This is a genomic window from Bifidobacterium sp. LH_419, from assembly GCF_056356955.1.
In genome coordinates, this window is record NZ_JBKEVG010000003.1 from 1 (window position 1) to 184,850 (window position 184,850).

Consider the following 184,850-nt stretch of genomic DNA (forward strand, 5'->3'; position numbering starts at 1 on the left):
TCCCGGCGACAACACCCCCCGGATCATCAACGACAGGGCAGGAAAGCCATACCGGAACCGGCGACCCGGCCCCGACCACCGGGACCTACCAAACATGGTAATGGGCGCAGGGAAACGGCCATGCGCGAAGCGCATGTCAATCCCAATCCCTTGCTCCCCTTTCAGGGGGGAGCTGGCCGGCCGTAGGCCGGACTGAGGGGGTCTCTCCCCCAGTCAGCCTGCGGCTGACAGCCCCCTCGTCAGAGGGGGCCGATTCTCAGACACCGCCTCATCACGCGGATTCGCGAATCACCAGGGTGGTGGGGACTGGGGTGGGGCCTTCCGGGGCCTGTCCGTTGATCGCGGCGATGAGGGTTTCGGACATCGTGGCGCCGAATCGTGCGAGATCCTGGTCGACGGTGGTGATCGCCGGGTCGCAGGTGCGCGAGATCTCGGCGTTGTCGAATCCGGTGACGGCGATGTCGTCGGGCACGCGGTACCCGTCCTCCTGCAGGTGGCGGATGACGCCGGCCGCGAGCGGGTCGTTGGCGGCGACGATGCCGTCGACGCCAACGCCGCCGTGCCCGTCGTCATTCCGGCTTTCGTCTCGTCCGTCGCCGTGGTTTCCGGACAACAGGGGACGCAGTTCCTCCCACGCCGCTTCGGCGCCGTCCAGACTCCAGTCCGCGGCGTGCGTCACCGCGACCTCGACGGCGTCGTCCGTCTCGGCGACCGCGTCGCGGAATCCCTGCAGACGTTGGCGTGCGAAGCGGATCGTCTCCGGCCCGGAGACGTAGACGAGCCGCCTCCTCCCGCGCTTCAGCTGGTAGCGGGTGACGTCGCGCATGGCCGCGCGGTTGTCGTTGACGACGGCGTGGACGTTCGGCGAGTGGATGTTCCAGTCGCCGGCGGTGACGACCGGTGACGGTCCCTGCGCGAACGTGTCGAGCAGCGGGTCGTCGCCGTTGCCGGGAAAGTACAGATAGCCGTCCGCGAACCGTTCGTCGACGAGCCGCCCGAGTCGTTTCGCCGCGTTGGCGTCGTTCACGGTCATGCACAGCATCTGGTAGTCGTGGTCCGCGGCGGCGGCGGTCGCGGCCGCGTAGTGCCGGCTCAGTCCGGGGTCCTGCGTGATGAGCGAGAGTTCGCCGCGGATGACGTAGAGCAGCACGTGGGTGCGTTGCGTGGCGAGCGATCGCGCCGTGCGGTTCGGCGTGAAGCGCAGGTCGCTCATCGCCTTGACGATCCGGTCCGCGGTCGCCTTGGACACGTAGCCGCGTTTGTTGATGTAGCGCGACACCGTCGTCTTGGTGACGCCGGCCGCCGCGGCGACGTCGGCGATGGTGGCGCGGCGGCCGGTCCCGCGGTCGTGGTCGGTGATGGTGCTCATGTGTGTTTGCGTTCCCGTGTGGAGTGGTTCCGGTCGGTCGATGATGCCGCCGGCACCGCATTTCGACTGTCCACAGTAGCGTCCGCCCTGTCCGTTTCGGATGGCGGCGGGTAGGTCGACACGTCGACGATGTCAATATGTTACCGGTTGCACACGAGGTATGTTACCATAAGTAACCGGTAACACAATCGTGGTTGCGTGAGCCGTTCGCCGTCGGTGTTGCAGGCGTATTCGGCGCAATGAATGAACGATGACGATTGAGTTTTCCGCACAAAGAAATGTTTGCGCTATCAATGATGACGCAGATTCAAGGAGGAAAGACAGGATGAGGATAGCCCGTAAGATCGCGGCGATCGCCGCAGGGGCGGCGACCATGGTGGCGTGCGCATTGCCGACCGCCGCCACTGCCGCCGAAACGCAGACCATCACCCCGAACCCGTGGTACCAGTCCGACACCTTCAAGGGCTGGGGCACGTCGCTGGCGTGGTACGCCAACGCGACCGGCCACTACGCGCTGAGCGACAACGCGCAGGCCAAGCAGCTCGCGAACGACTTCTACGACCTGCTGTTCAGCAAGGACGGCCTCGATCTGCAGACCGTGCGCTACAACATCGGCGGCGGCAACGCCTCCGACACCACCGACTACCTGCGCCAGGGCGCGGCCGTCGAAGGCTGGTGGAAGGCCAACCCCGAAGGCGACGGCCACAGCGATACGCTCTACGGCGGCACCGCCACCACCTACGCGAACAAGGACGCCATGCTCAAGGCGTGGAACCCGGACGACGACTCGAGCTACGACTTCGACGCCGACCAGTCCCAGCGCTGGTGGCTCCAGAAGCTCACCGACAACAAGCAGGTCGCCAACTGGGAGCTGTTCTCCAACTCCGCGCCCTACTTCATGACCAACTCCGGCTACGTCTCCGGCCACTGGAAGGGCAGCACCGACGACCAGCTCGCCGGCGACGGCACCGAAGCGGCCGACTCCGACACCAACGCCACCGTCAAGTTCGCCAAGTACCTCGCCCGCGTCGCCAAGTACCTCAAGGACACCTACGGCATCACGCCCGACACCGTCGAGCCGCTCAACGAGCCGAACGACTGCACCAACTGCTGGATCACGCAGGGCAGTGCCTCCAACCCGAGCGGCCGTCAGGAAGGCATGTCCGTCAAGTCCAGCCAGCAGACCTACCTCATCAAGGCGCTGCGCGAGGCGATGGACGCCCAGGGACTCACCGCCACCACCGACGGCAAGCAGCTCGTCTCCGCGATGGACGCCTCCAACTCGGTGAACTTCCAGCGTGAGATCTCCGGCTCCATCGACAACGGCAACGGCTACCTGAAGAACACCTCGAACTGGGACACCGAGCTCGGCCAGTTCAACACCCACGGCTACGGCGACCAGACCTACGCCCAGTGGATCCGCGACTTCGCCAAGTCCACCGGCAAGCCGCTCATGATGAGCGAGTTCGAAGGCGACCTCGGTTCCGGCGGATTCGACCCGTACAGCTTCGAGCGCGCCCTCAACTTCGCCGCCCAGGTCAACACGCAGATGCGCAACTACGAGCCGAACTCGTGGGTGCTGTGGCAGCCCGTCGAGGACTACTACAACATGGAGCAGGACAAGGCCCACGGCGGCGAGAACCTCAACTGGGGCTCCATCTACATCGACTTCGACTGCCAGACCTACACCAAGGAGAACGGCCAGTCCGTCTTCGCTTCCAAGCGCCGCGTGAACAACCTGTACGGCGGCGTGAACGCCGACGGCAAGGTCGCGAACGACGTGCCCGCCTGCACCACGCAGACCAACTCCAAGTTCAACGTGTTCAAGAACTACACGCGCTTCATCCAGGCCGGCGACCACGTGATCGCCACCGACAGCAACGACGCGACCGCCGCCGTGCGCTCCTCCGACAAGAGCCTGCGCCTCGTCGTCTCCAACACGTCCGGCTCCGCGCGCGCCACCACCGTCAACCTTGCCGGCTTCGGCGCGATCGACGCGAACGCCGTCGCCAAGACCTACGCGACCACCGCGGCCGACAAGTCCGGCGGCGACCCGACCTCCAACACGCTCGTGCACGACGACGCGAACGACGTGGCCGTCGACGCGGCGTCCAAGTCCGTCACCGTGAACGTGCCCGCCAAGTCCGTCACCACGATCGTCGTGACCGGCGTCTCCGGCGTCTCCACCGACGCCGTGCAGATCAAGGACGGCGCGTCCTACCCGCTGATGGACAAGAACGGCAACCGCGCGCTCACCGCGGCCTCCGACGGCACCCTGAGCCTCAAGCAGCGTTCCGACGATCTCGCGGACCAGCAGACCTTCACCTTCACCCAGGTGCCCGCCTCCACCTCCCGCCCGTCCGACCGCGCCTACGTCATCAGCACGAAGGACGGCAAGGTGCTCACCGCACAGGGCGACGATCCGACCAGCGGCGACACCGCGGCCGTGACACTCGCCGACAAGACCGTCGACGCCGCGAAGAGCGACCCGTCGGCTGTGTGGATTCTCAACTCCGAGGACGGCGCCACCTTCGGTCTGCTCAACAAGAAGACCGTGAAGACCCTCGACCTCGACGGCGTGAAGGCCGTGGCCAAGCGCTCCACCAGCGCCGGCAGCCAGGCCTGGCGTCTCACCGAAGCGCCCGAGGATCCGAACTGCCCGACCGTCAAGAGCCCGTGGTCCGCGACCACGATGGGCAATGACGCCGGCACCGTCTGCCAGACCTCCACGACCGCCAAGGACTACGGCTTCGCCATCACCGACGGCGCGAACGGCGGCGCATGGACCAACAAGAACGAGTACACCGCCGCCTACCGCGCCGATGCGCTCAAGACCGGCGACTCCCTCACCGCCACCGTCTCAGGCTTCGACGCCGGCGGCAACTCCGACGCCCGCGCCGGCATCGTCGTGCGCAACGATCTGTCCGCCGACGGCCAGAACTCCGCCAAGGGCTACGCTTTCCTGCTGCTGAGCAAGAACGGCCTGTTCTGGCAGAACGACACCGACGGCAACGGCTACATCGACTGGGAGGCAGGCGACAAGAACACGGCCGTCACCTCCGAGACCGTGAGCGGCGGCACCCCGGTAACCATCCGCGTGACCCGCAAGGACGCCAACACCCTGGAGGGCTTCTACAAGGCCGCCGACGGCACGTTCGTCAGCGTCGGCACCGTCGCCGTGCAGGGCGCGGACGACGCGCTCGACACGGGCGTCGTCGCCGAGGCCAACAACGGCAAGGCCGGCGCCACGATGACCTACACCGGCGTCGACCTGTCCAGCGACAAGGAAGCACCGAAAGACACCACCAAGCCGGTCATCTCCGGCGTGGATGACGTGACGCTCGACTACGGCGCCTCCTTCGACCCGATGGCCGGCGTGACCGCCACCGATGACGTCGACGGCGACCTGACGGGCCAGATCACCGTGCAGGGCACGGTCGACACCTCCAAGGCCGGCGACTACACGCTGACCTACACGGTCTCCGACAAGTCCGGCAACACGGCCACCGTCACCCGCACGGTGACGGTCAAGGAGAAGGCCGTGCCGGATCCGGACAACCCCGGCAACCCGACCGACCCGGACAACCCCGGCAACCCGTCGAACCCGTCCGAACCGTCCAAACCGAACCCGTCGCAGCCTTCCCAGCCGTCCGGCAGCGGCAACGGCAGCGGAACGCTCACCGGCGGCAAGAACCAGTCCAACGACTCCGGCACGAAGAAGCACCTGTCCGCCACGGGCAGCGCCGTGCTGCCGGTCCTCGGACTCTCCATCGTGTCGCTGATCGCGGGCGCCTCCCTCCTCCTTAGGGCGAAGCGCGAACAGTGACAATCCCGTCGCGCGCGAGGTTCTTCCTTCGCGTCGCGCGCGGCGCTCCTTCCGTTGGCGGCGGTTTCCTTCCCGCCGCCAACGCTCCTTTTTCCCGTCCTCTCGCTTGACGTGTATGCCGTGTCACGTAGCGGTTGTAACCGATCACAAAGTGTTCTATAATCTGACATGTAACCGGTGACACGGTGTGGTGGCACATATTGCGTCAAGAGCCGCTTCGAGAGCTGTGATGTCTCGTTGCGGCTGACGGGTTGCATTCACAGGAAGAAAGACAAGGACAATCAATGAAGAAGATACCCATCGGGAAACTCGCGCGCCGCGCGGTGGCGGCCGTCGTCGCCGCCGGCATGGCGGTCACGCTCATGCCGTTCGCGGCGAGCGCGGCCACCGCCGCCGAAACCGACGCGGCGGCGCAACCGGCCGCCTCCGTCGAGAAATACGCCTCGCAGAAGGACCTGCGCGACCAGGTCAACTTCAACCGCGGATGGAAGTTCATCCGTCAGGACGTCACCGGCGCGCAGGCCGCCGGCTACGACGATTCGGAATGGACCGACGTGGCCCTGCCGCACGACTTCGACATGCCCTACGAGGTGGGCGGCGACAACGGCGGCCAGAACTGGTACGTCGGCTACGGCTGGTACCGCAAGGCGTTCCAGGTGACCGACGACTGGCTCGCGAACGGCCGCCAGGTCGAGATCGAATTCGAAGGCGTGTTCCAGGTCGCCGACGTGTACGTGAACGGCCAGAAGGTCGGCACGCACGAAGGCGGCTACTCCGGCTTCGCCTACGACCTCACCAAGTACCTGAAAGCCGGCACGAACGAGATCGCCGTGCGCGTCAACAACATCTGGCAGCAGGACCTCACGCCGCGTGCGGGCGATCACCAGTTCAGCGGCGGCATCTACCGCGACGTGTACCTGCGCCTCACCTCCCCCGTGCACGTGGCCCGCTACGGCACGTTCGTCACGGCCCCGGCGCTGACCAACCCGGAGTTCGATTCGAGCGCGCAGAACATCGACTTCAGCCGCTATCCGAACGACGATGCGCTCGCCGCCAACCTCAAGGCGAAGCGCTCCAACCTGAGCGTCGCCACCGACGTGACCAACGCCGCGGCCAAGGACCAGTACGTGCAGGTCAGGCAGGAGCTGGTGGACGCCAAGGGCAAGACCGTCGCGACCAAGGACGGCCAGGACGCCTTCTACTCCAAGGTGACCAAGATCGAGGCCGGCAAGACCGCCACCCTCGACGCGACGAGCGGCGGGCTCGGCGACACCGGCAAGATGTACGACGGCCTGGACCTGTGGGATACCGAGAACCCGAACCTGTACACCGTGAAGACCACCGTGGTCGCCGGCGACAGCGAGAAGCTCGACGACGCCGCGACCGTCGACGAGTACGAGACCAGCTTCGGCTTCCGCACCGCGCAATGGAAGAACGACGGCTTCTACCTCAACGGCAAGAAGACGCTGCTCAACGGCGCCAACGTCCATCAGGACCACGGCGGCTGGGCCAACGCCGTCACCGATGCCGGCTTCGAACGCGACGTGAAGATGATCAAGGAAGCCGGCATGAACTTCATCCGCGGCTCCCACTACCCGCATGACGTGGCGTTCGCCGAGGCGTGCGACCGCCTCGGCGTCCTGTTCTGGTCCGAGAACGTGTTCTGGGGCATGGGCGGCCAGGCCGGCAAGAACGACGACCCGTCCGGCCAGGCCAGCGACTGGCTGCGCGACGCCTACCCGCAGAACGCCGCCGACCAGGACTCCTTCGACCAGAGCGTGCTCGACGCGATGCAGGAGATGATCCTCGAGAACCGCAACTCCCCGTCCGTGATCAGCTGGTCCGCCGGCAACGAGGTGTTCTTCACCTCCGACGCCACCCAGCAGCGCGCCAAGGAACTGGTGAACAAGGAACGCAACCTCGCCCACCAGCTCGACCCGACCCGCAAGACCGGCATGGGCGGCGCGCAGCGCCAAGGCTACGACCAGCTCTCCGTGGCCGACGTCGCCGGCTACAACGGCGACGGCGGACGCATCTGCGGCGGCGGCCAGTGCCCGAACACGTGGATGCCGAACATGGTCGCCGAATACGGTTCCCCGACCATCGATCGCCCGGGCGCCGTCGTCAACGACAAGGCCCAGTACAAGCCCGGCACGTCCGTCTACGGCGAACTCGACAAGGACAACGACGGCAAGTACACGCTCACCAAGAACAGCGCGGGCCTCGCCCTGTGGGCCGGCTTCGACCACGGCACCGTCGGCGGCAAGGACCTCGCCAAGATGGGCATGATCGACTACTTCCGCGTGCCGAAGAACCTGTGGTACTGGTACCGCGAGAACCAGGGCGACGGCTCCAAGCCGGAAGTCTCCAAGTCCGGCACCGCCACGCACATGGAGATCGCCGAATCCGCCGACTCCCCCAAGACCCTGACCAACGACGGCAAGACCGACGCGCAGATCATCGTCACGATGAAGGACGCCAACGGCGACTGGGTCTCCGACAACCGTGAGGTGACCCTTAAGGTCACCGACGGCCCCGGCGTGCTCGCCGGCGGCAAGACCTACAAGTTCACCAAGAACGTCTCGATGAAGGACGGCAAGGCCGCCATCGAGTTCCGCTCCTACTACTCCGGCACCACCACGCTGACCGCTTCCGCGGAAGGCCTGCCTGACGCCACGTTCCAGATCACCACGAAGGACGTGACCGGCGGCAACGAAGGCACCGAGCCGAAGAACTTCTACGAGGCCGGCCAGTGGGCCACCGCGGGTCTGAAGATCCCCGAGCCGATGGCCTACGGCGACACCAACAAGGCGCTCAACCGCCCGACCAGCCCGACCAGCTCCGAGGCCGGCCATGAGGGCGCGCTCGGCGCCGACGGCGACGAGAACACCCAATGGATCGCGGGTACCGCCGGCTCCGGCCAGGCGTTCGTCCTGTCCACCGAATTCGCCCAGTACGTGTACAAGATCCGCCTCGGATTCGGCGACAAGACCCCGTACCCGTACACGCTGTCCGTGCAGAACGACAAGGGCGAATGGGTGAAGGTCTCCTCGTACACCGCCGACACCGTCGCCTCCCGCCCCGCCGAGGAGAACGTCGGCGGCCTGTACACCGGCGCCGTCAAGGTGGAGTTCACCGACGTGCCGGACGGCGAGCACGCGTTCCTCAACGAGCTCGAGGTCTACGGCAACGACCAGGCGCAGGCCCCGCAGTACGCCGAGGACGGCGCCTACCTCGCCGACCTCGTCGCCGGCGGCAAGCAGGTGACGATCGGCGGCGTGAGCTACGCCAAGGGCGTCGCGCAGGGCGCGAACGCCAGCACCGAAGCCAAGGCCGACGGCAAGTACAGCCGCGTGCTCGGCGTCGCCGGACTCGACTCCTCCGTCACCTCCGGCTCCGCCACGTTCACGATCAAGGCCGACGGCGTGACCGTCTGGGAGCGCCAGCTCGCAGCGGGCCAGAAGGCCGACTTCGACGTGTCCGTGAGCACGGCGAAGAAGATCGAATTCTCCACGTCGGACGCGCCCTCCACCGTCACCGCGGACTGGGGCGACGTGCGCCTCCTCGGCGCCCTGCGTTCCATCACCGCGCCCGGCTCTTCGCTCGGCGTGCGGTTCGCCGGCGTGACCGCGCAGCTCACCGGCGGCACCCCGTACCGCGCGGCCGTGCGCCTCACCAACTCCGGCGACGCCGCCGTCAATGCGAAGGTCGTGCTGACCGTGAAGCGCGCCTCCGATGATTCCGTGGTCTCCACGGGTGCCGCCACCGCGTTCGTCGCGCCCGGCGCCACGCAGGACGCCGACGTGAGCGTCCCGGTCGACAGCGCCGAAGGCCTCACCGCCACCATCCAGGTGGTCGACGCCGCCTCCGGCGACGCCCTCAGCAAGGAGGCGGTCATCGGAACGTCCGACACGACCGCCCAGGCCGAGGAGACGGTGAACGTCGCCGCCGACTCGACGCTGCAGGCGTGGAAGACCGAGAAGACGCAGAACTTCTCCGGCAAGACCTACGTCGGCGCGATGCTGCCCTCCGGCTACGACTCGCTCGGCGAAGGCTTCAAGTCCACCGACACGAACGACGGCACCGACGCGAAGATGGGCCTGCTGCGCTTCGACCTCACGAAGTACCAGGGCAACGCGCCCAAGTCCGCGAAGATCGACCTGACCTACATCGGGTACAAGGGCTCCTTCGCCGCCACCGATACCGACACGGTCAAGGTCACCGCCATCGACCCGTCCAAGTGCACCAACGGCGCCTCCTGCGCCGTCGAGGACGCGACCTGGGCTAACCGCCCCGACTTCGACGCCACCGCGGAAGGCACGGTCGTCGTCGAATCCGAACCGTTCGCACTCGGCGGCTACAAGCTCGCCGGCACGGACAAGGACATGAAGATCACCGGCACCAAGGTGAGCGTCGACGTCACCGATATCGTGGCGCAGGCGATCGCCGCCGGCAAGACCTCCGTGACGTTCGCGATGAACGAGACCAAGGGCGCCGACGTGCGCTTCGTCAGCTCCGAAGGCGCGCACGGCGGCATGACCAACGCCAAGGCCGACATGGCTCCGGTGATGACCGTCACCGTGGACCGCAAGACCGAGCCCGGCGTCGCGCTCGCCGGCCTCGCCGTCACCGCGCCGGCGAAGACCGACTACCGCAAGGGCGACGTGTTCGACGCCACCGGCATGACGGTGAAGGCCGTCTACTCCGACGGCTCCGAGCAGGAGCTCAACGCCGACCAGTACGGCTACGAGTTCTCCCCCGCGCTCGTCGACGGCGGCCACTTCGCCAAGGCCGGCACGTACATGCTGACCGTCACCGAGAAGGTGAGCGCCGCCAGCCCGAAGACCGCCACGCTGACCTTCACCGTGCCCGACGAGGGCGCCGACTACGTCTACGTCACCGGCATCGCGGTGGACAAGCAGCCCACCAAGACGAAGTACCAGTTCGGCAAGAACGAGCAGTTCTCCGCCGACGGCCTCGTCGTCGTCAAGACGATGTCCGACGGCTCCAAGGTCGCGCTCGCCGCCTCCGACTACACGCTGGAGGGCGCCGATTTCGACACCAACGGCGTGGGCGCGCACGTCATCACCGTCCGCTACGGCGACTACACCGCCGCGTTCACCGTGTACGTGGTCTCCGATGCCACCGGCGGCGACGACGGCGACACCTCCAAGGACGACCTGCTCTGGTACAACCAGCCCGCCTCCAAGACCGAATTCCGCCAGCTCACCGGTGGCCATGGCTTCACCTGGTGTTTCATGTCGAACTGCGACACCGACCAGGTGTGGCAGCAGGCCACGCTGCCGATCGGCAACGGCCGCATCGGCGGCACCGTCTACGGCGAAGTCGGCAAGGAGCACGTCGTCTTCAACGAGGAGACGCTGTGGACCGGCGGTCCCGGCTCCTCCGCGAACTACAACGGCGGCAATATCGAGTCCAAGGGCAAGAACGGTGCCACGCTGCGCAACCTCAACAAGAAGCTGCAGCAGGGCGGCACGCTCAGCCAGGGTGAGGTCAACGGCCTCGTCGGCGGCACAGACGACGCGGCGCACGGCGGCTACCAGACCTGGGGCGACCTGACCATCGACTACGGCTTCGGCGACGACGCCCAGTACTCGGACTACAAGCGCGACCTGAACCTCTCCAAGGGCAAGGCCGACGTGACGTTCAAGCATGACGGCGTCACCTACACGCGCGAATACCTCGCGTCCAACCCGGACAACGTGATGGTCGTGCGCCTGAAGGCCAGCGAGGCCGGCAAGCTCAACCTGAACGTCGCGATGCCGACGTACAAGAACGTCACCAAGGACGGGGAGAAGACGGTCGTCAAGGGCGATACGCTCACCACGTCCGGCGCGCTGAAGAACAACGGCCTGCGCTACGATTCGCAGATCAAGGCCGTGCTCGAGGACGGCTCCGTCGCCGCGGGCGACGACGACGCCTCGCTCAAGATCTCCGACGCGACCACCGTGACCCTGTACATCGCGGCGGCCACCGACTACAAGCAGGTCTACCCGACGTACCGCACCGGAGAGACGGCCGAGGCGCTCGCCAAGCGAGTGGCCGAGACCGTCACGAAGGCCGCGAACAAGGGCTACGGCAAGGTCAAGGACGCGTCCGTCAAGGACCACGCCGCCCTGTACGACCGCGTGAAGCTGAACCTCGGCCAGGCCATCCAGGACGAACCGACCGACCAGCTGCTCGCCAAGTACACCGACGGCTCCGCCACCGACGCGCAGAAGCGCGAGATCGAGACGCTGCTGTACCAGTACGGCCGCTACCTGACCATCGGCTCCTCCCGCGAGAACAGCCAGCTGCCCAGCAACCTGCAGGGCATCTGGGCCGCCCGCGGCGCCGACAAGGCCTACCAGAGCGGCAACAACCCGTGGAACTCCGACTTCCACCTCAACGTGAACCTGCAGATGAACTACTGGCCCACCTATTCGAGCAACCTCGCCGAATCGGCCACGCCGCTCATCGCCTACGCCAAGGGACTCGTCGAGCCCGGCCGTGTGACCGCGAAGATCTACGCGGGCGCCGAGACCAAGGCCGGAACCCCGATCGGCGAAGGCAACGGATTCATGGTGCACACGGAGAACACCCCGTACGGCTGGACCACGCCGGGCGCCGCCTTCTCGTGGGGCTGGTCGCCGGCCGTCATGCCGTGGCTGCTGCAGAACGTGTACGAGGAATACGAGTACACGGGCGACAAGGCGTCCCTCGAACAGGACATCTACCCGCTGCTCAAGGAGGAGTCGAACTTCTACGTCAACTCCATGCTGCACGAGGCGTACCTGAAGGACAAGGACGGCAAGACCCGCCTCACCACCGGTGTGGCGTACTCGCCGGAACAGGGTCCGCAGGGCACCGACGGCAACACCTATGAGAGCTCGCTCGTCTGGCAGATGCTCAACGACGTGATCGAATCCGCCGAGACCCTCGGCAAGGACGAGAAGCTCGTCGGCGACACCACCGCCTGCGCCACCGCCAACTGGGCGAAGGACGACGACGGCAACTTCACCGACAAGAACGCCAACCGTTCGTGGAGCTGCGCCAAGAGCCTCCTCAAGCCGATCGAGATCGGCGACGACGGCCAGATTAAGGAGTGGTACAACGAAGGCAAGCTAGGCCACGACAAGGACGGCAACGCCATCCCCAGCTACCAGCAGAACCACCGCCACATGTCCCACCTGCTCGGCCTCTACCCCGGCGACCTGATCACCATCGACAACCCGGAGTACATGGAGGCCGCCAAGGTCTCGATGAACGACCGCGGCGACGTGGCGACCGGCTGGGGCCGTGCGCAGCGCATCAACGCGTGGGCGCGCACCGGCGACGGCGACCGCGCGTACAAGATCCTCGGCGAGCTCATCGCGCAAGGCATGTACGCGAACCTGTTCGACGCGCACCCGCCGTTCCAGATCGACGGCAACTTCGGCTACACCGCCGGTGTGGACGAGATGCTCCTGCAGTCCAACTCCACGTTCACCGCGAAGGACGGCACGAAGTACGCGAACTACACCAACATCCTGCCGGCCCTGCCGTCCAGCTGGGCGACCGGTTCGGTGGACGGTCTGGTGGCCCGCGGCAACTTCACCGTGAGCACCTCCTGGAAGGACGGCAAGACCACCGCGGTCACGCTCGTCTCCAACAAGGGCAACCAGGCCGCGGTGAAGCTCACCAAGGGCGACGCCTCCGCCGTGGTCGTGCGCGACGGCGACGGCAAGCTGGTCAAGTCCAAGGTCGTCGAGAACAAGGATGGCGCCAAGTTGGTCGTGTTCGCGACCAAGGCGGGTGCCACCTACACGATCGGCGAAGGCACGATCGCCGCGCCGGGCGCCCCGGCCGACCTGACCGCCGCCGAAGTCGGCAAGACCTCGGTCAAGCTCACCTGGAACGCCTCCGTCTCCGAAGCGGGCGTCGCCAAGTACCTCGTGAGCGTCGACGGCAAGCAGGTCGCCGAAGTGGACGGCACCACCACCGAGTACACGGCCACCGGCCTGACCGCCGGCACCGAGTACACGTTCCAGGTGACCGCCGTCGACACCCTCGGCGTGAGCTCCGATCCTGCCTCGATCAAGGTCACTACCGCCGCCGAATCCACGGTGGACAAGTCCGCGCTGACCGCGCTCATCGATTCGACCGCCGGCCTCGTCGAGACCGACTACACCGCCGAATCGTGGACGGCGTTGCAGACCGCGCTCACCGCGGCCCGCACGGTGCATGACGACGCCAAGGCCACGCAGGCCCAGGTCGACGCCGCCGCCAAGGCGCTGGACGCCGCGATCAAGGCGCTCAAGCGCGTGGATTCCGGCAAGCCCGATCAGCCCGGCAAGCCCGACCAGCCCGATCAGCCCGGCAAGCCTGACCAGCCCGACCAGCCCGGTACCCCGGGCCAGACCAACCACACGATCACTCTTGACCCGGTGGAGGTCGAAACCGGCAAGACGGCGACGATCGACGAACCGAAGAACGTCGACGGCTACACGGCCCGCGAGATCGCCAAGGCGGCCTCGCTCGGCACGGTCACGTTCAGGCACGGCGCGCTCGCGTACCGTGCCGGCGACAAGGCCGGCGACGACTCCTTCACCCTGCGCTACACGATGAAGGACGGCACCACGATCGACGTGGTCTACCGGGTGCGCGTCAAGGCCCCGCTCTCCGCGACCGGCACCTCGGTCACGGCCGTCATCCTGGCGATGTTCCTCCTCGCCGGCGCCGGAGTCACGATCCAGTTCACGCGCAGGAAGGAGGGACGCCACGTCGCGTGAGTGATTGAGTGATGCGGCGGATACCCCCTCAGTCGCGCTTTGCGCGACAGCTCCCCCTGAAGGGGGCGCAAGGGAGACGGTCATGCGCGAAGCGCATGTCGATTCTTTGCTCCCCCTGTGAGGGGGAGCTGGCCGGCCGCAGGCCGGACTGAGGGGGTATCCGCCGTCAGACGGACAATCGTATCGGCCTGCTGCCGATTCTCAGACGCCGCTCTCACGCGGAATCGCGGATCACCAGGTCGGTGGGGAGGACGACGGTGTCTCCCGGCTTCACGCCGGAATCCCCGAAACGCCCGGAATCACCCGGACCGCACTTGCCGCTTTTCCCGCGGATCTCGTCGATCACCAAGCCCGCCATCACCCATCCGCGGCGTTCCATGTGCTGGTCGATGGTGGTGAGCTGCGGCGTGACCGACGTGGCCGCCGAACTGTTGTCGAACCCGGAGACCGCGATGTCGCCGGGAACGTCGTAACCCAGTCGCTGCAGCTCCTCGACCGCGCCCGCGGCGAGCGTATCGTTCGCGCAGATGACGGCGTCGCGCGTGGCGAGCGTGCCGTCGGCCGCCCACGCGCGGACGGCGGCGACGGCGCTCGCCGGCCGCCAGTCCGCCGCGTAGTGGATGGGCAGCGCGTCGGCGACGTCCGGCAGCAGTTCGCGCGTGACGTCGCGGAACGCGGTGAGGCGTTCCGGCGCGCCCGGCATGTTCATCGGTCCGCAGATGTAGGCGGGTCGCGTGCGGCGCAACGCCGCCGCCGCGCCGCCGCTCGCGCTTCCCGTGAGCACGTACCGGATGAGCCGGGCCATCGCACCGGTGTTGTCGACGTCCACCGACGTGCACTGGATCGGCCGCGTGTATCCGGTGCCGGAGATCACGGCGGGCGTCGAGCGGCGCATGAACATCTCCAGCAGCGGATCGTCGTCCTCCATCGTGTACAGCAGATAGCCGTCCGCAAAACCGCCGCCCACGAGACGTTCGATGTTGGCGCGCGATTCGTCGTTCTCGCTCATCAGTGTGACCATCTGCCATCCCTCGTGCGTGATGCGCGCGTTGGCGCTGGCGATGATGCGCATGATGTTCGGATCGGAGACGATGTCTTCCGAGACGGCGTGGATGATGAGCGCGACGAGCTGCGTGCGCTTCTGCGCGAGCGTGCGTGCGGCGGAACTCGGCGAATAGTCGATGTCGCGGATGGCCTGTTCGATGCGTTCCGCGGTCTTCTTGGCGACGCCGGCGCGGCCGTTGAGATAGCGCGAGACGGTCGCGTACGAGGTGCCGGCGCGCTTGGCGACGTCGTAGATGGTGGGACGGTGGCCGGAGTCGGCTGCGATGGGTTTGGTCGTGGTTGTGGTGGGTTCGGTTTCGGTTTTGGTGGAAGTGGGTTCGCTGGGAGTGGTTCCGCGTGTATCGTACTGCTGCTCGCGGGTCATGGATGTCCTTTGCACAATGGTTCGGCAGTTCCGTGGTCGATGGTAGGGGGCGGCATGCCCAGGTGGTCATGGAAACCCTTTTCGTGATTTTCGACATACGGATGGTGAGCGCTTACATCATCGTGTATGATGGCGTTGTAACCGGTCACAGGGAGGTGTGTCCGGGAAGGGGTCGACGTGATGACCTCGGACAAGGAAGACTAAGGAGAGCAATGAAGCGACAGACAACAACCGACGCCGTTCCGACGGCGTCGAAGCGTCCGTTCGTGCGGCGCGCCATCGCGGCCGTCGCATCCGCCGCCATGCTGCTGACGATCGTGCCATTGGCCGCGCAGACCGCGGTGGCCGACGAACCGTCGTACAGCGACAACGGCACCATCCACACGTACGCGCCCACCGGCGCGGGCACCGACGTGCTCGGCAACAAGACCGACAGCCCCGACGTGGCCTCGGACAAGTACCAGGTGAGCGTCAACGGCACCGACGTGGAGGCCGTGCAGTACACGGCCAAGGGCCACAACTTCGACATCGCGCGATTCGCGTCCAGCTCGCGCACGCCGGTCGTCAAGGTCACGATGATCGACGGCGAGACCATCGACAAGGTCAACATCTACCCGGAGCACTACTACGAAGGCAAGTACGAGGTCAGCGCCGACAAGAAGACCCTGACCTTCAAGATGGAGCAGAGCCTGATCTCCGCGATGGTCATGATCAACAGCGGCGACCAGGTCAATGCCAAGGGCCAGCCGTACCTCGCGCTCATCAATGACACCATCGAGGACAAGACCGCCGCGCCGAGCGACGCCGAAGGCACCAGCGCCGACGAGAAGGCGTGGGGCTACAACGAGGCCACCGGCGTGCTCAACTTCAAGACCTTCGCCAAGAAGTACCTGGAGTCCGAGGCCGGCGCCAAGCTGCCCGACGGCGAGACCACGGTGAAGAAGCAGGAGGCCATCAAGGCCCACGCCACCTCGCTGTACAACGACGGTGCGGGCGCCACGGTCGGCGGCCAGAAGGTCACCGGCATGACCTCCGACGGCCAGATCGTCGACCCCTCCAAGACGCAGGTCGGCTACCCCGACCAGCGCAGGATGAGCGACGACGACGCCACCTACGCGCTGCAGGCCGCGTTCGACTTCATCGAGAACAAGGGCGCCACGCTCAACACCCTGTACTTCCCGAACGGCACCTACACCTACGGCGGCCTCGACGTCAACGGCATCGACGGCGGCAAGGTCAAGGGCGGCACGCTCAAGATCTACGCCGACGAGGGCGCGCTGCTCAAGAACCACGTGCAGCCGTACCGCGAGGCCCAGGAGCCGGCCATCGGCATCTGGAACTCGAAGCACATCGAGCTCTCCGGCCGCGGTATCTACGACGGCCAGGGCGCCAAGAACTACTCCGACAAGAACGGCAACACCTCCGGCGACAAGAACGACGCCTACAACAGCCAGCACCAGGCCGGTGTCATGGTCGTGCAGTCCAGCGACATCGTCTTCAACGACACGTACATGCGCGGCGCGAAGCAGTGGAACTGGGAGACGCACACCGCCAAGAACGTCACCTTCAACAACATCAAGGGCCTGACCCCGTACGAGATGAGCTGGGGCGACGGCATGGACTTCGCGTCCGGACAGAACCTCACCGTCAACGGCGCCGTGACCTTCGGCAACGACGACACCTTCGCCTCCGGCCACTACAACCCGGGCCGCTGGTTCCAGCCCGACAAGCCCGACCTGTACAACAAGATGTTCAAGTTCAACACGGACTCCCCCAACATCCAGGGCTATGACAACGCGGTCGGCGGATACGACGCCTTCGTGAAGTCGCACGGCATCGACAACGACTCCTGGGACACCGCGGACAGCCACGACATCACGCTGAACAACACGCTCGGCTGGTCGTTCTCCGGCGGCAACGGCATCCGTCTCGGCCATGAGGCGCACGGCTACCAGCTGCGGAACTACACGTTCAACAACTTCAACTCCCTCGGCTTCAAGGGCGGCGGCCGCGCGGTCACCATCCAGAACCACACCGACATCTACCCGCGCTACGAGAACATCGTCATCAAGGACTCCTCCTTCGACACCTCGCGCGTCGGTACGAACTTCGACATCAACGGCGCCGACGGCTCCAGCAAGGTGACCGTCAAGGCCGCCGACCAGAAGGAGAACGGCTATCGCCCGAACCCCGACGGCAGCGGCGCCGACTACAACGTCGACCGCGAGCCGATCGCCAACGTGACGATCGACAACACGTGGTTCTCCAACGCGAACGCCGGATTCGGACTCAACAACGTCACCAACGCGACCGTCAACGACCTGCACGTGGGCGGCAAGCAGGTGCAGTACAGCAACCAGGCGAAGTTCGCGAAGAACGACTCCGTCGCCAAGCTCGCCTACACGTACACCGACGCGGACGGCAAGACGCAGGACGTCAAGCAGAACACCGTCCCGACGTTCACCTCCCCCGCCGGCGACCTCGTCACGGCGACCGCCGGCCAGAAGCTCGCGTTCGACGTGAAGGCCGACGATCCGGACGTGGCGAACGGCGACAACGTCAAGCTGTCCGTCTCCGATCTGGGCGAACTGGCCGGCGCCGCGTTCGACGCCGCCACCGGCGCGTTCACCTGGACCCCGACCGAGGAGCAGGCCGGCAAGAACTACACGGTCACGTTCACCGCGGCCGACGCCGGCGCCCAGGCGGGCGACTACGACGCGACCGTCAAGACCATCCGCATCCGCGTGGTCTCCGCCAAGTCCGAAGTCAAGTCGGTCGCCTCCACCGCCGACGCCTACGTCGCCTCCTGGAAGACCAACAAGACCACCGACTACAGCGCCAACCCGGGCGGCAAGAACACGGCCGGCTACTTCGCCGTGCGCAACGCCTCCGGCAAGGGTCTGCTCGGCGAGCAGAACAAGAGCACGAACACCGGCGACGGAACCGACGTGAAGATCGGCTTCGTCCAGTTCGACCTCTCCCAGTTCGCCGGCACCACCCCGAGCGCCGCGCAGCTCAAGCTCACGCTGATCGGCCGCCGCTACGACACCGCCAACCGCGCCGACGAGCAGATCACCGTCACCCCGGTGAACGCCGACAAGCGCCTCGACGGCACCGCGTTCGACGGCAAGCTGTCCGGCATGACCTGGAACACCCGCCCCGACTTCAACGCCGCGGAGGACGCGACCACCACGTCCGCCGCGTTCGACAACGGCAACAACGAGGTGCGCAACGACGTGCCCGGATCCGTCGCCGGCACCGAAATCACCGTGGACGTGACCAAGGCCGTGCAGGACGCGATCGCCGCGGGCAAGACCACGCTGCTGCTGGCCGTCGGCGGCAAGAACGCCAACGACGAGCTGTACTTCGTCAACACGAAGGGCGCCGCCGAAGGCATCTACGGCGCGAAGGCCGAGCAGGCCCCGACGCTCGACGTCACCCTGCCCACCGCGCAGCCCACGTCCGACGTGCTCGCCGACTTCACGTTCGACGACCTCAAGGACGGCACGACCGGCTACCTCGATGATTCGTCGTCCGCCGCGACCGCCTCGATCGAAGGCAAGGCCGCGACCGGCACGAACGACTCCGACAACACCACCGCCGCGAAGATCGGCAACGGATTCTGGCTGAACCTCGCCAAGGCCGACGGCACGCCGCTGCTCAAGGGCGCCGACGCGCTGACCGTCACCTTCGACGCGAAGCCCGACTCCGGCAACCCCGGCTGGGCGTTCTACGCCGCGCCGAACGCGAACGCGCCGGTCTACAACAAGTCCGAGCACTACCTCGGCGTCATGGCCAAGCCCGGTTCGGTGACCGTCGAACGCTACAACACCGACGGCAACCGCGACACCCGCGGCAACGCGTCCGGCGACGCGCCCGCCTCCGGCTGGTACAAGGTGGCCGTCACCGTGAGCGACGACTTCACCCGCCTGTACGTCAACGGCAAGCTCGTCAAGGAAAGCACCGACGTCTCCGGCCTGGGCCTGCCCGCCATCCTCGGCGAGGGCGGCGGCATCCTCCAGATCGGCAAGGCGAACTGGGGCTCCGGCGAGTACTACTCCGGTCTGCTCGACAACCTGAAGATCTACAACCGCGCGCTCACCAGCGAGGAGATCGCGGCCGGCCAGGGCGGCGGCGAGACCCCGTCCGACAAGACCGCCCCCGTGTTCTCCGGCGTCGACGACGTGACGCTCGACTACGGCGCCACGTTCGACCCGCTGGCCGGCGTGAAGGCCACGGACGACGTGGACGGCGACGTCACCGCCTCGATCAAGGTGAGCGGCACCGTCGACACCTCCAAGGCCGGCAAGTACACGCTGACCTACACCGTGTCCGACAAGGCCGGCAACGAGGCGAAGGCGACCCGCACGGTCACCGTCAAGGAGAAGCCCGCCGAGCCGGTGACCGTCACGGCCATCGCCGTGGACACCGGCGCGGCCAAGACCGAGTACACGGTCGGCGAGACCTTCTCCGCCGATGGACTCAAGGTCACGAAGACCCTGTCCACCGGTAAGACGGTCGACGTCGCGGCCGGCGAATACACGCTGACCGCCGCCTCCGCCGACGGCACCGCGGTCGACCTGAAGTCCGCGTTCGCCGACTCCCTCGCCGGCGCGACGGTCACCGTGACCGTCACCTACACCGGTGCGGACGCGGCCGAAGGCCTCCAGCCCGCCACCTTCGCCGTGACCGTCAATGCGAAGGACGTCGAGCCCGAGCCGACTCCGGCGACGGATGCTGAGTTCAAGGCCCTCGGCGAGGCGATCGACGCCGCGAAGACGCTGCAGGAGAAGGACTACAAGTCCGGCTGGGATGCGTTCCAGTCCGCGCTTGACGCCGCGGAGAAGGTCTTCGAGAACAAGGCCTCCACCTCCGATCAGGTGAACGGCGCGCTCAAGGCGCTGCAGGACGCGGTCGCGGGTCTGAAGTCCAACGGTACCGGCAACGGCGGCGGCAACACGGGCGACAATGGTGGCAACGGCGGTAATGCCGGTGCCGACACCGGTTCCGCTGTGAAGCCCGGTTCCGCGAAGCCGCAGCAGAAGCCCGCTCAGGGTGGTCTGTCCAACACCGGTGCCGATGTGGCCGTGGTGTTCGCGATCGCTGCCGTGCTGACCCTCGCCGCCGGCGCGGTCCTCGCCCTCAAGCGTCGCGCCTGACAGCGGTACCCCCTCAGTCCGGCAAGCCGGACAGCTCCCCCCTGAAGGGGGAGCAAGGTGATGGAATGCGCTGGGTGCGCATGCGATTTCCCTTGCTCCCCCTTTCAGGGGGAGCTGTCGGCGAAGCCGACTGAGGGGGTGCCGTAGGCCTACAGCCTCCTTCCATCATTCTTTCAGCCGCCTTCGGGCGGCGTTTGTATAGTGGGGCTCGATGCTTGGGTATTTGGGTTATTTCTCCACGTCGTTCGCAATCGCGCTGCTACTGTGGCCGCTGGTAGCGGCGGTGCTCACGTTGCCGATTCTTGCCGGCCTCTACCACCGCTATCATCGCCTGCGCGCGTTGTCGGTCGGCGCATCGTATCTGAGCGTCCTGTACTTCACCGGACTCATCGCGTTCACGCTCTACCCGATGCCCGACGATCCGGACGCGTTCTGCGCGACCCACGTGGGCGACTACGCGCCGCAGCTCAATCCACTGCGCTTCATCGAAGATCTCCAATACGGCGGACTGTACGGGCTGCTCCAACTCGTCATGAACGTCGTGTTCTTCGTGCCCCTCGGATTCGTGTTCGCCCGCTGGCTGCGCTGGCGCTGGTGGGCGGTGGTCGGCGGCGGATTCGCCGCATCGCTGTTCATCGAATCATCGCAACTCACCGGATTCTGGGGCCTCTACCCGTGCGCCTACCGCCAGTTCGACGTCAACGATCTGATGACGAACACGCTCGGCGCGATCGTCGGCCTCGGCATCGCGAAACTGTTCGGCGTCTGGGCGCCGGCCGCCGCGCTACCGGGCCGCGACGAGGTGAACGCGCGGCCGGGCGCGCTGCACCGCGCCGTCGCGTACATCATCGACATGATGCTCGTCGCCGCCGCCTACTTCCCGATCACGATGGCCGTCGTCCTGCTGTTCCACGCACTCGCCACGCCGCTCGCGAACGGTGATTTCGCGCTGCTCGGCGGACGCGTCACGGTGGGCGTCGGCTGGATGAACGCGATCGCGCCGACCGCGGCGGCGCTCGCGTTCCTCGTGTTCGAACTGCTCGTGCCGCTCACGCACCGTGGGCAGACGCTCGGCGGCATGTTCACGCACATGACCGTCGAGACGGTCGCGCGGCACGGGGGCCGTCGCGCCGCGTTCTACGCCGTGCGCACGGCCGTGCTCGGCGCGCTGACGGTCGCCGCGATCACGGGGTTCGTGGCGGCGGGGTCGGCGGATGCGGGCACCGGTTCGGATTCTGGGGCTGGTGCGGCTGGTGTGGCTGGTTCCGGGGCGTCCTCTGCTGTCTCGTCCGCGGTGTCCGCCGCGACCGACGGGCCGCTGCGCATCGCCGTGATCGGCTTCATCGCGCTGTTCGCGTTCGCCGTAATCGCCCGCCGCATGCCTTGGGATTTCATCCCGGGCGAGCGAGCTGTCCATGTGGACGGCGGGTCCGTTTCACCGATTTCTCCGGCATCTCATTGCTGACCGTCGGTTCTGTGCCATTTGCGTCGGTTCCTTGCCAAGCTTGGCGTGCAAACGACGCTGGTGAGCTCCTTGGCGTCGCTGCTGTGCCATGGTTGGCACGCATGCGCCGCTGGGGCGCCGCTTACCGTCGGTTCCGTGCCATGGTTGGCATGGCGACGACGGCGATGGCAGGCCACCTCCGCAACATGGCGGCTACTTCGCGACCAGAGCGGCGGCGGCGCGCTTGGCGAAGCGGATGCTGGGCTTTTCGACCGCGTAGTAGAACGCGATGGCTAACGCCAGCAATCCGGCCGGAATGTCGGGCTGTATGGGCCGCTTTCCACCCGATGCAGGGCAAGACAATGGACAATGGTTTTGGCCGGCGGGCGGTCTCGTTCAAGGGTGTTGTGATTACCTTAATCACAATTAAGGTAATCACAACACCCTTAGAAGTGTTATGGTGGGAACTGCAATCGAATCATCGAAGGAAACGGAGACTGACATGTTCGTGGCGCGAGAGCATGAGCTGGAGGTGCTGGAACGTCTGTATGACAGCGATTCGTTCGAGATGGTAGTGCTGTATGGTCGCCGTCGCGTCGGGAAGACCGCGCTGATCGATGAATTCGTCAAAGACAAGCGAGTGCTGTATTTCACTGCGATACAGCAGAGCGCCAAGATGAATCTCGATGATTTCTCCCGCGTGGTGATGGAGTTCTTCGGTATGCCTTCCTCTACGCCGTCATTCGGCGGATGGCGTGAGGCGCTGTCATACGTCTCCGAGCAGGCGGGGAAGACCGGCGAACGTATCGTGTTCGTGTTTGACGAGTTTCCGTATGCCGCCGCGTCCGAGCCCGCGTTGCCGTCCATCATGCAGATCGCGATCGATCACGGTTTTCTGAAGACCAATGTGACGATGATTCTGTCCGGCAGCAATGAAGGATTTATGGAAAATAACGTGCTGGGACGTAAGAGTCCGCTGTATGGGCGTCGAACCGCGCAGATTCGCCTGTTGCCCTTCGACTACGCCGACGCGGCGCGATTCCTCCCGGATACGCCCGCGCAGGAGCGGATTCGCTATTACGCGGCATTCGGGGGGACCCCCTACTATCTCGCGCGGATACGTGAACAGGACGGTTTCGAGTCCAATGTGCTGCGTCTGATGTTCGATGGCCTCGGCGTGCTGCGTGAGGAGCCGATGATGCTTCTGCGTCAGGAGCTGCGCGAGCCGGCGGCCTATTACTCGATTCTGCTGGCCATTGCAGGCGGCAACGCGACTCCGAAGCTCATCGCCGAACATGCCGGAGTCGACGCCGATTCGATCGGCGCCTACCTGAAGACGCTGGTGGGATTGCGTCTGATCGAACGCAAGGTGCCGTTCGGCGACGATCCGGCCAAATCGAGAAAAGGCATGTATATCGTCGCCGACCCGTTCTTCGCATACTGGTTCCGATTCGTCGGTCGCAATATGAGCATTCTGGAAAGCAACATCGGCGAAGCCGTGGCGAGAAAACTTGCGTTCGGCCCGGCGTTCGATACGTATGTGGGGCAGCAGTTCGAGACGGTGTGCGGGCAGTGGCTGATCCGACGCAACGCCGCTGGAGAGCTGCCCTTCATCGCCACGCAGTTCGGCAAATGGTGGGGCAACGATCCCATAGCGCGCGAGCAGACGGACATCGACGTCATCGCCGCCGACCCCATAGGGAAGTTGATTCTGCTCGGTGAATGCAAGTGGCGCAACGCATTCAACGAGTCCGAAGCCATCGAACGGCTTCGACGTCGATCCGCTCTGGTGAAGGGGTACAAGACCGAGGAGGCGTGGTTGACGTTGTTCACGAAGACCCCCGTCTCCGATGCCACACGAGCCCGTTTCGCCGGCGACGGTCACATGTCGTTCGTCACTGCGGATGATCTATATGCGGAGCAGTGACATCATGGAATCGGTCGGAATGAACGATGCCGGAACGCCGGATGCCGGCTTCATCGAACGGCTGTATGCGGTGATGGAGCGGGAGATCGGGCCTACGGACTGGTGGCCTGCGGAGACGCTGTTCGAGATCATGGTGGGCGCGGTGCTCACGCAGAACACCGCATGGGGCAACGTCGACCGCTCGCTGACCGCGCTGAAGGCGGCCGGCATGCTGAGCCCACACGCCATCGCGGCGACGGAGCCGGCTTCGGAATCCGGGACGGGGGCGAACGTGCCAATGCTGGAGGATCTGATTCGTCCGTCCGGGTTCTACCGGAACAAAGCGCGTGCGCTGCGCTCGCTGAGCCGCTGGTACATCGACCGCTGCGGTGCCGATCCGTCCGGCGCGGCCGACGTGCCGGACGGCGAGTTGCGCGCCGAACTGCTGTCGCTGTTCGGCATCGGGGGCGAGACCGCCGACGACCTGATGCTCTACGTGTTCTCCCGTCGCTCGTTCGTCGCCGACACCTACGCCCGCCGCCTGTTCGCATTCCTCGGTTTCACGGTGCCCGCCGGCTACCCGGCGTTCCACAAGGCGTTCGCGCCGTCCGTGCTCGCCTCCGGCCTCGACGTCGCGCAGCTTCAGGAGTTCCACGGCCTGATCGACGAGTTCGGCAAGGCCTACCGCGACGAGCAAGCCAAAGCCACGTCGTTCCTCGCCGGTTGGTGGTGATGCGCCACGTATAGTGCCCCTCGGCGCGTGATTGGTCTGAATGTGCGTCGAGGGGCAAGAAATGTTGTCCCTCAGTGAGGATTACGGGAGATTATGCGTCGAGGGGCGAGATCCGCTGCCACCATCAGCGATGGTGCTCAGCGGATCGTTGGAAAATGGCGGTTTCTGGCGGTGTGATTGCGTGGGATGACAGATGATGTCGCCCCTCGACGTGAATCGGGCTTGTTTCTCCGCCGAGGGGCGAGGATTCTTGCCCCTCGGTGTGATTTGCAGGTGATTCCGTGTCGAGGGACAAACATCGGAGACCCGTCCCAGGTTGTGGACTTCTCATCCGACTTCTCATCCGACCTCTGGGCGGTGCCCGATGCGGACAACAAAGGGAAACCGTTTGCGGGGAACGGGCGGGGCGTTGTTAGGGTGTGCGCAACGGGCGGGCCGTGTGGATGCGGCCCGCAATCCACGGCCAGATCTATGAGGTGACTATGACAGTCAAAGGCAGCAGACAAGACGTCGTCGGAAACGGTGCGTTCTATCATGATGACTCGGGAAGCGATATCCGCCGGCATGGTATGTTCCGCCACGGTGTGTTCCATTACGGTGTGCCCCTCGGCATGTGTCGCCGTGGTGCAGTCCGCGAGAACATCATCCGTCGCGGCGCCGTCGCGCTGACGACGGCGCTGACGGCCGCGTCGATGGCGGTCGGTCTGGGAGTCGCGGTGCCGGCCAGCGCCGCTCCCGCATCATCCCCGGCATCATCCGTATCCCCGTCCTCCCCATCATCCGCGACCTCGCCGGGAATGGAGAACCTGGGCCGCGGGCTCGTCGTGGTACGCACGTCGTCGACATCCGCGTTCCTCACGTGGCGGTATCTCGCCGCCGATCCGCAAGACATCGCGTTCAACGTCTACCGCGACGGCGTGAAGCTGAACGACGCGCCGGTGACGGGCGGGACGAACTACACGGACGACGGCTCCGACGCGTCCGTCGCGCACGTCTACGCGATCACGCCGGTGCTGGACGGCCGCGAACTCGCGTCGCAGTACGGGCGCGACACCGGACGCGCGGCAGGACGCCGGTTCACGCTCGCCGCGCACACGGCGGCGGAGCCGGCGGTGCGCGTGCATCTCGGCGGCGACGGCACCGACCCGATCAAATACGTGTGGCCCGCGGATCTGGACGGTGATGGCGAATACGACTACATCCTCGACCGGCAGCCGGCGCATACGAGCAGCGACGAGTCCGACAGTGAGAAGATCGAGGCGTACCGGTCGGACGGCACGTTCCTGTGGCGCATCGACATGGGACCGATGTCCACCATCGCGATGCGCGGCGGCAAGGTACGCGAGACCCCCGGCTCCACCGTCATCGACACCGGTTCCATCGACGGCGTGACCGCCTACGACTTCGACGGCGACGGCAAGGCCGAGGTGGCGTTGCGCATCGCCGACGGCGTGCGCTACCCGGACGGCGAGGGCGGTGTGACCGAATACGCGAGGTACGGCGACCTGCGGCCCTATGACCTGTCCCAGCCGCAGGTCGAGGTGCGCAAGGTACGCGGCCAGTCGCTCGCCGTGTTTGACGGCATGACCGGCACGCTCAAGGCGGACATCGCCGTGCCGGACCTCCACAAGGAGGATGGTCCGCTGGTCGCGCGCCTCGCCGTCGGTCACGTGGCCGCGGACGGGCACGCGAGCATCATTGCGACGTACAAGAACCGTCCGCTGCAGGGGAACTTCAATCTGATGGAGGCCGCCTACGATTATCAGGGTGATTCCGGTTCCAGTGATTCTGGCATTGCCACGCTCACCGAACGATGGGTGTGGGACCGCGCTTCGACGCCGGCCAGCGACGGGCACCAGACGCGCGTCATCGACGTGGACGGCGACGGCCGCGACGAGGTGTGCGAGATCGGCTTCTGCCTGACCCCCGACGGCGAACTGCGGCAGAACTTCTCGGTCAGCGACAACATCCGACACGGCGACCGCTGGTACATCACCGACATGGACCCCTCGCGCCCCGGACTGGAAGGCTACGGCATCCAGCAGGCGACCGACGACGGCATGCGCGAATACGTGTACGATCCCGCGTACACGGACGCGTCCGGCAGCGGCGCGCCCACCGCCGCCGACGCCGCCTGCTCGACGCTCGCTGACCCCTCGCACTCCGCCAGGTGCGCGATCATGTGGCGCACGCCGGACCCGTGGACCGGCAAGCCGCAGGACGAGGGTCATGGCGTCGCCGCCGACGTGGACCCGACCAATCCCGGTTTCGAGGTGTGGGGCTTTTCCGGCATCCGCAGCGCCGCCACCGGCGCGATGCTCGCCCCGCCGGTGGATGGCGAACAGCCGATTTACCCTGAGCGGACACTGTATTGGGACGGCGACCTCGGCAAGGAGATTCTGAACCGCTACATCCTGTCCGACTATCGCGCGGACGCGAAGCGCACGTCGCGCATCGCCGTGTTCAACAAGTTCAACACGGAGAACGGCGTGAAGACGGGCGTGACCGGCGCGGTGCGCAAGGACGAAAACCCGCTGTTCTACGGCGATATGCTCGGCGACTGGCGCGAGGAGGCCGTCTACCAGACCGCGGACAGCCGCGAGCTCGTGATCTTCACGACGAACGTGCCCACCGACTACCGGGTGCGCTCGCTTGCCCAGAACCGCGCCTACCGCAACAGCATGACGATGAAGGGCTATATCCAGGACCACGAGCTCGACTACTACCTCGGCTTCGACAGCGCCGTGGATGGGTACGGCGAGCCGGTCATGCCGAAGGCGTCGGAGTGAGGACGAGGTGAGACGGAGGCGAGGGGCCGGCTGGGCGGTCCCATCCTCGGCCCCCCTCTGACGGGCTGAGCCGTGAAGCGGAGAGCCCGGTGGGCTCTCCGTAGGCGAAGGCGAGCGACAGCGAGCTGATGCGAGGCCAGCCGAAGGCTGTCCGTAATTGCGGTCGGGCTCCCGGCGAAGCCGGGTGGGGGAGAGATAGCGGCCGCAGGCCGCGGGAAATGGAATCGGCCTCCAGCCGATGCGATGTTCCCGCGGCCTGCGGCCGCTCATCATTCTCTCCCTCCGTCATCGCTTCGCGATGACACCTCCCTCGTCAGAGGGAGGCGAGATGGGGTTCCCTCGAGGGGCGACTCCCCCTACTTCCCCGCTGGGGTGAAGCTGCTGCGGACTACCAGTTTGGTGGAGAGGAAGGTGTGGCGTTTGACGTCGCCGCCGTAGCTGATCGATTCGGTGAGTTGCATGAGGGCCGTGTTCGCCATGGCCTTCAGATTGATGGCGTAGGTGGTCAGCGGCGGCGACGTGTAGCGGGCGATCGACTGGTCGTTGATCGAGATGAGCTCCACGTCGCGCGGCACGACGATGCCGGCCTGCGTGAACTCCTGCAGCACGCCCACGGTGATCGGGTCGGCGCTCACGATGAAGCAGTCGGGCAGGTTCGCGTGCAGTCCGCCCTCCTTGGCGGACATCTCCTCGACGACCTGCCGCGCGAGTTCGCGTCCGGTGACCGGACTGGTCCGGTCGCCCACGAACATCAGTCCCTCCGTGTCGAGCCCGAGGCGTTCGCACCAGTTGCGGTAGGCCATCGAACGCGTGTCCTCCGGGTACTCGTAGGAACCCATGATGTAGCCGGATCCGCCGATGAATCCGATGCGCGTCATGCCGCGTCCACGCGCTTCGGTGATCGCGTCGAGCACGGTCTGCGCGAGATCGGGCTGCACCGAGTCGAACAGGTCCGGCGCGGGGTTTACGTCGACGAAGACGCCGTGCGGCAGGGTGTCGTGCAGACGCTCGAGGCTGTCGCGGGAGTGGAGTTCCGGGCCGATCGAGATGAATCCGTCGTACTGGTCCGCGCCGGCGATGAGCTGTTCCACGTCGGTGTGGAAGGTGAGCGTGACGTGGCGTTGTGCGGCGGTGGCAAGCAACGTGTCGCGCAGTTCGGCGAAGTAGGCGTTCTGCAGTTCCTCATCGGTGCCGAGCGCGTCGAGCACGGCGATGTCGCGCAGCGCGGGCATGCCGCCGCGGCGCTCCTGCACGTCGTAGCCGAGTCGTTCGCTTGTTTCGAGGATTCTTCGGCGGGTCTCCTCCTTGACGGAGAACGTCGGGTCGCCGTTGAGCAGACGCGAGACCGTCGCCGGCGAGAAGCCGGATTGCCGGGCTATTTCCTTGATCGTGACCATGATGGTTGTTCCGTACGCTCCCTTGCGAAATCACAGGTAAATCCGTTTACTAATCCCATCATAACGCATGCCGGGCGATATGCGAGCCGACGGGATCACCTCCCTCTGACGAGGGAGGTGTCATCGCGAAGCGATGACGGAGGGAGAGAAAAAGAGCGGCCGCAGGCCGCGGGAATGTCGTATCGGCTGGAGGCCGATTCCGTTTCCTCGCGGCCTGCGGCCGCTGTCTCTCCCCCAGTCGGCCTGCGGCCGACAGCCCCCTCGTCAGAGGGGGCCGGAGTCATGGGCATGTGGATTTCACGCGGCCTTGACGGGGGTTTCCTTGCCGAGGAGGACGGACTTGGCGATCGCCTTGCCGTATTCGGGTTCGCCGCCGTCGGCCATGTCGGATTCGATCTTGGCGACGATGCGGGCGTGCGCCTTCTCGCTGATCTTCACGCCGAAGAAGAACGTGAGGAAGCTGATCACGATGAACGCGAGCGGCAGCCAGAACGCGAACCCTTCGAACGTGGTGATGTTGGCGGAGGTCATGTCGGCGGCGGTGGCGGAGCCGATCATGCCGGCGGAGACGGCCACGAATCCGACGAAGCCGTTGGACAGGGCGCCGGCGATCTTGTCGAGCATCGGGCGCACGGAGAGCGTGACGGCCTCGTTGCGGCGGCCGGTCTTGAGCTGGCCGTATTCGACGGAGTCCTCGAGGCACAGGATGGCGGTCATCTGGATGAGTGTCTGCGGCGTGTAGAAGAGGATGAGCGCGATGACGACGACCACGATGTTCGTGGAGGCGGCGATGAACAGCACGTAGGCGACGGCCATCATCGCGAGGCCCGTGAGGAACACGTAGCGGCGCGGGACGCGGCGGGTGACGATCGGGAACAGCGGGGCGAGCAGGATGCCGGCGACGACCGGCACGACGCCGGTGATGAAGAACAGATCGGAACGGTTGACGACGTACTTGAACAGGTACACCATCACGCCGCCGGTGGCCACGTTGGCGAACGCGTAGAACAGGTAGGCGAGGGCGGTCCACAGCAGCTGGTCGTTCTGGCCGAGCGCCTTGAACGCCTGCAGCGGGTTGCCGTTCGCCTCGGCCTTCTTGCGCAGGGCGCTGTCCTTCTCCTTGACGCCGAGGCCGACGGTCCAGCAGGTGATGATGCCGATGAGCGCGCAGATGACGCCGAACGCGGTCCAGCCGCCCTGCGTCTGCGTGGTGTGGTCGGCAGCGAACATCGTGGTGATCGGGATGACGGCGATGGTCAGGCCGTTGTAGCCGATCGAGCCGAGCAGCGTGCCGGCGGAGGTGTAGACGGAACGCTCGTGCGAGTCGGAGGAGATGGCCGGGACCATGCCCCAGTAGGAGATGTCGCGCAGCGAGTAGAACACGTCGAGCACGATGAACACGACGACGAACGCGATGATGAACGCGGTGGTGTTGACGTTCACCAGACCGAACATGCCGGTGAAGATGATGAGCAGCAGGACCGCGGACGCGGTACCGCCGATGAACTGCCACGGGCGGAAGCGGCCGATCTTCGTGGTGGTGTTGTCGACCAGGTTGCCGAGCAGCGGGTCGACGAAGATCTCGACGATGCGGATGATCATCACGAGCGAGGTGATGACGCCGATGAGCTTGGCGGCGAGCGCCTTGTCGATGCCGCTGAACAGCGACGTGGTCGCGTAGACCACGAAGTAGGTGCTCAGCGCGTTGTAGAACAGGGACTGGCCGAAGTTGCCGAACGCATAGGCGGCGAGACGGGCCTTGTTGATTTTCTGTACGGGCTCGGCGGCTGCAGTGGACACCGTGTACCTTCTTTCTTCTTCCTTCTCACGCTGTAACATATCCAAACAAACGATGTTCGGTTTTGTTGCCTGTGACTATACCGCGGGGCGGCAAGGAAGTAAAATCGTAACTAAATCTGTTATGTATTCGTTATCTTGACGCCGCGTCAAACGCACATCGCCGATGTTGATGTGAGCGGTGCCGGTGCGTCGGCGCGATGTGCGGCCGCGTGCCGCGACGCCCGCTTATTCCTACGATTGCCGGGATTCCGTCGGTTTCCCGCCGTCGCCACCCCGCCATGTGCGGATGACGCGCCGCCGCGTTCCGCCGCGCGCCGGCCCTCGGCGTGTCGCGGATTCGCCGGTCCACCCGCTTCCGCAAGGGCGTCCACCAACGCAATCGGAGCGGAGCGAAGCCGGCGAAGTTGCGTGAGGTGTCGGTTACGAGTACATTTAGTAAATGATTTATTTCCGGCGCGGAACCCACGGGGCCGTGGTGCAACCGGCCGGAAGGAAAGAAAGGCACCGCATATGACCAGCCTCACCGCAGTCAAGCATCACGATCGATTCGATCCGGCATGGCTCACCGACCCGCGCACGTTCGCCGTCAACCGCCTCGCCGCCCACTCCAGCCACCGCTACTACGACCACGTCCCCGCCGCGAACGAGGAATCCGACCTCAAGCAGAGCCTCGACGGCACGTGGAAGGTCGAACTCGTGGACCTCGCCGACTACGGCACGGACGCGCTCGCTGAAGCCGCCTTCGCCCAGCCCGACTGCGCCGGCCGCGACGACCTCGCCTTCTCCCCTATCGACGTGCCCTCCGCGCTCGAAGTCAAGGGCTTCCTCAAGCACCAGTACGTGAACCAGCAGTACCCGTGGTCCGGCCACGAGGCCCCGGTCGCGCCCGGCATCCCCGAGCACAACCACGTCGCCCTGTACCGTCGCGTGTTCGCCCCCGCGCCGAAGACCGCGGCCGCGATCCGCGACGGCCGCACCGTCACCCTTACCTTCAACGGCGCCGCCACTGCGATCGCCGTGTGGCTCAACGGCACGTTCGTCGGCTACGCCGAGGACTCCTTCACCCCAAGCGAGTTCGACGTCACCGGAATCATCCGCGAAGGCGCGAACACGCTCGCCGTCGCATGCTTCGAATTCACGTCCGCGAGCTGGCTGGAGGACCAGGACTTCTGGCGTCTGCACGGCATCTTCCGCAGTGTCTCGCTCGCCTCCCATCCGCGCGTCCACGTCGCGAACCTCACCGTCGACGCCGACTACGACACCGCGACCGGCGACGGCACGCTCGCCGTCGCCGCGACGCTCGCCGGCCTCGACGGCGCCGCCGCAGGCGCGACCGTCGACCTCGCGCTGCGCGACGCCGACGGCACGGTCGTGTGGGGCGAGACCAAGTCCGCCGCCGACGTGACCGCCGCCGCGGCAGGCGGCGACGCGGTCACGTGGCAGGCGAACGTCGGCCGCGTCACGCCGTGGAGCGCCGAGAACCCGGCCCTCTACACGCTGGAACTCGTCGTGACGGACGCCGCCGGCACGCTCGTCGAAGCCGTCCCACAGCGCATCGGCTTCCGCCGTTTCGCCATCGAAGACGGACTGATGAAGCTCAACGGCAAGCGCATCGTGTTCAAGGGCGTCAACCGCCACGAATTCGACGCACGCACCGGACGCACCGTGCCCGAATCGGACATGATCGCCGACATCCGCTTCTTCAAGCGCCACAACATCAACGCCGTGCGCACCTCGCACTACCCGAACGAGAGCCGCTGGTACGAACTGTGCGACGAATACGGCATCTACGTGATCGACGAGACGAACCTCGAGACGCACGGCAGCTGGACCTCCCCCGGCGACGTGCTCACGCCCGACCTGGCCGTGCCCGCGAGCCGCGACGAATGGCGCGAGGCGTGCGTCGACCGCACGCGCAGCATGATGCGCCGCGACTACAACCATCCGAGCGTCGTCATCTGGTCGCTCGGCAACGAGTCGTTCGGCGGCGACGTGTTCCGCTCCATGTACGACTTCGTGCACGCGAACGACCCGCACCGCCCGGTCCACTACGAGGGCGTGTTCTGGCAGCAGGAATTCAACGACGTGTCCGACGTGATGAGCCGCATGTACGCGAAGCCCGCCGAGATCGAGGAACTGTACATGGGCGATGACGCCAAGCCGTACATCTCCTGCGAATACAGCCACTCGATGGGCAACTCCACCGGCGGCCTGCACCTGTACACGGCGCTCGAGAAGTACCCGAAGTACCAGGGTGGATTCATCTGGGACTTCGTCGACCAGGCGCTCGTCCAGCGCCTGCCCGACGGCACCGAGCGTCTCGCCTACGGCGGCGACTTCGACGACCGTCCGAACGACTACGAGTTCAGCGGCGACGGCATCGTGTTCGCCGACCGCACCCCCTCCCCCAAGGCCGCCGAAGTCAAGCAGTGCTACGCGAACGTCAAGCTCGTGCCGGACGCGCACGGCGTGACGATCACGAACGACAACCTGTTCGTCTCCACCGCCGATTACGTGTTCACCGCGCGCGTGCTCGTCGACGGCGTCGAACGCTGGCACGCCGACTACCGCTTCGACGTGCCCGCCGGCGAGACCCGCCGCGAGGCCGTCGGATTCCCGGCGATCACCGATTTGGTGGACGTGGCCGGTGGTGACGGTGCCGCTGCTGGTGGTTGTGGTTGTGGTTGCGGTTGCGCGGCCGGCGGACGCTACGAGGTCACGTATGAGGTCGACCAGCGGCTCGCCGCGCCCACCGACTGGGCGCCGGCCGGCTACGAGCTCACGTTCGGGCAGCACACGGCCGTCGTGTCCGTGGACGGCGCGGGTTCCGGCGACGCGTGCGGCTGCGGCTGCGGCCGCCGCGCCGCGACGCGCGCGACCGTCGCCGCCGACGGCTTCAACGCCGGCATCCACGACGATCGCGACGAAATCATCCTGTCGAAGACGCAGGGCGGCATCGTGTCGTTCCGTCGCGACGGACGCGAGATGGTCATCCGCCGGCCCGCATTGACGACGTTCCGCGCGCTCGTCGACAACGATCGCGGCAACGGCTCCGGATTCGACCGCGCGCAGTGGTTCGCGGCCGGCCGGTACGCGCGTGTGACCGGCACGTCGGTGGAACCGACGGCCGACGGTCACGGCCTGACCGCACGCTACGACTACGAACTCGCCGACGCCGCGCACACGCCGGTCGTCGTGCGCTACGACGTGGACGACCGTCTGCGCGTGCACCTGACGGTCGAATACCCGGGCGAGGCCGGCGCGGCGACGCTGCCCGCGTTCGGACTCGAATGGAAGCTGCCCGCGCAGTACGACCGGCTGAGGTTCTACGGACTCGGACCCGAGGAGACGTACGCCGACCGTCTGCACGGCGCGAAGCTCGGCGTGTACTCGCGCACGGCCGAGGAGGACTTCGCGCCCTACCTCGTGCCGCAGGAGACCGGCAACCACGAGCAGGTGCGCTGGGCGGAGATCACCGACGAGTACGGGCACGGCATGCGCGTTTCGGCGGGCGAGGCCTCGCCGTTCGCGGTGAGCCTGCTGCCGTACAGCTCGCTGATGCTCGAGGAGGCCATGCACCCCGACGAGCTGCCGCCGGTCCGCAACACGTACCTGCGTCTGCTCGCTGCCCAGATGGGCGTCGGCGGCGACGACACCTGGGGAGCCCCGGTCCATCCCGAGTTCCAGATCCCGTCGGACCGCCCGCTCAAGCTCGACGTGACCCTCGAGCTGCTGTAGGCAAGTCTCACCTTGGCCCCCTCGTCAGAGGGGGCCATAATTGCGGACGGCCTGTGGCCGGCCTCATATCTTTGTTGCTGTCGTTTTGCCATGGTTTGCCATGTTCCGCCGGGCCGTCGGCTGGCGGTGTTAGCATGGGCGGGCCTCAATGGTTGCGTTACCATTGACGGTTTGACGATGACAGCGAAGGAGCTCATATGAATCGCAAAGCCATCACCGAGGAGGGCTTGCGCACCGCGAAACGACTGCTGCGCAAGGTGACGACTTCCTGCGTCGCGCTCGTGGCCGCGGTCTCGATGGCCGCCGCCGGCGCGCCCGTTTCACTGGCGGCGCAGAACACCACTGCGGACGGTACCGCCGCGCCCGCCGCGACCACGGCCGCCGCCACTGCGAAGTCCGCGAAGTCCGTGAAAGCCACCACATACGACGGCATCCCGGTCGGCGAGACCTGGTACGACACCGACGGCAACCCCATCCAGGCGCACGGCGGCGGATTCCTGCAGGACGGCGGCAAATACTATTGGGTCGGCGAAGACAAATCGCATAATTCCGCCAACTTCCTTGCCGTCAGCCTCTACGAATCCACCGATCTGCTCAACTGGACCAAGGTCGGTTCGATCCTGACCGAGCACAGCGCCACCACCAAGGCGGCGTCCGGCGGCCTGACCGACATCAAGCTCGAACGCCCCAAGCTGTTGAAAAACGCGGCCGGCAAGTATGTGCTGTACGGCCATTGGGAGGACGCCACCGGATACGCCTCCAGCCAGATCGCCGTCGCCACGGCCGACAAGATCGGAGGCCCGTACACGTTCCAGGGCCACTGGCGCCCGGGCGCCGGCACCGCGGCCAAGTACCGCAACTGGCGTTCCGTCTCCGGCTCCGCCGGCACCATCCAGATCAGCGACGCCGACTACGTGGCCGTCAGGGAAGCGAACCCCGGCAAGACCGTCGACCAGGTCTGGGACCAGCTCAAGGCGCACGCCATCACCGACGACGGCTTCTCCCTCGACTACGACGCCGACGGCAACGCCGTCGAATCGCCGATGTACGGCGTCGGCAAATACGGTTACGGCTCCCGCGACATGACCCTCTTCCAGGATGGCAAGAAGGCGTACCTCATCGATGCCGAGGATCACATGAGCATGCGCATCCATCAGCTCTCCGACGACCTCACCGACGTGGCGTTCACCGACGCGACCGACACCAAGGAGACGATGAGCTACCGCATGTTCCAAGGTGCGCGGCTCGAAGCGCCCGCCATCACCAACATCAACGGCACCTACTACCTCATCATTTCCACCCAGTCCGGTTGGTACCCTAACCAGGCCCGCTACTACACGAGCACCGACATCACCGATCCGAACGCGTGGAGCGAACAGCACCTCATCGGCAACAGCTCCACCTTCTACAGCCAGCCCACCAGCATCATGGCCGTCACTGAGAACGGCAAGACCAGCTACATCTACCTGGGTGATCGCTGGAATTCCAAGAAGCTCGGATCTTCCACCTACATCTGGTTGCCGTTGAGTCTGTCCAAGGACGGTGCGCTGTCGATGCAGTACGCGCCCGGCTGGCGATTGGACAAGACCACCGGCAGCATCGAACTGCCGAACATCGACCTCGTCTCCCAGAACCGGCCCGTGTACGCCGACGCCGGCGTGCCCCAGGCCGGCGCATCCACCGCCGAAGCCGCCGCCGCAGGCAAGGCCAATGACGGCAAGTACGAGATGACCGGCTTCTGGGACAAGGGCGTCGAATTCTACGCGCAGGACAAGGTCCCGTACACGTGGACCGTCGACCTCGGCGAAGTCAAGGACCTCTCCCGCATCGACACCACGTTCGCCACCGCCAACGGATCGGAATCGCGCTATGGCTACATCCTCAAAGGCAGCAACGATTCCATCGCCTCCAAGGCGGACGCCGACGACGCGAACTGGACCACGCTGTTCGACAACACCGCCAACACCCAGGTCGCCTTCACCAGCGACAAGGTGAGCGGCAGGTACCGGTACGTACAGATCGAAGTGACCAGCGTCGTCAACGACCACAACGGCAACTCGACCGCCAACTGGGAGAACGGGCTCATCGAAGTGCAGGTGTACGCCAACCGCCTCGGCAAAGCCATCACCGCACTGCCCGAAGCGTCACTCGCCTCCGGCGTCTACACCACGCAGGACGTGACCCTTGCGGCCGCGGAGGGCAGCGCCATCTACTACACGCTGGACGGCAGTGAACCCACCGAGAAGACCGGCACCAAGTACACCGGTCCCATCGCGCTCGCCAAGGGCAAGTACACGCTGAAGGCGATCGCCGTCGCACCCGGCAAGGCGGCCAGCGGCGTCATCACGCGTACGTACACGATTCACAGCGCCGACGACCCGAAGACGCTCCTCTCCACCGACCTGTCCGGCGCGATGGTCGCCGGAACGGACATGGCCTCGGCGTTGCCGAAGACCCTTGCGTTCGAATCCGTGGGTGGCAGGACGGTCAACGCGGCCGTCGACTGGAAGATCCCGAGCGCGGAGGATACGGCGAACGCCCCCAAGGCGTTCGACTCCCTCGACGTGCAGGGCACGGTGGACGGCTACGACGGTACCGTGACCTACCACCTCGAGGTCGTACCGGACGATCTGGTCTACTACATCGACTCCGGCATGGCAGGCAAGGATTCCGCCGCCTACGACGCGGTGAAGGGTTCCGTGCCCACGCTGCGCAACGACGCCGCGGACCGGCAGTATGCCGCCGGTTCCGGTGAAGGTTCGTGGGGCGCCAACATCGGCGACGTGTCCGTCTACTCCGTCGGCTCCGAGACCGACAAGTACAACACCGTGCTCGGCGGCGAGAAGGGCGGCTCCAAGAAGGATATCGTCTACACGTTGCCCGTCAAGGCCGGCACCTACCGGTTCTCCGTCGGATTCAAGGAGCTGTGGACCGGTCCACGCTCGATGAAGCTCACACTGAACTACACCGCCGCGGACGGCAAGAACACGACCGTGGCGCTCAACGGCGGCGACGCGCTGCACGTGGGCAAGGGCTACGACACCAAGCTCGCCTACACGAGCGACGCCTACGCCGTCGGCGACGGCACCGTGACGCTCACCGCCTCCTACGGCGGTGATGGCGATGCGGCCATGGTCTCCTGGCTGGCGGTCGCAGGCCTCGAATCCACGCAGGAGCAGGCGCCCCGCGCCGAGCTGCGCGCCGCCATCGACCACTACAAGAACACGGTCCAAGGCCAGTACACGGCCGGTACGTGGGCCGCGTTCGAGTCCGCTCTGAAGGCCGCTCGCGAGGTCGCCGCCAAGTCCGATGCCTCCGCCGCCGATATCCGGTCCGCCACGGACGCGTTGGACACCGCCGCCGGCGCGTTGCGCGTCGCCGCCGACGTCACGGCGCTGCGGGCGAAAATCGACGAGATCAACGGCGAAATCAAGGCTGGTACGCTGGTCGAATCCGACTACACGAAGACGAGCTGGGCCGCGCTTGCCGAGGCGTTGGAGAAGGCGACCGGCGTGGCCGGTGACGCCGAAGCCTCCCAGCAGGACGCCGACGACGCGCTCGCGGCGCTGACCGAGGCACGGGCCGCGCTGGTCAAGGATTCCGGCGATAAGCCGGGGAGCGGGGATGGTTCCGGCGATAAGCCGGGTTCCGGTGATGGAACCGGCAGCCAGCCGGGAACCGGGAGCGGTGACGGCGCGTCCGGTTCGGGTACGCAGGCAGCCGGTTCGGGTGCGTCCGGTTCCGTCAGCGCGCAGTCGTCTGGTCTGTCGCGGACCGGTGCCCCGGTGGCCGCTGTGCTGCTAGGCTCCGTCACCCTGCTCGGTGCCGCCGCCGTGTTGACCGTCCTGCGTCGCGCACGTCGCCGCGACTGACGGAGCAACCGATCGCGGTGTATCCAGTACCGACGGCGTCGTGCCTGGTCGGATTCCGACGGTCTTGGGCTTGACCCCCTCAGTCGGCCTTCGGCCGACAGCTCCCCCTGAAAGGGGGAGCAAGGGGTTCTCGCCGATAAAGTCATGGACCGTTCCGCACTCGTCACGGTTCGCTCCTGATGAGTCACGGTTCGCTCCTTGGTTTGCCACGTTTTTCCGTAGCAAACCAAGGAGGGAACCGTTACGTTGGAGGGCGGAACCGTGCTATTAGCGGAGGGAACCGTCGGCAAAGTCGGAAGGATAATCCACCACTTGGTACCCTCTGACGAGGGGCCGAGACGCGAATGGGGGGGGTCTCCCGCCGGGTTCGGCGGGAGACCCCCCCATTCACTGCCTGACCCTCGTTCGGCGGGTCAGGTCACAGCCGATCACAGCACGCCCTGGGCGACCATGGCGTTGGCGACCTTGACGAAGCCGGCGGCGTTGGCGCCGAGCATGAGATCGCCCTCGTGGCCGTACTCCTTGGCGGCCTTCAGCGACTCGGCGACGATCGACTCCATGATGGACTTGAGCTTCGCGTCGACCTCGTCGAACGTCCAGTTCAGGCGGTAGCTGTTCTGGCTCATCTCCAGGCCGGAGACGGCCACACCGCCCGCGTTCGCGGCCTTGGCGGGGCCGTACAGCAGGCCGTTCTTCTGGTACACGGCGATGGCCTCCGGCGTGGACGGCATGTTCGCGCCCTCGCACACGACCTTGCAGCCGCCGGCGACGAGCGCCTCAGCCGAGGCCTCGTCGATCTCGTTCTGCGTGGCGCACGGCAGCGCGATGTCGCACGGCACGGTCCACACGTCCGAGCAGCCCTCGTGGTATTCGGCGCCCGGCACGCGCTCGGCGTACTCCTTGATGCGGCCGCGCTCGACCTCCTTGATCTGCTTGACGACGTCCACCTTGATGCCGTCCGGATCGACGACGTAGCCGTTGGAGTCGGACACGGTGACGACCTTCGCGCCCAGCTGCTCGGCCTTCTCGGTCGCGTAGATGGCGACGTTGCCGGAACCGGAGATCACGACGGTCTTGCCCGCGAACGAATCGCCCTTGAGCACGCGCAGCGCCTCGGCCGTGTAGTAGCACACGCCGTAGCCGGTGGCCTCGGTGCGGGCGAGCGAGCCGCCGAACTCCAGGCCCTTGCCGGTGAGCACGCCGGAGTACTCGTCGCGGATGCGCTTGTACTGGCCGAACAGGTAGCCGATCTCGCGCGCGCCCACGTTGATGTCGCCGGCCGGCACGTCGGTGAACTGGCCGATGTGGCGGCACAGTTCGGTCATGAACGCCTGGCAGAAGCGCATGACCTCGGCGTCGGACTTGCCCTTCGGGTCGAAGTCGGAGCCGCCCTTGCCACCGCCCATCGGCAGCGTGGTCAGTGAGTTCTTGAGGATCTGCTCGAAGCCGAGGAACTTGATGACGCCCTCGTTCACGGTCGGGTGGAAGCGCAGGCCGCCCTTGTACGGGCCGATCGCGGAGTTGAACTGCACGCGGTAGCCGCGGTTGACCTGCACCTTGCCCTCGTCGTCGGTCCAGGCGACGCGGAACTTGACCACGCGCTCCGGCTCGACGATGCGCTCGAGCACGCCCGCCTTCTCGTATTCCGGATGCTTCTCGACGACCGGCTGCAGGCTTTCGAAGACCTCCTGCACGGCCTGCAGGAACTCCGGCTGATCGCCGTCGCGCTGCTCGACCTGCGCGTAGACGCGCTTGACGTACTCATTCGTGAGCATAGTGAAACTCCCCTTTGGGTTGGACCATCAATAGACGATTCCGATTGTAGGCGCGCAACGAGGAATCGCTCAAGAGGTGAGGGTGAGATTCGCCATCAGATGGACATCGCGGCGTCGCGATACCCCCGGCCGCGTGACATCGGACCATCCGCCGCTCACGTGAGGTCGAGCGCCTCGGCGACCTCGTCGACGATGGCGTGCATCGCCTCGCGCGCACGGTCCGGCTCGCCGCGCCACACCGCCTCGGCGACGGCGTCATGCGCGTCGAGCGCGGCCGGTTCGGGCCGTTGCGGGTACATGTGCAGCTCGACGCGGCCCTTGAGCACGATGCCGATGATGTCCGCCATGCCGGCGAACAGTTCGTTGCCGCTGTTGAGCAGCAGTGCCGAGTGGAACCGCACGTCGAGGTCGTGGAAGTCGGCGAGGTCGCCCGTCTCGCCGAGTTTGCGCAGTTCCCCCGCCATCACGGGGAACATCGCCTTCGCCTCCATCGCCGCGTTGCGTGCGGCTGCGGCCGCCGCCGCCGGTTCGATGGCGAGGCGCAGTTCGGTGAGCGCGCGCAGCTGCTCCTTGCGCCGCGTCGACATGAGCTTCCAGCGGATGACCTGCGTGTTGAGCGCCGCCCATTCCGCGACCGGCCTCGGGACGAGGCCGACGCGGCGGCGCACGGTCACGGCGTTCATCGATTCCAGATATTTGGCGACTTCGCGCGCGACGGTGCGTGACGTGGAGAAACGGTCCTGGATGGCTTCCAGCGTGAGCGGTTCGCCGGGATTCCAGCGCCCTTCGAGGATGTCGACGGCGAGTTCGTCGGTGATGGCCTGATGCAGCAGTTCGCTCGGCGTGCCCAAGGTCAGGTTGAGTGCGGGGGCGTCCGTGGTGCCGCGGTCGTTGCTCGTGGTGGTACCGGCGGCGGATACCGGGGTGCTGTCGCTCACGATGTCTCCTTGATGCCGTGATGATGGCGTTTTTCGATGCTGCCTGTTCGCGTGATATGACGCCTTCATCATACCAATTTCGGGAATGATCCAAGTTTTTCCAAAAAGGTAGTACTTTTGACTTGACAAGTATGATTAAAACAGGATATAGTCATACCAACAAATCAACAAGGCAGTTGAGCATCGGCCGCAACGGTCCGGTGAAGGAACCGAAGGAGATTCGCACATGAGCATTCATGTCGTCGTGATGGGCGTCGCCGGATGCGGCAAATCCACTGTGGCGGAGGCGATCCGCGACCGGCTCGGCTACACCATGGCCGAAGGCGATGATTTCCATCCGCAGGCCAACATCGACAAGATGAGCGCCGGACATCCGCTGACCGACGAGGACCGCTGGCCCTGGCTGCGCGTCATCAACACGTGGATGGTCGCCCGCGAGGCCCTCGACCAGAACACCGTCGTCTCCAGCTCCGCCCTGAAGCGCGCCTACCGTGACCTGCTCAGCGAGAATGTCGACGTGTTCTTCGTGCACCTCGCCGGCTCCGAGGAGCTGATCTACAGCCGTCTGTCCGCCCGCAAGGACCACTTCATGCCGCCGTCGCTGCTTGCCAGCCAGTTCGCCGACCTGCAGCCGCTCGGACCGGATGAGAACGGCGTCGTCGTCCCCGTCGACGGCACCATTGACGAAGTCGTCGAGCAGGCCGTCGCCGCCGTCAAGGCCTACCAGGACAGCAAGGTCCCGGTCGCCGCCTGAGGCCGCCGCTCCCCCACTTATTCTCCCAGCCTCAGGCTGCCAGCTCCCCCAAGTGGGAGACCGAACACAGAGATCCTTCCAACGACTGTAAGGAACCACCAATGAATCTCATCATCGCGGCCATCGTCGGCATCGCGGCCATCGTGCTGCTCATCGCCGTGGCCAAGGTCCATCCGTTCATCTCGCTCATGGTCGGCTCGTTCGTCATGGCCGTGTGCGCCGGCGTTCCGTTCGACGAATCATGGGACAGCTTCACCTCCGGCGTCGGCTCGACCGTCTCCAACGTCGGTCTGCTCATCGCCTTCGGCTCGATCATCGGCACGCTGCTGTTCGCCTCCGGCGGCGCCGACGTGATCGTCGACACCATCATGGCGAAGACGCCGCTGCAGCTGCTGCCGTGGGCCATGGCGCTCATCGCATTCATCGTCGGCATCCCGATGTTCTTCGAGGTCGGCGTCGTCATCCTCATCCCGGTGGTCCTGTTCGCCGCACGCCGCGCCAAGATGCCCGTCATCCTCATCGGCATCCCCGCCCTCGCCGGCCTGTCCACGCTGCACGCGTTCGTGCCCCCGCACCCCGGCCCGCTGGTCGCGATCTCCGCGCTCAACGCCAACCTCGGCGTCACCCTCGCCCTCGGTCTGCTCGTCGCCATCCCGACCGTCATCATCTCTGGTCCGCTCATGGGCCGCATCATGGCCAAGTGGGTGCCGATCCAGGCCCCCGAGCAGGCAGCCGAGAAGGACGCCGTCAAGGACGAGTCCAAGCGCCCCTCCTTCGCCCAGGCGATGACCGTCATCCTCCTGCCCGTCGTGCTCATGCTCGCCGCCTCCGTCGTCGATCTGACCGGTCAGAAGGAAGCCATGTGGGGCCGCGTGCTCGTCTTCATCGGCACCCCGCTCACCGCGCTGTTCATCACCGCCGTCGTCGCGATGGTCCTGCTCGGATTCATGCAGGGCCGCACCCGCGAGTTCATCAACGGCGAAGTCGGCAAGGCCTTCGCCTCCGTGGCCGGCATCGTGTTCATCGTCGGCGCCGGCGGCGGCTTCAAGCAGACCCTCGTCGACTCCGGCATCGGCGACGTGATCGCCAACGGCATCACCGAATCCGCGATGAACCCGCTCATCGCCGGCTGGCTGGTCGCCGTGCTCATCCGCCTCGCCACCGGTTCCGCCACCGTCGCGACCGTGACCGCGTCCGGCATCATGGTGCCGCTCGCGCAGGGCATGAGCCCGACCCATCTGGCGCTGCTCGTGCTCGCCATCGGCGCCGGCTCCGTGTTCTTCTCCCACCTCAACGACGCCGGATTCTGGCTCGTCAAGGAGTACTTCGGCATGTCCGTCTCGCAGACCCTGAAGACCTGGTCCCTGATGGAGACCGTGCTCTCCGTCGTCGGCCTCGGCTGCGTCATGCTCCTCTCCCTCGTCCTATGACGTCCCGGGCCGGTCCGTCCGGGGAAACCGCTTCGGGCCGGCCCATCTCTCGAAATCTGTCGAACCCTCGCATCGCCTCCAATCCCCTGGAAACGTCAAATATCCACATCGCACCCACATCGCACCCACATCGCTGTGAAAGGACACTGAAATGCAGATCGGAATGATCGGACTCGGCCGCATGGGCGGCAACATGGCCAAGCGTCTCGCCGCAGGCGGCCACCAGGTCGTCGGCTACGACATGTCCCCCGAATCGGGCCGCGACGTCGACTCGCTCGAAGCGCTCGTCGCCGCGCTCGACGCCCCGCGCGTCGTGTGGGTCATGGTCCCCGCCGGCAAGCCCACCGACGACACCATCGACCGTCTCGCCTCGCTGCTCGACGCCGGCGACATGATCGTCGACGGCGGCAACACCCGCTACGTGGACGACGCCCGTCACGCCAAGCAGCTCGGGGAGCTCGGCATCCGGTTCATGGACTGCGGCGTCTCCGGCGGCGTGTGGGGCATCGACCGCGGCTACGCGCTCATGGTCGGCGGCTCCCAGGAAGACTTCGAGTTCATGCGCCCGATCTACGAGACCCTGAAGCCGAACGACGACTACGGTCTCGTGCTCGCCGGCCCGGTCGGTGGCGGCCACTTCGCCAAGATGGTGCACAACGGCATCGAATACGGCATGATGCAGGCGTTCGGCGAGGGCTTCGCCACGATGGTCCGCTCCGAGCTTGTCGACGATCCGGCCGCCGTGATGACCTCGTGGAAGTCCGGTTCCGTCGTCGGTTCCTGGCTGCTCGATCTGCTCGCCAACGCGTTCAAGGACGATCCGACGCTCGAATCGATGCCGCCGGTCGCCAACGAGTCCGGCGAGGCGAAGTGGATGATCGAGGCGGCGCTCGAACTCGGCGTGCCCACTCCGGCCACCGCGGCCGCGCTGTACGCCCGCCAGACCTCGCGCGGCGGCGGCGACGACACATTGCGCGTCGTCTCCACGATGCGCGCCCAGTTCGGCGGCCACGTCACCAAGGCCTGACGTTCGGTTCTCTCTCCTTTCCTTCAACCACCTTCAACCAACATGAAGCGCCCGAGACGGTTTTCCCATTTCCGGTGAAAGCCGTTCCGGGCGTTTCGTCGGTGTATGGTGGATGTCATTCAGCGCACCGGCGGCATGGTCACCGGTCTGCCCCAGTGCCGTGCTCCTGCTCGCCGTCGCCGGCATCAGCCTGACGATCTGGCGCAAGCGTCGCGCCCTGATCACGCCTGTCTCGTGCCCCGCGCGGAAGCGGACCGGCGATTTGCGCCCCGCGTGGGAGCGGACTGGTGATTTGCGCCCCCTTTAGGGGGAGCTGTCCGGCGCAGCCGGACTGAGGGGGTATGCGCGCCCGAGCCACCCGCGAACCCCCTCAGTCGGCCTTCGGCCGCCAGCTCCCCCTGAAAGGGGGCGCAAACGACTAAATCACCAGACACACAATTTGGCCTATAACCCGGCGCGCATCAGTAGGGGCGCGGATGCGCGAGTAACGAAAAACCCTTGGAATCGATTTGATTCCAAGGGTTTTGTTCGGCAATCCGATTGTTGCGATGGTGGAGCATACCGGGTTCGAACCGGTGACCCTCTGCTTGCAAAGCAGATGCGCTACCAGCTGCGCCAATGCCCCGAATGGGTCGTGCACAACGAATCTGAACTTGTCCGGATAGAAAAAAAGAGCGGCTCAAACATGGCCGCTGGTTTTTCCTGTGGGCCCGGGAGGACTTGAACCTCCGACCTCATCCTTATCAGGGATGCGCTCTAACCACCTGAGCTACGGGCCCGTCCATCGCGCTTCAGCAGCGCAACGAGTAGATATACTACATGCGATTCGGGTGGTGTCAAAACGGACCGCTCTTCGGCGTGTCGCGGCTTGTTTCCGCCGTTTACGGTTCGTGGGTTCCTCCACCCTTTCGACGGTTCGCTCCACCCTTTCGACGGTTCGCTCCACCCTTTCGACGGTTCGATCTAGGGTTTGCGACGTTTTTCCGTAGCAAGTCCCGGAGTGAACCGTGACTATCAAGGATGGAATGCGGCATGACCTGGGTGGAGTGGGGCTGGGCTCCCTCTGACGAGGGAGCTGTCCGCCATAGGCGGACTGAGGGAGAGATAGCTGGGATGTGACGTCATGGCGGAATGTCGCGTTCGGAATGTCGCGTTCGGAATGTCGCGTTCCAGCTATCTCTCCCCCACCCGGCTTCGCCGGGAGCCCCCTCGTCAGAGGGGGCCGGGATCGTCGTGACTTGCTTCGCCGGGAGGCCGACCGCAATCAAGGACGCCCTGCGGCTGACCTTATGTTGGCTCGCCTGTCGGCTCGCACATCGCCTACAAACGCCTCTGGCGTTTGCTTGACGGCGATGTCCCGGCAGAGGGGGCAAGTGCCCGTGGACAGCCCGACGAACTGCCCACCTTGTCCGTCTTTGCGGGACAATGGCGGTATGCCGTATCGCCGTCGTCCTTCCGCTGCCGCGCCGCGCTCCGCCTCCTCCGTCCGTGTCATCGAGGTCGATGGCGTCGCGGTGACGGTGACGCGCAAGCGCATCCGGAACCTGTATCTGCGTGTGCAGCCGCCGACCGGGGCGGTCGAGGTGTCCGCGCCGATGCGCATGGCGGAACGCCGCATCCGCGAGTTCGTGCGCGAGCGCCGCGACTGGATCGCCGAGCAGCGGTCGCGCATCGCGCAGTCCCGTCGTCTCGTGGTCGAGGAGATGGCGGCCCACGGCGCGGCAGGTGCCGTCGCGGTGCCGCTGGAGGGCCTCGACGATGCGTCGTTCGAGGCGCCGCGGCCTTTGTTCGACGACACGGATGGGGAGGTCGGCGGTGCGCGGCGGTTGGACGGTCCGGAGAATCAGGAGGATGCCCCGGCCGATGCGAACGCCCGGAACGGCCAGAATCCCCAGAATCCCCAGAATTCCCCGGTCGGGCCGCCTCCCGCGTTCGAGTGGACGGACGAACGTCGTCGCGAGGCGGCGGCCGCGATCGAATCGCAGCTGCCGGCACTGCTCGACAAGTGGTCGCCGATCGTCGGCAAACGTCCCACGCACGTCACGCTGCGGCTGATGACGTCGCGATGGGGGTCGTGCACGCCAAAGACCGGCCGCATCCGCATCAACCTGCAGCTGGGGCTGATGGAGCCGCGATTCCTCGAATACGTGCTCGTCCACGAACTGACGCACCTGTGGGAGCATGGTCACGGGCCGCGGTTCCGCGCGCGCATGGACGCGTATCTGCCGGGATGGCGCGCGTTGCGCCGCGAGCTCAACCGTCGTGCGGTGCTGTAGCCCGTCATCGGCAACGTCGATGACGACGCTGGCGTGTTTCCCTTCCGAAAGCGTAATGTCCGTGGCGATTGTATGGTGATATGTCATCGCACATGTCGATTCGAGATATCACGAACGACCACGAGATATCGCAACCAACGGAAGCAACGGAAGAGGACCATCATGCGCACAGGACTCACGAAACGCATCACCGCCGCGCTCGCCGCGACGCTCGGACTCGCGCTCGCGCTGTCCGGCTGCGGCGCGACGGGCGACACGGATGCGAGCACCGTCGAACAGACCGACGGCAAGCAGGTGGTCGTCGTCAACGACGTCGAACCAGCGAGCGGGCTCATCCCGTCCGACACGAACGACCTCGCCGGCTGGAAGGTCGTGACGCAGCTGTTCGAAGGCCTCGTCACGTTCAGCAGCACCGGCAAGCTGATCTACGCGGACGCCGAGTCGATCACGCCGAACGACGACGCCTCCCAGTACACGATCACGTTGCGCGACGGCCTCGAATTCTCCGACGGCGAGAAGATCACCGCCGAGACCTATGCGAAGTCGTGGTCGTTCGCCGCGAACGCCGCTAACGGCCAGATGGGTGCCGCGATCTTCGCGACGATCAAGGGCTACGACAAGCTGCAGGACGAGAACGGCGACAAGAACGCGCAGCTCGAAGGCCTGAAGGTCGTCGATGACCGGACGCTCCAGGTCACGCTCGCCGCCCCCGACTCCTCGTTCGACTACAAGGTGGGCGACGTGGCGTTCCTGCCGCTGCCTTCCAGCGCGTACAAGGACATCAAGGCGTTCGGCGAGAAGCCGGTCGGCAACGGCCCGTACCAGTTCGCCTCGTGGAGGCATGATAGCGAGATCAAGCTCACGCCGAACCCGAAGTACACGGGGCCGCGCAAGGCGAAGAACGGCGGCGTCACGTACAAGCTGTACACGAACCTCGAATCCGCGTACGCCGACCTCACCGCCGGCAACCTCGACGTGCTCGACACGATTCCGAACAGCGCGCTCGCCACGTACAAGAACGAACAGTCGATCCAGTCGTTCAGCAAGGCGGGCCCAGGGTTCAAGGCGTTCACGATCCCCTCGAACCTCAAGCACTTCACCGGCGAGGAGGGGCGTCTGCGCCGCGCCGCGATCTCGTACGCGGTGAACCGCAGCCGCATCGTCGACAAGGTCCTGCGTGGCACCGCGACCGTCGCCACCGACTTCACCGCGCCCTCCATCGCCGGCTATTCGAAGTCGCTCGCCGGTTCCGACGTGCTCTCCTATGATGCCGCGAAGGCGAAGGAGCTGTGGGCGAAGGCCGACGCGATCTCGCCGTGGGACGGCACGTTCCGTCTCGCCTACGCGTCCGACTCCGGCTCGAAGCAGTGGGTGGACGCGATCGTCAACTCGATCAAGAACGCGCTCGGCATCGACGCGAAGTCGTACCCGTTCCCCACGCAGAAGGACTTCTCCGGTGCCGTGCACGACCGCACGATCGACGCCGCGTTCACGCAGGGCCTCCAGTCCGACTACCCGCATCCGGAGGGCTACCTCGTGCAGGCGTATGATTCCTCTGCCGCCGACGGCAAGGGGCTCAACAACGGCGACTACAAGAGCTCCGAGTTCGACTCGCTGATCGATGAGGCCGCGAAGCAGACCACGCTCGACGGCTCGGTCAAGTACTACCACCAGGCCGAGGAGCTGCTGCTCAAGGATCTGCCGGTGATTCCGCTGTGGTACGGCAACGTCTCCGCGGGCGCCTCCAAGTCAGTGAGCAACGTGAAGTTCAACTACATGGGCCTGCCCGAGTACCAGAACCTCACGAAGGAGTAGCGGGGGAGCCGTCGTTGCAGACGACTGAGGGTGGCCATCCGGTTTCCTGTCCATAGTGGACGTGGAAGTTGCCGGGCGGCCACCCTCAGTCATATGCGCCTCGCACGCCTCACGCGAGGTGGCTACGCATGAACCACTGGAACTTCTCAAGCTCCTGCACGTGGTCCTGGATGATGTTGGAGCTCACGAGGTCGAGCTCGTCCAGTTCGGCGATGGCCTTGCGGTCGTCGGCGATGAACGCGTCGTAGTACTCGATGAGCGCCTTGAGGTACTCCTCGGTGCCGGCGCGGCCCTCGATGTCGAACGGCTTCCACGTGCGGTTGCGCGTGATCGCGTCGGCGCGGCCGTCCGGAGTACCGCCCAGCGTGGCGATGCGCTCGGCGGTCTCGTCCGCCTGCGCGAGCACGACCTCGACCTGCGGGTCGAGCATCTCGTGCACGGCGATGAAGTTCGGGCCGGTCACGTTCCAATGCGCGTGCTTGAGGACGAGCGCCGCCTCCTGCTCCTGGCTGAGGCGGTTCTGCAGAATGGCGATGGCCTTCTCCGAGGTCGCTTCGTCAAGACCCGGGACGATGAATGCGAGTGTCATGGTGGGTGTCCTTCCTTTCCTGATGAGGGACGTTCCTTGTGGGAATCTCCCGTAAGGAACCCGTCCCCCAAGTCTACCGTCAACGGATGGACGGCTTCACTTCGGCTGCGCAGGCCCCGGCGTCTCGGCGTGGTCCGGGGCGCCGGCCTTGCGCACTTCGATCGTGTCGATGCGGCGGCCGTCGATCTTGGTGACGACCATGTTGTAGCCGTCGGCGTGCAGCACGTCGCCGACCTCGCCCATCTTGCCGGTGTGCGCGAGGAAGTACCCGGCCACCGTCTCGTACGGGCCGTCCTCCAGTTCGATGCCGGTCAGGTCCTCGAAATCCTCGAGCGTCATGCCGCCCTCGATCGTCGCCACGCCGTTGACGAACGCGTCGCGACGGTTGCGTCGCGCGCCGCCCGGCTCGTCGGGCAGATCGTATTCGTCGCGGATGTCGCCGACAAGCTCCTCGGTCATGTCCTCGAGCGTGACGATACCGTCCGTGCCGCCGTACTCGTCGATGACGACGGCCAGATGGATGCCGCGCTTGCGCAGCAGTTCGAGGCTCGGCAGCAGCTTCGACGTGCCCGGCAGGGAGATGCCCTCGCGCGTCACGTCGGCCACGGTCGTCGCCTCCGGATCGCGCACGTCGAGCAGGTCGCGCACGTGCACGAAACCGAGCACGTCGTCGAAATCCTTGCCGGTGACCGGGTATCGCGAATACGGCATCTCACGCACATACGCGGCGGCGTCTCCGATCGGCATCGCGCCGTCGATGAACACGACGTCGGCGCGCGGGCGCATCACCTCGGCGACGATCGTCTCCGACGCGTCGAACACGTCGTCGAGGATCGTGCGTTCGTCCTTGCTCAGGTTCGTGTTCGAATTGACGAGCACGCGCAGCTCGTCGTCGCTCACCTCGGATTCGGTCTCGTTCGGGTCGAAGCCGAGCAGGCGCACCAGACCGTTCGTGTTCTTGCCGATGAGCCAGATGATCGGGCTGCACACCTTCGCGAAGATGTCGATCGCGGGCACTACGGCGCGTGCGATCTCCTCCGTGCGCTGCATGGCGATGCGCTTCGGCACCATCTCCGAAATCACAATCGAGCAGTAGGAGATGATGAGCGTGAGGCTGATCGTGGTCAGCGGCGCGGCGATGTGCGCGGGCACGCCCCAGCCCTCCACGACCGGCGTGATGTACGGGGAGATCGACGATTCGCCGAACGACGCGGACAGGAAGCCGCACAGGGTCACGCCGATCTGCACGGTGGACAGGAACGTGTTCGGGTCGCGGGCGATCTTGGCCACGCGGGCGCCGCGGGCGTCCTCCTGCTCCATCTGGTCGATCTGGGAGCCGCGCAGGCTCACCAGCGCCAGCTCGGTGCCGGAGAAGATCGAACCGAGCAGCAGGAACACGAAAATCAGCAGGATGTTCAGGCCAAGTGACATGCCACCCACTCTAAGGGAGTGGCACGCCAAATCGCGGCGGTCCGGGAGGCGGTCCGGGGGCGGTTCGGCAGCGGCCCGGCGGCGGCTGGTGGCGTTTGCCGGGCGCTCACGAATACCGCGGGTCGTCCTCGAGCCCCACGTAGATGGGGCCGGTGACAGTGTCGTAGTAGTGGAGCAGCATGTGGTCGGAGTGGATGCCCAGCAGGTCACGCGCGATGCGGTTGTTCGCGCTGATGCTGCCGTCGTCCTCGCACGATCCGGCATCGAACGTCAGCGCCGGCGTGAACGTCATCGCGCACACCTGGTAGTCGCCGTCGTCGTCCGATTTCGTTTCGCGCGTCACCGTCGGGCGTTCCACCGCCATCGTCTTCGGCCCTTCGGCCAGCGCGGTCGCATATGAACCTGTACAGACCAGGCCGTAGCCGAACGCTGCGACGGCGATCAGCGCGGCGATCATGGCCTTGAGGAATTTGTTCCGGCGATACCATCGGACCGTCAGCGCCGCGATGATGGCTCCGGCCGGTATGTACAGCACTCCGACGATCAGGCGGGTGTAGATTGCGTTCGCGTCGTAGCTGCCGTTGGTGTCGGAGATTAGAAACGGCAGCATGAAGGAGAGGATGACCGCGAGCAGCGCCAGATAATACAGACAAACTCCGAAGAGGGTGAGAATCCCCTCGAGGATCATGAGAACGACGTACCCCGCGCCTTTCAGCACGCGCATGGGCAGGGAATCGGTGTCGGTGACCAGGAGCGACTTCGGGCGCTTGAACATGGATGATTCGTCGTCTGAGTCACCTGAGTCGGATGCCTCGGACGGCTCACTGTCTGAGGTCTTGACACGCATATCGGCGTTTGCTCCAGCGCTTGTGTCGTCCTCTGTGCCGAATCCGATGCCGTCGTCGAAGGGGACCTGCGCCCCGTCGCGTGAACCGTTCACTGTACCTGCCTTCGCCCGTCGTCGTAGCGTTTCCGGTGTTCCCACTTCAACGATACGTCCGCGGCGGGCCGTCACTCGTCCGCCCGCATGAACATTCGATGAAATGCTGCTGGGACGGCAACGTAGCCGGCCCGGAGCGTCCTCAGATGTCGTCCGGGATGCGGCGGTCGCGCCAGTAGTATTCGCGGTCGTGTTCGCCGATCTCGCGGATGACGCGCGCCGGCGTCCCCACCGCGACGCTGTTCGCCGGCACGTCCTTCGTGACGAGGCTGCACGCGCCGATCACCGCATTGTCGCCGATCGTCACGCCCGGCAGCACCGTCACGTTCGCGCCGATCCACACGTTGCGGCCGATATGGATCGGCTCGGAGAACTGGGCGACGCGTTCGCGCAGGTCCGGGCGAATCGGGTGACCGGTGGTCACGAGCGTCACGTTCGGGCCGATCATCGTGTGGTCGCCGATGAAGATCTCGCCGTCATCGACGAGCGTCAGGTTGAAGTTCGCATACACGTGATCGCCGAAATGCGTGCTGATGCCCCAGTTGGCGTGCACGGGCGGCTCCAGGTACACGCCTTCGCCGATCGACCCGAACAGCCGCTCGGCGATCTCGCGGCGCTTCGGATCCTTCGGGCGCGTGGCGTTGAAGTCGTAGAGCAGGTCGAGCTGCTCCTTCTGCGCGGCGTCCATCTCGTCGTCATCGCAGAAGTAGATGCCCGGCGAATGCATGGTGTCGAGCACGCGCTGCGGCACGGTCATGGTGGTCTCCTTCCGTATGCTCCGTGCGGGGATTGGCGGGCGGCGTAGGGCGCTTCGGCGGGCGCCCGGCGGGAGCGGAGCTCAGAACGACAGCACCTCGACCAGGCCGTCGTGCATCACGTAGCGGGCGCCGGCGATCATCAGACGTCCCTCGGCCAGCGCGAGACGGGTCACTTCGCTGCCGTCGGCCAGCAGCTCGATCGTGCGGGCCACGTGCGCGCGTTCGAAATCGGCGGCGTCCTCGAGATCGGCGTCCATCGCCTGCGCGACCGACGCGCCCACCTCGCGCACGATCGGCGAATCCTGCGCGGCGAGCATCGCCTCCAGATGATCGGCGTGCGCCTCGTCGCGGGCCGCGCCCTCCGGCACGTCGAAGCAGCCGCAATCGTCGAAACGATTCGCGAGTTCGGCGACGCCGTCCACGGCCGCCTTCACCGCGCCGCAGCCCTCATGACCAAGTACGACGATGAGGCTCACGCCTAGATGCTCCACCGCGTATTCGAGCGAGGCGATGACCGCGTCGTCGAGTACCTCGCCGGCCGTGCGGATGTCGAACAGGTCGCCGAGACCCTGATCGAAGATGATCTCCGGAGGCACGCGCGAATCGGAGCAGGAGAGCACGGCCGCGTCCGGATGCTGGCCGTCGAGCAGGCGTTCGCGGGTCTCGCGGTCCTGCCACGGGTGCTCGGCCGCGCCCTCGGCGAAGCGGCGGTTGCCCTGCAGCAGGCGGCTCCACGCGGCGTTCGCCTTCGCCTCGGGGGTGTCATGGGATTCGAACGGTTCGGTCGGTTCGGTCGGTTCGCTGAACGCTTCGGACATGCGGGCTCCTCGGAGTATGCGTTGCGGATCGCGGCCACGATCCACCGGAATCCAGTGTAGAAGGTGCGCGGGCCGAAAGGCTTATGCGCGGTTGGGAGGGATTGGAGAGAAGAAGGGAGGAACCTGCACGGTTGAGAGGTGAACCTGCATGGTCGCGGGGTGAACCTGTAGGAAGCAGACGCGAACCTGCATGGTGTGGGTCTGAAGAGCCGCCGCGCTTTGGAATGGCATGTGTTGGAAAATCAAGGTTTTCGGCGGATGCGGGAGCCCGGAGACGGGGGTTCTTGCCGGGGTATGCCCACAGGTTGCAGGTGGAATCATGCAGGTTCGGGTCGGAACCGTGCAAGTAGATACATGAATCATGTAGTTTCCATGCCGAACCGTGCAGGTTGCGGTCGGAACCGTGCAGGTTCGCGTCCGGTTCGTGCCAAGACCGTCCTCGCCGCTTGGCCCCCAATCCCATTCCCGGTGTGATGTTGTTCATACATCGCTCTGCGCGAGCCGCGGGATCGGGGGCGGGGGTTCCGGGATACGATGGACGAGGTTGCACAGATCGCGGGACGCCGCGCGAATCCCACGCGGGTCCGGAAAGGAACGACGATGACTCTTCTGCAGCATGAAATCACCGACTTCAAGGTCCAGGCCTTCCAGAACGGCGAGTTCAAGGAGGTGACCAAGGACGACGTGCTCGGCCACTGGTCCGTGTTCTTCTTCTACCCGGCCGACTTCACCTTCGTGTGCCCGACCGAGCTCGAGGATCTCGCCAACAAGTACGACGAGTTCAAGAAGATCGGCTGCGAGATCTACTCCGTGTCCTGCGACACCCACTTCGTGCACAAGGCGTGGCATGACGCCAGCGAGAAGATCGCGAAGATCCAGTACCCGATGCTCGCCGACCCGACCGCCCTGCTCGCCCGCGACCTCGACACCTACAACGAGGCCGACGGCATGGCCGAGCGCGGCGACTTCATCGTGAACCCGGAGGGCAAGGTCGTGGCCTACGAGGTCACCTCCTCCAACGTCGGCCGCAACGCCGACGAGCTGCTGCGCCGCGTTCAGGCCTCCCAGTTCGTCTACGAGCACGGCGACCAGGTCTGCCCGGCCAACTGGACCCCGGGCGAGGAGACCATCGAGCCGAGCCTCGACCTCGTCGGCCAGCTGTGATCCGTATCGCCTAGACGATAGGCGACTCGCAGTGGCCCCCTCTGTGAGGGAGCTGTCAGCGAAGCTGACTGGGGGAGAGCGCGAGCGGAACGCAACATCCGCGTTTTCCCTCCCCCACCCGGCTGCGCCGGGAGCCCCCTCGTCAGAGGGGGCTTGTTGCTATTCATCCCCATCCACCTCACCCGCTTTGCGGGAGCCCCCGCCGGCGGGGGCGAACGTACGCAAGGAGCTTTCATGACGCAACAATCCACCCAGAACGCCACCCAGAACACCGACGACCTCTACGACGTCGTCGTCATCGGCGGCGGTCCCGCCGGCCTCACCGCCGGCCTGTACCTCGCCCGCGCCCGCTACCGCGTGCTCGTGCTCGAGAAGGACGATTTCGGCGGCCAGATCACCATCACCAACGAGGTCGTGAACTACCCGGGCGTGGGCCGCACGACCGGCCGCGCGCTTACCCAGACCATGAAGAGCCAAGCCAAGGATTTCGGTGCCGAATTCCTCTCCGCCGAAGCGACCGGCCTCGACGTCGAGGGCGACGTCAAGACCGTGCACACCACGCGCGGCGACCTCAAGACCTTCGGCATCCTCATCGCCACCGGCGCCTCCCCGCGCAAGCTCGGCTTCGAGGGCGAGCGCGAGTACGCGGGCCGCGGCGTCGCCTACTGCGCCACCTGCGACGGCGAGTTCTTCACCGGCAAGGAGGTGCTCGTGGTCGGCGGCGGATTCGCCGCGGCCGAGGAATCCGTCTTCCTCACCAAGTACGCGAGCAAGGTCACCGTGCTCGTGCGCGAGGACGATTTCACCTGCGACGCGTCGGTCGCCGCCGAAGCGAAGAACAATCCGAAGATTGACGTGCGCTACGGCGTCGAACTCAAGGGCGTCACCGCCGGTCAGGGCGGCTTGCGCGAGGCGACGATCGCCGATCGCGACTCCGGCGAGACCGAAACGTGGAAGCCGGCCGACGGCGGCACGTTCGGCGTGTTCGTGTTCGCCGGCTACGTGCCTGCCACCAATCTGGTGAAGGGAGTCGTCGAGCTCGACGATCACGGCTACGTCGTCACGCACGATTATCTCGAAACGTCCGTGCCGGGCGTGTACGCGGCCGGCGATCTGCGCGTGAAGAACCTGCGTCAGGTGGTCACCGCGACCGCCGACGGCGCGATCGCGGCCGTCGAGCTGGAACGGTACGCGAAGTCGGTGAGCGAGCGAACCGGCCTCGTCCCGCCGCGGCCGACCGCCTCCGCCTACGAGAAGGCGGAGGCGCAGGCCGCGACGTCGGCCGCGTCGGGTGTCGGTGCCGCCGGCACGTCGCCCGCGCCCGCGCCCGTCAAGCGCAGCGCCGACGCGGCCGCCGCGAAGGCCGCGTCGCAGCGCAAGCCGGGCGAGCTGTTCTCCGCCGCGATCAAGCAGCAGCTCGGCGTCGTGTTCGGTCGCATGGCGCGCCCGGTCACGCTCGCGTTGGAACTCGACGACACCCCGCTTTCCGCGGAATTGCAGGGATTCATCGGCGAGATGGTCGCGCTGTCCGGCGGCAAGCTGAATTCGGTGGCCGTGGATGCGTCCGGGGTGATCACGGCGGTGGATGGCGCGTCGGCGCCGACCGGTCTGGTCGTCGGCGAGCCGTTGGAGATCGTCGCCTCGGCGGGGGGTTCCGGTGCCGATGGTGGTGCCGATGGTGCTGGTGACGGTGCCGTGCTGCCGGTGTATGGCACGCTCGACGATTCCGGTCGCGCCGAATTCGATCCGGCCGGCGTGATGCCGGTCGCCCGTCCGGCCGTGCGCATCTGCGTGGCCGGTGACGGTTCCGGGGATGGCGATGGTGACGGGGCCCGCCTCATCTTCACTGGTCTCGCCTTCCATGGCGTGCCGTCCGGCCACGAGTTCAACTCGTTCGTGCTGGGCCTGTACAACGCGGCGGGCCCCGGCCAGCCGCTCGACGACGACTTGCGTGCGCGGGCCGCGGCGATTGATGCACCGACCGACGTGATGATTCTCGTGTCGCTCACCTGCACGATGTGCCCGGAGACGGTGCTCGCCTCGCAGCGCATCGCCTCACTCAACCCGAACGTGCGCGCCGAGGCCTACGACGTCTCGCACTTCCCGGAGCTGCGCGACCAGTACGGCGCGATGAGCGTGCCCTGCATCGTCATCGACAAGGGCGGCGAACAGAAGGTCGAGTTCGGCAAGAAGAACATCGCCCAGATGCTCGACCTGCTAGGTGCCTGACGCTCCCATCCCCCAACCTTCCCACTCCTAACCCCACCCACCCCAACTCCCATGGTGCGGTAACGCGATTTCGCGGATTGGCGGAATAACGCCGTTTTGCGTGACCGCACCATGAGGGGTTTACCGCACCATGGGAGTGATGGTGGGTGTGAGGTGTGGGGTGTGAGGATGGTGGGGAGCGATGGTGGGTCAGGCGGCCTTGCCGATTGCGGGGGTGGGCGCCGGCGACGGGGCCGCGTCACGGACGGCCGCGCGCTTGCCGGAGGCCTTGACCAGGGTGACGCTCACCAGCGCCACCGCGTACAGCGCGGTGAGCACCGGAATCAGCGCGGCGTAGCGGTGCGCCTGATTGGGGGCGTGCGTCACCACGAACGAGGCCAGCTGGTTGCCGGACAAGCCGGCGAACGCCCATGCGCTGAGGGTGAGCCCATGCGTGGTGGAGACGGTCTTCGTGCCGAAGTGCTGGTCGAGCAGCACCGGCAGCGTGGAGAATCCGCCGCCGTAGCCCGCGTTGACGAGGAACAGCATGGCGAGCACCGCCCACAGCAGGGCGTCATCGATGCTGTTAATCGCGATCTGCAGCAGGCAGACGGCAATCGACATGACGAAGAGCACCTGATACACGCTCTCGCGGCGCTTCAGGTGGTCGGAAAGCGTGGAGAAGCCCACGCGGCCTGCCGTATTGAACACGGAGTCGACGGCCAGCACCAGTCCGATGATGCCCGCGGAGGCCGCGGCGAACGCGCTCGGACTCAGCGAGGAGTAACGGGGCAGCGCGGCCAGCACGTCGTGCAGGATGTCCTTCTCCTGGCTGATGAGCGCCAGACCGCAGGTGATGTTGAGGTAGAACGCGATCCAGATGCCCCAGAACACGGGCTTGCCGAGAATCGAACGGCGGCTCACATGCGAGGTGGCCGGATCGTACGTCCAACCGGCCGGACGGCGGATGAGCAGGAATCCGGCGAACATCATCACCGCATAGACCACAGCCAGCACATAGAACATGTTCACGAGGCCGACCGTGCCAATCAGAACCTCCATGAGCGGGCTGCCGATCGCCTTGGCAAGACCGAACCCGGCGACCGCGATGCCCGTGGCGAGACCCTTGTTGTCCGCGAACCAGAGCATCAGGTTCTTGACCGGCGTCAGATAGCCGACGCCGAGTCCCACGCCCATGATCGCGCCATAGCAGATGAACACGCCCGGCAGGAAGCCCAGCGCGATGCTCGCGCCCGTGCCCGCGAATCCGGCCACGAAGCAGATCATCGAGACGAGCGCCGACTTGCGGATGTCCTTCTCCACCATCGGCCCGGCGAACGCGGCGGACATGCCGAGGAAGAAGATGGCGAGCGAGAACGCCCATTCAACGGAAGCGGGTGCGACGTGCATCTGGTCGGCGATGAGCTGCTTGAACACGCTCCAGCAGTAGACGGTGCCGATCGGGATGTGGATGAGCAGTGCAGGTGCGATCGCGCTGGTCCAACGGTTCGCGGTGATCTTCGCCATGTGCGAGGTTCCTTTCGTAATCGGATACGATGGCCTGCCGGCATGTGCAGAGGGTGGATGATCGCCGAGCCGTTCCGCGCGGAACGGTCACGTGGAACGGCCGTGCGGAACGGTCGTGCGGAACAGCCGCGTGCACGATGATCGTGCGATGATGCGCGGTCCACTCGCATAGCCATGACTCACATGGCATGCAAACGTGCGCATCATACACATCGAATCCCCGATGTTCAATCGAACATCCACGATGTATGTTTCGCCGGCGTTCTTGCCCCCTGTCGACGCCGACAAAAAGCACTATAACGAGGATTCATACCGTGGCTCGCGGAAGGGTGGTGGTATTCGGCGTGAGAAAGTTCACACGCTTTCGCAAGGGTGGCCGTGTCGTGATGCGGACTCGGAAAACGCCCCCGCCGGCGGGGCTGGCGGTGCGGGCGTGGATGGTGAGGGCGCGGTGCCGGAAACGCCCCCGCCGGCTGGGGCTGGCATTGAAGTGGAGGCACCTGACAACGCGCCCGGGGAGCGCCCCCGCTGGCGGGGGCTGGCAGCCGAAGGCTGACTGGGGGTGGTTCGCGTCGCCGGTGTGCAGGCCCCGCCCGGATTGCCCGTCCGGATCACCCGTCTGGACCACCCCCACCCGGCTTCGCCGGGAGCCCCCGCCGGCGGGGCGGTTGTGTGGACTCGCCTTCGGCGAGACTGTGTTGATTCGCGGCTTCGCCGCGGTGATGGGAAAAGGAAAGGGACCGCTGAGTCGCGGTCCCTTGCTGTACTGGCGGTGATTTGCGCGCGCGAAGCGCACAAGCGCAAATCACCGCCTACGTTTGCGGGTTTGGAAGCCCACTGGGCTTCCAAACCGGCTGTTGCAGCGTGAGCTGCAACAGCCGACCGCAAACGTCAGCCCGTGTTCTGCAGGCCGGCGGCGACGCCCGACACGGTGCAGAGGATGAGATAGATGAACTCGGCCTGCTGGCTCTTCGAGAGCTCTTCCTTGTCCACCTTCTTACGCAGCGAACGCAGCGCGAGCACCTGGGTGACGGACAGCGCGTCCACGTAGGGGGAGCGGATTCGGATGGCCTGGCCGAGCACGTGGCGGTGCTGGAGCGGCCACTTGTCGCCGACGATGGCGAGCACCCACTTGCGGGTGAGCTCCATCTCGTGCATGACCTTCTCCGGCAGATCGGTGCGGTCGTCCAGCGCCAGGTACATCTTCGCGATGCGCTCGTCGGTCTTGGCGAGCGACATCTCGATGTTGTCGATGAACGTGGAGAACAGCGGCCACTCCTCGTAGGCCTGGCGCATCGTCTCCAGATCGCCGAACTTCTCGCACGCGGTGCCGAGGCCGTACCAGGCGGCCAGGTTGATGCGCGCCTGGGCCCAGGAGAAGATCCACGGGATCGTGCGCAGGTCGTCGAGCGACTTCGCGCCGAGGCCGCGCTTGGCCGGGCGGGAGCCGATCGGCAGCAGGCCGATCTCGGTCAGCGGCGTCACGGTGGAGAACCACTGCGCGAAGTCGGGCGTGTGCAACAGGTCGAGGAAGCGCTCGTGCGCGGCCTCGTCGAGCTCGTTCGCCATCTCCGCGTACTTCGCGGTCATGTCCGTGTTGCGCTTCTCGACGCTCGGCGCGGACTGGAGCAGGGTCGCCGCCGCGACGGACTCGACGTGGCGGATGGCCAGCACCGGGTTGCCGTAGCGGGCGAAGATGACCTCGCCCTGTTCGGTGAGCTTGAAGCGGCACTTGACGGAGCCGACCGGCTGGGCGAGCACCGCGCGGTTGGCGGGGCCGCCGCCACGGCCGACGGCGCCGCCGCGGCCATGGAACAGGGTCAGGTCGATGTCGTGCGACTTCGCCCACTTGGCGATGCGCTCCTGCGCGGAGTGCAGGGCCAGCGTCGCGGAGGTCGGGCCGGCGTCCTTCGAGGAGTCGGAGTAGCCGAGCATGACCTCGAGTTTGTTGCCGGTGGCCTTGAGGCGCGCCTGCACTTCGGGGATCTTGATCATGTCCTCGAGCACGTCCACCGAGTTCTGGAGATCCTCGAGCTGCTCGAACAGCGGGATCACGTCGATGGTCGGCACGTCCTCCGGATGCGCGAAGGCGAGGCGGTTCAGCTCGTAGACGTCCTTGATGTTCTGGGCGCTCTTCGTGAACGAGATGATGTAGCGGCGGGCGGCCTTCGTGCCGTTGCGCTTCTGGATGGAACCGAGTGCGCGGAAGGTGTCGAGCACCTCCTGGGTCATCGGCTGCAGGTCGCCGCGTTCGCCGTGCAGGCCGTGCTCGCGGATGTCCGCGAGGGCGCGCGAATGCACGACGGAGTGCTGGCGGAACTCCATCTCGACCATGTGGAAGCCGAAGGTCTCGGCCTGCCAGATGAGGTCCTGCAGCGGGCCGTAGGCGGAGCGCTTGGCGCCCGCGTCGGCCAGCGACTTCTGGACCGTCTTCAGGTCGGCGATGAAATCGTCGCACGTGTGGTACATGAGGTCGGCGTCGCGCTCGATCGTGTAGTGCAGGCGGTCGGCGATCACCAGCATGACGGCGCGGTGCAGCTCCTTGGTGGAGATCAGCGCGGCCTTGTCGGTCAGGCGCTCGCTCATCTCCTTCTGGTGGCTCCACAGCACCTTGAGATCGGAGCTCGGCGGCGTGGTCTCGGCCTCCATCGTGAGGTTCCTGCCGACGGTGCGGGTGGCCTCCTCGAGGGCGGCGAGCACGTGGTCAGAGAACTTGCGGGCCACCTGGCGGCTCACCTTGGCGGTGACGTTCGGGTTGCCGTCGCGGTCGGAGCCGATCCAGCTGCCCGGGTGGAAGAACGCGGGGCAGACGGGCTCGACGAGTCCGGCCTTGTCGCCCAGCACCCAGTCGTCGAAACGACGGTAGACCTGCGGGATCGTGTGGAACAGCGTGTTGTCGAAGATGTCGAGGATCGTGTCCGCCTCCTCGACCGGGGTCGGCTTCTTCAGCGCGATCGGCGAGGTGCGGAACAGCGCGTCGATCTCGTTGTAGAGACGGCGGCAGTTCTCCTTCTTGTCCGAGCCGCCGAGCGTCTTGTGCGCGGTGAGCAGTTCGGAGATGCGGCGGATCTTGCCTTCGACGGCCTTGCGGCGGGCCTCGGTCGGGTGTGCGGTGAACACCGGATGGAACTCGAGCCGGTCGAGCAGCTCCTTCGCCTTCGCCGGGCCCATCTCGTTGATGAGCTGGTGGTAGGCGACGGTGAGCTCGTTGATCGGGTCCACGGCGCTGTCCTCGGTCACCTTGGCCTCGCGCGCGTGCAGCACGGAGACGCGGTAGTCCTCCTCGCACAGGTTCGCGAGGTGGAAGTAGGTGGCGAATGCGCGGGCCAGCAGCTGGGCGTCGTGGAGTTTCATCTTGTCGATGACCTCCACGGCCTTCTTCAGTCCGTCGTGATCCGGGTCGGGATCGACCATGACGCCTTCGAAATGCTCGGCGCTGGCCTCGACCGCGTACTGCCGCACTTCGTCGAACGTGGCGAGCAGTTCGGGATTGAACTCACCGAGCACGTCGCGCAGAATGCGCAGACACAGATCCATATCACTGGCGAGTGACTCAGGAAGATGACGCTCTTCGGGACCCTTGGTTCCGGTGCCGGTCGAGACTATCGTCGCGTCGGCGGGCGTGATCTGCTGATCGTTATCTGTCATCAGACCTCCTTCTGCCGCGTTGAGGGTTGCTCGGTCTGCCGATCGTCCATGGCTCCTCCATGGTTGTTGAGATCGGCCGTTGCGAGCCCACAGCCCTGCGCGGCGTTTGGTTATGGTCGTCATTGTAGCCACGGGTAATCGCACGTCACGTTACGAATCCCATTTTTCGCGCGTGATTGTGGGTGGATTCCATGCGTTTGTCGAATCGTGACGCCGAAATGTCCGGTATGTGGGCAAAAAGATGGTCTCCGATGATTGCGGGGAGAGCGCGCGGTAGTAATGGACACCGTGAGTGAGAGCCAACATCAGCAGGGGGAGTCCCCGGTCGAGACCCCGATCCAGGGGCATGCCGACATCCGAAACAGCCATGAGCACGGCGCGATCGCCGTCCAACATTCCCATACGCACTCCATCCCATTGGACATGGAGGACATCGAACGCGACTGGGACAAGCCCATCGCCGAGGCGGGCATCGCCGCGAAGGCCAGCGTGATCGTGCGCGTCGGCCTGCTCGACCTGTCCGCCGGCACCGGATCGTTCCGCGTGCGCGAGATGATGCACCGCATCGCCTACCCGCTCGGCGTTCACGTGCGCGCCGACGTCAACCTCACCGACATCGAGGCCGCGTGCACCGACGGCAAGGACCGCATCACCGAGGTCATCGACCTGCCGAGCACCGGCGTCAACACCGAACGCATCTGGCTGCTCGAGCACTTCGCCGACTGGTTCAGCGTGAACCTCGGCGAGGAGAGCATGTACCACGTGCAGCCCGAGGTCTCGCAGGGCCTCATGCAGCATCTCGACGCGAAGGACGCCTCGCAGGTCTCCGCCGACCTCTCCAAGCAGCTACGCAAGGAGGAAAAGGAGGAGAAGCGCGAGGACCGCGTCGATTCCCTCCCCGGCCAGGACGCCGTGCTCGACGCGCTTGAGGAGGCCAGCCGCCACAGCGATCCCGGCGACCCGCGCGCCCATCAGCTGAACGTGCACGAGGACGACTGGTCGCAGTCCGCGATGACCCAGTCGCTCGCCGCGCGCGCCGCCGACGAGCAGGCGCGCGAGGCCGACCGGTCCCGCGAGACCGAGGCCGCCGGCAAGCCGGCGCAGCGCCGCAAGCCGAAACTGTCCGACCGCAAGCCGCCCAAGGAGTACGCCGAGCACTTCGACCACGTCTCCGGCGCGTCCGCGGCGAACGGCAACGGCGGCCACGGCATCACCGTGCGGCAGGCGCACCACCGCCTCGACATGATCGAACACCGCAAGCCGCTCTACTCGCCCGCGTTCGCCGGACTCGCCTCCGCGATCGCCTGCGCGTCCTTCGTGTTCCTGCTCGGCGGCGGCCTGTACGACATGATCGGCGCGTTCTTCGGCGCCGGACTCGGCCACTGGCTGCGCCGACGCCTGTTCAAGCACCACCTCAACCAGTTCTTCGTCACGTTCGTGTGCGTCGCGCTCGCCGCGCTCGTCTGCACCGGCACGCTGCGACTCATCGGACTGTACGACCCGATAGCGTTGCAGCACGACACCGCGTACATCGGCGCGATGCTGTTCGTCATCCCCGGATTCCCGCTCATCACCAGCGGCCTCGACATGGCGAAGATCGACTTCCCGTCCGGTATCCAACGTCTCACGTACTTCCTGTGCATCGTGCTGATGGCCACGCTCGCCGGCTGGATGGTCGCCTCGATCGTGCACCTCAACCCGACCGGATTCGAGCCGCTCGGCCTCAACGTGTGGGTGAACGGCGCACTGCGATTCGTGTTCGCGTTCCTCGGTGTCTGGGGCTTCTCCGTGATGTTCAACTCGCCGCAGCGCATGTGCCTCGTCGCCGCGATCATCGGCGCCATCACCGACACGCTGCGCCTCGAGATCGTCGACATGGGCGTGCCGGCCGAGGCGGGCGCGTTCATCGGCGCCCTCCTCGCCGGTCTGCTCGCCACCGCATGGCGTTCGTCCGTGCGCAAGGGCTGGCTCGCGCCGCACTTCGGCTACCCGCGCATCTGCCTGACCGTGCCGTCGATCGTGATCATGGTGCCCGGCCTGTACATGTACCAGGCCATGTTCCACCTCGGCTCGTTCGACACGTTGACCGCGCTCGACTGGGCGTTCAAGGCGTTCATGGTGATCATCTGCCTGCCGATCGGCCTGGCGATGGCCCGCGTCATCACCGACAAGTCCTGGCGCTACGACATCTGATTTCCTTTGCTCAGCCCCCTCGTCAGAGGGGGCCTTTTCTATGGTTTTCGCTCAGCATGCGAGACGTATTCGTGGGATTGTCCGCACTTTCGGGGAAGGTCGGCGAAAGCACTAGGAATTCCCAGAGAGAGAAACCCCACGGCCATCGCGCGCAGGCGTCACGCGTCTGCGCGGCGTGCGAAGTCGTGGATATTTCGGATAAGGCGGTTAGCGTGGCGAACGATTTCTGGATTCTGCTGGCCATGGTCATCTACTTCGCGGCCATGCTGTCCATCGGATTCATCTACTCCAAGCGGTCCAACTCCTCCTCCAAGGAGTACTTCGCGGGCGGCCGCGGCGTCGGGCCGTGGCTCACGGCACTCTCCGCCGAAGCCTCCGACATGTCCGGCTGGCTGCTCATGGGCCTGCCCGGCCTCGCCTACTTCACCGGCGCCGCCGACCCGCTGTGGACCGCGCTCGGCCTCGCCATCGGCACCTACCTCAACTGGAAGATCGTCGCCCGCCGACTGCGCCGCTACTCGGTCGTCGCCGGCGACGCGATCACCATCCCCGACTTCTTCGCCAAGCGCTTCCACGACACGAAGGGCGTCATCTCGACGATCTCCGCGATCATCATCCTCGTCTTCTTCTGCGTGTACGTGGGCAGCTGCTTCGTGACCGTCGGCAAACTGTTCAGCGCCCTGTTCGGCTTCGACTACCACCTGATGATGGTGCTCGGCGCGCTCGTCGTGTTCGTGTACACGATCGTCGGCGGCTACCTGTCCGTCGTGATGACCGACTTTATCCAGGGCCTGCTCATGTTCTTCGCGCTCGCCGTCGTGTTCGTCGGCACGGTCGCCTCCGCTGGCGGCATCGGCGAGACCGTCGCGTTCCTGCGCGCGATCCCCGGCTTCCTTTCCGGCACGCAGGTCGCCTCCCCGACGCTCGACCCCGAGACCGGTAAGCAGATCGTCGAAGCCGGCAAGGCCGTGTTCGGCGCTCCGACCGATTACGGCATCATCACGATCGTCTCGATGCTCGCGTGGGGTCTCGGCTACTTCGGCATGCCGCAGGTGCTCGTGCGCTTCCTGTCGATCCGTGACGCCGAGGAGGTGCGCAAGTCGCGTATCATCGCCACCTCCTGGTGCGTGCTGTCGCTCGCCAGCGCCGTGTGCATCGGCCTCGTCGGCCGTGCGATGATGCCGACGCACCTGCTCACCGGCACCGATGCGGAAACCATCTTCATCGTGCTTGCGCAGACGCTGCTGCCGAGCTTCGTGTGCGGCGTGGTCGTCTCCGGCATCTTCGCCGCGTCGATGAGCTCCAGCTCTTCGTACATGATCATCGGCGCCTCCGCTATGGGTGAGAACATCTTCCGCGGCCTGTTCCACAAGAAGGCCACCGACCGCCAGGTGATGATCGTCGCGCGCATCACGTTGGTCCTCATGTTCCTGTTCGGCTGCCTCGTCGCCTACGACCAGAACTCCTCGATTTTCCAGGTCGTCTCCTACGCGTGGGCCGGCCTCGGCGCCTCGTTCGGCCCGCTCATGCTGTGCGCGCTGTACTGGCGCCGCGCGAACAAGGTGGGCGCCGTCGCCGGCATGGTCTCCGGCACCGCCACCGTGTTCATCTGGCATAATCTCATCAAGCCGTTGGGCGGCGTGTTCGCGATCTACGAGCTGCTGCCCGCGTTCCTCGTCTCGCTGCTGTGCATCGTCGTGTTCTCGCTCGTCGCCGAGAAGCCGAACGACCGGATGCTCTATGAGTTCGACCACTACATGGACGACCCGCTCCCCGGCACTCTCCCCTCCGGCTCCGTCCTCGTCGACGAGCCGATGGAGGCCATGGCCGAAGAGGTGAGTGGACAGCACGGTGTGCTGTCCACCGACTCGGCCGGAGAGAGGCGATAGCCGAGCGACGGCAGGAAATCGCCTCGCCGCAGGCGAGTCGTTGCGTCGCCGGCAAGTAGCCTCGGCCCTTTCGGCCCCCTCTGACGAGGGGGCTCCCGGCGTAGCCGGGTGGGGGAGAGATATCGTCGACGTTACGTTCCGGCTATCTCTCCCCCAGTCTCACTGCGTTCGACAGCCCCCTCGTCAGAGGGGGCCAAGAAATCAGGTGCCTACTTCCCTCGTCAGAGGGAGGCAAGGCTGAACTCCCTCAATACGTCCGTCGTCCGGCGAGGAACGTCATCGCGACGTGGGTTCGCATCGCGCGCATCGCTTCCGGCGTCTCCATCGCGTACGGATCGGCGTCCAACAGCACGAAATCCGCATCATCGCCGGAACGCAGGTACCCGCGACCGACCTCAGTGGACGCCGCGAGCGCGACGCGCAGCGGCAGACGCTGCTCCGGCTGGAACGGTTCGCGCGCGGAACTCTCCGTCGCGAACACGGCCGCCGAAATCGCCATCCACGGGTCGAGCGGCGCTACCGGCGCATCGGAGCCCAGACGCAGCCGCGTTCCCGCCGCGTGCAGCGAGCGGAACGCGTACGGGACGCCGGCCGGATTCGCCCAGAACCGGCCGATCACGTCGCGGTCGTCCATCGCATGCTGCGGCTGGACGCTCGCTTCGAGGCCGAGCGCGGCCAGACGCGGGATGTCCTCGCGGCGCAGCATCTGCGCGTGTTCGATCGACCCGCGTGCGTGCGTGAGCTCCGCCGCGTCGAGCACGATCGCGTTCGCCTCGTCGCCGATCGCGTGGCAGGCGATGCGGAAGCCGTTCTCGGTGGCGAGTCGCATGTAGCGCGCGATCTGGCTCGGCGTGTAGCTGAGCGTGCCGTACGTGACCGGCGTGATGCCCGAATACGGCGTGGAACAGTAGGCGGAACGCGTGTTGAGTGAACCGTCGGAGATGAGCTTCATCGCGCCGACCTCGCCGAGCCCGCGGCTGCCGGGCAGCGGCTTGCCGGTGCGCCAGCCGGCGCGGATCGCGGCCTCCAGACGCTCCGGATAAACACCCGCCTTCACGCGCAGGCCGTCGATGCCGGCGGCGAAGCGCGCGGTCCACGTGTCGATGTTCTCCGCCATCTCGTAGTCGCGGATTCCGGTCACGCCCTTGCCTGCGGCATCCTTCTCCGCCTCGCGCAGCAGCCGATCGGTCTCCTCGGCCGCGCCCGGCGCCTTGTCGAACTTCGTGTACGCGTCGAACCATTCGAGCTCGCCGACGAGTCCGGTCTTCGCGTCCGCGTGCACGCCGAGACGGCGCGCGGCCGCCGAATTCACCCATCCGCAGTGCATGTCCGCGCTCGACAGCGCCACCGGCTGTTCGCCGGCAGCCGCGTCGATCGCGGCGAGCGTGGGCTGTTCGTCGTCGGCCCACAGCGAGTGGCGGAACCGCATGCCCACCACGAACGCGTCCGGGTCGAGCGTGCCGGCCGCGCGGCGAGCGTCGAGATGCGCGCGCAGCATCGCCATCGCCTCGGCGGCGGACTTCGCGTCGATGAGGTCGAGGCGGCCGAGCGTCTTCGACCATTGCGTGAAATGCGTGTGGCAGTCGACGAGTCCCGGGATGACCCACAGGTCGGATGCGTCGATGGTCGCGTCGGTGTCCGGCCGTGCGACGGCGTGGCCGGCGGCCGTGATCTTCCCGTCGCGGACGACGAGGTCCACGCGCTCGTCGCCGCCGGGGACGCGTGCGTTGAGGATGTTCAGCGATGTGCTCATGACGCCATCATGCCACCGGATTGTGAGCGCGCACACCCACTATCCGACCCATGGGCACGCAATGAGATGAACCATCGCAAGGGCGGATCGCTTCCCGTCATCCACCGGGTTCTCCACGATCGTCAACCGGTCGGACGGGGCAATGATCGGGAACCGGGGCTGCCGCATAGACTGGAGGCTCCGCGGGCACGACGGCGTGCTGGGAGCCGTCAGGAATCCGTTGAACGGGAAGGTGACGGTGATGAGTGAATCGATGGCGTTGACGGCATTGGCCGAACTGAAGTACCGAAGAATGAGAGATTGCGCCGAGCTGCAGCGGCGCAGCGGCTGGCGGCCGCCCTACGCGCTGACGACCGCCTTGGAGCTCGAATCGATCGAGATGCCGCGGCTGCCGGCTGGCTGCGCAAGACTCAAACGGCGCATCATGGTCGCCGTGCCCCATGCGAATCGGAAATACCGGGTCGACGGCGTCGCCGCGGTGGTCTGGCGGTTCCCGTTGGACACGGTGCTCGTCGACCGGCGTTTCCCATGCGTATCACCGGCCTGCACGTGGGCGATGTTCGCCGCTTACCTGGATCTGGAGGAGCTGATCGTGCTCGCCGATTCGATGATGCGCCGCGACCGTCGTCTCCGCCGGACGACGATGGAGGAGCTGATCGCCTATCTGGATGGTGCCCGGTCATACGCGCAGGCCATGGCGGAGGAAGGCGGCAGCGGACGTCTGTTCCGGGGATACGCGAACTGCAGGCGTGCGCTGCGGTTGGCGAGAAGCGGCACGGACTCCTCGATGGAGACGCGGACGAGACTGGTGATGCCGCGGTATGGTCTGGATGTTCCTCAGGTGAATTACCCCGTATCCATCAAGGGGCGTCCGATATATCTCGATCTCGCCTACCCCGAGTTCAAGATCTGCATCGAATATGAGGGAGCACATCATGCGGGGCAGTGGCTCAACGATATGACGAGGCGACAGCTGATCGAGGACGCCGGATGGAGGTACGTGCAGGTGACCAAATTGGACATCGGGGATGCGGATGATGAGGAGCGGCTTGCCGAAAGGGTCGCGAGGCATATGCGGGAGGTCACCGGCAAGACCATCCGTCTGACGAGGCGCAAAACCATCATGCAGATCTGCGATGCCAGATCGATGCGTCGGAAGCCGCTGTACGAACGTCTGGGATTCCGCCCGCTGATGCCCATCGAGCCCGACGATGTCGCGTATGGCGGCGGGGCCGACGAGTTGGATGCCATCGCGTAGCCGTAACCCGTACGGTCGGAGTCCGTACGGCCGTCGTTCCTGTGCTGCCGGTGGCGTAACGGCGTATCTCCATTCGAAGGGGTACTCCAGTGGCCGTCCGGACACCTATCTTCGTTGCGAGGGGTGCCGCACCGGTGCCAATCCACGTCGAATACGCCCAAAAACCTCCGATATAGAAGGGTGCGAGCGAAGGCGATACCCCTCGAAACGGAGATAGCCTCCCGGTCGCCACGTAATGTACCCCTCGTAGCTGGGTTAGGCGCCTAGGCGGCCGTTTTCCGTCCTGCAATCGTCACGCATCCGTCGCGCGCTCGTCATGCACCGGCTCACTGTGGTCCTGCCCCGGTCGTCGTCCATTCTCGGCTCGGAATAGTATGGGACCCCGCGCGGAGCGGGGTCCCATACCGTTTGCTGTGCTCGTTCGCGTCTGCGATCCGCGGCTCAGTATTTCATGCCCATTGCCTCGCGCACCTCGTCGAGGGTGGCGTTGGCGATTTCGTTGGCGCGCTTGTTGCCGTCGTGCAGCACGTCGCGGATGTAGTCCATGTCCTTGGCGAGCTCTTCGCGGCGCTCGCGGTGCGGGGCGAGGAATTCGTTCACGGACTCGGTGACGTATGCCTTGAGCGCGCCGGCGCCGGCGGAGCCGATCTCGGCGGCGATGTCCTTCGGGTCGCGGCCGGTGACGAGGCCCGCGGTGGTGAGCAGCGCGGAGACCTCCGGGCGGTTGACCGGGTCGAAGGTGATGGTGCGCTCGGCGTCGGTCTTGCTCTTCTTGATGAGCTTCGCGGTCTCGGCCGCGGTGGCGCCCAGCATGATCGAGTTGCCGTAGGACTTGCTCATCTTGCGGCCGTCGAGGCCCGGGATCTCCGGGGCGTCGGACAGGATCGCGGCCGGCTCCGGGAACACCGGATGCTTCTTCGCGTAGCGCTCGTTGAAGCGGCGGGCGATCGTGCGCGTGATCTCGATGTGCGGCAGGTTGTCCTTGCCGATCGGCACGACGTTCGCCTTGCAGAAGAGGATGTCGCACGCCTGGTGTACCGGGTAGGTGAGCAGCAGGCCGGTCAGCGCGTGGCCGGAGGCCTCCATCTCCGACTTGACGGTCGGGTTGCGGTGCAGCTCGGCCTCGGTGACGAGGGAGAGGAACGGCAGCAGCAGCTGGTTCTCGGCCGGCACGGCGGAGTGCGCGTAGATCATCGTCTTCTTCGGGTCGATGCCGGCGGCCATGTAGTCGAGCACGAGGTTGAGGACGTTGTCCTGAATGTGCTCGGTGGTGTCGCGGTCGGTGATTACCTGGTAGTCGGCGATGATGATGTTCGAGTGCACACCCTTGTTCTGCATGGCCACGCGCTCGCGGATGGAGCCGAAGTAGTGGCCGAGGTGCAGGCGGCCGGTCGGGCGGTCGCCGGTGAGCATCGTGAACTTGCCCGGGTCGGCCTCGAGCTTGGCGAGCGTCGCGTCGGAGCGCTTCTTCGCCGCCAGGAAGCTCGCGCTCATCTCGTTGCCGGCCGCCGTGACCTGCGGTTCGGTGGTCTGCGCCTGCGTTTCGTCCGTCATGCTCATCGTCCTTTGATTGATGGAGGCAGCCCGATCGGGCGCGTGTCGCCGTCGCGGGTTGTGTCAAAACCGTGCAAAATATCGCTTTTATCGTAAAAGCGCGAGCCGACAAGCCCGCATCGGAAAACAAGTGGTACTCTTCTTAGTTGATGAATCGATAGCAAGCATTATTTTCAGGGGGTCACATGGGCCGCGGACGTCAGAAAGCCAAGCAGCAGAAAATTGCCCGTAAGCTCAAGTATCTGACAACCGACACCGATTACGACGAGCTTGCCAAGGAGTTGAGCGGCCAGGAGCCGGGCACCGGTTCGGTCGACCCGTTCGCCGATCTCGACGATCATTACGATGACCACTATGCGGACGTCGCTTCGGGTGATTCCGCCCACGACGCGGATGACGCCGCCGGCAAGTCCGCCGCCCCCGCCGAGGACGACCTCGACGAGTACGCCAAGTGGGCCGCCGAGGCTGCCGCGAAGGCGACCAGCGGTGAATTCCCGAAGACGTCGGCCAAGCCGGCCGCGCCGAAGCCGATGGCTCCGCACAAGCCGATCCCGATGCCCGTCCCCAGCGCGCTCAAGCCCAAGAAGGCCTGAGCGCAGGGTCCGAGCTCACGCCTCCAGCGGCAGCAGCCATCCCAGATCATCCCGTTCGCCGACCGCGCTAATGCGGCCGGCGTCCTTTTCCTCCGCCCACGTGGTCACGCCGGTCGCGACGCGCAGCCACACGTCCGGGTCGAGTTCGACTACGTCCGGCGGCGTGAGATTATGCGGATCGGATTCCGGCCCGGCGAGGATCTTCACCGCGCCCCACGGCGCCACACGCACCTCCACGCCCGGCCCGGGGGCCTTGCGTTCCAGCAGGAACAGCGAGTAGCGCACGGCCATCGCCATCGTGGGCCGCGCCAGTCGCGGCGCGATCGCCAGCCTCGCGTCGCGCGTCGCGGCGGCGTCCCCCGCCGCGCGCGCATCCGCATTGTCGGCGGCGACGCCTGCCTCCCGCATCATCGCGGTCGCCGCGTCGCGCCACTCGTCGAACGCGCGTCGTCCGCGCGCCATATCCTTCTCCAGAATCACTGCCATACCGCCATTGTGCCGCGACCCCTGCCGCGCCGCCCGTGCGGCCGCGGCGGGGAGCGGCGATGGCGGATGATGCGACGCGACGATTGCGCGGGCTGCGTCCTCGCGCGTGACGACGTGTCGCGACGAACACGCGCGTCGCCGGTCTCGTTGGGGCTACGTAGTAGAGTGACGATTGTTGACCGATGAAAACGTATGCACGATGCCGTGCGAATGTAACGCACTGTTCATGTATGTGTTGGGGGTGAGCCACGCGGCGCGCCTTATGATGGTCAGGGAAGTCCCTCCCCGGAAGGAAAACGAGAATACTATGACCGAGATTACCGCTCCGAAATCTCCTGTCACGGCCGAGCAGTTCGCCGACGAGATTCGTGAACAACTGAAGTACGCGCAGGGCGTCACCGTCGAGCAGGCCACCGCCGCCGACGTGTACGTGGCCGCCGCCAAGGCCGTCCGCAACCATCTGCAGGACGCCTGGTTCACCACGCAGGCCGACACCGTCAACGGCAACACCAAGGCCGTCGGCTACCTGTCCGCCGAGTTCCTCATGGGCAAGCAGCTGGAGAACGCGCTGCTCAACGCCGGCCTGACCGGCCAGTTCGACGAGGCCGTCGAGGCCCTCGGCTTCCAGCCGAAGGACATCGTCGACGCCGAATACGAGCCGGGCCTCGGCAACGGCGGCCTCGGCCGTCTCGCCGCCTGCTTCATCGACTCCCTCGCCTCCCTGGGCGTGCCGGCCTTCGGCTACGGCATCCAGTACCGTTACGGCATCTTCAAGCAGCAGTTCGACGAGAACGGCAAGCAGGTGGAGACCCCGGACTACTGGCTCTCCAACGAGGAGCCGTGGGGTCACATCGACTACAACCGCGACCAGAAGGTCTCCTTCGGCGGCGAGGTCGTCGAGGAGAACGGCAAGAAGGTGTGGAAGCCGGCCTGGTCCGTGCGCGCCGTGCCGGTCGACTACCTGGTGCCCGGCTACAAGTCCCAGCGCGTGAACACGCTGCGCCTGTGGACCGCCCGCAGCTACGACGAGTTCGACCTGCTCGCCTTCAACCGCTCCGAGTACATGGAGGCCGTCGAGCCGAAGGTCAAGGCCGAGAACATCTCCAAGATCCTCTACCCGGAGGATTCCACCAAGGTCGGCAAGGAGCTGCGCCTCGAGCAGCAGTACTTCTTCGTGTCCGCCTCCCTGCACGACGCGATCCGCGTCTTCTACCCGGGCGAGGCCAAGCCGGACCTGACCACCTTCCCGAACAAGATCACGTTCCAGCTCAACGACACCCACCCGGTGATCGGCATCCCCGAGCTCATGCGCATCCTCATCGATGAGTACGACTACGACTGGGACACCGCGTGGTCCATCACGCAGAAGACCTTCAACTACACCTGCCACACGCTGCTGCCGGAGGCCCTCGAGGTCTGGCCGTCCAGCCTGATCGGCGAGCTGCTGCCGCGCCACCTCGAGATCATCGAGAAGATCAGCGACCAGTTCAAGGCCGAGCTCAAGGACAAGGGCGTGGCCGAGAACACCATCAACGACATGGCGATCTACACCGGCGACGCCGTGCGCATGGCCTACCTCGCCACCTACGGCGGCTCCCACGTCAACGGCGTGGCCGAGCTGCACTCCCAGCTGCTCAAGGACGTCACGCTGAAGAACTTCTCCGACGCCTACCCGGACAAGTTCACCAACGTGACCAACGGCGTCACCCCGCGCCGCTTCATCAAGCTCGCCAACCCGGCGCTGTCCGACCTCATCACCGAGGGCCTCGGCACCGACAAGTGGCTGTCCGACCTCGAGCTGCTGCAGGGCCTCGCCCCGCTCGCCCAGGACGACGAGTTCGTCAAGAAGTTCGCCGCCGTCAAGCAGGCCAACAAGCACTCCTTCGTCGGCTTCGCCAAGGACCACTACGGCATCGACATCGACGAGAACACCATGTTCAACACGATGGTCAAGCGCCTGCACGAGTACAAGCGTCAGAGCCTGAAGATCCTCGCCGTCATCTCCCGCTACGCGGGCATCAAGAACGGCACCATCAACGCCGACGACGTGCTGCCGCGCACCGTGTTCTTCGGCGCCAAGGCCGCCCCGGGCTACTACCTGGCCAAGATGACGATCCAGCTCATCAACAACGTCTCCCGCGTCGTCAACAACGATCCGGACGTCAAGGGCAAGCTGGCCGTCCACATGCTCCCGAACTACAACATCGAGATGGCCCAGAACCTCATCCCGGCCACCGAGCTCGACGAGCAGATCTCCCAGGCCGGCAAGGAGGCCTCCGGCACCGGCAACATGAAGTTCGCCCTCAACGGCGCGCTCACCGTCGGCACCCTCGACGGCGCGAACGTCGAGATCCGCGAACGCGTCGGCGCCGAGAACTTCTTCCTCTTCGGCATGAACGTCGAGGAGGTCGAGTCCCTCTACGCGTCCGGTTACGATCCGGCCAAGTACTACGAGGCCGATCCGCGACTCAAGCAGGCCATCGACCTCGTCGCCGGCGGCACCTTCTCCGAGGGCGACCGCAACGCCTACGCGCCGCTCGTCTCCGACTGGCTGACCAAGGACTGGTTCATGACGCTCGCGGACTTCTCCTCCTACGCCAACATCCAGGCCCAGATCGAGGAGCTGTACACCCACCAGCTCGACTGGAACCGCAAGGCCATCCTCAACGTCGCGAACTCCGGCTTCTTCAGCTCGGACCGCTCCATCGAGGATTACTTGGAGCGCATCTGGAAGACCGGCCCCCTCGCCTGACCTTTTCCTTGGCTCCCCTTGCAGGGGAGCTGGCCGCCGCAGGCGGACTGAGGGGTAGACAGCGCCGAACGCAACGTGGTTCCGTCGTCGCCCCCAGTCCGCTTGCGCGGACAGCCCCCTCATCCGAAGGGGCCAGCTGGCCGGCTCAAGCCAATGAACATGAAAGCCCCGCAACCTTCGTCAGGTTGCGGGGCTTTCATGTTGCTCACGTGGTTCACAGGCGCGCGTCACGGCCGCACGCGCCCGCTCGAAGAAAAAGAACTCAGGCCTCGGCAGCGGCTTCCGGAGCGTCCTCGGCGGGAGCCTCATCGGCCTCCTCGTCCTTGTCCTTGCCCTTGTTCAGGCCCAGATCGACCGGAGAGGAGCTGTTCTCCCACGGTTCCTCCCACGGATCGTAATCCGGGTTCTGCTGCTTGTAGATGTACAGGCCGACCAGACCTGCGAGCAACGCACCGAACAGCAGCGCAAAGAACTTCCAACCGTTCGAAGACTTGTTCTCCATGACGGCTCCTTTCCCATTCTCGTCGGCCTGTCCGTCCAAGCCAACCCTGCAACCCATCATAGGCGTGCTTATGTGTGGATTGGGTGGAACGACACCGGGATTCTCCCCGCCCGCTACGATGGCAGCATGCGTATGAGCTTCCCGACGAAACGGCAGATCCAGTACGAGTGGAGGAACGGCGGGCCCGTCGTCACGTGGTCGATCATCGGCCTGTGCGTGGCCGTGTGGGCGGTCGAGATGCTGTTGCGTCTCGTCGCGCCTGCCGCGTTCCAGACGTTCGTCGGCGCGGGCATGGTGATGCCGCTGACGATGCTCGCCAAGCCGTGGACGATTCTCACGTCGATGTTCCTGCATGCGCCGAACCTCATGCACATCCTGTTCAACATGATCGCGCTCTGGTCCGTCGGCCCGATGCTCGAACGGCTGATGGGCCATTGGCGCTTCCTCGCGCTCTATCTGATCTCCGGGTTCGGCGGCGCCGTCGGCATGCTCGTCTGGTCGCGCGTGACCGGCGACTGGATGACCGCCGCCTATGGCGCGTCCGGTGCGTTGTTCGGTTTGTTCGCGGCCGTGTTGGTCGTATACCGTCGCGTCGGTGAGGACATCCGTTCGATGATGATCTGGATGGCGGTCAACTTCCTGCTGCCGTTCGTGGTCGGCGGCATCGCATGGCAGGCGCACGTCGGCGGGTTCGTGGTCGGCGGCGTGCTCACCTGGCTGCTCGTCGCCGGTATTCCGGCGCTGCGGCGTCGCTCCTTCACCCAGCGCATGTGGCTCTACGGCGGTGCGATGGTCGTGCTTCTGGTCGCGGTCATGCTGCTGTGCGCGCCGATGTGGTGAGTGCGGTGATGTGGTGAGTGCGGTGATGTGGTGAGCGGTGATTGTCTATCGGTGATTCCCGTATTCCCTATATGTGGGTGATTCGGTGGGTAATCACACATATGTAGTTTTCCACAAATGTGGAAAAGAGTGTGGATAACTTGGGGATAACCAGTTGATAACTGGTGGACAACAGTGGATATATCCCGTGGATAAGTCGCGTAATCGTTGATTTTGCAACGATTGTGCGCTGTGGACAACGTGCGTCCGAAGTTATCCACAACGTTGCTTTCCACCGTGGATTACGCCGTTGTGGATGCGTGTGGACGCTGCACGGTGGATAACCTGTGGATTTCGGTGGATAACCAGTGGATAAGTTGTGCACAACTGTGGATAACCTGTGGATAACTCCGTGAACATCGTCCGCAATCCCAGTATTTCCAATATCTGAGGTCCTGTGGATAACTGTGGACAACTTTCCACATCCGTTATCCACAGTCGTCCACCGCGGCGCGGGGTCTCTCCCTCCGTCAGCCTGCGGCTGACACCTCCCTCGTCAGAGGGAGGCGAGTACCTCAGTCCCCAGTCCCTCGGCCCCGAACCCCCTCAGTCCGGCGAAGCCGGACAGCTCCCCCTGAAGGGGGCGCAGGGGGACGGCGTATCGGGGCATGTGCAGCTTCCCCTGAGGGGGCGCGGAGATATGACGAAGGGGGTGTGGCCAATGGCCACACCCCCTTCGGGCACGAGCACGCTGGGCGCGCGTCGCTCTGCGCTCAGCGCCACCACATGGTCATGAGGAAGCCGATCATGATGATCACGAAGCCGATGAGCAGGTTCCAGGCGCCGATGTTCGGGATCGGGTAGTTGCTGGTCAGGTAGTAGCAGACGACCCACACGAGGCCGATCACCATGAGGATGCAGAACAGCGGCACGAACCAGCGCGGGTTCGACTTGGTGCCCTTGATCGTCTCCTCGACGCGCTTCGTGTTCTCCTCCTGGCGGGCCATCATGCGCTTCATCTGCGGCGTCATGGCCGACTTGTCGGCGGTGGCGTTCAGGACGGCCTCGACCTGATCCATGTCCACGGTGAACCCGTTGTCGGTGGAATCATCGGAGGAATCGGACTTGGCCTTCGTGTCCGCCTTCGTGTCCGCAGTCGTTGCGGTCTCGGACTGCCAGTCCTTCTGGTCCTTCGCGTCGTTCTCGTTGAGCTCTTCGTCAGCCATCAGCGTAGTCTCCATTTCAATAGGCTAGGAGTCATAATAGTGGCTACACTCGAAAGCGGCGAACAATGCCCGCCATGACGTTCGCAATCTGGTGAAATCCGGGTGGAGCCATGGCCGGAACAGCCGGAACAGCCGGAACACAGACGAAAGGCGCGCGTATGGCCAGACATGGCGGCAAGCATATCGCGAAACGTTCCCTGTGGGGCAGCGTCACCATCATGGTCGTCGTGGCGCTCACCGGCTACCTGTTCGCGACGAATCTGCGCGCGAACCGCACGACCGTCGTCAATTCGGATACGGCGCAGCTCGTCGAACAGCGCGTCAAGGAGGTCGACGGCCTGTCCGCCGACGTGAAGAAGCTCAGCTCCGACGTGAGCACGCTCACCGAGCTCACCGCGAAGAACAGCGACACCCCGTCCACCAGCGAGGATTCCGGCACCGGCACGACGTTGCCGAAGGTGGAGGGCCCCGGCATCACCGTCACGCTCAACGATTCGCCGATGTGGGAGCAGGCGGTCGATTCGTCCGGTTCCAGCAGCGACATCGACAAGTACGTGATCCATCAGCAGGATCTCGAGGCGGTCATCAACGCCCTGTGGGCGGGCGGAGCCGATTCGATGCAGTTCATGGACCAGCGCATGCTGTTCAATTCGGCGGTCATCTGCTCCGGCAACGTGGTCTCGCTGCACGGCAAGAAGTATTCGCCGCCGTTCACGATCTCGGCGATCGGCGATCCGGACCAGCTCATCGAGGCACTTGACGAGTCGCCGGCGATCGCCATCTACAAGCAGTACGTGAGCGCGTTCGGCCTCGGTTGGAAGGTGGAGCGCAAGAAGAGCCTCACGTTCGACGAGACGCCGTCCCTGCTGCAGCCGCTCAAGTACGCGGCCGTCACCAAGGGCAGCGGCACCGATACCACGGACGCCACCGATACCACCGATACCACGAACGATACGCAGTCGGCGGCCGGCTCCACGGCCGGCCAATCCGCGACGGAAGGGGAATGACCAGATGAAGCACAGCGCACAGCACGGACGCGCCTCACGCAACGCAGGCATGCCACCGGTACCGATGCCCCCCGGCGCCGCGGCGAATCCCGCAACCGCGACACCCCCCTCCCGCCGCAACGGCCCCGTCTGGCAGGCGGTCGGCATCCTCGCCGAGATCCTCATCACGCTCGCCGCGATCTGCGCGCTCTACATCGTGTGGCAGATGTGGTGGACCGGCGTCGAGGCGGAACGCACGCAGGTCGAGACCCGTCAGAAGGTCTCCTGGTCCGACCCGTCCGCAAGCGGAAACGACACGAAGATCGCGCAGGCGCAGCAGGGCGACGCCCCCGTGCAGCCTGAGTCGGCGAGCTACGGCGACCTGATCGCGCAGCTGTACGTGCCGCGCTTCGGTGCCGGCTGGCAGCGCAACGTGGTCGAGGGCACGGACGCCGCCCAGCTGGCCCGCCACGGTCTCGGCCACTACGAGGACACGCAGCTGCCCGGCCAGGTCGGCAACTTCGCGATCGCCGGCCACCGCAACGGCTACGGCGAACCGCTCGGCGACGTCGACAAGCTCAAGGAGGGCGATCCAATCGTCGTGCGCACGAAGGACTACTGGTACGTCTACACGTTCACGAAGTACAAGATCGTGCTGCCCGAAGACGTCTACGTGATCGCCCCCGACCCGTTCAACAGTGGCCAGCAGGCCACGAAGCGCATGATCACGCTCACCACCTGCGAGCCGAAATACTCGACGCCGACGCATCGCTGGATCGTCTGGGGCGAACTCAAGTACTGGGCGAAGGTGTCCGACGGCATCCCGCAGGAGCTCGCCACCACCGACTCGTCCGGCAAGGTGAAGTTCGCGAGCAACAGCACCACCGCGATGTCGCTGCCCGCGCGCATGGGCTCGATGAAGCCGGTCGTGATCGTCGCGCTCGTCGCGTGGCTCATCCTGTTCATCGCCGCCGCGGTCGCGTGGCGTTGGCCGGCGCGCGCCGCGATCCGCGCTGGCCTCCGCCCGCGCCCCGACGCGAGCATCTACGGCGGCCTGCTGCGGCTTCAGCCGGGCGTGCTGCCGGTCCGTCTCGTCCTGCTCGGCCTGCTGTGCGTCGCCGCCGCGGCCGCCCTGTTCGAGTGGGCGTTCCCGTGGGCGGCCACCAACATCCCGTTCCTCCAGCAGATGAGCAATTTCGCGGTGTCGTCGTGACGTCGCGCTCGTTGCGCTCGTCGCGCTCGTCGCGCGGCCGTGGCGTCGCCACGCGCCGGCCGCGCACGATGCGCGCGTCGCGTCCGTGGCGCGGGAAGCCCGCGGCCACGTCGCGCGCGCGGCGGTAGACTGGCGGTCAGTACGTCCCTATTTCCCGCGACGGGAGTCTGCGACAGGACGCCCGTGAGGATGCCGTAAAGGAGCCATCGTGACCGATTCCGCGCATATTCTGGTGATCGATAACTATGATTCGTTCGTCTACACGATCGTCGGCTATCTGAAGACGCTCGGCGCGACCGTGGACGTGGTGCGCAACGACGCCATCGATCCGTCCGACGAGCACGTGACCGACGGCTACGACGGCGTGCTCATCAGCCCCGGCCCCGGCGCTCCCGCCGATTCCGGCGCCAGCGAGGACATGATTCGACTGTGCGCCAAGCAGGGCAAGCCGATGTTCGGCGTGTGCCTCGGCCTGCAGGCGCTCGCCGAGGTGTACGGCGCCACCGTCGACCATGCGCCGACGATCATGCATGGCAAGACGAGCCTCGTCGAGCATGTCGATGACGAGATCTTCGCCGGCGTCGCGAATCCGATGACCGCGACCCGCTACCATTCGCTCGCCGTCGAGCCCGATTCCGTGCCGGACACGCTCGAAGTGACCGCGTGGACGCAGGGCGACCACATCGTGCAGGGCATCCGCGTGAAGGGCAAGCCGATGTTCGCCGTGCAGTTCCACCCCGAATCGGTGATGACGCAGGACGGCTACCGTCTGCTCGCCAACTGGCTCGCCGTCTGCGGCCAGACCACCGCCGTAGCCAACGCCCAAGGTCTCCAACCCAAAGTAGTGAAGTAGCAGATAGGCCCCCCTCGACAGAGGGGGGCCTATTGCGAGAACCTACTTGGTGACGGGTTCGGCGGTGTCGCCGTTGCCTGAACCGGTGCCGCTGTCGGAACCGGAACCGGAGCCGGTTCCGGAGCTCGAGCTGGAGCTCTGCGTGGTGAGCGTGATCGTCGCGCCCTTGTCAGCCTGGCCGGCGGCCGGGTTCTGCGAGGTCACCTTGTCGCTCGTGCCGGTCGAACCGGACTGCGTGACAGTGAAGCCGAGCGCCTCCAGCTGGGCCTTGGCGGCCGAATACGTCTGACCGGTCACGTCCGGCACCGTCACCTGCTCCTTGCCCCTCGACACGACGACCGTGACCGCGGAGCCCTGCGCGACGGACGAGCCCGAACCCGGGTTGACGCTCATCACCGTGCCGGCGGCGATCGTGTCCGAATACTCCTCGGTGATCGTCACGGTGAAGCCGAGCGACTGCAGCGAGGCGACCGCGGCGTCCTTGGCCTGGCCGACGATGCCGTCCGGGACCTTCGTCATGCCGGAGGAGACGTACAGCTGGATCGCTGTGCCCTTCGGCTGCGAGGTGCCGGCCGCCGGATCGGTGCGCGTCACCGCGCCCTGCTCGATGTCGGCGCTGTTCTCGGACTGCACGCTGGACAGGACCTTGAACCCGGCCTTCTCCAGCGCGGCCTTCGCCCCCGACTGGGACATGCCCTTCACGTCGGGCACGGTCACGCTCTGCGGGCCGGCGGAGAACCACACCTTCACGGTGGAGCCCTTGGTCGCCTTCGTGCCGCCCTCCGGGCTCTGCTTGGTGAACGTGCCCTCCGGCTCGGTCGAATCGTTGTCGATCATCGCCTGGAACTGGAAGCCGGCCGCCTCGATCGTCGACTTGGCGCGGTCCTTCGTCATCGCGGAGGTGATCGTCGGCACGGTCGCGGTCTGCGAGACCGTCTTCTCGCCGCCCATCGCGAAGAACACGGCGATGAGGATCGCGACGACGACCAGGCCGCCGATCACCGAACCGAGGATGATCTTCTTCTTCCGCTTCGCCTTCGCGGCGGCCTCGCGCTGCGCGGCGCGCGAGCGGGCGGCGGCCGCGGCGGTCTGCTGGCCGGCGCCGACGGCCGCCGGCACCTGGTCGAACTGACCGGTCACCGGATTGAACGCCTGCGTCGAATTCTTGTCGTTCGGGTTGAGCGGCACGGTGGCGGCGTCCTGCTCGGCCTGCTTGCGCGCCTTCATGTTCGCCAGATCGGTGAGCGGGTTGAACGCGGCGGCCACCGGCACGCCGCCGTTCATGTACGTGAGGATGTCGTTCTTGAAGTCGGCGGCCGTCGCGTAACGGTTCTGACGGTCCTTCGCCATCGCCTTCGCGCAGATCGAATCCCACATCTTCGGCAGGCCCGGAACGACGGCGGACGGCGGCGTCGCCACCTCGGAGACGTGCTGGTAGGCGATCGCCACCGCTGAATCGCCGGTGAACGGCGGACGGCCGGTGAGCATCTCGTACAGCACGCAGCCGGCCGAATACAGGTCGGAGCGCATGTCGACGGTCTCGCCGCGCGCCTGCTCGGGGGAGAGGTACTGCGCGGTGCCGACCACGCCCTGCGACTGGGTCATCGTGGCGGCGGAATCGTCGAGCGCGCGGGCGATGCCGAAGTCCATGACCTTGACCATGCCCTGCTCGGAGATCATGATGTTGCCGGGCTTGATGTCGCGGTGGATCACGCCCATGCGGTGCGAGTACTCGAGCGCGTTGAGCACGCCGAGCATCACCTGTTCGGCGTCGCGCTGGCTCAGGGCGCCGTTCACGCGGATGATGTCGCGCAGCGTCTGGCCCTTCACGTACTCCATGACGAGGTACGGCAGGCGCTCGGGCTGGCCGTTCTCGGAGATCACCGTCTCCTCGCCGGAATCGTAGATGTTGACGATGTTCGGATTGTTCATCTGCGCGACCGAATGCGCCTCGCGGCGGAACCGCTTGAGGAAGATCTCGTCGTTGGCGAGGTCGGCGCGCATGATCTTGATGGCGACGGTGCGGCCCAGTCGCGTGTCCGTGGCGACGTGCACCTCGGCCATGCCGCCACGACCCACCAGCTGTCCCAGCTGGTAGCGGCCCTGGGCGAGAGAAGAGGGCATGTTGCTCATTGCTGCTCCTTCCAAAGCGTCTGCTGGTCCGTGCCGGCGGCACGCCTGTCAGGCGACGAGACGAGGGGAATGTGCGGGGTGCTGGCGATCCTGCGCGGCAGGCGCCTCCCCGTGGTGATGGTGGCGTCGTTGAGCTCGGTCTGCTGGTCGAGCAGGCGGCGTTCGATGCGCGCGAGCGTGCGCGAGACGACGAGCGCGTCCTTCGGGCGGTCGAGCGGGTCCTTGGCGAGCATCGACATGACGAATTCGCGCAGCTGCACGTCGACCGTGTCCGGCAGCGGCGGCACCGGGTCGTTCACATGCGCGGCCGCGATGTCGACGGGCGTCGCGCCGGTGAACGGGCGGTGCCCGCACAGGCCCTCGTAGGCGACCACGCCGAGCGAGTAGATGTCCGACTGCGGCGTGGCCTGCTGGCCCTGCGCCTGCTCGGGGGAGATGTACTGCGCGGTGCCGACGACCATGCCGTCCTGCGTGATCTGCTCCTGGTTCGTCGAATAGGAGACGCCGAAGTCGGTGATCTTCACCTCGCCGTTGTCCGCGACCATGATGTTCGCGGGTTTCACGTCGCGGTGGATCACGCCGTGGCTGTGCGCGACGAACAGGCCGCGCGCGGTCTGGATGAGGATCGGCAGCAGCTCCAGCGGGTCCATCGCGCCCTTCTCGTGGAAGATGTCGGCGAGGGACTTCGACGGCACGTACTCCATGATGAGGAACCCGATGCCGTCATGCTCGTAGTATTCGAACAGCGCGGCGATGTTCGGGTGCGCGAGGTTCGCGGAATTGTGCGCCTCGGCGCGCAGACGGCGAAGCTTCGCCTCCGCGTTCGTCAGGTCCGAGCGCAGCGCCTTGATGGCGACCGGGCGGCCGAGCTGGATGTCCCAGCCCTTCCACACCTCGCCCATGCCGCCCTTCGCGATGCGCGAGTCAAGGCGGTATCGGCGATGGATCAGCTGTCCTTCGATCAGTTTCATTGCTTGAGCGCCTCCTCGAGTACGGAGCGGAAGATCGGGCCGGCGGAGGTGATGCCGTATCCGGTGGTGTTGTGGACGACGACGGCGATCGCGATCTTCGGGTCGTCGGCGGGGGCGAAGCCCATCACCCACGCGTCGATCGCGCTGTTGTCGGCACCGATCTGCGCGGTGCCGGTCTTCGCCGCCACGCTCACGCCGGTCGGGGCGAGCGTCGGGGAATCCTTCGTGACGACCGCCTGCATCATCTGCGTGAGCTTGTTCGCCGTGTCCGAGCTGAACGGTTCGGACATCGTCGAGGCCTTCGTCTCGGACAGCACGGACAGGTCGCTGGCGCGCACGCGGTCGACGAGCGTGGGCCGCATCAGCGTGCCGTCGTTCGCGATCGCGGCGGCGATCATCGCGTTCTGCAGCGGCGTCTCGGTGACGTCGCCCTGGCCGATCGAGGCGAGTGCGAGCTTGTCGTCGGTCATCGACGTCGGGAAGTTCGAGGCTACGGCCTTCATCGGGGAGCCGGTCGATTCGGTGCCGTCCACGACGATCGAGCTGCCGAAGCCGAGCTTCGTGGCCATGTCGGCGATCTTGTCCTGGCCGAGCGCGACGCCGAGCTGGGCGAACGCCGTGTTCGACGAGTAGGCGAGGGCGTCCTCGAAGCTGATCGTGCCGTTCGAGCCGTTCGCTTGGTATTCGACGTTGGTGAGGTCGGTGACCGTGCCGGGCAGCGTGTAGCTCGCGCCGGCCGGGATCTGCGTGTCCGTCTGGTACTGGCCGGTCTCGAGCGCGGTGGCCGCCACGACGGTCTTGAACGTCGATCCGGGCGGGAACAGCTGGCTGGTCGCGTTGTTGAGCATCGGATTGTTCGGATCCTGCGTGAGGTTCGCGTAGTTCGTGGTCAGCGTCTTGCCGTCATGCGTGGTGAGCAGGTTCGGGTCGTAGCTGGGCGTCGACACCATCGCGAGGATGCGTCCGGTCTTCGGTTCGATCGCGACGACCGAGCCGGACTGGCTGCCGAGCGCGTTGTACGCGGCCTGTTGCAGGCCCGTGCTGATCGACGTCTCGATGTTCGCGCCCTTGTTCTCGGACCCGGTGAGCGTCGACTTGATGCGCTGCCAGAACAGGCTGTCCGATTCGCCGGAGAGCAGCGAGTTGCGCGACGCCTCGATGCCGCGGTCGGCGCGCTGGCTGATCGAGAAGTAGCCGGTCACGGGCGCGTACAGCGGGCCGTTCGCGTAGGAGCGCTGGTATTTGAACGCGTCGTTCGACGGATTCGATTGCGCGAGCACCGTGCCGTCGGAGGCGAGAATCGAGCCGCGCGGCGCGCCGAACTCATGGTAGAGGGCGCGCGAGTTGCGCGTGTCCGTGTTGAGCTCGGTCGCGCGGATCGCGGTGATGATCGTCGTCGACAGGCCGAGGATAGTGAACAGCACGATCACGGCGGTGAACAGCTGGCGGAGGGTCTTGTTCATCGGGCACCTCCCTGCGCGGCGCGTGCGGTCCGCTCGGCGCGCGAGGCACGGCCGCCGCGGCCGGAATGTGCGCCATGGGCGGCGTGCGAGGCGTGGCGTTCGCGCTCGGCGTCGGCCTCGTCGGAGGCCGCGCGCTCGACCTTGCGTTCCTTGAGCTCATGGTCGCGCAGCACGGCCATCGCCTCGAACTGGAACGTCTCGGAATCGGTGTCCGGTGCGGGCTTGTTCGCCGAGTTCGAGATGATGAGCAGCAGCGTCGCGAGGATGTAGTTCGCGATGAGCGACGAGCCGCCGGCCGCCATGAACGGCAGCGTGAGGCCGGTCAGCGGGATGACGAGCGTGATGCCGCCGACCACGGTGAACACCTGGAACGCCATCGTGAACACGAGACCGGAGGCGAGCAGCTTGCCGAAGCCGTCCTTGATCTTCATCGCGGTGATGAAGCCGGAGGCGATGATGATGATGTACAGCACGAGCACGCCCATGCAGCCGACGAGACCCATCTCCTCGCCGACGGAGGCGTAGATGTAGTCGGAGTTCGCGAACGGCGTGAGATTCGGATGCCCCTGGCCGAGGCCGGTGCCGAGCATGCCGCCGGAGGCGAGGCCGAACAGGCCGGTCACGATCTGGTAGGAGCCGCCGTACGCGCGGTTGTACAGTGCGTTGTCGAACGGATGCAGCCAGGCCTCCACGCGGGCGCCCACATGGCTGAACAGGCTCGCGGCGAGCACCGCGCCCGCGGCGAACGCGATGAAGCCGATGACGATCCAGCTCAGACGGCCGGTCGCCACGTACAGCATCGCGACGAACATCGCGAAGAACATCAGCGAGGTGCCGAGATCGTGCTGCATGATGAGCACGCCCATCGCGGCCACCCACACGATGATGATCGGGCCGAGGTCCTTGATGCGCGGCAGCTGCAGGCCGAGCACCTTCTTGCCGCCGACGGCCAGCTGGTCGCGGTGGTCGAACAGGTACGCGGCGAAGAAGAACGCGAGGAACAGCTTGGCGAACTCGCCCGGCTGGATCTGCCCGAGGCCGGGGATGCGGATCCAGATGCGCGCGCCGTTGATCTCCTGGCCGAGGCCGGGCAGCATCGGGGAGAGCAGCAATACGAGGCCCACCACCATGCTCACGTACGAGAAGCGGCGCAGCACGCGGTAGTCGCGCAGGCCGATGACGAGCGCCGCGCACAGCACGATCGCCACGCATACGAACATGATCTGGCGCAGCGCCACCGCGGACTCGTTCTCATGGTCGATACGCGCGATCATCACGACGCCGATGCCGGTGAGCAACAGCACGCACGGCTGGATCACCTGGCTCGCATACGGCTGGAACCGGTCCACGAGGATCCAGAAGACGAGCGACAGCACGCCGGCCGCGCCCAACGCCATCAGATACTCGGACGGGAACGAGCCGTCGACGCGCATGAACATCTGGTAGAACGCGATGCCGCAGATCGCGAACGACGCGAGCAGCAGCGCGATCTGACGGAGACGGAGGACGATCATCACTGGTCCCCGCCTTCCTTCTCCATCGTCTTCAACTCGTCACGGATCAGCTTGACATGGTCCTGAGCCTCGCTCAGGCTGTCGCGCACGATGCCCTGCTGCAACTCGGTGCGCCACGTGGCGGGCAGCTTGCTCACCTGGATCGACGTGCGCTCCACCTCGTGCGACAGTTCGAGGCCGGCGAGGTTCGTGGGCACGCCCTGATAGATCGCGACGACGCCGTCCGCCTCGCCGACGTAGTACTTCGACTGGCTGTAGCGGTACGCGCCGTACACGCCGCCCGCGATCGCGGCGAGCAGCGCGACGATCGCCACGACGAGCGCGACGCGGCGCCGCCGGCGGCGGTCGTGCTCGGTCCTGCGCTGTTCGACCTTCTCCTCGCGGATCGCCTGCTTGACGGCCGGATCGTTCGGATCGGTCGTGACTTCGCCATCGCTCTTCTTGACGACCGGGATCTCGCCCGTGTCCGGATTGCGGCGTTCGCCCGCCTCCTCGCGCACGATGGACGGCTGGGCGACGCGCGGCGCCTCCTCGCGCTGGCCCGCGCCGGAGGCCGCGTCGTGCGCCTCCTGCGTGAGCGCGGCCGCGCGACGGGCCGGAGAGCCGTCGTCGCGCAGCGCGGGGGCCGTCGCGACCGGCTCGTTGACGATGTCGGCGAGCGGCTCGAGGCTGGCGCTCGCGGCACCGCCGACGAGCGGCGTCTGCTGGGGGAGCGCGAACGCGTGCGCGTCGAGCGCGAGCGTCGCGTCGCCGATCACGGCGGTCACGTTGTCGGTGCTGCCGGCGCGCAACGCCATCGAGACGAGACGTTGGGCACATTCGGCCGGATCGGACAGTTCCGTCATCGTCTCGGCGATCGTGGAGTCCTCGAGCACGCCGCACAGACCATCGGAGCACAGCATCCAGCGGTCGGCCGGATGCGCCTTGAGGATCGCGATGTCCGGATGCGGGTCGATGTCGAAGTCGCCGAGCACGCGCATCACGACGTTGCGTTGCGGATGGTTCTTCGCCTCCGAGGCGGTGATGCGGCCCGTGTCGATGAGATGCTGGACGTAGCTGTGGTCCTGCGTGGCGCGGCTCAGCACGCCGTCGCGCAGCAGGTAGGCGCGGGAGTCGCCGATGTGCGCGAGCACCCACCAGCCGTCGACGAGCGCGACGGTGGTCACGGTGGTGCCCATGCCGGCGAGCTTGCGTTCGCGGCGGGCCTTGCCGACAATCGCGTCGTGCGCGGCCATCACCGAGGTCTCCATCATCGAGGCGACGGAGGCGACGTCGTCGGTCACGTCGTCGCGTTCGATGTGCGCGAGCGAGCGGATGGCGATCGTCGAGGCGGTGTCGCCGCCCGCGTGGCCGCCCATGCCGTCGCAGATCGCGATGAGATGCTCGCCGGCGAACGAGGAATCCTGGTTGTTCGCGCGCACGGTGCCCACGTCGGAGACGGTGGTCGAGCACAGGAAGAGCTTCTGGTCGGCGGCGTCGGCGTCAGTCGCGGCGGAGGTGCCGGTGCCGGTATCGACGGTGTCGGGGTCGCCGGAGCCGTCGGCGTCGCCGATCATGTCGTCCATGTCGTCGCCGGCGGGGGCCGCATAGCCGTCGTCGGCGACGACCGCGTCCGGGGTCGGTTCCGGATTCGGGTTCACGACGATCGGCGTGGTGGTCTGCGTATCCCGTGCGCTGACGGGCATCGCCTGGGTGGCCTGCTCGTCCTGCTCGGGCGCGCGCCCGGCGGACTGCTGCGGCAACGGCGTGGTGGGCGACTGGTCGGCGGATCCTGTCATGGATGCATCACCTCAGCTCGAAAGTAGTGGCGCCGATGCGCACGGGCACACGGGCGGGAAGTACGGTTGGCACGGTCAGACGCTGGCCGTTGACGACGGTTCCGTTGGTGGAGCCGAGATCCTCGATCGCCCACTGGCCGGACAGCGGATCGGCGTACACGCGGGCGTGATGCGAGGAGACGAATTCGTCGTCGAGCACCACGGTGTTCGACGCGGCGCGGCCGAGGGTGATCGCCTCGCCGGTCAACGGCACCGAGGAACCGGCCAACGGGCCGTCGATGATGACCAGCAGCGTCGGCCCCTGGGACGTGCCGCCGGCGGCGGCGGGGGTGGTGGCACGCGGCGCCGCCGGCTTGGGCGCGCTCGTGCGCGGCGTCTCGCCGGAGGGCGCCACGACGGGCGCGCCGCCCGTCACCGGGACGGCGGGCGCGGCGGCCTTGCGCGCGGCATGGCGCTCCTTGCGACGACGCGAACGCGAGGGACGCGGACTGAAGGACTCGATGTCCTTGTGCAAAGAACGCACGGCGAACCACGCGAACACCCACAGCAGAATCAGGAATCCATACTTGAGCAGTGCGAATGTCAGTTCGGTCATGCGGTTTCGACCTTAATCTCTACGGAGACCCCTGCGGGGCCTCCACGGATCTTCACGCCGTGGGGCGCGTCACTCCTGCTCCTGGGAGGACGCCCAGTAGAGGATGCGCGTGCGGCCGATCGTGATGGTGTTGCCGTCCAGCAGCGTGGCGGCGGGCACCTGATGGCCCTCGACGTACGTGCCGTTCGTGGAGCCGAGATCGCGGGCGATCACGCCGTTCGGGGTGATGTCGATCTCGAGATGCTTGCGGGAGATGCCCGGGTCGTCGATGACGATGTCGCAGCCGGAGCCGCGGCCCAGGATCGTCTTGTCCTTGGTGAGCAGGTACTGGCTGCCGTTGATCTCCAGCAGCGGGCTGTCCTGGTTCTGGTCGGTGGTGGTGACCGGCACCGCGTTGCCCTGCACCGAGGCGGAGGTCAGCTTGAAGCTGCCCTTGCTCAGGTCGAGGTCCTCCTCGAAGATCACGACCACCGGGCCGACGAACGCGTAGTGCTGGGTGCGCGCGTAGTTCGTCAGGTTGTCGGCCAGTTCGTCGGCGAGGGTCTCGCTGCCCCACTGCTCGATGCGGTCGAAGTCGGGCGTGCTCAGCTTGAAGCGGTATTCGTTCGGGGCGACCGTGCGGTCGCGGCCCACAGGCATGGCCTCGTTGTCGATCTCGCGCTCAAGTGCGCTGGACAGGTCGACGGGCTGCAGATCCTTGGAGCCGAACTTCGAGAACACTCCGTTCACTGCGCCTTCCACGCTTTTCTCAAAACGGTCGAGAACGCTCATAGTCATCCCTTTCTATCCTTGACTAGTGTACGCAGGGGTTGGAACGGGCCATATTTCACGCGTCGATACTTGCAAAAGCAACAAATCACGGCGTGTTCCGGGCTCGACGCCATGCCATTTTAGGGCTGATTCCCCACTTGGTCGCCTGCCGTGGCCTCCGCGCGAAGACGGGTATCGTGGGCGGCATGAGTGTTATCGATGATTTCCCCCGCGCGAAGGCGCGCACCCTGCGGTTCACCTGCGGCGCCCCGCGTTCCGCCACGGCGATCGGCGACGGTTCCGAAGCCCTGTTCCTGCGTTCCGACGGCCCCGAGGATCTGGTGACCACCCTGTGGCTCAGCTGGTTCGACGCGGACGGCCGCCACCACGAGACGAAGCTCGCCGACCCGCGCGACCTGCTCGGCGCGGGCGCGGACAGCGAGGACGTCCCGGCCGAGGAGAAGGCCCGCCGCGAGCGCGCCCGCGAAGGCGGCGCCGGCATCGTCTCCTATTCGGTGTGCGCCGACGGCGACCGCGTCGTGTTCACGATCAACGGCCGTCTGTATCTCACCGAAATCGACTGGGGCGACGATGCGGAGGAAGGCGACGCGGAGGGGGCCGACGGCCACGCCGCCGCGCCGGACGTCGCCACGCGCGAGCTCGCCGGCGCATGGCTCGACGAGGACCCGGCGCTGTATACGCCGGTCCTCAACCCGCGCATCAGCCCGGACGGCGAGCACGTGCTGTACACCACCGGCGAGCGGCTCATGCTCGTCGACATCGGCGACTGGCCGGATGAGGACGTCGTCGACGCCGCCGAAGACGACGACTACGAGCCACTCGACGACCGCGTGACCGCGATCTACGGCGTCTCCGTCGAGGACGAGGACGGCAACCCGGCCGAGAACACGTGGCGGATCGGCCTCGCCGAATTCGTCGCCGGCGAGGAGATGGACCGCTACGACGGCTTCTGGTGGGCGCCCGATTCGCGCCACGTGCTCTTCGAATCCTTCGACACCGCCGACGAACCCACCTGGTACATCGCCGATCCGGCCGACCCGGAACAGCCGGCCGCGGGCCGCCGCTACCCGCGCGCGCTCACCCGCAACGCTGACGTCTACCTGACCGCGCTCGCGCTCGACTTCGACGCGGACGGACGCTACACGGGCATCCTCGCGAACGCCGACGTCGACTGGGACAACGAATCCTACGAATACGTGGCCGCCGTGCGCTGGACGCGCGGCCACGACCCGATCGTGCTCGTCCAGAACCGCCGTCAGACGCGCGACCAGGTGCTCCAGGTCACGGTCGCGCGCCCGACCGCCGACCATCCGTTCGGCTCCACCCACGTGATGGAGGAGCACGCGAACGACCAGTGGATCGACCTCGTCGCCGGCACGCCCGCGCTCACGCCCGACGGACGGCTCGTCAGCGCGTGGAACGACATGGCCGGCGACACGAACCGGCTCACCGTCGACGGCCACGCGTTCACGCCGCTCGGCTGGAACGTGCGCACCGTGCTCGACGTGACCGACGACGACGTGCTTGCCGTCGTCCAGCACGACGCCCGCAGCTTCGACGTGGTGAGCCTCGGCTACGACGGTTCGATGACGCCGGTCACGACGACGACCGGCGTGTGGACCGCGTCGCGCGCCGGACGCGGCATCGTCGTCACCGGCCGTTCGATGGCCGCCCCCGGCGTCACGATGGAACACGCGCTGACCACCGGGCTCCCCCTGACGAGGGAGCTGTCGGCGAAGCCGACTGAGGGAGAGACCACGGGCGAGACCGATTCCCCCCGCCTCGCCGCAACCATCGCGAACCACGCCGCCGAACCCGGATTCACGCCGAACGTGACGTTCACGCGGCTCGGCGAGCATCGCCTGTACACGGCGATCGTCGCGCCGTCCGCCGGAAGCCCGTACGCGCACGCCGCGCAACTGCCCGTGCTGATGAAGCCGTACGGCGGCCCCGGATTCCAGCAGGTCGTCGCCGCGCAGTCCTTCTACTGGGACGCGCAATGGTGGGCCGACCAGGGCTTCCTCGTCGTCACCGCGGACGGCCGCGGCACCACCGGCCGCGGCCCGCGCTGGGACCGCGAGATCTTCGAGGACATGAAGGACGTGACCCTCGCCGACCAGATCGAAGCCGTGCACGCCCTGCCCGACGCCGTCGCCGCGCTCAACGCGGCGCAGCAGGTGGATGCCGCGGCGCCGATCCCCGCGCCGGACCTCGACAAGGTCGCGATGATCGGATGGTCGTACGGCGGATTCCTCTCCGCACTCGCCGTGCTCGACGCCCCCGACGTGTTCGCCGCCGCCTGCGCCGGCGCGCCGCCCACCGACTGGACGCTCTACGACACCCACTACACCGAGCGCTACCTCGGCCTCGACCCGGCCGTGTACGAACGCAACTCGATCATCGCGGACGCGCCGAAACTGCGCCGTCCGCTCATGATCATCCACGGATTCGCCGACGACAACGTGACCATCGCGCACAGTCTGCGCCTCTCCCAGGCGCTGATGGCCGCCGGCCGCCCGCACACGTTCCTCCCGCTCACCGGCATCACCCACATGACCAACGACGAGACCGTCGCCGAGAACCTGCTCACCCTCCAACGCGACTTCCTCAGGAACGCCCTCGCGTAGGTTCGCAGGCACCCCCTCAGCCGCGCTTCGCGCGACAGCTCGTCCGCAATTACGGACAGCCCATGGCTGACCTCCTGTCGGCTTGCCTGTCGGCTCGCACGTCGCCTACAAACGCCGCCGGCGTTTGCTCTACGGCGACGTCCCATCAGGGGGAGCTGGCCGGCCATGGGCCGAACTGAGGGGGTGGGCGACGGACCGGACCGCGCTATCACGTCGCCGCTCGCGTAGGATGGGCGGCATGACGCAGCTGAACATGATCGACGAACGCCGGTACGCCGAGACGATGCGCGGGACCGTGATCCCCGCGCTCGCCGCCTGCCGCGACGAAGGCTGGTTCGACCCGTCGGCCGCCGAGCGGGCCGCCGGGCTCGAACCGCTGCCCGGCAACATGGACACCGGCGGTCGCGGCGGGCAGCTGCACTACCTGTGCTACGACGCGGCCAAGTTCGACGCCCAGCGCGAGGCCGGCGCCACCGCGGCCTTCCGCGGCGCGATCGTCATCAGCCACGGGTTCACCGAGTTCGCCGAGAAATACGACGAACTCGTCTGGTACTTCCTGCTCGCCGGCTATTCCGTGTGCGTGCTCGACCATCGTGGGCACGGCAAGTCCGCGCGCGACGTCGACAATCCGTCGCTCGTCTGGATCGACGATTGGCGGCGCTACGTCGCCGACCTCGCCGGGTTCGCCGAGACGATCGGACAGTCGTACGCGGATGGCCGTCCGCTCAACCTGTTCTGTCATTCGATGGGCGGCGGCATCGGCGCAGCCGTGCTGGAACGCTACCCCTCGCTGTTCGACCGGGCCGTGCTGTCCGCGCCGATGATCGCGCCGCAGACCGGCATGCCGATGTGGCTGACGCGCGCGCTCGTCGGCGTGCTGTGCGCGTGCGGATTGGGTCGCCACCGCGTGTTCGGCCAGAAGGATTTCGACGGCGTGCTCGACCTGAGCTCCTACCAGCTGTCGAGCGAGCCGCGCGAACGCTGGTACCACGAACTACGTTGCGCCAATCCCGAATATCAGACGTACTGCGCCTCGTTCGAATGGGTGCGGCAGGCGATGCGCATGAACCGGGCCGTGCTCGCCCCGGCCGCATGCGCCGAGATCGAGACGCCGATTCTGCTGTTCCAATGCGGGCGCGACATCTGGGTGCGCAACCAGCCGCAGACCGAGTTCGTGCGCCGTGTCAAGGACGGCTCCGGCCAGGCCACGCTCGTGCGCATCCCCGAATCCGAGCACGAGGTCTTCTCGATGCCGAACAAGGTCGCCGGGCCTTATCTGGAACGCATCCTCGCCTTCTATGGCGACAAGATGCTCGCCGAAGAGTAGCGGACGGGCTTCGTGTGGCTCGGTCCTTGACCCCCTCAGTCCGGCCTACGGCCGGCCAGCTCCCCCTGAAGGGGGGCGCAGAGTCATGGCCGTCGCTTTCGCGGATGTCGGTTTTCCTTGCTCCCCCTTTCAGGGGGAGCTGTCCGCGAAGCGGACTGAGGGGGTTGGACGAGCGGAGGCGAAGCGGACTCCCTACGTAGGTGGGTGTTGTTTTTCATGCATTGTTCACTTTGATGTCGCTTGGCGGTATCGGCGGCGCAAGAAGCGCGTTCGACAATGGAATCATGGATAGGAAAGTTGGGTTTCGCCGTCGAATCGCCGCAGCGGCGGCAGTGATTTGCGCCGCCGCCATGATGCTCACCGGATGCGCGTCGGGCGGCAACGGATCGAATGGTTCCGGCAACGGGTCGAACGGCACGAACGGCAACGCCTCCGCCCCCGCCGGCACCTCGTCGACGAGCAATAACGGCACCACGCAGACGTTCAAGCCGGGCTCCGGCTCCGCCGGCGACATCCGCATCGCCTCCGGTTCCGAGAACAAGGAGGTGGCCGGCGCGATCCAGAAGGCCGCCGACGCGTCCGGCGTGACCGTGACCGTCGACTACATGGGTTCGCTCGACATCATGAACGTACTCGAATCCGGTGCCGCCGAGTACGACGCCGTCTGGCCCGCCTCCTCGATGTGGATCTCGATGGGCGACACCAAGCACCTCGTCAAGGACGCGCAGAGCACGTCCACCACGCCGATCGTGTTCGGCATCGCGAAGAAGAAGGCCGAACAGCTCGGCTGGGCGGACTCCTCCGGCAAGACGAAGGCCGTCTCCACCGCCGACGTGCTCGCCAAGGTGAAAAGCGGCGACCTCAAGTTCTCGATGACCTCCGCCACGCAGTCCAACTCGGGCGCCTCCGCGTACCTCGCGTTCATGACCGCGCTGCGCGGCGGCACCGGCCCGCTCACCGACAGCGACCTCGCCGACGCCTCGCTCACCTCGTCGGTCGCGCAGCTGCTCAAGGGCGTGGACCGCTCCTCCGGCTCCTCCGACTGGCTGAAGGACATGGTCGTGGCCAACCCCGACCGCTTCGACTCGATGGTCAACTACGAGTCGCTCGTCATCCAGGCCGATAAGACGCTCACGAAGAACGGCCATGACCCGCTCCTCACCATCTACCCGTCCGACGGCATCGCCGTGTCCGATTCGCCGCTCGGCTACGTGGACCGCGGCCAGGCCTCCGGCAAGCGCAAGGCGTACGACGCGTTCGCGAAGGCGCTGCGCTCCAAGGACTCCAAGCTCGAATTCGAGCGCGCGGGCCGCCGTACCGGACTCGGCGGCGCGCTCACCTACGCCTCCGACAGCCAGGTCAAGCAGTCGTTCCGCGCCGCCTGGGGCATCGACACGAACGCGAGCACGCTGAAGGCGATCCCGCTGCCCACCGCGAAGACCATCACCAAGGCGCTCGACGTGTACCAGAACGGACTGCGCAAGCCCAGCTGGACCGTGTGGGTCGTCGACTACTCCGGCTCGATGGACGGCGACGGCAAGAACGGCGTCGTCAAGGGCCTCAAGGCGGCGCTCGACCCGACCGAATCGGCGGCGGCGCACATCCAGCCTTCCGGCAACGACGTCAACATCCTCATCCCGTTCGAAAGCATCCCGCACGATCCGATCCGCGCCAACGGCACCGACACCGGCAACCTGCTCAACACGGCCGAAGTCACCGCGGCCGACGGCGGCACCGACATCTACGCGGGACTCGAAGCCGCATACCAGCAGCTGCCGGGCGCCGACCAGAAGAACGACTACACGACCGCGATCGTGCTGATGACCGACGGCCAGTCGCAGGTCAACAACCGTGACGCCGCGCTCGCCCAGTACAAGGACGACAACCTCGACGTCCCGATCTTCTCGATCATGTTCGGCGACGCCGACTCCTCGCAGCTCGACCCGATCGCGCAGATGTCCAACGCGAAGGTGTTCGACGGCCGCACCGGCGACCTCGCCGACGTGTTCCGCACCGTCAAGGGATTCAACTGATGCTCCAGATCATCTGCGGAATCATCGCCGGCGGCGTGCTCGCCGTGCTCGGATTCGCCGTCTCCGGCGGCGGCGTCATCGGCCTCGGCGTCTCGCTCGCGCTCGCCGCGCTCGGCTACGTCGCCGGGTCGTCGCTCACCGAGCCGGAACGCCGCATCGGCCACATGCTCGCCAGCGCGTTGCCGAACGGACAGAAGGCGGCCGACGCGATCGACGCCGCCAACTCGCGCCTCAACGCGATCGCCATGCTCGCCCGGCAGGTGCACGACGAGCAGGTGAAGGCCGAGGCGGACGACTTCGTCGCCGCGACCCGCAGCCTCGTCGACTACGTCGCCAAGGACACGTCCGCCTACGCGATCCTGCGCCACTACATCACCGTGTACGGCGAACAGACGCAGAAACTGCTGCGCGCCTACGTGGACGTCGAATCGTCCGGCGCGCATGACCAGGCCGAGAAGGCGAGAGTCGAGACCATCGAGGCGCTGCAGGTGCTGGAACGCACCGCCGCCGGCGAACTGAGCCGCGCCGTCAGCTCGAAGACGCTCGGCATCGCCGCCGACTCCGACGCGATCCAGCGCCTCGCCAGCATGGACGGCTACCAGACGGAAACGGAGTCGAAGGAATGAAACTGTCGAAATCGAAGATCATCGGATTGGTGGCGCTGCTCGCCATCGTCGCCATCATCGGAGGCACGCTCGTCTGGCGGCAGGCGCAGCCCAAGCCGGCCGCGCCCGTCGAGACGGTGAAGGTGAACGGCTACCTCGGCGGCGAGAAGATCGGACTGTTCGACGATCCGGACTTCCAGAAGGCCGCCGCCGCGCAGGGTCTCAACGTCGACTACCGCAAGGCCGGCAGCCTCGCGATGATGACCGCGGACACGAAGGGCATGGACTACCTGTTCCCCTCCTCCCGCGCCGCCGTCGAATACGGCGCGGACAAGGGGGTGAAGGCCACGCAGAGCGACATCGTGTTCAACTCGCCGATCGTGCTGTACACGCACAAGGCCGTCGCCGACGGACTCGTCTCCGGCGGGCTGATGAGCAAAAGCAAGGACGGCGTCTACTCGATGGACATGGCCAAGGCCGTCGACGCGATGGTGCACGACAAGACGTGGGCGGACGTCGGCTATGCGGCCGGCTACGGACAGTTCCGCATCGACTCCACCGACCCGGTCCAGTCGAACTCCGGCAACGAGTACGCGGCGCTCATCGCCAACGTGCTCAACGGCGGGCAGCCCGCCACCACCGACTCGCTCGCACGTGACAAGGAGACCATCAAGTCGATCTTCGCGAAGTCCGGATGGATGGAGAACTCGTCCGAGGATTCGTTCAACCAGTTCCTCACGCTCGGCGTCGGCTCCAAGCCGATGATGGTCGGCTACGAAGCGCAGATCCTCGACCTCGCCGTCAACCAGCCGGACGCGTTCAAGCAGATCAAGGACGACGTCGTCATCGTCTACCCGACGCCCACCGTGTGGAGCACGCACACGCTGATGGCGCTCGACAAGAAGGGGGAGAAGCTGCTCACCGTGCTCAAATCGCCCGCGATCCAGAAGCTCGCCTGGGAGCAGCACGGGTTCCGCGCCGCCAACTTCACCGGCACCGACTCGATCAAACGCTTCAAGGTGAACGGCACGCTCGACCAGATCCCCGCCGTCTCCGAACTGCCCCGCAACAGCGCCATGCAGGAGCTCATCGAAGCCCTCAAAGGACTGACGCCGCAGCCGCAGTGACGCTGCACCGGACTCCCGCGAAGCGGGTGGGGGAGAGACCTGCGCCCCCTTCAGGGGGAGCTGTCGCCGAAGGCGACTGAGGGGGCAAAAACCGTTTATCGAAAGGAACACAATCATCATGGCAAAACAGATCTCACTCGCCGACCTCGCCGGCGGCAACACGGTCACGAATCCCGCACTCGCCGGGCTGAACGGCGCCGGAACGGGCGCCGCAGCCGGCGAACTCGTCCCCACCGCCGCACAGGCCGTCGCCGACGCGACCCAACTCACACCCGACCAGCAGATCGCGAAACTTCCCGCCGCCGACCAGCAGACCGTCGCGCAGATGGCCGACCAGATCGACTTCACCCGCGACGGCATCGAATCCAGCTACGGCAAGGACGCGCAACGCGCCACCAGCACGTTCGCCGACGAAATCCTTTCCGAAACCCGCTCGAAGGACACCGGCGAGGCGGGCGAACTGCTCGGCACGATGCTCGTCACCATCGACGAGGCCGAACTCAGCGGATTCCGCAAGATCCCGATCCTCGGCCAGGTGGCCGTCTCGATCGACAAACTGCGCCGCCGCTACCAGAAGGTCGACGCGCAGATCGACGAGATTATCACCAAGCTGGAGGCCGCGCAGTCGCGCCTCGTCGCCGACATCTCCATGTACAACACGATGTACGAGCAGAACGCGCAGCAGTACCGCGAACTCAAGATCACCGTGCTCGCCGGCAAGAAGGCGCTCGCCGACTTCCGCGCCACGCAGCTGCCCGCGCTCGAGGCGGAGGCGACGAAGAGCGGCGACCCGATGCAGGCGCAGCTGCTCAAGGACTTCAAGGCGAAGCTCGACCGGTTCGAGAAGCGCCTCGACGACCTCGACCGTATCTCCGTCGTCACGCTGCAGACCGCGCCGCAGATCAAGATCATCCAGAACGCGGACCAGACCATCGTCGACAAGATCGACACGACCATCTCCACGACGATCCCGGTGTGGAAGTCGCAGATGGTGATCGCGCTCGGCCTGTCCAACCAGCGCAAGGCGCTCGACCTGCAGAACAAGGCCGACGACGTGACCAACAAGCTGCTGCAACGCAACGCATCCGCCCTGCACAAGGGCGCGGTGGACGCGGAGAAGGCGAACCAGCGGTCCGTGGTGGAGATCGAGACGCTGGAGAAGATCAACTCGGAGCTCATCGCCACGCTGAAGGAGACCGTGCAGATCCAGAAGCAGGGCAAGGCGAACCGTGAGGCCGCCCAGGTCAAGATGCGTCAGATCGAATCCGACCTCAGGAACGCCCTCATCGAAAACGCCCGGGCCATGTGACTCGTTTCATGCCTCCCTCTGACGGGACGCCGCCGTGAAGCAAACGCCAGAGGCGTTTGTAGGCGACGTGCGAGCCGACAGGCGAGCCGATATGAGGTCAGCCGCAGGCTGTCCGTAATTGCGGGGGAGCTGTCGCCAAAGGCGACTGAGGGGGTGTAAGGAGAGCCCTACTTCCGCTTCCCCGTGAACGGTTCGAGCAGCGTGTTCGGATTCGAGACGCCGAGCATGCTGCGCCCGCCCGTCTTCTCCGGGTGACGCGCGACGATCGCCATCGAGATCGCGCCCGGCACCATGATGATCGCGAAGATCGCCGCGAGCCCCCAATGCACGAAGAAACCCAACGCGAGGAACACGACGACCAGGCCGATCACGGTCGCGACGATGGTGACGGTGCGCGTCTTCGCGTTCACCGGCTTGAGACCGTCCTCGTCTTCGCCGGACCGCGGCCGGCTCTGTGACTGCTTCTCGGATTCATGTGCTTCGCTCATACGCCCCAGCATAGTGCCGCTCGGCCGTGGTTCTGCCGCGGTTCGGGAATCGTCCGGTGCCATACTGGTAGCCATGAGTGAAGAGCAACGGGCCCCGCGCGAACAAGTCGGGAACGGGGAATCATCGCGCGGGAAATCCGGGAACGCGCGCGTCGCCACATTCGAACGCACGCCGCGCGACATCCTGATCGGCGCAGGGCTCGTCCTGTTCGGCGGACTGCTGTGGGGCTGCAACGCCACCGTATCGAAGGTGCTGATGGGGCCGTACCACGTCGATCCGCTGTGGCTCGCCTGCATGCGCGAACTGTTCGCCGGCGTCCTGTTCCTCGCCGCGGCGGGCATCCGCACGCCGAAACTCGTCGCTGGCGCGGTGCGCGACCGGAAATCGTATCTGTCGTTCTTCGTGTGCTCGCTCGTATGCGTGCTCGCCGTGCAGGTCGCCTACCTCTCCTCGATCGACTGGACGAATGCCGGAACCGCCACCGTATTGCAGTCGCTGAACCTGCTGTTCGTGCTGCTGTTCGTCTGCATCCGCGGGCGGCGCTTGCCTGGACTGCGAGAAAGCGCGGGCGTTGCGCTCGCGTTCGCCGGCACCGTACTCATCGCCACCGGTGGCGACCTGTCCACGCTGAAACTGCCGGCCATGGGCCTCGTGTGGGGGCTCATCAACGCGGCGGCGACCGGCGCGATGTCGATTCTGCCGATGAAGCTCGTGCAGCGGTGGGGCAACATGGTGGTCAACGGCGTGATGTTCGTCATCTCGGGGCTGGTGCTGCTGCCGATCGTGCGGCCGTGGGCCGGGTCGCCCTCGTTCGACGGGCTCGGCTGGGCGCTGATGGCGTTCACCGTGGTGCTGGGCACGTTCGGGGCGTTCGGGCTGTTCCTCGCGGGCGTGGTGCGGGTCGGCGCGATGCGCGCCACGATGCTCGGCACGGTCGAGCCGGTCGCCGCCACGGTCTCCTCGGTGCTGTTCCTCGGAGCTGTGTTCACGCCCACCGACCTGGTGGGCTTCGTGCTCATCCTCGCCATGGTGTTCCTGGTGCGGTGACGGGCACATGCCTAAGGGCCTGCCCCCTGGCCCTTTCCCCTTACTTTCTCGCAGTCTCTCCCGGTCCCTGTCTTCTTTGCCTTCCCGTTCCCGTCCTTGCGAAGGGGACGCCGACCTATCGAACGATTGGAATGAGTAATGATGAGTGATGAGATCATCCGTGTGCATGCCGTGGTGACGGGCATGGTGCAGGGCGTGGGATTCCGCTACTTCGTGGTGACGAAGGTGCGCGCGATCGGCGGACTGTCCGGATGGGTGCGCAACCGCTATGACGGCTCGGTGGAGGTCGAGGCGCAGGGGTCGCGCGCCGCGGTCGCGCAGCTGATCAGCGCGCTGAAGGTCGGCCCCCGCTGGTCGCAGGTCGAGCATGTGGAAGTGCGCGAGATCCCGGCGGAAGACGGTGCCGGGATGCGTGCCGGCATTGGCTCCAAGCGAGGTTCCCGTGTCGGGGACGGTTCTCGCCGTGCGGCGGAACGGGCCGATTCCTTCCGCGTCTATCCCGATGCCTGAATGGCGTTGATCGCGCGGTGGCTCCGCTTCGTTGCCCTTTGGGCCGCGTTATATCCCGTATGCGGTAGGCGCATAGGCTGGCCGTATGGCGAATGTGTATGGTTTGCGGGGCGTTGTGTAGGGTTTCTGACTGGTTGTGTATGGTTCCGGGGCGAACGTGCATGATTGCGGAACGAACGTGTAGTCCATCTGAGCGAACCTGTGGGGTGGCGGCGTGAAGAGCCGCCTGTTCGCTCTGTCGGCCGGTAGGACGTTTGGCGGAATTCCAGGCTTTTGCGCAGGCGCTTGTGCCTGTGCCAGGGCGTTCTTCGGCACCACACCGTACACGTTCGGTCCGGAGGACTACACATTGCCCCGGGAATCGTGCAGGTTGCTCCGGAAACCATGCAGGTTGCGTTCTGAACCATGCACACCGCCCTCCAAACCATGCGCATTCGCGGGTTCGCGTCCGTATTCGCTGATTCCCGGGCATGTTCACTGTGGGTAAAACCGTGGAATGATTCGGGCTCTCGGGAATTGAGTGAAGTGAAAGGCGAAGGTGAGAGCCCCGGAAGGGGTTCCGGAACCGGCCACGATATCCGTTTCCGTTCGCCGCCTATGGCAGGGCGGCGGGCGGGACGGTAGCCAAGCCGTGTTCTCTCCTTGTTGAAGGAGTACCGATTATGGCGATGTTTCCGGCTTTGATGAATGACACGATGTTCTCCGATCTGTTCGATGACCCGTTCTTCGAGGGTTGGCGCAACATGGACTCTCAGATGGGCTCCATGATGCCGGCGAACACGATGGCGAACATGATGACCACGGATGTGCGTGAGACCGACAAGGGCTACGACGTGGACATCGATATGCCGGGCTTCAAGAAGGACGACATCAAGCTCGAGCTGAACAACGGCTACCTGACCGTGTCCGCCTCGCGTTCCAGCGAGCATGAGGACAAGGCTCCGGAGTCCGCGAACGCCTCCGACGCCCAGGGCAAGGGCGAGCAGTGCGCCTGCGGTTCCGACGAGTCCGGTCGTTGGCTGCGTCGCGAACGCTACATGGGCTCCTGCTCTCGTAGCTTCTACGTGGGCGACGAGGTGAAGGAATCCGACACCCACGCCAGCTACAACAATGGCACGCTGTGCATTCAGGTTCCGAAGATGCAGGCCCAGCCGCAAGTCGAGTCCAAGCACCAGATCGCGATTGAAGGCTGAGCCGTTAAGCAGACAGTCCGGTGGGCTGTCTGTAGGCTCAGCCTGAGCGAGGCGAAAGCCGAGCGAAGGCAGGTCTGAGCCCGGCCGTAGGCCGGTCCGTAATTGCAGGGCCGGAGGAGACGCCGTTAAGCAGGCAGCCCGGTGGCTGTCTGTAGGCTCAGACTGAGCACGTCTGACGGTACGCCGTCCGCCCCATACGTCCCCCTTCCTTGGGATTGAGTAGACGGGCGACGCGGAAACAATGCCAGCCAACAAGAGGCCGGCGCATCGAGAATCATCCCCGATGCGCCGGCCTCTTTTGTCGTTGTGCAGGGGTTGCCGCCTTCCTTATGGCTCCCTCTGACGAGGGAGCTGTCAGCCGCAGGCTGACTGAGGGAGAGATAGCTGGAACGTGACGTTTGCAACTATCTCTCCCCCACCCGGCTTCGCCGGGAGCCGACACCCCGCCCGCAATCAAGGACGGGGCCTGTGGCCCAACCTGAGTGAATCATGGGAATCGTCGGGGAGAATCTTGGGTTTTCTCGGCTCTTCCTGAATCGCGCGTTAGGCTTACGTGCGCATTGTGAAGCGCATGGTGAAGTATGTCATGGGGATGATCGAGATGGGTTCTGCTTCGGTCTCAACATTGGATATGGCGTCATCGGCATGGTTGATGCAGGTGTCGCTGGTCCGGGGCGTATTGCCGCGGACCGTGTTCATAGTCACCGCATGCGCCGCGGTCGCACTCGTCATATCGCTCGCCGTCGCGCTCGTCCGCCCGACTCAGGTTTCCAGCCAGGCTCCCAGCCAAGCTTCCAGCCCGGCTCCCGGCAAGCCCGCGGATTCCGCCGTCACACCAGCCTCCGCAACCCCGTCCGCAGCCTTCCTTCCCGCGCTCGCCATCCTCGCCGCCGCGCTCGCCGCCGGCCTCATCGGCCTGCTCCTCGCATGGTTCATCTCCGACGGCATCATGGTGTTCGGCGTCTCGCTCGGCTGGCCGGTCATCATCGCCGTCGCCTGCGGGTTCGCCGGTCTCGGCGCGATCGCCGCCGTAATCGTCGTCGCGAACCGTCGCCGCGCGCCCCGCGCCGTCGCTCGCCGCATCACCCGCGCGATTGCGGTCATCCTCATCCCGCTCACGCTGCTCGCCACCGCGCTGCGCGTTGACGCGATCTTCGGCGAATACCAGACCGTCGGCAGCGTCGTCGGGTACACGCCGTACGCGTCGATTGACTCGGTGACCATCCACCGCGCGGCGATGACGGTCGCGCAGTGGCGCGCCGCAGCCGAGCGCCACGACGCGCCGGACCATCCCGCGCACGGCCGCATACTGTCCGTGACCATCCCGAACACGAAATCCCATTTCGCGGCGCGCAAGGCGATGGTGTACCTGCCGCCGGCCGCGCTCGCGAAGCGGCCGCCGCGGCTGCCGGTCATGGAACTGCTCGCCGGGCAGCCGGGCAGTCCGGGGCGGCTGGTCGCGGCCGCCGGCCTCGCGCGCATGATGAACGCGTACGCCGACGCGCATGACGGTCTCGCGCCGGTCGTCGTCGTGCCGGACCAGAACGGCGCCGACACGCACAACAGCCTGTGTGCCGACACCAGCCAGGGCGACGCGGAAACGTATCTCACGCGCGACGTCGTCGCGTGGGCGAAACGCACGCTGCCCGTCGCGACCGACCCGCGCATGTGGGCGATCGGCGGATTCTCGCAGGGCGGCACGTGCACGACGCAGATCGCGCCGCGCCACCCGGAACTGTACGGCGCGATGCTGCCCGTCGACGGCGAACTCAAGCCGACCAACGGGTCCGTCGCCGACATGACGAAGAACTACTTCCGCGGCCGTCGCGCCGACTACGACGCGCAGGTGCCGGTCAACGCGCTCGCCGCGCTCGACCCCGGCGAGGCGCGCGGCCTCGCGCTGTTCGCCGGCGCGGGGGAACGCGACAAGGATTCGGTGCGCAACATGCGCACGATCGCCGCGGCCGCGCGCAAGGCCGGCGTGGGCGACGTGACCGAGATCGTCGTGCCCGGCCACGGCCACGACTGGCATGCGGTGCAGGCCGTGTGGAAGCCCGGCGTCGACTGGTTCAGCGCGCGCACCGGGCTCGGCGCGATGACGAAGGCCGTCAAGGATTACCCGCAAGTGGAGGTGCAGGAATGATGGAGGTGCAGGAATGAGCGGAGAGAAAGCACAACGGAACGGGACGGCCGGACAGGCGCAGCCCCGGCAGTCGGGCAAGACCCGGCAAGCTCAGCCCCGGCAGGCCGGCAAACCCCGGCCGACCACCCAGGCGTGGCAGGCGCTCGCCGGCGACGCACGCCGATGGGCGGACGCGCACCGGTTCGCCGTCGGCGCGACGCTCGCGTTCACGGCGGTGAATCTCGTCGCGTGGATCGCGGCGGCCGTCACCGGATTCGACTTCCCGCTGCGCCTGCACACCAGCATGGCCGAATTCAGCTTCGGCAAGCTCCTGTGCTCGCTGTTCCTCGCACGCGGCGTCATCCAATTGGTCTTCGACGCGTTGCTGTGGCTCGTCATGCTGTCCATCGCCGAACGATGGCTGGGCCGCGCGCGCACCGTGCGCATCGCCGTCGCATGCGCACTCGGCGGCGTGATCGTCGGACTGACGCTATGCGCCGCGACCGGGTCGCTGCTGCATGACACCCGCATCATCGAGCGCATCTCGTTCGTGCTGAGCCCGCTCACGCTGCCGGTCGGCGCGCTGATGGCCGCCAGCGCGTACTGCACGCACCTGTGGCGGCAGCGCATCCGTCTCGTCGGCTACGTGGCGATTCTGGTCACGCTGCTGTACAGCGGCAATCCCGGCGGCTACTGCATCCTCGCCGCCGCGATCATCGGCCATGTCGCCGGCGTGGTGATGCGGCAGCGCGAACGTCGCGTCGGCGCGCTCGACGCGACGCACGACGCGACGCGCGCCGAAACCGACGCCTCGGCCGGAACCGAATCCGCCGAAACCCGCTGGCACTGGCTGCGCGGCACCTCGTACGAAATCCGCCGCCTCTATGCCGCGATCGCCGTCGTGCTCGCGCTCGGCCCGGTGCTCGCCATCACCGCGCACACGCACGCCGGGCCGTTGAGCACGCTGGGACTCATCATGAGCCCCGCTGCGGCCGACGACGGCACGCTCGCCCGCTGCATCGCCGGCTCCACGCGCACCGACTGCTTCCTCCAGTTTGACCTGCTGCGCACGTCGATGCCCGGCGCGGTGCTGCGCTCGCTGCTGCCCACCGCCGTCACGCTCGTGCTCGCGTGGGGCCTGTACCGCGGCCGCCGGTTCGCCGCAGTCGCCTCCATCGCCGTCAATCTCGTCACAGCGGGCGTCGCGGTCGCCTACTATCTCGTCGTGCCGCTGCGGTTCGCGCCGGACGGCGTCTACTCGCTCGTCGACCATGGCGCGTTCGCCGCGTGCGTCGCGAACGCGCTGCCGCCGTTCGCGTTCGCCGTGGCGCTGCTCGTCGGTCTGCGCCGGTTCCCGGTGCGCGTCGGATGGCGGCGTCTCGCCGGCGGCGTCACGGCGTGCGTGCTCGCGCTGCTCGCATGCACGGCCGTGTACCTGCTGTACGGTCTCGCGCTTCCGGGCGAGTTCGCGCCGCGTGCCACGGCCGCGACGCTGCTCGCCGAGCTGCCGGGACGGTTCCTGCCGATTGGTTTCCTCAGTCACGTGCGACTCGCGTTCGTGCCGGTCACGCCGCTCGCGTCGATCGTGTACCAGGGCGTGGGACTCGTGTTCTGGATCGTCGTGCTGGTGGTCGTCGTGCGGTGGATGGGCGACGTGACGGCGGTCGACGAGCGTGCGCGCGCCCGCGCGGAACGGCTCGTCGAGGCCGGCGGCGAGTCGATGAGCTTCATGACCACGTGGGAGGGCAACGAGTATTGGATGTCCGATTCCGGGCGGTCCGCGGTCGCGTATCGTGTGTGGGGCGGCGTGGCGCTCACCTGCACCGGGCCGTTCGGCGATCCGTCCGAGTGGGATGATGATCTGATCGCGTTCTCGAAGTATTGCGCGTCGCGGTCGCTGACGCCCGCGTTCTACGCGGTGCATCGCGAACAGCGCGACCGGCTGCTCGCGATGGGATGGCAGTCGATCGAAGTGGGCGGCGAGATGGTCGTCGACCCGCGGCAGTGGAAGACGACCGGCAAGAAATGGCAGGACATCCGCACCGCGATCAACAAGGCGAAGCGGCAGGGCGTTGTGGACGTGTACTCCACATTCCTCGACGCGTCGCTCGACGTGCGCGAGCAGATCGAGGACATCTCCGAGGAGTGGGCGCAGGGCAAGGCGCTGCCGGAGATGAAGTTCACGCTGGGTGGCGTCGAGGAGCTGCGCGACCCGCGCGTGCGGCTGCTGTACGCGATGGACGCGGACGGCCGCGTGCTCGGCGTGACCAGCTGGCTGCCCACGTGGCGCGATGGGAGGATCGTCGGATGGACGCTCGACTTCATGCGGCATCGTCCGGACAGCCCGAACGGCGTGATGGAGTTCCTGATCGCGCGTATGGCGGAACGGTTGCGGGATGAGGGGGCTTCGGCTGGTTCGGATGGGGCTGGCTCGGCTGGGGCTGGGTCGGCCGTCGAGTTCATGAGCCTGTCCGCCGCGCCGCTTGCCGGCATGAATCCGGAGCGGGACAACACGCTGCCGGGCGGCGCCGGTGACGGCATCGAGGTGCTGCAGCATGCGCTCCAGCTCGTGGCCGACTGGATGGAACCCGCGTACGGATTCCACTCGTTGTTCAACTTCAAACGCAAGTTCCAACCGAGCGAAGAGCCCGTGTACGTGTGCTACCCGGATGCGGCGAAGCTCGCGCAGATCGGCCTGGCCGTCACCCACGCCTACGTGCCGTCCGTCACGCCCGGCGAGATAGCCGGCATGCTCAGGACCCTGCGCAAGTAGTCTTGGGGACATGACTGATACGAACGAGAACAAGAGCAATGCGACGGATGTGACGGGCGTGACGGGCGGGGCTTCCGCGCCCGCGACGAACGTCGCCTATTTCGCGGGCGGCTGCTTCTGGGGGCTGGAACGCTACTTCCAGAACGTGGACGGCGTGACCGACACGACTGTCGGCTACGCGCAGTCCACCGTCGAGAACCCGACCTACGAGCAGGTGTGCGCGGGGCAGACCGACGCCGCCGAAACCGTGAAGGTGACGTTCGACCCGTCGCGCGTGACGTTGCGCACGCTTTCGCTGCTGTTCCTCGAGGTCATCGACCCGTTCTCCGTGGACCGTCAGGGCGAGGATTCCGGCCGCCAGTACCGCACTGGCATGTTCTTCACGTCCGATGCGCAGCGGTCGACCTATATCGCCGCGATCGAGCAGCTGATCGACCGCCAGCCGCAGCGTCCGGCCGTGCTCATCGAGCCGCTGCGCAACTTCTACCCGGCTGAGGCGCATCATCAGGATTATCTGGTGAACAATCCCGGCGGCTACTGCCATATCCCGCTCGCCGCGATCGCGAACGTGAAGCGCCGCCAGAAGTACGTGGAGAAGATCTGGGGCCTGACGCTCGAACAGTTCGCGGTGACGCAGAACGCCGCCACCGAGCGCCCGTTCGTCAACGAGTACGACCACACGTTCGAGCCGGGCATCTACGTGGACATCGTGAGCGGCGAGCCGTTGTTCTCGTCGCGCGACAAGTTCGATTCCGGTTGCGGCTGGCCCGCGTTCTCGAAGCCTCTGGAAGCCTCCTCGTTGACCGAGCAAGCCGACGACCGCGTGCCCGGCCGCCCGCGCATCGAGATCCGCACCGCGGACACGCAGATCCATCTCGGCCACGTGTTCGAGGACGGCCCCGCCGACCGCGGCGGCCTGCGCTACTGCATGAATTCGGCCTCGCTGCGGTTCGTGCCTCGCTCCCGCATGGAGGCCGAAGGCTACGCCAAGTGGATCCCGGCGGTCGACGGCGATGCCGACGGTGACGGTGTGGATGGTGCCGGTGCGGCTGGTGTGGCCGGTGTGGCCGGCGAGTGACGGCGCGGCTCGGCCAGCATCCGTTCTACCAAATCAATCATCACGTCCTTTTCGTCAGGGTCGCTTACCGCTACGAGTAACGTGATGGCCGCAAGATCGTTGTTGGTGATTTCCGGCGTATGGCCGCCGGCGAAGGCGTCGGCGTTTCCCTCAAGGAATCGCACGAACAGTGCGGCGGCCATACGTTTGTTGCCGTCGGCGAACGGATGGTCCTTGACCATGAAATACAGCAGATGCGCGGCTTTCTCCTCGACTGTCGGGTACAGGTCCTGGCCGTCGAAGCTCTGATAGATGGCGCCGATGATGCGTTCCACGGATTCGCCCCGTTCCCGTCCGAGCAACGAATCGGCGGGGTACGCCTGTCGCAGGCGCATCGCCAGAGCATGGACGTCATCGGCTCCGAGTTTCCAGACCGGATGTGTTTGCGGTTCAGGAGATAGTTCGCGCGCATCGTAGTCGCGCAGCATGTCCAATCCCGGCAGGTAGCTTGATACCACATCCGCGATGCCGGCCGCCAGCTGGTTGTCGCTGCGGGCAAGCACGTTGACGATTCTTCCCAGTTGTTCCAGACGTCGCTTGTTGGCCGCATAGCCATCGATGAGGTATCGCCTCAGCACGGTGGTGGCCCAGCGGCGGAATTGCACGCCGCGTTGCGATTTCACACGATAGCCCACGGAAATAATGACGTCGAGATCGTAGTAGGTGACGGGCTTGTCGGAGTGGGCAATTTGCACTTTTTGCAAATTGCTTTCTCCGTTGATTTCTCCTTCCGCGATGGCGTTGGCGATATGTCGAGAAATCGACGCTACGGAACGGTCGAACAGTTCCGCCATCTGGGCCTGAGTCAGCCATACCGTGTCGCCGTTCACATTGACTTCCAGTTGTATGGTGCCGTCCTCGGAACGGTACAGTTCAATGTTCTTGGCTGATTCGTGGGGCGGCGTGTTCGTGACGATGTCTGATGATGCGGCCACGTCGGGCTCATCATCGGCATCGGGCAAGATGATGCCGGTGAGGCTCGCCGTGGCCGGTGTGAGCGGGCTGGCGAGGGCGTCGAGCGCCTGCTCGTACCGCTGCAGGAAATCCTGCGTCGGATTTCCCTCGCGTTCCGCGCGCGACAGCGCCGACTGGGTGGTCCCCATGGCCTTCGCCACCGCGCCCTGCGTGACGTGCAGTCGCCGGCGCTCCCCGCGCAGCTCCTCAATGCTTTTCATATCCCCAATATAGCATATGTGCTATATGCAACACGGCGGATATGGCTTCGTCGTCCTCTCGGAATCGTACGTCGCCGATCGGCGCGAATCGGCGCGAATCGGTGTGATTCAGCGCAAAATCAGCGCAAAATCAGCGTGAATCAGTACGAATAGGCGTAACGCTGGTATGAGTCGACCGGTCCGTCCGCCGGAGCATCATCGTGGCCGTACGCGTTCTCGGACATGGACGCGGAGGTCCTTACTTCGGTCTTCAGCAGATAACGTTCGGCGAAATCCAGTGTGGTGAACACCATCATGACCTCCTTCTTTCGGTAACCATCATTGCGACAATCGTCGCGGGATCGTTGACCGCCGTACCCCGCTACGAATGTGAGCACCATGAAACCACGCCGTTCCGTGCGCCACAAGACGCGATGCATACGAAGATGCTATGACCCGTTCAAAATGCGTGGGATGACGGTCCTCCTGATGCGCTCCGTCGAAGTTGCATCACCGCACGCGTGGCATGACACTCCATGCGCCACCGCTGGCACAGTCGTACAGCAGGAGCGAGCCGTCGCCGATCGGTCGTCCGCTGCGGTATAGCGAATGTGTGTCGCAATACCACAACTCTGCACGGCTGCGTTTCGACGGGCGTCCAGCTGTGGTGAGTGTTCCCGTGCCGACACCGCACCGGCGGTACAGCACCGTATTGATCGGCGAGTGGCCGACGATCTGCCGGTAGCCGACGAGCGGGTCGAACGCCAGCTCCTCCATGCCCGCCCAGACCGGCGACGGAATCGTCCCGGGGAAACCGCCGCGTTCGGCCCCGACCATCACGCCGAACGGCCGGATGCCGCCGCCGATATGCCCCTGCGCGAACGTGTTGATGGCATCTGCCGCCTGCTCCGCGTTGGGTGTGAAGAGGTTCCTGGCGGGCTCTCCATCGGAATCGTCGCCCGGCAGCGGCTCGCCTGCGTCGGCGAGTTTGCCGATCACCCATTCCCACCATGTCTGCGTGACTCCGGCATGCGAGGCGAGTACCTGATTCCCGCGCGCGTCCGTGAGGCCATAGGCGAGCTGCGGGTACATCATGTGCAGCAGATAATGCACGTCTCGGTAGGCGCCGTCGTTGTAGCCGGGGCAGGTGTCGCGGAACGCACGATGGTCGGCCGTTCCTGGATCCACCCAGTAGGTGAGGTCGTGATTGCCAAGCAGTACGATGACCTCGCGCCGGTCGCGCTGTCGGTTCACCCAGTCCGCGAGCCGCTCGAACGCGGCGACCTCGCCGGCGACACTGGCGTCCCACTCATTGAGCAGATCGCCAAGCAGCACAATCACGCCGGCGTCGGTACGCTCCGCAGCCTCCTCGATGATCGGGCAGATCTTCGCGCCTTTGCAATGAATGTCGCCGGAGAAGAGGATACGGTCGGTGCGCGAGCCATTTTGGCCGAGACCGCGCCGCCATCGTTTCGCACGTTGCGGAGGTTCGGGCAGTACGCGCGCTCTGGCGATGGCCGCAGACCCGTCTTGGTCGTCGGCGTCGTACGTGCCGAATATGAGATCATCAATCCGCATGATTCTGTTCCTTCCGTCTGGACTTTGCCGGCCCCGCCAGTTCACCGAGGCTCCTTCCTGAGCCTGCCAAGGGCATACTGTGACTGCACTACGGCCGCGCCGCCGCTGTTCGTCTTGATTATCCCACTCTCTTGCCGCTTGCCTATGGTGGTCCGATGAGTCGACGCATATGCCGATGTTGCGTCTTCCGTAGGTGGTTTGTCGTTTCCGTAGGTTTCCGTCCGGGGAAATCCTTATGGCCAGGTCAACGAAAACGGCGTCATTGCAACGAAGTTGGCTATGGCGTTCTCTGCGAAATTGTCTTCAGTTATCTACGGAAGCCCCGAAGGACCTATGGAAGCCGTTTCGATGCTATCCCGAAGACAAAGCCGATGGAAAATCGAGCTTTGCCTTCGGGAGCCGTTGGAATCGGTGGTGAATTACCAGTCGTTGTGTTTGCTGCGTCAACCCCTGTCCTCGGCTGGTCGGTTCAGCTGGTCAGATGGCGGTAGAGTTCCGGGTCGAGTGGTTTGGCGAGTCGCAGCGTGGAGAGCGTCACGTTCACGCGGCCCTCGCCGGACGCGGTGGGTTTCGTCGTGAGCGTCGGATGGTCGAACGCGGCGACATGGCCGACGTAGTAGTACCGGCCATCCGCCTCCTCCGCCTTGCGCATGACGAACAGTGGCACGAAGTGCGTGCGGTCCCACTCCGCCGAGCCGACGCCATCCCGCACCCACCGGAATTCCGGCGACTGCGGCGTGCGTCCGTTCTTGCTGTAGTACCGCATCTCCTGTGCGTTGAGGAATTCGTCTTCGTACTGGCTGGCTGCGTATTTCACGAAGATCGGCATCGTGCCCGTCTCCTTGTCGAGCAGATACCCGCCTACGTTCTGCGGCGTGTTCTCCTTGCGCCATCCGCACAGCCGCATGACGTCCGCCATCGAGTATTTGCGTTCGTACAGGAACGCGCGGTCGAACGTGCGCCGATTCTCGCGCGCCTCCCGGAACAGGTCGCGGCAGTTGGCGAGTCCGGTGCGCAGCGTGTCCGCGAAGAAGATGCGGAACGTCCGGTTCCGGGCGAGCATCGCGGCGAACGTCGCGTTCAGTCGGTACGCGGGTTCGCCGCTGTCGCCGGCGACGTCCGTCGCGTCGATCAGCGGCTGCCCGCCGAAGCGTTTGCTGTTCGGCCCGGTGAAGTACGAGTAGTCGAGCACGCCGATCGCCGAGTCGAATTGCACGCTGGACAGGTCGGCTTGCGGGAAGTCCGCGCGGATCGCGTCGATGAGTGTGCTACGGGAGATTGGTGCCGATGGTGCCCACTCTGCTTCAGCGGCGGCGTCGCCGCCCGGCCGTTCGTCCGCGAACCGGCACAGCCGATCGAGGATGACGAGCTCGTGCGGTCGGATACCCGGCAGCAGCAGTTCCGTCGCCATTTTGAGGATCGCGTCCTCGACCTCGTTCACCGGTTCCAACTGGTCTGCGAATGACGTCTCCTTGGCTTTGCTGGCTTTGGCCGTTTTCCCACCGCCGAGACTCTTCTCGCGTGACCGCACGAAGTCGAGATAGTTGCTGCGCTTCGACGCCAGCGTGTACGGCAGCGAGGAGTCGTAGGCGTAGATATCCATGAGCATCGGGATGCGACCGAGCTCGTACCTCACCTGACGATACTGTTCCGACAGCTTCTTCATCTCGGACCAGTCGGCGGTGTCCAACGACTTCAGCACGCGTTCCTTAGCGATTCTGTCGAAGCTGATCGACGACAATCCGATCGACTTGCGTTGCAGGTTCCTGCGCGCCCGATCGCGGTCGCCGGTATTGCCGTACAAGGCGACCGGAATCAGGTAGTTGTTGGTGTAGTTGCCGATGAAGTCGATGACGACGACGCTTTCCTTATGCGGGAACTTGCGCAGACCACGACCCAGCTGCTGGGTGAAGATGATGCTGGATTCCGTGCTGCGCAACATCACGATCTGGTTGACCGCGGGAATATCGACGCCTTCGTTGAACATGTCGACGGTGAACAGATAATCGAGTTCGCCCTTGGTGAGTTGCCGCACGTACTCGTCGCGCTGCGCTTGCGAGACTTGCTTGCCGTCGGCGTCCGTGCTGGTCACGGCGGCCGTCCGGTAGAGGCGCTCCGCCTGCTGGTTCCACTGCTGGTTGAACAGGCGCGACAATTCGTGCGCCTCCTCCTGACGGCTGCAGAACACGAGCCCGGTGACGGGCACGTTGAACTGCCCGTACTCCTGCAGTTTGTCGATGATGTAGCGCACGCGCTTTTCCGATGCGAGCTGTCTGATCTCGTACTTGAGCTGCTTCGATTGTTTCGCGTCAAGGCCTTGCGTGACGTCCAGGCGATGCGCGGCCTGATCTGGATCATCGTCGGAACCGAGGTATTCGGCGACGCCGTAATAGTGGAACGGACAGAGCATGTTCTCGTCCAGCGCCTTCTGCAACCGGATTTCGTAGGCGATATTGTGGCCGAACAATTCGAAGATGTTGATGCCGTCGGTGCGTTCCGGAGTGGCCGTCATGCCGAGCATGAAATCGGCGTCCTTGAAATGGTCGATGACGTCCTGATACCCCTTGGCACCGGCATGATGCACCTCATCGACCAGCACATAGTCGAATTCGTCGGAAGCGAACTGCGACAATACTTCCGGCTGTCGCATCGTCTGCACGGTGGCGAACACGTATTTGCGATCCTGCTGCTTGCTGGTGCCCGAATAGATGCCCAGTTCCGATTCGTCGCAGCCGAGCACTTTTTGATAGGACTTCTTCGCCGCTTCGAGGATCATCTGCTGCTGCGCGATGTACAGCATGCGCTTCGGCTTGTACGCGCGCACGTCGAACGCGGACAGATAGGTCTTGCCGGTGCCGGTGGCCGACACGATGATCGCGCGATGCTCACCTTGCTCACGGAGCTTCCTGAGGTTCTCCAGCGCCTCCTTCTGCATGGTGTTCGGCTGGATGTCGCGGCCTTCGAGGGATTCGAGGATGTCGCGACGTGGCGGCGCGTACTTCTTGAAATCCTCCTCGTACTGTTTGATCCATTCCTCGGTGAGCGGCACCGAATCGGCCACCTGCGAGTCGATTTCGTCACGCACCTGTTGGACCAGTTCGCCATCGGCGAGGGAGGAGACCTTCAGGTTCCATTCGCGTTGCGTGCTCAGCGCCGCGCCCGTGAGATTCGAGCTGCCGATGAACAGGTCGTAATACGGGGTGCCGTTATGCATACGTCGTGCGAAAATGTAGCCCTTCGGATGGAACGGTTGGCCTTGCGATTCGGTGGCCGAATCGTTGTCGGAACCTTCCCAGACGCGCACGTCGATGTCGGCGGTGCGCTTCAGATGCAGCAGTTCCCAGAAGGCGCGGGGATCGTTGAAATGATTCTTCGTTGAAGTGATCAGACGGCTAGGGTGCCGAGGCTCGCTGTCGTGATGATCGACGAAGGATTGCAGCAGACTCTGAACGGCGCTGGCCGAGACGAACGCGACGGAGATGTCGAAGGAATCGCTGTTCGCGAGGGCATCGCTGAGCTGATCGTGCATGGTGAGTCCGCCGGGACGATTGGAGATGAGCGCGGGCTTATAGGTGACGGGGGCATCCGGCCGTGGTTCGATGAGACCGGCGATGGCGCCTTCGATCACGGAGTGTCTGGCGTCATTGTCAGATTCCATTGCGGTCGTGGTTGCGGTTGCGGTCGTGGCCGAATGGCCGAGGCGCAGGTTGATGTCGAAATCCGCGTTCGTCATGTCGTCTCCTGATTACTTGATTACTGCCGATTGATTGTGCGACTGGTTACTGGTGGCTGTGGATGGTCGTGTCCGGTCGCACCCGGTCGCGTCTGGCTACTTCGCCAGCGATTGCTTCTTCGCGATGATGCCGACCGCTTCCCGGTCGACCGGTGCCCAATCCAGCTGTGGCATTTCCGCCGGTTCCAACCAACGAATATCCGTGTGCTCGGTGAGATGCGGTGTGCCCGCGGTCAGGTGGCAGATGAACGTGGTGAGGCGCACGGTGCCGAACTCATAGGCGTATTCGCTGGTGCATACTTCCTCCGCCACGTCGACCTCGCACAGCAGCTCCTCTTCGATCTCGCGGTGCAGCGCCTGACGCGCGGTCTCGTGTGGTTCGATCTTGCCGCCGGGAAACTCCCAATACCCGGCGAGCGATTTGCCCGGTCCGCGCCGCGCGCACAACACCGCACCCTCGCGGACGATCGCCGCGCCAACGACATTGATGACCTTGGTCTTGGAACTGCCTGCTTCCATGCGGCCAGGATACAACGGCTACGCTGGAATCGTGGAGGACACGCAGCGGTGCGGATACGCGGATCGTAGATCACTCGTGGATCTGTCACGGTTCACCTTTGGAAGCGCGCGCTCATCGATCACGATGAATGGCATCCGACAACGATTCGTAAGGAGACTGATGATGAGTGTGCATATCCCCGCATGCGTGACGTTCGTGATGCCGAACGGCGAACGAATCCGCTGGTACAGCAATATCGTGAACGCCTTGGAAGCGGACGGCGAAACCGAAATCACCACGCGCGAGCGCTTGGCGGATGTTCTGGCCGACGCTGTTCCGTTGGCGGTCTCAGTGATGCTGCTGTCCGATGATTGGCTGAGCGGTGATGGCGTTGACGATGGTGATGATGATGGCAATGGCGTCGAATGACGTCGAAGCCGATAACGGAGACGAGACTATTTCCGGAACATGGCCCTGAGGCGTTTCATGCCCTGTTCGTGGCTCGTACCTTCCTCGGATTGATAGAGGCGCAACGCCTGTTCGGGGTCCATCTCGAATACTGCGATGGACCAAGGAACATCCTTGTCGTATATGCTCTGCAAGCGTTGCTGCATAAATGGGAAGTAGGTGGCACCGCGACGTGTCAGGAGTTTGCGATCCACGCGTGTTGGGAAGTTCTCATTTGTGTTCAGGGACCTCGTGGATTTCCCGGCCTTGGCGTCGCCGTCTTCGGAATCGGGAATCAACGGAATCTGGCCGGGCATGACGAACGCGTTGCCGGAGACTCGTACCGAGTCCTTCGCTGTTTTCTCCGGATCGGGCTTCGTCTCTTGCGGCATCAGGGCCAACAGATAGAAATACTGTTTGACGATGTCCTTCAGGCTAGGAGTGCGCGTGACATTTCCCTTCGGCTTCTTTTGTCCCGTTGATGCTGTGGCGCGCTTGTAGTTCGGAACGTAATACTTCGCATCGATGATGTAGCGCTTGCCGCCATCCTTGTCGAGAGCGACCACGTCCGGCTCCAATGGTGAACTTTCGGCGCTCTGCGTATCGGTATCATCCTCACTGGTTTCCTCGGCGTCGATGAAGGTCTTCTCCGAAGGTTCCGGGGCGGTCGCAGCCCATGCCAACGGTTCCACGTACCTCCAAATCGGGTTATCGGTCTTGTGGAGTTCTTCCTCGTCGTTGAACAGTTTCTTGCAGACATCCTCCCACACCAGATTGAACGAGCATGTCCCCTGAGCGAGCAACGGCATCGACCGCCCGCTGCTCCGCACCTCCAGATATTGGATCAACGCGCGTAGCAGCAGACATTTGCGTGTGACGAACTGGACACGCAGCTCCTTCCACAACAGACGCAACAGCTGGTCGCTGTCACCGATTTCGGCGAGTGTTTTCGGGGACGGTTCCGCGGTCGGCAGCCGGAACAACGCGTTCAATCCTGATGATTCCAGATAGTGCGAGATGTCCGTGATGACGGCGGCTTGGATAGAACGGATGATGGTCGTCGTATCGACGGTGGAACGGGTGCTGACGACGTCGACGTAGACCGGTTTGCGCGAGGACGTGCGCATCGGCATGATCTGATTGACGGTGCGGTTCCAGTCGATTTCGCCGTAGCCGTTCAACTCGGTGATGCGGCGGGTGGACTGGTAGAGGCCGTTCTCCGCGTAGTCGTTGAGCAGGAACCGATACAGGTCGATGAGATTGCCGTCACTGTTGTCGACGGCAGCTTCGTAATCGAATCCGATGGTGTTGTGCTTGTGGGCTGGGTCGGTGTTGTACCGACGGATGGCGCCCATGATGGTCGCGAATTCATCGAGTACTGCCGGTTCGTGGCCGGTGATGTTCTCCGGTGTGACTTCCCGATAATACTTGGGAAGAACGGCGAACATGTAGGGGCCGATTGCCAGTATTCCCACATAGTTGAACTGGTAGGTGTTCGATTCGGATATCGTTTCCGATGAGCCTTTGCTGATCGTGAAGATTGAGGTTCTGTTGATTTGCAAGTGCAATAGGCGACGAATCAATTGTTCGATATCGGCGGCCGAAGTCTCCGGTTTCTCTTCGCTGTCGTCAGTCGTCACGGCATCGCTTTGACTGAGGGTAGTCAAAGCGACATCGGCGCGCATCAAGTCATCCGCGGAGTACTCTTGCTGCTCGCGGAAGAAGAAGTTGGCGATATCGGACGGCTGGGGATTCATGGAGATTCCGTTCGTTTACATCACTTGAAAATGGCGAATTGCTTCTTATCCCATGCGGTAAATAGAGCGCTTAAGGTCAAGGGGCTGCCGTTGGCGTCCCCGACTCCCTTTTCGTCAAATACCTCAGTGCGCTTATACCGGGCGGCATCCTCGAACAGGTACATGATGACCTTGTTCTTGAACGCTTCGTTGAACTCGTCAGTGCCGGTAGTGAGGTTGGGTGAACCAAGGAAGAACGGGCCAAGCAGTTTGTCCTCGGACACCTTGGCTTTGGTGAGCAGTAGCATATTAATCTTGTTGCGCCAGTCTCGCCACTTGGTGTCTTTGATTTTTTCGGCGCCATCGTTGATACCTACATAGCGGAAATTCCAGCGGCGCTTGAACGCCGTGTCCATCGGGTACACACCTTGGTCGGCCGAATTCATCGTGGCCCAAATGAGCATGTTGCTGGGCAGGGCGATGGAGAGGGACTTGGGCGCTTCGCCGGTCGCGTCGTAATGCTGTCCGGTGATTTCCGCCAGCCGTTTCCTCCCCTGTTCATTAAGACCGTCCTTTGACCAGAGGTAAGCCTTCATGTCCTCACTGACAGTGATGGGGTAGGTGCTGTTTCCGGCGTCGTTCCGATCCAGCAGCTGGAAGATGTCGCCGAACACCGAGGCTGGATCGGCGCGATTGATCTCCTCGATAACCAGTACATGATCCTGTTCAGAGTCTTGATCGTTGAGGGCGTCGATCAGCACACGAGTGAACGGTCCCGGTGTGAACGCATATGTGAAGTCGGCTTTGCCCTGCTCCTTGGTGATGGCCTTCGGCCGGAACGAGCCGACGAACTGCGCGTGCAGATAATCCGAATAGAACGTCACACGTTCGTATCGTCCCTCGAACTGCCTCAGATCCTCGTTGAGCCTATAGCTCTTACCAGTTCCCGGCGCTCCGAAGTAGATGAGATTGCGGTTGAGGTCGTTAATTGGTGAAGATTTAAGGAATTCGGCATAGAGTTCAAGATCCCGTGCTGCGTATCCAGCAGTTACTTCTGGGGATTTCTCTTCTGGCGATTTGTATAGGGTGCGTGTTCCAATCCAATCAGACCGTATTTGTAGAAGTGTGTCGGAATCTATTAAGTCAAAGATTGTATCAAACTTGGGAAGATTATATGATGAAATGGGCTTCTTGTTAGTTCCTATCAAAGATGTGTATTTTATATCTTTTGCAGCATTGATATAGCTAGTTTTTGAGTTTGGATAAAGCTGTTCCAATTTAATGCCAAACAGCTTTTCCCTGATCTTGCTATTGTTGTAGCTGCTTGTAGATCTTCCTTTCGGATTGCATTCAGCATAGAATATATCCGAGTGGTTTTGCAATGATGGATAGGGTTCAATATTGGGCTTGTGTATCGAGATGGTTAAGCGGTTTTGATAATCAGAGAATAGTTTTTCTAATTGAATGGTTTTATTTGCAAAACTTATGTGGCCGGATCGTTCGGTCTTCTTATTATTTGAAGTTGTAGTGTTGCTAATATCAATAGTTGGCTCCTTGGCCGAGTGAACATCTACCAGCAGATACTCGCCGTCTTGTTCGAGTTTGGCGAAGGTGAGCACCACGTCGGTATCGCGGTATGCGTCGGAGTCGAACATGCCTTTCGGCAGATCAAAGGTCTGGCCTGCTGCGCAGTAGTCCAGCGCGAGACGGCCGCGGCTGTCGAAGTGTCCGCGTCCATCGGTGGAGATCAGCAAGGCGAAGATGCGACCATTGGTTTGTGCGAACAGTTCGTGGAATTCTTTCTGTTCCGGCATAGTCCCCGCTCCCATCATCATCGAGTTGCCGTCATCCTATCGCAATATCGGGTATCGGCCATGGATAGCCACTCCGGCGTGACGCGATTCGATGATCGTAGATCACTGGTGGATCTCCTGTCACGCGCCTACTGAAGCGCGTGCTTGTCGATCACGATGGGTGTCGGTTCATTTGTCACTTGACTTGCGGAAAGGTCGCCATGCCGTATTCGCATCACCATAGATATTCATCACCTGTCTCCGCTCTCCCTACGCTCTCCGACATCGAATCTCGGATGAGTGAGTTGGACGCTGCGCTTTACGTCAAAGCCGCGGAGCAGTATCGAAACCGTGAGATTCATCCGGAATGGGAGTGCTACCAGCTGGACGGGAACACATTCGTCACACAGGAGGAGTTCGAATCAATCGTCGGTGACGAATGCGATCACTATATGGCGTGGAAGAACGGGGCATCGACGAGTCATCGTTCCCATACTGGAACGAGCCGGCGGTCATGTCGTATCTCGTCAGTCGCAGCATCGACGAAGGTGACGGCGGCGAATGTTGCTGGACGGACGCGCAGCCCATCGACTACGCGCGATCATGCACCGTCGCACCATCCTCCGTACTGCAACGTCGCGGACTTGACTGGCGCATCGCGGGCACGGCGGACGACGGACTCACCTACGCGCTGTTCCGCCATCCCAACGTCGACATCATCGAAAACCCGCACGGCCTGCTGGCCATCGTCTCCTCACACCATCCTGAACGCACCGTCACCGCCGACTATCGCGACGACGCATGGCACATGCAGGCGCTCCTGCGTGACCATACCGACCGCGTCGCGCCGACGGTACTGTCCTCGACCGTCCGTGCGCCACGCCCGTCGTCTTCGACTGGCGTGGCGTGCCGCGAACCGGAGAATACGACGAAGGCCGCCGCCGCTTCCATGCGGCGAAAGCGGCCTTCGGCTACGCGATTGAGTGGGTGGACGGCGACGCTTGGTAGGCGGTGTCGATATCCACGCCGTTGCGCACGAACGACATCAGGCGGTTTTGTCGTTTGCTCTGCTTATTCCACCAATTCGTGTAGCTGCCGCACACTGATGACCCGCCCATGCCGTGTCATGAACGAATCATCACCGCCGTAGACCAGCACTTTTTGATTGGCATCACATCCCATCAATTCTCCTAGGGAATCCAACGTGGCGAACGCGTGGGGATCATAAGTGGAGGACGCCTTGATTTCCACGAGATACCGTATACGCCCCGCCTTTTCGACAATCAGGTCGGCTTCCTTCTGGTTGGAGTCGCGCCAATAGTAGACGTGCGGTGTCTTGCCGCGCGAGTAGTGCTCCTTGACGATTTCCGAAACGACCATGTTCTCGAATAGGTGCCCACGGAACGCATTGTTCGAACGCAGGTCTTCCACACTCTCCAGTCCAAGCAGGTGCGCGGCCAGACCGGAATCGTAGAAGTACAGTTTCGGCGTCTTGGTCAGGCGTTTGCCGAAGTTGCGGTAATACGGTTGAAGACGGAACGTAACGAAGCTCGCTTCGAGAATCGACATCCAATCACTGGAGGTATTTGTGCTGATGCGAGCGTCGGTGGCAAGGGAACTGTCGGAGGTGAGTTCTCCGATGCGGTAGGCGCACAATCCGAGGAATCGCCTGAAATCGGCGAGCTTGCGCACTCCCAGTTCGCCGCGCACATCGCGTTCCACATAAGTGCTGACATAGGTGTCGAAGAAGCGGTTCGGGGACAGGCGGCTGGAATATAGACGGGGGTATCCGCCTCGGAGCAGCCATTCGTCGAGATTGCCGGGCTGAAGCCCGGCCGCCAGGATTTCGGAATAGGTCAAAGGAAGCAGATACGTGAGCCCCACTCGTCCGGCCAGTGATTGCGAGATGGACTTCAGCAGCAGGAAGTTCTGGGAACCGGTGAGGATGAACTGCCCCGGTTCGTTGGTGGCATCGACGATGCCTTGGAGATACGAGAACAGCTCAGGAACGCGTTGTGCTTCATCGATGATCGTGTGCTTCGGGTACATGGTGAAGAACAGGCGCGGATCATCCTCGGCGAGATGCCGAGTGTCCGTATCTTCCAGGCTGACGTATCGGAATTCCGGATGTAGCTCTCTTGCCAGCGTGGTCTTGCCGCTTTGCCTTGGGCCTGTGATGGAAACCACGGGGAACCCAGCGAGCAGTTCATCGATATCCGTGGCCAATGTCCTAGGTATCATTATCTTCCCGTCATTTCAACGATTATCGACTCCTACTGAGAGTTTAACATAACTTCTACTGACAGTTTTGCATAGGAGCTACTGGCAGTTTGACATAATGCCTACTGAGAATTCTGCATGGAATCGTGACTGGTTGCTTCGCGCATGGCGCGGGTGTCACGGGAGGCACCGTCGCTGCCGTCAGGCGTGGTTCCAGCGCTCTCGATGACAGCGCCGCTGCTACCTGCTGCCGCCGACGATCTCGTCGTAGAGGCGGGCGAGGCGGTCCTCGCGCTTGGACTTCACGAGCTCGCACTCCCACACGTCGATCACGCGCCAGCCGGCCGCCCGGAGCTCCGCATGCTGGCGACGGTCGCGCTCGCGATTGCGCAGCAGCTTCGCCGTCCAGAACTCCACGTTCGACTTCGGCGTGCTATGCCGCGCGCACCCCTCATGCGCATGCCAGAAGCAGCCGTTCACGAACACGATCGTGCGCCACTTCGGCAGCACCACATCCGGGTGCCCGGGGTAGCGCTTGTCGTTCTTGCGGAACCGCAGTCCGCGGCGGAACAGGTAGCTGCGCACCAGCATCTCGATCGACGTGTCCTTGCCGCGGATATGCGACATCGTGTACGACCGTGTGCCGCGCGTGTATTTCTCCGGGTGCTTCGGGGTCACCACGGGATCTGCGCCTCGTCGCCCGAGAACGGGCTGTTGTTCGAGAACGTGTTGCCGCCCGAACCCGAGGCGGAGGGGCGTGCGCCTGCGCCGCTGCCTGCCGTTGTGCCGTCCGTCGTCACGCCGTGGGCGAGCTCGTCCAGGAACCCATCCACCTCGGCGACGTCGTATCCCTCTTTGAAACGCACCGTTTGGAACGTCCGGGCTGCGAGTTCGGCCGCGGTCATCGGGTTGCCGGCCTTCAGGCGGGCGATGACCTCGTCGAGAAAATCATCGACCTCGTCGACGTCGTACCCCTCCCTGAAACGCACGGTCTGGAACGTCTTGTTGCGGATATCATCCACGCTGACCATCGTCATCCTCCCGTCTGGCGACCGGTGGCCGGCGGCCGGCGGCCGGGCTCATGCTTCGGGCGGGGCCGGCTGCGGCTGGTCGTCTTATAGCCCTTCAGCTTAGCCTGGGTCGTTGAGACCCGGCGGCGCCGCAGGGAACGAGCCATCGGGCATCGAAGGGTGGGGAGCGGCGACGAATGTGCGGAGCGTAGGGGCGAACCTGTAGGGTTTGGTCGGCAACCTGCGGAGTTTCGGCACGAACCTGCAGGGTTTCCGCGCAGATGTGCAGTCCCTGACGGCGAATGTGCAGGGTGTCCCCTTGAAGAACTTCCGGCCGTTGGTTTTCCCGTTCCGGCGAATCCGCATGATTCTGCCGATTCCGGATGCCGCCATCGGCGGGTAGAGGCTCTTCTTCACGGGATGGCCCTGCAGGTTGCTGGTCGAATCATGCAGGTTGCTGTGGGAACCGTGCAGGTCGCCTTCCGAACCGTGCAGGTCGCCGCCCAAACCCTACAGGTTCCGCGCCAAATCCGGCGCCTAGGGCTCAGACGGTCTCACGCAGGCTCAGGTAGTTGTCGATGTCCTGCTGTCGTACCGCGCGGTCGGCGTAGATTCTGCGCGACGCGGCGTCGGCGGTGAAGTCGACGTCACGCCGCACCACGACGAAGCCGAGCTTGTCGGCGATCATGCAGGAGGCGTAGTTGCGCGCCAATGCCGCGAGGAATATGGGCAGTGCCGCATCGTATTGCGCGGCGATCTTCTGTCCGCTCGCCGCAAGGTATGAGCCGTACCGGAGATGCCAGAGCCGTGGCGGTATGTAGTAGCGCATGTTCAGAATGTCGCCGGCGCGACGGATGCCGCCCGTGCCGAGGAAGTGCCCGCTGTGGTCGCGCATGACCCAGTAGCCGATGCCATAGCGTTGCCAGTCGTGAATCCAGTGCTCCAGCATCGTCTGCGTCTGGTCGATGCTGGTGTGGCGATGGTTCGGCATGTTCCACCATATGCGCGGGTCGGCGAACAGCGTGTGCAGGTCGTCGAGGTCGTCCATCGTCGGCTTGGACAGGTGCGGCGCCGGCCCGCGACGTCCGCGGCGTCTGGCTCCGGTGTGTTTCCTTCTGGGGCGGCGTGGCTTGACGATGACGGCTTCGTCGTCGGCGCTGGGATCGGTCGCCGGTTCGTCCGTCGTATAGAAGTCGCCGCTGCGGATGTCCTGACGGACGGCGACCTGCGGGATCGACACGATGTGGATGGGCGCGCCCGGTGAGGGCGCGGTCGTGGCGGTGTCTTTGATGACATGGCGTCGCCCGGCGGTGGAACGTCCTTGGACCGGTGTGGCGATGTGCTGGTTGAAGGTGATTGCGTTGCTGGCATCCGAGCCGGTATCGCATGGCATGGTGCAGAATCCTTCTTTCCTTCTTGTTCCTTCCTTGATCCCACCCCCGAAAACTAGGTAGTTGGGCCCCTCGTATACACCCCCTATTCAATATGTGGCCGCGGGGGATGAGGATTGTGGTCTTGTTCACAACTACGTTCCGGCAGGGAGGGGGCTTGGTGTATCGGCGGAGTTCTACCGGCGGAGTTCCGCCGAGGGCACGCGGCCGGGGTGCGGGAATGTGCGACGAGGCAGGGTGAGATAGGGGGTATATGGGGGGCTGGAGGAGTGTGTAAGGGGGTGTGTGATGGGTATGGGCGCAGCGGCGCGCGCACGTCGACTCGGTCGCCGCCGGGCGCGCACGCCGCGGACCATGTGCCGGTCCTCGTCGCTATGATGGTCATAACGCGCGTGCGCGAAGCGGCGTATGCGGGTTCGAATGGAACCGAAAGCGGAATCGGATATGGAAGGCCAAGGAGGGCATCATGATTCTCGTCACCACTACGCCAACGGTCGAAGGATACGTGATTACGAATTATCAGGGCATCGTGTTCGGCGAGGTCGTCGCCGGCGTGAACATGTTCAAGGACATCGGCGCCAGTTTCCGCAACATGTTCGGCGGACGCAGCCAAGGCTATGAGGAGGAGCTGATGAAGGCGCGCAACGAGGCGATCGCCGAGATGCAGCAGCGTGCGGAGGCGCTCGGAGCCCATGCCGTCGTCGGCGTGGACGTCGATTACGAAGTGCTCGGCACCGACGGCTCCATGCTCATGGTCACCACCTCCGGCACCGCCGTCCAGCTCGCCCGCGCCCGGTGAGAGGAGTTGCCGGGCCAAGTCAAAGCAAAAGGGCCGGAACCTTTCGGTTCCAGCCCTTTCTTGCTGGTGCGAGTGGGGGGAGTTGAACCCCCACGAGCATACGCTCACTGCCACCTGAAGACAGCGCGTCTACCATTCCGCCACACTCGCAGACAAGTGGATAACTTAGCACCACCTCGGCGCGAGACGCAAATCGAGCGTGTCTTCGGCGTGTCGTGCCGAGGGTGCCGCGTTTCGGCGCACCTAGGCTGCGCGCCACTCCACCGCGTGCGGGGCGGCGCCGATCTCGAAGTGGTATTCGGCGCAGCCGAGACCCACGTGCGCGAACAGGCCGTCCAACGCCTCCGCGGTCACCGAGCCATCCTCGTTGAGCGTGAAGTGGAACGGCTGCTGGCTGAGCGACGTGGGTGCGGCCATCGCCGCCTCCATGCCGCGCACGAACCAGTCCGGCCAGATCCCGGCGTCTCCGCCTTCCGTTGTGCCTTCCGTTGTGCCTTCCGTCGCACCGTTCGCCACGCTCGCCAGTTCCTCGATCGGCTTCGTGCGGCGCCGCCCGCCCGGGCGCGCGCCATGGCCGAACGCGATTACCCACACCACGGATTCGCCATCGTCCAGCGTCCACCACGCATCGGCCGCCGGCACGGTTTCGGTGCCGTCCAGCACCGCCCAGGACGTCGCCAATCCCAGCTGCACGGCGCGCAGCACGAGACGTTCGCCGTAGTATCCGACCCGCTCCTGCAGCGCGGCGGCAGCCGGCGAGACCGGCGTGCCGTCCGCGTCCTTGAACGATTGCAGCGTGACGCCACCCGCGTTGCCCGTGCCATTCACGTCGCCGGCGTCACCCGCGCGCCCGATCAGTGCGATTGCGTTGTGCACGCCCTTGAACCGGCCGTAGTGCGTCTTCAGCCCGAGGAACGCGTCGTCCAGTCCGGTGGTCATCTGGATGTGCAGGCCGCTCGCCGCGTTGCACGCGTCGATTTCGGCCTGCAACGCGGCGAGCACGTCGGCCGCGACCGGTTCGTCCGTGTAGGCGCGGATCGCGTGGCGCGCGTCGATTGCTTCGAGAAGATTCATCATGATGCCTTTGCGGTGATTGATTGAGGTGATGGGTGGGGTGACGGGGTGATGGTGCGGATGGGACCCCCTCAGTCCGCTTCGCGGACAGCTCCCCCTGACAGGGGGAGCCAAGTCGGGTCAGGGATTCGCTGCTAAAAATCGTTGGCTGCTCCCCTGTCAGGGGGGACAAGGATGGGCGGGGTCTACTTGCCGTAGAAATGGGCCAGGGATTCGTCGCGGAACTCTTCGAAGTAGCCGCCGTCGATCGAGGCACGGATGTCGTCGAGGAGCTTCACGAAGAACCGCTCGTTGTGGATCGTGGCGAGCGTGAACCCGGTGAACTCGTGCGCGCGCAGCAGATGGTCCACGTAGGCGCGCGAGTAATGCGCGCACGTGTAGCAGTCGCAGCCCTCCTCCAACGGCCCGAAATCGAACTTGTGCTGCGCGCGCTTGATGTTGTAGCGGCCGTGGCGCGTGAAGATCGCGCCGTTGCGGGCGCATCGCGCGGGTGCCACGCAGTCGAATGTGTCGCCGCCGTTCTCCACGCACGCGAAGATGTCGTCCACGGACGCGATGCCGAGCACGTGACGCGGCCGGTTCTCCGGCATCGCGTCGCAGATCCACGCGCACGTCTCGCCGATGATGCGCTTCTCGATCGCGCCGCCGATGCCCACGCCGTCGAAGTCGAGCGAGGCGATCTGCTCGGCCGCGTGCCGGCGTAGATCCTCATAATTCGCGCCCTGCACCACGCCGTACAGCGCCTGGTACGGCTTGCCGAGGCGGGCTTCGGTGAGCCGCTGGTGCTCGGCCACGCACCGCTGCGCCCAGCGGTATGTACGTTCCACCGACTCCTCTTGGTAGGAGCGCGTGTTCATCAGCGTGGTGAGCTCGTCGAACGCGAACATGATGTCGGCGCCGATCTTGTGCTGGATGCCCATCGAAATCTCGGCGGAGAAGCGGTGCTCGTCGCCGTTGAGCGGCGATTTGAACGTCACGCCGTCCTCGTCCACCCAGGCGAGGCGCTCCTTGCCTTCCGCGATGATGTCGTCCGATTTCATGCCGGTCACGTCCATCGCGAGTGTCTTCTTGAAGCCGACGCCCAGCGACATGACCTGGAATCCGCCGGAATCGGTGAACGTCGGGCCGTGCCAGTTCATGAACTTCGCGAGGCCGCCGGCCGCGTCGAGCACGTCCTCGCCGGGGCGTTCGAACAGGTGGAACGCGTTGGCGAGCAGGCATTGCGCGCCGAGATCCCGCATCGATTCGGGCAGGACCGCCTTCATCGCGGCCTGCGTGCCCACCGGCACGAACGCGGGCGTGCGGATGTCGCCGTGCGGTGTGTGGATGATGCCGGTGCGGCCGTAGCGCGCGCCGTCCTTGCCCTTGCCGTCGGCCGCGTCCGGCAGGCGCGTGATGGTCTCGAATGAGAACGCGGCACGGTCGCCGGGTTTGCCGGGGGCGGCGCCGCGCGGATGCTCGTTGAGGTCGACTACGGCGGTTGCGTCGGTGTTCGCCGTGGCGTCGGCTGTGGTGTTCGTGGGGTTGTCGGTCATAGCTTCACTTTAGGCGGACAAGCGGATTGCGGGAAGGTCGATGGGGCGGGCGGAACCGCTGGAGATGCGTGCGGCGGAGCGGATGGAAGGACGACGTAGGGCTGTCTCGCTTATGAGGGGTACTTCGGAACGTACGTCGATGTGTATCTCCGTTGGGAGGGGTGCCGGAGACGGTGTACCAGGGAGGTTTTGGAGGAATTCCGACGCCCGGCGCAGGTTTCCCGTCGGCGGAGTACCCCTTGCAACGGGGATAGCGGTTCGAGGCCCGTCGCATCCACCCCTTGCAAGCGAGATAGGCGGTGGCGTCGGACGAGTGCGCGCAAAAGGCTCGGCCGGGCGACCCCGCCTAGGCGAACCGGGCGGGCATCCCGGATGGGCGCATGCGGGAAGTCGGTAGAAGATTCACTCGGCACTTCCAACGAACATTCAGGAAACATCCAGAGCTACTGCCTTTACTCTTAGGTAGCAATACGAACCGGCGGCGAGATTGCTGAAGTGCAGACAACGATATGAAGCCGCCGTTCCTATGAAGGAGCAGACGATTATGGCTGATGAGCAGAACAGCTGGAACCCGCAGGGTGACCAGAACACGCAGCCGCAGGAGGAGCAGACCTCGGCCACGCAACCGCTGACGCCGCAGACCGGTGCCGATACCTCCGACCAGCGGGATGCGCAGGCCACGCAGAGCTTCGCCCCCGCATACGGCGGCGAGCCCGCGGACAACGAGCAGCCCACCGAGACCATCGATCCGTCGGCCGTGCAAGGCGCGCAGGCGGCCGCCGCATCCGGCTCCGCCGCGACCCGGACGTTCCCGACCGCGCCTGTGGCCCCGATCGCCTCCACGCCCGCCACGGCGTCGAACACGCCTGAAGCGGTTCCCGACTACGCCGCCGCCAAGGGTGAGCAGACCGTGGTCTCCTCGGCGCCGACCGGCTCCACCGAGCCGACGGCCCCGGCCTCCCAGCCGTCCCAGCCCGCATACGGCCAGTACCGTCCGGCCCCCGAATACGGCGCCTACGGCCCGGTGCCCACGCAGCCCGGCACCGGCGCCCAGCCCGGCGCATCCGCCGGCCAGACGCAGCCCGCGCCGGACCGCAACCCGTACGCCGGCGCGCCGGGAACCTCCAACAATCCGTTCGCGCCGCAGGGCGTGCAGAATCCGCAGAACCCGCAGAACCCGCAGCAGAACCCGTTCGGCCCCAACCCGTCCGCCCCGGGCGCCCCGGGAACCCCGAACAACGGCAACCCGTTCGGTCTCAACCCGAACAACCCGAACGATCCGAATACCCCGAACCTCAACGCCCGCCCGAAGGCCGCCAACGGCACGGTGCGCGGCGTGGTCATCGGCGTGGTCGCCGCGCTCCTGTCCGCCGGCCTGTGCCTCGGCGTCGGTTACGCGGCCATCACGAGCGGCGCGGTCAGGGTGCCGACCACCAGCTCGCTGGCCAACGTCAACTCCGGTTCCTCCGGCTCCGGCTCCGCCACCGCGAAGTCCGGCGAGGCCCCCGACTGGAAGGCCGTCGCCAAGGAGGTCTCCAACTCCGTGGTCTCCATCCAGACCCAGCTGTCCGACGGCTCCGCCCAAGGCTCCGGCGCGATCCTCGACACCAAGGGCCACATCGTGACCAACAACCACGTGATCTCCGGCGCCCAGAAGATCCAGGTGACGCTCTCCAACGGCCAGATGTACTCCGCGCAGGTCGTCGGCACCGACACCACCACCGATCTCGCGGTCATCAAGCTCGACAATCCGCCGAGCGACCTCAAGGCCGTCGAATTCGCCGATTCCGACAAGCTCGCCGTCGGCGAGAACATCATGGCCGTCGGCAACCCGCTCGGCTACGACGACACCGCCACCTCCGGCATCGTCTCCGCGCTCAACCGCCCGGTCACGGTGATGGACGACAACAACAACGACATCGTCACCAACGCGGTCCAGATCGACGCGGCCATCAACCCGGGCAACTCCGGCGGCCCGACCTTCAACGCGGCCGGCCAGGTGATCGGCATCAACTCGTCGATCGCCTCCACCTCCAGCTCGTCGTCCTCCAGCACCGCCGGCTCGATCGGCATCGGCTTCGCGATCCCGTCGAACCTCGTCAAGCGCGTCGCCAACGAGATCATCGAGAACGGCTCCGTCAAGCACGTGGCGCTCGGTATCACGATCACCTCCGACACGGTCGAGGCCGACGGCGTGACCCGCGCCGGCGCGAAGATCACCAAGGGCTCGTCCGGCTCCGCGGTCGTCTCCGGTTCCCCGGCCGCCAAGGCCGGCCTGAAGGAAGGCGATACGATCGTCGCCTTCAACGGCAACGCGGTCGGCAGCAACGCCTCCCTGCTCGGCTTCGTGCGCGCCTCTGCCCTCGGCGACAAGGCGACGCTCACCATCGTGCGCGACGGCAAGACCATGGACGTCGATGTGACGCTCGACCAGCAGGAGGAGAAGGTCAACGGCTCCAACCGCTCCGACTCCAACAGCCAGAACGGCAACGGCTCCGACGGCTCCGGTTCGGATGGTTCCGGTTCCGGCTCCGACGGTTCGGACGGTTCCGGCAGCAACGGATTCCCATTCAACATGTGGTGATTGGCAGCGTCCGGCCCCGGCATTCGCTTCGCGCGAGTGCCGGGGCTTTCCCGTTTCCGGGCCGACCGCAGGTGGGGGACGCGGGTGCGCCGTTGTGCTCCTGCTCCCCCTCAGTCGGCTGCGCCGACAGCTCCCCCTGAAGGGGGCGCATAATGCGTGCGACCCACGCCGTGGGTTGCGGCGCTCGCGGGCCGCTGTTAGAGTGGCAGCGCAATAACCGAATATCGATTCTTTACGCCGTGTATCGAGCGATGCATCATGTGGAAGCGCAGGGTCCGGCCCCGCTCCCGCCCCGATGCCGCCGATGGGTTAACAAGGCGTGACCGAACCAGCCGTGCGTCACGTTTTGCATACCGTCAAGGCCAAGCGATTGCAAAGCGGCACGCCCGGCCCGTACCAGCGTAAGGAGCATCAGATGAGCCAGCTCATCCCATCCCTCACCGCCGATCCAGTCGACCAGGCCACCCCATCGAAACACCGCGGCATCATCCCCGCGCTCGCCGACCTGTGCCGTCGCCTGCCGATGCTGCCGGTCGTCGTCCTCTCCGCGATTCCCGTCGCCCTGCTGTGGAACATCCGCCTGTGGGGCGCGCTCCCGTCGCACGCGTCCGTGCTCGCCGCACTGAGTCATCTCTCGCTCGGCCAGTGGATCGTCGTCGCGCTCGTCGCATACACCGTGACCGACACCGTCATCGGCATGATCGACGACATCCGCCACGGCCAGGTCGGCATCGACCTGCTCGCCGTCCTCGCCATGCTGTCCACACTCGTCGTGGGCGAATACTGGGCGTCGTGGGCGGTCGTGCTCATGGTCACGTCCGGCGAGGCGATCGAGGAATACGCGCAATCGAAGGCGGAACACAGCCTCACCGCGTTGCTCGACGCCGCGCCGCGCACCGCACACGTCGCGAACCTGCCCGGCGTGGGCAGGGGAGCGGCGCGCAACATCGCGCCGATCCGCGACGATGGCTTCCGTCGCGCCACGCGGCCGACGGACGACGTGTGCGCGATCACCGGCCGTGACCCGGAATCCTGCGATCCGGCCGTCGCGCGCGCCGACGCGCGCGTGCGGCCGGGCGCGGACGCGCGATTCGACACCGTGCCCGTCGACCAGGTGCGGCTCGGCGACGTGATCATCGTGCTTCCCGGCGAAACCGTGCCGGTCGACGGCGAACTGCTGTCCGGCGCGGCCACGCTCGACCTGAGCGCGATCAACGGCGAGCCTGTGCCGCGTGAAGTGTACGCTGGCGCGCGCGTCATGTCCGGCGCGGTCAACGGCTCGACGACGCTCGCCATGCGCGCCGTCGAAGTCGCCGCCGACTCGCAGTACCAGCGGATTCTCACGATGGTGAGCCAGGCGCAGGAGTCGCGGCCGGCGGTCGTGCGGACCGCGGACCAGCTCGCCGTGCCGTTCACGCTGCTCTCGCTGCTCATCGCCGGCGTCGCGTGGGCGGTGGCCGGCACGCCGCTGCGGTTCGCGCAGGTGCTCGTGCTCGCGACGCCCTGCCCGCTGCTCATCGCCGCGCCGGTCGCGTACATCGCCGGCACGTCGCGCCTCGCCGCCGCCGGCGTGCTCATCAAGACGCAGGATGTGATCGAACAGTTGGGGCGCGTCACGCAGGTGTTCTTCGACAAGACCGGCACGCTGACCGTCAAGCAGCCGCAGGTCGTGCGCGTGGAGATGGTGGATGACGGCGATGCCGTGGGCGCCGGTGTTGCGGGTGCGCGCGTGCCGAGACTCGACGAGGACCATGTGCTCATGTTCGCGGGCGTGGTCGAAAGCTATTCGGTGCATGTGCTCGCCAAAGGCATCGCGGCGGCTGGGCGCGAGGCGCTCGGACGGCTGCATGCGCGGTACGCGGCCGGGCGGCGCGAGTGCCCGGAGAACGCGGCGGCCGTTGCGGGCGGCGGTGCGGCGGGCGACAGCGCGGCGGCCGTCGCGTCCCATGGCGGATACGGGCGTGACTATCCAGTCGTGACGAACGTAAAGGAGGAATCCGGCAAGGGAATCTCCGCCGAAGTCAACGGTCATGCGGTGCGCGTCGGGCGGCTGGCGTTCGCGGCCGCGGGCGAGGACGGATTCGTGACGGTGGCTGGTGCCGGACGGACGGGCCGGGGCACGGGAGACCCCCTCAGTCCGCTGCGCGGACAGCTCCCCCTGGAAGGGGGCGCAAAGGGGAGGCAGGGACGTGACGAGCTGGAGCGGCTTCCCTTGGAAGGGGGCGCAAAGGCGAGGCAGGGACGCGAACGCGAGCTGAAGCCGAGGGGCGCAAAGAGTGGGGCCCGGTTCGGGATGCTGGCGGCGGACGAGATGGCGTCGTATGTGGCGGTGGACGGGCGGCTGGTCGCGCGCATCGTGCTGCGCGACGTGCCTCGCGCGAACGCGAAGGCCGCCCTCGCGAAGCTGCACCAGCTGGGTGTCGCCAAGCTCACGATGCTCACCGGCGACAAGCGGGCCTCGGCCGAGATCATCGCGCGCGAGGTCGGTATCGACGAGGTGCACGCCGAGCTGTTCCCCGAAGACAAGGTGGCGGCGGTGCGTGCGGTCGCCGGCGGCGACAGGGAACGCGGGAACGGAGGAGCCGGCGAGATCGTCCGTTCCCATGCGGCGGTCGAGCCCGTCACGATGATGGTGGGGGACGGGGTGAACGATGCTCCGGTGCTGGCGGCTGCGGGCATCGGCGTCGCGATGACCGACGGCACGTCCACCGCCGCCTCCGAATCGGCGCAGGTCGTCGTGATGAACGACGACATCGCCGCCGTGCCGCGCGCCATCGCCATCGCGCGGCGTACGAAGCGGGTGATGCTCCAGGCCGTGATCGTGGGTCTCGCGCTCGCCGTCGTCGGCATGGTCGCGGCCGCGTTCAATTTGATCCCGGTGGTCGTCGGCGCGTTCCTGCAGGAGGGCATCGACGTGGTGAGCATCCTGTGGGCGCTCACCGCCGTGTTGGACCGGGACTAGTGGCATCGCTGTTCGCGCTGCGCCGGTACTGTGATGGTGACGCGTCGGTGCTGCGTTGCGGTGTGCGGGTTTCACGCGGTCGCAGTGCTTGCCCATGGCGCTTTCTCGTTCGGGAGGGGTACCTCGTCGTCCTTGCGCGGAGGCAACTGGCCTACGAGGGGTATCTGACAGAGGGCATAACGGGCTTGAGTGGCTCCATGCCGCTCTCCGTGCCCGGAATGACCGTGATTGAGTACCCCTCGTAACGCGGATACGCCTCCGGAACGGTCAAAACGTACCCCTCCCAAGCGAGATGCCGTTAAGAAACGGGGTGGACGCCGTAATACGCGGCATCCACCCTGTTGCGTCGCCTGCGCGGCGGCCAGCAGACTCACACGGTGATCTCGCCGGCGATGGATCGGGGGATCCAGGCGGCGAGATCCTTGCCGGTCAGGCCCTGCGAGAGCAGGAACACGATCTTCGCATAGGCGGCCTCGAGCGTCATGTCGCCCGTGCCGACCGCGCCCGCGCGCGCGATCGCGTCGCCGGCCTCGTAATGGCCGAGCAGCACGTTCGCCTGCTGGCACTGCGAGGCCACCACGACGGGCACGCCCTCGTCCAGCACCTTCGCGAGCACGTCGGTCAGGCCGGGTTCGGTGCACGGCACGTTGCCCACGCCGTACGCGCGGATCAGCACCGCCTCGGGACGCGGGGTGAGCATGGCGTCGAGTCGCGCGGCCGTGATGCCGGGCGCCATGTCGATTACCGCCACGTCATGCCGCGCGTACGGCAGCGGGTCGTACCAGCCTTCGCCGCGGCCCTCGTAGGATTCCCAGTGCCAGGGCGCGCCGGTCTGCGCGAGCAGTCCGGCCGACGGCGCGTCGAAGCCCTCGAACGCCCACGACGACACCTTGCTCACGCGGTTGCCGGCGATCAGATGATGGCCGAAGAACAGCGAGACGCCGTGCGCCCGGCCGCTGATGACCGCGTTGAGCGCGCCGGTCACGTTGGCCGTGGCGTCGGTTTCGACCATGCCCAGCGGATACTGCGATCCGGTGAACACGATCGGCTTGCCGAAGCCGGTGAGCGCATACGACACCGCGGCCGACGAGTAGCTCATCGTGTCGGTGCCGTGCAGCACGACGAACGCGTCGGCGTCGTTGCGGTGCGCCCGCAGGTCGTCGATGATCGCCTGCCAGCTGTCCGGCGTGGCGCACGACGAGTCGATCAGCGGGTCGAGTTCGGTGTACGAGACCTCGTCGGTGCCGATCTGCGTGCCGTCGAGCAGCCCGCGCAGCCAGCCGAGCATGTCGGCGCCGGGGGCGAGCCCGTGCGGCGAGTTGACCATGCCGATCGTGCCGCCCGTATACGTGATGTGAATGCGCATGATGATTGCCTCCTGTCCGGTATTCGGTCTAGTCGGTCCTGTCCGTTCCGTCCGTTCGCGCCGCCCGCTACTTGGCGGCTTCGACCTCGTCCACCGCGTCGGCGTCGAGCATCTCGTCCAGCAGGTTGCCGTCGATGCGCCCGCGCACGTAGTACCAGCCGATGACCATGGCAATCACGACGACGACGAACAGGGCCAGCGTCCAGCGGCCGGAGGCGCTCGTCAGGTTCGAGATCACGACGATCGCGAAGAACACCAGCGACACGTAGTTCGTGTACGGGGCGCCCGGCATGCGGTATTCGGGGCGCGTCTCCTCGCCGGCCTTCACCTTCTTGAGGAACGCGAGGTGCGTGACGAGGATGGAGGCCCACGTGCCGGCGATGCCGATGCCGGCGAGGTTCATGATGATGTCGAACGCGTCGGACGGCAGCACCGCGTTGAGCACCACGCCGATCAGGCCCAGCGCGGACGTGATGATGATGCCGCCGTACGGGATGTGGTGCTTGTTCATGCGGGCCGCGAACTTCGGGCCGGAGCCGGCGATGGCCATCGAGCGCAGCGTGCGGCCGGTGGCGTACAGGCCGGCGTTCAGCGACGAGAGGGCGGCGGTGAGCACGACCACCTGGATCACATCGCCCGCGTGCGGGATGCCGATGCCGGAGAAGAACGTGACGAACGGGGACTCGTTCGACGAGTACGCGGTGTACGGCAGCACGAGCGCCATCAGGATCACGGAGCCCACGTAGAACACGAAGATGCGGATGATCATCGAGTTGATGGCCTTCGGCAGGACCTCCTTGGCCTCCTGCGCCTCGCCGGCCGCGACGCCCACCATCTCGGTGCCGCCGAACGCGAACACGACGCCCAGGGTCAGCGCGAACACGGGCGCGATGCCCATCGGGAAGAAGCCGCCGTGCTCGGTGATGTTGGCGATGCCGGCGTGCGTGTCTCCGACCGGGGCGCCGGTGACGATCGCCCAGATGGCGATGACCATGAACGCGATGATCGTGAACACCTTGATTGCGGCGAACCAGAACTCGGCCTCGCCGAACATCTTCACGCTCATCATGTTGAGCACGAACACGAGGGCCAGCGCGCCGAGCGCGAGCAGCCACTGCGGCACGTCGGCGAACGCCTTCCAGTAGTGGAAGTACACGGCGACGGCGGTGATGTCCGCCATGACGGTGGTGGACCAGTCGAGGAAGAACATCCATCCGGTGATGTACGCGCCCTTCTCGCCCAGGAACTCGCGGGCGTAGGAGACGAACGCGCCCGACGACGGGCGGCGGATCGCCAGCTCGCCCAGCGCACGCACCATCAGGAACGCGAAGATGCCGCAGATCGCGTAGGCGATGGTCAGGCCGGCGCCGCCCTGCGCGAGACGTCCGCCCGCGCCGAGGAACAGGCCGGTGCCGATCGAGCCGCCGATGGCGATCATCTGGATGTGGCGGGGCTTGAGCTCCTTCGCATAGCCGGCGTCGCCCTTGTCCTGCACGACGGTGGCGGTTTCCTTGGCGGTATCCTTGCCGGTTTCCTTTCCGGCGTTCGCGGGTGCGGCCTCCGGCGTGGTCGTCTTCTCTCTCTCACTCATGATTCCGTCCTTTTGTTCGGTGGATTCTCCGATATCGCGGCATCGTGGCGCGCGATCGGTGAACATGATATGACGCTCGATAACCAATCAGGTGAACGGATTCCGCATTGGTGCCTCCATAGGTGCCGGGAGACCGACACGCCGTTGCCGACAAGGTTGTTCGCTGATTTGACTTAATGGTTGTTAAGTGTAAAGTAAGAATCGTCCAACACAGGAGGGACGCGCAGCCGGACCGCAGTGATGATGCTGGTTCATGGAGGAATCCCGTCGGCCGCCAAGCGCTCCCATAGTGAATGCAAGGCAAGGAGAAACGATGTCCGTTTCAATGCAAGCCGCACAATCGCCCCAATCGGTGCGGTCCTCCCAGACGGAGCAGTCCGCGCGCCCGTGGTCCGGTTCCGTCAGTGACGAGGAACAGCCCAAGGCTCCTATTCTGATCGGCATCGCCACGGCGCTCGGCGCGATGCTGTGGCTTGGCCCGTACCTCGGCGTCAACGCCGTGCTGCTGCCGGCCAAGGTGCAGGTCATCGATCCGGCGAACAAGGCCAGCATCATCGCGTTGCTGTCCGGTTCGGCCATGGTGTTCGCCACGCTCGCGAACATCATCATCGGCGGCCTGTCCGACTTGACCCGCAGCCGCTGGGGCCGCCGCACCCCGTGGCTGTTCGTCGGTTCGATCGGCTGCTTCGTGATGCTGCTCGCGTTCAACGCGGTGACGACCGTCCCGCTGCTGGTGGTCTCGTGGTGTCTCTACCAGGTCTTCCTCAACGCCCTCGTCGCCCCGATCGTCGCCGTCATCGCCGACCGCGTGGCGCCCCGGCACCGCGGCCTGGTCTCCTCCATCTACGCGTTCGGCTACGTGATCGGCCAGTATGGCGGTCAGCTCGTCGGCGCGCAGTTCCTCGGCCCGAAGATCGGCACCGGCATCATCGTGATGAGCGTGCTCACCCTGCTGTGCGGTCCGCTCACCGCGAGCCTGATGCGCGAGAAGTCCAGCCTCGGCATGGAGAGGAAGCGCTTCACGTGGGACATGTTCGTCCAGCACTTCATCTTCCCGGTCAAGGATTGCCGCGACTTCTACCTCGCCCTGTTCGGCAAGATGCTCGTCAACACCGCGACCACCGCGATCATGGCCTACCAGCTCTACATCCTGTCCGACTACATCGGCCTCGGCACCTCCGGCCAGCAGAAGTACGTGTCGATCATCTCGATGCTGCTCATGGTCACCGCTATCGCGATGTCCATCGTCGCTGGCCCGATCTCCGACAAGATTCACAGCCGCAAGCTGCCGGTCGCCTTCGCCGCCCTACTCGTCGCCATCGGCGTGGCGATGCCGATGGTCTCCAACGCCGCGTGGACCATGGTCGTCTACGGCGCCGTCGCTGGTCTGGGCATGGGCATTTTCTTCGCCGTGGACCAGGCGCTCAACATCGAGGTGCTGCCGAACGCGGAGAACGCCGCCAAGGACCTCGGCATCCTCAACCTCGCCAACACCGGCTCCCAGCTGCTCGGCCCGCTGGTCGCGGCCGCGATCGTCGGCGTCACCGGCGGCAGCTACTACGGCCTGTTCCCGGTCTGCGCCGTGGTCTCGCTCGTCGGTGCCGTGCTCATCATGATGATCAAGCGCGTGAAGTGATTACGCACCCCAATCCGCACGCACCCCACCACGCCCAATTAGACTGAACACCGATTAACCAATAAGGAGAAGACATCACCATGGTCACATGGATCGAAACCACCGACGACGCCCGCTGGGTCGCCAAGCCCGCCCCGAAGGCCGGCGCGACGAGCGAGCTCGGCATCGCCCTGACCGGCGGCAAGGAGCAGGAGGTCGAAGGCTTCGGCGGCTGCTTCAACGAACTCGGCTGGCTGCCGCTGCAGTCCCTCACGGCCGAGGACCGCGAACAGATCCTCAAGGAGCTGTTCAGCCCCGACGAACTCGATTTCCGCCTCAACCGCGCCCCGATCGGAGCGAACGACTTCGCCGCCGGCTGGTACAGCTACGACGAGACCCCCGGCGACTACGAGCTCAAGGACTTCTCGGTGGAGGGCGACGAACGCGCTGTGCTGCCGTACATCCGCGCCGCCAAGAAGTACCAGCCGCAGCTGTCCGTCCACTCCAGCCCGTGGAGCCCGCCCACCTGGATGAAGAACCCGCCGGTCTACAACTACGGCAAGCTCGTCATGACCTCCGAGAACCTGCAGGCGTACGCAAACTACTTCGTCAAGTACGTGCGCGCCTACCGCGCCCTCGGCGTGAACGTGACCCGCATCTTCCCGCAGAACGAGCCGTGGTCCGACGCCAAGTACCCCACCTGCACGTGGACGAGCGAGCAGCTGCGCACGTTCATCCGCGACTACCTCGGCCCCACCTTCGAACGCGAGGGTCTGCTCGGCAAGGCCGAGGAGGGCGGCGTCGAGATCTGGCTCGGCACGCTCAACGGTCCGCGCGACATGCAGTTCGTGAGCTTGTACGGCATGGTGCTGGAGAACTACAACCGCTACGTCGACAACATCCTCATGGACGACGAGGCGCGCAAGTACATCACCGGCGTTGGCTATCAGTGGGAGGGCCGCGACTGCATCGAACGCACGCACAAGGCGTGGCCGGAACTCAAGCTCATGCAGACCGAATCCGAATGCGGCATGGGCGACAACTCGTGGGAGTACGCCGAATACATCTTCCACCTCGTCAACCACTATCTGACCCACGGCGCACTCGGCTACACCTACTGGAACATGGTGCTCGCCGGCACCGAAAGCACGTGGGGATGGCGCCAGAACTCGCTGTTCTCCGTCGACACCGAGGCGAAGACCTTCACCCGCAACCCGGAATACTACGTGATGCGCCACTACGCGCACTTCGTCAAGCCGGGCGCGCGCGTGCTCGACGTGGAGGGCCGTTTCTCGTCGATGGCCTCCGCCTACGAGAATCCGGACGGTACGCTGGCCGTCGTCGTGCAGAACGCGCTGGAACGTGAGGTGGAGTTCAGTTTCACCGATCCCGCGGACGCCTCCCGCGCCTTCACCGCGACGCTCGCCCCGCGCTCGTTCAGCACGTTCACGCTCGACTGAGCGGGAACGTGCGCGATGGCGGTCGCCGGCCCGGCGGCTCGGCGTTCTGCCGTCGCGCCGCCGGGACCGTGCGATTCCGCGAATCGTATAGGATGGTCGCGTCAACGACAATACGATTCAAAGGAAACGCAGGTACCCGGTGGGCGGAACGAAGACCGCGATGACAGCGCGCGAGCGCAGGATCAGCATCATCAACACGGCGACGCAGTTCGTGGCCCAGCACGGGTTCTGGGGATTGCGCCTGCGTGAGATCGCGGTGGCCGAAGGCGTGACGGAAGCGGGACTCCTCTACCATTTCGGGTCCAAGGAAGGCCTGCTGCTGGCGATACTCGACTACCGCGACCGCACCGACCGCGTGGCGCTGTACGGCGAGCTCGGCGTGCCGATGCCGCCGGACGACGCCCCCATCGGCGAACAGGACGATTTCCCCGTCGGGCTGCGCGATTTGACCGCGGCGACCGTGCGGCGCAACGCCACGCAGCCGGAGATCGTGCGACTGTACACCGTGCTGCAGGGCGAGGCTCTGTCGGAAAGCCACCCGGCCTTCCAGTACTTCCGCGACCGCGAACAGTGGGTGATGCGCGAATACACGAAGGCCGCGGCCAACGACGGCTGCCACGACCCGCATCGGACCGCGATGCAGACGCTGGCCGCCATGGACGGCCTGCAGATGCGATGGCTCCACGACCGCGAGCACATCGATCTGGTGGGCGAGTGGCAGGCGCTCATCGACCGCATCATCGGCTGACGCCCGTCCCCGAACACCCGTCTCCGGCACCCAATCCATCCCCGATTGGTCCCGATACCGACGATCATCCCCGCATCCGCAAGGCCGCGGGGCCGGCTTCGCACACCTTGAACGCCGGCTCCGGGGAAACCGCGCCATGGCATGGACGCCACGGCGTAATCATCGAACACACCGAAACGCATCGAAAAGGAAAGAGAACATGACCACCCATCCCATCCTGAGCAGAGCGGTAGGCGGACTGCTGGCCGCGGCGACGCTGCTCGGCGGCGTAGGCCTGGCGGCCCCGGCCGCACAGGCCTACCAGCCGACCGTGAAGACGCTCTACGCGGCGTCCGCGCAGGATAAGGTGAACTTCAACAAGAAGAACCCGATCCTGTACCCCAAGTCGGCGCAACTGGAGGACGGCGCGCTCGTGGCGACCTTCGAACGCAGCGTCGGCGACCCGGTCGGGCAGACGCTGCCCATCTACCGCAGCACCGACTATGGCACCACCTGGGAGGCGCTCTCGGAAGTCCAGTCGCCCGCCGCGCTCACCAAAGGCACCGACCGCGAGGCCGAATACGCGCAATATACGAGCGCGTGGACCAACCCGTACCTGTACGTGATGCCCGAAACCGTGGGCGGACTGGCCAAGGGCACGCTGGTGCTCGCCGCCATCGTCTCCGGCGACGACCCCTACCTCAAGGAGCACCTCGCCGCCGACTCGAACTTCAACCGCACGTCCGACGACTTCGACCGCAAGGACGTGGCGCTCGCGCTGTACTCGAGCGCCGACGGCGGCAAGGACTGGGACTTCCTCAACATCGTGGCCAAAGGCGGCTGGCAGGGCTCCTACGGCGGGCCGTTCGCCACCGAGAACGCCACGCACCAGAACGATCCGGTCTGGGAGCCGTTCCTCATGGTCTACGACGGCAAGCTCGTGTGCTACTACTCCGACGAGAACGACTTCGACTGGAACTCCTACGACAAGGAGACCGGCGCCATCGCGCTCGCGGCCGACAACGACACCGCGAAAGAGGACGGCGGCAGCGGGCAGATCCTCGCGCACCGCACCTGGGACGGCAATCTTGCCGATGATTGGAGCGCCATCGTCGTCGACGAGGCCGGCAACAAGTTCAAGAACAAGTACGCGGGCGGCGGCCGCCCGGGCATGACCACCGTCGCGCCCACCACCGACGGCAAGTGGATGATGACCTTCGAATGGTGGAACGGCCGCGACGCCAACATCCAGTACAAGATCGCCGACGATCCGCTGGAGTTCCACAAGGTCGACCGCCAGCCCATCACGAAGCTCGCCGGCGGACTGACCACCGGCGGCAGCCCGGTGCTCGTGCACCTGCCCGACGGGCGGATCCTCTACAACGCAGCCGGCAGCGCCGACATCTGGGTGAACGAATCCGGTGCCAGCGACGGTGCGTGGACGCGCTTCCGGACCGCGGTCGGCGCAGGCTACAGCCGCAACATGCAGTACGTGCCGCAGACCGGGCGCGTAGCGCTGCTGCGGGCCACGTTCGGCGGATTCAACGTCTCCTACGGCGAGGTCGATCTGGGCCGTTCGCAGGGCGCGTACTACCGGCTGGTGAACAAGAAGACCGGTGACGTGCTGAGCGTCGGCGACCAGGCGAACGACGGTGCGAAGATCGTCGCCGAGAAGGCGGGGGATTCGGGTGCTGGTGACGTGCGTGACGCGCAGCTGTGGCACATCGTTCGTCACGCCGACGACACGGCGACCCTGTTGAACAAGGCCGGCGGCCGCGCGATGGCGATCGACGGCGGCACGATCGCGGCCGGCGGCAGGCTGCTCTCCTGGGTGGACGACGGCGGCGCCGACAAGCAGTGGACGCTGGAACCGGCGGGCGACGGCGCGTACCGATTGGGCATCGGCAGCGGGCTGTTCGCCGCGGTCGGTGGCTTGGGAGCAAGTTCCGGCTCGGTTGCCGGCACGCAGGCGACAATCGGCGCGAAGGCGTCCGACGGCTCCGACGAGTGGACGCTCCAGCGTGATCCGGAACAGGTCAAGGCGGCCGCCGTCGAGCCGCTGGCCGGGGTCTCGACCGAGATCGGCACCGCGCCGTCGCTGCCCGGGACGGTGAAGGTCACGGTGCCCGGCGGACTGGCCGAGTTCGGTGACGACGCGACGGCGGTCGCGCCGGTCGAAGCGCCGGTCGCTTGGGATGCGATTGATTCGTCCGCATATGCGAAGGCCGGTTCGTTCACGGTCAAGGGCACGGCGCACGTCACGGCGGTCGGCGTGGATACGACGCTGCCGGTGCAGGTCGAGGTCGCCGTCACGACGGCGGACGGCGGCTCCGGTGACGGTTCCGGTGACGGCCAGAACGGTGGTTCTGGGAACGATTCCGGGAACGGGCAGAACGGTGATGGACACCACGGGTCCGGTGCCGCCGGCTCGCATCATGACGTCGCGGCCGATCGGCGGGACGGCACACAGGATTCCGCCCGTCGCGACGGTTCCATCTTGTCCGCCACCGGCTCGTCCGTCGTGGCCGTCATGACGCTCGCCGGTGCGGCGCTTCTGCTGGGCGCGGCAGGACTGGTGATGGTCCAGCGCCGCCGCGACTGAGCGTCCCGCTGACATTGCTCTGGCATTACCGAGGCGCCTAGGAAGCGCGAGGGAGCGGCTCCGGTCGCTCCCGAACGTGACGCCGAGGCGAGCGGGAATGTGCGGGCGAATGTGCGGAATGTGCGAAAAGCGTTGCAATGCATGGAAAATGGGGGTACCGCGATTCGGTGGCTTGCGATAACCTGTTACGCGTGACTGAATCTTCGAATACTGCAAACGAACTCCGCATCGCCGTGATCGGCGCGGGCCCCGCCGGCGTCTACTCCTCCGACATCTTCCTGCGCCAGCTCAAGAAGCTGGGCGAGGAGCTGGGCCTCGGCACCAAGGCCCGCATCGACCTGTTCGAAAAGCTGCCCGTGCCGTTCGGCCTGGTCCGCTACGGCGTGGCCCCCGACCACCCGTCCATCAAGTTCATCGCCTCCGCGCTCGAGAAGACGCTCGACAACCCGGACATCCACCTGTACTGCGACGTGGAGTTCGGCAAGGACGTCACCCTCGACGACCTGCTCGCCCGCTACGACGCCGTGCTGTTCGCCACCGGCGCCGTCAAGGACAAGCCGCTGCGCATCCCCGGCGCCGACCTCGACGGCGTGTACGGCGCCGCCAAGTTCGTCGAATGGTACGACGGCTACCCCACGGGCGCCCGCGAATGGCCGCTCGAGGCCGAGAACGTCGCCGTGATCGGCGGCGGCAACGTGGCGATGGACGTCGCGCGCGAGCTCATGCGCAACGCCGACGACCTCAAGGCCAAGACCGACATTCCGGACAATGTCTACGAGGGCATCCAGAACAACAAGGCCAAGGTGCTCCACCTGTTCATCCGCCGCGGCGTCGCCCAGGCGAAGTTCAGCGTGCAGGAGCTGCGCGAGATGGAGAAGCTGCCCGGCGTGCAGCTCATCATCAACGAGGACGACTTCGAACTGGACGACGACACCATCGAGGTCGCCGGCAAGGACAAGCTCACCCGCCAGATGGTCGAGGAGCTGTTCGCCATCCGCGAGATGGCCGAGGACATGGAGGACGACGGCGACGTCGACTACGAGGGCAACCCGGCCGACCGCAAGTACTACGTCCACTTCAACTCCGCGCCCACCGAGATCGTCGGTGAGGATGGCAAGGTGAAGGCCATCCGCGTCGAGCGCACCGAGACCGGCGCCGATGGCGTGATGCACCGCACCGGCGAGTTCACCGACTACCCGGTCGAGGCCGTCTACCACGCGATCGGTTACCAGCCGGCCGAAGCCCCCGGCATCGCCTACGACAGCCACGGCGCCCACCTCGCCAACGCGAACGGTGACGGCCGCATCACCACCGAGGCCGAAGGCGGCGAGGTGCGCGAACGCCTGTACGCCACCGGTTGGGCCAAGCGCGGCCCGGTCGGCTTGATCGGTTCGACCAAGTCGGACGCGCTCGCCATCGTCACCAACATGCTCGAGGACCTCGCCAAGGCCGCCGAGGGTGGCCGCGTGGCCGCCGACCGCGACCCCGAGTCCATCGACCGCCTGCTGGAAAGCCGCGGCGTCAAGCCGATCGACTTCGCCGGCTGGAAGAAGGTCGACGCCTTCGAACGCGCCGAGGGCGCGAAAGAGGGCCGTGAGCACAAGAAGGTCATCGAGCCCGCCCAGATGCGCGAGCTTGCCCACGCCGAGTGAGTCGCGAGTCGGTCGGTCACATTCCGGCCAGGTGTTTCACGCCGCGTTTCACGTGACACGTCGTAGCATGGCGTGAAACACCCGCCGGGAGTGCTCGGCCGCGCGCCACATCCGTGCGTCACACAGAAGCCGCGATCGGCGGAATCGGATCCGGGTCCCACCGGAATCCCTGCCGATCGCGGCTTCGTCATATGCTTCGTCCTATTCTCATACGTACACGTGCGCGCGTCGGCATACGCGGGCCCGTGCGCAGTCATCATCATGCGGTTCGATATCACGTTCGTGATATCCCGTGACCGTGATATCGCAGACGTGATATCGCGTATCCGCATAATCGGAAGGTGGTCCGTCATGAAGCAGTCGCGTGGCTCCTCGCATAGGGGGAGGGGAGCGCATGGCGGCGGACGGCCGTCGCGCAACGGCCAGGCGCGCCGCCATCACACGACGCAATACCAGCATGCGTCACGGCGGATGCGCGCCGTCTACCGCCGCCGGCGCATCGTCGTCGGCATGGCGGCGCTCGCCGTGGTCTGTCTCGTCGTCGGCGTGATCGTGCACGTGCCCGGCTGGGTGGCGGGCGCGGGCGACGTGGTGGAGGCCGCGTCCGGCCATCCCGCGCTGCACCGCGCGTCGACGGCCAAGCCGCGCGCGCTCACCGCCGCGGAGCGCGCGGTGAACGCGATCGGCGGCCTCGACGGCGCGGCCGACGTTTCCACGGAAGGTTTCACGCTGTCCGACGACGACCGTGCGGTGCTCGACCGAGCCGTCGCGACCGTCACGTCGGCCGGATACGGCGTATCCGCGACGATGGTCGACATGACGACCGACCGCGCGCTCGCCGTGCACGGCGGCGACGCGCGCTACTCGGCGTCCGCGATCAAAGGCCCCTACATCATCTCCCTCGCCGCGACCGGCACAATCGACCTCGACGCGGTCCAGCAGTCGTCGGACGCGAACCCGACCGGCGTCGGCGCCGACGGGCAGCCGGTCTCCTCCGCCGACGGCGACGCGACGGGCGCGTCGGCCGCGTCGGAGGAGGACGAGTCGGCGATTGCGTCGGACATGGCGCTCACCTCGACCGGTGCGGGCGTGAACCAGCTCATCGCGCAGACGATTTCCGTATCCGACAACAGCAGTTTCGCTGCGCTCCACCGCACGTACGGTTCGGGGGCGTTCGCCGCGTGGGCGACGCGCGCGCATGTGGGCGTCGACGTGACGGGCGGCGCGTACCTCAACATCTCGTCGATGGACATGGCGCGCATGTGGGCGATGGGGTACGGCTACCTGTTCGATGGCGATTCGGCGCTCGCCGTGCGCGGGTCGAAGCCGGCCACGTCCGATGCGGCGCGGCAATGGCTCGCGGGCGAGTTCACCGATACGCTCAACTCGAGCATCCACAACGCGCTCGGTGATCAGGACGGCTATGCGGTGTACACGAAGGCGGGATGGATTGACGAGGACGACTATCACGCGTTGAACGACGCCGGCATCGTCACGAACGCTTCCGGCGGGTACGTACTCGCGGTGATGACCGACGCGGTCGAACAGTACGACTTGGTGGCCGGGTTGGTCTCCGCGCTGGACGGCATCCACTCGTCGGCGATGGCGCAGTAAGCGGATCGTCTTTTCGGACCTGCCGGTGTGGCGTCGGGGTCTCTCCCTCCGTCACGGCTTCGCCGTGCCACCTCCCTCGTCAGAGGGAGGCGAGGCTGGTGTCGTCTTTGGTGGTGGCATGTTGGCTCCTCTGATGAGGGGGCTGTCGGCGGAGCCGACTGGGGGAGAGATTTCGGGATGCATGCAGGCGGTGTTTCACGTGAAACATCGCACGGTCCGCTCGGCTGCCGTCCAGCGAAATTTCAGATAGCCCCGTTAGCGTGAGCCGTATGGACGGCAAAATGCGTGTGCACGGCCATTGCAATGGCCTGAAGACAGCCCTGCTTTTCGGAGTGATGTGGGCCGTCGTCATGCTGGTCTGGTGGGCCACGGGCGGCAGTAGGGGAACCCTCGGCATCTTCATTCTCATCGGACTTGGTTCCACGTTCTTCTCCTACTGGTTCTCCGACAAGCTCGCTATCGCGTCGATGGGGGCGCAGGAGGTCAGCGAGGCGGAGGCGCCCACGCTGTACCGGATCGTCCGCGAGCTGTCCGCCAAGGCCGGCAAGCCGATGCCGCGCATCTACGTAGCGCCGACGATGAGTCCGAACGCGTTCGCCACTGGGCGCAACGAACGCCATGCCGCCGTCTGCTGCACGCAGGGCATCCTCAGGATTCTCAACGAACGTGAGATCCGTGGCGTGCTCGGCCACGAGCTGATGCACGTGTACAACCGCGACATCCTCACCTCGGCGGTCGCCTCCGCGATGGCGACCGTCATCACGTATCTCGGCTATTCGCTCATGTACTTCGGCGGCGGTACGTCGCGCGACGAACGCGACAACGCGTCCGGCGGGCTCGGCCTGATCGGCGTGCTGCTCAGCGCGATCCTCGCGCCGATCGCCGCGTCGCTGTTGCAGCTGGCGATCTCCCGCACGCGCGAATACGACGCGGACGAGGACGGCAGCATGCTCACCGGCGATCCGGAAGCGCTCGCCTCCGCGCTCAATAAGATCTCGTACGGCGCGCAGACCACGCCGATGCGCAAGACCGCCGGCACGCAGTCCGTCTCCGCGATGATGATCGCCAACCCGTTCTCCTCGGTGGGATTCTCGAAGCTGTTCTCCACCCATCCTCCGACCGAGGACCGCATCAAGCGCCTCATGCAGATGGCCCAGGAGATGCGCGCCGCCCAGGTGTACGGCGGTGCCGGTGGGGTCGGCGGTCCTGCGCAGGTGCGCTGGTAGCGTCTCGCCGTCCGCCGATTCGGCCGATGTGAGTCCCCGATGATTGAGGTCATCGGGGACTCACTTGTTATGAGGCGGGGAAAACGTTGGAATCATTGGGGACACGCCGTATGCGGCCTATTAAGTTCATTCGTTTGACAAACATTGTTCGACCATTTAACATATTGAATCGTCAATCGGAAACGGATGGCGGCGCACAGTGATGGGACGCCACGCGGATTCGACGAAGAACGCAGTGAACACGAACATCAAAGGAGACTGCAATGGGTCTGTGGGATATCGACAAGATCGAGTACGTCGGTCGCAAGGGCGAGAAGGAAGGCCTCGGCTTCCGCTACTACGACGCCGACAAGGTCGTCGCCGGCAAGAAGATGAAGGACTGGCTGCGCTTCGCGGTCGCCTACTGGCACACCTTCGACCAGCGCCTCGTCGACCCGTTCGGCGACGGCACCGCCGAGCGTCCGTACGACAAGTACACGAACCCGATGGACCTCGCCCTCGCCAAGGTCGACTACGCGTTCGAGTTCTACACCAAGCTGGGCGTCGAGTACTTCTGCTTCCACGACCGCGACATCGCGCCGGAAGGTGACACCCTGCGCGAGACCAACGCCAACCTCGACAAGGTCGTCGACAAGATCGAGGAGAACATGAAGTCCACTGGCGTCAAGCTGCTGTGGAACACCCAGAACCTCTTCACCAACCCGCGCTTCGTCTCCGGTGCCGCCACCTCGCCGTTCGCCGACATCTTCGCCTACTCGGGCGCGCAGGTCAAGAAGAGCCTCGAGATCGCCAAGCGCCTCGGTGCCGAGAACTATGTGTTCTGGGGCGGCCGTGAAGGCTACGAGAACCTGTGGAACACGCAGATGCACCGCGAGCAGGCCCACATGGCCAAGCTTTTCCACCTGGCCGCCGACTACGCCAAGGAAATCGGCTTCGAGGGCCAGTTCCTCATCGAGCCGAAGCCGAAGGAGCCGACCTCGCACCAGTACGACTTCGATGCCGCCGCCGCGCTCGCCTTCCTCAAGACCTTCGATCTGGACGACGTGTTCAAGCTGAACCTCGAGGGCAACCACGCCAACTTGGCCGGCCACTCCTACCAGCACGAGGTCCGCTTCGCCCGCGAGAACGGCATCCTGGGCTCCCTCGACGCCAACCAAGGCGACAAGCTCATCGGCTGGGACATGGACGAGTTCCCGTCCGACCTGTACGACTGCGTCGCCGTGATGTGGGAGGTCCTGGCTAACGGTTCCATCGGCCCCCACGGCGGTCTGAACTTCGACGCCAAGCCGCGCCGCACCTCCTTCGCCGCCGACGACCTGTTCCGTGCGCACATCGTGGGCATGGACTCCTACGCCGCCGGCCTGCTGGTCGCCGCCAAGATGCACGAGGACCACTACATCGAGGATCTGCAGGCCGACCGCTACAGCTCCTACGAGTCCGGCATCGGCAAGGACATCGAGGACGGCAACGTCACGCTCGCCTCCCTCGAGGAGTACAGCCTCGACAAGACCCAGGCCGAGCTGCGCGCCGCCACCAAGTCCGACCACCTCGAGCAGGTCAAGGCCACCATCAACAACTACATCATCGACGCACTGGCCGAAGCGTGAGCCGAAAGCCCGGTGGGCTTTCGGGTAGCCTCAGGCGAGGTTGAGGCGGGACGGCCGGCGACGGGGCTTTATTCGGATCGCAATCGCCCCATTGGGTAACTGGAGGCGATATATGGCAAACCCCCGGAATGAAGAACGGCTTCATTCCGGGGGTTTGCCATATGCGATGGCGGCTGATGCCGGCGGTGATTGCCACCGAACAGGAACCACATGAAGGCAAGTTCCTGCTCCCGCTGGCGGGAGCTGGCCGCCGTAGGCGGTCTGAGGGTGGTTCGGCGCCGAACCGCGACCACCCCCAGTCGGCTTCGCCGACAGCCCCCGCCGGCGGGGGCGTGAACATCGGTATCCGGTGGGAGGTCCATCGTGATGCGACAGCCCCTCGCCGGCGGGGCGGCGGCTCCTTCTTCAGCCGCGGGCCTTCACGTAGGCCTCGTATACGGCCTCGGTCGGCTCTCCGGTCTCCACGCCGTCGATGGTGAGCGGCCACTCCGGCGGCTCGGCCTCACCGGACAGCACCCACGCGGCCTGACGCGCCGCGCCGATCGCCACGTACTCGTCGGTGGCCGGGCGCGTCACGTCCATGCCGAGGATCGATGGGGCCAGTGTGCGGATCGCCACCGACTTCGCGCCGCCGCCGATCAGCAGGATGCGGTCGATCCGCGCGCCCAGCGAACGGATCAGCTCCAGGCAGTCGCGCTGTGAGCACAGTAGACCCTCGACGAACGCGCGCGCAAGATTCTCCTTCGTGGTGTTGTGCAGGGTCAGACCGGTGAGCGACGCGGTGGCGTCGGGGCGGTTCGGCGTGCGCTCGCCGTCGAAGTACGGCACGAGCGTGATGCCGCCGGCACCCGGCTCGGATCGGAAGGCCAGCTCGGCCAGTTCGTCGTAGTCGATACCGAGGGCCGCGCGGCCGGCATCGATGATGCGTGAGCCGTTGATTGTGCAGGCGAGCGGCAGGTAGTGGCCGGTGCAGTCCGCAAAGCCCGAGACCGCGCCGGTCAGGTCGTACACCGGGTTCTCGGCGATGGCCGCGGCCACGCCGGACGTGCCGAGCGAGATCGACACGTCGCCTACGCCCATACCGAGGCCGAGCGCGGCCATTGCGTTGTCGCCGCCGCCGGGGGCGAGGATGCAGCCGCCGTCGACGTTCTTGCCGGCGATGGCGGGGGAAGCGTTCACGGCGGCCGTCTCGCGCGGGCCGAGCACGGTGGGCAGGATGATGGATGCGGCGTGCGCCTTGGCGGCCTCCTCGCCTTCGGCGGCGGCCAGCACCATCGCGATGAGGTCGCGGCGGTACTCGCCGTGCGCGGCGTCGTAGTAGATGGTGCCGGACGCGTCGGAACGGTCGGTGAACAGCTTGTCGAGGTGCGCGTCCTCGCCTTCCGCGACAGGGCCGTAGCCGGCGATGCGCCAGCTCAGCCAGTCGTGCGGCAGGCAGATCGCGGCAATCCGCTTCGCGTTCTCCGGTTCGTTCTCGGCCACCCATGCGACCTTGGTGAGTGTGTAGGAGGCGACCGGCGAGGAGCCGACGGCCTTGACCCAGCGCTGCTTGCCGCGCGCGACGACGTCCTCCGGCTCGCCGTCCGCGGCCGGGGTGGCCTCGCCGAGCTTCTCGATGAGCGCGGCGGCCTGCGGCGCCGAGCTGGTGTCGTTCCACAGCATCGCGTCGCGGATCACATTGCCCTGCCTGTCCAGGATCACCATGCCGTGCTGCTGCCCGCCGACGGCCAGCGCGGCCACGTCGTCGAGTCCGCCGGCCTGTTCGGCGGCGGACCGGAACGCCTCCCACCAGTATTCGGGATTGACCGACGTGCCGTCCGGGTGCTTGGCCTGGCCGAAACGCACCTGTTCGCCCGTGGTGGCGTCCGTGATGCGGACTTTAGTTGATTGGGTTGATGTATCGACTCCTGCGACCAATGTACGAGTCATGTTTCCTCCTCGATGAGGGCCGCGCGCAAGACTTTCGACGCGCCGCACCTAATAAGTTAGACGATTAAACTATACTGTATTCCGGCATGAAGATGCAAGTGAGGTCGCGTCGTACGCCATACGACATGCGACGGCCGGCCGGCACGCGTCGCGCGGCGTCTACTATGAAAGTCTACGTCGCCACACGGCCCGAAGCCCAAGACAAACAACAGAGAAGACGAAGACGACAGCATGAAGGGACAGGTACCATGGCCGCTTTGAGGAAGATCAATCAGGACGATCTGCGCAACCACAACCTGTCCGTGACGCTCGACGCGATGCTGTGCGCGAGCGACCCGCTGAGCCGCGCCGACCTCGCCAAAGAGACCGGACTCACCAAGGCGACCATGTCGCTGCTCGTCTCGATGCTGCTCGACTCCGGCGTGGTCGTGGAAGGGGAGCCGGTCGCCGCCGCATCCTACGGACGTCCCAGCACACCGCTGCGCATCCACGGCGGCCGCATCGCCGGCATCGGCCTACAGGTCAACACTGACGGCTACGGCTGCCTCGCACTCGACATCAACGGTGACACGCTCGGCCGCGAATGGGTGAACGACGACATGACCGACTGCGACCCGCAGGACGTGTTCACGAAACTCGACACCATGACGGCATCGCTGGAACAACAGCTCGCCCGCCGCGGCTGCACGGTGGCCGGCACCAGCCTCGCCCTGCCCGGCGTCATCACCGGCAACCGGCTGACGGTCGCCCGCAACCTCGGCTGGACCGACCTCGACCTCACGCGCTTCGACGTGGTGCGCCGCCTCGACGCCATCCCCGGCAACGAGGCGAAGATGGCCGCCATCGCGCAGATCCCGGGCTACGCCACAGAACGCGCCGACTTCCTGAACGTCGTCGACCGACGCGACTCCTTCATCTACGTCTCCACCGACGTCGGCATCGGCGGCGCCATCGTGCGCGACGGCGAAGTGGTCCGCGGCTCGCACGGATTCTCCGGCGAAATCGGCCACCTGTCCGTCGCGATGGACGGGCCGCGCTGCACGTGCGGCCGCCGCGGCTGCCTCGAAATGTACGCGGGCCGCCGCGCGATGGTCGAAGCCGCCGGACTCGCTGACGGCGGTCTCGCCACCCAATCGGATGCCGTCAGACGGCTCCTCGACGGCTGGCGTTCCGGCGACCCGCGGATCACCGCGGTGATCGACCAAGCCGTCGACGCGCTCGTCTCCGCCATCGCCTCCGCCGTCAACCTTATCGACGTGGACACCGTGCTGCTCGGCGGCCTCTGGACGCACTTCGGCGACGAACTCACCATCGTGCTCGAAAACCGCCTGCGCGGGGAGGTCGTCGGACCGGGCGGCATGACGGTGCGCGTCGCCACGCCGCCCGTCGCGGAACACCCCTCGCTATACGGCGCGGCCGAACGCGGCCTGCGCCGGTTCATCGACGACCCGCTGCGGTTCATCGGCGCGTGAACGTTCGGCGGCGACGGCGGGCGATGCGAGGACCGGTGCGGTGATTGGCGTGAGAACCGGTGGGATGGCCGGTGCGCCGGCCGCCCGAGTAGTGAGACGGCGGGGTATCACGTCGGGCGGCGCGTTTACACTGGTGGCTCGCGTCCAAAAGACGCACCCTTGCGGATGTAGTTCATCGGTAGAACGAAAGCTTCCCAAGCTTTAAAGGCGGGTTCGACTCCCGTCATCCGCTCCAGTCACGGGCCGGCGGAATCCCGCCGGCCCGTTGCGTTACGCCCCGTTTGCATGCCCCACTGCACCCATGGTGCGGTAACACATTTCCTCCACAACCCCGGAATCATGCGGTTTTTGAGCACCGCACCATGGGAAGTTTGCCGCACCATGGGAATGTTGGTTGGGGAGAGGTGGGGTTGTTGATGCGCAGCGGGGGTTATGCGCAGCGGGTGGCGCGGGAGATTGGCTCCCAGGGCTGCACGGGGACCGGCTCGGTCGTGAAGATCCGGCGCGTGGGCTCGTCGAGCACGCTCGTGTGGATCGTGGCCTCGTTCACGTATTCGTCGAACCAGGCGTCGGATGCGACGAAGTAGCCGTCGCGGCCCGCGTCCTTGCCCCAGCTGTTCTCGATCTTCCAGCGGTTCGGCTTGCCGTCCGCGTCGAGGTTCACGCCGAGCAGGGTCATCGCGTGGTTCGACGGGCTCACGCCGTACTCGAGACGATCGCCCTTGCCCATCGTGTACTCGATGCCGAACAGGTCCTCCACACGCACCACGTCGCGGCTGAACACGCCCTCGCCGCGCAGCGAGAACTGCTCGCAGTCGCACGCGAACCACACCGGACGCCCGCTCTTCAACTGGTCGATGATCGCCTTCTTGAACACGCTCATCTCCACGTTCGCGAACTCGATCGGGTGCCCGCCGACCACGTTGCCCGTGTGCGCGAGACGGTACAGGCGGCCGAACGGCGTGCGCGCCATCGGCGCGTTCACCACGCCCACGTAATCGTCGAGATCCTGCTTGACGTACTTCGCGTAGAAGTCGAGCGGCGTGATGCCGTGCTCGCTGATCAGTCTGCCCTTCACGAACCCGTCATCGGGCTTCTTGCCATCGGACTTCGTCGCGGCGTCGCCGGAATCCTTCTTCGCATCGTCCGCATCATCGTCGTCATCCTTCTGACGCGCCGTCCAATCGAACGTCTTCGGCGGCTCGCCGAGCGCGACGGCGACGATACGGTACACGTCGTCCATCTGCTCGCGCACGCGCGCACGCAACGCGGCGGCGGACTCGCCCGCCGCGTGACGTGTGCGCAGCTCGAGCGCGAACTCACGCAACTTCGCGTTGAGATATTGCGTGAACGCGTCCGAATCGCGGGAATTCGCGGTCTCCGGGTACGCGGACTTCGGCACCAGACCATACTTCGCGGCGAGCGAGGCGAACATCTGCCACCAGCCGCCGTCGTCCGCCGGATAGTCGTTGATCGCCTGGAACAGGCGCGAATCGGTCGGCTCGTCGAGCGTGGCCAGCACCTGATCCAGATAGAAGTTCGACTTCTCGATCTTGTCGTAGAAGAACAGGTAGGTCTCCGAGAACTCGAAATCGTCGAGGTTCCAGCGGCGGATCACATCGTGGCGGAGCGTGTTGAGGCTCGCGAACATCCAGCAACGGCCGGAATGCTCCTGCGCGGTGATCGAGCCCTGCTTGAGCTCGATCGAGAAATCGTCGCGGGGCAGCGCGCGCAGGCCGCGGTAGTCGGTCGCGGCCTTGAGCACGCCGGCGCTGGTCGCGGCGGTCGCGGCCACGCGGTTCGTGCGGGAGGCGTTGAAGTCGGCGGAGTAGGCGTCGAGCGCGGCGGGGGTGAGGGCGGAGGTTGCGGTTTCGGGTGTGGGTTGGGTAGTGGTATCGGTCATGGTTCCCTATTATCTCGCGGATTGGGGCGCGGGAGACCCCCTCAGTCGGCCTTCGGCCGCCAGCTCCCCCTGAAGGGGGCGCATGCACCGACTCCCAGTGCCACCGATTGAATACCAGCCAGCTCCCCCTAAGGGGGCACTTGTGCGGGGCATGTGGACGTGAGGCGACGGGGGCATGACTTGTGCGGGAATTCACAGCGGGGAATGATCACCCGGCGTGCGTGTTCCGGGCGGCGGCGCGATAATGGCCGTATGACTATCGCAACTCCCGAACGTTATGCTGAAATGCTCGACGCCGCACGTCGCGGCGGATACGCGTACCCCGCCATCAACGTGACGAGCACGCAGACCCTGAACGCCGCTCTGCAGGGCTTCGCCGAAGCCGAATCCGACGGCATCATCCAGGTGTCCGTCGGCGGCTCCGCCTACTTCTCCGGCCAGAGCGTGAACGATCGCGTCACCGGTTCGCTGGCGTTCGCCGCGTTCGCGCACGAGGTCGCGAAGAAGTACCCGAACATCACCGTCGCGCTCCACACCGACCACTGCGCCAAGCAGTACCTCGACGAGTGGGTGCGCCCGCTGCTCGCGCACGAGGCCGACGAGGTCGCGCACGGCAAGGAGCCGACCTTCCAGTCGCACATGTGGGACGGCTCCACCGTGCCGCTCGACGAGAACCTCGACATCGCCGAGGAACTGCTCGACAAGTCCGTCAAGGCGCACACCGTGCTCGAGATCGAGATCGGCGCGGTCGGCGGCGAGGAGGACGGCCACAGCCACGAGATCAACGACAAGCTGTACTCGACGCCGGCCGACGGCGTGAAGGTCGCGCAGCGACTGGGCCTCGGCGAGCGCGGCCGCTACATGGCCGCGTTCACGTTCGGCAACGTGCATGGCGCGTACAAGCCGGGCTTCGTGAAGCTGCGCCCGGACCTGCTCGGCGACATCCAGCGCGAGGTCGCCACCGCCGTGGTCGACGGCCGCGTGGCCTCCGCCGCCGGCGCGGTCGACTTCCCGGCCGGCAAGCCGTTCGCGCTCGTGTTCCACGGCGGCTCCGGCTCCCGCCCGGAGGAGATCGCCGAGGCGGTCAGCCACGGCGTCGTCAAGATGAACGTCGACACCGACACCCAGTACGCGTTCACGCGCGCGGTGGCCGGCCACATGTTCGAGCACTATGATGCGGTGCTCAAGATCGACGGCGAGGTCGGTAATAAGAAGTTCTACGATCCGCGTTCGTGGGGCCGCGAGGCGGAGACCTCGATGGCCGCGCGCGTCGTCGAGGCCTGCCAGGAGCTCGGCTCCGCCGGCAAGGCGCTGAAGTAGTGCTCGAGTAGTGCTCAAGCGCTCAAGTAGCGGTTTCGCGGGGAAAAGAGGAGGCCGATGCCGTCATGGCACCGGCCTCCCGCCGTTTGAGCTGTTTGATCCGTTTGGCCCGTTTGGCCCGCTTCGGTCTTGGCCCGTTTGCGGCCCGCTACATCACCTTCGTGCTTTCGAGGTTGCGGATGACCCAGTCGTTGAGGCGGATCACGGGCTTGCGCAGCACCAGGCCGAGCACGAGCGAGGGCACGAGGAACAGCGCGAGCTTGCCCATCGCCACCCAGTACTCCATGCCGTAGGCGCCGGCCATGGCCGAGTGCATCGCGTCCACCGCGTACGGGAACAGCAGCCAGTGCGAGACCACCTGGAAGAACGGCGGCAGCGTCTCGATGGGGAACGTGCCGCCCGAGCCGGCCACCTGCATGACGAGCAGCACCACGGCGATCGCCTTGCCGATGTCGCCGAACGAGACGGTCAGCGTGTACACGATGTTCGAGAACACGATCGCCGCCAGCCATCCGACCATCATGAACCGGATTGGATGCTCGCACTGCACGCCCAGATACAGCAGGTCGCCCAGGCAGACGAGCGTGCCCTGCATGAGCGCGAGCACGCCGAACAGCATGTAGCGCCCGAAATACTCCTGATGCATGCGCAATCCGAACCGTCGCGCGTTGCCGGGCGATTCCGAATGCGGCTTGCGCAGCACGTCGAGCATCGCGCCCGGGCCGGCCGTGCGCCCGATGATCACCGCGTCGCGCAGACCCACGTCCTCGCCGAGCGGCAGCACGTTGCCGAGTCCCAGGATCTTCGCCTTCTCATGGTCGGAGATTGCCACCTTGAGCATCGCGACGAGGATGATCGCGCCCACCCAAATCGCGAGGATCGTGTAGAACGGCGCCATCGCGGACCCGTAGTTCGCGATCGGGTAGATGGCCTCGCGGTCGAGGGAGACCGGCGCGGAGAGGATCGTGGCGATCGTGTCCGGATCGGAGGACGCGACCGCGGACAGGTCCGCCTTGGCGCCGGAACCGGAATCGCCGGAACCGGAATCGCTGCCGCCCCCGCTCACCGCGCTCGCGAACTTCGCGTTCAGATCGTCGAGCTTCGCCGCCGCCTTGTCGAGCGTCGAGGCGACGTCGCCCAACGCGGTGCGCACGTCCGCCAGACTGTTCGAGATGCCGCCGGACAGGCCACGCACGCTGGCCGTGGTCGCGGCGAGGCCGTCGACCACGCCGCTGGCCTGCGAGACCATGTCGTCCATCGACGAAGTGAGCGCGTCGATCTGCGGCTTCAGCGTGGACCGGTACGTGTCGGCCGCGTCGGTGACGGACTTGCGCGCGGCCGCGATCTGCGCCTGCAGATCGCGTCGCGTCGCGTCGAGTCCGGCCTTGCCGTCGGACGCCTGCTTCGCCGCCTCGCCGAGCGTGCCGGCGGCGGCGTTGAGCGCGTTCTGCGTGTCCACCGCCTGATCGGCCGCCGCGTTGAGCGCGTCCTGCAGCGCCTTGCCGTCGGCGTCGCCGCTTGCGCCGGCCGTGTCGGCCATGGCGCGCAGCGCGGTCGCGTAATCGCCGTACGCCGCGGCCTGCGCGCTCACCTGCTGCTGCAGTTTGGTGAGCGTGTCCGCGACCTTGCCGTTCTGCGTGTCCTCGTCGTCGAACGCCTTGTCGATCTGTTCGCTGATGGAGTCATAGGCGCCGCCGGCCTGCTTCAGCGCGTCGGCGACGCCGCCCGACGCGCCGTTCATCGCCTTGACGAGCGACTGCGCGCCCTGCGAACCCTGTTCGAGCGCCTGTTTCGCGGCGTCGCCCTGCGTGCCGGCGGAGCCGAGCATCCGGTCCGTCGAGTCGATGATGCCGTCGGCGGCGGCGAGCAGCTGCGCGTAGGAGTTCGCCTGCGCGGATGCGGTCTTCAGCCGCGCGGACATCGTGGTGATGTGCCCGGTCGCGTTCTCCACGTACTGCTGCATCTGCGGGCTGTCCGCGTAGCCGGCGACGTTGGAGGCGAGTCCCAGCGCCACCTGTCCGAGGGTCTTCGCGAAGGTCTGGTCGATGGTCGTGGCGACCGTGCCCGCGCCCTGATCGGTGATGTGCGGCGCGATCGGGTTGATCTTCGCGTTGAGGTAGTAGTCGAGCCGCGCGTGACGGATGGTCGGCGAGAACAGCGTCATCATGTCGGCGCTGAACGATTTCGGGATGACGAGCGCCGCATAGTATTCGCCGGAGTACACGCCGTCGATGGCCTTGTCCTTGTCGACGAACTGCCAGTCGAGCTGGTGGTTGGCCCTGAGTGCGCTCGTCACCGTCTCGCCCACGTTGATGCGCACCGGCATCAGATCGGACTTGTAGCCCTTGTCGGTGTTCGCGACGGCGACCTTGAGCGCCTTCGTGTTGCCGTACGGGTCCCAGCTCGCCGCGATGTTGTACCACGCGTACAGCGCGGGCACGATGACGAGGCCCACCGCCACGATGATCGCGATCACGTTGCGCGTGGCCTGCCGCACGTCGCGTGCGAAGATGCGCCAGATGTTCCTCATCGTTCGTCTCCCTTCGCGGAGTCGGAGTCGGTTGCGTCGGTTGCGTCGGTCGCGGCCGCGCCTGCGCCGCGTGCCGCGCGCTTGCGCCGCCACATGTAGCCGTCGAGCATCACGTCGCGGAACTGTTCGGACGTCATTGCGCCGACGCCCACCTGCTGCGCGTAGCTTTCGCGCGTGTATTCGACGACGATGAGATACACGTCGATGACGATGATCGACAGGATCCACGCCGACAGCATCGCGATCTTCGCCTGCGTGAAGAACAGCAGCATGAGGAACGCGATCGGCAGCACGGTGAGCAGCACGAGGCCGGCGACGATCATCCGCGGGTAGCGGTCGAAGAAGCGGTGCGCGCGGCGCTCGATCAGCTCGCGCATGCCCTGCGAGGAGTCGGAGGCGACGCGGAACGCGGAGGAGAGGCTCACCCGCTCGTTGACCATCGAATCATGTTCGGTGATCATCAGGTCGGTGTCGCCGAGACGACGGTCGAACAGCGCGTTGAGGTTCATCGCGTACCGGCGCACGACGAGTCCGACGAACAGCGCCGCCGGCACGTAGTAGAAGAGGTGCAGCATGTCGAGCCAGTAGTGGTTCGCGTACATGCCGCCGATCGGGCCGCGCATCGCGTTGATGCCGTAGGTGAACGGCAGCCAAGGGTGCAGTTCGCGGAAGAAGTTCGGCATCAGCTCGATCGGGTACAGGCCGGACGCGCCCGGGATCTGCACGATGACGAGGATCACCGCCACCGCCTTGCCGATGTGACGGAACGCGACCGCCAACGCGTAGATGATGTTCACGTACACGAACGAACACCAGACGCCGGCGAGGACGAACAGCAGCGGATGCGCGCATTGGATGCCGATCACCAGATTGCCGACGGTCACGATCAGCGCCTGCAGGAATCCGATCGCGACGAGCAGCAGCCACCGGCCCAGATACGCCTGCGTGGAAGTCATGCCGCGCAGCTCCTCGGCCGCGGCACCGGCCGCCGCGCCGGTCGCTTCTCCCGCCGCTTCTCCGGACTCGCGCGACTCGCGGTCCACCTCCAGCTTGTAGATCGCGATGAGCACGAAGCCGCCCACCCACAGGGCGAGGTTCGTGTAGAACGGCGTGACCGACGAGCCGTAGTTGTCCATCGGATACACGGTGCGCGTGTTGAGCGTGACCGGCGATCCCATGAACTTGCCGAACTCCTTGTCGTCCAGATGCAGCGCGTCCTTCACGGCCGTGTACGCGGCGGAGCTGTCGAGCGCCGCCACGTCGGTGCGGACGCCGGTCACGTCGCCGATGAGCTGGTCGAGCGAATCGTGCGTGCTCGTCACGGTCTGCTTGGTCTGCGTGAGCGTGCCGGACAGCTGGTCGAGCAGGCCCTGGGTCTGCGTGGCCGTGTCGGCGAGCGAGACGAGCGTGCCCGACATCGTGCCGTTGAGCGCGCCGAATGAGTTCAGCGATGTGTTGAGGTTCGGCATGACCGTGCCGGTGAGCGTGCCGCGCGCGTTGGACAGTCCGGTGATGCCGTCGCCCACGGCCTTGCCGGTCGTATCGGACAGGGAGCCGGCCGCCTTCTTGCCGCCGTCGATGAACGCGGTCGCGTCCTTCTGGAAGTCGTCGGCCTGCTGCTGTTGCTTGGCGACCGCGTCGCCCAGCGCGTTCACCTGCTGCCAGATGCGCTGCCCGTCCGGATCGCTGGTGTTCTCGTCGATGCCGTGGTCGCGCAGCGTCTTCTTGAGCGCGTCGACGGCGGCCGACGCCTGGTCGAGCGAGGCGGAGACCGAGGTGTGGATCTGGTTGACGGCCTCCTGCGTGCTGTTGAGCGTGCCGGTCGCGTCGCCGGCCGCCGTGTTCACCTTCACGCCGATGCCGCTCAGCCCGGCCGACCCTTGGTCGAGCGCGCCGACCATCGTCGTGGAGAGCTGCTGCGAGGAGGTCTGCGCCTGCGCGAGCAGCGTGCCCGACTGCGAGGACGTGCGTTGCGCGGCGGCGATCGACTGCTGGAGCGAGGCGAGCGTGTCGTTCGCGCTCGCGATCGTGCCGTCCGACTGGTCGAGCGTGGTCGCGATGTCGTCGAGCGCCGCGTTCACGTCGCGGATGTCGCCGGCCACGGTGTCGAGCGTCGCGATCACGTCGCGCTGCGTCGAGCCCGTCGCGTCGCTCAGGTCGCGCCCCGCGTCGGTCACGGCCTTCGCGACGGTGTTGCCGACGGTCGTGACGAACGTCTGATTAATCTGCTCGTCGATCGTGGTCGCGCCCGAATCGGTGATCTTCGGCGCGATCGCGTTCTTCTTCTCGTTCACGTAGTACGTGATCTTCGGACGCTGCTTCGGATTAGCGAGCGCGCCGACGAGCTTCGCGCTGAAGTCCTTCGGCAGGACGATGGCCGCGTAGTAGTCGCCCGTCTGCATGCCGTTGAACGCGTCCGTCTCGTCGACGAACCGCCAGCCGAGCTGGTGGTTGCGTTTGAGCTGCGTGACGACCTGCCTGCCCGCGTTCAGTTCGCCGACGAGCGGCGAGCTGGTGCCTTTGTCGTTGTTCACGATTGCGACCTGGATGTTGCCGGTGGCGGAGTATGGGTCCCAGTTCGCGAGGATGTTGAACCATGCGTACAGCGATGGGATGATCGCCACGCCCAAGGTGACCACCACGGCGACCGGGTTGCGCAGGATGCGCGTCAGGTCGCGGGTGAACACGCACCATATCGTTCGCACTTTCGACGGCTCTCTTTCTGTTCTTCGCTCTTCCGGCGTGTTTCGGTTCCGTGATGCACATTACTCAGGGCGGTGGCATTGGGCGGAGCATGCGTCCGAGGGGGTGGGGGATACTGGAGGCATGACCAATGCAGCGGATGTGAACGTGAACGAATCGACCGAGAGCGCAGGCACGGGCGCGGCGGACGCGGGTGCCGTCGCCGTCACCATCCCGGCCGGCACCGTGGTGCTCGCCGCCACCCCGATCGGCAACGTCGGCGACGCGTCCGCACGCCTGCGCGCGCTGCTCGAGCACGCCGACATCGTCGCCGCCGAGGACACGCGCCGCCTCTACGATCTCGCGAACCGTCTCGGCGTGCACGTGAACGGCCGCGTCGTCGCCTACCATGACCACAACGAGCGCGACAAGGCCGACGGCCTGCTCGACAACGTGGAGACCGGCGCGACCGTGCTCGTCGTCTCCGACGCGGGCATGCCCACGATCAACGACCCGGGCCTGGCGATCGTGCGCCGCGCCATCGAACGCGGCCTGCCGGTCACCTGCGCGCCCGGTCCGTCCGCCGTGCTCGACGCGCTCGCCCTGTCCGGCCTGCCCACCGACCGCTTCTGCTACGAGGGCTTCCTGCCGCGCAAACATTCCGAACGCGTGCAGCATCTGCGCATGCTGCAGGGCGAACGCCGCACGATCGTGTTCTATGAGACGCTGCACCGCATCGACGATTCGATGGACGATCTGCTCGATGCGTTCGGCCCGGACCGCCGCATGGCCCTGTGCCGTGAGCTCACCAAGGACTACGAGCAGATCCGCCGCGGCACGATCGCCGAAATCCGCGACAGCGTGCACGACGATCCGCCGCGCGGCGAGATGGTGCTCGTCGTCGCCGGCGCCTCCGACGAGGAGGCGGCCGCCGTCGCGCCGAGTACGCTGTCCGTCGAGGATTTGGCCGTGCTCGCCATCGACCGCGCGCTCGAGGACGGCCTGCGCATCAAGGAGGCGATCACGCAGGTCGTCGGCGAACATCCGCTGCCCGACGGCACGCTCGCCAACCGCAAGCAGGTCTACCAGGCCGTCCTCGCCATCAAGCAGTAACGTTCCGCGCCTCCAGCTCATCCAGCGATTCCAGCAGGACGGTGAGCGCGCGTTTGACGCCCGGCCCGCCGGCCTGCGAGACGTATTCGAGCAGCGCCGCGTCCGCTTTCGGATTCGCGACCAGCCATCGGCGCAGTTCCGGCGCGGTGCGCGCGATATGCCACAGCACGTCCATGTCCGTCGCCGGGTCGGCGGCCACCATCGGCGTGAGCACGAGTGGCGGTTCGGGCGGTTCCAGCGCCGTCGCGTGGGCGGCGTCGGCCGCCGCCCGCGCCAGGCGTCTGAGCCGGTCGGCGCGGTCGAGCGAGCGCAGTCGCCGCGACGGTCGCGCGCGGTTCATGGCGCGACCTTGACGCGGCGATGATCGTACGAATGACGCACGCCGGTGAAGAACGCGCGTGCGCGCGGCGTGGTGGACATGCACGGATTCTCGTCGAGGATCGTGATGCAGTCGTCGGGAGTGAAATCGTAGGCGTCCATGAAGTCGACGACCTTGTCCGCGTATTCGTTCGGATGCGTGGAGGTGACGAGCAATGACGCGACGTCGCAGGCGGTGCGCGTCGGATCGGTGACGCGCAGATTGCCGATCGTGACGAGATGGTTCGGCATGACCTTGCGCGTGAACGCGCGGATCCGGTGCCCGAAATGCCGCATGCGGAAATGCGACCGCGACAGCACGTCGAGCGTGCGCGGGAAGTCGCCGCCCATCCACACCCACATGGCGGTGAGCGCGCACGCCACCGTGGAATGCGGGATGAGCCGGTGCACGATCGAGGCGCGGCCGTAGAGGGTGGCCGCGTGCTCCGACCAGTAGCCGCTCTCCAGGTCGTCCAGCGTGGTGATCGTGCCGTCGGTGGCGAGCCGGCTGAGGCTCATCGGCCCGGGCAGGTCGCGTTCGCGCAGGATCGCCGGCACGAGCGGGGTGGTGCGCAGCGCGGGCGGCGGGGATGCGGATGATGGCGGTGTGGTCGTCGTTGAAGGTTCCATGACCATACGGTAGGGCGTGCGCGGCGTGCGCGCCAATCGTGCGCGACCGTACCCGCGCGAGGTGGATGATCCGGTGGATGGGCGAACGGTTATCCACATCCCGGCGTGTCCCCGGCGCGCCGGATAATTCGGTCTTATGAGTCATATTCTGGTGAATGTTGCATGGCCGTATGCGAACGGCCCCCGCCATATCGGTCACGTGGCCGGTTTCGGCGTCCCCTCCGACGTGTACGCCCGCTACGAACGCATGAAGGGCAACGACGTGCTGATGGTCTCCGGCACGGACGAGCACGGCACCCCGATCCTCGTCGAGGCGGAGAAGGAGGGCCTGACCGCGCAGGAGCTCGCGAACCGCTACAACCGCGTGATCGCCAAGGATCTGTGCGACCTGGGTCTGAGCTACGACCTGTTCACGCGTACCACCACCGGCAACCACGAGCACGTGGTGCAGGAGATGTTCACGCAGTGCCTGAAGAACGGCTACATCTACAAGGGCACGCAGCAGGTGGCGATCTCCCCGTCCACCGGCCGCACCCTGCCGGACCGTTACATCGAGGGCGAGTGCCCGATCTGCCATGCCGAGGGCGCGCGCGGCGACCAGTGCGACGCCTGCGGCAACGAGCTCGATCCGGACGAGCTCATCAACCCCGTCTCCAAGATCAACGGCGAGACGCCGCGCTTCGAGGAGACCGAACACTACTTCCTCGACCTGCCGGCGCTCGCCGAGGCGAACCTCGCCTGGCTGAACACGCGTGAAGGATGGCGCACCAACGTCATCAACTTCTCCAAGGGCCTGTTCAAGGAGGTCAAGCCGCGCGCCATCACCCGCGACATCGACTGGGGCATCCCGGTTCCGGTGAAGGGCTGGATCGACAACCCGAACAAGAAGCTGTACGTGTGGTTCGACGCGGTGATCGGCTACCTGTCCGCCTCGATCGAGTGGGCGCGCCGTCAGGGCGACCCGGAGCTGTGGCGCCAGTGGTGGAACGACCCGTCCTGCCCGGCCTACTACTTCATGGGCAAGGACAACATCACGTTCCACTCCCAGATCTGGCCCTCCGAGATGCTCGCCTACAACGGCCAGGGCTCCAAGGGCGGCGAGACCGGCAAGCTCGGCCCGCTGAACATGCCCGAGCAGGTCGTCGCCTCCGAGTTCATGACGATGGAAGGCAAGAAGTTCTCCTCCTCGCGCGGCATCGTCATCTACGTCAAGGACATCCTCTCCCGCTACCCGGTGGACGCGGTGCGCTACTACATCTCGATCGCCGGCCCGGAAAGCTCCGACTCCGACTTCACGTGGGCCGAGTTCGTGCGCCACAACAACGAGGAGCTCGCCTCCTCGTGGGGCAACCTGGTCAACCGCGTCGCCAACCTCATCGCCAAGAACTTCGGCGAGATCCCGGCGCTCGACGAGGATTCGATGACCGACGAGGACCGCGCCCTGCTCGACGAGACGCGCGGCGCGTTCGCCACGGTCGGCGGCTTCATCGAGAACCACCACCAGAAGGCGGGCCTCATCGAGGCGATGCGCGTGGTCGGCGACATCAACAAGTACATCTCCGCGACCGAGCCGTGGAAGATCAAGGACGACGAGAAGCGACTGGGCACCGTGCTGCACGTGGCCGCGCAGGCCGTTTCCGACGCGAACCACCTGCTCGCCCCGTTCCTGCCGCACGCCTCGCAGAAGGTGTGGGAGGCCCTGGGCGGCAAGGGCGTGTTCTCGCCGCTGCCGCGCCTTGAAGAGGTCGAGGACCTCGACAAGCCGGGCTTCAAGTACCCGATCATCACCGGCGACTACAAGCTCGGCGAGACCGTGCACCCGTGGGAGAGCGAGCCGATCGAGGTGGGCGCGCCCGTCGCCAAGCCGACGCCGATCTTCGCGAAGATCCCGAAGGAGGCCGTCGAGGAGGAGCTCGCCCGCTTCGACGAGGCGCTCGCCGCCCGTCGCGCCGCCGAGGCCGAGCGCCTCGCCGCCGAAAAGGCCAAGCTCGCCGCCGAAGAAAAGGCCGAGTAGCCCCGTTTTGCGTGGTCCCCTCGTCAGAGGGGGCCACGCGTCTGCGTGCCGGGCCGATGCTAAGCGGTTACAAAACCGTCACATAGTGCTCAGAGGTTTCTCAGGAACGCGCATCGTTCCTCCAAGGGAGGGACGGTTTACTAAAACATGTCAGCGGTTGGGAGTCCTTCCCGAAGTGAATATCACTGGCGAGGTTCTTCCCGAACCCCATAACTGAACCCTTCTTCTCTCTTCTCTCTCACCCGGCGGTTTCTCCCCGCCGGGTTTCTTTTTGCGTTGTGTCTTTGTGAGAGCGCACGGCCCGGCTGATGGCAAAAAGCGGCAAATCGTGGCAAGAACAAGGTTGGCAAAAACGGCAAACGGCGTGCGGGATTAGGTTGTGACTCGTCGTCCGGAACGGCGGCGGAGCCGAAGAATCGATGAAGCGAAGAATCGGCGCCGTCCCAACCGAGCCGGACATGGAACCCATGAGAAGGAACTAAGGAGTTCTCGATGAGCACTGCAACAGCGCAGCCGGCGAAGAAGACGCCGAAGAAACTGACCTGGCTCAACATCGTCGGCTACGGCTCGGGCGATTTCGCCAACAACATCGGCTGGCGCATGATGTCGATGTTCCTGGCCACCTACTACGTCTACATCGGCATCAACCCGCTGATCGTCGCCAACATCTTCCTGTTCGCCCGCTTCTTCCAAGCGGTCGTCTACCTGCTCGCCGGCAACTACGCCGACCGCGTCAAGGCCAACAAGAACGGCAAGTTCCGTCGTCTGGTCGTCTACTTCGGCGTTCCGATGATGGTCGCGGTCTGCCTCATGTACACGATCCCGACCGACATCGACATGGCCCTGAAGATCACGTGGGCCATCGTCACTTACCTGCTCTACCAGCTGTTCGGCGCCCTCGGCGGCGTGCCCTACGGCGCGCTCCTCGGTGCGATGACGCAGGACCAGAACGAGCGTCAGCGCCTCTCCTCCGCCCGCATGGTCGGCGGCGCCCTGTTCGGCCTGATCGTCACCTTCACCCTCGCCCCGGCCATCAACACCGTCAAGGACCAGTCCGAACTCGCCAAGCTGATGCTGCCGATCGTCTCGATCTTCTGCCTCGTCGGCGCGCTCATCTACGTGTTCCTGTACAAGACCACCATCGAGCAGATCGACGTGCCCGAGCAGCCGAAGAGCTCCTTCATCGACACCATCAAGGCCATCGTCCAGAACCCGGCGCTGCTCATCCTGTGCTTCGCCACCGGCTTCTACCTGATCGCCACCTGCGTCGGCTCCATCGGACCGATCATCGCCAAGGAGGTCCTCGCCAACGGAGTGGACGCCGGCACGCTCGCCCTCATCACCACGCTCGTCACCCTGATCAACGCCTCCATCGGCGTGGTCGCCTCCCCGTTCGGCCCGGTCATCGCCCGTCACCTCGGCAAGAAGGGCGGCTGGTACCTCGGCTGCGCGCTCGGTGTGATCGGCGGCGTGATGTTCATCTTCGTGAACAACGTGTGGCTGTCCCTCGTCGCCCTCGCGCTCAACGCGATCGGCGCCCAGTTCTGCGGCAACTACGTGTGGGGTATGGAAGGCGACACCGTCGAATACTACGAGTGGAAGACCGGCAAGCGCACCGACGGCGCCGCCATGGCCGGCCTGAGCTTCTTCCGCCAGATGTTCGGCGCCCTGACTTCCTGGCTTGGCCCGGCCATCCTCGCCTTCACCGGCTACAAGTCCGGCATGAACGTCGCCCAGGACCCGTCCGTCGCCGAGAACCTGCGTCTGGCCGCCGGCCTCGTGCCGCTCATCGGCTTCGTGATTTCCGCCGCGATCATGTACTTCTACCCGATCACCGAGGCGAAGTTCAAGCAGATCAAGGCCGACCTCGCCGAGCGTCGCGCTCAGGCGTGAGTCGTTCGTGAAGCCGATCGGGGGGGGCCGCGCGGTACGTCGCGTGACCACCCCCGATCGGCTTCACGGGTTCCCGACCGCAAGCAAGCCATTGGGGCGAGGTCTGTACAATGAAACGGAATCGGATGGGAGGAACGATGGCGGCGCACGGATCGACCGAAAGCAAGGACGCGGCCGGCGGGAACGGGCCGGCGGTCGCGGCGACTTCATCGGCGGTCGCACCGAAGGCCACCAAACGTGTGCGGCTGGCCGACGTCGCGGCGGAGGCGGGCGTCGCGATCTCGACCGTGTCGCGCGTCTTCTCCGACCCCGATCGCATCAACTTCCAGACCGCCGAGCATGTGCGCGAGGTCGCGCAACGGCTTGGCTACCGGCGCAGACCCACCTCGCGCACGCGCGCCGGGAACGCGGGGGCCGCGGCGGGCGCCGGTTCCGGCGTCTCGCCGGCGTCCGCGCGCGGCGACGTCGCGACGCCCGGCACCGCCTCTGCGCCGTCCAATCGCGGCATGATCGCGATGATCGTCAAGGACACGGCGGACGGCGTCTCCTCGCAGATCCTCAAGGGCGCGCAGATCGCGGCGATGGAGTCGGACAGCGCGGTGAGCGTCATCGAGACCGGTGATTCCGCGCAACGCACGATGCAGATGCTCGACCATCTCGTCGGGAAGGTGGACGGCGTCATCCTCGCCTCCGACGCGCCGCGCACCGATTTCATCCGCGACTACGCCCGGCGCATGCCGCTGGTCGTGCTCAACCGTCCGGTCGAAGGCGTGGCCAGTGTGATCCCCGACCCGCGCATCGGCGTCGTGCGGGCACTGAGCCTGTTCAAGCGATACCATCATGCGGCCGTCACGTATGTGGCCGGGCCGTCCGCCTCATGGGCGGACCAGTCGCGGTGGCGGTTCCTGCACGACATCGGGCAGCGCATGGGATTCAAGGTCAACCGCATCGGACCGGTCCACGCGACCGTCGAAGGCGGGTATCAGGCGGCGCTCGCGTTGGAAGGCGGGTCGGCCACGGCCATCGTCACGTACAACGATCTGATTGCGGCCGGTATCGTATTGCGTCTGACCGCCGACGGCGTCGTCGTGCCGGATGACGTGTCCGTCATCGGATTCGACAACACGCTGATCGCGCCGGTGGTGACGCCGCCGATCACGACGATCCGCATCCCGCGCGCGCAGCTCGGGCAGGTGGCGGTGAACCGGTTGCTCGGGCAGCGGTCCGCTGCCTACCGCAATCCGGCGGATACGCAGGTGATGGCGAAGCTCGCCGAATACGGCATCCGCTGCGAGGAGGAGGCCGATCCGGAGGTGTCGCTCGTGGATACCTCGATCATCGTGCGCCGTTCGGTGGGGGAGCGCCGGCGGGCGTAGACCCTTATCCGGCCGTTATTTGACGGTGAAGCCTTCCTGACGGCCGTAGGTCTTGAGGGATTCGCCCCAGGTGACGAGGGCCTTGGCAAGGGTGGTCTTGCCATGGTAGGCCTGGCCGATCGAATCGACGGCGATCGAGTTCGCGTAGGCCATGTACGGCAGGTAGTCGAAGTCGGTCGTCACGTCGCGCGCGGCCTCGGCGATCGTCTCATGCGTCTTCTGCCCACCGAAGAAATCGTCGGTCTCGGCCAGCCAGCGCTTGTCCTCCAGCACCGATTCGAGCGGCGGGATGCCGCCCTGCTCGAGGTTCACGTCCACGCCGTCGCCGTGCGCGAACCATTCGGCGAACGTGTAGGCGGCCTTGGTCTTCGCCTCGTCGGAGCCCTTCGGCAGGGCGAGCGCGCCGCCGCCGTTCTCGCCGTTCGCGTGCGCGCCGGCCGTGTACTGCGGCATCGGGGCCATCCGCCATTGCCCGGCGGTGCGCGTGAGGTTCTTCTGCATCGACGAGACGAGCCACGCGCCGGTCAGGACGGTCGCGATCGACCCGTCATCGAGCCTGCGCCACCAGTCGTCGGTCCACATCGAGGTGGAGACGTCGATCAGATCGTCGTCGAGCATTCCCTGCCACAGGTCGGTGAACCGGGAGACGTGCTTCGCGGTCATGTCCACGCCGATAGTCGTGCCGTCCACGCTGAACGGCTTCGCGCCGGCCTGCCAGAGCATCGACGTGATGAAGCCGCCGTCGCCGGTGTCGTTGGTGATATGCGCCTTGCCGTCGGTGGCGTCCTTGATCTTCTCGGCGGCCTCGCGGTATTCGTCCCACGTGGTCGGGGCCTTGGCGACGCCGGCCTGGTCGAACACGGTCTTGTTGTAGAACATCACCATCGGGCCCGACGAGATTGGCAGGCCGTACGGTTCGCCGTTCACGGTGACATTGCGTTGCGCGGCCTTGGTGAAATCGCCGCGGATGGACGAGTATCCGAAGTCGTTCATCGAGCGCAGCTGGTCGGAGATCGCGAACTGGTGGACCGCGTTGAAGTCGAGGTAGACGACGTCCGGGATGCCGCGGCCCGCGTTGAGCGCGTTGGTGAGCTGCATGTATTCGTCCTCGTTCGCGCCCGCGTTCGTCACCTTCACCTTGATGCCGGGGTGCGTCTTCTCGAACGCCTTCACGAAGTCGCCGATCGTCGATTGCCAGGTCCACAGCGTGATCTCGACCGGATCGTCGGCGGTCCCTTCCGCCGCCGTCGACCCGCCGCAGCCGCCCGTCGCGGCGATCATGCCGATCGCGGCGACGGCGCAGGCGGCGGTTGTCGCGACGTTGCGAAGACGTGAGAAACGAGACATGGTGACTGCTCCGATCTTCCTTGTTCCCGTGCATGCGCCGTCCGTGCGCGCACACGTATGTCCGATGTCGGTACCGAGTGTAGCCAGCGGCGGACGTCCGGCCGCGGCGGTGCGTGATTTTGGCAAACGATGGCAATCGACGATGCGTGCGATGTCCGGTCGCGCATTGGAATGGCGCGGATTATGCGCGATGATGCGGCGATGGTCATGGCAAAAGCCGGCAAACGTGGTATGGCAAACGGATGGCAAAAACCGGCAAACGCGACGGCCCCCTATCGTAGACCTCGTGATCCGGACGAAGACGGTTTCGCCACGGAGCAAGAGGACAAGCGAAAGGTATTGCAATGAGGCTCAACCTCAATGGCGTGTGGGACTTCTACCCTGACGGCGGCGACGAACGCCACGACATCATCGTGCCTACCTGGTGGGATTCGCTCAGCCGCACCACCGGATACCCCGAGGAATGGGAACAGGGACTGCGCCACGGCGTGTACGTGAAGACCGTGGACCTGCCCGAGGACATCGAGGACGAGGACGTGTTCCTGCATGTCGGCGCGCTCGCCACGCTCGGCAAGGTGTACGTGAACGGCAAGTCGGTCGGTCCCGTCACCACCAAGGGCTACCTGATGACCCTCCTGCCGTACGACCTCGACATCAACGACGTCGTCAAGGCCGGAGAGAACGAGATCCGCATCGAAGTGTGGAGCGTCAAGGCGCTGCCCGACGACGCGCTCGCCACCGAAGGCGGCCCCGACCGCCTGCTCTTCCCGTTCGGCGTCGAGAACATCGTCGGCCGCGTCGGCATCGGCGAGGACGTCGAGATCGTCACCAAGCCGAAGCTCAGGATCGACGACCTCCAGATCATGCCGGACCTCAAGAAGAACGCCGATCCGAGCGACGACGAACTCGCCGTCAACGTCACCATCGTCAACCACACCGACGCGGACGCCGAACTGGACCTCGACGCCGTCGTGCGCCCGGTCAAGGGCGACGACGCGGCGGACGGCGAAAAGCCGGTCGCGCTCGCCTTCGACGGCGCGACGGCGCACGTCGCCGCCGGCGCGACCACCGTCGTCAAGCTCGCCAAGGGATGGCCGGACGCGCACTACTGGTCGCGCGCCGACCCGTTCCTGTACACCGTCGACGCCACGATCACGGCGTCGGGCGCGGGCGACGCGGCCGCGCGGCCCGTGCACGAATACTCCGACCGCTTCGGCTTCCGCCAGTTCTGGCGCGAAGGCGACGCGTACATCCTCAACGGCGTCAAGATCCGCCTGCGCGGCGACTCCCTGTGCCTGCTCAACCAGGGCAACCGCGACCTCATCAACGAGATCGGCGACGCATATGGCGTGATCCTCGACGACAACCACGCCACCGACGCGATGGCCAAGGCGTGGATCGACGCCTACCAGCACGCCAACTGCAACATCATCCGCAACCACATCCGCTCCGTGCCGTCGCACGTGCTGATGGACCACGCGGACGAGACCGGCATGCTCCTCGAGGAGGAGACCGCATTCTGGAACCCCGGCTCCACGTCCAACGTGTCCCTCGACCCGCCGTACTACCTCAACTACTCCGACGAGGCCATCGGCTACTACGTCGAATGGGTGGAACGCTGGGTGCGCGAATACCGCAACCACCCGTCCATCATCCTGTGGTCCACCACCAACGAGGCGTGGAACCCGAACGACGCGGAGATTCTCATCCCGCCGCTCGAAGCCGCCGCGAACCGCGAGGACCCGACGCGCATGGTCATCAACGACGGCTTCAACAAGCCGATCACCAACGAGGACTCCCGCCACTACTACGGCGGCTACCCGTCCGGCATGACCAGCGCGCCCGACATCTACGACCTGTACCAGATCGACGGCGACCTGCCGCTCGGCGCGGGCGAGGAGTTCTCCGTCTCCACCGCCGGCATCCCGCAGTACGCGGAGGACGGCACCATCAAGGACATCTACCACGGCCGACTCAACGGCAACCCGGACACGATCTCCCGCGCCGACTTCGGGCGTGAGGTCGGCCGCGTGACCCGCGGCGTGCGCACCACGCGCATGGCCAACTGGAAGCCGTTCTGCCTGTCGATGTTCATCTACGACAACATCGAGAAGGTCGTCGAACTCGACCAGGAACACACGCGCCACGGCCTCAACCCGCGCGTCCTGCTGCGTCCGCAGTTCGACCCGACCGCCGAGGGCGACGCCCGTTGGATCGAAGGCGACGGCTACCGCTACTTCGCCAACTCCTACGCCGACGTGGCCGCGTTCGACAAGGAATACGACAAGGAGCCGCGCCTCGGCCTGCCGCACGCCATCTACGCGCTCGGCACCACCTCGCAGCGCACGCTCATCGTCTATAACGACGAGGAGATCGACGGCACCGAGCTCGAGGTGCGCTGGACCGTGTCCGCGCTCAACACGCAGGACGGTACGCGCCGCGAGGTCGAAAGCGGTTCGAAGACCGTCACCGTGGAGCACGGCGAGTTCGTCGAGACGCCGATCGAGATCCACGTGCCCGGCGAGGTCGAGACCTACGAGTCGAAGCTCATCGAGACGCTGAGCGTCGTCAAGCAGGGCAAGGTCAAGTTCTCCGAAGACAACTTCCTCGGCTGGATCGGCCGCCCCGCGCCCGCGAAGATCGGCTCCAACCGCCCCGACATCGACCTGGGCGTCGTGGATTGGGCGTCGCGCAACGTCAAGCACTGCCTGCACCTGAACCAGCAGGGCGGCGCGCTGAGCGAGAAGTGGACCGCCCGCGTGGTGGACGACGCCTCCGGCTCGATCAGCTTCGAGCGTCTCTCCGGCAACCTGCGCCACGAGCAGGAACTGTTCTACACGGTCAACGTGGCCGGTCTCGAAACCGGACGTGCCTACACCGGTCAGATCGAATACACCGGCGAGAACGGCGACACCGTCACCATCACCGTGCGTTTCACCGCCGGCAAGCTGCCGACCGGTTCGGGCGAGACCGACGCCCCCGCGAACAAGGCGCTCGGCGCAACCGTGCGTGTGAGCTCCAACTCGACGCGCAACGGCTGGACCTCCGCCTCGCTCGTCGACGGCGAATTCAAGGCCGATTACGACCACTTCGGCTGGTCCAGCGAACCAAGCGCCGAGAACCACGACGAATGGGTGCTGCTGAAGCTCGCCCATCCGACCACCGTGGCGCAGGTCGTGCTCGCGCCGCGCGGCGAGAACCCCGGCGGCACCGTCGCCGAGGCGTTCCACGGCGAAGGCGAGGGCGTCGGCGGCGTGCAGGAGTTCGCTGCCGGCCACCGCGCGGTCGACCCGAACCAGGGCCAGGGCTTCCCGGTCGACTTCACGATCGCCGTCTCCGCGGACGGCAAGGCGTGGACGACCGTCGCCGACAAGCGCGACTACGCGCTGCCCTCCAACGGCACGCCGCGCGCCTTCGACTTCGCGCCGGTGGACGACGTCCGCTACGTCAAGGTCGAGGCCACGAAGCTGCGCTCCAACCCGAACGAGGGCGGCGAATACGCCCTGCAGCTCGTCGAGGTCGCCGTCTTCGCCGACCATCACATGCCCGCCATCCCGTCCGAGCCGACCGACGTCGCCGTGAACGTACAGGCGCACGACGTGCAGGTGAACTGGCAGTTCGCCTCCGACGGACGCTCGCCGATCCTCGGCACGACGCTCACGCTCGTCAACGCCGCCGGCGAGGTGATTCCGGCCGGCGTCGTCGGCACCGACACGCACGCGCTCGTCACCGACGTGCCCGCCGGCGAGTGGACCGTCACCGTGCAAGGGCGCAACGCGATCGGCGAAGGCGAAAGCGCCGTCTCCGTGCCGTTCAAGGTCGGCCGCGCCGACGCCGGCGCCATCGACGAGACGGTGCCGCGCCCGAAGGCCCCGACCGCCGAACTGATCGTCGAGACCGGTGCCGTGGCGGTCGCCTGGGACGAGGTCGACACCCGATCCGGCTTCGGCCGCGGCGGCGTCAACATCCACCTGACGCCGGTCGCCGGCTCGGTCTCCGCCGCGCCGAAGCGCACCGCGTGGGCGCCGGTCGGCGTCACCGCCTACACGTTCGAAGGCGTGGCTCGCGGCACCTACACGGTCACGCTCGAAACCACCACCGGCGAGGACCGTGTGTCCGAGGCGAGCGAGCCCAGCGAGCCGGTCATCGTCGCCGCCGTGCCGTCCAAGCCCAACAAGCCGGGCGTGACCTCCGCCGACGACATGATGAACGTCACCTGGAAGGCGCCCGCCGACGGCGGCACCCCGATCGAGTCGTACGTGCTGACGCTCAGGAACCTCACCGAGAACACGGTCAAGGTCGTCAAGGCCGAGGCCGGCGACGAGGCTAAGAGCGTCTCCGGACTGACGCCGGGCAACTACACGGCATCGGTGATCGCGGTCAACGCCATCGGCATGTCTGCGGAATCCAGCCCGTCCCTGCCCTGCCTCATCAAGTAGTCACCAAGCAACACGGTTCCCTCCCGGACCGTCACGGTTCCCTCCTCGGTTTGCATCGTTTTTCCATGGCGAACCGTGGAGCGAATCGTGATGATCCCGGAGGGAACCGTGACGGTCATGGACCGACCCACGGGCGACCGTGACATTCACGGACCAAACCGTGGCGATCCCGGACCGACCCCATCACGGCGGACGCCGCACGAACTAGGCTGGATGATATGGCGAGAGCAGCGAGTGGAGCGAGCGAATCGAGCAACAAGGAACCGGAAGGCGCACACGAACTCGTGCGCAAGATCACGATGCGCGAGGCCGTCGGCTTCGGCGTCGGCGACTTCTACGGCGGCGGCCAGCTCACCATCATCGCCACGTATCTCGCCCTGTTCTGGACGCGTTTCTGCGGCATGAACATCGCCGCCGCACAGGCCGTGATCGGCGTGAGCGCACTCGTCAGCGCCGTCGCCGCGCTCGCGTTCGGCGTCCTCGACGACAATCTCTACCGCTACCCGATCGGCCTCAAATACGGCCGCCGCCGGTTCCTCCTCATGATCATCGGACCGCTCATCCTCGTCGGCGTCCTGCTGTGGATCCCCGGACTCCCGTTCGCCGCCTACGTGGCCGCCTACGTGTTCTGGGTCGTGCTCGCGCAACTGTTCCAGACCGCCTACAACCCGCTTCCCGGCGAGATGACCGCCGACTTCAACGGGCGCACCAAACTGTCCACCGTGCGCCTGTTCATCTCCACCGGCGCGGGCACGGCGATCCCGCTCGCCGGCGCCGCGACGCTCGCCGTGTTCGGCGAGACCGCGCCGACCGGCTACATGGCGTTCACGATCACGACGACCATCCTGTTCGCACTCGCCGTGTTCGCATGCTGGCGCAGCACGTGGGAGATGACGCCCGAGCGCGCCGGCTTCGGCGCGTACGCGCGCGGCGAACGGCGCGACGGGCACGTCGGCGTGCGTCGGTGGATGCGCCGCGCCGGCAAGGTGCTCGCCGAATACGCGACCACGTTGCGTATCCGCGAATTCCGCAAGCATCTCGCCATCTACCTGCTCGTGCAGGTGACGATGGACGTGTTCGGCCAGACATTCGTGTTCTTCGTCGTCTACGACTGGAACCGCACGGCCGCGTTCGCCTCGCTGCTGCTCGGCTGCGCGGCCGTCTCCCTGCCGCTCATGCCGCTGTTCGGTTTCGGCATGACCCGCCTCGGCCCGCGCCGCATGTACGCGCTCAACTACGCCGGCTGCCTGCTCGGCGTGGTGTGGTTCCTTGCGTTGTGGCTGTGCGCCGGCCGCCTGCCGGGCGCGGCGTGGACCGCGCTCGCCGTCGCGGCCTCGCTGTGGTTCTTCGCGTTCAAATCCCTGTGCGGGTATCTGCCGTGGGCGGTGTTCCCGTATATCGCGGACATCGATCAGATCGTCACGCGCCGGTACCGTTCCGCCACGTTCTCCGGCATCCAGGCGTCGTTCCGTCAAGTGGGTTCCGGTCTCGCGACGATCTGCGTCGGCGTGATTCTCGGCGCGGTCGGGTTCGACGCGACGCGGGCCGTGCAGACGCCGGCCGCGCGCGTCGGTGTGGGCGCGTTGCTGCTCGGGTGGTTCTCGATCGCGATGATCGCCGGCTGGATTGTCTCCACGCGACTCGTCATCGACAAGCGCACCGACGGCGTGGTCCTGCGCGAAGTGACGCGACTGCGCAACGGCGGCGCGAAGGCCGACGTCGCGCCCGCCACACGCCAGGTGGTCGAACGCTTGACCGGCGTCGACTACGACGATTGCTGGAAGTAGGCGGTGGCGCGCGGCTCGCTAGACTGGGCGGTTATGAGCAAGCATCATCATCGCGACCGCAGCTGGGCGCCCGCGCCGGAATCGCTGCCGGAAGACGCCCACGTCATCGACAATCACACGCACGTCGCATCCGTCGTGCCGTTCGCGCGCGCGATGAGCCACGAGGCCGTCGCGAAAGGGCAGCCGGAAGTGCCCGTCTACGACGTCGACGAGCTGCTCGCGCAGGCGGCGGCGGTCGGCGTGACCGGAATCGTCGACTGCGGCTGCGAACTGCCGAACCTCCAACGCGCGATCGACATGGCCGTCGCGCATCCGGGCGTCGTGCACGCGGCCATCGCCATCCACCCGAACGAGGCCGTGCGCCACGGCCACCGCGCGGTGGCCGGGCCGGACGGACTGGCCGTCACGTACAAGCCGTACCACGACGTGCCGTTCGACGAGGCCATGGCCGAGGTCGAACGCCTCGCACGCGCGTACCCGGACCAGGTCGTCGCGATTGGCGAGACCGGCATGGACCTGTTCCGCACCGGCGAAGGCGCGCTGGAACTGCAACGCGAGGCGTTCCGCGCGCACATCGCGCTCGCCAAGGAGCTGAACCTGCCGATGCAGATCCACGACCGCGACTCGCATCGCGAGGTGATTGAGACGCTGCTCGCCGACGGCGCGCCCGAACGCACCGTCTTCCACTCGTATTCCGGCGACGCCGAGATGGCCGCGATCGCGCGCGAGAACGGCTGGTACCTGAGCTTCTCCGGCACGGTGAGCTACAAGGGCAACGAGGGAATCCGCGAATCGTTGCGCATCGTCGGACTCGACCACGCGATGGTGGAGACCGACGCGCCGTACCTCACGCCGATGCCGTACCGCGGGCGCACGAACGCGCCGTACATGATCCCGTACACGTTGCGCGCGATGGCCGATACGCTCGACCTGCCGCTCGCGGCGGTGGCGCGCGGCACCCGCGCCACCACGCGCGCGGTGTACGGCGTGTGAGTCGCGTGCGAGTGTGGCGGTGGCGGTGTGGCGTGGTGACAGTGTGGCGCGCGGCGCGGTGATGGTGGTGTGGTGACGGCGCGGTGAATATCGGGTGAAGTGGGGGAGGAATGGTGGATTTCCGCTGATTTCGCGGCGATGATTGGTGCCGCTGGTGAATTTGTGGTGATTGCGGTGGCGGACTACGATGTGTGTCCGAAGAAAAGCGAGTGTGACGCAAGAGACGAAAGAGCATCGAGAACGGCAGGCAGTGTGAGGCTGCTCCGCATGGAGGATTGAGCGTATGGCTGACCGCAATCAGCAGACCAAACGCGCCCGCAAGGTGGTAGGCGGCACCGCGACCGAAACGAATACGAAATCCGGCAGATCGGCCCTGGACGGGAAACGGCGGGAACGCCGGGAATGGCAGGAGCGCCAGGAGAAGGCCAAGGCGGAGAAGGAGGCGCTGCTGAGGGCCGACACCTTCACCAACGCCCCGAAGGTCTCACGCCGCACCCTCACCAAGGAGGAGCGCGAGGTCCTCGCCAAGCAGGCCGAGGCCGAGAACAAGGAGGCCGCCAAGCTCGCCACCACCGCCGCGAAGGGACGCTTCGGCCGCTGGTGGGCGCGCCTGCAGTCCGGGCCGAACAAGGTCAGCTGGGGCATGATGATCGTCGCGCTCGGCGTCGTCTACGGCGACATCGGCACCTCGCCGCTCTACACCGCGCAGACGTTCCTCTCCGGGCAGGGCGGCATCGGCAGCGTCGACCGTGAGGCCGTGCTTGGCATGCTGTCGCTGGTGTTCTGGTCGATCACGCTGATCACCACCGTCAAATACGTGCTCATCGCGATGAAGATCGACAACAACGGCGAAGGCGGCATCTTCGCGCTGTACTCGCTGATTCGCCGCCGCGGCGCGTGGCTCGCCATCCCCGCGATGGTCGGCGGTGCCGCGTTCCTCGCCGACTCGGTGCTCACGCCGGCCGTGTCGATCAGCTCCGCCGTCGAGGGCCTGCAGACGCTGCCGCCGCTCGAGGAACTGTTCGACGACAATCCGAGCCTCACGCTGATGATTACCGTGGTCATCATCGTCGTGCTGTTCATGGTGCAGTCGCGCGGCACGGAAAGCATCGGCCGCGTGTTCGGCTCGATCGTGCTCGTCTGGTTCAGCTTCCTCGCCGTGGTCGGCCTCGTGAACCTCGCGCAGGACTGGACGGTGTTCGCCGCGCTCAACCCGGTGTACGGCGTGCGGTTCCTGTTCAGCCCGCACAACGACGCCGGCATCGCGCTCATGGGCACCGTGTTCCTCGCGACCACCGGCGCCGAGGCGCTCTACTCCGACATGGGCCATGTGGGCCGCGGCAACATCTACTTCACGTGGCCGTTCATCAAGGTCGCGCTCGTGTGCTGCTACTTCGGCCAGGGCGCGTGGATCCTCGCGCACAGCCGTGACCCGCACTACACGACGATGAAATCGTTGAACCCGTTCTTCCAGATGATGACGCCGAACGTGCGCTACGTGGCGGTCGTGCTGTCCGTCACCGCCGGCGTGATCGCGTCGCAGGCGCTCATCACCGGCGCGTTCACGATGGTCTCCGAGGCGACGCGACTCAACTGGATGCCGCATCTTCAGGTGCGCTACCCGGCGCGTACGCGCGGGCAGCTGTACATCCCGGTCGTCAACGCGGTGCTGTGCGTCGCGACGCTGCTCGTGCTCGCGATGTTCAAGGATTCCGAACACATCTCCGCCGCGTACGGACTCGCGCTCACCATCACGATGATCACGACGACGATCCTGCTCGCCGTGTACCTGTGGTACGCGAAGCGGCGGGTCGGCGCGATCGTGTTCCTCGTGCTGTTCCTCGCCATCCAGATCCTGTTCTTCATCGCGTCGATGGCGAAGTTCCTGCACGGCGGCTGGTTCACGATGCTGCTCACCATCGCGATCCTGTTCGTCATGTACACGTGGAACGAGGGCACGAAGCTGGAACGCGCGCAGCGCCGCCACATGCGCCCGAAGGACTTCCTGCCCACGTTGGAGAAGCTGCACGGCGACTTCCGCATCCCGTACTTCGCCGACAACATCGTCTACCTGACGTCCGATACCGAGACGAAACGACTCGACACCGACATCTTCTTCTCCATCTTCGCCGACCATCCGAAGCGCGCCCGCGCATGGTGGGCGGTGAGCGTGGAGACCACCGACCAGCCGTTCACGCGCGAATACGAGGTGCAGAACTTCGGCACCGACTTCCTGTTCCGCGTGCGCATCCGGCTCGGATTCAAGGTGTCGCAGTCGATTCCGGCGTACCTGCACCAGATCATGCACGACCTGTCGAAGACCGGCGAACTGCCGCAGCAGAAGTCGCTGTACCCGAAGGTCGACGCCGATCCGAACATCGGCACGATCCGCTACGTGCTGATTCACAAGGCGCTGATGCCGGAGTCGAAGGTCTCCGCGCGCGGGGCGCTGTCGCTGCAGACCAAGTACGCGATCCGCCACGTCGCCGGATCGCCGGTCAAATGGTTCGGACTCGCGCCGTACAACCCGCTCGTCGAAGTGCAGCCGCTGTTCGTGTCCACGCGCAGGCCGCCGCGGCTGAAGCGGATCGAACGCGCCGCCGGGAACGAGCCGGTCACCGGGGATCTGCCGCCGGTGCGGTGAGGCCGCGATGCGGCGCGGACGAGACGCGCGGACGAGACGCGCGGGTGAAACCTATAAGCAACGCTTATAGCACCGGCCGCGCGTCGAATCGTGTGCGGGTTATGGTAGCCAACTATGTGCAGATTACTGGGTTACGCGACGGCAGGGTTCAACCTGAGTCTCAACGCAATCCTAGGCACGGAGGGTGTGGATGCCTATCGTGAGATGAGCGAGATCCACAACGACGGCTGGGGTTGCGCGATGCTCTACGAGCCGATCGAACGACCCGGCACACTCGACGGCGGCGCGCCTTCGCCCGAGACCGGCACCAAGTTGTACAAGACCACCGTGGCCGCGCGCCTCGACCCGGTCTTCCCCGAACTCGCCTCCGAACCGGCGCGAGGTGGCCTGTGGCATCTGCGCCTCGCCTCCTCGAACCTGCCGCTCATCCTCGAGAACCAGCAGCCGTTCTTCGCGAACGGACTGAGCTTCATCCACAACGGCGACATCTCCGATTCGCACGGCCGCAACATCGTGACGAACCGCCAGTACCCGGTGAACCACAGCGTGTTCCTGTCCACCGGCGGCCGTTCCGACTCCGCGATCTTCTTCGCCGTGATCCTCGAATACATCGGCTTCGGCTACGACCTCGACGAGGCCGTGGCGCAGGCCGTGCGCGAGCTGCGCCAGGCGTACCCGCGTTCCAGCTACAACTGCATGATCCAGTCGCAGGACCAGTTCATCGCGTTGAACGCGGCCGGCCGCGAACGCACGTCGTCGCGCATCGTCGAGATCTACGACCAGTACGGCCAGGGCGAGAAGGCGCAGGACTACCGTGTGATGCGCTACCGCGCGCTCACCGACGAGGAGGGCGCGCCCGCGGGCATCGTCGTCGCCTCCTCCGGATTCGACCAGACCGAGGCCGACGGCTGGGAGGAGCTCGAAAACGACCAGATGATCGTCGCCTCCAACCGCACCGGCGAATGGTCGATGCGCTCCATCGACTGATCGCGGGGGAAGGCTTCATCTCATACGATGACGATCGGTTCGCGGCCGGGGAGGGTGGCGCTGACGTGCAGGATGCCGCCGAGTCCCTCGACGTAGCGCTTCAGTGTGGAGACCTGTGTGTGGTCGATGTCGCCGCGTTCCAGTTCGCAGACCCGTTTCTGGCTGACGCCCATGTGGTCGGCGAGTTGCTGCTGCGTCAGCGCGCAGGCTTTACGTGCCTCCTTGAGCTCGTAGACGCGGATGCGCTCCTGCAACTGATCCTTGTATGGCTGCAGGTCCTGCTCGGTGAGTCCGCGCTTGGCCATGTAGTCGTCAAATGATGTGCGTTTCATCGTGCTTCCTCCTGGTTGATGGCATCGAGATGCACTGAATAGATATACCTTTTAACGTATATCGAGTATGCGTTTCTGTTGTGTTGGTTGTTTGGAGATTCCGTTGGGAAGTGGCTTGGGGGAGTGATTGGGCGCTCCGATTTAGAATCGGCTTTATTCCGCGGTTTTGCAACTGAGGGTGTTGTCATTTTCTGACTGTTTCCGACGTATGGTTTCCAATGGAATGCGGAAACCGCCTACGGAAAGGCGCGTTCCGAGGCCGCCATACAATGGCGGTATGGTTCCTACGCTTGAGCAGATCGAAGAGCTTCACCACAAGATCGCGCCTTCCGAAGAGGCGTACAACCTGATCCACACGCATTGCGTGATCGTCGCGCGCATCGCCCGCATGCTCGCGCATCGCCAGAACATGCTGTTCGCGCGCCGCTGCACGCTGCCGAAGGATGCGGCGGAACTGGCCGCGCCGTCCGCGGCGGGTGCGGAGGCGGTGCTCGCCGGCATCGAGGCGGGAGAGGGCGGCGCCGCCGGAGCCGGGGCCGGAGCGTCCGGGGAACCCGCCGCGCGCGATCTCCTCGCCGTGCCGCCGTCCGACGGGGTGACCGGCGGGCATGTGCCGCCGCGGCTCATCGACGAGCATCTGGTCACGATCGGCGGACTGCTGCACGACATCGGCACGTACAAAGTCCTCAAGCATGACGGCACCGACGGCGAACCGCTGAAATTCGCCGGCAAGAAGTACATCAAGCACGGCCTGCTCGGCTATGAGTACCTGCTGGAGAACGGCGTGGACGAGGAGATCGCGCAGTTCGCGCGCAACCACACCGGTGTGGGATTGACGCGCGACGACGTGATCCGTCAGGAGCTGCCGCTGCCGCCGGCCGACTACGTGCCGGTCAACCTCGAACAGGAGACCGTGATGGTGGCGGACAAATACAACAGCAAGTCGCTGCCCGCCAAGTTCGTCACCGCGGAAAGCTACACGAAGCGCGCGGCCCGCTTCGGCGAGGAGAACAAGCGCCGCTGGCTGGAACTCCTCGACCAGTACGGCGTCGTCGACGTGCGCCCCCTCGCCAAGGAATACGGCATGGTCATCGTGTGAGGGCTGTGCCTACACATGTGGCCCCCTCTGATGGGACATCGCCGTGGAGCAAACGCCGGAGGCGTTTGTAGGCGATGTGCGAGCCGGCAGGCGAGCCGATTTGAGGCCAGCCGAAGGCTGCCCGTAATCGCGGTCGGGCTGTCAGCCGAAGGCTGACTGGGGGAGAGTAGAGGAGCGGTCGCAGGGCGCGGGAGATACTGCATCGGCCGAAGGCCGATTCTATTTCCTGCGGCCTGCGGCCGGTGTCTCTTCCCCACCCGGCTTCGCCGGGAGCCCCCTCGTCAGAGGGGGCCGATTCGAATTGGTCTCAGTCGGCGAGGGGGAAGGTCTGGTCGGCGGCCTGTGCGACCTCGTCGGAGGCGGTGACGATGATGACGGCGCGCTTCGGGTCGCGGGCGTGCGCGATCGAGGCGAGCAGCTTCAGAATCGCGGCCGCATCATCCGAATCCAGGCCCTTCGTCGGCTCGTCGAGGATCACGACGTCCGCCTCGCAGCTGATCGCGCGGGCGATCGCCACGCGGCGCTGTTCGACGAGCGGCAGCTCGCCCACCGGACGCCCGCTCGTCGCCTCGGAGAATCCGACGCGGTCGAGCAACTCGCGCGCAATCACCGGCTTCGGCTTCAGGTACGTGCGCCCGGACGCGTCCATCGCGTACCGCACGTTCGCTTCCGCGTCGAGGTCGCCGCGCACCGCGTAGCGCTGCGGCACGATGCCGAGCCGATGCCCGCGCAGTTCGTTGATCTCCAGTTCCGCGAGGTTCGAGCTCTTCGTCATCGCCGTGCCGGACGTGGGCAGTTGGTAGCCGCCGAGCACCTCCATCAGCGTGACGCGCTGCTCCGGATCGTCCGTGTCGGGCAGCACGCGGATCGCGTACAGCGAGCCCGCGTAGCAGGCGATCGACACGTTGTCGAGCACGTGACGCCCGGTCTTGCGGTTCGTCGTGGTCGCATGGTTGAGCGAGAACGTCGGGTACGACTTGAGCAGCACGCGGTCGCCGACCTGCTTGTCGAGCGCGCGTTCGGAACGCTTCACCGACGCCTTGATTTCGTTCGGGTCGGCGGTCGCGTCGAGCGTCGCGTGCTTCGCGGCCAGCGCGAGCGTCTCGTTGACGCGTCGCGCGTTCACCGCCGTGGCCGCCGCGCTCGTCTCCTTGGGATTCGCGTCGGCCGCCTTGTCTTCGGCGGTGTCTTCGGTATCGGCGGTTTCCGCGGGTGCCGTGGGTGCGTCGGTTTCGTTGACGGTTTCGTCGTCCGCGGCGGTGTCCGTTTCACCGGCATCCGTCGCGTCGTCAGCGTCCGCGTCGGGCTCGCCCGCGGTGGCCGTTTCACCGGAAACGTCCACCGGCGCGGCGTCGCCTTCCGCGGTGTCATCCGTCTCGTCGGTTTCGTCGGTTTCGTCGATATCGTCGATATCGTCGGCATCGTCGGCATTGTCGATGGCGTCCGGATCGAACGCGATCTGCGCGTCGCCGTCCTCGTCGTAGACGATGCTGAATTCGACCGGCTGCGCGTTGATGTCGGCATCCGTGATGCCGTCGTCCGCATCCGCGTCAGCGGCTTCCGTGGCTTCCGAGGACGACTCCGTGGAGTCCACGTCCGTCTCGGCGGAATCATCCTTCCCGGCGGTCTCCGCGGTCTCGTCGATGGCGGTCTCGTCGGCGACCGTCTCGTCGGCCGCGACGTCGTCCTTCTTCTCGACGATCGTCTCGTCCTTGTCGATGTCCTTCTCGCTCATGCCTTGTCCTCCGAAATCTCCGATGCCTTGAACAGATTCGCGTTGGGGAACGTCGCCGGACGCAGCATCGCGACGATCGCGAGCACGACGACGATGCCGATCGACTCCCAGACCAACGGCCAGACGATGCCGGACGTGACGGGCGTGGCGTGGCCGTTGGCCAGCGCGGCGCCGATGGCGCCCGCGCCCAGGCCTCCGGCCACGAGGCCGACCGCCGCCGGAACCACGGTGAGTATGAACGTCTCGACCATGAACTGCCAGCCGAGGCGCGGCTTCGTCACGCCGGAGACGAGCGCCATGCCGATCTCGTCCGTGCGGCCGGACCAGGTGCGCGCGATGGTGAGCGCCGCGAGCACGATGCAGCCGCCGAGCGCGAACGCCCACAGGGCGACGCGCGCGCCGGACGCGGCGGAGGCGAGCGGCTCGATCGACTTCGTGTAGGCCTCAAGCGAGGGGGATTCGAGCGTGTAGCCCTTCGGCAGCTTCGCCTTCTTGACGAGCGTGACGAACTTGTTGTAGGTGGCGACGTCGCTGAAATCGAAGATGATGTCGAGCTTCGGCATCGACCAGGTGTTCTTCGCCTTGGAGTCGTCGAGCTTGTCGAGGCCGAGCGTGTACGTGGTGGCGTACGCCGTGTAGATCACGTTCTCGCGGTTGTCCTTCGCGTACTTGCCGCTGGTGCCGCTGGCGCTGTCGTTGTACTGGTAGATGCCCTGCACGGTGAGCTCGTAGGTCTTCGACTTGTCGGTCGGGTCGGCGACCTTGAACTTGTCGCCCACCTTGAGGTTGTTCTTCTCGGCCACGGACTTGGAGATCAGCGCGCCGGTGAACGAGGTGTCGGTGAACTTGAGCGCCTTGCCGTCGACGATCGTGTACTGGCCATAATCGTTGTCCTGCTTGGTCTTGCCGTCGTAGAAGGAGCGCAGCTGGAACTCGCCGCCCGTCTTGTCGGCGGAGGAGTCGGTGTCCGCGGTGCCGGCGATCGCCTTGAACTTCGCGGTCTGGCGCACCGGAATGGTCTCCATGAACGTGTACGTGAACGAGACGGCCTTCTCCTGTGCGGCGACCGCGTACGGGGTGTAGTCGTCGAACGTGAGGTAGTGGGCGGTGGTCGCCTTCGCGTCGTCGGACTTCATCGTGGCCTGCGTGGCGGCGGTCGGGCGCAGGACCGCGTTCGGGGTCTGCGCGTCGTAGGCGCTGCCGTGCGCCGTGTCGTTCTCCTGCACGATGGCGAGCGAGGCGATCGTGCCGAACGATGCGAGCAGCGTGACCACCACGGTCAACGCCGAGATCGCCCAGCGGCGCGTCACGGCACGCCAGGCGTTGGTGAGAACGAACATAAGCTGCTTCTCCAGTCCTCTATATCCCTATGCGCGCGGTGCGGGATGCCGGCGGAGGCCGGCCGGTGTGGCCGAGATACCGGGCATGGTCGGGGCCCGCGCGCGTTTCGCTATAACAGTAAGACAGTACGTCGGCAAATGTGGGGGTTCTCTTGCCTGATGCTGTGAGGTGGCTGGGAAAACCCCTCAGTCCGCCTGCGGCGGACAGCTCCCCCTCAAGGGGGCGCAAAGAAAGGTCTTTTCTGCTCTCCTTCTGAAGGGAGGAGCAAGGGAATGGCCTTTTGCGCCCCCTTCAGGGGGAGCTGTCGGCGAAGCCGACTGAGGGGGTGCCGGGTGCCTGGCCTGGAAACCACGGCCGGAACCCTGTCCGAACGGACCGGCAAGTGGGACAATATGAAGAGGTATAACGAGGTACTGAGAGACATAGGGAAAGGGAAGGAGTCCATCATGATGGAGCCGTATGTGAGGCCGGGCATCGACGATCGCCCCGACTACGAGAAGGCGCTGAGCGCCGAGGACAAGGCCTCGGTCTCCCGTCTCGCCGCCGATCCGCACCGCATCGCCCCGGAGGCGTCCGCCGAACAGCCGACCGCGCAGGCCGCCCGCCTCGCCGCTGACGGCACCGCATCGGTCGTCGCGGCCGCCAAGGTCGACGCCGCCGTACCCGACTATGCGTCGTCGTTCCTCGACATGCGCGACCCGATGGTCGCCGCCGACGGCGAACGCCCCGACGCCGTGCAGCTCTCCCGCCTCAAGTGGGGGTTCGCGACGGGTGCGCTGCTCATCACCGCGCCGTGGGCCGCATTGAACCTCGTCGCCGTCCCGAACCAAATCGCGCACGCGGTCGGCCTGTACGCCGCCGTGCCCGCCGTCGCTCCGAGTAACGGCAGCGGTAGCGTGGCCGTCCCCCTCGCGGATGCCGCGGCGGCCTTGCCTCCCGCCGAACTGGTTTGGCCGCTGGCCGCACTGCTCGCCGTCGGCGCGCTGTTCGGCCTCGTGTTCATGCCGCTGGTCGCCGCGCTCTCCGACCGCACGCGCGTGTCCCTGGGCCGTCGTACGCCGTGGCTCGTGGGCGGCGGCGTCCTGTCCGCGCTGATCGCGCTCGCGCTCAGCGCGGCCACCGCGGTCTCCCTGCTCGTCATCCTGTGGGTCGCGCTGCAGTTCTCCTACGCGATGCTCGTCTCGCCACTCGCCGCCGCGCTCGCCGAACGTGTGCCGGACAAGTTCCGTGATGGCATCGAACGCTGGTATGCGATTGGCGTGATCGCCGGCCAGGCGACGGGCGGCGTGGTCGGCGGCCTGGCCGTCGGCTTCGGCGCGTTCAACCCGTTCCTGTGCGCGGCCGTCCTGTTCGCCGTGTCCGGTGTGGGCGCCGTGGTCGTCTGGCCGCAGGAACCTTCCAGCGTCGAACAGCCGCATAAGCGGTTCGACTGGCGTGAGGTGTTCGCCGCGGCGTCGCCGCGCCTGCCGCGCGGCGCTGAGGCGAAGACGTTTCGCCGCCTGTTCTGGTCGCGCGTGTTCGTCAGCGCCGCCGTCGCGATGACCGGTGCCTACCTGTGGTACGTCGTGCGGTTCTCGGTGTACGGCGACCAGCCCGTGTTCACGTCCGCCCCCGTCACGCTACCGTCCGGCGTGCTCATCGCGCTGCTCGCGCTCGCCTCGTTCGCCGGCATGCTGCTCGCCACGCAGTCCGCCGGTGCGATCACCGACAAGTTCGTCGAAGGATTCGGCCCGTGGTGGCGTGATTCGCGCGCGGCCGTGGTCTGCACGTGCGTGCTGTACGCAATCGCGCTGGCGGTGGGATTGGCGATCGCCGTGATCGGCGGCGAGAAGAGCCTGATGATTTTCTCGTTCCTCGCCGGATTCGCCGTCGGACTCTATGATGCGCTCGTCCAGCCGCTCGTCATCGAGGCGCTGCCCGATGCGCGGGGCTATAGGAACCAAACGTGGTGTTTATGACCGGGGTTTGGCCTTGTGACAGTAGGCGTGTCGGGTTGGTTTTAACACGATGTCGCGTTAAAGACCGCCGGTTCGGCCGGCT

At 65.8% G+C, this 184,850-nt stretch carries 111 protein-coding genes, 4 tRNA genes and 5 pseudogenes; 64 read left to right on the plus strand and 56 right to left on the minus strand.

Annotated features, from left to right (window positions below; translation table 11 throughout):
* Nucleotides 1-271: 271 nt before the first annotated feature.
* Nucleotides 272-1,369 carry a LacI family DNA-binding transcriptional regulator gene (locus tag AC1AYX_RS03535; protein ID WP_476502210.1) on the minus strand — a complete coding sequence of 366 codons (1,098 nt, stop codon included), beginning with the start codon at nt 1,367-1,369 and terminating at the stop codon, nt 272-274.
* A 325-nt stretch (nt 1,370-1,694) separates the two neighbouring features.
* On the opposite strand from AC1AYX_RS03535, the gene AC1AYX_RS03540 reads away from it, so the two are divergent.
* Both AC1AYX_RS03540 and AC1AYX_RS03545 read left to right on the plus strand, forming a co-directional pair.
* Nucleotides 1,695-5,195 (plus strand): immunoglobulin-like domain-containing protein, encoded by a 3,501-nt coding sequence (locus tag AC1AYX_RS03540; RefSeq protein ID WP_476502211.1) that lies wholly within the window; start codon nt 1,695-1,697, stop codon nt 5,193-5,195.
* 284 nt (nt 5,196-5,479) lie between these two features.
* Complete coding sequence (locus AC1AYX_RS03545) at nt 5,480-13,966, plus strand: glycosyl hydrolase family 95 catalytic domain-containing protein (RefSeq protein WP_476502212.1); 8,487 nt, start codon at nt 5,480-5,482, stop codon at nt 13,964-13,966.
* Between the two features lie 214 nt (nt 13,967-14,180).
* Here the strand turns inward: AC1AYX_RS03545 and AC1AYX_RS03550 are convergent, their stop codons facing one another.
* Entirely contained in the window at nt 14,181-15,395 is a 1,215-nt protein-coding gene (locus tag AC1AYX_RS03550; protein WP_476502213.1) for a LacI family DNA-binding transcriptional regulator, read from the minus strand.
* Between the two features lie 212 nt (nt 15,396-15,607).
* Here AC1AYX_RS03550 and AC1AYX_RS03555 point away from each other — a divergent pair, with 212 nt between their 5' ends.
* From AC1AYX_RS03555 to AC1AYX_RS03575, 5 genes are all read left to right on the plus strand, one after another.
* On the plus strand, nt 15,608-20,554 hold the full coding sequence (locus AC1AYX_RS03555) for a LamG-like jellyroll fold domain-containing protein (protein WP_476502214.1): 4,947 nt from the start codon (nt 15,608-15,610) through the stop codon (nt 20,552-20,554).
* Nucleotides 20,555-20,765: 211 nt separating this feature from the next.
* Nucleotides 20,766-22,019, plus strand: coding sequence for a VanZ family protein (locus AC1AYX_RS03560; RefSeq protein ID WP_476502215.1), 1,254 nt, complete (start codon nt 20,766-20,768; stop codon nt 22,017-22,019).
* A gap of 436 nt (nt 22,020-22,455) precedes the next feature.
* Complete coding sequence (locus AC1AYX_RS03565) at nt 22,456-23,925, plus strand: ATP-binding protein (RefSeq protein ID WP_476502216.1); 1,470 nt, start codon at nt 22,456-22,458, stop codon at nt 23,923-23,925.
* Between the two features lie 19 nt (nt 23,926-23,944).
* Nucleotides 23,945-24,637, plus strand: coding sequence for an endonuclease III domain-containing protein (locus tag AC1AYX_RS03570; RefSeq protein WP_476502217.1), 693 nt, complete (start codon nt 23,945-23,947; stop codon nt 24,635-24,637).
* A gap of 611 nt (nt 24,638-25,248) precedes the next feature.
* Nucleotides 25,249-27,426, plus strand: coding sequence for a rhamnogalacturonan lyase family protein (locus tag AC1AYX_RS03575; protein WP_476502218.1), 2,178 nt, complete (start codon nt 25,249-25,251; stop codon nt 27,424-27,426).
* Between the two features lie 356 nt (nt 27,427-27,782).
* Here the strand turns inward: AC1AYX_RS03575 and AC1AYX_RS03580 are convergent, their stop codons facing one another.
* Complete coding sequence (locus AC1AYX_RS03580) at nt 27,783-28,823, minus strand: LacI family DNA-binding transcriptional regulator (RefSeq protein ID WP_476502219.1); 1,041 nt, start codon at nt 28,821-28,823, stop codon at nt 27,783-27,785.
* 297 nt (nt 28,824-29,120) lie between these two features.
* Nucleotides 29,121-30,662, minus strand: coding sequence for a glycoside-pentoside-hexuronide (GPH):cation symporter (locus tag AC1AYX_RS03585; protein WP_476502305.1), 1,542 nt, complete (start codon nt 30,660-30,662; stop codon nt 29,121-29,123).
* A gap of 471 nt (nt 30,663-31,133) precedes the next feature.
* On the opposite strand from AC1AYX_RS03585, the gene lacZ reads away from it, so the two are divergent.
* A complete protein-coding gene (lacZ, locus tag AC1AYX_RS03590; RefSeq protein WP_476502220.1) occupies nt 31,134-34,361 on the plus strand; it encodes a beta-galactosidase, LacZ type in 3,228 nt (1,075 codons plus the stop codon).
* A 197-nt stretch (nt 34,362-34,558) separates the two neighbouring features.
* The gene (locus AC1AYX_RS03595) at nt 34,559-38,233 is read left to right on the plus strand and encodes an FN3 associated domain-containing protein (protein ID WP_476502221.1); all 3,675 of its coding nucleotides are present in this window, start codon (nt 34,559-34,561) and stop codon (nt 38,231-38,233) included.
* A 428-nt stretch (nt 38,234-38,661) separates the two neighbouring features.
* On the opposite strand, the gene gdhA is transcribed toward AC1AYX_RS03595, so the two are convergent.
* The gene (gene gdhA, locus AC1AYX_RS03600; RefSeq protein WP_034525626.1) at nt 38,662-40,008 is read right to left on the minus strand and encodes an NADP-specific glutamate dehydrogenase; all 1,347 of its coding nucleotides are present in this window, start codon (nt 40,006-40,008) and stop codon (nt 38,662-38,664) included.
* A 155-nt stretch (nt 40,009-40,163) separates the two neighbouring features.
* The gene (locus tag AC1AYX_RS03605; protein ID WP_034525765.1) at nt 40,164-40,865 is read right to left on the minus strand and encodes a FadR/GntR family transcriptional regulator; all 702 of its coding nucleotides are present in this window, start codon (nt 40,863-40,865) and stop codon (nt 40,164-40,166) included.
* A 307-nt stretch (nt 40,866-41,172) separates the two neighbouring features.
* Between AC1AYX_RS03605 and AC1AYX_RS03610 the strand changes: the two genes are divergently transcribed.
* From AC1AYX_RS03610 to gnd, 3 genes are all read left to right on the plus strand, one after another.
* Complete coding sequence (locus tag AC1AYX_RS03610) at nt 41,173-41,700, plus strand: gluconokinase (RefSeq protein WP_034525623.1); 528 nt, start codon at nt 41,173-41,175, stop codon at nt 41,698-41,700.
* 101 nt (nt 41,701-41,801) lie between these two features.
* On the plus strand, nt 41,802-43,130 hold the full coding sequence (locus tag AC1AYX_RS03615; RefSeq protein WP_034525620.1) for a GntP family permease: 1,329 nt from the start codon (nt 41,802-41,804) through the stop codon (nt 43,128-43,130).
* Between the two features lie 151 nt (nt 43,131-43,281).
* Nucleotides 43,282-44,157, plus strand: a complete 876-nt coding sequence (gene gnd, locus AC1AYX_RS03620; protein ID WP_476502222.1) for a phosphogluconate dehydrogenase (NAD(+)-dependent, decarboxylating) — start codon at nt 43,282-43,284, stop codon at nt 44,155-44,157.
* 549 nt (nt 44,158-44,706) lie between these two features.
* On the opposite strand, the gene AC1AYX_RS03625 is transcribed toward gnd, so the two are convergent.
* Together AC1AYX_RS03625 and AC1AYX_RS03630 are read right to left on the minus strand one after the other, a co-directional pair.
* Nucleotides 44,707-44,782 (minus strand) — tRNA-Ala (locus AC1AYX_RS03625).
* Nucleotides 44,783-44,862: 80 nt separating this feature from the next.
* Nucleotides 44,863-44,936 (minus strand) — tRNA-Ile (locus AC1AYX_RS03630).
* Between the two features lie 654 nt (nt 44,937-45,590).
* Here AC1AYX_RS03630 and AC1AYX_RS03635 point away from each other — a divergent pair.
* Both AC1AYX_RS03635 and AC1AYX_RS03640 read left to right on the plus strand, forming a co-directional pair.
* Complete coding sequence (locus tag AC1AYX_RS03635) at nt 45,591-46,433, plus strand: M48 family metallopeptidase (RefSeq protein ID WP_476502223.1); 843 nt, start codon at nt 45,591-45,593, stop codon at nt 46,431-46,433.
* Nucleotides 46,434-46,595: 162 nt separating this feature from the next.
* Nucleotides 46,596-48,248: a peptide ABC transporter substrate-binding protein gene (locus tag AC1AYX_RS03640; protein WP_476502224.1), complete on the plus strand. Its 1,653-nt coding sequence runs from the start codon at nt 46,596-46,598 to the stop codon at nt 48,246-48,248.
* Nucleotides 48,249-48,357: 109 nt separating this feature from the next.
* Here AC1AYX_RS03640 and AC1AYX_RS03645 read toward each other — a convergent pair whose 3' ends face one another.
* The 5 genes from AC1AYX_RS03645 to AC1AYX_RS03665 all read right to left on the minus strand — a co-directional run bounded on the left by AC1AYX_RS03645 (nt 48,358) and on the right by AC1AYX_RS03665 (nt 52,784).
* Nucleotides 48,358-48,837: a Dps family protein gene (locus AC1AYX_RS03645; RefSeq protein ID WP_476502225.1), complete on the minus strand. Its 480-nt coding sequence runs from the start codon at nt 48,835-48,837 to the stop codon at nt 48,358-48,360.
* Between the two features lie 96 nt (nt 48,838-48,933).
* Nucleotides 48,934-50,268, minus strand: coding sequence for a hemolysin family protein (locus tag AC1AYX_RS03650; RefSeq protein WP_034525602.1), 1,335 nt, complete (start codon nt 50,266-50,268; stop codon nt 48,934-48,936).
* Nucleotides 50,269-50,374: 106 nt separating this feature from the next.
* Nucleotides 50,375-51,043 (minus strand): hypothetical protein, encoded by a 669-nt coding sequence (locus tag AC1AYX_RS03655; protein ID WP_476502226.1) that lies wholly within the window; start codon nt 51,041-51,043, stop codon nt 50,375-50,377.
* Between the two features lie 307 nt (nt 51,044-51,350).
* Complete coding sequence (locus AC1AYX_RS03660) at nt 51,351-51,965, minus strand: sugar O-acetyltransferase (protein ID WP_476502227.1); 615 nt, start codon at nt 51,963-51,965, stop codon at nt 51,351-51,353.
* Nucleotides 51,966-52,046: 81 nt separating this feature from the next.
* Nucleotides 52,047-52,784, minus strand: coding sequence for a carbonic anhydrase (locus tag AC1AYX_RS03665; protein WP_476502228.1), 738 nt, complete (start codon nt 52,782-52,784; stop codon nt 52,047-52,049).
* A 600-nt stretch (nt 52,785-53,384) separates the two neighbouring features.
* On the opposite strand from AC1AYX_RS03665, the gene ahpC reads away from it, so the two are divergent.
* Both ahpC and AC1AYX_RS03675 read left to right on the plus strand, forming a co-directional pair.
* Nucleotides 53,385-53,948, plus strand: coding sequence for an alkyl hydroperoxide reductase subunit C (ahpC, locus tag AC1AYX_RS03670; RefSeq protein WP_034525582.1), 564 nt, complete (start codon nt 53,385-53,387; stop codon nt 53,946-53,948).
* 234 nt (nt 53,949-54,182) lie between these two features.
* A complete protein-coding gene (locus AC1AYX_RS03675; RefSeq protein WP_476502229.1) occupies nt 54,183-56,177 on the plus strand; it encodes an FAD-dependent oxidoreductase in 1,995 nt (664 codons plus the stop codon).
* Between the two features lie 189 nt (nt 56,178-56,366).
* On the opposite strand, the gene AC1AYX_RS03680 is transcribed toward AC1AYX_RS03675, so the two are convergent.
* Both AC1AYX_RS03680 and AC1AYX_RS03685 read right to left on the minus strand, forming a co-directional pair.
* Nucleotides 56,367-57,683 carry an OFA family MFS transporter gene (locus AC1AYX_RS03680; protein WP_476502230.1) on the minus strand — a complete coding sequence of 439 codons (1,317 nt, stop codon included), beginning with the start codon at nt 57,681-57,683 and terminating at the stop codon, nt 56,367-56,369.
* Between the two features lie 891 nt (nt 57,684-58,574).
* Nucleotides 58,575-61,331: a phosphoenolpyruvate carboxylase gene (locus AC1AYX_RS03685; protein ID WP_476502231.1), complete on the minus strand. Its 2,757-nt coding sequence runs from the start codon at nt 61,329-61,331 to the stop codon at nt 58,575-58,577.
* Between the two features lie 423 nt (nt 61,332-61,754).
* On the opposite strand from AC1AYX_RS03685, the gene AC1AYX_RS03690 reads away from it, so the two are divergent.
* Both AC1AYX_RS03690 and AC1AYX_RS03695 read left to right on the plus strand, forming a co-directional pair.
* On the plus strand, nt 61,755-63,524 hold the full coding sequence (locus AC1AYX_RS03690; protein ID WP_476502306.1) for a threonine/serine exporter family protein: 1,770 nt from the start codon (nt 61,755-61,757) through the stop codon (nt 63,522-63,524).
* A gap of 212 nt (nt 63,525-63,736) precedes the next feature.
* Nucleotides 63,737-65,413 (plus strand): sodium/proline symporter, encoded by a 1,677-nt coding sequence (locus tag AC1AYX_RS03695; RefSeq protein WP_476502232.1) that lies wholly within the window; start codon nt 63,737-63,739, stop codon nt 65,411-65,413.
* Between the two features lie 247 nt (nt 65,414-65,660).
* Here AC1AYX_RS03695 and AC1AYX_RS03700 read toward each other — a convergent pair whose 3' ends face one another.
* A complete protein-coding gene (locus tag AC1AYX_RS03700; RefSeq protein ID WP_476502233.1) occupies nt 65,661-67,166 on the minus strand; it encodes an amidohydrolase in 1,506 nt (501 codons plus the stop codon).
* 241 nt (nt 67,167-67,407) lie between these two features.
* Between AC1AYX_RS03700 and AC1AYX_RS03705 the strand changes: the two genes are divergently transcribed.
* Nucleotides 67,408-68,424 (plus strand): hypothetical protein, encoded by a 1,017-nt coding sequence (locus tag AC1AYX_RS03705; protein ID WP_476502234.1) that lies wholly within the window; start codon nt 67,408-67,410, stop codon nt 68,422-68,424.
* A gap of 441 nt (nt 68,425-68,865) precedes the next feature.
* Here the strand turns inward: AC1AYX_RS03705 and trpS are convergent, their stop codons facing one another.
* Entirely contained in the window at nt 68,866-69,978 is a 1,113-nt protein-coding gene (gene trpS, locus AC1AYX_RS03710) for a tryptophan--tRNA ligase (RefSeq protein WP_476502235.1), read from the minus strand.
* Between the two features lie 185 nt (nt 69,979-70,163).
* Here trpS and AC1AYX_RS03715 point away from each other — a divergent pair, with 185 nt between their 5' ends.
* A complete protein-coding gene (locus AC1AYX_RS03715) occupies nt 70,164-70,571 on the plus strand; it encodes a DUF3073 domain-containing protein (RefSeq protein WP_476502236.1) in 408 nt (135 codons plus the stop codon).
* Between the two features lie 15 nt (nt 70,572-70,586).
* On the opposite strand, the gene AC1AYX_RS03720 is transcribed toward AC1AYX_RS03715, so the two are convergent.
* On the minus strand, nt 70,587-71,057 hold the full coding sequence (locus tag AC1AYX_RS03720) for a sterol carrier family protein (RefSeq protein ID WP_476502237.1): 471 nt from the start codon (nt 71,055-71,057) through the stop codon (nt 70,587-70,589).
* Between the two features lie 307 nt (nt 71,058-71,364).
* Between AC1AYX_RS03720 and AC1AYX_RS03725 the strand changes: the two genes are divergently transcribed.
* Nucleotides 71,365-73,809 carry a glycogen/starch/alpha-glucan phosphorylase gene (locus AC1AYX_RS03725; RefSeq protein ID WP_476502238.1) on the plus strand — a complete coding sequence of 815 codons (2,445 nt, stop codon included), beginning with the start codon at nt 71,365-71,367 and terminating at the stop codon, nt 73,807-73,809.
* Between the two features lie 262 nt (nt 73,810-74,071).
* On the opposite strand, the gene AC1AYX_RS03730 is transcribed toward AC1AYX_RS03725, so the two are convergent.
* Nucleotides 74,072-74,311, minus strand: coding sequence for a hypothetical protein (locus AC1AYX_RS03730; protein ID WP_476502239.1), 240 nt, complete (start codon nt 74,309-74,311; stop codon nt 74,072-74,074).
* Between the two features lie 132 nt (nt 74,312-74,443).
* On the opposite strand from AC1AYX_RS03730, the gene AC1AYX_RS03735 reads away from it, so the two are divergent.
* Nucleotides 74,444-75,151, plus strand: coding sequence for a rhomboid family intramembrane serine protease (locus AC1AYX_RS03735; protein WP_476502240.1), 708 nt, complete (start codon nt 74,444-74,446; stop codon nt 75,149-75,151).
* 752 nt (nt 75,152-75,903) lie between these two features.
* On the opposite strand, the gene crgA is transcribed toward AC1AYX_RS03735, so the two are convergent.
* Nucleotides 75,904-76,371, minus strand: coding sequence for a cell division protein CrgA (gene crgA / locus AC1AYX_RS03740; RefSeq protein ID WP_476502241.1), 468 nt, complete (start codon nt 76,369-76,371; stop codon nt 75,904-75,906).
* A 143-nt stretch (nt 76,372-76,514) separates the two neighbouring features.
* On the opposite strand from crgA, the gene AC1AYX_RS03745 reads away from it, so the two are divergent.
* The 3 genes from AC1AYX_RS03745 to AC1AYX_RS03755 all read left to right on the plus strand — a co-directional run bounded on the left by AC1AYX_RS03745 (nt 76,515) and on the right by AC1AYX_RS03755 (nt 79,408).
* Nucleotides 76,515-77,363, plus strand: a complete 849-nt coding sequence (locus AC1AYX_RS03745) for a DUF881 domain-containing protein (RefSeq protein WP_476502242.1) — start codon at nt 76,515-76,517, stop codon at nt 77,361-77,363.
* Between the two features lie 4 nt (nt 77,364-77,367).
* Nucleotides 77,368-78,555 (plus strand): class E sortase, encoded by a 1,188-nt coding sequence (locus AC1AYX_RS03750; RefSeq protein ID WP_476502243.1) that lies wholly within the window; start codon nt 77,368-77,370, stop codon nt 78,553-78,555.
* 208 nt (nt 78,556-78,763) lie between these two features.
* The gene (locus tag AC1AYX_RS03755) at nt 78,764-79,408 is read left to right on the plus strand and encodes an anthranilate synthase component II (RefSeq protein WP_476502244.1); all 645 of its coding nucleotides are present in this window, start codon (nt 78,764-78,766) and stop codon (nt 79,406-79,408) included.
* Between the two features lie 42 nt (nt 79,409-79,450).
* Here the strand turns inward: AC1AYX_RS03755 and pknB are convergent, their stop codons facing one another.
* From pknB to AC1AYX_RS03795, 8 genes and pseudogenes are all read right to left on the minus strand, one after another.
* A complete protein-coding gene (pknB, locus tag AC1AYX_RS03760; RefSeq protein WP_476502245.1) occupies nt 79,451-81,541 on the minus strand; it encodes a Stk1 family PASTA domain-containing Ser/Thr kinase in 2,091 nt (696 codons plus the stop codon).
* On the minus strand, nt 81,538-82,512 hold the full coding sequence (locus AC1AYX_RS03765; RefSeq protein ID WP_476502246.1) for a serine/threonine-protein kinase: 975 nt from the start codon (nt 82,510-82,512) through the stop codon (nt 81,538-81,540). The genes pknB and AC1AYX_RS03765 overlap by 4 nt, the downstream gene beginning before the upstream one ends.
* Nucleotides 82,509-83,975: a peptidoglycan D,D-transpeptidase FtsI family protein gene (locus AC1AYX_RS03770; RefSeq protein ID WP_476502247.1), complete on the minus strand. Its 1,467-nt coding sequence runs from the start codon at nt 83,973-83,975 to the stop codon at nt 82,509-82,511. Before AC1AYX_RS03770 ends, AC1AYX_RS03765 begins: the two co-directional genes overlap by 4 nt.
* Complete coding sequence (locus AC1AYX_RS03775; protein WP_476502307.1) at nt 83,972-85,489, minus strand: FtsW/RodA/SpoVE family cell cycle protein; 1,518 nt, start codon at nt 85,487-85,489, stop codon at nt 83,972-83,974. The genes AC1AYX_RS03770 and AC1AYX_RS03775 overlap by 4 nt, the downstream gene beginning before the upstream one ends.
* Before the next feature lie 358 nt (nt 85,490-85,847).
* Nucleotides 85,848-87,267, minus strand: a pseudogene (locus AC1AYX_RS03780) (PP2C family protein-serine/threonine phosphatase); the annotation flags it as partial.
* A gap of 7 nt (nt 87,268-87,274) precedes the next feature.
* A pseudogene (locus tag AC1AYX_RS03785) lies at nt 87,275-87,646 on the minus strand (FHA domain-containing protein FhaB/FipA); the annotation flags it as partial.
* Nucleotides 87,647-87,717: 71 nt separating this feature from the next.
* Nucleotides 87,718-87,862, minus strand: a pseudogene (locus tag AC1AYX_RS03790) (FHA domain-containing protein FhaB/FipA); the annotation flags it as partial.
* A gap of 69 nt (nt 87,863-87,931) precedes the next feature.
* Nucleotides 87,932-88,633, minus strand: coding sequence for an FhaA domain-containing protein (locus AC1AYX_RS03795; RefSeq protein WP_476502248.1), 702 nt, complete (start codon nt 88,631-88,633; stop codon nt 87,932-87,934).
* A gap of 185 nt (nt 88,634-88,818) precedes the next feature.
* Here AC1AYX_RS03795 and AC1AYX_RS03800 point away from each other — a divergent pair, with 185 nt between their 5' ends.
* The 6 genes from AC1AYX_RS03800 (at nt 88,819) to AC1AYX_RS03825 (ending at nt 97,661) form a co-directional block, all read left to right on the plus strand.
* Nucleotides 88,819-91,260, plus strand: a complete 2,442-nt coding sequence (locus tag AC1AYX_RS03800) for a prolyl oligopeptidase family serine peptidase (RefSeq protein ID WP_476502249.1) — start codon at nt 88,819-88,821, stop codon at nt 91,258-91,260.
* Nucleotides 91,261-91,489: 229 nt separating this feature from the next.
* Complete coding sequence (locus tag AC1AYX_RS03805; RefSeq protein WP_476502250.1) at nt 91,490-92,587, plus strand: alpha/beta fold hydrolase; 1,098 nt, start codon at nt 91,490-91,492, stop codon at nt 92,585-92,587.
* 284 nt (nt 92,588-92,871) lie between these two features.
* Entirely contained in the window at nt 92,872-94,620 is a 1,749-nt protein-coding gene (locus tag AC1AYX_RS03810; RefSeq protein ID WP_476502251.1) for a VWA domain-containing protein, read from the plus strand.
* On the plus strand, nt 94,620-95,246 hold the full coding sequence (locus AC1AYX_RS03815) for a hypothetical protein (RefSeq protein ID WP_476502252.1): 627 nt from the start codon (nt 94,620-94,622) through the stop codon (nt 95,244-95,246). The genes AC1AYX_RS03810 and AC1AYX_RS03815 overlap by 1 nt, the downstream gene beginning before the upstream one ends.
* Entirely contained in the window at nt 95,243-96,352 is a 1,110-nt protein-coding gene (locus AC1AYX_RS03820; protein ID WP_476502253.1) for a hypothetical protein, read from the plus strand. The genes AC1AYX_RS03815 and AC1AYX_RS03820 overlap by 4 nt, the downstream gene beginning before the upstream one ends.
* 118 nt (nt 96,353-96,470) lie before the next feature.
* Complete coding sequence (locus AC1AYX_RS03825) at nt 96,471-97,661, plus strand: toxic anion resistance protein (RefSeq protein WP_476502254.1); 1,191 nt, start codon at nt 96,471-96,473, stop codon at nt 97,659-97,661.
* Between the two features lie 167 nt (nt 97,662-97,828).
* Here AC1AYX_RS03825 and AC1AYX_RS03830 read toward each other — a convergent pair whose 3' ends face one another.
* The gene (locus AC1AYX_RS03830; RefSeq protein ID WP_476502255.1) at nt 97,829-98,149 is read right to left on the minus strand and encodes a hypothetical protein; all 321 of its coding nucleotides are present in this window, start codon (nt 98,147-98,149) and stop codon (nt 97,829-97,831) included.
* A gap of 73 nt (nt 98,150-98,222) precedes the next feature.
* On the opposite strand from AC1AYX_RS03830, the gene AC1AYX_RS03835 reads away from it, so the two are divergent.
* The 6 genes and pseudogenes from AC1AYX_RS03835 to msrB all read left to right on the plus strand — a co-directional run bounded on the left by AC1AYX_RS03835 (nt 98,223) and on the right by msrB (nt 106,873).
* Complete coding sequence (locus AC1AYX_RS03835; protein ID WP_476502256.1) at nt 98,223-99,197, plus strand: DMT family transporter; 975 nt, start codon at nt 98,223-98,225, stop codon at nt 99,195-99,197.
* A 138-nt stretch (nt 99,198-99,335) separates the two neighbouring features.
* Nucleotides 99,336-99,620: pseudogene (locus AC1AYX_RS03840) on the plus strand (acylphosphatase); the annotation flags it as partial.
* A 749-nt stretch (nt 99,621-100,369) separates the two neighbouring features.
* Entirely contained in the window at nt 100,370-100,900 is a 531-nt protein-coding gene (locus AC1AYX_RS03845; protein ID WP_476502257.1) for an Hsp20/alpha crystallin family protein, read from the plus strand.
* 631 nt (nt 100,901-101,531) lie between these two features.
* Entirely contained in the window at nt 101,532-103,043 is a 1,512-nt protein-coding gene (locus tag AC1AYX_RS03850; RefSeq protein WP_476502308.1) for an alpha/beta hydrolase, read from the plus strand.
* A gap of 13 nt (nt 103,044-103,056) precedes the next feature.
* Complete coding sequence (locus tag AC1AYX_RS03855; protein ID WP_476502258.1) at nt 103,057-105,795, plus strand: bifunctional lysylphosphatidylglycerol flippase/synthetase MprF; 2,739 nt, start codon at nt 103,057-103,059, stop codon at nt 105,793-105,795.
* A 10-nt stretch (nt 105,796-105,805) separates the two neighbouring features.
* Nucleotides 105,806-106,873 carry a peptide-methionine (R)-S-oxide reductase MsrB gene (gene msrB, locus AC1AYX_RS03860; RefSeq protein WP_476502259.1) on the plus strand — a complete coding sequence of 356 codons (1,068 nt, stop codon included), beginning with the start codon at nt 105,806-105,808 and terminating at the stop codon, nt 106,871-106,873.
* On the opposite strand, the gene rhuM is transcribed toward msrB, so the two are convergent.
* From rhuM to AC1AYX_RS03885, 5 genes are all read right to left on the minus strand, one after another.
* The gene (gene rhuM / locus AC1AYX_RS03865; protein ID WP_476502260.1) at nt 106,777-108,087 is read right to left on the minus strand and encodes a RhuM family protein; all 1,311 of its coding nucleotides are present in this window, start codon (nt 108,085-108,087) and stop codon (nt 106,777-106,779) included. The genes msrB and rhuM overlap by 97 nt on opposite strands.
* A gap of 140 nt (nt 108,088-108,227) precedes the next feature.
* Nucleotides 108,228-108,383 carry a hypothetical protein gene (locus AC1AYX_RS03870; RefSeq protein WP_476502261.1) on the minus strand — a complete coding sequence of 52 codons (156 nt, stop codon included), beginning with the start codon at nt 108,381-108,383 and terminating at the stop codon, nt 108,228-108,230.
* A 193-nt stretch (nt 108,384-108,576) separates the two neighbouring features.
* A complete protein-coding gene (locus AC1AYX_RS03875) occupies nt 108,577-109,644 on the minus strand; it encodes a metallophosphoesterase (protein WP_476502262.1) in 1,068 nt (355 codons plus the stop codon).
* A 469-nt stretch (nt 109,645-110,113) separates the two neighbouring features.
* The gene (locus AC1AYX_RS03880; RefSeq protein ID WP_476502309.1) at nt 110,114-113,302 is read right to left on the minus strand and encodes a DEAD/DEAH box helicase; all 3,189 of its coding nucleotides are present in this window, start codon (nt 113,300-113,302) and stop codon (nt 110,114-110,116) included.
* 171 nt (nt 113,303-113,473) lie between these two features.
* On the minus strand, nt 113,474-113,896 hold the full coding sequence (locus tag AC1AYX_RS03885; RefSeq protein WP_476502263.1) for a (deoxy)nucleoside triphosphate pyrophosphohydrolase: 423 nt from the start codon (nt 113,894-113,896) through the stop codon (nt 113,474-113,476).
* Between the two features lie 160 nt (nt 113,897-114,056).
* Here AC1AYX_RS03885 and AC1AYX_RS03890 point away from each other — a divergent pair, with 160 nt between their 5' ends.
* Entirely contained in the window at nt 114,057-114,305 is a 249-nt protein-coding gene (locus AC1AYX_RS03890) for a hypothetical protein (protein WP_476502264.1), read from the plus strand.
* Nucleotides 114,306-114,331: 26 nt separating this feature from the next.
* Here AC1AYX_RS03890 and AC1AYX_RS03895 read toward each other — a convergent pair whose 3' ends face one another.
* The 7 genes and pseudogenes from AC1AYX_RS03895 to AC1AYX_RS03925 all read right to left on the minus strand — a co-directional run bounded on the left by AC1AYX_RS03895 (nt 114,332) and on the right by AC1AYX_RS03925 (nt 122,475).
* Entirely contained in the window at nt 114,332-116,080 is a 1,749-nt protein-coding gene (locus AC1AYX_RS03895; RefSeq protein WP_476502265.1) for an LlaJI family restriction endonuclease, read from the minus strand.
* A gap of 20 nt (nt 116,081-116,100) precedes the next feature.
* Complete coding sequence (locus AC1AYX_RS03900; RefSeq protein ID WP_476502266.1) at nt 116,101-117,873, minus strand: AAA family ATPase; 1,773 nt, start codon at nt 117,871-117,873, stop codon at nt 116,101-116,103.
* A gap of 1,050 nt (nt 117,874-118,923) precedes the next feature.
* Nucleotides 118,924-120,078, minus strand: coding sequence for an ATP-binding protein (locus tag AC1AYX_RS03905; protein WP_476502267.1), 1,155 nt, complete (start codon nt 120,076-120,078; stop codon nt 118,924-118,926).
* A 234-nt stretch (nt 120,079-120,312) separates the two neighbouring features.
* Nucleotides 120,313-120,753 (minus strand): very short patch repair endonuclease, encoded by a 441-nt coding sequence (locus AC1AYX_RS03910; protein ID WP_476502268.1) that lies wholly within the window; start codon nt 120,751-120,753, stop codon nt 120,313-120,315.
* Nucleotides 120,747-120,977, minus strand: a complete 231-nt coding sequence (locus AC1AYX_RS03915; protein ID WP_476502310.1) for a DivIVA domain-containing protein — start codon at nt 120,975-120,977, stop codon at nt 120,747-120,749. Before AC1AYX_RS03915 ends, AC1AYX_RS03910 begins: the two co-directional genes overlap by 7 nt.
* A 26-nt stretch (nt 120,978-121,003) precedes the next feature.
* Nucleotides 121,004-121,109 (minus strand): annotated as a pseudogene (locus tag AC1AYX_RS03920) (DivIVA domain-containing protein); the annotation flags it as partial.
* A gap of 517 nt (nt 121,110-121,626) precedes the next feature.
* Nucleotides 121,627-122,475, minus strand: a complete 849-nt coding sequence (locus AC1AYX_RS03925) for a GNAT family N-acetyltransferase (RefSeq protein WP_476502269.1) — start codon at nt 122,473-122,475, stop codon at nt 121,627-121,629.
* 464 nt (nt 122,476-122,939) lie between these two features.
* Between AC1AYX_RS03925 and AC1AYX_RS03930 the strand changes: the two genes are divergently transcribed.
* Nucleotides 122,940-123,272: a putative heavy metal-binding protein gene (locus AC1AYX_RS03930; protein WP_476502270.1), complete on the plus strand. Its 333-nt coding sequence runs from the start codon at nt 122,940-122,942 to the stop codon at nt 123,270-123,272.
* Nucleotides 123,273-123,336: 64 nt separating this feature from the next.
* On the opposite strand, the gene AC1AYX_RS03935 is transcribed toward AC1AYX_RS03930, so the two are convergent.
* The 3 genes from AC1AYX_RS03935 to tgt all read right to left on the minus strand — a co-directional run bounded on the left by AC1AYX_RS03935 (nt 123,337) and on the right by tgt (nt 125,881).
* Nucleotides 123,337-123,422, minus strand: a tRNA-Leu gene (locus AC1AYX_RS03935).
* A 93-nt stretch (nt 123,423-123,515) separates the two neighbouring features.
* Nucleotides 123,516-124,349: a nitroreductase family protein gene (locus tag AC1AYX_RS03940; RefSeq protein ID WP_476502271.1), complete on the minus strand. Its 834-nt coding sequence runs from the start codon at nt 124,347-124,349 to the stop codon at nt 123,516-123,518.
* Nucleotides 124,350-124,531: 182 nt separating this feature from the next.
* Nucleotides 124,532-125,881: a tRNA guanosine(34) transglycosylase Tgt gene (gene tgt, locus AC1AYX_RS03945; protein WP_476502272.1), complete on the minus strand. Its 1,350-nt coding sequence runs from the start codon at nt 125,879-125,881 to the stop codon at nt 124,532-124,534.
* Nucleotides 125,882-126,425: 544 nt separating this feature from the next.
* On the opposite strand from tgt, the gene AC1AYX_RS03950 reads away from it, so the two are divergent.
* Both AC1AYX_RS03950 and AC1AYX_RS03955 read left to right on the plus strand, forming a co-directional pair.
* Nucleotides 126,426-128,465 (plus strand): S1C family serine protease, encoded by a 2,040-nt coding sequence (locus tag AC1AYX_RS03950; protein ID WP_476502273.1) that lies wholly within the window; start codon nt 126,426-126,428, stop codon nt 128,463-128,465.
* A gap of 523 nt (nt 128,466-128,988) precedes the next feature.
* The gene (locus tag AC1AYX_RS03955; RefSeq protein ID WP_476502311.1) at nt 128,989-131,427 is read left to right on the plus strand and encodes an HAD-IC family P-type ATPase; all 2,439 of its coding nucleotides are present in this window, start codon (nt 128,989-128,991) and stop codon (nt 131,425-131,427) included.
* A 370-nt stretch (nt 131,428-131,797) separates the two neighbouring features.
* Here the strand turns inward: AC1AYX_RS03955 and AC1AYX_RS03960 are convergent, their stop codons facing one another.
* On the minus strand, nt 131,798-132,793 hold the full coding sequence (locus AC1AYX_RS03960) for an asparaginase (RefSeq protein ID WP_476502274.1): 996 nt from the start codon (nt 132,791-132,793) through the stop codon (nt 131,798-131,800).
* A 67-nt stretch (nt 132,794-132,860) separates the two neighbouring features.
* Nucleotides 132,861-134,384, minus strand: a complete 1,524-nt coding sequence (locus tag AC1AYX_RS03965) for an amino acid permease (RefSeq protein WP_476502275.1) — start codon at nt 134,382-134,384, stop codon at nt 132,861-132,863.
* 313 nt (nt 134,385-134,697) lie between these two features.
* On the opposite strand from AC1AYX_RS03965, the gene AC1AYX_RS03970 reads away from it, so the two are divergent.
* From AC1AYX_RS03970 to xylA, 8 genes are all read left to right on the plus strand, one after another.
* Nucleotides 134,698-136,020, plus strand: a complete 1,323-nt coding sequence (locus AC1AYX_RS03970; protein ID WP_476502276.1) for an MFS transporter — start codon at nt 134,698-134,700, stop codon at nt 136,018-136,020.
* A gap of 80 nt (nt 136,021-136,100) precedes the next feature.
* On the plus strand, nt 136,101-137,459 hold the full coding sequence (locus AC1AYX_RS03975) for a glycoside hydrolase family 30 protein (protein ID WP_476502277.1): 1,359 nt from the start codon (nt 136,101-136,103) through the stop codon (nt 137,457-137,459).
* Nucleotides 137,460-137,619: 160 nt separating this feature from the next.
* The gene (locus AC1AYX_RS03980; RefSeq protein ID WP_476502278.1) at nt 137,620-138,207 is read left to right on the plus strand and encodes a TetR/AcrR family transcriptional regulator; all 588 of its coding nucleotides are present in this window, start codon (nt 137,620-137,622) and stop codon (nt 138,205-138,207) included.
* A 199-nt stretch (nt 138,208-138,406) separates the two neighbouring features.
* On the plus strand, nt 138,407-140,788 hold the full coding sequence (locus AC1AYX_RS03985; protein WP_476502279.1) for an RICIN domain-containing protein: 2,382 nt from the start codon (nt 138,407-138,409) through the stop codon (nt 140,786-140,788).
* A gap of 191 nt (nt 140,789-140,979) precedes the next feature.
* Nucleotides 140,980-142,440, plus strand: a complete 1,461-nt coding sequence (locus tag AC1AYX_RS03990) for an FAD-dependent oxidoreductase (protein WP_476502280.1) — start codon at nt 140,980-140,982, stop codon at nt 142,438-142,440.
* A gap of 351 nt (nt 142,441-142,791) precedes the next feature.
* Nucleotides 142,792-144,054, plus strand: coding sequence for a serine hydrolase (locus AC1AYX_RS03995; RefSeq protein ID WP_476502281.1), 1,263 nt, complete (start codon nt 142,792-142,794; stop codon nt 144,052-144,054).
* A gap of 269 nt (nt 144,055-144,323) precedes the next feature.
* Nucleotides 144,324-145,280, plus strand: a complete 957-nt coding sequence (gene htpX / locus AC1AYX_RS04000) for a zinc metalloprotease HtpX (RefSeq protein ID WP_476502282.1) — start codon at nt 144,324-144,326, stop codon at nt 145,278-145,280.
* 263 nt (nt 145,281-145,543) lie between these two features.
* Nucleotides 145,544-146,887 (plus strand): xylose isomerase, encoded by a 1,344-nt coding sequence (gene xylA, locus AC1AYX_RS04005; RefSeq protein WP_101621831.1) that lies wholly within the window; start codon nt 145,544-145,546, stop codon nt 146,885-146,887.
* Between the two features lie 405 nt (nt 146,888-147,292).
* Here xylA and AC1AYX_RS04010 read toward each other — a convergent pair whose 3' ends face one another.
* Nucleotides 147,293-148,816: a xylulokinase gene (locus AC1AYX_RS04010; RefSeq protein ID WP_476502283.1), complete on the minus strand. Its 1,524-nt coding sequence runs from the start codon at nt 148,814-148,816 to the stop codon at nt 147,293-147,295.
* A gap of 248 nt (nt 148,817-149,064) precedes the next feature.
* Here AC1AYX_RS04010 and AC1AYX_RS04015 point away from each other — a divergent pair, with 248 nt between their 5' ends.
* Nucleotides 149,065-150,288: an ROK family protein gene (locus tag AC1AYX_RS04015; RefSeq protein WP_476502284.1), complete on the plus strand. Its 1,224-nt coding sequence runs from the start codon at nt 149,065-149,067 to the stop codon at nt 150,286-150,288.
* A 161-nt stretch (nt 150,289-150,449) separates the two neighbouring features.
* A tRNA-Gly gene (locus AC1AYX_RS04020) sits at nt 150,450-150,523 on the plus strand.
* Nucleotides 150,524-150,718: 195 nt separating this feature from the next.
* Here AC1AYX_RS04020 and AC1AYX_RS04025 read toward each other — a convergent pair.
* Nucleotides 150,719-152,191: a C1 family peptidase gene (locus AC1AYX_RS04025; protein WP_476502285.1), complete on the minus strand. Its 1,473-nt coding sequence runs from the start codon at nt 152,189-152,191 to the stop codon at nt 150,719-150,721.
* A gap of 252 nt (nt 152,192-152,443) precedes the next feature.
* On the opposite strand from AC1AYX_RS04025, the gene fbaA reads away from it, so the two are divergent.
* Nucleotides 152,444-153,511: a class II fructose-bisphosphate aldolase gene (fbaA, locus tag AC1AYX_RS04030; RefSeq protein ID WP_476502286.1), complete on the plus strand. Its 1,068-nt coding sequence runs from the start codon at nt 152,444-152,446 to the stop codon at nt 153,509-153,511.
* Between the two features lie 148 nt (nt 153,512-153,659).
* On the opposite strand, the gene AC1AYX_RS04035 is transcribed toward fbaA, so the two are convergent.
* Nucleotides 153,660-156,041 (minus strand): YhgE/Pip family protein, encoded by a 2,382-nt coding sequence (locus AC1AYX_RS04035; RefSeq protein WP_476502287.1) that lies wholly within the window; start codon nt 156,039-156,041, stop codon nt 153,660-153,662.
* Nucleotides 156,038-158,746 (minus strand): YhgE/Pip family protein, encoded by a 2,709-nt coding sequence (locus AC1AYX_RS04040; RefSeq protein WP_476502288.1) that lies wholly within the window; start codon nt 158,744-158,746, stop codon nt 156,038-156,040. The genes AC1AYX_RS04035 and AC1AYX_RS04040 overlap by 4 nt, the downstream gene beginning before the upstream one ends.
* 121 nt (nt 158,747-158,867) lie before the next feature.
* Here AC1AYX_RS04040 and rsmI point away from each other — a divergent pair, with 121 nt between their 5' ends.
* A complete protein-coding gene (gene rsmI, locus AC1AYX_RS04045) occupies nt 158,868-159,836 on the plus strand; it encodes a 16S rRNA (cytidine(1402)-2'-O)-methyltransferase (protein ID WP_476502289.1) in 969 nt (322 codons plus the stop codon).
* Here the strand turns inward: rsmI and AC1AYX_RS04050 are convergent.
* Entirely contained in the window at nt 159,826-160,176 is a 351-nt protein-coding gene (locus AC1AYX_RS04050; RefSeq protein ID WP_476502290.1) for a variant leucine-rich repeat-containing protein, read from the minus strand. The genes rsmI and AC1AYX_RS04050 overlap by 11 nt on opposite strands.
* Nucleotides 160,173-160,823 (minus strand): hypothetical protein, encoded by a 651-nt coding sequence (locus tag AC1AYX_RS04055; protein ID WP_476502291.1) that lies wholly within the window; start codon nt 160,821-160,823, stop codon nt 160,173-160,175. Before AC1AYX_RS04055 ends, AC1AYX_RS04050 begins: the two co-directional genes overlap by 4 nt.
* A 136-nt stretch (nt 160,824-160,959) precedes the next feature.
* Here AC1AYX_RS04055 and metG point away from each other — a divergent pair, with 136 nt between their 5' ends.
* The 3 genes from metG (at nt 160,960) to AC1AYX_RS04070 (ending at nt 166,106) form a co-directional block, all read left to right on the plus strand.
* Nucleotides 160,960-162,837, plus strand: coding sequence for a methionine--tRNA ligase (metG, locus tag AC1AYX_RS04060; protein ID WP_476502292.1), 1,878 nt, complete (start codon nt 160,960-160,962; stop codon nt 162,835-162,837).
* A 492-nt stretch (nt 162,838-163,329) separates the two neighbouring features.
* Nucleotides 163,330-164,730: an MFS transporter gene (locus AC1AYX_RS04065; RefSeq protein ID WP_476502293.1), complete on the plus strand. Its 1,401-nt coding sequence runs from the start codon at nt 163,330-163,332 to the stop codon at nt 164,728-164,730.
* Nucleotides 164,731-164,855: 125 nt separating this feature from the next.
* On the plus strand, nt 164,856-166,106 hold the full coding sequence (locus AC1AYX_RS04070) for a LacI family DNA-binding transcriptional regulator (protein WP_476502294.1): 1,251 nt from the start codon (nt 164,856-164,858) through the stop codon (nt 166,104-166,106).
* A gap of 15 nt (nt 166,107-166,121) precedes the next feature.
* Here the strand turns inward: AC1AYX_RS04070 and AC1AYX_RS04075 are convergent, their stop codons facing one another.
* Nucleotides 166,122-167,453: an ABC transporter substrate-binding protein gene (locus AC1AYX_RS04075; RefSeq protein ID WP_476502295.1), complete on the minus strand. Its 1,332-nt coding sequence runs from the start codon at nt 167,451-167,453 to the stop codon at nt 166,122-166,124.
* 129 nt (nt 167,454-167,582) lie between these two features.
* Here AC1AYX_RS04075 and AC1AYX_RS04080 point away from each other — a divergent pair, with 129 nt between their 5' ends.
* The 6 genes from AC1AYX_RS04080 to AC1AYX_RS04105 all read left to right on the plus strand — a co-directional run bounded on the left by AC1AYX_RS04080 (nt 167,583) and on the right by AC1AYX_RS04105 (nt 178,303).
* On the plus strand, nt 167,583-167,801 hold the full coding sequence (locus AC1AYX_RS04080) for a hypothetical protein (protein WP_476502296.1): 219 nt from the start codon (nt 167,583-167,585) through the stop codon (nt 167,799-167,801).
* Nucleotides 167,798-171,892, plus strand: coding sequence for a fibronectin type III domain-containing protein (locus AC1AYX_RS04085; protein WP_476502297.1), 4,095 nt, complete (start codon nt 167,798-167,800; stop codon nt 171,890-171,892). Before AC1AYX_RS04080 ends, AC1AYX_RS04085 begins: the two co-directional genes overlap by 4 nt.
* Before the next feature lie 218 nt (nt 171,893-172,110).
* Nucleotides 172,111-173,679, plus strand: coding sequence for an MFS transporter (locus AC1AYX_RS04090; RefSeq protein ID WP_476502298.1), 1,569 nt, complete (start codon nt 172,111-172,113; stop codon nt 173,677-173,679).
* Between the two features lie 33 nt (nt 173,680-173,712).
* On the plus strand, nt 173,713-174,672 hold the full coding sequence (locus AC1AYX_RS04095; protein WP_476502299.1) for a TatD family hydrolase: 960 nt from the start codon (nt 173,713-173,715) through the stop codon (nt 174,670-174,672).
* Nucleotides 174,673-174,955: 283 nt separating this feature from the next.
* Nucleotides 174,956-177,316: a KUP/HAK/KT family potassium transporter gene (locus tag AC1AYX_RS04100; protein WP_476502300.1), complete on the plus strand. Its 2,361-nt coding sequence runs from the start codon at nt 174,956-174,958 to the stop codon at nt 177,314-177,316.
* 114 nt (nt 177,317-177,430) lie between these two features.
* Entirely contained in the window at nt 177,431-178,303 is an 873-nt protein-coding gene (locus AC1AYX_RS04105; protein ID WP_101621691.1) for a class II glutamine amidotransferase, read from the plus strand.
* 20 nt (nt 178,304-178,323) lie between these two features.
* Here AC1AYX_RS04105 and AC1AYX_RS04110 read toward each other — a convergent pair whose 3' ends face one another.
* A complete protein-coding gene (locus tag AC1AYX_RS04110; protein WP_243394279.1) occupies nt 178,324-178,635 on the minus strand; it encodes a helix-turn-helix domain-containing protein in 312 nt (103 codons plus the stop codon).
* A 277-nt stretch (nt 178,636-178,912) separates the two neighbouring features.
* Here AC1AYX_RS04110 and AC1AYX_RS04115 point away from each other — a divergent pair, with 277 nt between their 5' ends.
* Entirely contained in the window at nt 178,913-179,734 is an 822-nt protein-coding gene (locus tag AC1AYX_RS04115; RefSeq protein WP_476502301.1) for an HD domain-containing protein, read from the plus strand.
* Nucleotides 179,735-180,041: 307 nt separating this feature from the next.
* Here the strand turns inward: AC1AYX_RS04115 and AC1AYX_RS04120 are convergent, their stop codons facing one another.
* Nucleotides 180,042-181,469, minus strand: a complete 1,428-nt coding sequence (locus tag AC1AYX_RS04120) for an ATP-binding cassette domain-containing protein (protein WP_476502302.1) — start codon at nt 181,467-181,469, stop codon at nt 180,042-180,044.
* Nucleotides 181,466-182,809, minus strand: coding sequence for an FtsX-like permease family protein (locus AC1AYX_RS04125; protein WP_476502303.1), 1,344 nt, complete (start codon nt 182,807-182,809; stop codon nt 181,466-181,468). Before AC1AYX_RS04125 ends, AC1AYX_RS04120 begins: the two co-directional genes overlap by 4 nt.
* A 447-nt stretch (nt 182,810-183,256) precedes the next feature.
* Here AC1AYX_RS04125 and AC1AYX_RS04130 point away from each other — a divergent pair, with 447 nt between their 5' ends.
* Nucleotides 183,257-184,768: an MFS transporter gene (locus AC1AYX_RS04130; protein ID WP_476502304.1), complete on the plus strand. Its 1,512-nt coding sequence runs from the start codon at nt 183,257-183,259 to the stop codon at nt 184,766-184,768.
* The last annotated feature ends 82 nt before the right edge of the window (nt 184,769-184,850 follow it).

Coding starts and splice junctions, on each gene's coding strand:
- AC1AYX_RS04035 (WP_476502287.1), bottom strand. CDS start 156,041: ATGAGGAACATCTGGCGCATCTTCGCACGCGACGTGCGGCAGGCCACG.
- AC1AYX_RS03900 (WP_476502266.1), bottom strand. CDS start 117,873: ATGCCGGAACAGAAAGAATTCCACGAACTGTTCGCACAAACCAATGGT.
- AC1AYX_RS03925 (WP_476502269.1), bottom strand. CDS start 122,475: ATGCCATGCGATACCGGCTCGGATGCCAGCAACGCAATCACCTTCAAC.
- AC1AYX_RS03980 (WP_476502278.1), top strand. CDS start 137,620: ATGACAGCGCGCGAGCGCAGGATCAGCATCATCAACACGGCGACGCAG.
- trpS (WP_476502235.1), bottom strand. CDS start 69,978: ATGACGGACGAAACGCAGGCGCAGACCACCGAACCGCAGGTCACGGCG.
- AC1AYX_RS03805 (WP_476502250.1), top strand. CDS start 91,490: ATGGGCGGCATGACGCAGCTGAACATGATCGACGAACGCCGGTACGCC.
- AC1AYX_RS04110 (WP_243394279.1), bottom strand. CDS start 178,635: ATGAAACGCACATCATTTGACGACTACATGGCCAAGCGCGGACTCACC.
- lacZ (WP_476502220.1), top strand. CDS start 31,134: ATGACCAGCCTCACCGCAGTCAAGCATCACGATCGATTCGATCCGGCA.
- AC1AYX_RS03685 (WP_476502231.1), bottom strand. CDS start 61,331: ATGACAGATAACGATCAGCAGATCACGCCCGCCGACGCGACGATAGTC.
- AC1AYX_RS03735 (WP_476502240.1), top strand. CDS start 74,444: ATGAGCTTCCCGACGAAACGGCAGATCCAGTACGAGTGGAGGAACGGC.
- AC1AYX_RS03810 (WP_476502251.1), top strand. CDS start 92,872: ATGGATAGGAAAGTTGGGTTTCGCCGTCGAATCGCCGCAGCGGCGGCA.
- rsmI (WP_476502289.1), top strand. CDS start 158,868: ATGACCAATGCAGCGGATGTGAACGTGAACGAATCGACCGAGAGCGCA.
- AC1AYX_RS03775 (WP_476502307.1), bottom strand. CDS start 85,489: ATGATCGTCCTCCGTCTCCGTCAGATCGCGCTGCTGCTCGCGTCGTTC.
- AC1AYX_RS03955 (WP_476502311.1), top strand. CDS start 128,989: ATGCTGCCGGTCGTCGTCCTCTCCGCGATTCCCGTCGCCCTGCTGTGG.
- AC1AYX_RS03835 (WP_476502256.1), top strand. CDS start 98,223: ATGAGTGAAGAGCAACGGGCCCCGCGCGAACAAGTCGGGAACGGGGAA.
- AC1AYX_RS04105 (WP_101621691.1), top strand. CDS start 177,431: ATGTGCAGATTACTGGGTTACGCGACGGCAGGGTTCAACCTGAGTCTC.
- metG (WP_476502292.1), top strand. CDS start 160,960: ATGAGTCATATTCTGGTGAATGTTGCATGGCCGTATGCGAACGGCCCC.
- AC1AYX_RS03645 (WP_476502225.1), bottom strand. CDS start 48,837: ATGACACTCGCATTCATCGTCCCGGGTCTTGACGAAGCGACCTCGGAG.
- AC1AYX_RS04100 (WP_476502300.1), top strand. CDS start 174,956: ATGGCTGACCGCAATCAGCAGACCAAACGCGCCCGCAAGGTGGTAGGC.
- AC1AYX_RS03830 (WP_476502255.1), bottom strand. CDS start 98,149: ATGAGCGAAGCACATGAATCCGAGAAGCAGTCACAGAGCCGGCCGCGG.
- AC1AYX_RS04075 (WP_476502295.1), bottom strand. CDS start 167,453: ATGTCTCGTTTCTCACGTCTTCGCAACGTCGCGACAACCGCCGCCTGC.
- AC1AYX_RS03975 (WP_476502277.1), top strand. CDS start 136,101: ATGGTCACATGGATCGAAACCACCGACGACGCCCGCTGGGTCGCCAAG.
- AC1AYX_RS03875 (WP_476502262.1), bottom strand. CDS start 109,644: ATGCGGATTGATGATCTCATATTCGGCACGTACGACGCCGACGACCAA.
- AC1AYX_RS03580 (WP_476502219.1), bottom strand. CDS start 28,823: ATGGTCACGATCAAGGAAATAGCCCGGCAATCCGGCTTCTCGCCGGCG.
- htpX (WP_476502282.1), top strand. CDS start 144,324: ATGGACGGCAAAATGCGTGTGCACGGCCATTGCAATGGCCTGAAGACA.
- AC1AYX_RS03635 (WP_476502223.1), top strand. CDS start 45,591: ATGCCGTATCGCCGTCGTCCTTCCGCTGCCGCGCCGCGCTCCGCCTCC.
- AC1AYX_RS03960 (WP_476502274.1), bottom strand. CDS start 132,793: ATGCGCATTCACATCACGTATACGGGCGGCACGATCGGCATGGTCAAC.
- AC1AYX_RS03550 (WP_476502213.1), bottom strand. CDS start 15,395: ATGACCCGCGAGCAGCAGTACGATACACGCGGAACCACTCCCAGCGAA.
- AC1AYX_RS03800 (WP_476502249.1), top strand. CDS start 88,819: ATGAGTGTTATCGATGATTTCCCCCGCGCGAAGGCGCGCACCCTGCGG.
- AC1AYX_RS03680 (WP_476502230.1), bottom strand. CDS start 57,683: ATGGCGAAGATCACCGCGAACCGTTGGACCAGCGCGATCGCACCTGCA.
- AC1AYX_RS03970 (WP_476502276.1), top strand. CDS start 134,698: ATGTCCGTTTCAATGCAAGCCGCACAATCGCCCCAATCGGTGCGGTCC.
- AC1AYX_RS03890 (WP_476502264.1), top strand. CDS start 114,057: ATGATGAGTGTGCATATCCCCGCATGCGTGACGTTCGTGATGCCGAAC.
- AC1AYX_RS03565 (WP_476502216.1), top strand. CDS start 22,456: ATGGTGGGAACTGCAATCGAATCATCGAAGGAAACGGAGACTGACATG.
- AC1AYX_RS03995 (WP_476502281.1), top strand. CDS start 142,792: ATGAAGCAGTCGCGTGGCTCCTCGCATAGGGGGAGGGGAGCGCATGGC.
- AC1AYX_RS03870 (WP_476502261.1), bottom strand. CDS start 108,383: ATGATGGTGTTCACCACACTGGATTTCGCCGAACGTTATCTGCTGAAG.
- gdhA (WP_034525626.1), bottom strand. CDS start 40,008: ATGCTCACGAATGAGTACGTCAAGCGCGTCTACGCGCAGGTCGAGCAG.
- AC1AYX_RS03770 (WP_476502247.1), bottom strand. CDS start 83,975: ATGAACAAGACCCTCCGCCAGCTGTTCACCGCCGTGATCGTGCTGTTC.
- AC1AYX_RS04125 (WP_476502303.1), bottom strand. CDS start 182,809: ATGTTCGTTCTCACCAACGCCTGGCGTGCCGTGACGCGCCGCTGGGCG.
- AC1AYX_RS03570 (WP_476502217.1), top strand. CDS start 23,945: ATGAACGATGCCGGAACGCCGGATGCCGGCTTCATCGAACGGCTGTAT.
- AC1AYX_RS03555 (WP_476502214.1), top strand. CDS start 15,608: ATGAAGCGACAGACAACAACCGACGCCGTTCCGACGGCGTCGAAGCGT.
- AC1AYX_RS03950 (WP_476502273.1), top strand. CDS start 126,426: ATGGCTGATGAGCAGAACAGCTGGAACCCGCAGGGTGACCAGAACACG.
- pknB (WP_476502245.1), bottom strand. CDS start 81,541: ATGAGCAACATGCCCTCTTCTCTCGCCCAGGGCCGCTACCAGCTGGGA.
- AC1AYX_RS04070 (WP_476502294.1), top strand. CDS start 164,856: ATGGGAGGAACGATGGCGGCGCACGGATCGACCGAAAGCAAGGACGCG.
- AC1AYX_RS03985 (WP_476502279.1), top strand. CDS start 138,407: ATGACCACCCATCCCATCCTGAGCAGAGCGGTAGGCGGACTGCTGGCC.
- AC1AYX_RS03940 (WP_476502271.1), bottom strand. CDS start 124,349: ATGATGAATCTTCTCGAAGCAATCGACGCGCGCCACGCGATCCGCGCC.
- AC1AYX_RS03560 (WP_476502215.1), top strand. CDS start 20,766: ATGCTTGGGTATTTGGGTTATTTCTCCACGTCGTTCGCAATCGCGCTG.
- AC1AYX_RS03915 (WP_476502310.1), bottom strand. CDS start 120,977: ATGACCGCGGCCGAACTCGCAGCCCGGACGTTCCAAACGGTGCGTTTC.
- AC1AYX_RS03690 (WP_476502306.1), top strand. CDS start 61,755: ATGGAGGACATCGAACGCGACTGGGACAAGCCCATCGCCGAGGCGGGC.
- AC1AYX_RS03845 (WP_476502257.1), top strand. CDS start 100,370: ATGGCGATGTTTCCGGCTTTGATGAATGACACGATGTTCTCCGATCTG.
- AC1AYX_RS04080 (WP_476502296.1), top strand. CDS start 167,583: ATGGCAATCGACGATGCGTGCGATGTCCGGTCGCGCATTGGAATGGCG.
- AC1AYX_RS03885 (WP_476502263.1), bottom strand. CDS start 113,896: ATGGAAGCAGGCAGTTCCAAGACCAAGGTCATCAATGTCGTTGGCGCG.
- ahpC (WP_034525582.1), top strand. CDS start 53,385: ATGACTCTTCTGCAGCATGAAATCACCGACTTCAAGGTCCAGGCCTTC.
- AC1AYX_RS04095 (WP_476502299.1), top strand. CDS start 173,713: ATGAGCAAGCATCATCATCGCGACCGCAGCTGGGCGCCCGCGCCGGAA.
- xylA (WP_101621831.1), top strand. CDS start 145,544: ATGGGTCTGTGGGATATCGACAAGATCGAGTACGTCGGTCGCAAGGGC.
- AC1AYX_RS04050 (WP_476502290.1), bottom strand. CDS start 160,176: ATGAACCGCGCGCGACCGTCGCGGCGACTGCGCTCGCTCGACCGCGCC.
- AC1AYX_RS03750 (WP_476502243.1), top strand. CDS start 77,368: ATGAAGCACAGCGCACAGCACGGACGCGCCTCACGCAACGCAGGCATG.
- AC1AYX_RS04010 (WP_476502283.1), bottom strand. CDS start 148,816: ATGACTCGTACATTGGTCGCAGGAGTCGATACATCAACCCAATCAACT.
- AC1AYX_RS03725 (WP_476502238.1), top strand. CDS start 71,365: ATGACCGAGATTACCGCTCCGAAATCTCCTGTCACGGCCGAGCAGTTC.
- AC1AYX_RS03850 (WP_476502308.1), top strand. CDS start 101,532: ATGGCGTCATCGGCATGGTTGATGCAGGTGTCGCTGGTCCGGGGCGTA.
- AC1AYX_RS03665 (WP_476502228.1), bottom strand. CDS start 52,784: ATGTCCGAAGCGTTCAGCGAACCGACCGAACCGACCGAACCGTTCGAA.
- AC1AYX_RS03715 (WP_476502236.1), top strand. CDS start 70,164: ATGGGCCGCGGACGTCAGAAAGCCAAGCAGCAGAAAATTGCCCGTAAG.
- fbaA (WP_476502286.1), top strand. CDS start 152,444: ATGACTATCGCAACTCCCGAACGTTATGCTGAAATGCTCGACGCCGCA.
- gnd (WP_476502222.1), top strand. CDS start 43,282: ATGCAGATCGGAATGATCGGACTCGGCCGCATGGGCGGCAACATGGCC.
- AC1AYX_RS03930 (WP_476502270.1), top strand. CDS start 122,940: ATGATTCTCGTCACCACTACGCCAACGGTCGAAGGATACGTGATTACG.
- AC1AYX_RS03765 (WP_476502246.1), bottom strand. CDS start 82,512: ATGAAACTGATCGAAGGACAGCTGATCCATCGCCGATACCGCCTTGAC.
- AC1AYX_RS04015 (WP_476502284.1), top strand. CDS start 149,065: ATGGCCGCTTTGAGGAAGATCAATCAGGACGATCTGCGCAACCACAAC.
- AC1AYX_RS03535 (WP_476502210.1), bottom strand. CDS start 1,369: ATGAGCACCATCACCGACCACGACCGCGGGACCGGCCGCCGCGCCACC.
- AC1AYX_RS03610 (WP_034525623.1), top strand. CDS start 41,173: ATGAGCATTCATGTCGTCGTGATGGGCGTCGCCGGATGCGGCAAATCC.
- rhuM (WP_476502260.1), bottom strand. CDS start 108,087: ATGAAAAGCATTGAGGAGCTGCGCGGGGAGCGCCGGCGACTGCACGTC.
- AC1AYX_RS03855 (WP_476502258.1), top strand. CDS start 103,057: ATGAGCGGAGAGAAAGCACAACGGAACGGGACGGCCGGACAGGCGCAG.
- AC1AYX_RS03895 (WP_476502265.1), bottom strand. CDS start 116,080: ATGAATCCCCAGCCGTCCGATATCGCCAACTTCTTCTTCCGCGAGCAG.
- tgt (WP_476502272.1), bottom strand. CDS start 125,881: ATGACCGACAACCCCACGAACACCACAGCCGACGCCACGGCGAACACC.
- AC1AYX_RS03615 (WP_034525620.1), top strand. CDS start 41,802: ATGAATCTCATCATCGCGGCCATCGTCGGCATCGCGGCCATCGTGCTG.
- AC1AYX_RS04065 (WP_476502293.1), top strand. CDS start 163,330: ATGAGCACTGCAACAGCGCAGCCGGCGAAGAAGACGCCGAAGAAACTG.
- AC1AYX_RS03660 (WP_476502227.1), bottom strand. CDS start 51,965: ATGACCGTGCCGCAGCGCGTGCTCGACACCATGCATTCGCCGGGCATC.
- AC1AYX_RS04055 (WP_476502291.1), bottom strand. CDS start 160,823: ATGGAACCTTCAACGACGACCACACCGCCATCATCCGCATCCCCGCCG.
- AC1AYX_RS03720 (WP_476502237.1), bottom strand. CDS start 71,057: ATGGCAGTGATTCTGGAGAAGGATATGGCGCGCGGACGACGCGCGTTC.
- AC1AYX_RS03820 (WP_476502253.1), top strand. CDS start 95,243: ATGAAACTGTCGAAATCGAAGATCATCGGATTGGTGGCGCTGCTCGCC.
- AC1AYX_RS04085 (WP_476502297.1), top strand. CDS start 167,798: ATGAGGCTCAACCTCAATGGCGTGTGGGACTTCTACCCTGACGGCGGC.
- AC1AYX_RS03540 (WP_476502211.1), top strand. CDS start 1,695: ATGAGGATAGCCCGTAAGATCGCGGCGATCGCCGCAGGGGCGGCGACC.
- AC1AYX_RS03745 (WP_476502242.1), top strand. CDS start 76,515: ATGGCCAGACATGGCGGCAAGCATATCGCGAAACGTTCCCTGTGGGGC.
- AC1AYX_RS03640 (WP_476502224.1), top strand. CDS start 46,596: ATGCGCACAGGACTCACGAAACGCATCACCGCCGCGCTCGCCGCGACG.
- AC1AYX_RS04120 (WP_476502302.1), bottom strand. CDS start 181,469: ATGAGCGAGAAGGACATCGACAAGGACGAGACGATCGTCGAGAAGAAG.
- AC1AYX_RS03705 (WP_476502234.1), top strand. CDS start 67,408: ATGAGTGAATCGATGGCGTTGACGGCATTGGCCGAACTGAAGTACCGA.
- AC1AYX_RS03700 (WP_476502233.1), bottom strand. CDS start 67,166: ATGAGCACATCGCTGAACATCCTCAACGCACGCGTCCCCGGCGGCGAC.
- AC1AYX_RS03825 (WP_476502254.1), top strand. CDS start 96,471: ATGGCAAAACAGATCTCACTCGCCGACCTCGCCGGCGGCAACACGGTC.
- AC1AYX_RS04090 (WP_476502298.1), top strand. CDS start 172,111: ATGGCGAGAGCAGCGAGTGGAGCGAGCGAATCGAGCAACAAGGAACCG.
- AC1AYX_RS03675 (WP_476502229.1), top strand. CDS start 54,183: ATGACGCAACAATCCACCCAGAACGCCACCCAGAACACCGACGACCTC.
- AC1AYX_RS03655 (WP_476502226.1), bottom strand. CDS start 51,043: ATGTTCAAGCGCCCGAAGTCGCTCCTGGTCACCGACACCGATTCCCTG.
- AC1AYX_RS03795 (WP_476502248.1), bottom strand. CDS start 88,633: ATGAGCGTTCTCGACCGTTTTGAGAAAAGCGTGGAAGGCGCAGTGAAC.
- AC1AYX_RS03595 (WP_476502221.1), top strand. CDS start 34,559: ATGAATCGCAAAGCCATCACCGAGGAGGGCTTGCGCACCGCGAAACGA.
- AC1AYX_RS03880 (WP_476502309.1), bottom strand. CDS start 113,302: ATGGAATCTGACAATGACGCCAGACACTCCGTGATCGAAGGCGCCATC.
- crgA (WP_476502241.1), bottom strand. CDS start 76,371: ATGGAGACTACGCTGATGGCTGACGAAGAGCTCAACGAGAACGACGCG.
- AC1AYX_RS03545 (WP_476502212.1), top strand. CDS start 5,480: ATGAAGAAGATACCCATCGGGAAACTCGCGCGCCGCGCGGTGGCGGCC.
- AC1AYX_RS03815 (WP_476502252.1), top strand. CDS start 94,620: ATGCTCCAGATCATCTGCGGAATCATCGCCGGCGGCGTGCTCGCCGTG.
- AC1AYX_RS03650 (WP_034525602.1), bottom strand. CDS start 50,268: ATGTCACTTGGCCTGAACATCCTGCTGATTTTCGTGTTCCTGCTGCTC.
- AC1AYX_RS03585 (WP_476502305.1), bottom strand. CDS start 30,662: ATGTTACAGCGTGAGAAGGAAGAAGAAAGAAGGTACACGGTGTCCACT.
- msrB (WP_476502259.1), top strand. CDS start 105,806: ATGACTGATACGAACGAGAACAAGAGCAATGCGACGGATGTGACGGGC.
- AC1AYX_RS03730 (WP_476502239.1), bottom strand. CDS start 74,311: ATGGAGAACAAGTCTTCGAACGGTTGGAAGTTCTTTGCGCTGCTGTTC.
- AC1AYX_RS04130 (WP_476502304.1), top strand. CDS start 183,257: ATGATGGAGCCGTATGTGAGGCCGGGCATCGACGATCGCCCCGACTAC.
- AC1AYX_RS03575 (WP_476502218.1), top strand. CDS start 25,249: ATGTGTCGCCGTGGTGCAGTCCGCGAGAACATCATCCGTCGCGGCGCC.
- AC1AYX_RS04025 (WP_476502285.1), bottom strand. CDS start 152,191: ATGACCGATACCACTACCCAACCCACACCCGAAACCGCAACCTCCGCC.
- AC1AYX_RS04115 (WP_476502301.1), top strand. CDS start 178,913: ATGGTTCCTACGCTTGAGCAGATCGAAGAGCTTCACCACAAGATCGCG.
- AC1AYX_RS03965 (WP_476502275.1), bottom strand. CDS start 134,384: ATGAGTGAGAGAGAGAAGACGACCACGCCGGAGGCCGCACCCGCGAAC.